Source organism: Tardiphaga sp. P9-11, from assembly GCF_008329525.1.
In the GTDB taxonomy this organism is placed as follows: Bacteria; Pseudomonadota; Alphaproteobacteria; order Rhizobiales; family Xanthobacteraceae; genus Tardiphaga.
This window is the reverse complement of the sequence record NZ_NPKQ01000002.1, coordinates 958,297-1,188,982: the sequence shown is the minus strand read 5'-3', so window position 1 is coordinate 1,188,982 and position 230,686 is coordinate 958,297. Positions and strand designations below refer to the sequence as shown.

Genomic DNA, 230,686 nt, shown 5'->3' with positions numbered 1-230,686 from the left:
TGCCGACGCCGAGGGTCGTCAGGCGCTTCACCCAGGCCACGGTGTCGACGACGGGATAAAAGCGGTCAGGATACGGCATGCCAGAACGGGGTCCCGATGACTGGAGTGGAAGGAGAAGCGAAATCGCGCGCGCCCATCAGCCCGGCCTCATGACCGATACGGCCGGCATCGATGGCGAGGCGAAACGCGTTGGCCATGGCCACAGGATCGGCGGCCTTGGCAACTGCGGTATTGAGCAGCACGGCGTCGTAGCCAAGCTCTAGTGCTTCGGCCGCATGCGATGGAGCCCCTAAGCCGGCATCGACCACCAGCGTGATATCGGGCAGGCGGTCGCGTAGCAGCTTCAGCGCATCGGCATTGATGATGCCGCGCGCGCTGCCGATAGGCGCGGCCCAGGGCATCACCACCTTGCAGCCGGCATCGACGAGACGCATCGCGACGCTGAGGTCCTCGGTGCAATAGGGGAACACCTCGAAACCGTCCTTGATCAGGATATCGGCGGCTTCGACGAGCCCGACCACATCGGGCTGCAGCGTGTCGTTGTCGGCGATCACTTCGAGTTTGATCCAGGACGTGCCGAACAGTTCGCGTGCGAGCTTCGCCGTTGTCACGGCTTCACGGACGCTGCGGCAACCGGCTGTGTTTGGCAGCACGGTGACGTCGAGTTCGCGGATCAATGACCAGAACGCATCGCCCGTCTTGCCGCCAGCGGATTCGCGCCGCAGCGAGACAGTCACGATGCCGGCACCGGAAGCGCGGATCGCGTCCTGCATGATCGCGGGCGAGGGATAGAGCGCCGATCCGATCAGCAACCGCGATTTGAATTCCTTGCCGTAGAAACTCACCATCAGGAATCAGCCTCCCTGCCGTGGCGTGATGATCTCGATTTCATCGCCAGCCTTAAGCGGCGTTTGCGCCCATGCGCTGCGCGGCACCACGTCGAAATTCAGCGCAATGGCGCAATGCGTGCCTTCGTAGTCCAGTTCCTGAAGCAGCGCGCCGACATGCGACGCCTGGATCTCGCGGTGCTCGCCATTGACGGTCACTTGCATTGCATCACCTCATTGTCGATCTCGCCACGCTGCACATAGGCCAGCGTCAGCTCCGCCAGCGCGGGCGCGAGCAGGAAGCCGTGGCGATAGAGGCCGTTCACCGCAATCGTGTTCTTGTCGATCGCGATGCGCGGCAGGTTGTCGGGAAAGGCCGGACGCAGGCCCGAGCCGAATTCGAGAATGCGCGCTTCGGCAAAGGCCGGATGCACGGCATAGGCAGCGCCGAGCAGTTCGAGTGCGGAGCGCACGCTGACGCCGGTGTCCTCGCCTTCGATGGAGGTCGCGCCGAGCATGAAGCGGTTGTCGGCGCGCGGGATCACGTAAAGCGGCCATCGCGGATGCATCAGGCGGACGGGACGCGAGAGCTGCACCTCGTCGGTCTCGACGATGATGATCTCGCCTTTGACGCCGCGCAGCTTCGGCATGCTGGCATCAACACGCGCCGCAAGCCCGCGGCAATCGATCACGAGACCGTCGAGATCTTTCGGCTGCTGCTCACTGTTATATTTGATGATGCCGCCGGCGGTGGTAATCCGGGCGTGCAATTGCGGGAGCACGCGGCGCGGCTCCACATGGCCTTCGCCGGGATAGAACAGCCCATCGCGAAACCGGCCTTCGAGCGAGGGCTCGATCTCGGCGACGCCAGCCGCATCGAGCCGCGTATGGCCGGAGGTCATTTTCGCGAAACGCTCGAAATCGGCCCGGTCGCGCGCATGCGCCACGACCAGCGATCCGTTGAACGGTGTATCGGGAAGCTCGGTGCGCCACAGGTCGAGTGCGCGCAAGCCGAGGCGGGAGACAACGGGCTCGGAGACCTCGGCTTCGCACCAAGGCGCCAGCATGCCGCCGGCCCAATGGCTGGTGGCGTCGCGCATACCCTCGTCGCTGCGCTCATGCAGAGTCACAGCGTGGCCGGCTTTGGCCAGCATCAACGCCTGCCAGGCGCCGGCAATGCCAGCGCCAATGACTGATATCGATTGACCCGCCACGAGAGAGTCCCCGCGCGGAGATTGCATCGTCTGAAACATCCCTGTCCCTTCGCCGGCATGACCCGGATCAGGTTCAAAGGGTCACCGCGGTCTCGCGCATCTCTTCCGGAACAGGAAAAGTGCAAGCTTGCGGTATCTCAGCTCCTCGTCGGAGCCCCCCTCGGAACGAATCTAATGTAAACCTATGGATGGGCGTGTCAACGCGCCCAGGAATCCCTTGGGATTCCACCCGATCACGTACAATTACGGCTTCGGAGCCTGGGCGTTGGCATTGGCCGTGTTCTGCAGCTGCAGGCGCTCGGCGTCCTTGGCGAAGAGTGGCTGATGCGGCGGCGCGGAAACTTCACGGCGCTGGCGCTTGGCGGCATAGTAGTAGCCGCCGGCATAGTAGGACACCGCGCGGTTGTGATTGCCGTTCGCGGCGCGGTAGGCGCCGGCGAGATATTTCACCGCGTAAGTGAGATTGGTGTTGGGATCGCGGAGGCCTTCGGCGGTGCCGGTATAGCCAACGCCGCGCGCGGTCGCGAGCTTGATCTGCATCAGGCCGATGGTGCCGCCGCGGCCGATCAGATTGGGGTGATACTTGCTTTCGCGCACGATCACACGGTGCACCAGCGCCTCGGGCACGCCATTGGCCTGGGCATGGGTGGCAACCATGGCGTCGTAGTCGGCACGCTGCTGCGCGGATGCCAGTTGCGGAAGAGCGGCAACAGCCAGAATCGTCGCCAAGGACAGAGAAATACGTTTCATGAATGGTCTCGAAAACTTCGCTCTCCGCCAGTAGCGGAGGCAGCCTTTCAGACGGCCTAAACCATCTGATTCAATTATCCGGGATTAGGGCTCGAATTGCGTCTTTCTGTAGGCCAGATTCGCGAGTTCCGCCCGGTATTTACCCCAAATTATGCCCTGTCGTGGTTTGCTGCGGTATTCCAGCGCTTTTCTTGCGACTTTCCAGGGGCATGCCGCGCATGACGATGTCCGCCACCCATTCCTCTGAGACCCGCAAGACGATGCACGGGCTACTCCCGCTCTGGGCGGGGATTGCGGTCTATACGCTGTGGCTCGCGGCAGGCAACGCCCTCCTGAGAGATCCGGACGCGTATTGGCAAATCGCAGTCGGGCAGTGGATCCTCGATCATCACGCGGTGCCGACGACGGATATCTATTCGTTCACGATGTATGGCCAGCCATGGATTTCCACACAGTGGCTGGCTCAAGTTCTCTACGCGGTCGCCTATGCTGGCGCTGGCTGGACCGGCGTGGTGGTTCTTGCTGTCGCTGCCCTGGCCGTGACAATGGCGCTGCTGGCGCGCTTTCTCGATGAGCGTCTACCCGCCGCGGCGACGATCATTTTCGTCGCGACCGCCCTGGCGCTGATGGCAGGGCATGTTGTTGCGCGGCCGCATCTGCTGGCGATGCCGGTCATGGTGGCATGGGTCGCCGGCCTCGTGAATGCGATGGATCGCAAGAGCGTGCCATCGTTCTGGCTGCTGCCGCTGATGGCGCTATGGGCCAATCTGCACGGCGGCTTCATTCTCGGATTGGCGCTGATCGGCCCGATCGGGATCGATGCGATCTGGCATGCACCGAAGACGATGCAGCGCGCGCTGCTGCTGCGCTGGGCGCTGTTCGGCATGGCCGCGCTCGTGGCGAGTTGCGTGACGCCTTATGGCTGGGACGCGCTGCTGGCGTCACGTCGCATTCTCAATCTCGGTGAAGCGCTGGCACTGATCGGCGAATGGCGGCCTGCGAATTTCAATCATGCCGGGCCGCTGGAACTGACTGTGTTGGTCGCGTTCGCACTGGCGCTATGGCGCGGCATCACACTGCCGCCGATGCGCATTGTGCTCGTGACTGGCTTCGTGTTCATGGCTCTCAGCCATGTGCGCAACGCCGAAGTGCTGGCGCTGCTGGCGCCGCTGGTGCTGGCAGCGCCGCTCGGCCGGCAGATTGGCGGACCTTGGATGCCGGAAGCCGATCATGCTTCGCCGTCTCGGAACCTGTTGTTGGCCGGCATCGTGATCTGCCTGATCGCCGGGACATTCGCACTGGCCTCTGTGCAGCGCTACGTGCCGCGTGAGGAGGCTGCGCCCGCAAAGGCGGTGACTGAACTCCAGAAGCTTAACCTCAGCCGCGTGTTCAACGACTACGACTTCGGCGGCTACCTGATCGCGCGTGGTGTGCAGACCTTCATTGATGGCCGTACCGAATTGTTTGGGACCAAGCTGATGGTCGAGCACAACAATGCCAGCGGCCTGATGGAGCCTGACAATCTGTTCCGGCTGCTGAAGGATTACGACATCGAAGCGACTTTGCTGCGAACCCAGAGCGCGGCGACCAAGCTGCTCGATCGTGTCGATGGCTGGGAGAAGGTCTATAGCGATGACATCGCCACGGTTCATCTGCGCAAGCCGGGGGCGGTCCACAGCGTCGCGCCTGCGGTGAAGGCGAACTGAGCGCTACGCTGCGGCTCTGTCCGTATCGCGTGCGGGCAGCGTGATACGGACGATCAGGCCACGCGGCTGACGATCCAGCAGCGTCAATTCGCCGCCATGGGCCAGCGTTACGGCGCGGGCAATCGACAGGCCGAGGCCGAAGCCGGCAGCTTCATGATCCATGTTGCGAGCGTCGTCGCCGCGCACGAAAGGCTGCAGCATCGCGCTCTTCTGTGCATCGGAAATGCCGGGACCGTCATCGGCGACGTCGATGATGGCGCCGCTCTCGGACATTGTCAGAGAGATATTCGCTTCGGAGCCGAACTTCACGGCGTTCTCGACCAGGTTGGTCACCGCGCGATGCAGATCGTCGGGCCTTGCCATCGCCATGGCATGGGACGGACCCTGATAGGTCACCATATGGCCGATGTCGGCGAATTGGTCGGCGATCAGCTGCAGGGTTGTGGCGATATCCGTCAGCGTCATCTCTTCCAACCGGCGGTCGTTGCGCAGGAACGACAGCACAGCTTCGAGCATCGATCGCATCTGGTCGAGGTCGCGCAGCATGTGACGGCGATGGCCGTCGTCCTCGATGAATTCCGAGCGCAGCCGCAGCCGGGTGATCGGCGTGCGCAGGTCGTGGCTGATCGCGGCCAGCATCTTGGTGCGGTCGTCGATGAGTGTGCCGATACGCTCCCGCATTCGGTTCAGAGCGCGTGCCACCGATCGAATTTCTTCGGGGCCGCGTTCGGGGAGAGGTTCGGCCGAGCCGCTGAGGCTGAATTCTTCGGCCGCTTTCGCAAAGGCCGAAAGCGGTGCCGCCAGCATGCGCGCTGCCCACAGGCCCAGCAATGTCAGGCTGATCACGACAAACAGAAACGTCAGAACCCAGGGACCGCCCAGAAAGAAGCCTGGTCGCCGCTCCGGCAGGCTATTGAAGGAGAACCTTTCGCCGTCCGGGAGGGTGATCCCGATCCGGTCCGGCGCGCCATCGATCGTCAGCAGTCGCGCGTCGGAGCCAAGCAGCCGGCGTAAGCTGTGGCGCGGATAGTCGGGGCCGTTGTCGGCGATGGCCGCTGCACCCGGAGGGACCGGCCGGATGTCGAACTTGGGAAAGGCGTTTTTCAGATTGACCAGCAGTTCCGGGCGATCGGCGATCGGTGTGGCCTTCAGCAAGCGAACGATCGCGAGCAACTCACCGTGGCCACGATCCCGCTGCTGATCATTCGGGTCTGGCCGCATCAGTGTGAACAGCAGCGAGAGGACGATGTGGATAGCCACGATCGACATCACCACCAGGGCGGTGATCTGGCCGCTGATCCGACGCAGATTGAGGACGCTGAACATCTCGATGAAACTAGTTGGTCGTTGCAGTCGCGACCGCTTCCACCGTCGGCGTAAACATGTAGCCGCCCGAACGCACGGTCTTGATCATTTGCGCGTCCTGCGGGTCGACCTCGATCTTGCGACGGATCCGGCTCACGAGCACGTCGATGCTGCGTTCGAATGATCCGGCGCTGCGGCCTTGTGTGAGATCGAGCAGGCTGTCACGGGACAGCACACGGCCCGAGCGCTCGACAAAGGCACGCAGCAGATCGAATTCGGCCGACGTCATGGCGACGCGCGCGCCTTCGGGATTGCGCAATTCGCGAAGGCGCAGGTCAATCTGCCAGCCAGCGAATGACAGCGCCGTGGCATTCGGCGTGGCGCTGGCATTGAGCGCCGTGGCCTGTCGGCGCAGCACCGCATTGATGCGTGCGAGCAGTTCGCGCGGATTGAAGGGCTTTGGCAGGTAATCATCGGCGCCCATTTCGAGGCCGAGGATGCGGTCCACATCTTCGCCGCGCGCGGTCAGCATGATGATCGGTAGTTGCGACTCAGCGCGGACCTTGCGGCACAGGCTGAGGCCGTCTTCGCCGGGCAGCATCACGTCGAGGATCAGCAGGTCGACACGGGTGTCGGCCATCACCTTTTCCATCTCGCGCCCGTCGGCAGCGGTGGTGACGTTGCAGGAATTGGTACGCAGATACTTCGCGATCAGCGTACGGGTTTCGCGGTCGTCTTCTACGACCAGGATGTTCGGTACGTTTGCCATGCGAACTCTTTTGGCCGGGATCGGCGCGGGCTGCAGAAGTTTTTTGTTTCGGACTATTGCTGGTGTCCGGGGCGCAACAACCCGCAACATGTCAGCAAGGCAATAACAAGACCTCGTTAAGAAGGTTAACCGCAAGTTGCGAGCACTAAGCAAGCACCTTGGAGCAGATCATGACCTCTATCTCGGCTGCGTCCAGCAGTTCCTACCAATCCCCCCTTCAGAAACTGCAGCAGGAGCTGCAGGCCGAGCTTTCCTCCGGAAAGATCAGCAGCGGCGATCAGGATGCGCTGTCCTCTGCTTTAACCGATATCGACTCGTCGCTGCAGGCCGACCGTTCGGGCCAGAGCAGCGGCACCCGGCCGTCACCCGACGACCTCAAATCGAAGATCGACGACCTGGTCAGTGCCCAGGTTTCTAGCGGCAAGCTAACCTCGGACCAGGCCACCGAATTGCAGGGTGTGTTCAAGTCGGCCTTTGCCGATGGCGGACCGGGCGGCGCTCGCGGCGCCGGCGGTCCACATCGGGGCGGCGGTTCCGGCGGCCCTCCGCCGTCGGACAGCGCCGGTAGCAGCAACGGCACCGATAGTACAGACAGTACAGACACTACAGACAGTACGAGTAGTGTCTCCGATATCATGAAGCAGTTCCTGGACTCGCTGAAGCAGTCGCTGGAGGCCTCGTCCTCGACCTCCTACAGCGCGAGCGGGACCAACGCGACGGCATCCAGCAGCAAGACGTCCTTCACTGCGCTGCTGATCGACTACCAGACCTGATAGTACGACCGCGAGGCGGACAACCAAGGCGACGCCACCATCTTTCTTGAAAGGGAAAGGTGGTGGTTCTTTTTTTGCGCATTTCCTTCCAAGTTTTTCTTCCGAGTTTCTACTTTTCCAGACCTTTGCCGGAACAAGGATCACGTCTGTTCATTGTTATCCCTTCAATTGATTTGTGGAGGCGACAATGACACCCGATGTCATGATGAAGCCGCATAGCCTGATTGCGAGTGATCGGATCGAAGGAACGGCGGTGCGGCGTCCAAACGGTGAGCGCATCGGCCATATCGAGCGGCTGATGATCGACAAGATCAGCGGCAAAGTATTCTACGCGATCCTCAGCTTCGGCGGCTTTCTCGGCCTCGGTGCAAATCTGCTGCCACTGCCCTGGGCGCGATTGGCCTTTGATCGCAAGCTCGATGCCTATCAACTTGATATCAGCGAAGAGGAATTGCGCAGCGCACCGTCATTTACCGAGCAGCGCGAATTCGACTGGGGCGACAGGTCGCAGGAAGAAGCACTGCACCGCCACTACGGTGTTGCACCCTATTGGGGCGAATTCTAACGACCAATTCTGGCTGGAACCGGAACTGTCATTGTACCTCCGCGTTGGTTTCGGACATCCACAACGACAGGAGGAACATATGTTCAGGAAATATATGACGGCTGGTATCGTTGGTTCGGCGCTGCTGGCAACCGCGGCGTTCGCGCAGAGCCCAAGCACTACGACAACGACGACAGCCACCGCCGCTGCGCCGGTCACCGCATCCGATGTGACGTTCAATGGTAACTGGCGTACATCGAAGGTGGTCGGTTTGAGCGTGTATAACGAAGCCAATGAGAGCCTCGGTTCGATCAACGATCTCCTGACCGACAAGCAGGGGAACATCAAGGCGGTGGTGATCGGCGTCGGTGGTTTCCTCGGTGTCGGCGAACGCCTGATCGCCGTGCCTTATGACAAGATCAAATTCGTGAACGAACCGGTCGCGACAACTATCTCATCGACTGGCGGTTCGTCGGGCATGAAGTCGACATCGCCGCCAAGCGGCATGACCACGGGCGCAGCCACCTCGGGGGCAGCTCCCACAGCCGCTGCGCCGGCCAAGGCGAACCCCTGGTATCCCGACCATGCGGTGTTGAGCGGCGCCAGCAAGGATCAGCTGAAGGCGATGCCCGAGTTCAAGTATTCGACCTAAGGCGGTCCAGCGTAGTTTAAGTAAATGAGAAGGGCGCGTCCGATTTCCAGGCGCGCCCTTTTCGTAGCGATTAGCGGTTACTGCCGTTCTATGACTTGTCCTTCACCAGCGGGCAGCCGCCTTTGTCAAGCGGACGGAACGCTTCGTCGCCGGGGACTTCTGCAAGCAGCTTATAGAGATCCCATTCACCCTTGGACTCTTCAGGCTTCTTCACTTCGAACAGATACATCTCGTGAACCATGCGGCCATCCTCGCGGATTTTTCCGTTCTTGGCGAAGAAGTCGTGGATCGGCGTAGCCTTCATTTGTGCCATCACTTTTGGCGCCTCGTCGGTACCGATCGCGTCGATGGCCTTCAGGTAGTGCATGGTCGCCGAATAGAGACCAGCCTGGATCATCGTCGGCATATGCCCGACCTTCTCATTGAACCGCTTGGAGAAGGCGCGGGTCTCGTCATTCATGTCCCAATAGAATGCGTCGGTAGCGATCAGGCCTTGCGCTTCTTTGATCCCGAGAGCGTGCGTGTCGGTGATCTCCTGCAGCAGCGCGATCATCTTCTGGCCACCCTTGATAATCCCGAATTCCGCAGCCTGTTTCAGCGCATTCGTGGTGTCACCGCCGGCATTGGCCAGCGCAACCACCTTGGCCTTGGAGGCCTGAGCCTGCAGCAGGAACGAGGAGAAGTCCGACGAGTTGAGTGGATGCTTGACCGCGCCGATCACCTTGCCTCCGGTCTCCTTCACGACATTGGCAGCATCGCGCTCCAGCGCCGCGCCGAATGCGTAATCGGCCGTGATGAAGAACCAGCTGTCTTCGCCTCGCTTCACCATCGCCTTTCCGGCAACATTCGAGAGTGCATAGGTGTCATAGGTCCAGTGCACGGTGTTCGGCGAACATTGCGCGCCGGTGATGTCCGAACTGCCGCCGCCGGAATTGATGTGAATCTTGTTCTTCTCGCGGGTCAATGCCGAGATCGGCAGTGCGACAGACGATGTCGGCACATCGAAGATCGCGTCGACCTTGTCGTTGTCGTACCAGTTACGCGCGATGTTGACGCCGACGTCGGGCTTGTTCTGATGGTCCGCAGAAATCACCTGCACCGGCTTGCCTTTGACCTTGCCGCCATGGTCGGCGACGGCCATTTCGGTCGCAACAACCGACCCCTTGCCGGTGGCGTCCGCGTACAGGCTCGACATGTCCGTCAGCACGCCGATCTTGACGACGTCGTCTGAAATTTGAGCGTGGGCAGTCGAAGATATGAATGCAATAGCAAGGCCGGCCACAACTGTGGCGGTAAGTGACTTCATGGGCGTGCTCCCTGGGCTTCTCGCTGCTTGTGCAGCTTGGCTAGCGCCAGCACCCTGCGCCCGTTCATTTTGAGGGGCAAGAACGAGGCAGAGCAGTTTTCCGTGATCGGTCGATTCGTGGGGCCTTACAGATTGGGCAACGCCGTCACATTCACATTGATGGCGCCGTCGGCTTCCGCGATCACCCGTAGCGTCTTGGAATCGAAAGCGATGCCACCAAGGCGGAGGCTGCTGATTTCGGCGCCGACGCGGATGCCGTTTTCGTTCTTCTGGAAATCCGCGATGACGGCGGCGATCTTCTTTTGCGCATTCGAGGCAAAGGGCTTCAGATCGATGGTCGCACGTTCGGCCAGCGTCTTCTGCAGCAATGGCATGGCTGCACGCGCCGCTGCACCGAGCAGGCCGAAGGCCGCTTCAGATTCAACGGCGAGTTCCAGATCGGTGAAGCGCAGCGTCTGTGCCGCCTGATCGAGCGCGGGCTTGCCCCAGACATGGACGGTTGCTTCGCCGCCGAGGCCGAACCAGCTCTGCTTCTCCTTGGCATTCACCAGCAACGAGATGAGCAGGCGGTCGCCGGAGGCCGAGACAGTTGCCTTCTTCACCGTCACCGCGACCGCACCGGAATTGTCTTCCGGGAATGTCTTGCCGGCGAGCTGCGCCTCGATGATCTTGTTCAGTTCGGTGAACGGCATGTCCACGGGCACACCGATGCTGAGTTTGCCGGGGCCGGGCGGCACGATGGCGAGTGTGGCAGGGAACGGACAATTCGGCTGCGTCTGTGTTGAGGTCACGCGTGTTTCGGCTTCGACGCCGAGCGTCAGCGTCATATTGCTGGCGTCGATGCGCGGCTGGGCAGCAACGGCACGCGTTGGCTTTAGTTCGAGGAACAGACTTTGCAACGCGCTCGCTCCCTGCAGCGGAATCGACCTGCAGAGCTTGGCCCATTCGCGCCGGGCATTTTGCTCGAAAGCCGGATCGTTGCGCAGCCGCTGCTGCACGGCGGCGATCTGCTCGTTGACCGCATTGTCGATCATCGGCTTGACCTGTGCCGGCACATTGATGCGCGCACCTGCGACCGATGCACTGGTGTCGCCGAGCGTCACTTGAGCGGCCAGGTTCGGCTCGATGCGCCAGTTCGGGGTTAGCCGCGGCTGCGCCGAGACCACCACATTGCCGCGGATTTCCGCATTGGCGTTGACGTTCTTGATGTTGATGTTGCCGAGCTGCTTGGCAACATTGCCACCGAGCAGGTTGCCGAGTGCGCCGCCCAGGGCGTCGCGCACATTTGTCGAAATGGCGCCACTGACGTTGAGCGTACCAGTCAACGGCGTCGACATGGTCAGCGTGTCCTGCGCGCCTGTGGCCGCGATCGGACCGCGTGCGGCGGTCCATTTGATGTCGGCATCCTGAAGCAACTGCTGCGCGGGATTATCCGCAGTGCCATTGAAGCTGCGCGGCGCGCCGCGATCGGCGGCATCACGGATCGCAGTGAGTGCGATGGCGACGGGGGCGACGATACTTGAGCTGCGCGTAGGCGAAGCCGGCAGCGGCGGCAATGCGACCAGCACCGGCGCCGAACCGGCGCTGCGCGGGGCCACATAGTCCATCACCTTGAGGGCCGCCACGAAAAAGATGGCGACCAGCACGGCGCCGATCAAAATTGGTTTTAGACGCATGATGTCCCCGCTCGAAAACGCGGGGACACTACAATGCCAGGACGGCGCGCGCCAGTTGGGAGCCGCGCCTCATATTAGCCGCGTTTGCCACTTGCGCTGTCTGCACGGCGGTCCATCGGCAGCACGACAACCTTGGTGCCGACAGTGACGCGAGAATACAGATCCGAGACGTCCTGATTGGTGAGGCGGATGCAGCCCGACGAGACCTGCGTGCCGATGGTCTCTGGCATGTTGGTGCCATGGATGCGATAGATCGTGCCGCCGAGATACATGGCGCGGGCGCCGAGCGGGTTGCCGGGACCGCCGGCCATGTGGCGCGGCAGATAGGGCTGGCGCGCGATCATTTCAGCAGGTGGTGTCCATGCCGGCCATTCGGCCTTGCGGGTTACGGTTTGTACGCCGGACCAGGTGAAACCATCGCGGCCGACGCCGATGCCATAGCGGAGCGCCTGACCGTTGCCGAGCACGTAATAGAGATAGGTGTTTGGCGTATCGACGACGATCGTGCCGGGGGCTTCGCGGGTCGGATAGTTCACGACCTGACGCTTGAAGCGCGCGGGCTGTTCGATGGCCGGGCGTTCGTCATCCATCTGCGGAGACTGCATATAGGGCGAGGGTTCGACCTGCGCCGGCGGCGTCATGAAGAACGGAAACAGCGGTAGCGGCGTTGCGGCTGCCGGATGGGTAAAGGAGAAAGCGCCGGCAATGAGCGCGCCAATGGCAATGGCGGCACGTCGGATTTTGCGTTCGAAGGAAGCGAGGGTGATCATGGGAATCTCCGTTTGAGCGCCTGTGAGTGAGCGCCCGTTCGGCGCCTCGTTGGCAGGAGATGTACCCAGCGGCCGTTTCAGGAGATTTGCGTCAATTCGGCAAAACGGTTTCGTCGCGGCGGGGAAATGTGTCATCGCGAGGGAAGCGGACAACATTGTTGCATCGGAAATGACCGCCGGCGCGCCGATTTGAATCAAGCGCGCCGGGCTTCGGTCGTCACTCGTTAACGGTGGTATCCGGGCGCCAGGTCAGCAACCGGTTCTCGATCATGGTCAAGATCCATTCGGCCAGCAGCGCTACGATCGCAATGACGATCATGGCGGCGAACACGCCGTTGGAATCGAACGAACCTTGAGCTGTGGCAATCAGAAGCCCCATGCCCTCGCGGGCGCCGAGGAATTCGCCGACGATGGCGCCGACCAGCGCGAATCCGAACGACACATGAAGGCTTGCGAGGATCCATGACAGCGCCGAGGGCAGCACCACGGCGCGGGTCATCTGCCAGTTGCTGGCGCCTAGGATGCGCGCATTGGCGATCAGGTTCTTGTCGGCCTCGCGCACGCCCTGGAAGGCATTGGCGAACACCACGAAGAAAACCATCACGACGGCCAGCGCGATCTTCGATGCCGCGCCAAGGCCGAGCGCCACGATGAAGATCGAGCCGAGCACAACGCGCGGAATCGAATTCGCGACCTTGATGTAGATCGAGAACACGTCGGAGAGGAGCTGGTTGCGCCCCAGCGCTATGCCGCACAGGATGCCCATGGCCGAGCCGATCAGGAAGCCGGCGCCGGCCTCGTAGATCGTCACCCAGATCTGCTTCCACAGCGGGCCGATGGAGGTGCCGTTTTCGGTCCAGTCGATCAGCTTGGTGACGATGCCGGATGGCTGGCCGAAGAAGAACGGATCGATCACGCCGAGGCGGACGCCGAATTCCCAGCCGCCGATAAGGAAAACGAGAACGGCCAGCCGCAGCGCGAGCACGAGGCGCTGGTGGCGGCGCATACGCTGCACAGCGGTTTCGATACGGCCATCGGCGGCGAGGGGGGCGGTCACTGTTGTCTCGGTCATGTCAGTGTCCCGCCCGTGCGCGCAAGACTTCCTCGCGCAAGTCGTCGGAAATCTTTCGCGCAATGGCGATGAAGCGTTCGTCGTAGCGCAATGTCGCGACATCGCGCGGGCGCGGCAGGTCGATTGTGTGCACCGACTTCACGCGCGCCGGTCGTGTGGTCAGCACGGCGACGCGATCGGCGAGCAGGATCGCCTCGTCGAGATCGTGGGTGACGAACAGCACCGCGGATTTCGCCTGCGCCCACAGCTGCAGCAATTCTTCCTGCATCAATTCGCGGGTTTGTACGTCGAGCGCGGAGAACGGCTCGTCCATTAAAAGAACCTGCGGATTGTTGATGAAGGTCTGCGCCAGCGCCACGCGCTTGCGCATGCCGCCGGAGAGCTGATGCGGATGATGATGTTCGAAGCCCTTCAGTCCGACGCGAATGATCCAGTCGCGTGCGGTAGCTTCCGCCTTGTCTTTCGGTACGCCGCGAAACAGCGGTCCGGCCATGACATTTCCGAGCACGTCGCGCCACGGAAATACGGCGTCCTGCTGGAACACGAAGCCGACCCGGCGATCGACTCCGGTCACGGGTGAATCGAATAACGTGACTTCGCCGCCTTGCGGGCGGGCGAGGCCGGCGATCAGCCCCAGCGTCGTCGACTTGCCGCAGCCCGTCGGGCCTACCACGGCCATGAATTCACCGGGCGCGATGCTGAGGTCGAAATTCTCCAGCGCGGAGAGAACGTCACCGGAAGGCGTGACAAAGCGGCGCGCGACGTTCTTCAGCGCCACGGCGGAGGGCGATGCAATTGCTGACATGCTCAGTTCGTCGCGTTGGCTTTGACCACGAAATCCGTGGTGTAGGTCTTGGCCAGATCAATGGTCTTGCCCTTGAGGTTGGGCGAGAAGCTGTTCAGCACGCTTAGCACCGACTCCGGTGCGCCGGCTGGCATCATGCCGTCGACCGAATATTGCGGCTTGCCTTCGCGCAGACCCTGCACATAGAGGTCGAGTTCGCCGGCATAATAATCCTTCGGCATCTGGGCCGCGATTTCCTCTGGCGAGTGGCTGTTCATCCACTTGAGCGTTTTCACGAAGGCATTGACGACCTTCTGTGCTGTCTCCTTGTTTGCCTCCATCCAGGCGCGGTCCATGTAGAGGCAGGCTGCGGGGTAGTCGCCGCCGAGCGCGGCGCGCGTGCTTTCCGGCGTGCGCAGATCGATGCCCACTTTGGCGCTACCGTTCTTGACAGCTCGAGCCACGGTTGGCTCCGTCGTCATGCCGGAGACGATCTTGCCCTGCTGCATCGAGGCCAGGAACGTATCGCCGGCACCGACCGGCACCAGCGTGTAATCCTGGACTTTCAAGCCCGCTTTGGCGGCCAGTGCGCGAGTCAGGAAGTCGGTGGCGGAGCCGAGACCGGTAACGCCCAGCGCCTGGCCTTTCCAGTTGGCGGGATCCTTAAGTCTGTCTGCATCGGCGGCTTTCACCAGCACGACTTCACCCGGCGCCACGGCGAACTGCACCACCGAGGTGATGAACTTGCCCTTGGACTGCAGGTCGATGGTGTGATCGTAGAAGCCGACCACGCCCTGAACTTCACGCGCGAGCAGGGCGGTCGCGGCCTGCGAACCGGAGGTCGAGTTGAACAGTTCGACGTCGAGACCCTGTTCCTTGAAGAAGCCGAGCTGAGCTGCAAGCTTGGCCGGCAGATAAATCTGCTTGTCGATGCCGCCGACCATGATCTTGATCGGAGTTTGCGCAGCCGCGGGGGCTAAGAATCCAGCGGCGGACACAACAACGACAATAGCGGCGGCAAAAATTCTGCGCATGAACGTTTCCTGACTTCTTCAATTTGGCGCTGTTCTGTTGCGCGACCGGTCGCCCCGGTCGGCGCGCAGCGCTCGTAATGGAGGGCATCAGGCCTCTGCCTGCGTCAAGCTGTCAATCGGCTATTCGCAGGGCACAGACGACAAAGGGCGCCCGCTCTTGGGAGCAGGCGCCCGAGATGAGAAAATTTCTTGGGATTGGGGCTCTACAATACGCCCAACACGATGGCGCCGACAAAGACGATCGCTGCATAGGCGGTCACGAGGCTCAATTGACCGATGACAGTCATGGGAACCCTCCCTTTTTCTACGTTGCCGCGCGAGTTAACGCGGAAGTAGGCGGTGCGTTCCCGCAGAAAACGAGAGCGGTGCTGACCAGTTCTCAGTGGAACCATGTGAGCGGCCGCAACATGGTGAATCAAACGTGAATTCAATGCGTTGAAGAGTCTTTAAAACATTTGGACCACCTTGCGCGAATGACGCGCAGAGTTCGTTTGTATCTCGTCGGCTCCGTCGTCCTTGTATCGCTTGCGGGTTGCGGACGCGGTCTGTTTCAGACCCAGGAACGTGAGCCATGGCGTGCCGAGGCAGAAGTCGCATGTCTCAAATCCGGCACGGTGAAAGAGGGGGCTGATCTCGTTCGGATCAACCCGATTTCCGGGCCCGGTGTCTGTGGCGCAGAATTTCCCTTGAAGGTGGCGGCGCTCGGCGAGTCGAGCAGCAGCTACGGTTTTGCCGATGAAAGCCTGCGGCCGCCCGGCGGCATCGACGGCGCGAGCCAGCCGCGCTGGCCGGTTCAGCCGCAACCACAACCGCAGATCATGACGCGTCCGGCGAACAGCTATCCGAATTCCTATCCGCAAGCGGCGCCCCAACAGCCATCCTCTGGAGGCTCGTCCTATGGCGGCGCTGCCAATAGTGGCCCGATCTCGCTGAACGCGCCGGGCGTTCCGCCCGACAGCGAGGACGAAATCGAATTGCCGCCGGAAGGTTCGCCGCAGACGATGCGCGCGCCGCAGCAAGAGCAGCCGCGCGCGCCATACGGCCGCTATAGTTCTGGTGTCCAGAGCCCGCCGCAGGATTATGCCCCACAGCGTCTCGGTCCGGGGCAGGGTAATGTCACGGGCTCGGTCGGCCCCGTTGTCGTGAAGCCGACGGCGACGCTGGCCTGTCCGATCGTCTCGGCACTCGACAAGTGGCTCGCGGAGTCTGTGCAACCGGCGGCGATGCGCTGGTTCGGCACCCGCGTCGCCGAGATCAAGCAGATCTCCGCCTATTCCTGCCGCGGCATGAACGGCAATTCGCGCGCGCATATTTCCGAACATGCCTTCGGCAATGCGCTCGACATCTCCGCCTTCATTCTTGCCGATGGGCGTACGATCTCGGTGAAGGCAGGCTGGAAGGGCATGCCGGAAGAGCAGGGCTTCCTGCGCGATATCCAGGGCGGCGCGTGCCAAGTCTTCAACACCGTGCTGGCGCCGGGCTCCAATGTCTATCACTACGATCACATTCACGTGGATCTGATGCGTCGGGCCAAGCGCCCGGTGATCTGCCAGCCGGCTGCCGTGTCGGGCGAGGAGATTGCCGCGCGCGCGCAAAGCCGCAATCCCTATGCCAGCCGCAACAACAACGACTACGGCGGCGTGACGGGCTCGATCGGGCGCACGGCCAAGAAATCGACGCGCAAATCGCCTGACGACGAGGACTTCTACGAGAACGAATAAGCGAGCGCGTCAGATGCGGTAGGCGGCGAGGAACATCCGCACGGCGCTGTCGACGACCTTGTCGATCTCCGCGCGCGTGGGTGTCGGCTTGGCCTGGAAGATGAAGGGCTGAAACAGCGTCGCCTGGCAGGACATCATGAATTGCGCGGCGGCAAGTTCGGTATCCGTGATCGCCAATTCCTTCGCAGCCACACGGGCATCGAGATAGGCCGCGACCTGCCGGATCGCGTGTGCCAGCACCGCTTCATAAAAGCGTTTGCCGACATCGGGCATGCGTTCCGCGATGGCCATCACGGTGCGGATCGCCGAGCCGCCGCCGGGCCGGCACAGCAACTGAATATAGGCACGGCCGAATTCGGCGAGCGTGGTCACCGCATCCCGTTCGGGATCGAGATTGAAGACGGCCTTGCCCTGTTCGAGCTTCTCCTGCTCGACGATCGCCTCGAATAGCGCGCTCTTGTCGGTGAAATAGACATAGAGCGTGCCCTTGGAGACGCCGGCGGCACGCGCGATCTCGCCCATGCTGGCGCCGTCGAAGCCCAGATCCAGGAAGACTTTTCGCGCACCGTCGAGAATCTGCCGGCGCTTGGCGCTGTCTTCCTCGCCGACGGGCGAGAGCGAGGCATGGTGGGAAGCAACCATTCATTCAGCCTGTTCGATGAATCAGCGAAATACCGTTCCGAAGTGAACTGGAATAACGCGAAATCGTGATGAACTGGCCAAACTCTATCTTGACCGAACCGTTCGGTCAATTTACATATTGCCGCAGCAAGCGAGAACCCGGTCAGTCCGGAGGTCTCCGCATTTTACATGCTTAGGAGGCCGAAATGGCCGGACCACGCGACCAGGCTGCCCGTATCATTCGCCCAGAAGGCGAGGCTGACAGCGCGCCGGTGCGCGTCGTGTCGCCGGCTGCGGAGGAGCCCGCTGCCCGCGGTCCTGCGGATGCACCCGCACCTGAACAACCCGCCACAGCAGCACCAGCCGCGACCGCGCAGACCGCTGCGCCAAAATCCGGCAAGAAGAAAAAGGTGCTGCTCGGCGTCGGCGCGCTGCTCGCCATCGCCGGCGTCTATTACGGCGTGAACTATTATCTGGTCGGTCGCTTCATCGTCTCGACTGACGACGCTTATGTCCGCGCCAGCAACACCACGCTTGGTGCGCGCGTGTCGGGCCATATCGCGCAGATTCTGCCGGGCGACAACGTCGCGGTGAAGGCCGGTGAGGTGATCTTCAGGATCGATGACGGCGACTATCGCATCGCTGTCGACGCCGCCAAGCGCAAGATCGACACCCAGAAGGCCACCATCGAACGGATCGGCCGTCAGGTCGGCGCGCAGGAAAGCGCCGTCGAGCAGGCGCAGGCGCAGCTCGCATCGGCCGATGCCGCCGCCAATCGCGCCGTGCTCGAATTCGACCGTCAGGAAACGCTGAGCAAGCAGGGCTTCGCCTCGCGCTCGGTCTACGAGACCTCGCAGTCGAACCGCGACCAGACCTCGGCTGCCGTCAAGGCCGCGAAGGCATCCGTCGACGCGGCCAGGAGTAGCGTCGAAGTGACGAAGGCGCAGCAGAACGAAGCGCGTGCGCAACTCGCCGAATTGCAGAGCGCGCTGGACAAGGCCGTGCGTGATCTCGACTTCACGACCGTGAAGTCGCCGGTGGATGGCATCTTCTCCAACCGTCTCATCTCGACCGGTGATTTCGTTTCGATGGGGCAACGCCTCGGCAATGTCGTACCGCTCAACGACGTTTATATCGATGCCAACTTCAAGGAGACGCAGCTGCGCCGCCTGAAGCCGGGCCAGCCGGTCTCGATCGAGCTCGACGCCGATAGCAGCCGCGCCATCGAAGGCACGGTGGAGAGCCTCGCGCCGGCCGCCGGCTCGGTGTTCACGCTGCTGCCGCCTGATAACGCCACCGGCAACTTCACCAAGATCGTGCAGCGCGTGCCTGTGCGTCTCAGGGTGCCGGCTGATGTCGCCAAGGAAAACCTGCTACGCGCCGGCATGTCGGTCTATGTCCGCGTCAACACCAAGCCGGGTGCAGAACCCGCGCGCTAAGTCAGGACAAGCAGATGTCCACGACCACCACCATGTCAGGCGCACCGCCGGCCACTCCGGCTGCGGATTATGTCGCGCCGAAACGCCTGATCGCGTTTCTGATCATGGTGTTCGGCATGTTCATGTCGATCCTGGACATCCAGATCGTCTCGGCATCGCTGTCTGAAATCCAGGCCGGATTGTCCGCATCGTCCAGCGAAGTCTCCTGGGTGCAGACGGCCTATCTGATCGCGGAAGTGATCGCGATTCCGCTGTCCGGCTTTTTGTCGCGCGCACTCGGCACGCGGTTGCTGTTTGCGATCTCGGCCGCCGGATTCACTTTCGCCAGCCTGATGTGCGGCTTCACCTCGTCGATCGAGCAGATGATCCTGTGGCGCGCGATCCAGGGCTTCCTTGGCGCCGGCATGATCCCGACGGTGTTCGCCTCGGCTTATACGGTGTTTCCGCGCTCCAAATTCCATATCGTCGGCCCGATCATCGGTCTCGTCGCAACGCTGGCGCCGACCATCGGACCCACGGTGGGCGGCTACATCACCGATGCGCTGTCATGGCACTGGCTGTTCTTCATCAATGTGGTCCCCGGTATCGGCATCACCATCGGCGTGCTCGCGCTGGTGGATTTCGACGAGCCGCATTTCGAACTGCTCGATCATTTCGACTGGTGGGGCCTCGGCTTCATGGCGGGTTTCCTCGGTTCGCTGGAATATGTGCTGGAAGAGGGGCCGCGTAACGACTGGTTCGGCGACACCTCGATCGCCATCTTTGCCGTTGTTTGCGTCGTGTGCTGCGTGGCGTTTTTCTGGCGCGTGCTGACGGCGAAAGAACCGATCGTTGACATCCGCGCCTTTACGGATCGCAATTTCGCGCTGGGCTGCACTTTCTCGTTCTGCGTCGGCATCGGCCTCTATGGCCTGACCTATCTCTATCCGCGTTATCTCGCCGAAATCCGCGGTTACAGCGCGCTGATGATCGGCGAGACGATGTTCGTCTCGGGTGTTGCGATGTTCCTGACGGCGCCGCTGGTGGCGCGTCTGATGCAGAAGATCGACATGCGCTATCTCATCATGGCGGGATTGTTGCTGTTCGCTGCCGGCACCTGGCAGATGACATGGGTGACGCGCGATTTCGATTTCTACGAATTGCTCGTGCCGCAGATCCTGCGCGGCATCGGCATGATGATGGCGATGGTCCCCGTCAACAACATTGCACTCGGCACCTTGGCGCCGCAGCTGCTGAAGAACGCCTCCGGCCTGTTCAACCTGACACGCAATCTCGGCGGCGCGCTTGGTCTTGCGCTGATCAACACCGTGCTCGATCACCGCACTGATTTTCACATCACGCGGCTGCACGACAAGGTCACCTGGGGCAACGCGCAGGCGGTCGAGATGCTCAATATGTTCACCCAGAAGTTCCAGGGCATGGGCGACGCCTCGCGTATGGCGATGAAGCAGCTGTCGCAGATCGTTCACCGGCAGGCTGTCGTGATGAGCTTTGGCGACGCGTTCTTCGCGCTGTCGGTGTTCTATGTCGGGCTGAGCCTGATGGTGATGCTGCTGAACAAGCCCAGCAATCCCGCCAATGCGGGCGGCGGCCACTAGAGCGTTTTCGAGCGAAGTGGATTCCGGTTCGCGTCAAGAAAACGTGTTAAAACAAAAAACGAGAGCGGCTGGAGCGGTTCTATCACCAGCCGGCGTTTTCCTGTTGGCCATCATGTTGCCAAAAGTCAGCGGCACATCTATAAAACTACCTTCCATTGCTCGAACCCGAGGGAGAGTCTGCATGAAGTCGATTGATCTGCTCTCCGGAATTCTCGGTTCGATGCACGCATGCGGATTTATGCGGGCTCATTGAGCCCCGGTTCCGCCTCTGCCGGTCGGGCCTGATGTCCTGATCATCCTGATTTTTCCCGTTTCTTTACATTTAGAACGCTCGCGCTCGGTCTGGCCGTTGCGCGTCAAACCATGGAGCCGGTCTGCGCAGGGGCGCTGCCGGATGAAGTCATGACTCTGAAATCGAAGGACCGCGCCGCCGCCATCCGCGTGGTGATCCCTTTCGTGATCCGGCACTGGTTCCGGCAGCCCGGACGGGCGGCGACGGTTGCTGTCGGTCTGCTCGGCGCAACGGTGGCCGATTTGTTCATGCCGCTGTTCTCCGGGCAACTGGTCGATGCCGTCACCAAAGGCGGAACTGACCCGGCGGCCCGGCAGGCGGCATTCACAGCCTTTGGCGCCATCGTGGCGCTTGGCGCGATGTCGATGTTGCTGCGGCTGCTCGGCATCCACGCCATCGTTCCGTTCACGCTGCGCATCATGTCGGATCTGTCGCGCGAAGCTTTCGCGCGCGTGCAGCGTTTCTCGACGGACTGGCACGCCAACAGCTTCGCGGGCTCCACCGTGCGCAAGGTCACGCGCGGCATGTGGGCGGTCGATCTGCTCAATGACACGCTGTTGATGGCGCTGTTGCCCTCGCTGGTGGTGTTGCTAGGCTCGATGCTGCTGCTCGGCTGGCATTGGCCGGCGCTGGGCGGCGTGATCGCCGTCGGTACGGTGGCCTATATCGCCATGACCGTGTGGTTCTCCACGCGTTACATCGCGCCGGCCGCGCGCGTGTCCAATGCATGGGACACCAAGGTCGGCGGCACGCTGGCGGATGCCCTGACCTGTAATGCCGTGGTGAAATCCTTCGGCGCGGAAAGCCGCGAAGACGAGCGGCTGGGTCAGGTCGTCGGCCGCTGGCGCGTGCGTGTGGCGCGCACATGGTTTCGCTACAACACCACCAGCACGGTGCAGCTCGCGGTGTTGTTGTGCGTGCGCACGGCCGTGATCGGCGGCGCGCTATGGCTGTGGCTGAACGGGCAGGCCACGGCCGGTGATGTTACCTATGTGTTGACGAGCTATGTCGTCATTCACGGCTATCTGCGCGATGTCGGCATGCACATTAACAACCTGCAGCGTTCGGTGAACGACATGGAGGAGCTTGTCGCGATTCACGATGTTGCGCTCGGCATCGCCGATGCACCGGATGCGCAGCCGATTGCGATCACCGGTGGGCGCATCCTGTTCGACGACGTGACGTTCCACTATGGCGGTCATGCCACGCCGCTTTATGACGGGCTGTCGGTGGATATCCGTGCCGGCGAACGCGTCGGTCTGGTCGGACGTTCGGGTTCGGGCAAGACGACCTTCGTGAAGCTGATCCAGCGGCTCTACGATGTGTCGGGCGGCCAGATCATGATCGACGGCCAGAACATCGCCGAGGTCACGCAGGAGTCGCTGCGTAGCCGGATTGCGATCGTGCAGCAGGATCCGATCCTGTTTCACCGTTCGCTGGCCGACAACATCGCCTATGGCCGGCCCGGCGCCAGCATGGCGGCGATTGAGCAGGCGGCGCGGCTGGCGAATGCGCATGACTTCATCACCCGGCTGCCGAAAGGTTACGGCACGCTGGTCGGCGAGCGCGGTGTCAAACTGTCAGGCGGCGAGCGGCAGCGTGTCGCGCTGGCGCGCGCATTCCTGGCGGATGCGCCGGTGCTGATTTTGGACGAGGCGACATCGAGCCTCGATTCAGAGTCGGAGGCGCTGATCCAGGAGGCGATGGAGCGGCTGATGAAAGGCCGCACCTCGATCGTCATCGCGCATCGCCTGTCGACGGTGCGTAGCCTCGATCGCATTCTGGTGTTCGATCACGGGCACATCGCGGAAGAGGGCACCCATGCCACGCTCACAGCGCGACCGGGTGGCATCTATCGCGGCCTGTTCGAACGGCAGGTGCTGGATCTCGATCGGACCAGTGCGGCGGGCTGATATCAGGAAGGAACGGGGGCCGCCGTTGGCCCTCGTTCGCATTTCGGCGCATGTCGTGAATGCGTTCGTCCCCCGTGGGCGAGCCGATCGTGGCGACACCCGCACGCTTCGTCCGGCAATGGTCACCGGAACTGGCCGTTCGCAGGCCGCTGCCGGCGTCTCTCCTCGTCGATCAATTGGGAGCCCTGCTGGCTCTGACACTGGAAGGCGACGTGACGCTGTCGCCGACGGAGACGTCCGGCACGCCCGCGCTGATTGATCGGATTCGGCGCGCTCTGCACGAACGCTACGCGGAGCCCGGGCTCACTGCAGCGTCGATTGCCGCGCAACTGCAAATCTCGGAGCGCACGCTGCATCGCGGTCTCGCTGGCGCATCCGTGACCTTTAGCAGGCTGCTCGCCGACTGCCGCATGTCGATGGCCCGCAAGATGCTGGCCGAACCGCGCTTCGATCGTGTGAGTATCGGTGGCATCGGCCAGAAGGTCGGTCTGACAGATCCATCACATTTTATCCGCCAGTGCCGCAAATATCTGGGTGTGACACCCGGCGAGTTCAGGCGCCGACGATAGGCTGTGACGCAAATCGTCGATTGGGCTGGCGCAATCCGGCCATCTGCCGGGCATGTCAGTGATTATGAATATCCGGGAAACATCGGGAGGATTGCATGGCAGATCTATACGTCCTGGTTCACGGTGCCTGGCACACGGGAAAGGAGATGGACGCGGTCGCCGGTCATCTGCGTGCGAGCGGGCATATCGTTCATTGCCCGACGGTCGCTGGCAACAACGCGAATGACGACCGCAGCAGTGTTGGATTGACGCAAGCCATCGCTTCGATCGCGGATTATATCGAGAAGGAAGATCTGTGGGACATACGCCTTGTCGGACACAGCTATGGCGGCATGGTGATTTCGGGCGTCGCGGACCGCATGGCAGAACGCATCAAACGGCTGGTCTATGTCAACGCCTTCGTTCCGCTGGACGGACAATCGCTCAACGATATGGTGCCGCCGCATTACCTTGGCCTGTTCGATTCCATCGCCGCCGCCAATAACAACGCGGTAATGCTGCCGTTCGAAATCTGGCGCGAGGCCTTCATCAACGATGCCGATTTCGGGCTGGCGAAGTCAGCCTATGAGCAACTCAATCCGCATCCGTACAAGACATTCACCGACACGATTGCGCTGAGCAGGCCGCTTGCCGAACTTGCGGTCGGGAAATCCTACGTGAATTGTCAGCAGGACATTGCGCTGCCACACAGCCTGCCATGGCATCCGCGACTCTCCGAACGTCTTGGTCTGTTTCGGCTGGTCGAATGTCCGGGCAGCCATGAAATGTTCTTCAGCAATCCTGCACGCCTCGCAGAGGCGATCATTCAGGCAGGACGGGACTAAAGCAGATTTCGGTGCGGTCATCGGCGCCAGAACTGGCGAGGGGCCCGGCGTGTTGCGCCGGGCCCCTCGTTGTTCAGAAAGTTATCAGCCGGCCTGTAAGCCGGGTTCTGTAGGGCATCGCCGATTTGCACCGGCGATACGTGACGGCCATTCCTCTGGGACCATAGTTGCCTATGGCCTCAAGCAACCTACCCGGACAGCGAGCAAGACATTGCCCTGCAGTGTTATCGCTCAAGGTGAGCGAACTGACTGCTTTGCCGTCCCTATTCGGTTTTGCTCCCGGTGTGGTTTGCCATGCCGTTTCCGTTGCCGGATACGCGGTGCGCTCTTACCGCACCTTTTCACCCTTACCGCACCATCTCCTTGCGGAGGGAGGCGAGGCGGTTCGTTCTCTGTGGCACTTTCCCTGGGGTCGCCCCCGCCGGACGTTATCCGGCACCGTATGTCGATGGAGCCCGGACTTTCCTCTCCCGCAGCCTTTCGACCATAGCGGGAGCGGCCGTCCAGCCGACTGACGGCACAGGCATGGAGGCTCAGGGCCGTGGCGTCAAGCCAGGAACGCGCGCAGTCTTTGCCAAAATAAATTATCCTGAAGATGTCGTTCTGCTGCCGGCCCGTTCGACTGACGGCATGATCCCGGAAAGTGGAAACCAGTTTTCGGACCCGATCATGCCCATGTCACGGCGAACGGCGCCGCTCAAGAGGAGACTACGCAATGCAGTATCTGCTGATGATCTACCAGAACGAAGCCGAGTACGCGAAAATGGACGCCGCCACAGGCAAGAAGATGCTTGAGGAATATGGCGCGTTCACCCAGTCCATCGTCCAGAGCGGCAATTTCAAGGCCGGTGACCGGCTGCAACCGACGACCACAGCGACCACGGTGCAGGTGCGCGATGGCAAGAGGCTCACCACCGATGGTCCGTTCGCCGAGACGCGCGAACAGCTCGCTGGTTACTATCTGGTCGACGCGAAGGATCTCGATGCCGCACTGGCGATTGCGGCGCGGATTCCCAGCGCGCGGATCGGTTCAATCGAGGTGCGGCCGATCTGGGTCTATAACTAACACTATGACGCTGGCCGAGATCGACAGGATCTTTCGCAACGAGGCGGGTCGCGCGCTGGCGACGCTGATCCGCCTCGTCGGCGATTTCGATTTGGCTGAAGATGCGCTGCAGGATGCCTTCGCGGTTGCGCTTGAAAAATGGCCAACCGCCGAGCCGCCGGCAAATCCGCGTGCGTGGCTTGTCAATGTCGGTCGCAACAAGGCGATCGACCGTGTCAGGCGTCGGGTCTCGTTTCGCAGCAAGCAGGAACAGGTGACGCACGAGCTGTTGCTGAATGCGTGCGCGAATGACGATCGCTGTGATGCCGCCGTTCTCGACGACGACATGCTGAGGCTGATTTTCATTTGTTGCCATCCGGCCTTCGCCGAGGAGGTGCAGGTGGCGTTGACGCTGCGAACCGTCTGTGGATTGAGCACCGCTCAGGTGGCACGGGCGTTTCTGATCAGCGAAGACGCCATGGCGCAACGGTTGGTCCGAGCCAAACAGAAGATCCGCATCGCCGGAATTCCTTATGAAGTGCCTGTGCTGGATGCACTCGAACAGCGCCTGCGCGGCGTGTTGGCCGTGATCTATCTGGTTTTTACCGAAGGCTACGCTGCCACGTCAGGCGACGATCTGATGCGGCCGGACCGGGCGCGGGAAGCAATCCGGCTAGCTCGTTTGCTCGATGTATTGCTGCCGCAGCGACGCGAGATCAAAGGCCTGCTGGCGCTGATGCTGCTGCACGACGCGCGCCGCTCCGGTCGTGCGACGACGGATGGCGATATCGTGCTGCTGGAAGCGCAGGATCGGTCGCTGTGGGATCACCAACAGATTGCCGAGGGATTGCGGCTGGTCGAGGACGCGTTGCACGCTCCCGGCCGCCCCGATGACTATGTGGTGCAGGCCGCGATCGCGGCGCTGCATGCGCAGGCGCCAAGCTATCAAGCCACCGACTGGCCGCAGATCGCCGGGCTCTACGAAGTTCTGCTGCGGATCCGGCCGTCGCCGGTGATCGAACTCAACCATGCCGCGGCGGTGGCGATGGTCGATGGTCCGCTGCGTGCCTTGAACCTGATCGACGCACTGCAGGCGCGGGGCGGACTCGACGGCTACGATCTGCTGCCGGCGGTGCGTGCCGATTTGCTGCGTCGCCTCGGTCGGCGCGATGCCGCCCGCGATGCATATCATCAGGCCAGCGCGGCCACGCAGCTGGCGCCGCTGCGCCGGCTTTACGCCCGCCGAATGGCGGAACTCGATCGCAAGGAGCCGCCGGAAGATTAGCGCGCGGCGGTTATCGCTGCTTCGCCGGGCAAGCTAGAGAGTAGGGCCTGCAGCGTTGTCAGCGTCGAATGATCGACGAGGCCGTCGACGCGTTCCGGGCGGAAATGGCGCTGGAAGGCGGTGACCACTTCCATGGTTGCGGCATTGTACTCGCCATTGGTCTCGATGCCGTAGCCATAGCGCGCCAATGCATGTTGCAGCGCCAATACGTCGTCGCCTGCAGCGCCGAGTTTCATGGTTTCGCCGCGCACGATCGGCGCGGGCAATACCCAGTGGCCGACGCCGGAATTGGCCAGCGAATGCCACGGGAATTTCTCGCCGGGATCCTTTTTGCGCGAGGGCGAAACGTCGGAATGGCCCAGCACGCGATGCGACTGCAAATCATGACGCAGCATGATGCCGCGGCACAAAGCGGTCACCGCGGCAATCTGCCGGCTTGGGAAATCCGGATAGCCCCAGTCATGGCCGCGATTGATGATCTCGATGCCGATGGAGCAGGAATTGATGTCCTCTTCGCCGGCCCAGAAACCGGCGCCCGCATGCCATGCACGCTTGGCTTCCGGCACGGTCTGCACGATACGGCCGTCTTCCAGCACGATGTAATGCGCGGAGACGTCAGTGCCCGCGCTGCAGAGGCGCGTGATCGCGCCTTCGGCGTCGGGCATGCCAGTGTAGTGCAACACGATCATATCGGGCGTGAGGCCCTTGTTGCGCTCGCCAAAATTCGGCGACGGGATCACATCGGAGACAACAGAGGAATCCGGGGTGAAGGTCGGCATGTCCGCGGCGCCCTTGGGGATCGGGAGGGCGCGTTGACGCTTGGAGTCGGATCCAGCGGGTGCGGACGAAGGTGATGCCATCAGAAAACTCAGATCAGTCACGAGAACAGCAGCACAGAGGGGGTGCGCCGCGGAGGCCTACTATCCTCGACCGGCGCCTTGCTATGCAACGACCGCATGACAGTTTTGCCCCATTTTTATCCGCCGTGGGTCCAGAGGATCACCACTACGATGAAACCGGCACTTGCAATTGATCGACTGCTCTCCAACCCATCAACGCTTTCTTAACGCTAAGTGCCGTTACTGAGTGGTCAAGAGCCAACCTGAAAAGGGCGGCCAAAGTTCCATTTTGACGCTCAAATCCCGGCGTTCAGTTCCCATGGCAATCCCGACAAATCCATGCGGACGTCCGGCCTTTCCCGCGCCAAACGCGGGTGGCGCGTCGAATGGAACCCGCAATCGCGCGGCGACCGGGCTTTTCAGGAGGAAAAGCCAGGCGGCGCGCCGACAGTTGAGGCGACATGGGCCTGTTCGTGTCCAGTTTGATTTTGCGCCTCGATGCGAAGGAACGGAACGCGCTGTCTGCGTGCTTCCGGCAGGCGCGCGCATGAGCACGCCCGATACAAGACATATCTCCGTTCTCGGTGTTGAAGCCGTCGATATGCTGAGCCCGCGCACCGGTGGTATTTATGTCGATGCCACATTCGGCGCCGGCGGCTATTCCCGCGCCATTCTTGCCACCGAGGGAACCCGTGTCATCGCCATCGATCGCGACCGGACCGCCATCGCCGGCGGATTTGATCTGGTCGACAAATCTGACGGCCGTCTCACGCTGGTCGAGGATCGCTTCTCCAATCTCGCCGATGTCTGCGTCGCGCTGGGCGAGTCACTGGTCGATGGCGTCGTGATGGATGTCGGCGTGTCATCAATGCAGATCGATCAGGCCGAACGCGGTTTCTCATTCCGTTTCGACGGCCCGCTCGACATGCGCATGAGCCAGCACGGGCCGACCGCGGCCGATGTGGTGGCGAAAGCCTCCGAGGCCGATCTCGCCAATATCATCTATATCTTCGGCGAGGAGCGGCATTCCCGCTCCGTCGCGCGCGCGATCATTGCAGCGCGCAAGGAAGGGCCGATCGAGACGACGAAACAGCTCGTCGACATCGTACAGAAAGTTGTGTGGGCCAAGCCGGGCGAAATCCACCCGGCGACGCGTACGTTTCAGGCGCTGCGCATCTTCGTCAACGAAGAACTCGATGAACTCCATACCGCGCTCGCCGCTGCCGAGCGTGTGCTGAAGCCGGGCGGCCGGCTGTCGGTGGTCTCGTTCCACTCGCTGGAAGACCGCATCGTCAAGAATTTCATGGTCGAGCGCAGCAAGACCGGCGGCGGTTCGCGGCATCTGCCGGAGGTCGCGCAGTCGAAGCCGCGCTTTTCGCTCGTCAACAAGCGCCCGATCATTGCGGGCGATGAAGAACTCAAGGCCAATCCGCGCGCGCGCTCTGCGAAGCTGCGCGGCGCCGAGCGCACCGATGCGCCGGCACAGGATGCTGGCCCGTTGCCGGGCTGGCCGACGCTCGCCTCCGTGATGAGAGGAGGCTGATCATGCGGATCATCCATCTCCTTGTGATCGCCGTGCTCGTCTTCGCCGCGGCCTATGTCTACCGTATCAAGATGGAATCCACCGTGCGCACCGAGAAGGTGCTGCGCCTGCACGCCGATATTCGCGAACAGCGCGATGCCATCGCCGGTCTCCGTGCCGAATGGGCCAAGCTGGATGCGCCGATGCGGCTGCAGGGACTGGCCGAACGTCATCTGAAGCTGCAGCCGATGACGGCGCAGCAATTCGACACGTTGAAGAACCTGCCGGATCGGCCGCCGAATTTCGCCAAGCCGGGCGAGCCCGATCCGATTGGCGCGATGCTCAACATCATCGATCCGGATGTTGTGACCGGTTCGGTGCCCGCATCAGAGAATCGGCCGGAGGATCCGCAGTGACAGATCAGCCGCTCGACCCGAATAAACCCATCGAACGGCCGCCGGAGCCCTGGCGCCAGCGTCTGATCCGCAGCCTGCTTTACGGGCGTAACGTCGATCGCGCAGCGAAGGCACGTGCGCGCGTCGGTCTCGCCATGATCGCCTTCGGCGGTGTCTACGGCATCATCGCCGTGCGTCTCATCATGTTTGCCGTTAACGGTGACACCCATGCCGAGCGCCGCGCCACGCGTGACGCCATCGCGACCGCGCGCCCGGATATCGTCGATCGCAACGGCGCGATTCTTGCGACCGACGTAAAGTCTCCGTCATTGTTCTCGGAGCCCCGCCGCATCATCGACAAGGACGAAGCGGTCGAACTGCTCACCGGCGCATTGCCCGATCTCGACAGCGCCGAAGTGCGCGAGCGGATCATGAGCAGGAAGGGTTTTGCGTGGCTGAAGCGCGAGATCACGCCGCAGCAGCAGCGCGACATTCATCGGCTGGGCATTCCCGGCATCGGCTTCCTGCGCGAGAACAAGCGCGTATATCCGAGCGGGGCGGCGGTGTCGCATCTGATCGGCCTGACCAATATCGACAATCAGGGCATTGCCGGCATCGAGAAGTGGCTCGACACCAATGGCCTTGCGGATCTGCATCGCGCAGGCTTCGCGTCTGATCGCCTGCAGAAGCCGGTCGAGCTCGCGGTCGACCTGCGTGTCGAACACGCGCTACGTGACGAACTGCTCAAGGCCAAGGCGAAATACAGCGCGAAGGCGGCATCGGGTCTGGTGTCAAACGTGAAGACCGGTGAGATCGTCGCCATGGTTTCGCTGCCCGACTTCGATCCGAATAATCCGAAGGAAGCGCACGATCCCGACCGCATCAACCGCCTGACCACGGGCGTGTATGAAATGGGTTCGACCTTCAAGACCCTGACACTGGCGATGGCGCTGGACTCGGGCAAGGTCAATCTCAACACGATGTTTGATGCGCGCTATCCGCTGAGCTACGGCAAGTTCAAGATCCACGACACCCATCCGGTGCCGCGTCCGATCTCACTGGCCGAAGTGTTTACATTCTCGTCCAATGTCGGCGCCGCGAAGATTGCGCTGGGGCAGGGCGTCGAGGCCCACAAGGCCTTCCTGAAGAAGGTCGGCCAGCTCGATCGCCTGCGCACCGAATTGCCGGAAAGCGCGATGCCGATCGTGCCGAAGCGCTGGGGCGAACTCAACACCATCACCATCGCCTTCGGTCATGGTATCGCCGTTGCGCCGCTGCAGGCCGTGATGGGCATCAATGCGATGGTCAACGGCGGGCTGCTCATTCCCCCGACGTTCCTGAAACGCACGCCGGAAGAAGTAGCCGAACTCGCCAAGCGCGTCGTCAAGAAAGAGACCAGCGACAAGGTGCGCTACATGATGCGGCTGAATGCCGAAGTCGGCTCGGCCCGGCAGGCGGAAGCCAAGGCCAAGGGTTACTATCTCGGCGGCAAGACCGGCACAGCCGAGAAGGTCGTGAATGGCCGCTATTCCAAGAAGCAGGTGCTGAATTCCTTCACCGCCGTGCTGCCGATGGACAACCCGCAATTCCAGATTCTGGTGATGCTGGACGAGCCGAAGGCGCTGCCGGAAACCCACGGTTTCATCACCTCGGGCTGGAATGCTGTGCCGACGGGCGGCAACGTGATCGCCCGTATCGCACCGCTTTTGGGGCTTGAACCGCGCTTCGATCTGGCGCCGTCCGACCGCCTTATTCTTGCGACATCCAAGGTGACTCAGTAACGCCGCATCTGCGCTTTACAGCCGGTGCAAAATGCGGTTTGCGTGGCGTTGCGGAACCCGATGTATCACTCGATCTGGCCTGCCCGGAGCAGCATGAAACTACGCGATTTGTTCAGTCCTGATACCGTGATGGAGGAGCCCGCAAGGGACGTTGCCGTCACAGGACTTGCTGTGGACAGCCGCGCAGTGAAACCGGGTGATCTGTTCTTTGCACTCGCCGGTGCGAAGACCGACGGTGCGCGCTTTATCACGCAGGCGCTTGCTTCGGGCGCCGTCGCTATCGCAGGCGACCAGAATCCCGGTGGGCTGTCCGTCCCCTTCGTGCGCACGCCCAATCCGCGCCTTGCGCTAGCTCTTGCGGCGTCGAAATTCTATCCGCGCCAGCCCTCGGTCATTGCCGCCGTCACGGGGACATCAGGCAAGACGTCGGTTGCATCCTTTACGCGCGAAATCTGGGGCCGTCTCGGATATGCCTCCGCTAGCATTGGCACCATCGGTCTCGTCTCGCCGAAACGCACCGTCTATGGTTCGCTCACGACGCCCGATCCAATCTCGCTGCACCAGCAGATCGACGAGATTACGGGCGAAGGCGTGACACATCTCGCACTCGAAGCATCGTCCCACGGGCTTGATCAGTTCAGGCTGGATGGCGTGAGGGTCAGCGCAGCCGGTTTCACCAATCTGTCACGCGATCACATGGACTACCATCCGGACGTCGCGCACTATCTCGGCGCCAAGCTGCGGTTGTTCCTCAATCTGGTCGTTGACGGTGGTGTCGCCGTGATCGCGGCCGATCATGAGCATTCGCCGCAAGTGATCCATGCCGCGCAGTCGCGCCACTTGCGCCTGATGAAAGTCGGTCGCAAGGGCGACAGCGCAGGCGAGGGCATTCGCCTTGTCGATGCCACAGTCGAAGGCTTCGCGCAGAAACTCACACTTGAGCATCGCAGCAAGACCTATGCAATCAAGCTGCCGCTGGTCGGCGAATTCCAGATCGAGAACGCGCTGGTCGCGGCAGGTCTCGTGATCGGTACGGGCGGCGATGTCGATCAGACCTTCGTCGCGCTCGAACATCTCGAAGGTGCCAAGGGTCGTCTCGAGCGGGTCGGTGCACACAACGGCGCGCCGGTCTTCGTCGATTACGCCCATAAGCCCGATGCGCTCGCGAAAGCACTGCAGGCGCTACGCCCTTATGCGAAGCGCAAGCTCGTCGTGGTATTCGGCGCCGGCGGCGACCGCGATGCCGGCAAGCGGCCGCTGATGGGCGAGATCGCCAGCGAGAATGCCGACAGTGTGATTGTTACCGACGACAATCCGCGCAGCGAGAATCCTGCCACCATCCGCGCGGCGATTATGGCTGCAGCGAAAGGCGCTGTCGAAATCGGCGACCGCGCCGAAGCCATTCGCGTGGCCGTCGAAGCCCTGCAGCCAGGCGATGCGCTGCTGATCGCGGGCAAGGGCCATGAGACCGGACAGATCATCGGTACCCGCACGCTGCCGTTCAGCGATCACGAGGCCGCAGCAGCGGCGCTTGCCAAGAGGACTGCATGAGCGAGTTTCTTTGGACATCGGCCGCGATGGTCGAAGCGATGCACGCCACGACCCAGGGCGCGCTGCCGGCGGGTATCACGGGCATCTCCATCGATACCCGCACCATCAAATCCGGCGAGGCCTATTTCGCGATCAAGGGCGACGTGCATGACGGCCACGCCTTCGTCGAAGCTGCGCTGAAAGCTGGCGCGGGATTGGCCGTCGTCGAAGCCACGCAACGCGACAAGTTTCCCGCCGATGCGCGCCTGCTGGTGGTTGACGATGTGCTCGCAGCGCTCGTCGAACTCGGCATCGCCTCGCGGGTACGTCTGAAGGCGCCGATTATCGCCATCACCGGTTCGGTCGGCAAGACCTCGACTAAGGAAGCGCTACGCCGCGTGCTGGAAGCGCAGGGCAAGACCCATGCTTCGGTGGCGTCGTTCAACAATCACTGGGGTGTGCCGCTGACGCTGGCGCGCTGCCCGGCCGATGTACGCTTTGCGATCTTCGAGATCGGCATGAATCATGCCGGTGAAATCGAGACGCTGGTGAGGATGGTGCGGCCGCATTTCGCCGTCATCACCACCGTCGAGCCGGTGCATCTGGAATTCTTCGCCGGCGTGGAAGCCATTGCCGATGCCAAGGCCGAAATCTTTTCCGGGCTCGAACCCGATGGCGTGGCGATTCTCAACCGCGACAATTCGCAATTCGCGCGTTTGCAGAAGAGTGCGAAGAAGGCCGGTGTCTCGCGCATCGTCTCGTTCGGTGCCGACAAGAAGGCCGAGGCACGGCTGCTCGATGTCTCATTGCATCCGACCTGTTCGGCCGTGCATGCCAACATTCTCGGCCATGATGTGACCTACAAGCTGGGCATGCCCGGCCGCCATATGGCGATGAATTCCCTCGCAGTGCTGGCCGCCGCCGAACTGATGGGCGCCGATCTTGTCCATGCCGCGCTGACGTTGTCGCAGGTCGTGCCCGCCGCGGGCCGCGGCGTCCGCCATGTGCTCGAAGTGTCAGGCGGCGAGGCGACGCTGATCGACGAGAGCTACAATGCCAATCCGGCCTCGATGGCGGCAGCCATTAACGTGCTGGGCGCTGCGGCAGTCGGGCCAAAGGGGCGCCGCATCGCGGTGCTGGGCGACATGCTCGAACTCGGCCCCGATGGCGCGAAACTTCATGCCGGGCTACTGGATGCGGTGCAGTCCAACGGCATCGATCTGGTATTTTGCTGTGGTCCCCTGATGCGCAACCTTTGGGATGCTCTTTCCACGGGCAAGCGGGGCGGCTATGCCGGAGATGCGGCGGCGCTCGAATCGCAGGTGCTGGCCGCGATCCGCGCCGGCGACGCCATCATGGTCAAGGGCTCGCTCGGCTCGAAGATGAAACCGATTGTCTCCGCGCTCGAAAAGCGCTTTCCCGGCAACGCCGCGCTCGACGACGCCGCGGTATAGGGCGGACTGAATGTTCTACTGGCTGATCGACTTCGCGGGCACCGTGCCGGTGTTCAACGTGTTCCGCTACATCACCTTCCGCACCGGCGGCGCGGTGGTGACCGGCGCACTGTTTGTGTTCCTGTTCGGACCGTGGATCATCGACAATCTGCGCCTGCGCCAGGGCAAGGGCCAGCCGATCCGCACCGACGGCCCGCAGTCGCATCTGGTCAAGGTGGGCACGCCGACCATGGGCGGGCTGATGATCCTGTCCGGCCTCGTGGTCTCCACGCTGCTTTGGGCCAATCCGCGCAATCCCTATGTCTGGATCGTGCTGGCCGTCACCCTTGGCTTCGGCTTCGTCGGCTTTTATGACGACTATCTGAAAGTGACCAAGCAGAGCCACAAGGGCTTTGCCGGCCGCACACGCCTGTTGATCGAGTTCATCATTGCGGGCGCTGCCTGTTTCGCCTTTGTGAAGCTCGGCCGCGATCCGCTGTCCTCTTCGCTGGTGATCCCGTTCCTCAAGGACGTGATCGTGAACTTCGGCTGGTTCTTCGTGCTGTTCGGCGCCTTCATCGTCGTCGGTGCTGGCAATGCCGTGAACCTCACCGATGGTCTCGACGGGCTCGCCATCGTGCCTGTCATGATCGCATCGGCCTCGTTCGGCATGATCGCCTATCTCGCCGGCAACGCGGTGTTCTCTGATTACCTGCAGATCAACTATGTCGCGGGCACCGGCGAACTCGCTGTGCTCTGCGGCGCGGTGCTCGGGGCAGGGCTTGGCTTCCTCTGGTTCAACGCGCCGCCGGCCTCGATCTTCATGGGCGACACCGGCTCGCTGGCGCTGGGCGGCATGCTCGGCTCGATCGCGGTGGCCGTGAAGCACGAGATCGTGCTCGCCGTCATCGGTGGTCTGTTCGTGCTGGAGGCGGTCTCGGTCATCGTGCAGGTCACCTCGTTCAAACTTACCGGCAAGCGCGTGTTCCGGATGGCGCCGATCCATCATCACTTCGAGCAGAAGGGCTGGACCGAGCCTCAGATCGTCATTCGCTTCTGGATCATCTCGGTGATGCTGGCGCTGGTCGGCCTCTCCACGCTGAAGCTGCGGTGAGCGCGTGATCCCCGTTACCTCATTCGCGGGAAAGACCGTCGCCGTGTTCGGCCTCGGCGGCTCCGGCCTCGTATCCTGCTACGCGCTGCAGGCGGGCGGCGCCGAAGTCATCGCCTGCGACGACAGCATCGACAGGATGGTTCAGGCCACGCAGGCCGGTTTCATCACCGCCGATCTGCGCACGGTGGCATGGGGCGCCTTTGCCGCACTGATCCTGACGCCCGGCGTGCCGCTGACCCATCCGGCGCCGCACTGGACGGTGGTCGCCGCGCAGGCAGCCGGTGTCGAGGTGATTGGTGACATCGAACTGTTCTGCCGCGAGCGCAAGTTGCATGCGCCCGATGCGCCCTTCGTCGCCATCACCGGCACCAACGGCAAATCGACGACGACGGCGCTGGTCGCGCATCTGATGCGCGAGGCCGGTTTCGACACGCAGATGGGCGGCAATATCGGCACCGCGATCTTGTCGCTCGAACCGCCGCGCGCAGGCCGCGTGCATGTGATCGAGATGTCATCCTACCAGATCGACCTCACGCCCTCGCTCGATCCTTCAGTCGGCATCCTGCTCAACGTCACGCCCGATCACATCGATCGTCACGGCACGCTGGCGCATTACGCCGCGGTGAAGGAACGCCTCGTCGCTGGCGTGCAGACGGGCGGCACGGCGATCATCGGCGTCGATGACGACTGGTGCAGCAAGGCGGCCGATCGCATCGAGCAATCCGGCAAGCGCGTGGTCCGCGTCTCGGTCGAACATCCGCTGGCCGATGGCCTCACCATCCGTGGCAGCACCATAGTGCGCAATGCCGGCGGCGCGCAGAACGATGTCGTCGATATCGCCGGTATCGGCTCGCTGCGCGGCCTGCACAATGCGCAGAACGCCGCCTGCGCGTCCGCCGCAGCACTGGCGCTCGGCGTTAGTCCGCCCGTGCTGCAAAAAGGTCTGCGCAGCTTTCCCGGTCTTGCGCATCGCATGGAGCAGGTCGGCCGTCAGGGTAGCACGCTGTTCGTCAATGACTCCAAGGGCACCAATGCGGACGCTGCGGCGAAGGCGCTGTCGTCCTTCAACGACATCTTTTGGATCGCGGGCGGCAAGGCGAAAGAGGGCGGCATCACGTCGCTGGCCGAATTCTTCCCGCGCATCCGCGGCGCCTATCTGATCGGCGAAGCCGCCAATGATTTTGCGCAGACACTGGACGGCAAGGTGCCGTACGAGATCAGCGTCAGTCTCGATGTCGCCGTGGCCAATGCCGCGCGCGATGCCGCCGAAGCCGGGCTGACAGAGCCTGTGGTGCTGCTGTCACCGGCCTGCGCCTCGTTCGACCAGTTCCGCAATTTCGAAATCCGCGGGGATCGGTTCCGGGAGCTTGTGTTGGCGCTGGATGGTGTGAAGGCGGTTTAAGGCGTGATCTTCACGATCCAGTATCAGCCGACGTGTTCTGGCTCAGTCGAGGGAATATCACGCGGCTGTTAGGGGCCAACAGTCGAGGTCATTTGATCGCACCGGGCAGGGGGTGTTGATGATTGAGCCGTCGGATGATCGCAAGGACACGTCGCCGCTGATCGCAGAGATCGCCGAATTTATTCGGCATCATGCGACGGGCTCGATCCTCCGCGTCGGCATCGATGGCGTGGACGGTGTAGGAAAGACGGTGTTCGCGGACACGCTCGCGCGTGTAATCGGCACGCTCGGACGGTCCGTTATCCGCGCCTCCGTGGACAGCTTTCACAACACGCGCGAGATCAGATACCGGCAGGGGAAAACCTCTCCGCGTGGCTTTTACGCTGAATCCTACAATTATGTTGAGTTGCGGAAAGTGCTGCTCGATCCTCTGGGACCCGGCGGCTCGCGCGTCTATTGCCCTGCCATCTTCGACCACAGCGTGAATGCCCCGGTCGTCGCTTGCTGGTCGATTGCCGATCCCGATGCTGTCCTCGTCTTCGACGGCATTTTTCTGCACCGCCCGGAACTCAGGGACGTCTGGGACCTGTCGATTTTTCTGGATGCGCCATTCGCCATCACCATCCCGCGCGGCGCCGGTCGCGGCCCCGGATACGGATCGGCTGATCTGGATGCCGCGTCCAACCGGCGCTATATCGAAGGCCAGCGCCTGTATCTGCAAGAGAACGACCCGCAAAGCCGTGCAAATCTCGTCATCGACTATTCTGATTTCACGCGCCCTGTCGTCACAGCTCGCCGCTGGCCACCTTGAATAGCGCCATATTTTCACAATCCATTAACCGTCTGGCAACCACGATGGCCCATCGATAGGAGTTCATCGACCCGCAGGACGCGCTTATGATCTCTCGCGAACAACGCACACCGCTCAGTGAATGGTGGTGGACCGTGGACCGCCTGCTGCTGGCAGCGATCATCGCGCTGATGCTGGCGGGGGTGATCCTGTCGCTCGCGGCCTCGCCGCCGGTGGCGACCCGCATCGGGCTCGATCCGTTCCACTTCTTCAACCGCCACATCCTGTTCCTGGTGCCGTCCGTCATCGTGCTGATCGGCGTGTCCTTCATGACGCCGCGGCAGATCCGCCGCTCGGCGCTGGTGGTGTTCGCGATCTCCATCGTTCTGATCCTGGCCACCTTGCTGATCGGGCCGGAAGTGAAGGGCGCCAAGCGCTGGATTACCATCCTCGGCATCAACATCCAGGCATCGGAGTCCGCCAAGCCGGCTTTCGTGGTGATCGCCGCTTGGTTGTTCTCGGAATCCGCGCGCAAGCCGGAGATGCCGGCGACCTCGATGGCGATCGTGCTGCTGATGATGCTGGTGTCGCTGCTGGTGATGCAGCCTGACTTCGGTCAGACCATGCTGATCCTGATGGCCTGGGGTTCGCTGTTCTTCATCGCCGGCATGCGCATGGTCTGGGTGTTCGGCCTCGGCGCCACCGCGGCAGGCGGGCTATTGATGGCTTACTTCTTGGTGCCGCACGTCGCAGGCCGTATCAAACGCTTCATGGATCCCGCTTCGGGCGACACTTTCCAGGTCGATACGGCAATGGAAGCATTCTCGAATGGCGGATGGTTCGGCCTCGGGCCGGGTGAGGGCATCGCCAAGCGCAGCCTGCCGGACAGCCACACCGACTTCGTCTTCGCCGTCGGCGCCGAGGAGTTCGGCATCCTGTTGTGTCTCGCGGTGCTCAGCCTGTTTGCCTTCATCGTGATCCGCGCGATGTCGCGCGCCTACGCCACCGAAGATCTGTTCTCGCGCTTTGCTGCCTCGGGCCTCGCCATTCTGTTCGGCGTGCAGGCGGCGATCAACATGGCGGTGAATCTGCATCTGATCCCGGCGAAAGGCATGACGCTGCCGTTCATCTCCTATGGCGGTTCGTCGATGATCTCGCTGGCCTACAGCGTCGGCATGCTGCTCGCTTTGACCCGCATGCGTCCACGCACCGAAGTCGAGGCGATCGACGCCCACGTCGCACGCACTTACGCGTGATGAGTACGGCTCCCCTCATACTGCTTGCGGCGGGCGGCACCGGCGGACATCTGTTTCCGGCGGAAGCGCTCGGCGTTGCTTTGATGAAGCGCGGCTTGCGCGTGCGCCTCGTCACCGACGCACGGGCACTGAAATATAGCGGGCTGTTTTCGCGCGAGATGATCGATGTGGTGCCAAGCGAGACGGTGCGCTCCCGCAATCCCATCTCGCTGGCGCGTACCGGCATCATGCTCGCTGCCGGCACGGTGATGGCACTGAATCTAATGCGCACGTTGAAGCCCGCCGCCGTGATCGGCTTCGGCGGTTACCCGACAGTGCCGCCGCTGTTCGCCGCGCGCCTGTTCGGCATCCCCAGCCTGATCCACGATTCCAACGCGGTGATGGGCCGCGCCAATCGCATTCTGTCTGGCAAGGTCAATGCGATTGCAACATCGCTGCCCGGCGTGCTCGACCGCGATCCCGAATTGTCGAAGAAGACCACCACCACAGGCACGCCGATGCGCCCGGCGATCCTCGCCGCTGCCGCCGTACCCTATACCCCGCCAGATCTCACCGGGCCGCTGCGTCTGCTCGTGGTTGGTGGTAGCCAGGGCGCGCGCATCATGGCCGATATCGTGCCTCCCGCGATAGAACGGCTCGAACCCGCGTTGTGGAATCGTCTGGTACTCACGCAGCAGGTCCGCGACGAGGACATGAGTCGCGTTCGCGCCGTCTACGACAGGCTCAAGATCAAGGCTGAACTCGCGCCGTTCTTCAGCGATCTCCCCGCGCGTCTCGCGTCAGCCCAACTCGTTATCTCGCGCTCCGGTGCCGGCACCGTCGCCGAACTCGGGGCCATCGGGCGGCCGTCCATTCTGGTGCCGCTGCCCGGTGCGCTCGATCAGGATCAGTTCGCCAATGCGGGCGTGCTCGCGGACGCGGGCGGTGCACTCCGTATTGCGCAGGCTGATTTCACGCCGGATCGCCTCGCGGCGGAAATCTCTGCGCTGGCCGGCGAGCCCCAGCGGTTGACCGCGATGGCCGCGGGCGCGCGCAAGGTCGGCAAGCTCGATGCAGCAGAGCGGCTGGCGGATCTGGTTGCCAAGGTCGCAAAGATTTAGGTCATCGGTTCTGCTACACGTCGTCCCCACGCGGTTCGTCGGGGGGACAATGAGCGGAGAGCATCTTTCCAATATTCCGATGACGCACCGCGAGATCGCGCAGGCTGCGCTCAGGGCGACCGTCGGTTCTGCAACCATCGATTCCATCCGGCCGATACCGGGTGGCGTTTCGGGCGCTTTTGTCTATCGCGTGGATGCTGGCGGCCGACGCTACGTGTTGCGGATGGAAGGCCGTGCCAGTCCGATGCGTAATCCTCACCAATATACGTCGATGCGTATCGCTGCAGAAGCAGGGATCGCGCCGCGGCTGCACCATGTGGATGAGACCGCACGTGTCGCGGTGATGGACTTCATCGTCGAGCAACCATTGAACACCTATCCCGGCGGCCCTCACGCTTTGGCGCAGGCGTTGGGAGAAATGCTGCGGCGCCTGCAGGGGACACCGAGGTTCGGGCGCTTCGTCGAATATCCGGATATCACCGCTCGGCTGTGGGCCCATGTCTGCCGCACAAATCTGTTTGCGCCCGGCGTGCTCGATGCCCACACGCAGCGTCTGGCAGACCTCCGTGGCGCCTATACGTGGAATAGCGACGAGGCGGTTTCCAGCCACAACGATATTCTGCCGCGCAACCTTCTGTTCGATGGCGGGCGTCTGTGGCTGGTCGATTGGGAGTCGGCCTATTGCAACGATCCCGTCGTCGACATGGCGACCATGCTCGATAACTTTGCGCCGTCACCTGAACTCGAAGAGGTGCTTTTGCAGGCATGGCTTGGTCACCCGCCCGATCGCAGCCTGCGCGATCGACTCGAACTGATGCGCGCGCTCACCCGTCTGTTTTATGCGGGCGTCCAGTTCAGCGCCGTAGCGACCGCGTCGCGCTTGGTGCCGGATACGGACCTCTCGGCTCCTACACTTGCGGAATTCCGGCAAGCCTTGCGCGACGGGCGGCTGGCGCCCGACGCGTTGGAGACTAGGCATCTGCTTGGAAAGATGTATCTCGCTGCATTTTTCACGGGCGAGAAAGCGCCGGGGCTGCCTCCGCCGATCAGCGCGTTTCAGTTGGACCGCCCGTCCGCAGCGCCTATCGCAGAGTAGAGACTACACCTCGTCATTCCGGGGCGCGGGCGCATCTTCGCGCACGCGAACCCGGAATCCCAACATGTTCATCACCTCTGAATGCCGGGCGGCCGAGAGGCGACCACCACTTCGGGATTCCCTGCCACTCCGATTGGAGTGGCTGAGGTTCGCTCGCGAAGTGCGAGCGCCCCGGAATGACAGCGTTAACTCAGGGCTACAGCCTCACATTCTCCACCAGATAATCCAGAAACGCGCGCACTCGCGCGGGCAATTGTCCGCCGTGGCCGACAAACACCGCGTGGATCGGCTCGATGTCGCCGGGATTGAATGCTTCGAGCACCGGCATGAGCCGGCCAGCTTTAATATCGGCCTCGACGTGAAAGCGCGCCAGCCGCGCGAGGCCCATGCCTGCCACGGCGAGATGCTGCATCGCTTCGCCGTCGCTGACCAGGGCATTGCCTGACGGCATCACGGCGATTGTCTCGCCGCCGGTCTTGAACGGCCAGCCCTTCTCCCACTTGGCGAAGCCGAAGCGCAGCAGATTGTGATGCGCGAGATCGTCCGGCGTCTTGGGCGTGCCGCGCTCGGCGAGATAGCCGGGTGAAGCGACCACGACCATCCGGCTCTCGCCGAGCTTGCGCGCGAGCAGCCGCGACTCGCGCATCAAGCCGACGCGAATGGCGACATCGGCGCGTTCTTCGAGGAGATCCACCACGAGATCCGTCAGAACGACCTCGACCTTGATGTCTGGATAGCGCTTCGCGAAATCCGGCAACAGCGGCAGCAACAGACGCAGGCCGAAGGGCACGCTGGTGTTGACGCGCAACAGGCCTGATGGTGTTGCGCCGATGGCAGCCTCGCGTTCGGCTGCGCTGATCTCGTCGAGAATGCGTAGTGCGCGCTCATAGAACGCGCTGCCTTCCGGCGTGAGCTGCAGCTTGCGCGTCGAGCGGTTGATGAGGCGCACGCCGAGCCGTGCTTCCAGCCGCGCCACCAGTTTGCTGACGGCAGAGGGGGTCATCCAGAAGGCTCGCGCCGCGGTCGAAAAACCGCCGAGCTCGACCACCCGGGTGAACACTTCCATTTCGCCGGAGCGGTTGACGTCCAGTCGTGACATCTGGCTTCAATCTATTGAGTGAATTCAATTCACAAATATTGTGCCTATGCCACGTCTATCTCATCAATGTCAGGAGGTCCACATCTCCGGTTGTCGGGCATCTGGCCCGTTTCACGCACGGGATAGGATCATGCCTCTCGCACTTTACGCGCTTACCGCCGGCGCCTTCGGAATCGGCGTCACAGAATTCGTCATCATGGGTCTCCTGATCGAGGTCGGCGGCGACCTCGGCGTGTCGATCCCGGCTGCGGGGCTGCTGATCTCGGGCTATGCGCTGGGTGTCGTGGTCGGCGCCCCGATCATGACCATCGCGACCAGTCGTTGGCCGCGCAAAACGGTGCTGCTGGTGCTGATGGGCATCTTCACGCTGGGCAATCTCGCTTGCGCACTGGCGCCGGATTACTGGAGCCTGATGGCGGCACGCGTGCTCACGGCTTTCGCGCACGGCACTTTCTTCGGCGTCGGCTCGGTGGTGGCAACCAGCCTCGTGCCCGAGAACAAGAAGGCCTCGGCGATCTCCATCATGTTCGCCGGCCTGACGGTAGCGACCATTCTCGGTGTGCCGTTCGGGACGTGGCTCGGGCAGGGCTATGGCTGGCGCGCGACCTTCTACGCCGTGACGCTGGTCGGGCTTGTCGCGATGGCCGCAGTGGCGCTGCTGGTGCCACCGGTCAAGGCGCCGGAAGAACACAGCAAGCTGTCCGACGATCTCGCGGTGCTGGCGCGGCCGCAGGTGCTTCTCGGCCTGCTCACAACAATTTTGGGCTGGATCGGCATCTTCGCGCTGTTCACCTATGTCGCGCCGATCCTGACGAAGATTTCCGGCTTCTCGGATGCCGCCGTGTCGCCGATCCTGCTGGTGTTTGGCGCTGGCGCCATCGTCGGCAATCTCGCCGGTGGACGTCTTGCCGATCGCTGGCCGGCGGGCAGCGTGTTCGGCAGCCTGCTGGCTTTGGCCGTGACGCTCGTACTGATCACCTTCGCCGCGCATAATCAGGTCGCCGTCATCATCGCTATCGCGCTGCTTGGTGCCACGGCCTTCGCCACCGCGTCGCCCTTGCAGATGGCGGTGCTGCGCAAGGCCGAGGGCGCCGGCCAGAGTCTGGCGTCGAGCTTCAACATTGCCGCGTTCAATCTCGGCAATGCCATCGGCGCGTGGCTTGGCGGCGCGGTGATCGCGCATGGCGGTCTGAGCGCGGTGCCATGGGTCGCGGCGCTCGCTCCGCTGGCCGGGCTCGCCGTGGCGCTCATAGCCAATCGTGCGGATCGCGCACCGGCAGTGGTTCCAGCACCGGCGGAGTAGGGTGCTCAAGGCGGATTCGCCTGATCCGCAAGCCAAATTTCCGTCTTTTTCGTCATGGCCGGGCTTGTCCCGGCCATCCGCGTCTGTTTGAAGGAGTCATCTGTTCAAACAAGCCTTGGATGCCGGGACATCCAGCGAAGCTCGCTTCGCGCTGCCCGGGCATGATGGAACATAGAGACGCCCCATGAGACTGCCGCGCGAAATCGGACCCATTCACTTTGTCGGTATCGGCGGCATCGGCATGAGCGGCATTGCCGAGGTGCTGTGCAATCTCGGCTACACCGTGCAGGGCTCGGACGCCTCCGAAAGCGCCAACGTCAATCGTCTGCGCGAAAAAGGCATCACCATTCATGTCGGGCACAAGGCCGATAACGTGTCGGGCGCCGACGTGCTGGTGGTCTCGACCGCGATCAAGCGCGACAATCCGGAATTGATGGCCGCGCGCGCGCAGCGCATTCCCGTGGTGCGCCGCGCCGAGATGCTCGCCGAATTGATGCGCCTGAAGAGCTGCGTTGCCATTGCCGGCACCCATGGCAAGACAACGACGACGTCGATGGTCGCGGCGCTGCTCGATGCCGGCGAACTTGACCCCACCGTCATCAATGGCGGCATCATCAATGCCTATGGCACCAATGCGCGCCTCGGTGCCGGCGAGTGGATGGTCGTCGAAGCCGACGAGAGCGACGGCACCTTTCTGAAGCTGCCTGCCGATGTCGCCATCGTCACCAATGTCGATCCCGAACATCTCGATCACTTTAAGACCTTCGAGGCCGTGCAGGATGCGTTCCGCAACTTCGTCGAGAACGTGCCGTTTTATGGCTTCGCGGTGATGTGCATCGATCATCCCGTGGTGCAGACCATCGTCGGCAAGATCGAGGATCGCCGCATCATCACTTACGGGCAGAACCCGCAAGCCGATGCGCGGCTGGTCGATCTGAAGCCCGCCAATGGCGGCTCGTCCTTCAAGGTGGCGTTCCGCGATCGCAAGGCCGGCACCTCGCATGAGATCGACAATCTGCTGCTGCCGATGCCGGGCCGCCACAACGCGCTCAACGCCACGGCGGCGATTGCCGTCGCGCATGAGCTCGGCATGTCCGATGAGGCAATCCGCAAGGCCATCGCCGGCTTCGGCGGCGTCAAGCGCCGCTTCACCAAGACCGGCGAGTGGAACGGCGTCACTATCATCGACGATTACGGTCATCACCCCGTGGAGATTTCCGCCGTGCTGCGCGCCGCGCGCGAGAGCACCGCGGGCAAGGTGATCGCCGTGGTGCAGCCGCATCGCTACACGCGGCTGCAGTCGCTGTTCGAGGAATTCTGCACCTGCTTCAACGACGCCGACACCGTGATCGTTGCCGATGTCTATCCCGCCGGCGAAGCGCCGATCCCGGGCATTGATCGTGACAACTTCGTGCTTGGCCTGCGCGCCCACGGCCATCGTGAGGTGATCCCGCTGCAGGAGTCAGCTGCGCTCGCGGGCCTCGTGGCCGGCGTTGCAAAACCAGGCGATACGGTGGTGTGCCTGGGTGCAGGCAATATCACGCAATGGGCTTACGCATTGCCGGGTGAATTGAAGGCGCTGGGCTAAGCGTGGCTGGCTTTCCCGACATCACTCCTGACCTCAAAGCCGCAATGCCGGATCTGCGCGGGCGTCTGCTCGCGAACGAGTCCCTCGCGCCGCTGACATGGTTTCGTGTCGGCGGTCCCGCGCAGGTGCTGTTCACACCGGCCGATGAGGACGATCTCGCTTACTTCCTGTTTAGACTGTCAAAAGAGATTCTCGTCACCATCGTCGGCGTCGGCTCCAATCTCATCGTGCGCGATGGCGGGCTCAACGGCGTCGTCATTCGCCTGAGCCCGCGCGGCTTCGGCGCAACATCAGCCGAAGGCGATATCATTAGTGCCGGCACGGCCGCGCTCGACAAGCGCGTGGCAGAGACGGCAGCCGCGGCCAATATCAGCGGGCTCGAATTCTATTTCGGCATTCCCGGCTCCATCGGCGGCGCGCTGCGGATGAATGCCGGCGCCAATGGCGACGAGACCAAGGATGTGCTGATCGAGGCGACCGGCATCGGCCGCGATGGCACGAAACACGTCTTCGACAATGCCGGCATGGCGTTCGTCTATCGCAATTCCGGCGTCGATCCCTCGATCATTTTCACGTCGGCGAGATTCCGCGGAACGATTACAGAGCCCGCCGCCATTCGCGCGCGGATGGACGAGGTCCAGGCGCATCGCGAGACCGCGCAGCCGATCCGCGAAAAGACCGGTGGCTCGACATTCAAAAACCCGCCAGGGCACAGCGCCTGGAAGCTGGTCGATGCTGCAGGCTGCCGCGGCCTGCGCGTCGGCGGTGCACAGGTGTCGGAGATGCACTGCAATTTCCTGATCAACACCGGCGATGCGACGGCGAGCGATATCGAAACGCTCGGTGAGACCGTGCGTGCGCGCGTGCTGGCGCAGTCGGGTATCGACCTGCACTGGGAAATCAAGCGGATCGGCGTCGCGCCGTAAGGCGCGGTCTATTTTGGTGTTGGCGGTAGTGCCGACGCCGGCCCGGCCTCGCTGATACTCAGCAGATTTTCCAGCGGCGCAGGAGCGACGCGGAAGGCACCGTCGAACGGATGTTCCTGCAGCGCGATAATGCCGAGAGCGACGATGGCGCCGCTGGCGAACACCGTGAGCGCCGCGAGCATGGCCCGCGGACGTTCCAGATGCACCAGCGCCAGCGCCAGTTGCGTGATCAACCCGAGCAGCAGGACCGACGTCCATTTCAGGTCGTTGGTGTGGTCGGTCGACAGGCTGAGCCGGTCGTTGCGCGCGGTCCCGGCGCGGATCGAGGCGCCCATCAGCGCCCCATGCACCGTGTTGCTGGCGTCGCGCGTAATGGCGGGATCACTGATTTCGCGCAGCAGGCTGTCATAAGCCACATCGGTGCGCGGCGACTTCAGGCCGAGAAGCATTGCTGGCCATTCCTCCGTCACTTCCGATGTCACATAGGCCTTCAGCGCGGCGCGTATGTTGGACATGTCGGAGACCGATGCCACGCTCAGCGTGTGGATGTTGCGCAACTCGCCGGCCTCGATCTGCACGGCGCGGACGGCCTGGCGGTTGCGGTCGCCGACGTCGCTGGCAAGGAAGCCCGTGAGCAAGCCGAACAGGATGGCCACCGAGGAAAAGAAAGGCGCGACGATGCCGTGAATGGACCTCAGCCGCATCGACAGCAGCCGGCTGGAGGTCAGCCCCACGAGGATCAGTGCGACTCCGTAATAGATGGTGCCCAGCGTAGCGAAGATGCCGAAGGTAGAGAGTTCGAGCCAGGCTCTGATCATCAGGTCGCTTCCATGTCACCGCGGGGCGGGCTCGCAAAACCGCCTCCGACAAGGCATTATATGACTCGGCTAGCGTGATGCTATTGCCTTGTCGGCAGCGGCGCGATTCGCGGATGAGTTCGGAGACGACACGATGACGGAGCAGGCGAGACCTCAGCGGATCACCATCATGTTTGGTGGCCTGAACAAGGAGCGTCTGGTGTCAGTGGCCTCCGCGCAGGCACTGCACAGCGCGCTGCCCGATGCGGATCTCTGGTTCTGGGATGCCGACGACCGCGTCCACGAGACATCGGGCACGGCGCTGCTCGCGCATGAGCGGCCGTTCGAGGATCTGTTCAAGCCCGGTGGCAGCAGCATCGGCGTGCTGACGCAGGCGCTCGACAGGGCGAAGACCGAGAACCGCCTGCTGGTGCTCGGCATGCATGGCGGCGCTGCGGAGAATGGCGAGCTGCAGGTGATGTGCGAAATGCGCGGCATTCCGTTCACGGGCTCCGGCTCTGCGTCATCCAATCTATCCTTCGACAAGGTCGCGGCGAAGCGTTTTGCGGCACTCGCTGGTGTGCCGATCGCGGCGGGCGTTGCCCTAAATGAAATGGAAAGCGCGCTCGCCGAATACGGCAAGCTGATCGCCAAGCCCGCACGTGACGGATCGAGCTACGGCCTGATGTTCGTCAATGCCAAGCAGGATCTCGTTGCCGTGCGCAACGCGGCCAAGACTGAAGACTACGTCATTGAGCCGTTTGTTGCCGGCGTCGAGGCGACCTGCGCCGTGCTGGAGCAGGCCGATGGCTCACTGATCGCATTGCCGCCGATCGAGATCATTCCGGCCGATGGCGGTTTCGACTACGAGGCGAAGTATCTCGCCAAATCGACGCAGGAGATCTGCCCCGGCCGTTTTGAGCCTGAGATCAGCGCACAGATCATGGATTTTGCGGTCAAGGCACACCGGGCGATGTCCTGCCGCGGCTATTCGCGGTCGGACTTCATCGTGTCGGCCAAAGGCCCAGTCTATCTGGAGACCAACACGCTTCCGGGCCTGACCAAGGCCTCGCTCTATCCCAAGGCGCTCAACGCGCAGGGGATCAGCTTCGTGGATTTCCTGAATGGGCAGATCGATCTGGCGGTGAAACGGGCAGGCGGCTGCTCGTCTGCAACACCTGATGCGGCCCGTTAATTCCGGCACCACGGCGACGCCGGCCACGAAGCCGCCGCAGTTCCCTTGGGCACGTGAGCCACACCTCGGCTAAAGTCTTCCACAGCCGTATCAAATCGCGCTATGCGCCCATCCCCTTTACACTTTGTTTACCAGGAAGCCCGAAGGTTAACGCTGGCGGCGCGTGTAGCGCTTGGCTGCCGAGGCGTGAACTTTGCGGGGATTCCGTGACGACGCGTATCGATGGAAAACCGGCCTTTTTCAAAGGCTTGAATCCATTTTGGCATGACCGGGACGTCACTCGCGCCAGAGTTCCGCGCCAATGCGGGCATAACCTGTGACGAGCTCTTGGTATGGATGGTGGAGGACGCCTCTCTCGGTCGGTGCGATCGCTGGGGCCCCAAGCTGATCTTAAAATGGCTGCCCTTGGGGCAGGCATTCTGCTGCGCGAGCAGCTGAGCCCGCTCGCCCGCTTCTGGGCCCGTTTTCGTGCCGCCAAGCCTGCCGTTCGCGAACAGAGCTCCAACCGCTTCATCGCGACGCTTGAGCGCCATGTGCCGCGCCGCGTCGGCATTGCCGCGACCGTGCTGATGCTGACGGGCAGCGTCGCGCTCGGCGTGGTCAAAGGCAATCACGTCGACGAAATGGTCGAAGCTTTCAGCGATGCGCGCAACGCTGCGGCCAATGCCGCCGGCTTCCGCATCGCCTCCGTCATTCTCAACGGCCGCAAGCAGCTGACCCAGGACGAAATCTTGGCCATCGGCGGCGTCAATGGTCGCTCGTCGCTGTTCTTCCTCGATGCTGCGGCTGTCCGCGACAAGCTGAAGGCCAATCCGTGGATCGCCGACGCCAATGTGCTGAAGCTGTATCCGGATCGTCTGCAGATCGACGTCACCGAGCGCACGGCCTTCGCGCTGTGGCAGGAAGACGGTCGTCTCTCGGTGATCTCCGATGACGGCGCCGTCCTGGAAAATTACGTGTCGCGCCGTTTCGTGTCGCTGCCACTGGTGGTGGGCAAGGGCGCCGATAGCGGCGCCAGGGATTTTCTGGCGCTGCTCGATCGTTACCCGCAGGTCCGGTCGGTCACCAAGGCCGCGATCTTCGTTGGCGAGCGCCGCTGGAATCTGCGCCTGAAGGACGGCCTCGATATCCGCCTGCCGGAAAACGACGTCGGCAACGCACTGGCCATGCTGAGCAAGCTCAACACGGAAGACCGTCTGTTCTCGCGCGACATCGTCGCCATCGACATGCGCCTGCCGGATCGCCTGACCGTACGGCTGTCGGAAGACGCCGCGAAAGCACGCGACGACCTGTTCAAGGCGCAAGACAAATCCAAGAAGAAAGCTGGCGCGGCATGAGCGGTCTCGATCGCAACCAGGCGCCGAAAACGCGTCAGATGGCGGCCAACCGCACCGCGCTGGTGGCGTCGCTGGATGTCGGCACCAGCAAGATCGCCTGCATGATCGCACGTCTGCGGCCATCCGCACCGAGCGAAGCCCTGCGTGGCCGCAGCCATGCGGTTGAACTGATCGGCTACAGCCAGATCCAGTCGCGCGGCGTGAAGTCGGGCGCGATCGTCGATATGGGCGAGGCCGAGCAGGCTGTCCGTCAGGCGGTGGCGCTGGCCGAACGGATGGCCAAGGTTCGCGTCGAATCCGTTCTGCTCTCGGTGTCGGCCGGTCGCCTGCAGGGCCAACTGATTGAAGCGTCCGCCGATATCAAGGGCGGCGCCGTCACGGCCTCCGATATCGCACGTGTCACCTCGACCGGCATGCGCCACGCGACGCCGCCGGGCCGCACGGTGCTGCATGCATTGCCGGTCGGCTATTCACTTGATGGCGTGAAGGGCATTCGCGATCCCAAGGGCATGGTCGCCTCGCAGTTCGGCGTCGATATGAATGTCGTCACCGCCGATGCGACGGTCGCTCGCAACCTGATGCTGGTCGTCGAGCGCTGCCACCTCAACGTCGAAGCCATGGCTGCGGCGCCTTATGTCGCAGGTCTCTCTGTTCTCACCGATGACGAGACCGATCTCGGTGCTGCCGTCGTCGAGATGGGTGCAGGTACGACAACGATCGCGACCTATTCCGGCGGACGCTTCGTGCATGCGTCGGGATTTGCGGTCGGCGGGCAACACATCACTATGGATCTGGCGCGCGGACTCGGCGCTTGCATCGCGGATGCCGAGCGAATCAAGACGTTATATGGCACGGTGCTGACTGGTGGCTCCGATGCGCGCGAACTGATGAACGTGCCGACGGCTGGTGATAACGACCGCGATTTTCCGCAGGTCGTGTCCCGCGCCACGATTGCGAACATCGTGCGTCAGCGTGCCGAGGAGATTTTTGAGATGGTCAGGGACCGGTTGGCGGATTCGCCTCTCGCTGCAGAACCGCGCGCTCGCGTGGTGCTGTCAGGTGGCGCGTCGCAGCTCACCGGCCTCGCCGAACTCGGATCCCAGATTCTCGGACGCTCCGTTCGCATTGCGCGCCCGCTCGGTTTCGGCCGGCTGCCCAATGAAGCCAAGAGCGCTTCGTTCGCGGTGCCATCGGGCCTGCTGGTCTACCCGCAATACGCTCATCTTGAACATGTCGAACCGCGGCATACGCGGCAGCTCAGGACAGGGACCAGTGACGGTTATTTCGGAAAGGTCGGACGATGGCTTCGAGAGGGCTTCTGATGAAATTTTTCCGGCCAATGTTTTTTCCATCTCCGACGCCAACGGCTTTCAGCCGCCGGCATGACCAGACAACGCGCGCGTAATCGAGAGGCAACCTCATGACCATCAATCTCAACGTTCCTGATATCAGCGAGCTGAAGCCCCGGATCACCGTGTTCGGTGTCGGTGGCGCCGGCGGCAACGCCGTCAACAACATGATCACCGCCGGTCTGCAGGGCGTCGACTTCGTCGTCGCCAACACGGACGCGCAGGCGCTGACCATGTCGAAGGCCCAGCGCATCGTGCAAATGGGTACGCAGGTCACCCAGGGCCTCGGCGCCGGTTCGCAGCCGGACGTCGGCGCTGCCGCAGCCCAGGAAGTCATCGACGAGCTTCGTGACCATCTCACCGGCGCAAACATGGTGTTCGTCACCGCCGGTATGGGCGGCGGTACCGGCACCGGTGCGGCTCCCGTCATTGCCAAGGCTGCCCGCGATATGGGCATCCTCACCGTCGGTGTGATCACCAAGCCGTTTCACTTTGAAGGCCAGCGCCGCATGCGCACCGCCGAAGCCGGCATTGCCGAGCTGCATAAGGTGGTCGACACCCTTCTGATCATCCCGAACCAGAACCTGTTCCGGGTCGCCAACGAAAAGACCACCTTCGCCGACGCCTTCGCGATGGCCGACCAGGTTCTCTACTCGGGCGTTGCCTGCATCACCGACCTGATGGTCAAGGAAGGCCTCATCAACCTCGACTTCGCCGACGTGCGCGCAGTCATGAAGGAGATGGGCAAGGCGATGATGGGCACCGGCGAAGCCACCGGTGAGAAGCGTGCTCTGACCGCAGCGGAAGCTGCCATCGCCAATCCGCTGATCGATGATAGCTCGATGAAGGGCGCCCGTGGCCTCTTGATCTCGATCACCGGCGGCAAGGACCTGACCCTGTTCGAAGTCGACGAAGCCGCGACCCGCATCCGTGAAGAAGTCGATGCCGATGCCAACATCATCGTCGGCGCCACCTTCGACGAGAGCCTCGATGGTGTGATTCGCGTATCGGTCGTCGCGACCGGCATCGAGCAGGCCCAGCTGGCGCGCAACTCCTCAGCCCCGGTCACCACGGTGACCTCGGCCATTGCTGCTCCGGCTGGCAGCGGCGCTCCGGATGCCCGTCTGGCCGATCTGACCGCGCGCCTCCGCGCTGACAACCAGCGTCTCGCCGCTGCCGCGGCTTCGAAGAATGCCGGTGCTCCCGCGCCCCGCGCGCCGGCGACCAGCCACGAGCGTGCCGCGCTCGCCGCCATCGCCGCTGCCGTTTCACCGGAAGCCAATGCACCGGTCGTACCGCAGGGTGGCTCCTACGGCGACGTGACCGTGCGCCCGATCGCGCAGAAGCCGTCGCTGTTCCCGGAAGCTCCCCGTCAGGAAGCTCCGATGGAAGCGCCGATCCCCGAGCAGTTCATTCCGCCGTCGGCTGAACGCGCCCCGATGCGCGCTCCGCGGATGCCGAAATTCGAAGAACTGCCGATGCCGGCCCAGAACGAGATCCGTCACGCGCGTGGCGAATCGGATGAGGAACCGCAGAAGGCTCGCCTGTCGCTGCTGCAGCGTCTGGCCAATGTCGGTCTCGGCCGCCGCGACGAGGAATCGGAAGCGCCGGTCTCCGGCCGTCCGTCGGCTCCTCCAATGGCTCCGATGCCGCCGCTGCCCGAACGTAAGCCACAGCGCAGCGTTGCCCAGCAGATGGGCAACGAGCCGCCGGTGTCTGAATACGCCCGTCGTCCGGCCCCGCAGGGCCTCGATTCCCACGGTCGCCCGGCACCTGTTGCGCCGGCGCCACAGGGCGACGATCATCTGGATATCCCGGCCTTCCTGCGCCGCCAGACCAGCTGACCTTTGTTACAATCGTGTCGAAGACCAAGGCCCCGGCTGGATCAGCCGGGGCCTTGGCTTATGTCGGCCAGGAAAACCGGTACGATTTCTTAACCTATTGATAGTAAGTCATTAATCTTTATGCGCGCGCTCCGCCGAGGCCGGAAATGGCCTTGGAACCGACGGAAAAGTTGGTTAACCCCTGGCTTGATTGCGGCAAAGGTGGGGTAACAATCGGTAAAAAAGCGTGAGTTGGCGCACTTTGTGGCAACCGTTAAGGTTGCTGCGACTCGGGGACTTGAGAGGCCACGTTTCGGTCGATCGAGAGAGTCACAATGGGTGGGTTACCAATGAGCTTTAGCCGTCAGACAACACTATGGTCGCAGGCCACCGTTACCGGTGTCGGCGTTCATTCCGGAAAACCCGTGAGTCTGACGCTTGGACCTGCACCTGTCGATGCAGGTTATATTTTTGTCCGCACCGGTCTTGAAGGTGCCGATCGCGAAATCCAGGCCAACGCCAAATCCGTTATCGCCACCGAGTTTGCCACTGTGCTCGGTGATCGTGAAGGCCCTCTCGTTTCTACCGCCGAACATGTTCTCGCTGCGCTGCGGGGCATGGGTGTCGATAACGCCACCGTTGAAATCGATGGCCCGGAAGTGCCGATCATGGACGGTTCGGCAGCGGCCTTCGTCGCCGCCATCGATCAGGCCGGCATTGTGGAGCAGGGCGCCCGCCGCCGCTTCATTCAGGTTCTCAAACCGGTGCAGGTTGCCATCGGTGACTCATTCGGCGAACTCCGCCCCCACGCCGCCGGCTTCCGCGCTGAAATCGAAATCAACTTCGCCAATCCGGTGATTGGCCGCCAGAGCTATGTGCTCGACCTCAATCCTGAAACCTTCCGCCGCGATATCGCCCGTGCACGCACCTTTGGCTGCATGAACGACGTGGCCCGCCTCTGGAGCGCCGGTTTCGCGCTCGGCGCGTCCTTCGAGAATTCCGTCGTGTTCGACGATGACAAACTGCTCAACACCGAAGGCCTGCGCTACGCCGACGAATGCGCCCGCCACAAGGTACTGGACGCCGTCGGCGATCTCGCGCTGGCCGGTCTGCCGATCCTCGGCGCCTACCGCTCGGTGCGCGGCGGCCACAAGCTCAACAATGCCGTGCTCTGCGCCCTGATGGCTGATCGTTCCGCCTGGAAGATCGTCGAAGCCGACGCAGCTCACGTTCAAAATGTTCCGGCCCGCCGCGGCCGTGCCAGCGCCGATGTCACCTCAGGCATGCTTGGCGGCATGATCGCCCCGGCCTTCGGCCCGGACGTTTCCTGATTTCCTGAGCTTCTTTCTTCGCTGCCGGTATTTTGCGTTGCGCTTTTGCGCGGGCACGGATTTTTGCGTGCATCCGGACATGCCCGGTAACCATAACCGTCTGTATCTCCACATCCTTCGCCTTAATCCGGGCGAAATGGCTCCGTATCCGGTTGGTTAACGGACTTCATTCGGGTAGATAGAGCACGCGGTCGCCAAGCGAAGCTGCGGGCGCGTATCCGGTTGGTCCGTGATTGCGCGCGGTGTGACGCGCAGACACCGCATGAAGGCGTCAGGTCTCAGATATATGTCGGCACAGCGCATTACGCTCGAATCCCGAGATTCACTGCTCACCCGTTTCGGCCGCCATGTGCGGTTGGCGTCGGGCCTCATCGTGCTGGCCGTGCCGCTGAGTGGCTGTGGCACCGGCGCGTTGTGGGACAAGTTCGGCACCAAGGACGACACCTTCGTCGAGGAGCCCGCCGACAAGCTTTACAATGAGGGCTTGTACCTCATGAACCAGAACAAGGATCCCAAGGCCGCCGCGAAGAAATTTGAGGAAGTCGATCGTCAGCATCCGTATTCGGAATGGGCGCGCAAGTCGCTGCTGATGTCGGCCTATGCGGCCTACGAATCCGCCGACTACGACACCTGCATCGGCTCGGCGACGCGTTACGTCACGCTGCATCCCGGCAGCCCGGATGCGGCCTATGCGCAGTATCTGATCGCGGCCTCGCATTACGACCAGATCCCGGACATCTCACGCGATCAGGGCCGCACCGAAAAGGCGATGGCCGCGCTCGAGGAAGTGGTGCGCAAATATCCGACCTCGGAATATGCGACCTCGGCCAAGAAGAAGCTGGAAGGCGCACGCGACCAGATCGCCGGCAAGGAAATGGAAATCGGCCGCTACAATCTCGAAAAGCGCAACTACACCGGCGCCATCAATCGCTTCAAGACGGTGGTGACGCAGTATCAGACCACGCGTCACGTCGAGGAGGCGCTGATGCGCCTGACCGAGGCCTATATGGCGATCGGTATTGTCGGAGAGGCGCAAACGGCGGCCGCCGTGCTTGGCCACAACTTTCCTGACAGCAAGTGGTACAAAGACGCCTACAATCTTGTAAAGTCCGGCGGTCTCGAGCCGAGCGAGAACAAGGGGTCTTACCTGAGCAGGGCCTTCAAGCGATTTGGCCTCGGTTAGGAACTGACCTCCCATGCTGGCCCGTCTGTCGATCCGTGACATCGTCCTGATCGAGCGGCTCGATATCGAGTTTTCCCGCGGTCTTGCAGTGCTGACCGGTGAAACCGGCGCCGGCAAATCGATTCTCCTTGATGCCTTCGCACTGGCCCTCGGTGGCCGCGGCGACGCCGGTCTTGTGCGCCACGGCGTCGAGCAGGGGCAGGTCACGGCCGTATTCGATCTGGCCAAGGGCCATCCGGCGCTGGCGATTCTTCGGGATAACGGGTTCGACGACGATTCCGGCGAGATGATCCTGCGCCGTGTGCAACTCGCCGACGGCCGCACCCGTGCCTTCATCAACGACCAGGCGATTTCGGTGCAGACCATGAAGGCGGTCGGCGCCGCTCTGGTCGAGATCCACGGCCAGCATGACGAGCGCGCCCTGGTGGACGCCGCCACCCATCGCCGGCTGCTCGACGCTTTTGCCGGGCTGGAGAAGGACGTTACCGCGCTGGAGACGCTCTGGGAGGCCCGCAAGACCGCCTATGCGGCGCTGGAGACCCATCGTGCCAATATGGAGCGCGCCGCCCGCGATGCCGATTATCTGCGCCACGCCGCCGATGAGCTGAAGAAGCTCAATCCGAAGGATGGCGAGGAGACGCAGCTCGCCGAACGCCGCACCGGCATGATGCAGGGCGAGAAGATCGCGGCCGATCTGCGCGAGGCGCAGGAGGCTGTGTCGGGCCATCATTCGCCGATCTCGTCTCTGGCCGCCGCCGTGCGCCGGCTGGAGCGGCGCGCGGGTTCGTCGCCATCGCTGGTCGAGCCCGCGGTGAAAGCGATCGATGTCGCCATCAACGCGCTGGAAGAGGCCGACCAGCATCTGACCGCCGCGCTCATCGCCGCCGATTTCGATCCTGCGGAACTCGAGCGCATCGAGGAACGGCTGTTCGCGCTGCGCGGTGCCGCCCGCAAATACTCCACACCGGTGGATGGCCTCGCAGCTTTGGCCGCGACATACTTCGCCGATGTCGCCACCATTGATGCAGGCGCCGGCCAGCTCAAGGGGCTGGAGAGCGCAGCCTCCGAGGCCGACAGGAAATACAGCGCTGCCGCCACGAAGCTGTCGGCGGCGCGCATCAAGTCCGCCGAGAAGCTCAACAAGGCCGTGATTGCCGAACTCGCGCCGCTCAAGCTGGAACGCGCCAAGTTCATCACCCAGGTCGATAGCGATGCGGCGACGCCGGGCCCGCAGGGTATCGATCGCGTCGAGTTCTGGGTTCAGACCAATCCCGGCACCCGCCCGGGCCCGATGATGAAGGTCGCCTCCGGCGGCGAACTCTCGCGCTTCCTGCTCGCGCTGAAAGTCGTGCTCTCCGACAAGGGCTCGGCGCCGACCTTGGTGTTCGACGAAATCGACACCGGTGTCGGCGGCGCCGTCGCCGACGCCATCGGCGCCCGCTTGGCGCGGCTCGCCGGCAAGGTCCAGGTGATGGCCGTCACCCACGCCCCGCAGGTCGCGGCGCGCGCCGACCAGCATCTGCTGATTTCCAAGGACGCCCTCGACAAGGGCAAGCGCGTGGCGACGCGCGTCAACACGCTGGCCAAGGATCACCGCCGCGAGGAAATCGCGCGGATGCTGGCGGGTGCAGAGATCACCGCCGAAGCGCGGGCGGCGGCCGAGCGGCTGCTTAAGGGCGCGGCGTAAGCCAAGCACTCGTCGTTCCGGGGCGCGCCAGAGGCGCGAACCCGGAACCTCAGCATGATAGCACTTTGCCTAGCCGCACGCTGAACGCGTCGAGATTCCCCGTCACTCCAATTGGAGTGGCGGAGGTTCGCGCGCGCAAGTGCTCACGCGTCCCGGAATGACAGTATTGGGCAGCCCGTTGTTGGCGCCTGCGCAACACGTTATTCTGGGCCATGGCGAAGACATCAAGAACCACTCCCCCCGATATCTCCACGCTCACCAGGCCCAAAGCCAAGGTCGAGCTGATGCGGCTGTCGCTGGAGATGGAGGGACACAACAAACGCTATTATCAGGACGACGCGCCGACGGTGTCGGACGCCGAGTACGACGCGCTGCGTCGCCGCGTCGAGGCGATCGAGGCGAAATTTCCCGATCTCGTCACCGGCGCCTCGCCGACGCAGACGGTGGGCGCCGCGCCGGCGCGTGGCTTCGCGAAAATCCAGCACGTGGTGCCGATGCTTTCGCTCGGCAATGCGTTCAGCGACGAAGAGGTCACTGAATTCGTGACCCGCATCCAGCGCTTCCTCAAGCTCGATGAAATCCCGGCGATCGTTGCCGAGCCGAAGATCGACGGCCTCTCGCTGTCGTTGCGCTACGAGAATGGCGAACTGATCCGCGCCGCCACCCGCGGCGACGGTTTCACCGGTGAGGATGTCACCGCCAATGTGCGCACTATCAAGGACATCCCTTCGACACTGAAGGGCAAGCACATCCCCGCCGCCTGCGAATTGCGCGGCGAGGTCTATATGCTGAAGAGCGATTTCCTTGCCCTGAATAAAAAGCAGGAAGAGGCCGGCGACACCGTGTTCGCAAATCCGCGCAACTCGGCAGCGGGCTCATTGCGCCAGAAAGACGTGGCGATCACCGCGTCACGTCCGCTGAAATTCTTCGCCTATGCCTGGGGCGAGATGTCGGATTATCCGATGCCGGAGCCGACCCAGCACGCGATGATCGGCTGGCTCGACAAGGCCGGCTTCACCGTCAATCCCGAGATCACGCTCTGCAAGAGCGTGGACGACGCGCTCGCCTTCTATCGGCGCATCGGCGAGATCCGCGCGAAGCTCGGCTATGACATCGACGGTGTCGTCTACAAGGTCGACCGCATCGACTGGCAGGCGCGATTGGGTTTTGCCGGCCGCGCGCCGCGCTGGGCGATCGCACATAAATTCGCGGCCGAGCAGGCGACGACGGTACTGGAAAAGATCGACATCCAGGTCGGCCGCACCGGCGCGCTGACGCCGGTGGCGCGGCTGACGCCGATCACGGTGGGCGGTGTCGTGGTGTCGAATGCAACGCTGCACAATGCCGATTACATCAAAGGCATCGGCAATGACGGCCAGCCGCTGCGCGACGGCGTCGATATCCGTGAAGGCGACACCGTGATCGTGCAGCGCGCCGGCGATGTCATCCCGCAGGTCGTCAATGTCGTCCTCGACAAGCGCCCGAAGAGTGCGAAGCCGTATGAATTTCCCGCCAAGTGTCCGGTCTGCGGCAGCCATGCGATCCGCGAGAATGACGAAGTCGTCACGCGTTGCACCGGCGCGCTGGTGTGTCCGGCGCAGGCGGTCGAGAAGCTCAAGCATTTCGTCTCGCGACTGGCCTTCGATATCGACGGGCTCGGCGACAAGCAGATCCAGGAATTCTACGACGAGGGCATCATCATGCATCCCGTCGATATCTTCACGCTGGCCAAGCGCGACGAGCGCGCCAACAAGAAGCTGCGCGACCGCGAGGGCTATGGCGAGACCTCGGTGCGTAACCTGTTTGCCGCCATCGACGATCGCCGCAAGATCGAGCTCAATCGCCTGATCTTTGCACTCGGCATCCGCCATATCGGCGAGGGCAATGCGAAACTGCTGGCGCGGCATTACGGATCGTTCGCGGCATTCCGCGAGGCGATGCTGGCGGCGGCAGCGGGGCAGGGCGAGGAAGGCAACATTTCCGAAGCCTATGCCGATCTCAATGCCATCGATGGCGTCGGCGAGATCGTCGCGGACGCGGTGGTCGAATTCTTCGCCGAGAAACGTAATGTGAAAGCGCTTGACGAGTTGCTGAGCGAGATCGAGGTGCTCGATGTTGCGCAGGCCAAGACCGATACGCCGGTGGCCGGCAAGACCGTGGTGTTCACGGGGTCGCTCACCAAATTCACCCGCGACGAGGCCAAGGCTGGGGCGGAACGGCTCGGTGCCAAGGTCGCAGGCTCGGTGTCGAAGAAGACGGATTACGTGGTGGCTGGCGAGGATGCCGGCTCCAAGCTCACCAAGGCGCGCGATCTTGGCGTGGCCGTGCTCACCGAAGACGAGTGGCTGGCGCTGATCGGGGGGTAGGGCGCCAAGACAGCGCCCAAACATTTTTTCCTATCCTCTGTTGACAGTATCTTCATCAGGTTTATATTCCCATTCGTCCTGCCCCACCGAGAGGGGCGATCGCGATCGTCACGTTCGCGGGGTGGGATGCGGTGGGCGCCGGAGATGCGGCGTCACGCGGTTCATGGGGGACGTCTGTCTTCGGGCAGGACGGATTTGCGCCAGCACTGCCACTGGCAAGGAGACGGCCGGCCTTGAGATGGAAAGACCCTCTGGACAGTGTGACGGACGACTTCATCCGAGGCGTTCGGTTCTTGGCTGCGCTAATCCGACCTCATCGCAATGGGGTCTAATAATGGTGGGTCTGAGGGTTCATCTGGAAAGCCGGGCACCCCGTCAAACACCGCGTGCGGAACGCTGGGCACTTGCCCTGCGCGTCCGAAAGTCCTGATGCATTCACTATTGCGGAAGACCGCATTCGCATCAGGCCCAAGGGTGCAACGGGCACCCGGCGTTCCGCACGCCCTCTCAACAGAGGGTGGGAATGCGAGAGACGACGGCGCCCCCGCGCCGCAAATAACAGGGTTGATGACGCATGTCTGAAGCGTATGTGTTGTCGAGAACAGTGGCTGTTTGAAAATCGAAGAAGCTGAGACGCGCAGGCGGTCGCGATATCCTCCCTCAAGCAGCGTAGCTGCGCAGTGGGTCTGGCGGATGAACCGTCCGCCAGACCCCACGCAAGTACGGGGAGGGACAAGAACCCTCACATCGCCAGAAAGCTGCGATTCCAGGTCGGGCTGATCAGCACCTCGTTGATGCAGACATGCGGCGGCATGCCGGCGATGAAGGCGATGGTCTTGCCGAGATCGTCGGGCTGCAGCATCCGCGCCATCACCTCGTCGCTCGGCGGCACTGGACGATTCTTCATGATCGGCGTGGCAACCTCGCCCGGTGACAGGCAGCAGGCGCGCAGCCCGTTGACGCATTCGTCCATGTTGAAGGAATGGGTCAGCGCCAGTACCGCATGCTTGGTGGCGGTGTAGGCCGGTCCCGTCATCTTTGAGACGATGCGCCCGGCCCATGAGGCGACATTGATGATGCAGCCGTCCTTCTGCGCGCGCATCGCGGGCAGCACGGCACGCATGCAATACATCACGCCGTTGAGGTTGATGTCGACGATCTGGTCCCAGCCGTCCTGCGTCACGTCTTCCCAGCTGCGCTTCGGCACATTGATGCCGGCGCTGTTCACCAGCAGGTCGATGCGGCCATGTTTGGCGAGGATGGCCTGCGCGACCTTGTTGACGTCGTCGGCATTGCTGACATCCAGCGCCATGGCTTCAACAGAATTGGCCTCCACGGGTTTGCCGCCGGCGCCGAGTTCGTCGGCCACGCCCTTCAGGACGTCTGCGCGGCGGCCGGAAATGACCACCGTCCAACCGTCCGCCAGCAGCGCCTCTGCACCTGCTCTGCCGATTCCGGTGCCGCCGCCGGTCACCCATGCAATCCTGGTCTTGCTGGTCACGATTTTCTCCCTGATCGTTTCTTGCTTCGCGATGTCCATCGTTTCTTGCGTCACGATGCCCAAAGTGTTCAACAATTACGGCACCAAAGCCAGTGCCGCCAATTCATGAGCCTCATGCCGATGATGCCGACCGACGCCAAGCCGCCTATCGATCAGAACCGCCTCTGGGATGACCACATGGCGCTCGCCGCCATCACCGATCCCGACAAGCCATGGACGCGGCGGTCGTTCTCGCAGCGCTTTCTCGAGGGGCGCGCGTGGCTGCATGAGCAATATATCGCGGCCGGCATGACGGTTCGGATGGATGCCGCCGCCAACGTGATTGCCCGGCTGGAAGGCAGTGTCGCGGGCCTGCCCCCGATCATACTGGGCTCGCATTCCGATACGGTGCCATCCGGCGGACGCTTCGACGGCATCTCCGGCATTCTCACGGCGCTGGAAGCGGTGCGCGCGTTGCAGGCTTCCGGCTACAAGCCGCGACACCCGATCGAGATCGTGGACTTTCTCGCCGAGGAGCCCAGCGAATACGGTCTGTCCTGCGTCGGCAGCCGCGCCATGGTTGGCGAGCTTGATGCCAGAATGCTGACTTACACCAACGCGGTCGGCGAGACGCTGGCCGATGCCATCAAGCGCATCGGCGGCGACCCCGCGGCCATCGCGGCGATGTCGAAGCCAAAATTCGTCGGCTATCTCGAATTGCACATCGAGCAGGGCGTCGTGCTGGAAAGCAAGAAGCTCGATCTCGGTCTCGTCACCGGGATCGCCGGTATCACCCGCGTCGAGATCGTGTTGAAGGGCGCCGCCGATCACGCTGGCTCGACGCTGATGGAATATCGCAGGGATGCGAGCCTTCCTGCCGCCGAACTCGTACTGCTCGTCGCACAGCAGGCCAACGCATTTGCGGCGCGCAAGCACGGCCACTTCGTCGCCACCACGGGGATCCTCGAGATCAGCCCGAATGCCGCCAACGTCGTTCCCGGCAGTGCGCGCCTGATCCTCGATATCCGTGCGGAGAAGGCCGCGCTGGTCGATGAATTCGTGGCACTGCTGGATCGCGAGAGTCTGGCCATCGCCAAGCGTGCGAAAGTCGATCGCGAACGCTTTGCACTGATCTCGCAGAATCCTCCAGCGCCGTGCGACGATCATCTGCTCGATATTCTCGGCCGCAGCGCAGCCAAGCTTGGCTATTCCACGACACGGCTGGCGTCAGGGGCTGGTCACGATGCCGCTTTCATGTCGCATATCGGTCGCAGCGCGATGCTGTTCATTCCGTCCAAAGACGGCAAGAGCCATTGCCCGGAAGAATGGTCGGAGCCGGAGCAACTGGCCATCGGTGCGGCGACGCTGTTCGAGGCGGTGCGGCTGCTCGACGGGCAGAACGACTAGCTGGCAGTGCGTTCGGCCAGCATGCTGAATTGAGCGGAGTGGAGATAATCCCCGACCTGCTCGATGTTCATCGGCTTGGCGAAGAAGTAGCCCTGCATGAAACGGCAGTCCTCCCTACGCAGGAAGTCGACCTGTTCGCCGGTCTCGACGCCTTCGACGATGCAGTCATGTCCGAGGCCGTTGCACAGTCCGATCATCGTGCGCAGGATCAGCCGTGAGGCATAATCTGTCTCGATCTTGCTGATGAAGCTGCGATCGATCTTGACCTTGTCCAGCGGCAATTCGCGAATGCAGCTCAGGCTCGAATAGCCGGTGCCGAAATCGTCGAGCGAAATACGTGCGCCAAGAGCTTTTAGGGCATTCAACGCTTCGGTTGCTTGCGCGAGGTTACCCATCACTGCGGTCTCGGTGATCTCGAAGTCGATGCGGCTCGCTTTGACGCCGCTCTGTTGAACGATACCGATGATCTTGAGGATCGACAGGGGTGAGGCGACATCAACCGCGGAAAGGTTGAACGAAATCCGGACGTGCTCCGGCCATGTCGCTGCACCTTCGAGGGCCTTGCGCAGCAGCAACGGGGTCAACTGACCGATCATGCCTGAGCGCTCGGCGGCGACAATGAAGCTCATCGGTGGAACGTTGCCGAGCTCCGGGCTGTTCCAGCGCGCCAGGGCTTCGAAGCTCGCGGGCTGCTGCGTTGTTGCGTCAATGATCGGCTGATAGGCGATCCACAATTCCCGATCGAGGTCGGCATTGGCCAAGGCCCTGCTCACGGAGCTGGCCTCGCGGATGTCGGCTTCATGTTCTGCAGAAAACCGGACGGCGTTGCCACGCTTGTGCTGCTTGGCAAAAAAGAGCGCGTAATCGGCGCGCTCGAACAAATCCTGCGCGGTCTTGGCCGTGTCCGGAAATTCGGCATATCCGATCGAGCAGCGGATGCGTACCGCAATGTTCTCAATCTCGAACGGGATATCGAACAGATTCTCGATGCTCTCTTCCGCTTCAACAATTGCATCCGGGTCGAGCAACTGGTCGCTGAACATGACGAATTCGTCGCCGCCCAGTCTGCCCAGAAACACGTGAGGGGCAAGATGTGCGCGCAGTCTGTCTGCGACCTCGACCAGCAAGCGATCACCCATGCAGTGCCCATGGATATCATTGATCGGCTTGAAGCCATCAAGATCCAGGATACCGAGCAGCAGGCCGCCGCCACGATGCTCAGTATTGACAATGCCACGTTCAAGCTCGGCAAAGAAGTTCCGGCGATTGGGGAGACCGGTGAGGCTGTCGATATTCGAATTCCGAAAATTCGTGTCGCTCAGCAACTGTAGTTCGGCCTGCTTGATACGCAGCGCTTTCTCAGAATTCACCCGCTTCTCGAAATCGGAATAGTTGCCGAGCAGCATGAAGAGAATGGCGCCGATGACCACGACGAAGTTGAAGGCGATGGAGACAAAGACAGTATTGCCACTCGATCCGAAGAAGAATGCGAAGGGCAGGACAACAAGCGTCGTCACGATGAGCGCTGCCGCGCGCAGATGCATGAGGCAAAAGCCGCAGCCGATCGATGTCACGGCCATAAAGAACGCAATGTGGCTTTTGCTATAGGCGTCGCCATAGGGAAACAGGCTGAGGCTCCAGGCAGAGAACGCGACGCCGAGAATGCCGGCAAAGATGATCGAGCCGGTGAGCTTTTCCACGGCCTGGTTGAGTGACAGCGTGGTGTTCCGCGTTCTCAACCAGCTCAGCATCCGCATCACACAGATTGCGGCGAATGCGACAGGGAGATACACGGTAAGCAGATATGGCGCAGTGCCATAAAAGGTAATCGCAAGTGCCGTCGTGTTGACGACCACCAGCGCATACATCATCGGCACCTGACGGGTGAAGGCAGCGAGTTTCGCCTCCACCAGCTCGGGGTTTTCGCGCGGCACGCGGAAGATCGTTCGGATTTGCGATGCCGCCATTTCGAAGTAGTTCAGCATCGTACCGTCCTGGACTCTGCGCTGGTGCGTTAGATACCTATCGCAACTTCTTTAAGATTGGCCTGCCTCGATTACCGAAAGTTCGAGAAGGTAACCGATTGTTCCGATTGGTGTATTTCCTTCTGTTTACGATGGTGCAGGTGCGAAAAGGCCGGAAGTGGTATTAAGAAACCGACCTTGCATCAGCGACATCGCAGCGGCATGAGGTTGAAGAAGGTCCATCCGCCGTGGGTGAGAGGAAGGACATGACAGCAACGAGCAGGTGTTCGAATGATCTATGTGAGCTCGCTCGGAGGCCTTGCTGCTGTGGCAGACACGCTGCCGTCCTTCGATCTGCTGACACTGCTGTCGCCGACGGCGACTGCGCGCAACTGGAGCGGATTGGCGCGTGAGCGCCATGTGGAGCTGACCTTTCACGATATCGTCGAAGCGACGCCGGACCTGATCGCGCCCGATGCCGTCGTCGTGGATACCATTCTCGAATTCGGCCGCGGCAGCGTCGTCGAGCGCCCGATGCTCATTCACTGCTGGGCCGGTATCAGCCGTTCCAGCGCGGCGGCCTATGCAATCGCCTGCGATCGCAATCCGGGCTACGAGGCCGCAATTGCAGATGAGCTACGCAAGCGTTCGCCTTATGTGACGCCGAACAGATTGATGGTGCAGCTCGCCGATAAACAATTGAACCGCGAAGGCCGTATGGTCGAAGCGATCGCCCGCATCGGCCGCGGCGCCGACGCCTTTGAAGGCGAGCCGTATCAGCTTCCGCTGACGTGGCCTATCGGATGATGGCTGCGACGCCGAGCAGAAATCCGATCTCGAATAATTGCTCGACGGCACCGAGCACATCGCCGGTGTAACCGCCGATCAGACGGCGCGACCAGAGCGCGAGCAGCATGGCGAGGGCTGCGCCGAGCAGAAGTCCCGCAACGAGCGATGCCAACGAGACGAGCGCCAGCGGGATCGCTGCGCATGCGACGACGATGAGCGCAAAGATCAACTCTTCGGATTGTACAGGTGCGTCGGCGTAGGAAACCTTCATCGTATTGGTGTCGCCGCTATAGGGCAGGCGGTTCATGACGAAAGCCGGCATGGCGCGTGCTACGGCATGGACAGCAAGGAGAGCTGCCGCGCCGGCCCAGACAGGCAATGTGGTCAGCGCCGCGATACGCAGCGCCGTGCCGAGGCCAAGCGCCAGCGCACCATAGGTGCCGATGCGGCTATCCTTCATGATGGCGAGACGCTTCTCGATGGTCCACCCCCCGCCGAAACCGTCAGCGGTGTCAGCCAGGCCGTCCTCATGCAGTGCGCCGGTCAGGACGATACTCGTGGCGACGGCCAGCAGGGCAGCAATCAGTGGCGACCAGAATTCGCTGGCGACGAGAAATACGATCGCCGATGCGGCGCCGATGCCGGCACCGACGAGAGGAAAATACTTCATCGCACGCGCAAGCCAGTCAGGTGCTGGTGCGTCGGCAGACGCCGACACAGGCAGCACCGTCAAAAAACGGATCGCATTCAGCAGATGCGGATCCGGTCTCATTTAGATTTTTCCGGCCAGCACGTCGTCGAGGCTGGCGACGTCGGTCAGCATGCGCGCGGCGGCACGGACCAGCGGCACCGCAAGCAGTGCACCGGTGCCTTCACCGAGGCGCAGCCCGAGATCGAGCAGCGGCCTGGCTTCCAGTGCGCTGAGGACGATGTCGTGGCCGCGTTCGGCCGAACGATGTGCGAAGACGCAGTAGTCGCGTGCAGCCGGGGACAGGCGAACAGCGAGCAGTGCCGCAGCGCTGGAGATGAAGCCGTCGATGATCACCGGCCGCCGTTGCGAAGCCGCGCCGAGGATCGCTCCGGTCATGCCGGCAATTTCCAGTCCGCCGAATTCGGCCAGCACATCCAGCGGTGCGGTCACATTGCTGCGCGCCGCCGCCTTGGCGATCGCCGCGCGCTTGCGCGCCATGCCGGCGTCATCCTGCCCGGCGCCGACGCCGATGCAATCATCCAACGGTGCCGGCGCGAGCCGATGCACCACCAGCGCCGAGGACGCCGTATTGCCAATTCCCATTTCGCCGAGCGCGATGATGTCGGCGCCGGCCTTGATTTCGCCGACGGCAATTCTGAAGCCGCGCGCCAACGCATCGGCCGCGTGTTCTGCGGTCATCGCGGGCTCACGCGCAGCATTGGCCGTGCCCATGCGCACCTTGGCGTCGATCAGCTTCGGGTGCACCGGCAATTCGGCGGCGACACCGATGTCGATCACGCGCACACCGATGTCATTGGCCGCGGCGAAAGCATTCGCTGTGGCGCGGCCGGCCAGATAGGTCATCACCATTGCAACGGTGACAGCCGACGAATATTGCGACACGCCCTCGGCGACGAGCCCGTGATCCCCTGCGAATACCAGCAGCACGGCATTGTCGCCGCGCGGTTCGCCCGGATGCCGGATCATGCCGAGCTGAAGCGCCAGGTCCTCGATTCGTCCCAACGATCCCGGCGGTTTGGCCTTGCCGTCGATGACGGCGCGGATGCCTGCCGCGATCTGCGGGTCGACGGGCGCAATGGCGGGTGGCTGCCACAAGGACTGAGAATGGGCGGACATAGGGTTCCTTTTCGCGGCCTAACTGACGCAAGACGGCCTGCAAGGTCAACAGCTCCGGGCGGTAGCTTGCCGGCGTGGTTGACCCCGGCGCACCCGGCAGATAGCGTCTTTTGCGATGGTCCTTCCGTGTGGAAGGTGAATAGGGAAGCCGGTTTGAGGCCGGCGCTGCCCCCGCAACTGTAAGCGACGAGCCCGCGCCGGTGCCACTGGGAATTCTTCAGAATTCTTGGGAAGGCGGCTGCAGGCTTTGACTCGCGAGCCAGGAGACCTGCCATCACGAACTGTGCTTTGGAGGCGTCGTCGGGGCGGGGTGCACCGGACGGGAGCGAACCGACGGCCGTGCTGTCGGCGCGATCCAACAAAGCTCGTAGGCCCGCGAGGGCATGAACTGAGCATGTAATGGATCACGACAACGCCGACATCTCTGGCGAACAGATTCCGGTCGAACCGCCGCGCCCCGTGCCGACCGGGCCTGTCGTCGTGAGCGTCTGCATCAGCTGCAAGGCTTCCGACACTGGCGCCATCGTTGGCCCGGATATGTTCGATGCCGTGAAGGCCGCACTCGGCGATGGCGCTGCCGCCGTCATGGTGCGCCCGGTGCAGTGTCTCAGCGTCTGCAAGCGGCCGGCAACGGTCGCGGTGACGAGCCCTGATGGCTACACGTTCCTGTTCGGCGACCTGCAGACCGACAGCGGAAGTGCCGCGCTGGTGTCTTTCGTCGAGTCCTATCAAAAATCCGACTACGGCCTCGTACCTTGGCGCGAGCGCGCCGAGGTGTTGCGCAAGGGCATGGTTGCGCGCGTGCCGCCATTACGTTGGTCGCCCGAAGACGGGCGTGCGCCGAAATGACCGCCGCTACAACAACACTGGTGCTGGGCGGTGCGCGCTCCGGCAAGTCGTCCTTCGCCGAAAGGCTGGTCGATGGCATTGGCCTGACGAAGATCTATCTGGCCACGGCAACGGCGGGTGATGACGAAATGCACGCCCGCATCGCGCAGCATCGAAACCAGCGCGGCGAAGGCTGGATCACGATCGAAGAGCCGCTAGCGCTGGTCGATGCGCTGACGCGCGAGGCCACGGTCGGGCGCGTCGTGCTGGTGGATTGCCTGACATTGTGGCTGTCGAATTTGGTGTTTGCTGAGCGTGATCCGGAGATCGAGGCAAAGCGCCTCGTGCGGTTCCTCGACGTCTCGCGCTACCCAATCGTCTTCGTGTCCAACGAAGTCGGTCTCGGCCTCGTGCCGGACACCCCGCTCGGCCGCGCTTTTCGCGATGCGCAGGGCCGGCTCAACCAGATTATCGCGGCCGCAGTGCCGAATGTTGCTTTTGTTGCAGCCGGGCTTCCGCTCTGGCTCAAGCATTCCCAGGAGAATTGAATGTCCCGCGTTCCCGTCACCGTCCTCACCGGATTTCTCGGCGCCGGCAAGACCACGCTGCTGCGCTCGCTGCTGACACAGGCCGACGGCCGTCGCATCGCCGTGATCGTCAATGAATTCGGCGATGCCGGCTTTGATGGCGGTCTTGTCGAAGAATGCGCGGCGAAAGCCTGCGCACCCGGCGATATTGTCGAGCTCACCAATGGCTGCATCTGCTGCACCGTGGCCGATGATTTCGTGCCGACCATGGACAAGCTGTTGTCGCGTGAACGCCCGCTCGACGCCATCGTCATCGAGACGTCGGGTCTCGCGCTGCCGCAGCCGTTGCTGAAGGCTTTCGCATGGCCCGCGGTGAAGACCCGCGCCACTGTCGATGGCGTCGTCACTGTCGTCGACGCGCTGGCGCTTTCTGAAGGCCGTGTCACGCTGGATGAAGACGCCGTTGCCGAGCAGCGCGCCAAGGACGAGGGCATCGAGCACGACGATCCCATCGAGGAAGTGTTCGAGGACCAGCTCGCTTGCGCCGACCTCGTGGTGCTGTCGAAAAGCGATCTCGTCGCTCCAGAGAAGCTCGCCGAGATCGAAGCCAAGTTGAAGGCCATGTTGCGCCCCGGTGTCAGCATCGTGCGCTCAAAGGGCGATCTCGCGCCATCGGTGCTGATCGGCCTTAACGCCGCCGCTGAGGACGACATGGCCGCCCGCGTCGGTCATCACGGCGAGGAAGAAGAACACGACCATGACGATTTCGACAGCATCGTCGTCAGGCCCACCGCTGCGGCCAGCATCGACGCGATGCGCGCACGGATCAGCGACGCACTTGGCCTCGACGGCGTCCTCCGTGTGAAGGGCCATGCCCGCATCGCCGATAAATCCGCGCCGATCGTGGTGCAGGCCGTTGGCGCCCGCGTCGATCTCGCCTTCGCTCGGCCGGATGTGGCGCAGGCCGAGCACCTCGTGGTGATCGGCCTCAAGGGATTCGACGGCGACGCCGTGCGAAGGGCACTCGCCGGGTAACGCAGGTTCACCCGCATGCATCTGAAGCTTGATACCTCCGGCAGCATTGACTACGGCGACGTCGCCCGCGATCTCGGGCAGGACACTGCCGATATCGTCGTGCTGTCGGCGGCGGACAGCGATCTGGCGGCGTTCAACGCGGCGCATGCGATGCTGCCGGGCGATTTCCCCAGCGTGCGCTTCACCAACATGCTGGCGCTCGGTCATCCTGCGTCGGTCGATCTCTATGTCGAGCGCACGCTGGCCAGGGCGAAGATCGTCGTGCTGCGTATGCTCGGCGGTATCAGCTATTGGCCCCATGGCGTCGAGAGCCTGCGCAGCGACGCACTGAGTCGCGGCGCCAGGTTCGCCTGTCTCCCGGGCGAGATGGACTGGAATGCCGAACTGGCCGCGCGTGGCACTATCAGCAGCGACGACACCCACGCACTCTGGCGTTATTGCAGCGAAGGTGGTTTCGACAACGCGCAGCTCGCATTGCGTTACGCCGCGCATCTGATCGGCTACGGAGAGAAACCTCCCGCTGCGCGCCCGATGCCCTCGGCCGGCTTCTGGCCCAGCGAGCCTGCGACGGCTGAGCGACCGAATGCGATTGTGATCTTTTACCGCGCGCTGGTGGCAGGCGGTGACACGGCTGCAATCGAGGCGCTGCGCTTGTCGCTGGACGCGCGCGGTCTCAACGCCGTGTGCCTCTATGTCACGAGCCTGAAGGACGAGCGCTCTGCTGCTTTCCTGCGTGCAGCGCTGGCGGCCTATCCACCGGATATCATCATCAATGCCACGGCCTTCGCTACCGCGACGGCGCATGACGATGCCGGCGTGTTGTCGGCATCAGGCTGTCCGATCCTTCAGGTTGCGCATGCCGGCATCTCGCGCGCCAGCTGGGAAGCATCGACCCGAGGCCTTGCACCACGCGATCTGGCGATGCATGTAGTCCTGCCGGAAGTCGATGGGCGCATCTTCGCCAATGCCATCGCCTTCAAGGAACGTGGCACCAGCGACGGCGGCTTTGCACCGACCACACTGCAGCCTGTGCAGGATCGCATCGATGCGACCGCCGATCTGGCGCGCGCCTGGGTGCGCTTGCGCCGAACCTCCGCGAGCGAGCGTCGCGTCGCGCTGATCCTGGCCAATTATCCCAATCGCGATGGACGCCTTGCCAATGGCGTGGGCCTCGATACGCCGCAGAGCCTGGTCGATGTGATCGCCGCCATGGGCGAGGCCGGATATGTCGTAGGCGGCGCGCCCGACACGACGGCCGCGATGATGCAGCTATTGCAGCAAGGGCCAACCAATGCGCTCGCCGGTCGCGCGGAACGAAGCGGTGGCGTGACCTGGTCGCTGGGCAACTATCGCACGGCCTTTGCGACGCTGCCGACCAATGTGCGGGCTGCTATCGAATCACGCTGGGGCAACGCCGAGAACGATCCGCATGTGGTCGATGGCGCCTTCCGTCTCGGTCTGCATCGCTTCGGCAACGTGACCGTCGGCGTGCAGCCGGCGCGTGGTTACAATATCGATCCGAAGAGCACCTATCACGATCCCGATCTGGTGCCGCCGCATCACTATCTCGCATTTTATCTCTGGCTGCGCCGCGACTTCGATACCCATGCGATTGTGCATCTCGGCAAGCACGGCAATCTCGAATGGCTGCCGGGCAAGAGCGCCGGGCTGTCGGCCGATTGCCTGCCCGATGCCGTGCTCGGTTCGCTGCCGCATCTCTATCCGTTCATCGTCAATGACCCCGGCGAGGGTATCCAGGCCAAACGCCGTGCCTCCGCAGTGATCATCGATCACTTGACGCCGCCCATGACTCGCGCCGAACTGCACGACGATCTGGCGCGGCTGGAGAATCTGGTCGACGAATACGCCATGGCGACCGATCTCGACCCCAAGCGCGCTGCCGTGATCGCCGAAGACATCCTGTCGCTCGCCCGCGCGCAGCAGATCGATGCCGACGTCAATGTGACCCGCGACACGCCGACCGGCGAGGCGCTGCGCGCGCTCGACGCGCATCTGTGCGATCTCAAGGAGATGCAGATCCGCGACGGGTTGCACATCTTTGGCCGCGTGCCCGAGGACGCGCAGCGCAATGATCTCTTGGTGTCCATCGCGCGCCTGCCGCGTTCGGAGATCAAGCCGCAGGATGCGTCACTGCATCGCGCACTAGCTGCCGATCTCGGGCTTGGTGCGTTCGATCCTCTGACCCGCGATATGGCCGATGACTATCTCGGCCCGCGCCCCGGTGTTCTTGCCGATGTCAGCAATGCAGTGTGGCGCACGACAGGTGACACAATCGAACGAATCGAAGGGCTGGCGCTGCAACTGGTCTCCGGCAAGCTGCCCTGCGATACCGCCTGGACGCGCACTACCGATGTACTTCACTGGATCAATGCGAAACTGCGACCCGCCATCGATGCCTGCGGTGGCGCGGAGACGGCTGCATTCCTCAAAGGCCTCGACGGTCAGTTCATTCGCCCCGGCCCATCCGGTGCGCCGACGCGTGGACGCCCTGACGTTTTGCCGACCGGACGTAACTTCTTCGCGGTCGATGTCCGCGCGGTGCCAACGCCATCCGCATGGCGCATCGGACAACTTGCGGCGGAGCGGCTCGTCGAATCCTATTGGCAGGAGGCCGGCGAATGGCCGCGCGCGATTGCGCTGTCGGCCTGGGGCACGGCCAATATGCGCACCGGCGGCGACGACGTCGCGCAGGCATTGGCGCTGATTGGCGCGCGCCCGCTATGGGAGGAAACCTCGGGCCGCGTCACCGGCTTTGCGATCACACCACTGTCGGAACTGAAGCGCCCGCGCGTCGATGTGACCTTCCGTGTCTCAGGCCTGTTCCGCGACGCGTTCCCGACCCAGATGGACATCATCGGCTCAGCCGTGAGTGCCGTGGCCGAACTCGACGAACCCGATGACGCCAATCCCATCGCGGCCAATGTCCGCGCACGTGCCCGCACGCTCGAAGCCAGCGGCATGACCTGCGAGATTGCGCGCCGGCAGGCGACGCGCCGTGTGTTCGGCTCCAAGCCCGGCGCTTACGGTGCGGGCCTGCAGGCACTGATGGACGAGGGTGGCTGGAATAACCGCGCCGACATTTCCGAGGTCTATCTCGATTGGGGTGGCTATGCCTATGGCAGCGGAACTGACGGCGAGGATGCGCGCGGTGAATTTGCCGAGCGGCTGAAGGGCATCGATCTCGTCGCACAGGCGCAGGACAACCGCGAGCACGACATTCTGGATTCCGACGACTATTACCAGTTTATCGGGGGGCTCGCAGCGACTGTGCAGACGCTGCGCGGCTCGGCGCCGCGCGTCGCCCACATCGACACGTCGCGGCCCGAAGCGCCAATCGCGCGGCCACTGGCACATGAGATTTCGCGCGTCGTGCGTGGCCGCGGCGCGAATCCGAAATGGATCGCTGGCGTGATGCGTCACGGCTACAAAGGCGCGTTCGAGATTGCGGCGACGGTGGATTATCTGTTCGGCTTCGCGGCATCGACCGACGCCGTCGCCAATCACCATTTCGATCAGTTGTTCGCGTCCTACCTGGAGAATGACGAAGTCCGCGCCTTCATGGCCTCTGCCAATCCCGCGGCGTTGCGCGAGACCGCGGCGCGCTTTGCCGAAGCCATTCGCCGGGATCTGTGGACGCCGCGTTCCAATCGCGCCGCCGATCTGATCGCCGAAATTCTGCCGCAGGCACATAAAGAGATCGCAAAGGAAATCGCATGACCGAAGCTGTCCACGACGACGAGGAAAACGCCCGCCACAAGATCAAGGCGGCCAAGCACAAGGCGGCCAAGGACAAGATCATGGCGACCAAGGTCGGCGAGAAGGGCCTGTTGATCGTCCATACCGGTACCGGCAAGGGCAAGACCTCGGCCGCGCTCGGCATGGTGTTCCGCCATATCGGTCACGGCTATCCTGTCGGCATCGTTCAGTTCACCAAGTCGCCGGAATGGGACACTGGCGAAGCGCGGCTGCTGAAGACCTTCCCCGAATTGGTCACGCTGCACATCATGGGCGAGGGCTTCACCTGGATCACCCAGGACCGTGAGCGTGATATCGCTGCTGCGACTGCGGGCTGGGAGCGCGCCAAGGAGATGATCCGTGACGACCGACATCGTCTGGTGCTGCTCGATGAGCTCAATATCGTGTTGCGTTACGACTATCTCGATCTCAACGAGGTGCTGACATTCCTGCGCGACGAGAAGCCGGCCGACAAACACGTGGTCATTACCGGCCGCAATGCCAAGCCCGAGCTCATCGAGATGGCCGATCTGGTCACCGAGATGACCCTGATCAAGCATCCGTTCCGCGCCGGTATCAAGGGCCAGAAGGGCATCGAATTCTAAAGCATGATCCCGAAAAGTGGGCACCGGTTTTCGGAAAAGATCATGCTCATGAAAGAAACCATATGAACCTCACGACGCCCGCGCTGATGATCCAGGCGACCGGCTCCAATGCCGGCAAGTCGACGATCGTCGCTGGCCTTGCGCGGGCGCTGGTGCGGCGTGGCCTCAAGGTCGCACCTTTCAAGCCGCAGAACATGTCGAACAACGCTGCCGTTGCCGTCGATGGCGGCGAGATCGGCCGCGCGCAGGCGGTGCAAGCGCGCGCCGCCAGGCTGCAGCCGAGCGTTCATATGAACCCCGTGCTGTTGAAGCCGGAGACCGACACCGGCGCGCAGGTGATCGTGCAGGGCCAGCGCTGGGGCACGCTGCGGGCGAAGAACTATCTGGAGAAGAAGGCGGCGCTGTTGCCCGCTGTTCTCGAGAGCTTCTCGCTACTCGCAGATCAGGCGGACATCGTTCTCGTCGAAGGCGCCGGCAGCCCTGCGGAGATCAATCTGCGCGCCGGCGACATCGCCAATATGGGCTTCGCGGCAGCGGCCAACATTCCTGTCGTGATCTCCGGCGACATCGATCGCGGCGGCGTCATTGCGAGCCTGGCCGGTACGCATCTGGTGCTTGAACCCGAGGAGCGCGCGCGTATCCATGGCTTCATCGTCAACAAGTTTCGCGGTGATCCCAGTCTGTTCGATAATGGCCTCACGGCGATCACGAGGCTGACGGGCTGGCCATCCATCGGTGTGTTGCCATGGTTGCCGCAGGCGGCGTTTCTGCCGGCCGAAGATGCGGTCGATCTCGATCGCACCCATGCCTCGTCATCGACCCGCATCATCGCGGTGCCGGTGCTGGCACGGATCGCCAATTTCGACGATCTTGATCCGCTCGGCATGGAGCCCGGCGTGAAGCTGGTCTTCGTGTGGCCGGGAGAAGCCATTCCGGGCAATGCCGACGTGATCGTCATTCCCGGCAGCAAGTCCACCATCGGCGATCTCGCCTTCCTGCGTACGCAGGGCTGGGACATCGACATCAAGGCGCATGTCCGTCGTGGCGGTCATGTGCTCGGTCTTTGCGGTGGCTATCAGATGCTCGGCAAGACCATCGCCGATCCCGATGGTGTCGATGGTTCGCCGGGCACAGTCGAAGGGCTCGGGTTGCTCAATATCGAAACGCTCATGAGCGCCGACAAATCCACCACGCTGGTATCTGGTTCGCATTGCGCGACTGGCGCGGCAATCGAAGGGTATGAAATCCATCTCGGCCGCAGCGAAGGGCGCGACTGCGCGCGGCCGCTGCTCATGATCGATGGACGTCCTGATGGTGCTGCGTCGATCGATGGGCGCGTACAGGGCACTTACGTCCATGGTCTGTTCACAGGCGATGCATTTCGCAAGGCGTGGCTAGCAAATCTCGGCATTGCCTCGTCTCTGGCCTATGACGCGCAGATCGAAGCTGCGCTCGATGCGCTGGCTGATCATTGCGAAATGCATCTCGATATCGATCGGCTGATCGAGATTGCCCGCAGCCGTCACAGCAGCAGCGTCAGCGCGGCATAGATCGCCGCTTGTAGAACACAAGCGGCGACGAACACGCGAAGCGCTCGACCTATGTCATCGGGCACAGCGACACGCCCTTCTGCATTGAGATAGGGATCGTTGACAGCACCCTCGGCATAGACGCGTGGCCCAGCTATTGCGATCCCGAGCGCGCCAGCCATGGCACTTTCCGGCCAGCCGGCATTGGGCGAGCGATGCTTGGAGGCGTCACGCATCATGATCTTCAATGACGCGATGATTGATCCGCGTGCGACCGGCGCAGTGAGCGCGACCAATATTCCCGACAGTCGTGCCGGGATCAGATTGACGAGATCGTCGAGCCGCGCCGCGGCCCAGCCGAAATCCTGATACCGCACGCTGCGATGGCCGATCATGGAATCGGCCGTGTTGATGGCCTTGTAGGCGATCAGGCCGGGCAAGCCCAACAGCGCCAGCCAGAACACCGGCGCGACGATGCCGTCGGAGAAATTCTCTGCGGTGGATTCGATGGCGGCGCGCGACACGCCGGAATCGTCCAGCCTTTCAGGATCGCGGCCGACGATCATCGCAACGGCCCGTCGTGCCGCCCGCAAGCCGCCGTCGGCGAACGCGCGATGCACGCGCGCCACATGCTGATACAGGCTGCGCTGGGCGATCAGCAATGAGGCGATCAGGGCTTCGCTCGCAAAGCCGATCCACTTGTCGTTGAGGAGATCGGTGAGCAGGCCGCCGACAAGCGTTGCGAAACTCACCAGCGCAATGACCGTTACGACGCCTGCCAGTTTGCGCTGCTGCCTCGACCAGCTCTCACGATTGAGTCGACGTTCCAGCCAGCCGATGCCATTGCCGATCCAGACGACCGGATGCGGTGCGCGTCGCCACAGCCAGTCGGGATCGCCGATCACGGCGTCGAGCAGCAGCGCGGCGACCACCAGCAGGAGCGCGTCGCCATGGACCAGCATCAAGGCGCCACGCGGCTGATTTCGGTGGTCAATCGATCGAGCGCTTCAACGATGGTCGGACCGCCGCAGGCGGTGAGGCGCTCGGGCAGCACCAGTCGCTTCGATGCCGGATAGAATTTCTCCAGTGCTGGATGCAACAGGAAGGCGCGGCCTTCGTCTTCGGCGAAGTCAGTATTGTCGGTGACCAGCAGCAGATCGGGCTTCAGGGTGACAATCGCTTCCAGTGAAGCGAAGCCGCCGGCCTTGAGACCGAGCTCGCCGCCGGCATTGCGCAACCCGACCGCTGATAGCAACGACGTGGTCAGATTTTCGCCGCCGGACACCCAGCCGCGCCGCGACACTGCCAATACGCGCAGCGGTTTGCGCTGTACGGCGGCATGGGCCTGCGCGATAGCAGTATCGAGTTTCGCTATTTCGGCTTCAGCACGGTCCGGATGTTTGACCAGCGCGCCCATCTGGCGGAGCTGCTTCCTGACGTCGTCGAGCGAGCGGGCCGGATCGAATTCGGCGACCTTGAGCCCCTTCTCTTTCAGGAGTTCGCGGGTCGCGCGCTTGGTGAAGCGGCCGGCGACAACGACATCCGGCTTCAGCGCCAGCACGTCCTCGGCCTCGCCGGACAGCAGCCGGAATGCCTTCGCCTTGTCCTTGTCCCAGGAGCGGAACGGATCGCGCGCATAGGGGCTGAGGCCGAGGACCTGCTCGGGATCGGCGAGGGTGACGAGCAGTTGATCGGTGCAGAGATTGATCGAGGCGATGCGCGGCAGATCGGCGGCACGGGCCTGGAGCGAAGTGCCTGCGAGCAGAGCGATTGTCGCGGCCACGACCGGCCAAAGTCTCTCGCACTTGGCCCGATATGATGGCATGACACTGCCATGAAACATGGTGGCGATCTCACGCAGGCGATGGCGGAATTCGGCGGCGCGCCGGACCAATGGCTCGATCTCTCGACCGGGATCAATCCATGGCCGTGGCCGATTCCTGCCAACCTGCCGAGCCATCTTTGGGAACGCCTGCCGACGCGCGCCGACGAACGAGCTTTGCTGTCCGCCGCGCGCGGCGCTTACCATGTGCCCGATGGCGTCGACATCGTTGCCGCTGCTGGCACGCAGGCGCTGATCCAGTGGCTGCCGCATCTCGCCGAGCCGGGCGCCGTGGCCATCGTCGGGCCGACCTATAACGAGCATGTCGCGGCCTGGCGTGCCGGCGGACATGAGGTTGGCGTGATCGGCAGCCTCAGCGCGCTGCCGGATCACGCAAAGCATGTCGTGATCGTCAATCCTAACAATCCCGACGGGCGCATCGCCACACGCGACGAACTCGCTGATGTTGCAGCAATCCTGCAGCGACGTGGCGGCTGGCTTGTGATCGACGAGGCTTTTGCCGATGTCGATCCCGCCATCAGCGCTGTCGGGCTGTGCGCAACGCTGCCGGTGGTGATCCTGCGGTCGTTCGGAAAATTCTACGGCCTTGCCGGCCTGCGCCTCGGCTTCGCGCTCGCTGCGCCGCTGATCGCGCAGCGTATCGCAACGGCCGTTGGCCCATGGGCTTGTTCCGGACCAGCACAGGTCGTCGGCGCGGCCGCTTTGCGCGACGAGCGCTGGGCCACGCAGACTCGCGTCGCGCTGGTCGCCCAGGGTATCAAGCTCGACACCGTGTTGGCCGATGCCGGTTTCGAGATTGTCGGCGGCACGTCGCTGTACAGGCTGACGCGCCATGTCGATGCCTTGAAGTGGCATGCGGCTTTGGCGCGGCAACAAATCTGGTGCCGCCGCTTCGACTGGAGCCATGAGCTGCTGCGGTTCGGTCTGCCGCCCGATGCGGCTGCGCTTAATCGGCTTGCTGCTGCGCTGGCGAAATAGCCGCCACATTCTTCAAACTCCCGCCCAGGGCAGGATGATCGTTTCATTCCGGTGCTCGGCGCGATAGGCGCTGATGCGAAAGACATTGGCGACGATGTCATCAGACAGCGCCTGTTGCGGCGAGCCCTGCGCGGCGAGGCGTCCATTGGACATCACAAGCACCGTATCGGCGAAGCGCGCGGCGAGGCCGAGATCGTGTGTGACCACAATCACCAATACGCCGCTGTCGGCGACATCGCGGAGGTTTTTCATGACGTCGATCTGGTAACGTGGATCGAGCGACGCGGTCGGCTCATCGGCCAGCACGATCGGTGCCTCGACGGCGAGAACGCGAGCCAATGCGACGCGGCTGCGTTCGCCGCCCGAAAGCTCGGTGACGCGGCGATCGGCAAAGGCGACGATGTCGGTGGCCTGCATCGCGCGCGCGACAGCGGCCTTGTCCGATGATGTCAGCCGCGCCGGATCGGTCGCGCCATGCGGATAGCGGCCGAGGGCGACGACGTCCTTCACATCGAGCGGCCAGTGCACGACATGGCCTTGCGGCAGATAACCGAAACGCTTTGCGCGCTCGCGTAGCGGCAGGGACGCCAGCGCATCGCCGGCGACGTGGATTGTGCCTGACGAGGGTTGTAAGCCCGCCAGCGCGCGCAGCAGCGTCGTCTTGCCGGCGCCGTTCGGGCCGACCAGCGCGACGAGATGCTGGCGGTTGAGCGAGAGCGAAACGTCGTGCAGCACAGGGCGGCCAGAGAGCGTGACGCTCAGATTGCTCGCCGTCAGCAGCGCCTGATCACTCATGCGACGCCTCCGCCCAAGGCGCGACGCTCGCGCATGATCAGATAGAGGAAGAACGGCACGCCGATGATCGAGGTCAGCACGCCGACCTTGATGTCGGTGGTCGATGGAATCAGGCGCACCGCGATATCTGCAGCCAGCAACAGCGCCGAGCCGGTCAGCGCGCTCGGGATCAGCAGGCGCGCGGGATCGTGGCCGATGATCGGGCGCATCAGATGCGGTGCGATGAGGCCGATGAAGCCGATCGTGCCGGTGACAGCGACAGCGCCGCCAACGCCGAGCGCGACGCCGAGGATCACCAGCAGGCGCAGACGGCTCACATTGACGCCGAGGCTCTGCGCGGTCTCTTCGCCAAGGCTGAGCGCACGGAAAGCTGAGCGCTGGCTCATCAGGAGGATTGCGCCGGCGACAATGAACGGCAGCGCCAGCGTGACGTGACGGAAGCTGCGGTCTTCCAGTGAGCCAAGCAGCCAGAAAGCTATTTCCAGTGCAGCGAAAGGATTTGGCGACAGGTTCATCACCAGTGCGGTCGCGGCGCCTGCGAGACTCGAGATCGCAAGACCGGCGAGGATCAGCAACAGCAGGCCGGCATTGCGACCGGCGATACCGAGCAGCACGAACACCGACAGGAATGCCATGGTGATGCCGGCTACCGGCAAAGCCCATGAGCGGACATCGGCCCAGCCGAGCGAGATCATCAGCACAGCACCGAAGGCTGCAGATTGCGGCGCGCCGAACAGCGATGGCGAGGCAAGGGGATTGCGCAGCAGGCCCTGCAGCGCGGCGCCGGACAGGCCGAGTATCGCACCGATCGCCAGCGCGAGAATAGCGCGCGGCAGGCGGATTTCGCGCACGATGATCTGCTGCACGTCGCTGCCGCCGCTGAACAGTGCATCGAGCACCGTCAGCGGCGAGAGTTTGACGGGTCCCGTACCCAGCGAGCCCAGTGCCAGCAGCGTGACGAGACCGACGAGTGCGATGGTCGCGATCGTCCGGCGGCGTGCTGCTGGCGCTGCGGTCACCATGTGGCGTTGAAGCCTGCGTAGGCCGCAGGTCCCGTGGTGCCGAAGTTCAGCACTTCCTGATAATGCTCATTCAGGATGTTCTCGCCGCGGGCGAAGACCTTCCAGTTCGCATCGATCTTGTACTCGGTATAGAGATCGACGCGGGTATAGGCATCGACCTGACCGACCTGATTGGCACTGCTGAAGCGCTTCGACACCGTCGTGATGCGCGGCTCGATCATCCACTTGTCGGTCGGCGTGATCGTGAGTGCGAAGCGGGCGAAGTTCTTGGGACGACGTGCCAGGATCGCGCCGTTCGAAAGGTCGATGGCGTGTAGGTAGGTGTAGGCTGCGTTGAATTTCAGCAGTCCTGGCAGGATGTCGATGGTCGATCCGACCTCGAGGCCGCTGGTTTCCGCGCGGGCAACGTTGACGTAGCAACCGCTCTGTGTGCCGGTACAAGGGGTGGCTGCCGAGGGGGAGACGAAATTAATGAGATTACTGAAGGTATTGGAGAATCCTGTTACGGACATTACCACGCGACCATTCAGGAAGCTCTGATCAATGCCAGCATCGTAGCCAAAACTCTCTTCCGGCACGAGCGTGCGAGTACCATTGTCGGGTGAGTAGAGTTGATACAGCGTCGGCGCCTTGGCGCCGGTGCCGGCACTGGCATGAAACTTTGTACCCGTCTCCGCGATGTTGTAAGCGGCTGTCGCCCGCCACGTTTCGAACCGCGCCACGTCCACGACGTCGTCAACGCGGCCGCCCAAGGTGACGCTCAATCGTTCGCCGATCGGCAACTGCCAGAGCGCGAACAGGGCATTCGTATCCTGTGCTTTACCCAGCTGCGGCGTTAGAGGACTAGCCGGCTTAATGCCGGCCTGCGAGATGTCCGCGGTCTCGTGCTGTGTCTTGGTGCCATAGACCAGTGTACCCAGTGGCCCCAGCTTCAGCGTACCTTGATATTCGGCGCCGACGCTATTGGCGAGATACTGCGAGTAAACGACCTTTGTATTCGCGGGCAGAGTGTTGGTGGTGTAGGTCGTCTCGTTGAAGGTGCGTTCGATATGAGTTTCGAAAACATTGATCTGGTGGTTCAGCACGCCGCCGAGCGTGTCGAACGTCGCTTTCCCCCACACCTGGTCAAGCTGACGTGTGGCATTGTTGGGCGTGTCGGGAAACTGTGGGCTCTTCGACGTCGCGCTGTAAGTGCCATCGTAAGCGGACCGCGTGAAAGACGACAGGATACCGGCTTCTAGCCTCACGTCACCGACATCATATCCGATCCGGGCCGAGCCGCCGATGCGATCGAATCCGTCCCGCTCGAGATTGGGATACTTCGCCTCCAACGCCGGAATACGATAGCCGAAGCGCGAGAAGCCGTTGCTGTGCTGACCGCTGCCGGTAAAGGCGTAGGACCATGGTCCCTGCGAGCCGGTCAGCGATCCGCTGGTCGAGGCGGTGCCATAACTGCCGCCCTCGGTGCGGATGTTGAATTGCGCCGGGCCGGAGCCCTTCTTGGTGATAATGTTGATGACGCCGGTCATGGCGTCGGAGCCGTACAGCGCGCTCTGTGGCCCCTTCAGCACTTCGATACGATCGATCGAACTTGGGGCAAACATTGTGAAATCATAATCGCCGCTCGCCGCGGTTGGATCGTTAATACGGATACCGTCGATCATCACCAGCGTCTGGCCGGTATTGCCGCCGCGCATGCGGATGTTGGTTGTGGAGCCGGGGCCACCGGTCTCGCTGATGTCGAGGCCAGGCACGGTGCGCAGCGCATCGACCAGCGAACCGGGATTGCTGGTCGTGATGGTCTCGCCTGAGACGACGCTGATCGAACTGCCGGTGCGATTGAGTTGTTCGGGTGCTCTGTCCGCCGTCACCACGATTTCGGAGAGTTGCTCGGCATGGGACTGCGCATGCGCAGCGTTGTGAGAGCAAGACAGAACAACAACGGCTGCAGTACCTGCAGCCAGATTCCGGATAGTCATTTAACCCCTTCCGTCGACCCACCGTCGAACGAGTGTGAAACTCGTTACCGGCCGGTCTCCTGGCTCGCGGTGGTCTCCCGGTCCGCCTTCCCGAGCTTGCAGAGCAAGGTCAGTGGCTTTGTGGACCCGGAATGGCCGCTTACAGTTGCGGGGGCAGCCGCGGCATAGGGGATATCTCCCCGCACCGCATTCCCGTTTCACCTCCTCGCGGAGGCACCGATAACGACAGACAGGAAGCACAGCACGCAGCGCGGTGCAACAGCCATCGCCGCGTTCCAGACTCTATTGCTCCACCTGTAGCGCGGCGAGCACGTCGTCGGGGCGTTCGACCATCATCATGTGGCCTGTACCGGGCAGAATCACCGTGCGCGCGTTTTTCAATGCTGCTCCCAAGACCTTGCCGGCTTTGGCGGGAGTCATCATGTCCCGCTCGCCGAGGATGAGCGTGACAGGGATATCAAGCTGGCCCGCAGCAGTCAGCGCATTCTGGTATGTATTGCAGGCGTTGAGATCGGCGAACAGCACACCGGGCTTCGTCGCCTCGAGCACGCGCTGTGCGCCGCTATGCATCCACAACCCCGGCGCGAGGCTGCCGCCAAGTTCGGCGCGAAAGCCGAGCCCCCAGATCGACACCATGTCGATGGCGGCGTGCTGATTGGCTTCGGCGTCCTTGAGCAGATCCGGGCCGACGGTCATCGTTCCTGCCGTACCCATCAGATCGAGGCGGGTGACTTTACCGGGATGGCGTGCCGCGGTTTCCAGCGCGATCAGCGAGCCCATGGAATGGCCGATCAATCGCGCAGTCTTTGCGCCCGCGGCATCGATCAGCGCGGCTGTCCAGTCGGCGAGGTCGGCAATGGTGGTGAGCGCTTCGCCTTGTGAGCGACCATGGCCAGGCAGATCCGGTGCCAGCACGGCAAAACCGTGATGCGCAAACCAGCGCGTATGCAGCGCCCAGGTCGAATGATCGAAGCCGGCACCGTGGATCATCACGACCACTGGCAGGGAGGGATCGAACGTGCGGCCGCCATTCGCGATATAGGTCTCGTGGCCATTGACGGTGAGTTGCATCGCTCAGCCCTTCTGCGAGATGCGCAGCGCCTGCGCGAGGTCATCGATGATGTCATCGGCGGCTTCGATACCGACGGAGAGGCGGATCAACTCCTCACCGATGCCCGCGGCCTTGAGTTGCTCGGCGTCCATCTGCTGATGCGTGGTGCTTCCGGGATGAATGACCAGCGTCTTGGCGTCGCCGACATTGGCGAGATGACTGGTGAGCTTCAGCGCCTCGATGAACTTGCGACCGGCATTGCGGCCGCCCTTGATACCGAAGGAGACGATGGAGCCGGCGCCGCGCGGCAGCAGGCGCTTCGCCAGTTCGTAGTCCGGGTGATTCTCCAGCGACGGATGCAGCACCCAGTCGACCGCCTTGTTTGCGGTGAGCGCTGCGAGCACCGCATGTGTATTGGCCACATGGCGTTCCATGCGAATGCCCAGCGTCTCGACGCCTTGCAGCAGCTGGAACGCATTGGTCGGCGAGAGGCAGGCGCCGAAATCGCGCAGGCCTTCGGTGCGGGCGCGCATGATGAAGGCGGCCTTGCCGAACTGTTCGTCGAAGACGATGCCGTGATAGCCGGCATAGGGTTCGGTCAACACCGGAAATTTTCCAGAGGCGTGCCAGTCGAAGCGGCCGCCATCGACGATGACGCCGCCGATGGCGATGCCGTGGCCGCCGATCCATTTGGTGGCCGAGTTCATCACGATGTCAGCGCCGAGCTCGATCGGCCGCGACAGGTACGGTGTCGCGAAGGTGTTGTCGATCAGCAGCGGAATCTTTGCGGCATGGGCGATGTCGGCGACGGCGGGAATGTCGAGCACTTCGAGGCCGGGGTTGCCGATGGTCTCGCCGATCATCAGTCTGGTGTTCGGCTTGATCGCCGCCTTGAAGGCCGCGAGATCGCGCGGCTTGACGAATGTCGTGGTGATGCCGAAGCGTGGCAGCGTGTGCGCCAGAAGATTGATAGTGCCGCCATAGAGCGAGGACGATGCCACGATGTGATCGCCGGCACCGAGCAGCGTCGCGATCGCAAGATGCAGTGCCGCCATTCCTGATGCAGTGCACACCGCGCCGACGCCGTTCTCGAGCGCAGCGAGACGTTCCTCGAGCACCGCCGTCGTCGGATTGGAAATGCGCGTATAGATGTGGCCGGCGCGTTCGAGGTTGAACAGGGCGGCGGCATGGTCCGAGTCCTGGAACACATAGGACGTGGTCTGGTAGATCGGCACGGCGCGCGCGCCGGTCACAGCATCCGGATGCTGGCCCGCATGCAGACTCAGCGTTTCGAAAGCGGGCGGTTTTGGTGCTGGCATGGTCGGTTCATCCCTGGGCGCGATTTGCGACATCTATGGCACGAATCGCATGCGACTGTGAGTCGGCGATATTTCAACTCACGGAACGAAATGCGTAGAGGCGACTTGTAAGACGTCAATCACGCGGAGATTCGTCATGAAGAAATTGCTGCTTTGCACTGCGGTTGCGACTCTCGCGTTTTCATCGGTTGCGGCCGAGGCGAAAGGCTGTATCAAAGGCGCCATCATTGGCGGAATCGCGGGCCACTATGCAGGACATGGCAAGGTCGGCGTCGTTGCAGGTTGCGTGATCGGACACCACGAGGCAAACAAGGCGGATGCCGAGCGTGCGCAGAAGGCGCAACAGCAACATTCGCCGAACCAGAACGGTCGCATCTGATAATGACGCGATCCAATTCGGTGTTGTCGCCAGCGCTGGACGGCATAGATAAAATTTGATGGACTAGACCGGTTCTGAGAACCTCACCCTCATCGGGTTGGGGTTCTTTTCGTCTCTGTACGATACCGGACGAGAATGGGCGTGGACGTGGTGCTGCATCGGGATGTGTTTTGGCTCGGTAAACAATGGGCCGTTACCGGTTACGGAATTCAGGCTGTCAGCCAGAAGCACAACATGAAGTTCGATATCGAGGTGTCGCAGATCTGGAACGAGGATCTGGATGCCTTGATGCGCGATGAGCCATGGTTCGATGCGCAGGATTTTGCACAGGCCCTCGATCGCGCGAGGCAGCGTGCGACAGAAGCGCCGACGACGTTCAAGCCACCGCTGAGTGATGAGCGGTAGCGGCAGCGCATTATTGCAGGATTCAAATTTCAAACAGCGGCTGCTTTGACGACATGCGCTCGCATTCTCGCGGCGCTTGCGCGTCCGAGCTATGAGCATTCCTTCGACCCTCTCCGAAAAGAGGGCGTGCGGAACGCCGGGTGCCCGTTGCACCCTTGGGCCTGATGCGATGCGGTCTTCCGCAAGGATAATGCATCAGGACTTTCGGACGCGCAGGGCAAGTGCCCAGCGTTCCGCACGCGGTGTTTGACGGGGTGCCCGGCTTTCCAGATGAACCCTCAGACCCATCATTATTAGACCCCATTGCGATGAGGTCGGATTAGCGCAGCCAAGAACCGGACGCCTCGGATGAAGTCGTCCGTCACACTGTCCAGAGGTTTGTCGATCCGAAGGCCGGCCGTCTCCTTGCCAGTGGCAGTGCTGGCGCAGATCCGTCCTGCCCGAAGACAGACGTCACCCATGAACCGCGTGACGCCGCATCTCCGGCGCCACCGCATCCCACCCCGCGAACGTGACGATCGCGATCGCCCCTCTCGGTGGGGCAGGACGGAGGGGAATATAATCAAAGAAGGGATACTGTCAATGAGAGATAGGAAAAAATGTTTTAATGCCGTGTTTCCGCCCCACACTCGTCATTCCGGGGCGTGGCCGGCACTTGCCGGACGCGAATCCGGAATCTCGGCATCGGAATCTCCGACCGTGCCAAACATATCGGGATTCCCGGGTTCGCATTTCAGCGGCTGCGCCGCTTTTACGCGTCCCGGAATGACGGTGTTGGACCGCCAAAAACTGCGGCTTGCTTCTTTCGCCCCCTGCTGCAATCTGGATGGATCACTGTCAGTCCCCCAATTTATGAGATCCCACGGATGAGCCAGCTTAAAGTCCATGTCGGCGACTTCACCTTCGACGCGAAATTCGAGGACAAGGACGCTCCGAAGACCGTCGCCGCCTTCAAGAAGGCGATGCCATTTGTCAGCCAGGCGATCCATGTGCGCTGGAGCGGCGAGGGCGTCTGGATGCCGCTCGGCGATCTCGATTTCGGCGTGCCCTATGAGAACCACACCAGCTTTCCCGCGCCGGGCCACATCATCCTCTATCCGGGCGGCATCAGCGAGACCGAGATCCTGCTGGCCTATAGCGGCGTGCATTTCGCCAGCAAGATGGGCCAGCTTGCGGGCAACCACTTCATCACGCTGACCTCGAACCTCGAAAACCTCAAAGAGATGGGCAAGACCGTGCTCTGGAAGGGTGCGCAACCCGTCCGTTTCGAGATGGTGTGATGACCTCAGGCCAGTATCCCCGGGATCTCCGCGGCTACGGCCGCAATCCGCCCGATCCGAAATGGCCGGCCGGCGCCCGCGTCGCCGTGCAGTTCGTGGTCAATTTCGAGGAAGGCGGCGAGAACAACATCCTGCATGGCGACCGTGCCTCGGAAGCGTTCCTTTCGGATGTACTGGGCGCGCAGCCCTGGCCGGGCCAGCGCCACGCCAATATCGAATCCATGTTCGAATATGGCTCGCGCGCCGGCTTCTGGCGGTTGTGGCGGATGTTCACCGAACGCAACATGCCGACCACGGTGTTCGGCGTGGCGACAGCCCTGCAGCGCAATCCTGAAATCGTCGCGGCGATGCAGGAGGCGAAGTGGGATATCGCCAGCCACAGTCTGAAGTGGATCGAGCACAAGGACATGTCGGAGCCCGAGGAGCGCTTCGAGATTGCCGAGGCGATCCGCGTGCATACCGAGGCCACGGGTGCGCGCCCGACCGGTTGGTACACCGGCCGCAGTTCGATCAACACCATTCGCCTGCTGATGGAAGCAGGCGGCTTCAAGTATCTGTGCGACTCCTACGCCGACGATCTGCCTTACTGGATCAGGGGACCCAGCGAACCGCAGCTCATCATTCCCTATACGCTCGATGCCAATGACATGCGCTTCGTCAATCCGCAGGGTTTTGGTGGTGGCGACGAGTTCTTCACTTACCTGAAGGATTCGTTCGATGTGTTGTATGCGGAAGGCGCGACGTCGCCGAAGATGATGACCGTGGGCCTGCATTGCCGCGTCGTCGGTCGTCCTGGCCGTGCGGCGTCGCTGATGCGGTTCCTCGATTACATCGCGAGCCACGAGCGCGTCTGGGTGCCGACGCGCCTTGATATCGCCGAGCACTGGCACGCCAATCTGAAACATCTTGCCGCCGACGCCCGCGCCATCGGATAGACCTGGATTGGGATAAGCCCTGTCATGACAGAGAAGACGCTCGACGAACTCAACGCCTGCAGCAAAGCGGATTTCGTCGCAGCGCTGGCGAATATCTTCGAGTATTCGCCGTGGATCGCGGAGAAGGCCGCGGACGGTCGGCCATTCGCGGGCGTGAAGCAGTTGTTCGCCGCGATGCGCAAAGTGGTGGAGGAGGCGGCGTCGAGCCAGCGACTGGCGCTGATCAAGGCGCACCCGGATCTCGCCGACAAGACGCAACGCGGCGATCTCCTGACGGCTGAATCCAATGCCGAACAGAACAGCGTCGGCCTGGATCGGCTGTCGGAGGCCGAGTACGCCGCCTTCGATCGCGTCAACACTGCCTACCGCGCAAAATTCGGCTTCCCCTACATCGTCTGTGTCCGCCGCCACACCAAGGATTCAATCCTCGCGGATTTCGAGAAGCGGCTGCCGAACGATCCGGCGGCCGAGGTCGCGGCTTCGGTCGCCGAGATCTGCAAGATCGCGGCGCTGCGCACCGACCTTTTGATCGACGGGCCGGAACGCCTGCAGGTGCATGGCCGGCTCTCGACCCATGTGCTGGATACCCATAGCGGAAAGCCCGCAGCCGGGATTTCGATCGAACTGGTCGAGCTGTCCGATCTCGGCGCCAGCCGCGTGATTGCGCGCACGCTGACCAATCACGACGGCCGCACCGATGTGCCGCTGATCGGCGGGCGCCCGGTGCCGACCGGACGCTATGAACTGACCTTCAAGGTCGGCAGCTATTTCAAGGAGCGAGGCGTGGCGATGTCCGATCCGCCGTTCCTCGACGAGATTCCGCTGCGCTTCTCGGTCTATGAGCCCGAAGGCCATCTCCACGTGCCGCTGCTGGTGACGCCGTGGAGTTATGGGACGTATCGCGGGAGCTGAGAAAGTCGGCCGATCCTACATTCGACCCAAACAGGTCGCCTCATCACAAAACAAAAAATCAGGGAGAACGTCATGCGTGGCATCAATCGCCTGCTGCTGGTCGCGGCACTCACGTCCATCACCACGGTCGGTGCCATCGCCTCGGAGGTCCATGTCATGATCTCCGGCGGTTTCACGGCGGCCTACAAGGAACTGGTGCCGCAATTCGAGAAGGCGACGGGTAACACGGTCGTCACGGCCTATGGGCCGTCGATGGGCGAGACGCCACAGGCAATCCCGATGCGACTCGCGCGCGGCGAACCGGCCGATGTGCTGATCATGGTCGGCTATGCGCTTGGTGATCTCGTCAGCAAGGGCAAGGTGGTCGCCGACAGCCGTGTCGATCTCGCGGATTCGCCGATTGGCGTGGCCGTGAAGGAGGGCGCGCCGAAGCCGGACCTGTCCTCGGCGGATACGCTGAAGGTTGCACTGCTGAAGACGAAGACCGTGGCCTATTCGGACAGCGCTAGCGGCGTCTATGTCAGCAAGGAGATGTTCGAGAAGCTCGGCATTGCCGACGCCATGAAGGACAAGGCGCGCAAGATCCCGGCGACGCCGGTGGGTGAGATTGTCGCCCGGGGCGAGGCCGAGATCGGCTTTCAACAGATCAGCGAATTGAAGCCGGTCAAGGGCATCGAGATCGTCGGCCCGCTGCCGGCGGAGCTGCAGAAGATCACCGTGTTCTCTGCGGGGCTCGCGAGCAATGCACCGCAGCCCGATGCGGGCAAGGCGCTGATTGCGTTTCTCTCGTCGAAGCAGGCCGCGCCGGTGATCGTGGCCAGCGGGCTCGAACCGAAGGTGAAGTAACGCAGGCTCGCTATCCTCTCCCCGCAGGCGAGGAGAGGGACAGAGCTAACTTAGTGCGTCGCAGCCGCAGCCACGCCCGCCGCTTCGGCTTTTGCGGTCTCGGCACTGCTGACGCCATTGAAGAACGCGTTCAGGATCACCGCCACCAGCGCGCAAAGCAGGATGCCTGACTCCAGCAGCGGATGCAGGTCGTGCGGCAGCGCCTTGAAGAAGTTCGGCGACACCAGCGGGATCATGCCGAAGCCGACCGAGATGGCGACCACGAACAGGTTGCGCTGGTTGGTCTTGAAATCGACCGCGGTGAGGATGCGGGCGCCGGTCGCAGCGACCATGCCGAACATCACGAGGCCGGCGCCGCCGAGCACCACCTGCGGCACGGATTCCACCAGCGCGGCCATCTTCGGCAGCAGGCCGAGGACGAGCATGATGCCGCCGCCGGCGATGGTCACCCAGCGCGAGCGCACGCCGGTGACCCCGACAAGGCCGACATTCTGCGAGAACGACGTATAGGGGAAGGTGTTGAAGATGCCGCCGAGGAACGTGCCGACGCCGTCGGCGCGCAGGCCCTTGGTCAGTGCGTCCCTGTCGACTTTCCTGTCGGTCATTTCGCCGAGCGCCAGGAACATCCCGAGGGACTCGATCATCACCACGATCATCACGATGCACATGGTGACGATCGGGACGAGATGGAATTGCGGCATGCCGAAATGGAACGGCAGCACGATGTCGACCCAGCCCGCAGTGCCGACCTTGTCGAAATGCATCACGCCGAGCAGGCTGGCGAGGATAGCGCCGGCAATGATCCCGAGCAGCACCGAGACGTTGGCCAGGAAGCCGGTGCCCCATTTGATCAGCGCGAGGATCACGACCAGCACGAACAGCGCGATGCCGAGGCCCTGCAACTGGCCGTAGCCGGGATTGGGGAAGCTGTGCGGAACGCCATCGATCATCTTGGTGAAGGTGGGTATTCCGCCACCCGCCCAGTTGATGCCGACGCGCATCAGGGAGATGCCGATCACCATGATGATGGTGCCGGTGACCACCGGGGGAAACAGCGGCAGCAACCGGCTGATGAAAGGCGCGACAATGATGCCGAAGATTCCGGCAGCAATGACCGAGCCATAGATGCCGAGCAGGCCGATATCGGGGGCGGCGGCCATCGACAGCATCGGGCCGACCGAGGCGAAGGTGACGCCCATCATGACCGGCAGGCGGATGCCGACGCCGGGAAAGCCGATACACTGGACCAAAGTCGCAAGGCCGCAGGCGAACAGGTCGGCGGAGATCAGGAAGGCGACGTCCTGCGGCGGCAGCTTCAGGGCGCGGCCGATAATGAGCGGTACCGCGACCGCGCCGGCATACATGACCAGAACGTGCTGCAGGCCGAGCGCGAGCAGGCGCGGCGTCGGTAGCATCTCGTCGACGGGATGGACGCTCACTGTCATTGATCTAGCCCCTTGCTTAGGTGATGAAATATCGTGGCAATATGATCGTCAGATACAAACCCCGTGCCAGACGCCGCTGAAAGCCATTTCGCCCCCGTGGTGTGGTGACCGGTGGCACGAAGGTTGCTCAACGTTGAGCATTGCTGAAATATATTGCCCGGCGACCGGAGTTTCCTGGACGCCAACACAGACTGGAGGTCGCGCGTGCCGCTCATCAAGAACAGATATGGAAAAGGCCGTGTCCGCATCATGCGGATCCATCGCGACGGCGACAAGCAGGAAGTTAGCCAGCTCAGCATCAAGGCGATGCTGGAAGGCGATTTCGGCCGGGCCTATACCGACGCCGACAACTCCACCTCGACCTCCACGGACACGATCAAGAACATCGTCAATGTGGTGGCGCGCGAGAATACGGCGCTGTCGACGGAGGAGTTCTGCCAGGTGCTGGCGAAACGCTATCTCGACCTGTATCCGCAGGCGAGTTCCGTGAGCATCACTGCGCATGAGACCAAGTGGGCGCGGCTGGCCGTCGACGGTGAACTGCACCCGCACGCATTCCTGCTCGACAGCAACGGCAAGCCGACCGTCGAGATTCATGCCACGCGTGGCGGCATGACCATGAGCTCCGGCCTCGACAACTTCACCTTCATGAAGTCGACGCAGTCCGGTTGGGAGAACTACTACACCGACAAGTATTCCACGATCCAACCGACCGATGACCGCATCTGCGCGACATCGATGGTGGCGTCATGGACATGGTCCGGCAAGCCCGCCAGCTATCCCGCGACCAATGCGAATATCCTCGATATCCTGCTGAAGGAATTCGCGACGACCTATAGTCCGAGCGTGCAGAACAGCCTGTACCGCATGGGTGAGAAGGCGCTGGCTGCTGTGCCGGAGATTTCCGAGATCAGCATGGCCTGCCCGAACATCCACTACATCCCTATGAATCTCTCGGCTTTCGGTCTCGATAACAACAACGACGTGTTCCTGCCGACCGACGAGCCGCACGGGCAGATCGAATGCACGGTGGGGCGGGGGTAGCTCTTCTCCCTCCCTCAAGCGGCGAAGCCGCGCAGCGGGGTCTGGCGGACGAATTCGTCCGCCATGGGTGATTGGCCGAAAACCAGAAGGGTGGGGTGCTTCCACAAACGTGACGTCACGTGTAGCACCGCCACCCCGGCCTATCGGCCGACCCTCCCCGCCTAGCGAAGCTCCGCTTCGCGTGGGGGGAGGGATTTCATTGGCGGTATCGTCCTAACTACTTCCCAAACTTCTTCTGCAGTTCCGGAAAAATTCTGTCCGGCTTGAACGGCACCTGCGTAAAACGAATCCCGGTGGCATCGAACAGCGCGTTGCCCAAGGCGGCCGCAACCGGATTGTAGGGGCTTTCGCTCATCGACTTCGCACCCAATGGTCCGATCGCATCATAGGTGTCGGCGAAATACACGTCGGTGCGCGGCACGTCCGCGAATGACGGCAGATGATAGTCGCGGAATTTCGGATTGACGACGCGTCCCTTGTCATCGATCACCATCTCCTCATACAGCGTGGCCCCCAGCGATTGCGCGACGCCGCCTTCGATCTGGCCGCGGAGCTGCATCGGATTGGCGACTGCGCCGGCATCCGCTGCCTGCACGCTCTTGAGAACCTTGATCGCGCCGGTGCCCTTGTTCACCGCCACGCGAAATCCCTGGACGTTGAAGGCGACCGAACGCGGGGTGCCGCCCGACGTTCCGGTGGCGCTGCGCGCGTTGCTGTCCGCCTTCATCGCTGCTACCAGCCGTTGCGCGGCATCATGGGTGGCTTTGCCGGCGACGAATGTACCGGCGCTGCCATAGGCACCGGTGTCGTGACCGCCGTTCCGCGTATCGGACTGGCGCAGATGAATCTGCTCGACAGTGCAGCCAAGTGTCGTAGCCGCGATCTGCCGATGCACCGTCGCGGTGCCATTGCCGAATTCGGCGGTGCCGACCGTGAGATCGTAGTCGCCGTCGTCGCGTCTGGCGATGACGACTTCGGCGATATGGCCCTGCGGCGGCACGGTGTCGATCATGGTGAGCGCGATGCCGTCGCCGATCAGCCAGTCGTCATCGAGATCGTGTTTGGTTTCGACCTGCATCGCTTGCTCGACCAGATCGAGGCACTGGTCGAGACCGTAACTTCCGATCAGCACATCGTCATAATGCGTGCCGGCGGGCGACAGCATGGGATCGCGGGGCTTGATCACGTTGTTCCGGCGGAAATCATACGGGCTGATGCCGAGCTGCGCGGCGAGATTGTCGATGGCCGCTTCCACCGCGAACAGCGTTTGCGGCAAGCCGTAGCCCCGAAACGCACCGGCCGGCACCGTGTTGGTATAGGCAACCACGGCATCGACCTTCTTGTTGGCGCAGTTATAGACGCCGAGCGACTCACCGCAGGCATGAAACAGCACCGGGCCGGCGTGATTGCCATAGGCGCCGGTGTTGGAGAGCACGTCGAGCTGCAATGCGGTGAGCTTGCCGTGCTTGTCGGCTCCGGCCTTGACCGTGACGCGCATCGGATGCCGCGTCGATGTGGCGATGAATTGCTCCTCGCGGGTCAGTTCCCATTTCACCGGGCGGCCGGTCTTGAGCGCGGCCAGCGCGAGAATGTCCTCGACGAACATCTCCTGCTTGCCACCGAACCCTCCGCCGACGCGTTCGCAGAACACGCGGACCTTGTCGGAGGGAAGGTCATAAAGCTGAGCCAGCGCGCGGCGTGTCAGGAATGGCGTCTGCGTGCTCGAGCGAATATTGAGGATGCCGTCTGCATCGAGCCAGGCCATGCCGCCATGGGTCTCGAGATGGCCGTGCTGCACGCGTTGCGTCGTGAAGGTGCCCTCATAGGTGACGGCCGACGCCGCCAACGCCGCTGCGACATCGCCGAATTCGCCGTGCGTTTCGGCGATAATGTTTCTGATAGCATTGCTGACGCGATGCACCGGCGTCTTGTCGGGGTGAATGACCGGAGCGCCCGGCGCAATGGCGGCGGCGGGATCGAATACCGCCGGCAGGATGTCATAGACGACGCCGATGCGGCGGCAGGCTTCTTCCGCGATGGCTTCGCTGTCCGCGACCACGGCGGCGATTTTCTGGCCGATAAAGCGTACGACGTCGTCGAGGATCCGTGTATCCTCCGGGTCCATCGCATCGACCTCGTGGCGCGCGGTCGAGAACAGCGTGGCCGGCGTATCCGCGTGGGTCAGTACCGCATGGACACCCGGCATCGCCCGTGCTGCCGACGTGTCGATCGATACGATGCGGGCATGCGGATGCGGTGAACGCAGCATCTTGATATGCAGCAAGCCGTCCATGGCGACGTCGAATGTATAGCGCGCCTTGCCTGTCACGATCTGTGGAGCGGCGGGCGCTGATATGCTGCGGCCGAATGCAGTGCCGGGCTCGGCATCCTCGATGTTGATTTTGCCATCGAGTGCGTCCTCGATCGCGCGATAGCCTGTGCAGCGACACAGATTTCCCTTCAACGACGCTCCAAGATCGGCGCGCTGTGCCTGATTGAGCGATGCGCAGGTCACGATCATGCCGGATGTGCAGAAGCCGCACTGGAAGCCCTGTGCGTCCAGGAACGCCTGCTGCATCGGATGGATGCCGCCTTCGGAGGCGAGACCTTCGATGGTGGTGACGGCATGCCCGTCGGCGCGGAAGGCCGGGATGATGCAGGAATGCACGGGCTCGCCATCGAGCAACACGGTGCAGGCACCGCAGTCGCCGGCGTCGCAGCCTTTCTTGACGCCGAAATGGCCGAGCTCGCGCAGGAAGGTGCGTAGGCATTGGCCGGCTTGCGGCTGCTGCGAAAAGCTGTGGCCGTTGATCTCGAAACTCATGGCCTAAAGCCCTGCAGCTCGGCACGGATTTCTTCCGCGAGCCGCAGCGTCATCTGCTTGCGCCATGCCGGCTTGCCGTGAACGTCGTCGTGATAGAGATTGTCGGGGATCTGATCGAGGATCGCTTCTTCGAGCGTGTCGACATCGGGTAGTGTTGGGAGCGCGATGCGGACAGGACGCTTCGTCGATGCCGTGATCGTCAGCCGCCAGCCATCCTCATCAAGGCTTCCTATCAGCAGCGCAGCCGATCGCCCGACCGGTGTCAGCGAGATCTGCCGAAATGCAGTGCGTCGTTTGAAGGCTGCAAGCGGAATGGCAATGCTGCGCAGGAGATCGCCTGAGTGCAGCACATTGCTTTGATTGCCGGTGACGAAGTCCACGACATCGATCGTGTCTACGCTGCCATCCGCCTTCCAGATCGTGCAGCGGCCATCGAGCGCGGCGGTGAGCGCGATCATCGGACCGGCGGGCAGTGACATGCAGAGATTGCCGCCGACAGTCGCGGTCTTCCAGATCTTGAAAGACGCGAGGAAAGCGCGGCAACATTGATTGATCAGAGGCGATGCGATCCAGTCGGGCGGGCAGGGCAGCGCATCGAGTTGTGCCACTGTGCAGGTCGCGGCGATCTGTAATTCACTCTCGGTGACGGTGAGGGCCGGCCATTTGAGATCGGTGAGGTCGATCAGCCGCGTCAGGTGTGTCTGCGGTTCGGAGAAAAGCCAAGTGCCTCCGGCGAGCCATGCATCTCCGGCACTCCATGTCGGTAGCTGTTCCCGCGTCTGCGGGCGGGCGACGGACGTGATCGTATTCAGGTCCATAGGGCGGTTATACTTTCACTCGGCAATGACCCCTTGAAGTATGATTGTGAACCTTGCAAGACCGACGCCAAGTTGAGAACAAGTCGAAGTATTCGCGGCTGGTCCCTGAATTGCAAGGTCGGGCCCATGACCGAAGGAGATGAGCTATGTCGGAAACGCAGGCCACATGGATCAAGGATCCGCTCGGCATTTTCGCCGAGGGTGCCGAGCGCGGCATTGTCGTCAAGAATGGTCGCATTGTCGAACTGGTGCCGGCCGGCGGCCAGCCGGCCACGGTGGACATCGCGACCTACGATGCCAGCACCCATGTGGTGCTGCCGGGGCTGATCAATACGCATCATCATTTCTATCAGACGCTGACCCGCGCCTTGCCAGCGGCGCTGGATCGCGAGTTGTTTCCGTGGCTGCAAGCGCTCTATCCGGTCTGGGCGCGGCTGACGCCCGAGAATCTCGATCTCGGCGTCAGTGTGGCAATGTCCGAACTGCTGCTGTCGGGCTGCACCACGACCACCGATCACCACTATGTGTTTCCCGCAGGTCTCGAAGCATCCGTCGATATCGAAGTGGCGGTGGCGCAGCGGCTCGGCATGCGTGTGCTGCTGACGCGGGGATCGATGAACCGCTCGGTGAAAGACGGCGGTCTGCCCCCGGACAGTGTGGTGCAGGACGAGGATACGATCCTGGCCGATAGCGAGCGCGTGGTGGCGAAATTCCACCAGCGCGGCGAAGAGGCCATGGTGCAGATCGCACTGGCGCCGTGTTCGCCGTTTTCGGTGACGACGTCGCTGATGGCCTCGACTGCGGCGCTGGCCGACAAGCTCGACGTGCGGCTGCATACGCATCTTGGCGAGACCGAGGACGAGAACCGTTATTGCGAGGAGATCTATGGCTGCCGTCCGCTCGACTATCTCGAACAGACCGGCTGGCTGAACAGGCGCACCTGGCTGGCCCATGGCATCCATTTCAATGCGGGCGAAATGGTGCGGCTTGGCAAGGCCGGGACCACCATCAGTCATTGCTCCTGCAGCAACCAGCTTCTGGCCTCCGGCTGCTGTCCTGTCTGCGAGATGGAAGACGCGGGCGTCGGTATCGGCCTCGGTGTCGACGGCTCCGCGTCGAATGACGGATCTAATCTGATGCAGGAAGTGCGCGCGGCATTTCTGCTGCAGCGGGCGCGTTACGGCGTCGGGCGTGTCAGTCACAAGGATGCGCTGCGCTGGGCGACGAAGGGTTCAGCGGCCTGCGTGGGGCGGCCGGAGCTCGGCGAGATCGCCGTCGGCAGGATGGCGGATCTGGCGCTGTTCAAACTCGACGAGCTGCGCTTCTCCGGCCATGGCGATCCCCTGGCCGCGCTCGTGCTGTGCGGCGCGCATCGTGCAGATCGGGTGATGGTGGGCGGTGCGTGGCGTGTGATCGACGGTGCGATCCCGGGGGTGGACGTTGGCGATCTCATTCGCCGGCACAGCGCCGCTGCGAAGAAGATGCAGGCTGGGTAGGCGATGGCTCGATGCGTGTCGTTCCGGGGCGTGGCCGGCGCTTGCCGGACACAAACCCGGAACCTCGAAGTGTTCATCCCATTTCGGGATTCCGGGTTCGCGCAAGAGCGCGCCCCGGAATGACGATGGCTTACTTCCCCGGAATCTTGTCGTCGATGCCCTTCACGTAGAAGTTCATGCCGAGCACCTGGCCGGGGTCCAGCGCGTCGCCGCCCTTGCATTCCACTTCCTTGCCATCCTGGCCCATGATCGGGCATTTGAACGGCTTCAGCGTGCCGGCGATGATGGCGGCTTCGGTGTCCATCGCCATCTTCTTCACGTCGTCCGGCATGTTGGTGTAGGGCGCCATCACCACCATCTTGTCCTTCAGGCCCGCCCAGGTGTCTTCCGACTTCCAGGTGCCGTCGAGCGCGGCCTTGACGCGTTCGACGTAGTACGGACCCCAGTTGTTGGTGACCGCGGTGAGCTGCGTCTTCGGGCCGAACTTGATCATGTCGGAGTCCTGACCGAAGGCGAGGGCACCGCGTTCGGAAGCGACCTGCATGGCCGCCGGCGAGTCCGTGTGCTGCATGATCACGTCGGCGCCCTGATCGAGCAGCGCCTTGGCGGCGTCGGCTTCCTTGCCGGGATCGAACCAGGTGTTGACCCAGATGATCTTGATCTTGATGTCAGGATTGATCTTCTGCGCCGCCAGCATGGTGGCATTGATGCCGGAGATCACTTCCGGGATCGGGAACGAGCCGATATAGCCCAACACGCCCTTCTTCGACATCTTGGCGGCGATCAGGCCCTGGATGTAGCGGCCTTCAAAGAAGCGGCCGGAATAACTCGACATGTTCTTGTCGCGTTTGAAGCCGGTGGCATGTTCGAACATCACCTTGGGATGGCGCTTGGCGACCTTCAGCGTTGGATCCATATAGCCGAACGATGTGGTGAAGATGAGCTGGTTGCCGGCACGGGCGAGCTGTTCGATGGAACGCTCCGAGTCGGGGCCTTCGCTGACGTTTTCGAGATAGGTGGTCTCGATCTTGTCGCCGAATTCCTTGACGAGCATCTGGCGGCCGACTTCGTGCTGATAGGTCCAGCCGAAATCGCCGACCGGGCCGATATAGACGAAGCCGACTTTCAGCTTGTCGGCAGCGACGGCCGCACCCAATCCGAGATCAAGGCCAAGGCCGGTGGCCAGCAGTAGGGCGGCGGCTGCAAGTGCTTTCCTGTTCATACGCGTCTCCTGTTTGCGAGATGGTCTTGCGAGAATTTCTTTAGCGATCCGGTACGAAAACCGTGCCCAATGCCGCTGGTGCGGTGGAGCCACCGCTGCGGGTACGCGAGATCAGTACCAGCACGATAACGGTTGCGAGATAGGGCAGTGCGGACATCAGTTGCGAGGGCACGCCGACGCCCCAACCTTGCGCATGCAGTTGCAAGATCGAGACCGCGCCGAACAGATAGGCGCCGATCACGAGCCGGCCCGGCAGCCACGAGGCGAACACCACCAGCGCCAGCGCGATCCAGCCGCGGCCGGCAGTCATACCGGGCACGAAGAACGGCGTGTAGGCGAGGGGGAGATAGGCGCCGGCCAGACCTGCGCATCCGCCGCCGAACATCACGGCGAACATGCGGATCTTGAGCACGGGATAACCGAGCGCATGCGCCGAGACGTGATTGTCGCCGATGGCGCGCAGGATCAGCCCGGCGCGGGTGCGATAGAGGAAGTACCAAATCGCGATGACCAGCGCGAGCGAGACATAGACGAAGGCATCTTCGCCGAACAGGATCTTGCCGACGAAGGGGAGTGTGGTCAGGCCGGGAATGTACAGACGCGGCGCGGTGCTGATGCGTTCACCGACGAAGCCGGCGCCGATCAGGCCGGAGACTCCAACGCCCAGGATCGTGAGCGCCAGGCCGGTGGCGACCTGATTGACGGCGAGGCCAAGCGTCATCAGTGCAAATACCAATGAGAGCGCGACACCTGCAAAGATCCCGCACAGCGCCCCGATGAAGGTCGAGCCGGTGGCCCAGGCGCCGGCAAAGCCGCAGGCGGCGCCGACGATCATCATGCCTTCGACGCCGAGATTGAGTACACCGGCGCGCTCCACCAGCAGCTCGCCGGAGGCGGCGAGCAGCAGCGGTGTCGAGGCCGCGAGCACGGCAAGGATGATGGCCTCAAGTAGCTCCATCGGCGACCTTCCGCTGCGGCATGATAAGTTTGATCCGGTACAGGATCAGGCTGTCGCAGGCGAGCACATAGAACAGCAGGATGCCCTGAAACACCTTGGTGATATCGAGTGGGATCTTCATGGCGATCTGCGCTTGCTCCCCGCCGATGAATGTCAACGCCAGGAAAAGCCCTGCAATTAGTATTCCAACCGGGTTGAGCCGTCCGAGAAATGCAACGATGATCGCGGTGAAGCCATAGCCGGGCGAGATGCCGGGCTGCAGATGACCGACGGGGCCGGCGACCTCGATGATGCCCGCGAGGCCGGCCAGCGCGCCGGAGATCGCGAAAGTCAGCAGCACCAGCTGGTTCGACGAGAAGCCGCCGAAGCGCGCCGCGCGCGGTGCAGCGCCGACCACGCGGATTTCAAAGCCCTTGATGGTGCGGCCGAGCAGGACGGCCGCGCCAATCACGATCACCAGCGCGATGGCTGCGCCGAGATGCAGCCGTCCGCCCTCGAACAGCAACGGCACGGTGGCGACTGGATCGAATTCGGCGGTGGTGGGGAAGTTGAAGCCGGCGGGATCGCGCCATGGGCCGCGGACGAGATAGTCGAGCAGCAGGTCGGCCACATAGACCAGCATCAGGCTGACCAGAATTTCGCTGGCGCCGAACCGCACCTTGCAGAAGGCCGGGATCAGGGCGTAGAGCGCTCCCGCCATGGCACCGAGCAGCATCATCGCTGGCAGCACCCAGGCGCCGGCATCGGTGCCGTGGGTCTTCACCGCGAGCCAGCTGCCGGCAACGGCGCCGACGAGGAATTGTCCCTCGGCGCCGATATTCCAGACATTGGCGAGATAACAGAGCGAGAGGCCGATGGCGATCATCACCAGCGGTGCTGCTTTCACCGCAAGCTCCTGCAGCGAATAGGCGTCGGTGAGCGGCGTGATGAAATAGACGTTGAGCGCCGCGATCGGATTCTTGCCGATGATCACGAACAGGATGCTCATGGTCACGATGGTCAGCCCGATGGCGATAACAGGCGATACCAGCGCGATGACGGTCGATCGCTCCGCGCGCTTCTCAAGCACCAACTGCATCGGGCACGTCCTTTGGCGTGAGTGCGCTGCCGCCCATCAGCAAGCCCAGCGTTTCCCTGTCGGCATCGGCTGTCATCAGTGGCTCGGACAAATGACCGTGGAACATCACAGCGATGCGGTCGGCGATCTCAGCGAGTTCGTCAAGGTCCTGACTGGTGACGAGGATGGCAGCGCCCGCAGCGGCGAGATCAAGCAGCGCTTGACGGATCACAGCGGCAGCGCCGGCATCGACGCCCCATGTCGGCTGGCTGACCACGAGCACGATGGGATTGCGCAGGATCTCGCGGCCGACGATGAATTTCTGCAGATTGCCGCCGGAGAGACTAGCGGCTTCCGGATCGCGCTTGGCCTTGCGGACGTCGAAACTCTCTGTGGCGCGATCGACGGTCGCGAGCGTTGCCGCCGTATTGATGAAACCGTTGTGCACCATGCCTGACGCGGCGTGGCCGGTGAGCAGCGCGTTTTCCGACAATCTCATGCGTGGCGCAGTGCCGTGGCCGAGCCGTTCCTCGGGCACGAAGGCCGCACCAAGCTTGCGGCGTGCGGTAATCGACAGATGCCCGGCGGCGTGACCATCGATCACAATGGTGCCGGGATCCTTGGCGAGACGCTCGCCAGAGAGTGCCGCGAAGAATTCATCCTGTCCGTTGCCGGCGACTCCTGCGATCCCGAGGATTTCGCCGCCCTTGAGTTCGAGCGAGATGTTCTTGAGATGCACGCCATGTGGTTCGTCGGGCGCGAGGCTGAGATCGTTGACCACGAGCCGCGGCACCGTGGTTTGCCGGTGGGCGGCAGCTTTCACCTGCTTGATCTCGGTGCCGACCATCATCCGGGCCAGCGACGCTGCGGTTTCTTCGCGCGGCAGACAGGTCGAGATCTTCTTGCCGCCGCGCAGGATGGTGGCGGTGTCGCAGAGCCGCTTCACCTCGTCGAGCTTGTGGCTGATGTAAAGGATCGCACGGCCTTCCGACTTCAGGCGTTCCAGCACGACGAAGAGCTGATCGGCTTCCTGCGGCGTCAGCACGGCCGTTGGCTCGTCGAGGATCAGGAATTTCGGATTCTGCATGAGCACGCGCACGATCTCGATGCGCTGGCGCTCGCCGACGGAGAGCTGCCAGACCTCGCGCTTGGGATCGAGCGGCAGCCCATATTGCTGCGACACCTGCTCGAGCCGCGCCGACATCGCCTTGAAGGATTCCTTGCCGTCGAGACCAAGGGCAACGTTCTCGGCGACGGTCAGATTGTCGAACAGCGAAAAATGCTGGAACACCATGCCGATGCCGCGCGCGCGCGCATCATGAGGGCCGGCGAGCACCATCTTCTCGCCCTGCCAAAGCATGTCGCCTTCGCTCGGCTGGATTAGGCCGTAGATCGTTTTGACGAGCGTGGATTTGCCGGCGCCGTTTTCGCCAAGCAGCGCGTGGATTTCCTGCGGGCGGATGGCAATGTCTATGGCGTCATTGGCAAGGAAGCTGCCATAGCGCTTGGTCAGACCGATGGTCTGCAGAAGGGCTGCCCCCGAACGCGCGTGTCCCGATCCCGAATCCAACATTCGCTACTCACGCGTGAAAAGGAGGTTTGCGGCAAGTGTGTGCCGGATTGGAATGCAGCGTAAATCTCGAATAAGCGCCAGCGTCTGCCTTATTTTTGGACTGGATCGCTTTCTTGGGCGATTCTTGCCGACGCAATCGCGTTGGGTTCGGTTTTTTATTGATTGAATGAAGTTTATTCGACTTTCGCATTGTATACTTGTCCTGAAGTGTTGCAGTTCTGGTACACGTGCGACGAATTCGAGACCTGGATTTTCTCGTGTGTTGAGAAGTTGGGCAGTGATTTTCTTGCGGTGCAAACACAGAAACACGGTGTGATTTCACCGTCGGAGCTTCGGTCGAAAACCTGCGACAGAACGTCGCGAAATGCCAATCTTTACAGCCGCTAAGCGCGTGTCTCGCATGAGCCGCCATGGCGTCGTTTCACCGCTCCGAAAACACGATGCTTCAAGTATAAAATACTGATTTCATTGGGCATCCATGATGAAATCCGCGGCAACTATTGGAAAAAGTTGAGGCTTCTCACCCGGACTGATTGCAACAACTCTCGCGCGAGAGGCACGCAATCATTGTCAACAGGTGGGGGTAATTCCAATGGCCAATCGTTTCCGAGCAATCGCAGCCGCGACGTTGCTGTCGCTAACAGCCATGGCGCCGACAGGTTCGGCAGGCGCCGCCGACATGGCATCTATGCCGGTCAAGGCAAAGCCGATCCCGGATCTGCCGTTCTTCCTGCTGATCGATAACCGCTTCACCTATGCCTATCAGTGGGGGGCGGTCGATCCCGGCGTCACTGCCAAGACCACCAAGCAGGTCTTCGCCTTCACCCATTTCGACGTGTGGACCTACGGCACCAACTTCTTCAACATCGGCCTTGAAAAGGCGGGCAAGGACAGCCCGGCTAATCCGTGCGCCGATCCGCTGCGTCCGATAACCGGTTGCGAAGGTGCGACCGAAATCTACGGCCTCATCCGTAGCACGATCGGCTTCAACGAGGTCTTCAACACCAAGGCCTTCTCGATGGGCCCGTTGCGCAACGTGTCGTTCGTCATCGGCGCGGATGGCAGCACTGAAAACCGGTTCTTCTCCGCATCCAAGCGCGACGTCGTTACCGGTCTGCAGTTTGCCTTCGACCTGCCCTACAAGGGCTTCATCAACGTCAATCCGCTGCTCTACTACGAATTCGCCAATCGCAGCACGTTCACGCAGTGCGGTTATGCCGGCGCTCCTGGCCAGATTCCCGGCGTGTCCTGCAACATCGACGGCAATCGCCAGTTCAATCCGACCTGGGCCGTCGAAATCAACTACTACATGGACCTCGGCTTCCTGCCGCCAAGCATGGACTATTTCGCGATCAGCGGCCGCGCGGGCTTCTACGGGGCGAAGGGTTCGGAGAACGGCCAGATCATCGGCACCCAGACAAAGATGGAAATCAATGCCGAGCCGATCCGTCTGACCTTCGACGCCAGCAAGGCGATCTGGGGACCGAAATACACCCACAATGTCGATGTGTGGGTGGCTTATCGGCTCTGGCGGAACAAGTTCGGCCTCGACGAGAATGCCAGCCTGCCTTGCACCACCTTCGCGCCGGGCTCCTGCCGCGAAGACTCGCTGTATTCAGGCATCACCGTCAAGTTCTGATGTGAGCTGACTTCCGGACAAGTCGTCCAAAGCAAGTCTTCATGCAGATGGCGTCGCGATGCCTTCGCGGCGCCATCAGCTTTTCGCAGGACCTTCCGAGCGTGCTACTCGCGCGGCTGCGCCCAGAAATTTTCGTGTTGCGCGGCTGCCTCGTCTTCCAGCAGTGGTCCGACGACCTCGATGCTCTTCTGTCCTGCTGCAAACACGGTGCGGCACGGCAAATCCAGCGTGGGATTTTCCGGATGGTCGCCGGTGATCGCCTTGAGCCTTCCTTCGCCGAGCCCATAAACGAGCCGTCCAAGGCCGACCCAATAGATCGCTCCGGCGCACATGGCGCAGGGTTCTGCCGATGAATACAGCGTGAAGGTCTTCAACTCGGTCTCGTCATAGGCAATCGAGGCTTCGCTGCAGAGCAGCCGTTCTGCATGGGCGGTGCCGTCATGGGAGGGCATGAAGGCGTTACCGGCTTCCATCAGGACCTTGCCGTGCGCATCGACCAGGATCGCGCCGAACGGATGGTTGCCGCGCTCCATGGCTTTGCGCGCAGCGTCGAAAGAAAGCCTGAGAAAAGCCTCATCCCTGCTCGGCGAGTCTTGCTTTGGCATCAGGGGCTCCTGTCGTCGGTGCGTCGAAATCTGCTAGTTTCCCGCGAGGTCAAACGCGGATTCGCTTTGGCCTGCCGGCCGCATTAGTATTTACGAGCTGGATCATTCAAGTCCCAGCCCGGCCTGTGGTCTGAACAAAGAAGCATGATTGCGATGGAAGAGAAAGTCGCCGGAGCTTCCGGCCAATCGCTCGGCGGCGAGATTGTCGAACGCATCAATGCGCTGGCTGCTATTTCAGAAGCACCGGACAACATCACGCGAATATTCCTTACACCGGAACATCGTGCTGCCGCCGAACTGATCATTGGCTGGATGCAGGCGGCCGGTATGCGGGCGCGTGTCGATGCCATCGGCAATGTCTGCGGACGCTATGAAGGCGACCGGCCCGGCCTGCCGTGCCTGATGCTCGGCTCCCATTACGACACCGTGCGCGATGCGGGCCGATGGGACGGGCCGCTCGGGGTCATCACGGCAATTTCCTGCGTCGGCGATCTCAATCGCCGTGGCCTTCGTTTGCCCTTCGCCATCGAGATCGCCGCCTTTGCCGACGAGGAGGGCGTGCGCTTCGCCTCGACGCTGCTCGGCAGCCGCGCGGTGGCCGGGACTTTTGTCGAGAGTGTGCTTGGCGGCCGCGACAAAGCGGGCATCTCGATGCGCGAGGCGATGATCACCTTCGGCCTCGATCCCGATCACATCGGCGCCGCAGCGCGCGCACCTGGCGAAGTGCTGGCCTATCTCGAATTGCATATCGAGCAGGGACCGGTACTCGAAGCGCAGAAGTTACCGGTTGGTGTCGTGACGGCCATTTCGGGTGCTACGCGGCTTGCCGTTGAGTTGCATGGCATGGCCGGTCATGCGGGCACCGTACCCATGGCGATGCGGCGCGATGCGCTGGTGGGCGCTGCCGAATGCATCGTTGCGATCGAGGAGTTCTGCCAGTCGGATCGCGGCGGTCTTGTCGGCACCGTCGGTTATATCAATGCGATGCCGGGTGCGACCAATGTCATTCCGGGGCTGGTATCATTCACCATGGACATCCGATCGCCGAAGGATTCCTATCGCAAGCTCGCGATCACGGACATGGTGCGCGAGATCGAGTCCATCGCCAAACAACGCAAGCTCGATCTGCAGATCAACATCACCCATGAGAACCGTACGGTGCCCTGCGCACCCTGGCTGCAGAAGCAGATCGCCGATGCAATTACTGCCGAGGGCTATCGCGCGTTCGAGCTGCCGAGCGGGGCCGGCCATGACGGCATGGCGATGACCGACATTGCCGATGTGGCGATGCTGTTCGTGCGGTGTCGCGGCGGCATCAGCCACAATCCTGCTGAGCATGTCGATGATGCCGATGTCGAAGTCGGTGCGCGCGTGCTGCTGCGCGTGATCGAGAATTTCAAGCTGAAGGCCTAAAGCGATGGCAGATTTCCACGGCGTCTTTCCCTATCTGGTTTCGCCGGCTGACGCCGAGGGGCGTATCCGCACCGATGTGCTGGGCCGCCTGTGCGGCGATCTCATCACTTCAGGTGTGCATGGCCTGACGCCGCTCGGCTCGACCGGCGAATTCGCCTATCTCAACCGCGAGCAGCGCAGGACGGTGGTGCAGGCCACGATCGATGCTGCAAGCGGACGCGTGCCGGTGGTGGCGGGCGTTGCCTCGACGTCGACGGCGGATGCGGTGGCGCAGGCGAAGTCGTATCAAAAGCTCGGTGCCAACGGCATTCTGGCGATCCTCGAAGCGTATTTCCCGCTCAAGGATGCGCAGATCGAATCTTACTTCCGCGCCATCGCCGATGCCGTCGATATTCCCGTGGTGATCTACACCAATCCGCAATTCCAACGTTCGGATCTGACGCTCGACGTTGTGGCGCGGCTCGCCGAACATCCGCGCATCCAGTATATCAAGGATGCCTCCACCAATACCGGCCGGCTGTTGTCGATCATCAACCGCTGCGGCGACAAACTGAAAGTGTTTGCCGCCTCGGCGCATATTCCGTCAGCCGTCATGCTGATCGGTGGCGTCGGTTGGATGGCGGGCCCGGCCTGCGTCGTGCCGAAGCAGAGCGTCGAACTCTACAATCTATGCAAGGCGCGTCGCTGGGACGAAGCCATGGTCTTGCAGCGGCGGCTGTGGCGGCTCAACGAGGCCTTTGCGCGCTATAATCTGGCGGCTTGCATCAAAACCGGCCTCGCGATCCAGGGCTATGAGGTCGGCGATCCTGTGGCCCCGCAGCCGGCTCTGACCGAGGACGAGCGCAAGGTGATCGAGGCCGTCTTGCGGGATGTCGGCTGATCGATCTGTCGGCAACAGGACGTGCAAAAAGGCAGTCCCGGTATGCCCATTCCGTCGCTCAACCTTGTGCGGCTGGCCTGTTGGCTCACGCGGTATTTCTGGGCTAGAACGGCTCCAGCCAGTTTGCACCTGAAGGACGTCTGATGAACATTCTGCCCGGCAATATGCGCTTCGGCGCGGGTCTTTCTCCCAAGCGTCTCGAAGATCAAAGACTTCTCACCGGGCAGGGCAAATTCATCGACGACAAGCCGGAAGACGGCGCGCTCTGGCTGCATCTGCTGCGCTCGCCGCATGCCCATGCGAAGATCTCCGCCATCGACGTCACCGCCGCCAAGGCGATGCCCGGTGTCGAGGCGATCTACACAGGCGCGGACCTCGTGACCGACGATGTCGGCACGCTGCCGACGCTGCCGATCTTCAAGCGTCCTGATGGCTCCGCGGCGACCTTTCCGCCGCGCCGGCTGCTCGCGCATGAGGTCGTGCGGTTCGCCGGCGAAGCGGTGGCAGCGATCGTCGCCACGTCGCGCGCTGCTGCCCAGCTCGCGGCCGAGGCGATCGACATCAGCTATGACGTCCTGCCTGCGGTGGTTGATCCCGTCGAGGCGACGAAGCCCGGTGCGGCGGTGGTTTGGCCGGATGCACCCGACAATATCGTCGCAGCCACCAGCTATGGCGATCCTGCCAAAGTGGAAGCTGCTTTTGCCGCTGCCAAGCATACGGTGTCGCTGGACATCGTGAGCCAGCGCCTCGTGCCATCGGCCATGGAGCCGCGCTCGACCATCGCTGAAGTCGACAAGAAGTCCGGTAAGCTGACTCTGTACGTGCAGTCGCAGACCCCGGCATCGACCCGCGATATCCTGGCTGACTCGATTCTGAAGCGTCCGAAGGACAGTATCCGCGTGGTCGTCGGCGACATCGGCGGCGGGTTCGGCCAGAAGACGAGCCTGTATCCGGAAGACGGCATTGTTGCTTACGCGGCCGTGAAGTTCGGCCGTACCATCCGCTGGCGCGGCGACCGCACCGACGACTTTGTCGGCGGCACCCATGGCCGCGACCTGACATCGACGGCGGAAATTGCGCTCGATGCCAAGGGGCGCATTCAGGCCTATCGGGTGCGATCGATCGGCGGCACCGGCGCCTACATGTCTGGCACTGCGATCATCATTCCGCTGGTGCTCGGTCCATTCGTACAGACAGGCGTCTATGATCTGCAACTTGTGCATTACGACATCAAGGCGGTGATCACGAACACAGCGCCGGTGGGCGCCTATCGCGGCGCCGGGCGACCGGAAGCTGTCTTTATCATCGAGCGTCTGATGGATGCTGCGGCCCGCCAGATCGGCATGGATCCACGCGCCATCCGCAAGGTGAACTACATCAAGCCGACGCAGTTTCCTTACAAGAACGCCGTTGGTCAGACCTATGACAGCGGCGCTTTCGCGCACATGCTCGATCGCGCCACCGAATTGTCGGACTGGGACGGCTTCGCCGCGCGCAAGAAAGCGGCGAAGAAGAAGGGCCTTCTCTACGGCCGCGGGTTGACCAGCTACATTGAATGGACGGGTGGTCCGGGCACTACCGAGAAGGTCAGTCTGCGCGCGACGGCCAACGGCCGCGTCATCCTGCATTCCGGAACACAGGCGATGGGGCAGGGCCTGCAGACCGCCTATTCGCAGCTCGTCTCTGAAGCCCTTGGCATTGGCATCGACAAGATCGATGTGATCCAGGGCGATACCGATGTGATCGTCGGCATGGGCAGTGTCGGTTCGCGGTCGCTATTCGTTGGCGGCACTGCTGCGGTGGTGTCAGCCGCCGACATGATCGCCAAGGCGCGCGAGAAAGCGGCCAACATGCTCGAAGCCTCGGTCGAGGATATCGAGTACTCCGCGGGCTTCCTCACGGTGGTCGGCACCGACAAGCGCGTTGGCCTGTTCGAGATCGCCAAAGCCGAAGACGGCGAGCAGTTCAGCGTCGAGTCGACCGGCGTGGCGGATGGCCCGACCTGGCCGAATGGCACGCATATCTGCGAGGTCGAGATCGATCCCGAGACCGGCATCACCAATGTGGTTCGCTACACCACGGTCGACGATGTCGGCGTGGCGGTGAATCCGATGCTGGTGACCGGCCAGATCCACGGTGGCGTGGCGCAAGGTATCGGTCAGGCGCTGTTCGAGAACGTTCATTACGACGAGGACGGCCAGCTCATCACCGCCAGCTATCAGGATTATTGCATTCCGCGCGCGGGTGACTTGCCGCTGCTGTCAGTGACACTGGACGGTTCCGCACCTTGCGTCACCAATCCATTGGGATCGAAAGGCTGCGGTGAGTCCGGTGCGATCGGTGGTCCGCCCTGCATCGTCAATGGCGTTCTCGATGCGCTCGAACCACTCGGGATCAAGCAGCTCAACACGCCGCTATCACCCATCAAGGTGTGGGAAGCGATCAGGAGCGCAAGCGCAACGCATGGCTGAGACCCTGCAGGATGGGTAGAGCCTCGTCGCGAAACTCATCATGATCGGGTTGTATGCGATGGGTTTCGCTTTTACCCATCCTGCGGATAACAAGAAACTTCAACCGGGAGAGAAACACAATGAAGAGCTTCAAGGTCCTCGAGTTCAACGAGCCGCTCGGCGAGGTCGACGAGCAGACCCCGCAGCCGACCGGCACGCAGGTGCTGATCCGCGTGAAGGCCGCCGGCGTCTGCCATAGCGACCTGCACATATGGGAAGGTGGCTATGAACTCGGCCACGGCCGCAAGAAGCTGTCATTGAAGGACCGTGGCATCACGCTGCCGCGCACCATGGGCCATGAGACCGTCGGCGAAGTCATTGCCTTTGGTCCGGATGCGCAGCAGGAAGCCGGTGGCGTCAAGATCGGCGATATCGCACTGGCCTATCCATGGATCGGCTGCGGCAAATGCGCGGTCTGTCTTGCTGGCGACGAGAATCTCTGCCTCGCGCCGCGCTGTCTCGGCGTGCATTGCGATGGTGGTTATTCGGACCACCTGCTTGTGCCGCATCCGCGCTATCTGATCGACCTCAAAGGCATGGATCCGGTCATCGCCGCGCCTTACGCCTGCTCGGGCGTCACCACCTATAGCGCGCTGAAGAAGATCGAGAGCGATCTCGGCAATCCGATCGTGATCTTCGGCGCTGGCGGCCTCGGCCTGATGGCGCTTGAATTGTTGAAGGCGATGGGCGGCAAGGGCGCCATCGTTGTCGATATCGATGCCAAGAAGCGCGAAGCGGCGATGACGGCCGGCGCGCTCGCAGCCGTGGATGGCAATGCGCCCGACGCGCTGGCGCAGCTCTCGCAGGCGGCAGGTCAGCCGATCCTGTCGGTGATCGACCTTGTCGGCAATGCGCAGACCACGCAGCTCGGCTTCGACGTGCTCTCCAAGGGCGGCAAGCTGATCATGGTTGGCCTGTTCGGTGGCGGCGCCACCTGGGCGCTGCCGTTGATCGCCATGAAGGCGCTGACCATCCAGGGCAGCTATGTCGGCAATCTCCGCGAGACCAAGGAATTGCTGGAGCTGGTGCGCACCAAGAAAGTGCAGCCGATCCCGACGACCCCTATGCCGCTCGCAAAGGCCAATGCCGCGCTGAACGACCTGAAAGACGGCAAGCTGGTCGGCCGCGCGATCCTCACGCCGGCATAAGCTTGAAGCATTCGTTCTGACATCGAGAAGCGGCCTTCGGGCCGCTTCTTTTTTGTCCCGAAGGCAATTAGCCGGCCGTTACATCCACGAGCTCTTCACCATCCAACACACGCTTCGCCTTGGCGCGGTCGAGATCGCCTTCCCATGCGCCGACCACCACGGTGGCAACGCAGTTGCCGATCAGGTTGCCCAGCGCGCGGGCCATGCCGATGAACCAGTCCACCGACAGCACCAGCACGAGGCCGATAGCGGGAATGCTCGGCACGGCATTCAGCGTTGCGGCAAGGATCACGATCGCTGAGCCCGGTACGCCGTGGGCGCCCTTCGACGTCACCAGCGAGACGCCCAGCACCAGCATGAGATCGCCGAAGGACAGTGGTGTATTTGTCGCCTGCGCGATGAACACGACGGCCAGCGTCAGATAGATCGAGAACGCGTCGAGATTGAACGAATATCCGGTCGGGATGACGAGGCCGACCACGTTGTCCTTGACGCCGAGCCGTTCGAGCTTGCGCATGATCTGCGGCAGCACTGCATCCGATGACGCGGTGGCGAGCACGATGGTGAGCTCCTCGCGCAGGTAGTTCAGGAACTTGATGATGTTAAGTCCGGCCAGCGCCATCACACCGCCGAGTATGCCGAATACGAAGATCGCGACCGAGACATAGAACAGCACCACCAGCGAGACGAGCTGCTTCAGCGATCCGACACCGTAGCGGCCGACGGTATAGGCCACGGCGCCAAGTACGCCGATCGGGGCGAGGCGAACGATCAATCCCATGGCGCGGAACAGAACGGTCGACACGGCTTCGATGAAACTCGAGATGCGCTCGCCTTTCTCGCCGCCGACCAGCGCCAGGCTGATGCCGAAGAGGATGGCGAAGAACAGCACCTGGAGGACGTCATTGCGCGCCAGAGCGTCGAACGAGGTGGTCGGAATGATGTTGAGCAGGAAGCTGCCGATGCCGCCGCCCTGCAGCTTGTGAGCGTTGTCGGCGACCGTCGCGAGTGCCTTGCCGTCGAGCGAGGCGGGATTGATGTTCATGCCGTGGCCGGGGCCGAACAGATAGGCCAGCGCCAGGCCGACAACGAGCGCCAGCGTGGTCATGACCTCGAAGTAGATCAGCGCCTTGACGCCAACCCTGCCGACCTTCTTGAGGTCGCCGGCACCCGCAATCCCATGCACCACCACACAGAACACGATGGGGGCCACAATCATGGAGATGAGTTTGAGGAAGGCGTCGCTGAAGACCTTCAGGCCGACGGCGAAGTCCGGCACGGCGATGCCAAGTACGATGCCGAGCAATAGTGCGACGAGCACCTGCACGAAGAGCGACTGATAGAGAGGCTTGCGGATTGGTTCGATGGCGGTGACCGTAGCTGTAGACATGGTTCGTTCCCCCGGAGGTTCACGAATATTCCAGCAACAACCGTGCCACCGCTAGATGCAGATGCGTAAAATCTCGCCGCGGTTACGGCGAGCTCTTTTCGCGTCGAGGGGGATTGAAATCGAGCCGATCGGCGGCCGGGTCGCTCCGGCGGCCATGCGACGATTACTTCTCTTCGTCGGCAATCGCTTCCATCAGGACGACCATCTGGCGCTGGACCGTCTGGCTCTTGATGCGGCTGTAGGCACGAAGCAAGCGGAGGCTGAAAGCGCTATCGAGGAACAGCAAGCTTTCCACTTCGCGGCTCTTGCCGTCGCCATCGTAGAAGAAGGTGACCGGCACATCGAGCGCCGTCGCAATCTGCTGAAGACGCGCAGCGCCAACGCGATTGACACCCTTTTCGTACTTCTGAACCTGCTGGAAACTGACGCCCAGCTTTTCGCCTAAATCCGCCTGTGAAATTTTCTGCTCAACACGACGCAGACGGATCCTCTTGCCCATCTCAATGTCGGGTTTGCCGGCGCTACGTTGCTTCATTCGTCACCATTCAGTTCGTTTGAATAAGGGAGTTTGGTTTTATTTTCTTGTTTAGAGCTTTTTTAGCCCGAGAGCCCTTAAAGCTAACTTTCAAAGGCATCTCTGTTATACACACCGTCATGACGATTGGGATGGCTGAAATCGTCGCGATACGCGAATTGATCGGTACGCAATCGCGAGGGTCATCCAATCGTCCAAAAAACCTTGCGGTATTCCGTTGCTACTTCTCGCAAAACTTCCAACGAATTCCGTAACTCAATTTCTATCGACACGGGCCTTGCAGCGGAAGCGAAAGTAGAAGTTGGTCGTCATGCTATACACACGTGACTTGCCTGACGCACGCAAGATAACTGAGAGTTGTTCGCATTCGTAGGCTGCAAATCTCTGGTATGCAGCATTCCATGCGATTTCCAGCTGCAATTTCACATTTTACGATCTCCCGTGTAGTTCCAGCATAGTATCACAATCCCGTGGGTAGTTGTTACTACGTAAGATGCACACCGGAAGTTTCATCGCAAATTCTCACTGAGAGAGAATTTCATTTGATTCGTGCTGAATATGTTGAGCACGGCCGGCCTGATGCGCGCACCAACTGAGCAATATTGGTCGGATCGTTGGTTACTAAACATTGCTGTCGGTAATCGCGGAGTAGATCATCGTACGCAGCTCGCGCCGGATCGGGTAGGCGCTCGATGGCAACAGCTGCGTCATGAAGATCGCGATCATCTGTTCGGCCGGATCTATCCAGAATGCCGTGCTCGCCGCGCCGCCCCATGCATATTCACCAGCGCTGCCGGGGATCATGGTCTTGGCCGGATTCATCGTCACCGAAAATCCGAGTCCGAAGCCGATGCCGGCATAGCTCGCTTCGCTGAACATCGACTTTGACATCTCGGTGAGATCGCGGCCGCCGGGGAGATGATTGCTGGTCATCAGCGTGATCGTCTTCGGAGCGAGCAAGCGCACGTCACCCAGTGCGCCGCCATTGAGCAGCGCGCGACAGAAGGTGAGATAGTCCGCAGTTGTGGAACACAGGCCGCCGCCGCCAGAGATCATCGAGGGCGGCGACAAGAATGAACTCGTCGCGGGATCGTCCTGGAGAGTGAGGCCACCCTTGCCATCGGCGGCGTAGCAGGCAGCGAAGCGATGCGCCTTGTCGGAAGGTACAAAGAAGCTGGTATCAGTCATGCCTAGCGGATCGAAGATGCGCTCCTGCAGGAATTGTTCGAATGGTTTCCCGCCGATCTTCTCCACGAGATACCCGACAACATCGGTCGAGACCGAATAATTCCACGCGTCGCCTGGCGAGAACTCCAAGGGGATTTTGGCGAGATCTGAAATCATCGACGTCAGCGTACCGGATTTTTCGACTTCGCCGATCTTGAGCGCACGATAGGCGGCATCGACATTGGTGCGCTGCTGGAATCCGTAAGTGAGTCCGGATGTGTGACGCAGCAGGTCGATGATCTGCATCGGCCGGGCCGGTGGCTTGGTCAGGAATGGTGCCGTCACGCCCGCCTGAAATACGCCGAGATTTGCCCATTCCGGAATATATTTGTGGACGGGTTCGTCGAGCGCCACCCGACCTTCCTCTACCAGCATCATGAAGGCGACGGTCGTGATCGGCTTGGTCATCGAATAGATGCGGAAGATCGTATCGTCCCTGACGGGGGCTTTGCGCTCCACGTCGGCAAAGCCCTGCGCGGTGCTGTGCACGATTTCGCCGCGGCGATAGACCAGTAGTCGCGTGCCTGGAAAGCGGCCGGCATCGACATAACGCTGCTTGAGATGCGCTTCGACGCGGGCGAGCGCCGTGGTCGACATGCCGACCTGTTCGGGTGACGCAGACGAAGGGCTCAGGCTCTGGGACGGCATTGCAGCATCACTCCGATGTGTGAACGCGGTCCATCTCTATTGATGAAAATCAACCGCTGGCCATATGGATTTATAGCGTCGTGAGCTTACGCGAAGCTCTGTTTGGTGTATCGTTAAAGATGCAATCGCGGCGCGTCGCGCAGGATGGAATTATGACCCAATTTAATGACACTGAACTTACTGCAGCTGTCATCCAGAGCTTCGACAAGACGCCCGATCCTCGCACCAAATTCCTGCTACAAGAACTAGTAAAGTCGTTGCACGATTATGTGCGCAAGACCGATCTCACCTTCGGCGAATGGGAAGTGGCGATCGACTTCCTGACCCGCACGGGCCAGAAATGCACGCCGATCCGGCAAGAGTTCATCTTGCTCTCGGACGTGCTGGGCGTCTCGATGCTGGTCGACGCGGTCAACCACAGGGAGCGTGAGGGGGCCACGCAGACGACGGTGCTCGGACCGTTCTATGTCGGCGAGCATCCTGTGATGCCGCATGGCGCCGATATCTCTCCGGGTCTCGCGGGTGAACGCATGTTCGTGCAGAGCCGCGTCACTGATCTCGATGGCAAGCCGCTAGCTGGCGTGCCGGTAGATATCTGGCATGCCGATGATGATGGTTTCTACGACTCGCAGAAGGCGAGCTATGCCACGCAAGGCCCGTCGTCGCGGGCGCGCTTCATCACCGACGACGACGGCCGGCTGTTCTTCCGCACCATTCTGCCATGCAGCTATCCTATCCCCACGGATGGTCCGGCTGGCGATCTGGTGCTGAAGACGGGGCGCCATCCGATGCGTCCGGCGCATGTGCATTTCCTGGTCGCGGCGCCCGGATATGAGCCGCTGATTACCCACGTCTTCATCGAGGGCGACGAATATCTCGATTCCGATGTCGTATTCGGCGTGAAGGACGATCTGATCGCGACCGTCGAGAACCGCAGCGATGCCGTCATGCCTGACGGTCAGCCTGCCGACGGGCGGTGGCATCTGATGACCTATAATTTTCGCATGAAGCCGGGCGAGGGCACGGTTCCGCAACCGATGATGCCGGAAAAGGCCGAGGCGTAAGCGATCCCAGCCGTCTTGCGATCTGCGGTCAGGTCGCGCTCCAGTCGCGTTGCGAGAGTTCCTGCAACGACTCCAGGAAGAACTGATCAAACAGGAACGGCGCTTCATTGTGCGCGGCGGATGGCGCGATGAGGTCAACTACGTCTAGCAGCGCGCGGCCAAGTTCGCCGATGCGTTCGGCAAAGGTCTCGAGACCGGTGCGGTCAGCGCTTTCGGCGACCGCGAAAAGTGCGTCTTTGGCCTGGATGATGTGCTGATCCACGCTGTCGATGCTGCGATCGAGGGCGTCGATATCAACATCCACGGCCATGGTACCTTCCTCGGCTGGAACCAGCGCATCCTGAAGGACGCCCTTGCGGAACGCATGGAGCTGGCGGGAAACATTATCCAAATGGCCGGTTGCCGCCGCGGCGTTCGCTTCAAGGTCGCTTTTGCCTTGGGACAGCACTGCCGCCGCGGACACCACGGCCGCAGCCTTCAGCGTGCTCAAAGCCTGTCGGAGCGATGCGAGGGCAGGTTCGGTGATCACCGGAATGGTCGGCATGAGGCGGTCCGTTCGCAAGAAACTGAAGCCGGTTGATAGCACCGATCCGGTCGCCAAAGCGGCGATGAATTCGGTGCAATAGCACCTCGTTGCACTCTGCTTATTTCGCGTGCGTCGCACAATAAATAAGCGGTCCGCAAATTTTCGATGCGGCAGGTTCGCCGCGCCGGCCCCCTGCCTTTGGGTAAGTTACTGCAATTGATTGAAATTCTCATCGGGTAGCGACTGGCACGAACTTTGAATAGTTCTTAGCGACGCCATTGTAGCCGTCACCATCAATCACCAGCCAGCATTGCCATCATGGGGCTTTCCCCAGACGCGCCGCTATGTCCGTACGCCTTCGATCGAGGTGCGCTGTGACGAGGGGCAATGACGGTGCAGGCCATCCGAGACGCGAAAGGACGACAGCAGCACATGACGAAGTCAGAGACCAACAAGCCGGGCCGCAAGATCAGCCGCCGTCAGCTTCTGAAAGCCGGCGCGGGTACCGCTGCCTTGCTAGCGGCCGCCAAGCTCAACTTCCCCGCCGGTGCTTTCGCGCAGGGTGCTGGTCCCGAAGTGAAGGGCGCCAAGCTCGGCTTCATTGCGCTGACCGATGCGGCTCCGCTGTTCATCGCCAAGGAAAAGGGCATCTTCGCGAAATATGGTCTGCCTGACACCGAAGTACTGAAGCAGGCGTCGTGGGGTACCACGCGCGATAACCTCGTGCTTGGCTCCGAAGGCAACGGCATCGATGGCGCGCATATCCTGACGCCGATGCCCTACCTGATTTCGTCCGGCAAGGTGACGCAGAACAACGTGCCGACGCCGATGTATATTCTGGCGCGCCTCAATCTGAATGGCCAGTGCATCTCGGTCGGCAAGGAATATGAGGATCTCAAGATCGGCCTCGACACCGCGCCGTTCAAGGTCGCGCTGGAGAAGAAGAAGGCAAGCGGCAAGTCGGTGAAGGCCGCAATGACATTCCCGGGCGGCACGCATGACCTCTGGATCCGCTACTGGCTCGCTGCCGGCGGCATCGATCCCGACAAGGACATCGAAACCATCGTTGTGCCTCCGGCGCAGATGGTCGCGAACATGAAGGTCGGTACCATGGACGCGTTCTGCGTCTGCGAGCCGTGGAACCTGCAGCTCATCCACCAGAAGATTGGCTACACCGCTCTGACCACGGGCGAACTCTGGGACAAGCATCCGGAGAAGTCGTTTGGCATGCGCGCGGCTTTTGTCGATAAGTATCCGAAAGCTGCGAAGGCGCTGCTGATGGCCGTGATGGAAGCCCAGCAGTGGTGCGAGAAGATGGAGAATCGCGAAGAAGCCGCGGCGATCTGTGCCAAGCGCCAGTGGATCAACGTGCCGGTCGAAGATGTCACCGATCGCATGAAGGGCAAGTTCGACTACGGCACCGGCCGCGTAGTCGAGAACTCGCCGCAGCAGATGCGGTTCTGGAAGGACAATGCGTCCTATCCGTATCAGAGCCACGATCTGTGGTTCATCACCGAGGATATCCGCTGGGGCAAGTATGAGGCCGGCTACGACGCCAAGGCGCTAATTGCCAAGGTCAATCGCGAAGATCTCTGGAAGGACGCCGCCAAGGAGCTCGGCGTCGCCGCGTCGGACATCCCGACTTCGACGTCGCGCGGCAAGGAGACGTTCTTTGACGGCAAGGTGTTTGATCCGGAGAACCCCGCCGCCTATTTGAAATCGCTCGCCATCAAGCGCGTCGACGTCTGAGCGCGACGTTGAGATTGAGCTGGGCCTGACTGACATGACGGAGATCAGTGCGATGAACATGCAAGTTATCAAGACCGAACCGGCAACGGCACTAGCGAAGCCGCCGGTGGCCAGCGTCGCACTGGCTCCGAAGCAGGTCCCGAACACCGACAAGTATGTCAAGGCAGCCAAGGACGTGGCAGCGCGCGTGATCCCGCCGCTGATCGTCTTTGCACTGTTGATGGTGTTCTGGGAGCTGGTGTGTCGGCGCGCAGGGTCGACCTTGCCGCCGCCATCCAAGGTCTATCAGGATACCAAGGAGCTGATCTTCGATCCGTTCTTCGATCGCGGCGGCATCGACAAGGGTCTGTTCTGGCATCTGTCGGCGAGTCTTCAGCGTGTCGCCTTTGGCTACTCGCTTGCGGCCGTTGTCGGCATCGCGCTTGGTACGCTGGTCGGTCAGTCGGTCTGGGCGATGCGTGGCCTCGATCCGATCTTCCAGGTGCTGCGCACGATCCCGCCGCTGGCTTGGTTGCCGCTGGCGCTCGCTGCGTTTCGCGACGGTCAGCCCTCGGCGATCTTCGTGATCTTCATCACCTCGATCTGGCCGATCATCATCAACACCGCGGTCGGCATTCGCAACATTCCGCAGGATTATCGCAACGTGGCTGCTGTGGTGCAGCTCAATCCGGTTGAGTTCTTCTGGAAGGTCATGTTGCCCTCGGCCGCGCCCTACATCTTCACGGGTTTGCGCATCGGCATCGGCCTGTCATGGCTCGCCATCATTGCTGCTGAAATGCTCATCGGTGGCGTCGGCATCGGCTTCTTCATCTGGGACGCCTGGAATTCATCGCATATCAGCGAGATCATCCTGTCGCTGTTCTATGTGGGCATCATCGGCTTCGTGCTCGACCGCTTGATCGCGGGGCTCGGCAAGCTTGTCACCCACGGCACCTCAGTCAGCTAACACTTGGGTCAGCTAAGGAGAGATATCATGACGCCATATCTGAAGCTCGATCACGTCGACAAGGTGTTCACCCGCGGCAAGGTCTCGTCCGAAGTGTTGAAGGATATCAACCTCAACCTCGGCAAGGGTGATTACGTTTCCATCATCGGCCATTCCGGTTGCGGCAAGTCGACGATGCTCAACATCATCGCCGGCCTGACCCGTGCAACGATCGGTGGCGTGATCCTTGAAGGTCGCGAGGTGAATTCACCTGGCCCGGATCGTGCCGTCGTATTCCAAAACCACAGTCTGCTGCCCTGGCTGACGGTCTACCAGAATGTCCGTCTTGGCGTGGACAAGGTGTTTGCCAAGACCAAGAGCCGCGTCGAGCGTGACGAGTGGACCATGCACAATCTCAATCTCGTGCAGATGACCCATGCCAAGGACAAGCGCCCCTCGGAAATCTCCGGCGGCATGAAGCAGCGCGTCGGCATTGCCCGTGCGCTGGCCATGGAGCCGAAGGTGCTGCTGCTCGACGAACCGTTCGGCGCATTGGATGCGCTGACCCGCGCGCATCTGCAGGACTCAGTGATGGCGCTACATCAGAAACTTGGCAACACCATCGTCATGATCACCCACGACGTCGACGAAGCCGTACTGCTGTCTGATCGTATCGTGATGATGACCAATGGGCCATCAGCGACTATCGGCGAAGTACTCGATGTGCCGCTGGAGCGTCCGCGCAAGCGACTCGAACTGGCGAGCAACGCCGTCTACCTCGATTGCCGCAAGCGCGTGCTCGAATTCCTGTACGAGCGCCACAAATTTGTCGAAGCCGCGTAAGCATCTCATTACCTCTTGACTTCCGAGGGTAAACCGAATGAATGCGGCTCAGACTTTCCGGATAGCTGCAGATCATGAGTCGTTCGATAGGCCTGACGCGCGAAGAAATCATGCGCGTGCAATCCTCATTCGATCAGATGTGGCCGAACTCCTCGGTCATGGTGGATCTGTTTTATGCTCGACTGTTCGAAACATTGCCGGAAACGCGCCCGCTGTTTCGCGGCGACATGGCGCAGCTCAAGCACAAGTTTATCGCAACGCTTACGGTGATCGTCGGCAGTCTCGACAATATCACGGGTCTATTGTCGGTAATCGGCAAGATCGCGAAAGACCATGTGCATTATGGCGTGGAGGCCTCGCATTATCTTCCAGTCGGCGAGGCGCTGTTCTGGAGTCTGGAGCAGGGGCTTGGCGAGCGCTGGACGCCCGAGGTCGAGGCCTCGTGGCACAAGGTTTACAATTTTCTGGCAGCACGCATGATTTCTGCGGCCTATCACTAGAATCCCATCGCATTTTATCGCGCGCTGAACATTCGCTCACGCGGCGCGACACACAAGCTCGCCTTCCACAACAAGGAGAGTTTACATGAATGCGTCTGACGTCGCTCTGGTCCAGGATAGTTTCAAGAAAGTCGCGCCGATTTCCGAAGTGGCTGCGGAATTGTTCTACGGCCGTCTCTTCGAGGTTGCCCCACAAGTGAAGCCGATGTTTCGCGGCGACATGAAGGAGCAGGGCCGCAAATTGATGGCGACGCTTGGCGTCGTCGTCACCGGCCTGACGCGACTCGAAACTGTATTGCCTGCAGCGAGCGCGCTCGCCAAGCAGCACGTGGCCTATGGCGTGAAGGCCGAACACTATCCGATCGTCGGCGGTGCGCTGCTGTGGACCCTGGAGAATGGCCTCGGCGACGCCTGGACGCCCGAACTCGCGAGCGCCTGGACCGCGGCCTACGGCACGCTGTCCGGCTACATGATTTCTGAAGCCTACGGCACAGCGCAGGCGGCCGAGTAAGGATATGACGTGAGCGAGCCGCTGGTCATCATTGGTAACGGCATGGCAGCGGCTCGGCTCGTGGACGAGCTGGCGAAATGCGCGCTCGGTCGATACGCCATCGCCGTCATCGGAGACGAACCACGGCTCGCCTACAATCGCGTTTTGCTGTCGTCGGTGCTGGCCGGTGAGGCAACATCCCAGGAGATCGAGCTGAAGCCTGCCGCCTGGTGGCGCGACCGCGGCGTCACGCTGAAATACGGCGCAACGGCGACCGCCATCGATATGGCCGCGCGTGAGGTCACGACATCGACCGGCAAGCATGTGCCGTTCTCAAAACTGGTCATCGCCACCGGTTCATCTGCACTGCGGCTGCCGGTGCCCGGTGGTGATCTCAAGGGCGTGCATGTGTTCCGCGACAGCCGCGATGTGGACCTGCTGCTCGAACTTGCCGCGCAGAAGAAGCGCGTCGTCGTGGTCGGTGGCGGCCTGCTTGGTCTCGAAGCTGCCTATGGCCTCGCCAAGGCGGGCGCTGACGTCACACTGATCCATCTGATGGACCGGCTGATGGAGCGCCAGCTGGATGCACCTGCAGCGAACCTCCTGAAAACGCTGGTCGAACGCAAGAGCGTCAGGATTTTGCTCAATGCCAATACGGCACGTATTCATGGCAGCGATCGTGTCGTGAGCGTCGAACTGGCCGATGGCCGTATGCTCGACGCCGACGCCGTGATCTTTGCGGCCGGCATCCGGCCCAACACGTCGCTCGCCAGGGAAGCGGAAATCCCGGTCAATCGTGGCATTGTCGTCAACGACCAGATGGCAACCGGTACCGACGACGTCTTCGCACTCGGCGAATGCGCCGAGCATCGCGGCACCTGCTATGGCCTCGTGGAGCCCGCCTACGAACAAGCCAGGGTGTTGGCACGCCATCTCGCGGGCAAGGCCGCTGCCTATACCGGCAGCGTGCTCTCCACCAATCTCAAGGTCTCCGGCGTCAGCGTTTTCTCGGTTGGAGATTTCATGGCGGGCGAAGGCAGCGAGACGCTTCTGCTCAACGATGCCCGCCGCGGCACCTACAAGAAGCTGGTGATCGCAGATGGCGCGCTCGCTGGCGCCGTGCTGGTCGGCGATACGCAGGATGCGCTGTGGTATCTCGAGCTGATCCGCAGCGGCATTGATATTTCCGATATCCGCGCCGAGATGATGTTCGGTCGCGCACTCGCCGTCCGCGCGGAGGCGGCGTGATGAACGCGGTCGATCCGCATCTGCACGCCACGCGCACGACGTGCCCTTACTGCGGTGTCGGTTGTGGCGTGCTGGCGACGCCGGACGGCAATGGCGGCGCAGTGATTGCGGGCGATCCCGCGCATCCCGCCAATCTCGGCCGGCTCTGCTCGAAGGGATCGGCGCTCGGCGAAACGCTGAGCCTCGACGAGCGCTTGCTGCATCCGATGATGCGCGGCGACAATGGCGAGATGGCGCAGGTCGCATGGAGCGATGCGCTGGATCATGTCGCTGAAGGATTTCAGAAGGTCGTCGCCAAACATGGCCCCAGCGCCGTGGCGTTCTATCTCTCCGGCCAGTTGCTGACCGAGGATTACTACGTCGCCAACAAGCTGATGAAGGGCTTTCTCGGCAGCGCCAATGTCGATACCAATTCGCGACTCTGCATGTCCTCATCCGTGGCCGGCCACAAGCGCGCGTTCGGTGCCGATACGGTGCCGGGATGCTACGAGGATCTCGACCAAGCGGATCTGCTGGTGCTGGTCGGCTCCAATGCCGCCTGGTGCCATCCGGTGCTGTATCAGCGCATGCTGGCCAACAAGCAGACCCGGGGCGCGCGGATCGTTGTGATCGACCCGCGTCGCACCGATACCGTTGGTAATGACGATTTGTTTCTCGGCCTGAAGCCGGGCACGGACACCGCGCTGTTCAGTGGGCTCCTTGCCTATCTCGCCGATAACGGTGCGCTGGATCAGAGTTATATCGGGGAGCACACAGCGGGCTTTGACGAGGCGCTCGCGCGGGCCAGGACCATTGCCGGCAGCGTGGCCGCGACAGCCAAGGCAACCGGGCTCGACGAGATCGATGTCGCGACCTTCTTCCAGATGTTCAAGGCGACGCCGCGTGTGGTCACGCTGTATTCGCAGGGCGTCAACCAGTCGGCGCAGGGCACCGACAAGGTCAATGCGATCCTCAACTGCCATCTGGCCACCGGCCGCATCGGCAAGCTTGGCGCGTCGCCGTTCTCGCTGACCGGCCAGCCGAATGCCATGGGCGGCCGCGAGGTCGGTGGCCTCGCCAACCAGCTCGCAGCCCATATGGGCTTCACGCCTGTCGATATCGATCGCGTGCGCCGGTTCTGGAAGGCGCCGCATATCGCCACCCATGAAGGCCTCAAGGCCGTCCAGATGTTCGAGGCCATTGGCCGCGGCGAGATTCGGGCGTTGTGGGTGATGGGCACCAATCCCGCGGTATCGCTCCCCGATGCCGATGTCGTGCGCGCCGCGCTGAGCAAGCTCGATCTGTTTGTGGTGTCGGAGAATGTGCGTTCCAACGACACTGTGAATGCCGGTGCGCATGTATTGTTGCCAGCGCTGGCCTGGGGCGAGAAGTCCGGCACGGTAACGAATTCCGAACGCCGCGTGTCGCGGCAGCGTTCGTTCCTGCGGGCGCCTGGCGAGGCGCGACCGGATTGGTGGGCGCTGAGCGAAGTCGCCAAGCGCTTGGGCTATGGCGCATCCTTCGCCTACACATCGGCCGCCGAGATCTTTCGCGAGCACGCCAGCCTTTCGGCTTTCGAAAACAACGGCCATCGCGATTTCGATATCGGTGGGTTGATGAAGGTCTCGGACGAGGCCTTCGACACCATGGCCCCGGTGCAATGGCCAGTGCGTGAGGGGACCACGAAGCCGCAGGCGCGCTTCTTCGCCGATGGTCAATTCTACGCCAATGACCGGCGCGCGCGTTTCATCGCGCCGGAGGCGCCGGAGTTGCGCACGCAGGTGTCGATCGAGCGCCCGCTACGGCTCAACACAGGCCGCGTCCGCGATCAGTGGCACACGATGACGCGCACGGGCCTTAGCCCGCGGCTCGGTCAGCATATTCCGGAGCCCTTCGTCGAGATCCATCCTGACGATGCCGTAGCGTTCGCGATTGTCGACGGTGGCCATGCGCGGCTGACCACCGACCATGGCGAATGTGTGCTGAAAGTCATTGTCAGCGAGCGCCAGCAGCGCGGCATGTTGTTCGCGCCAATCCACTGGAACGACGAGACCGCGGGTTTCGCGCGTGTCGGCGGGCTTGTCGCGCCATTTGTCGATCCATTCTCTGGTCAACCCGAGAACAAGGCGACGCCGGTGGCGATCGCACCTGTCGTGTTTGCGCAGCGCGGCTTCGTGCTGTCGCGCATACCGCTGGAGATGACGTTCGGCGTGCAATGGGCGCGCGTCGCAGTCACGGGCGGCGTCGGTTATCTGCTCTCCGACAATACCGATGTCGAGACCTGGCAGAACTGGCTGAAGCCGTTGCTGGGCGATGATGCCGCTGAATACGAGGACGTGGGCCAAGGTGTGTATCGCGCGGTGTCGTTCAAGGATGACCGCATCGAGACCTGTCTGTTCATCGGCCCGACCGAGGGGGCGCTTTCCTGGGATGCCGTGAAGGAATTGTTCACCGCCGAGACCGTGAGCGACGACCAGCGCCGTACGCTGCTCTCCGGAAAGTCCGCCGATGGCGCGGCCAGTGCCGGTCCGATCGTCTGCGCTTGCTTCGGCGTCGGCCGCAATACCATCTGCGACGCTATCGCAGCGGGGGCGGGGACGGCAGCGGAGATCGGCGCAAAGCTCAAGGCCGGCACCAATTGCGGCTCGTGTATCCCGGAGCTCAAGCGCCTGATTGCGGCGAGCGAAACGGCGCCGGATGAGCAGCGCAAGGTTGCTGCGAGTTAACGCGTCACTTCACTGCGCCCGCGGTCAGTCCCGCCACAATCTGCCTTTGTGCAAACATTGTCAGCAACAGCACCGGCAGCGTCACGATCAACGCCGCGGCCGCCAGCGGTCCCCAGCTCAACTGATCGAACGAGATCATGTTGTAGACCGCGACCGGCAGTGTCCGCGTTTCCCGTCCCGCCAGCACGATACCGAACACGAAATTATTCCAGGAGAAAATTACCGAGAGGATGAAGGCAACGGCGATGCCGGAACGTGCAATAGGCAGCGCGACGTGGCGGAATACCTGCCACCGGGTGGCGCCGTCGATAATGGCGGATTCTTCGAGCTCCATTGGCGTCGTCTCGAAATAGCCGATCATGATCCAGATCACGATCGGCACGGTGACCACGAGATGGATGATGATCTGCGGCCACAGGGTGCCCAGGAGGCCGAGCCACTGGAACAGCAGGAATAGCGGGATCAGATAGGACAGGCCGGGCGTGATGCGCGCGATCAGGATCACGATGGCCGATTTGCGCGCGCGCATGCGTGCGATCCCGTAACCGGCAGGCACGCCGATGATGAGAGCGAACAAGGTCGCCGAGCCGGTGACGATCAGCGTGTTGAAGAAATAGGTCATGAATCGCTTGGATTCGATGACGGCGGCGTAATTGCCCCAATTGATGCGGTCGGGGATGAAGACCGGCGGATAGGAGGCGTTGTCGATCTCGAATTTCAGCGACAGCGACAGCATCCAGAGGAAGAACAGCACCGCCGGCGAGACGATGACGATGAAGGCGAAAGTCAGGCCGAGTTTGTTGAGAAAGTCCCGCATGGTCAGGCACTGCCTCCGGCGTCGTTCCAGTGGGTGCGCTGGCGCAGATGCAAGAGCGCACCGGCGAGCGCGACGATGAGCGCGAAGAACACGACCACGATCGCGGAGGCGTAGCCGACGTCGTAATAGACGAAGGCGACGCTGTAGAGATACAGGTTGATGGTTTCCGAGGCGCTGCCGGGACCGCCTTGCGTAATGGCGAAGATGATGTCGAAACTCTTCACGGCGTCGATCATGCGGATCATCGCCGCGATGAACAGGAAGGGCATGATCATCGGCAACGAGATGTAGCGGAAGGTCTGCCACGGTGTCGCGCCGTCGATCTGGGCGCTTTCATAGGGCTCGGTCGGAATCGCACTGAGGCCGCCGAGCACGATCAGCATGACCAGCGGCGTCCATTGCCACGTCTCCACCAGCACCAGTGACGGGATTGCGGTGGCAGGATGAAACACCCAGAGCGATGGTGGCAGGCCGAACAGCGACAGCAGATAGTTCAGCACGCCGAGCTGCGGGTGGAACATCATCGTCCACACCAGCGCGATGGCGACCGGCGTCGCCATCATCGGCAGGATGAAGAGCCCGCGGAAGAGGCCGCGCAGCGGAAACTTGTTGTTGAAGATCACCGCCGCCAATGTGCCGAGGATCAGCGGCAGCGCGACCGACAGCGCCGTATAGACCAGGGTGTGCCCCACGGATTCCACAAAACGCGCATCGCTCGGCAACCTGAGATAATTGGCGAAGCCGACGAAGGTCGGCGCTTGGCCGACCTTCCATTCGTGCAGGCTCATCCAGATCGTATAGACCCACGGGAAGATGATGACCGCCATGACGACGATCATCGCTGGAATCACGAACGGCCAATAGGAAATTGGCCGCCACTCGTTTTTTCCGGCGGTTGCCGTTTCGGCCGCGACCGCTGCGGTCGTTTTGGCGACGGCCTTTCCCGCTGTCAGTTCGCTCACGATTTTTCGCTGCGCTCCAGGATCGGCCGGAACTGTTCGTGGGCTTTCTTCAGCTCGGTAGCCGGATCTGCGCCTGCCAGCGTGGCGGTGACGGCGGCACCGACAAGATCACGGAATTCGGCGACGGGCACGATGACCGGCAGGCCGAGCTTGCTGATCTTGGCCGAGGCGATCACCGAATCCAGCCATTCCTGGTTCTTCACGCCCTTGCGCACCGTCTCCTCATTGAGGATCGAGTTGCGGAACGGCACGCCGCCGCCGCTCTGCAACAGCCGGGCACCCATGGTCTTCGACACCGCCCATTGGCAATAGAGATAGGCGGCTTCCTTCTTGGTCGAGGTCTTCGCGATGCCGATGCCGTCGCCATAGGCGGCGGAGAATTGCCCCTTCGGTCCGGCGGGCACGACGGTGTAGCCGATCTTGCCGACCACGCGCGACGCATTGGGATCCTCGATGGGCGGTGCCCAGCCGACGCCGTCGATCCACATGGCTGCGCGGCCCTGCGTCAGCGAGGCCATCGACTCCATCCAGTTGAAACCGGCGACGCCGGGAGGCGCCGTCTTGGTGAGAAGGCGCTGATACATCTTGGTCGCTTCGATGGCCTCGGGCCCATCGGTCAGGATGTTGCCCTTGGCATCGAGGAATTCGCCGCCATAGTTGAGGAAAAAGTTGGTCCATAGCGTCATGTTGGCGTTGCGGAGGCCACGCCCGGTGAAACCGTAGATGCCGTTGGCGGGATCGTTGAGCTTCTCGGCAGCGGCCGCCATCTCATCCATGGTCTTTGGAACTGCGACGCCCTTCTTGGCGAACATTTCCTTGTTGTAGTACAGGATGAAATAATCGACCGACCACGGCAGCGAGTGCATCTCGCCCTTGTCGTTCTGCGCGAACTGCAGACCGCCGGCGGAGAAGTCGTCGACGCGTAAATCCGACGCGGTGAGGTTCGGATCTTTCATGAAGCCGGTGAGATCGGCGAGCCAGCCGGCCTTTTCGAACTGGCGCTTCTGGACGTGGTAGCTGACGTGCACGACGTCGAAGGAGGGCTTGCCGGAGGTGAGCTCGATGACGGCCTTCTGGCGCTGCTGCTGCTCCGGGATCACTTCGGACTCGACCTTGATGCCGGTCAGTTCCGTGAATTCGGAGGCGTACTTCTGCAGCAGTTCGCCGCGCGGGCCCTTGATCAGATTGGCTTCAATCGTGGTGCCTGCGTACTTCTTCCAGGCGGGATCGGCGAAAGCTGGAATGCCGGTGAGGCCAATCGCGCTGGTGGCGAGCGCCCCATGCACAAAGGCACGACGTGTCGGGCCGTAAAGAGCCATGTGTCATCCTCCCTCGAGCCGCCTTGACCGGCGGTGATTTTATGGTCGCTCCCCGTGGACCGGAGATGCGCCTGAGGGATCGTAACACGATGGACTGGGGCGACAAGGCCACGCGTCGGGTTGTCAGACAACTTTGCACACTGCACGCATCTTGCGCAGATTGCTGCGCTGCTCAGTCCTTGACGTCGCGGCCGAGTCGACGCGAGATCGCATTGGTGCAATCGAGCAGGGCGCTGGCGATCGGGCTGTTCCAGTTGACGTCGAAGGTGCCCACCGCGCCCATGGCGGTCACGGCCAGGACTACCGCGCCGCTATGATCGAACACCGGCGCCGAGAATGCGTTGACGCCGCGCAAGGGCTCGCCGACGGCGCGGGCCAGCCCGCGCGTGCGGATGTCGGCGAGGATCTTGTCGATGGCCGGGCCTTTTATCTTGCGGTTCGGGTCATAGCCGATCGAGAGCCGGTCGAGATCTTCGGTGAGCGCGGAATTGATCGTTGCTGATGGCATGAATGCCGCGAAGATCCGTCCCGTTGCTGTTTCGAGCAGAGATACGGTTGAGCCCACGCGCATGGCGATGTGCACAGGGTGGCTGGGCTCCTCCATGCGCACCACGGTCGGTCCATGGGTCCCCCAGATCGCCAGCGAGACGGCGTGGTCGATGGTGCCGGCAAGTGCCATAATGGCCGGTGTTGCCACGCGGACGGCCGACAGGCGACGCAGCGTCACGATGCCGAGTTCGAGGGCGAGCGCACCGAATTCATAGCGGCCGGTGGATGGATCCTGCTCGATCAGGCCGATGCGGGAGAAACTGGCGAGATAGGGATGCGCCTTGGCTGGCGACATGCCGGCCTCGCGCGCCAGATCCCGCAGCATCATCGGTTCACCATTGCGCACCAGCGCTTGCAGCAATTCACCCCCGACCTCGATCGACTGAATGCCGCGACTCTCTTTAGCCATGCTTGCCCCAAACCAGTGCCGCGGACACTACACGGCCAGGAAGCCTCCATCCACTGGCAAGGTCGCACCTGTGACATAGGTCGCCATGGGAGAAGCGAGGAAGACCACAGGGCCGATCAGCTCATCGGGCTGCCCGACTCGGCCCAGCGGCGTGCGGCCGAGGAAGCCGGCCAGCCGCGCGGGATCGTTGCGCGTCGCTTCGGTCATGGCCGTCTCGATCACACCCGGCGCAATGGCGTTGACGCGCACGCCGTCTTTGGCAACTTCGCGCGCCAGCGCCTGTGTCAGCAGTTTCACGCCGCCCTTGGAGGGCGAATAGCCGAGGGTATCGGCGACTCCGACGAAAGAGGCAATGGAGCCGAGATTGATCACGCTGCCCCGCCGGGCGCGCAAGGCCGGCAGGAAGGCATGGGTGACGTTAAACACGCCGTTGAGGTTGACGTCGAGTACGCGCCGCCAGTTCTCAACCGCGCGCTCGGATTCGATGCCTTCGCGAATGATGATGCCGGCATTGTTGATCAGGATCGAAATGTCGCCGGCACTTGCTTTGACAGTCTGTGCGAGCTGTCGGCAGGCATCGACATCCGTAACGTCGAGATGATGATGCCATGACTGCCGCCCGGTGGCTGCAATATCGCCGGCCGTGCGTGCGGCGCCATCGTGGTCGATATCGGTCACGATAATATCGGCGCCATGCGCCGCCAGACCCATTGCAATGGCGCGGCCGTTGCCAGCGGCAGCACCCGTGACAAGCGCCAATTGACCCTTCAGCAGATTGGGTGCGAAGCTGGCCATCATGCTGCCTTTACCGGCGTGCCGGCGAGATGGCGGCCGGCAATATAACCGAAGGTCAGCGCGGGACCGAGTGTGATGCCGGCGCCGGGATAATTGCCGCCCATGATGCTCGCCATGTCGTTACCCGCTGCATAAAGGCCGTTGATCACCTGACCGCCGGCGTCGAGCGCGCGCGCCTGTGCATCGGTCCTGATGCCGGCATAGGTGCCGAGATCGCCGATCACCATCTTGATGGCATAGAACGGCCCCTGTTCGATCGGTGCGACGCAGGGATTGGGTCCGTGGTTGGCGTCGCCCTGGTAGCGGTTATAGGCGCGCGATCCTTTGCCATAGGCCGGATCGCGGCCTTCGGCTGCGGTGTTGTTGAATTGCGCGATGGTTGTGACGAAGCCGCCGGCGTCGATACCAGCCTGGCTGGCGAGCTCTTCGAGCGTGTTGCCCTTGATGAGATAGCCCGAGCTCAGATACTGGCCGATCGGCATCGGGAAGGGCGGCACGGCGCCGAGCCCGTATTGCCTGAGTGCCCGGTGGTCGCAAACAAGCCAAGCCGCTATTTCCTCGCCCGGTTTTGCCGCTTTCATCATCTGCTGGACGAAAGCATGGTAGGAATTGCCTTCGTTGGCAAAGCGGGCGCCGTCGCGCATCACGGCGATCACACCGGGTTTGGCGCGATCGATGAAGTGCGGCATCACGCCTTTGCTGCCGTCCTTGCGATGGGTGACCGAGACCGGCACCCAGGCAGCGGCATTCGGCAATGAATCTTCGACACGGCAGCCCACGGACTCCGCGAGGCGAAGACCATCGCCGGTATTGCCGGTCGGGCCCGGCGAAGTGTGCTCTCGCCCCGTGGGCGCATGCGGAAACATCGCCTTGCGCCGTTCGATGTCATGCGGGAAGCCGCCGCATGCGAGCACCACGCCGCGTCTTGCGTAGATGCGGACGCGCTTGCCGTTGCGCTCAACGATGGCGCCGCGAACCGTGCCGTTTTCCATAATCAGTTCGCGCACCGGTGACGACAGCCACAGTGGAATCTTGAGATCGAAGGCGGATTTGGCGAGCCGGCCGGCGAGGGCGTTGCCGTTGGTCAGCGTCATGCCGCGGCCGTAGCGCAGCACGTTCATGAAATGCTTCGACAGCCGCTTGGCGACGTAGATCGCCGAGGTGAGCGACTTCGTTGCGCGCATGAAATGGATGATGTCCTTGCCGGAGCCGAGCATGATGCCGAACACCGTCAACTCGGGTAGCGGCGCACCAATATTCTTGATGTGGTCGCCGAGTTCGCGTCCGTCGAACGGCCGTGCCACCATCGAACGGCCGCCCTGCTTGCCGCCGGGCGCTTCCGCATCGTAGTCGGGAAAGGTCAGCGGCATGTCGAAGCGCACCGCTGTCTTGGAGGTGAAGAAGTCGATTGCTTCGGGCCCTGCGGCGAGAAACGCATCGACGCGTGCGGCATCGTAACTGTTGCCGGCTTCATGGCGCAGATAGGTGCGTGCCTCGTCCGGGCTCTCATTGATGCCCCAGGCGCGTGCCAGCGACGTGCCGGGGATCCACAGCCAGCCGCCGGAGCGCGCGGTCGTGCCACCAAACCGCGGCTCCTTTTCGACGATCAGAACATCGAGCCCGCTATGTCTAGCGGTGATCGCCGCCGACATGCCGGAGCAGCCGGAGCCGGCGACCAGCACGTCGCATTCATAGAGCTCGATATTCGCCTTGGGATCAACAGCCATGAGACCTTACTTCTTCAGCAATGCGCATTTCGATTCAGAGACGGGTCGGAAGGCGTCGTCGCCCTTCACGGTCTTGATGATGTCGAGATAATCCCAAGGCTCCTTGGATTCCGACGGCTTCTTGACGCGAGCCAGATACATGTCGCGGATGACGCGGCCGTCCTCACGCAGTTTGCCTCCATGCACGAAGGTGTCCTCGATGGGCAGTTCGCGCATCTTGGCCATCACCTTGGCCGGATCGTCGGTGCCGGCGGCCTTGATGGCCTTGAGATAATGCAGGACCGAGCCATAGACGCCGGTCTGGATCATGGTCGGCATCACCTTGGTGCGGTCGAAGAATTTCTTCGACCAGGCGCGCGTCTTGTCGTCCATGTTCCAGTAGGACGCAGTGGTGAGGTAAGTGCCTTGGGCTGCGTCGAGTCCGATGGCATGCACGTCGGTGTCGAACATCAGCAGGCCGACCAGCTTCTGGCCGCCCTTGACGAGACCGAATTCGCCGGACTGCTTGATCGAATTGTCGGTGTCCTGGCCGGCATTGGCGAAAGCGACGACTTCAGCCTTCGAGTTCTGCGCCTGCAACGCGAAAGAAGAGAAGTCGGCAGTGTTGGTTGGGTGACGAACGCTGCCCAGCACGGTGCCACCGCTCGCCTTGATGAAGCGCGTTGCGTCCTGTTCAAGCTGGTTGCCGAAGGCATAGTCGGCGGTGATGAAGAACCATGACTTGCCGCCGCCGGCGACCACAGCAGAGGCTGTGACCTTTGCAAGCGCGTAGGTGTCGTAGGTGAAGTGGACCGTGTTGGGGCTGCATAGCTCATCCGTCAGCGTGCTTGCGCCTGGGCCGGACAGCAGCGCGATCTTGTTGCGATCCTTCGCCAGATTATGAACCGCGATGGCGATGGCTGAGTTCGGGATATCGACGACGGCATCGACCTTGCCAGCGTCGAACCAGTTGCGCGCGATCTGGATGCCCACATCCGACTTCATCTGGTGATCGGCACTGATGATCTCGATCGGCTTGCCGAGCACCGTCGGGCCGAATTCCTCGAGCGCCATCTTCGCGGCTTCGACGGAGCCGGGGCCGCTATTGTCGCGCCCCCAGCTTGAAAGATCGGTGAGAACGCCGATGCGAACGACGTCGTCGGAGACCTGAGCGGAGGCGGTGGATGTCCAAAGCGTGAGCGCGGCAGCGCACACCAGGAACCGGCGTGTCATGTGTTTCTCTCCCCAATGCGGCCTCGTGTCGGGCCATTCATCTCTTGTTTTTGCTAAATTAGATATTGACGAAAAAGTTTGTCAATAGCGAATTCGACAACAGCTGCGGGTTTGCATGCGCGGCCCGCCCGCGCGTGCGGTGCACTATCAAAGGAACAAGAGAGGGAGCTGAACTATCCGAATGCGATGCCGCGGCTATTGCCGCCTGTGGCTCGCATTCACCGCGATGGCCGCCGCCGCTGTGCGGTTCTCAACACCGAGCTTGGCGTAGATCTGCTCCAGATGCTTGTCGACCGTGCGTGGTGAGAGGCCGAGGATCTGCGCGATGTCGCGGTTGCTCTTGCCTTTACTCAGCCAGGACAGCACTTCGCCCTCGCGGCCGGTGAGGCCGAGCTCCTTGCTGAATTCGGCAGGGGCGGTCGGCGCGTTCTCCTTGGCGAGCCGCAGCAAGAATTCGCCGGAGCCGACTTTACCCATATATTGCAGACGCAGCAGCTCGTTGTTGGGAAAGCCTGATGACGGTGCGGGCTTTGCGCCGGGCCGCTGCATCTGCTCCAGCCATTGCAGCATCACGGGTGGCAGCAGCAATTCGTCGTCGGGGGCGGAAATGAGGTGATCGTTCAGGAGCTTCTGCGCCTGCGGCGTTGCCCACAGGATATTGCCCTTGCTGCTCACCGCGAGGAGGAAGCGCCCGGAGACATCGAGCGCGGTGCGCGCACTCTGCGTCAGCCGTGCATTGGCGAGATGCACGCGGATACGCGCCAGCATTTCCTCGATGATGATGGGCTTGGTGACGTAATCGACGCCGCCGGCCTCCAGGCCACGCACAATATGTTCGGTCTCGGAGAGGCCGGTCATGAAGATCACGGGCACGTCGCCCAGACCCGCATCGCGCTTCAGCCGGCGGCAAGTCTCGAAGCCGTCGATCCCCGGCATGACAGCATCCAGCAGGATAATATCCGGTGTGATTTGCTCGACAATGCGCATGGCGGCGGCACCGTCCATCGCCACCATCACGGTCATGCCGGCGCCGTCCAACGCATCGGTCAAGAGCCGCAATGTTTCCGGCGAGTCATCGACCACCAGCGCGACGTCGCGTTTTTTGTTATCAGTGGTCATAGGTGTACAGCGTCTTCAAGGTGGCCATGTATTGATCGAGGTCGAAGCGATCGATCAGCGAACGCATCTGCGCGACAAAGTCGGCATGTTCGGGGTGATCGTTGCCGATCTCGTCGAGCTTGAGCTGAATGGCGCGGATGTGCCCCATCTGCCCGAGGCTGATGAGCTCCTCCACATGATGCACCGGCGGGCGGGTGCCGCTATGGGGCGTCCATTGCGGCAGCGGCGCCACTTCGTCGCGTTCGTATTGCCATTCGATCTTCAGGAGTTGTCCGATCTGTTCGAGCAGCCGCGGCAGTTCGATCGGCTTCATCAGATAGCCATCATGGAATGGCTGGGCGAGCGGCGTGCCGTGGGCTTCGAGCGCGCTGGCCGAGACCATCAGGATGCGTGCGTGATGGTGGCCCGAGGAGCGCAGCTTTTCCGCGACGGTCCAGCCATCCATGCCCGCCATGGAAATATCCAGCAGGAACAGATCGGGGTGGCAATGCTGGGCGAGGCTGAGGCAAGCCTGGCCATCCGGCGCGCTGAGCAGGATGAAGCCGAGTGGCGTGAGCACCTGGCGCAGGAGATCGCGCTGCGTCGGATCGTCGTCGGTGATCAGAATGGTCTTGCGCGCGCCGTGATAGCCGTAGATCGGCGCATCCACGGGGGCGATGCGCGTGGGGTTGGTGACCTCCGATAGCAGCATCTTGACGCGGAAGGTGCTGCCGTTGCCGACCTCGCTGCTAACGCGGATGTCGCCGCCCATCACGCCCGCAAGCAGTTTGGAAATCGTGAGGCCCAGACCGGTGCCCGTGTGGGGCTGCGCGGCGCCAAGCGCGCCGCGTTCGAAGGGCGCGAAGATGCGTTCCAGATCATCGGGACGAATGCCGGGTCCGGTATCGATAATCTCGAATTCGGCGACTGGGCTGCGATAATGGATCACGAACTGCACGCTGCCTTGTTGGGTGAACTTGATGGCATTGGAGAGCAGGTTGATCAGGATCTGCCGCAGCCGCTTCTCGTCGGCATAGACCACGGTCGGCAGAATGTTCGGCCGCCGGAACACGAAGTCGATGCCCTTGGCTGCGGCCTGTAGCCGGAACATGCCGACGAGCTGATCGAGGAAGTCGGTGAGGCGCACTTCGTCGCGCGAGAGATAAAGGCGCCCCGCCTCGATCTTGGAAATATCCAGAATGCCGTCGATCAGGCCGGAGAGATGATCGGCGCTGCGTTTCACCACGCGGACCTGATCGCGCGGGCGCGTTTGCAGGCTCTCGTCCTGCTCCAGGAGCTGCGCATAGCCTGATATGGCGTTGAGCGGCGAGCGCAGTTCATGGCTCAGACCGACAACGTAGCGGCTCTTGGCGAGATTGGCGGATTCTGCGACCTCCTTGGCGCGCTGCAGCTCGGCATCGGTGCGCTTGTGCGCGTCGATTTCCTGCATCAGCAGCGTGGTCTGCCGCTTGGTCTCGGCTTCAGCGGCGCGACGGCTTTGCTTGGCCAGCACGAATAGCCATGCCACCACGCCGATGATGATCGCCAGCGCGAAGAACACTTTCCACAGCACTTCCGAGACCTGCGCGCTGTCTCCCGGCGAGGCGGCGGAGGTCTGCAGATAGATCAGTCCCAGCGTCAGGCCGACGAGGCCGGCAGCGATCATGAACACGCCAAGATAATGGCCGAGCTGCGAGTTGAGCCGGGCCAGGATCGGCTCCGGCAGCAATTTTCCGAACGTCGCCGACATCTGCGCGTCGATCCGCGCATGCGGCTTGCAGAGATCGTGGCAGCGGGCGTCGAGCGAGCAGCACAGCGAGCAGATCGGGCCGGCATAGGCCGGGCAGTGGGCCATGTCCTCGGGCTCGAACGAGTGCTCGCAGATACAGCATTGGATCGCCGCCATATTTTGCCAGGCGCGCTTCGGCTTGCGGGCAATGTAGTATTTCCCGCCTGTCGCAAAGGCGATGATCGGGGCAATCACGAGGGCAGTAACCAGAGCGACGAAGGGCGACAGTGCCTTGGCCGTGGGGCCGAACAATCCATAAAACGCGCTGACCGACATCACGGTGGCGGCCAGCATGGCGCCGACGCCGACCGGGTTGATGTCGTAGAGATGCGCGCGCTTGAACTCCATCTGCTGCGGGCGCAGTCCGAGCGGCTTGTTGATGACCAGATCGGCGACCAGCGCGCCGACCCATGCAATCGCAACGTTGGAGTAGAGCGCCAGTGTCTGCTCCAGCGCCTTGTAGACGCCGATCTCCATCAGCAGCAGCGCGACCAGAACGTTAAACACCAGCCAGACGACGCGGCCGGGATGGCTGTGGGTGAGGCGCGAGAAGAAGTTCGACCAGGCGATCGAGCCGGCATAGGCATTGGTCACGTTGATCTTGAGCTGCGACAGGATCACGAAGGTGCCGGTCAGTGCGAGCGCCAAATCTGGCTGCGACAGCACATAGCGAAACGCTTCGAGATACATATGCGCAGGCTCGGCGGCGTGTTCGGCGGAGATGCCGTGGGTCAGTGCAAAATAGGCGAGGAATGAGCCGGCCAGCAGCTTGATGGCGCCGACGATGATCCAGCCCGGGCCTGCGCAGAGTAGCGCCACCCACCAGCTCACCTTGGAGCTGCGGCGGTCGCGAGGCAGAAAGCGCAGGAAGTCGACCTGTTCGCCGATCTGCGCGACCAGCGAGAACACGACGGACGCGGCCGTGCCAAACAGCAGGAGATCGAGATGGCCAGCGGCGCTGCCGTGGTCGCCCGGAAATTTGGTCCATGCCACGAAGGAGTCGCGGCTGGAATAGGCGATGGCCGCGAAGGGCAGCAGATTTAGTACCAGCCAGATCGGCTGGGTCCAGAGCTGGAAACGGCTGATCAGCGTGATGCCGTGAGTCACCAGGGGGATGATGACCACCGCCGATATCAGGTAGCCGATAGGACGCGGAATATCGAAACACATCTCCAGCGCCGAAGCGAGAATGACGGCCTCGATGGCGAAAAAGATGAAGGTGAAAGACGCGTAGATTAGCGATGTAACAGTTGAGCCAATATAGCCGAAGCCGGCGCCGCGGGTGAGGAGGTCAATATCGATGCCGCATTTTGCGGCATGATACGCGATCGGCAATCCGCAGCAAAAAATGATGACACTGACCACCAGGATCGCCGCTGTGGCGTTGGTCATGCCGTAATTGATGGTGATGGTGCCGCCGATGGCCTCGAGGGCCAGAAACGAGATGGCGCCGAGCGCCGTATTGGCGACCCGCGCGGCGGACCAGCGCCGGGCGCTCTTCGCGGTGAAGCGGAGGGCGTAGTCCTCAAGGGTCTGGTTGGCGACCCATTGGTTGTACTGGCGTCTCACGCGGTCGATACGCTGCCGCCCTGCCACTACTTCGCTCCTGACCCTGTTCAACTACGCATATTTGCATTGCCGAAAACCTACGTCGGCATTTTGCGGTGCAGTATACGCGATCTCGCGTATCCGTGCACCGCACAAGTTCAGCAATGCTTGCCTCACCAATAGGCGTACTCGAAACCAGTGGGGTTGAAATGTCAGACGAGAAGAAACCGGGCTTGCACTCGCCATTGCGGCGTAAACTGCTGATGGGCATGGCGGCTTTGCCGGCAATGTCGTTGCTTCCGCGCACATCTTTTGCGCAGGCGCCTGCCACTTCGGCCATCAACACCACCGGCCTCGCGGTCACCGATACGGAAGTCACTGTCGGCATCCTGCATTCGGTTACCGGTACCATGGCCATCTCGGAAACCGGCTCGGTGCAGGCTGAAAAGCTAGCCATCGACCAGATCAACGCCATGGGCGGCGTGCTCGGCCGCAAGATCAAATTCATCCAGGAAGACGGTGCCTCGGACTGGCCGACTTTCGCCGAAAAGGCCAAAAAGCTGCTGGTCAACGACAAGGTCGCCGCCATCATGGGCTGCTGGACCTCGGCCTCCCGCAAGGCGGTGCTGCCGGTCATGGAGCAGTACAACGGCATGCTGTACTACCCGACCTTCTATGAAGGCCTCGAGCAGTCCAAGAACGTGATCTACACCGGTCAGGAAGCCACCCAACAGATCCTCGCCGGCCTCGACTGGGTCTCCAAGACGAAGAACGGCAAGAGCTACTATCTGATCGGCTCGGACTATATCTGGCCACGCACGTCAATGAAGATTGCCCGCAAGCACATCGAGGGCAAGCTCGGTGGCAAGGTCGCAGGCGAAGAATACTTCCCGCTCGGCCACACCCAGTTCAACTCGGTCATCAACAAGATCAAGTTGACCAAGCCGGATGTGATCTATGCCGCAGTCGTCGGCGGCTCCAACGTCGCCTTCTACAAGCAGCTCAAGGCAGCGGGCATCGATCTGTCGAAGCAGACCATGCTGACCATCTCGGTCACTGAGGATGAAATCGACGGTATCGGCGGCGAGAACATCGCGGGCGCCTATGCCTGTATGAAGTACTTCCAATCGCTCGATAATCCGAACAACAAGGAATTCGTCGCCGCCTTCAAGAAGATGTGGGGTGAGAAGACCGTGATCGGCGACGTGACGCAGGCTGCCTATCTCGGCCCGTGGCTATGGAAAATGACCGTCGAAAAAGCCGGATCCTTCGATATCGACAAGATCGCTGCGGCTTCCGCCGGCATCGAATTCACCAAGGCCCCGGAAGGCTACGTCAAGATCCATCCGAACCACCATCTGTGGTCGAAGGCCCGCGTCGGTCAGGCCCAGCTCGATGGCCAGTTCAAGGTGGTCTACGAGACGCCCGAACTGATCGAGCCGGATCCGTTCCCCAAGGGCTATCAGTAAGCCTTCCTCCCCGAGTGCGGCGTGATCGCCGCGCTCCACCTCTCCCTGGCGCGGACGACCTATCCGCGCACGACAACCCCGCGTCGCGTCTCATCGCGCGGCGCGGGACCCTTTCCCTGACGGAGGACGGATCGATGTTCGGCGACTATTCGATTGGCGACCTTGGCGCCATCTTCGCAATGCAGGGCTTTGCCGGCCTGATCCTGTTTTCGGTCTATGTGCTGATGGCGCTCGGCCTGGCGATCATCTTCGGCCAGATGGGCGTCATCAACATGGCCCATGGCGAATTCATGATCCTCGGCGCCTACGTCACCTGGATGACGTCGAGTTTCTTCCAGTCGCATCTGCCGTCGCTGTTCTCGGGCTACTTCTTTGTCGCCATGATCCTCGCCTTCATCGCCTCCGGTGCGCTGGGGATGCTCGTCGAATGGGCGCTCATACGACATCTCTACAAACGCCCGCTCGACACGCTGCTTGCCACATGGGGCCTCAGCCTGATCCTTCAGCAGGCCTATCGCTCGGTGTTCGGTGCCCGTGAAGTCGGCGTCGAACTGCCGCAATGGATGATGGGCTCCAAGCAGGTGACCGATACGATCGAAGTACCGATCAACGGCATCTTCGTGATGTGCCTAACGCTAGCGATCACCGTGGTCGTCGCCTGGATCATGTATAAATCTCGTTGGGGCAAGCAGGTTCGTGCTGTGGTGCAGAACCGCGTGATGGCCGGCGCCGTCGGTATCAATACCGAGAAGGTCGACCGCTACACTTTCGGCCTCGGCTGCGGCATTGCCGGGATCGCCGGCTCCGCCTTCACCATGATCGGCTCGACCGGGCCGACCTCAGGCCAGCTCTATATCGTCGATACGTTCCTCGTCGTGGTGTTCGGCGGCGCCGCCAGCCTGTTCGGGACCATTGCCTCGGCCTTCACCATCTCCCAGGCGCAGTCGACTATGGAGTTCTTCATGTCCGGCTCGATGGCCAAGGTGCTGACGCTGCTCACCATCGTCGCGATCCTGATGATCCGGCCGCAGGGCCTGTTCGCCCTCAAGGTCCGCAAGTAAGCGCGCGCAGTACAGAAAGAGCAGGGCATACGCATCATGATCAATTCTCGCTTCTTCAACCGCTCGGAGCTGATCGGTTTCCTGTCGCTGCTGTTGCTGCTCGCGGTGATCCTGCCGTTTTTTCTCGACACGTTTCGTCTCAACCTGGTCGCCAAATATCTGACCTATGCCTTCGTCGCGCTCGGCCTCGTGATGTGCTGGGGCTATGGCGGCATTCTCAGCCTCGGCCAGGGTGTGTTTTTCGGCCTTGGCGGCTACTGCATGGCGATGTTTCTCAAGCTGGAAGCCTCCAGCGTCGCCAACACCAAGATCCAGTCGACTCCCGGCATTCCGGATTTCATGGACTGGAACCAGATCACGGCGCTGCCGATGTTCTGGAAGCCGTTCCACTCGCTGCCGTTGACCATCATCGCCATTCTGTTGGTTCCGACACTGCTCGCTTTCATCATCGGTGCCGCGATGTTCAAACGCCGTGTCGGCGGCGTCTATTTCGCCATCATCACGCAAGCGATCGCCGCAATCGCGACCATCCTGATCATTGGCCAGCAGGGCTATACCGGCGGCATCAACGGCATGACCGATCTCCGCACGCTGAACGGCTGGGACATCCGCACCGATCACGCCAAGGTCATCCTCTACTTCTTCGAAGTGTTCGTGCTGTTCGCCTGCATCATCACGGCGCAGTTCATCCGGCTGACCAAGCTGGGCCGCATCCTGGTGGCGATGCGTGAGCAGGAGGATCGCGTGCGCTTCTCCGGCTACAGCGTGGCCAATTTCAAGATATTCGCCTTCTGCGCGGCGGCGATGTTCGCGTCGATCGGTGGCGCGATGTTCACGCTGCAGATCGGGTTCATGTCGCCGTCCTTCGTCGGCATCGTACCGTCCATCGAAATGGTGATCTACACCGCGGTCGGTGGCCGGATGTCAATCTTCGGCGCGGTCTACGGCACGTTGCTCGTGAACTACGCCAAGACCATGCTGTCGGAATCCTTCCCCGAATTGTGGCTGTTCGGCCTCGGCGGTCTGTTCATCGCCGTGGTGTTGTTCTTCCCCAGCGGCCTGTCTGGCATCTGGCGCGACCACGTGGCGCGACACATCGACCGTCTGATCGCCATGCGCTCTGAAAAATCAAAGAGGGCCTGGGCCATCAAATCCGCCGCCGACGGCGCGCCAGCAGAGTAAGGGGACACGTCATGCTCGTCGGTCATCAGCCCAAGGAATTCCTGCTCGCGGTCGAGGGGCTCACCGTCTCCTTCGATGGCTTCAAGGCAGTCAACGATCTCTCTTTCTATGTCGAGGAGAACGAGATTCGCGTCATCATCGGCCCCAACGGCGCCGGCAAGACCACGGTGCTCGACCTGATCTGCGGCAAGACCAAAGCCACGTCAGGCTCGGTGCAGTTCCGCGGCAAGGAGCTCACCAAACTGAAGGAAAACCAGATCGTGCAGGCCGGCGTCGGCCGCAAGTTCCAGACACCGTCTGTCTATGACGATCTCACGGTGTTCGAGAATCTGGAGATCTCCTATCCGCGCGGTCGCTCTGTGTTCGGCTCGCTGATGTTCAAGCGGGACGCCGCGGTGCGCGAGCGCGTCGAGGAGGTCGCCGAGATGATCTTCCTCAAGGATCGTCTCAACATGTACGCCGATGTGCTCTCGCACGGTCAGAAGCAGTGGCTCGAGATCGGCATGCTGCTAATCCAGGACCCGGATCTCCTGATGCTCGATGAGCCCGTCGCTGGCATGAGTGTCAGTGAGCGGGGCAAGACTGCAGAGCTGCTCAATACCATCATCAAAAACCGTTCGGTGCTGGTAATCGAACACGACATGAAATTCGTCGAGGACATCGCCCACAAGGTGACCGTGCTGCATCAGGGACAGATCCTGTCCGAAGGCACCATGGAGAAGGTCCAGAACGATCCCAAGGTCATTGAAGTCTATCTGGGTCATTGAGGAGATCACCATGCTCGCGATCAACGATCTCCACGTCGCTTACGGCCAGAGCGAGGTCCTGCATGGCCTGAATGTGCAAGTGCAGCCCAACGAAATCGTGGCCATCATGGGCCGCAACGGTATGGGTAAGACCACGTTGATGAAATCGCTGATGGGCATCGTGCCGACCAAGTCGGGCTCGGTGACCATGGAGGGCAAGGAGCTCGGCGCGCTGAAGAGCTATGAACGCGTCGCGCACGGCCTCGCATATGTGCCGCAAGGCCGCATGATCTTCTCCCATATGACGGTGAAGGAGAATATCGAGACCGGCCTCGTCGCTTCCGGCGAGAAGGAAGTGCCTGGCGATCTCTACGAGCTGTTTCCGGTGCTGCTCGAAATGAAAGGTCGTCGCGGCGGCAACCTGTCAGGTGGTCAGCAGCAGCAACTCGCCATCGCGCGTGCGCTTGCGACCAAGCCGAAGGTGTTGTTGCTCGATGAACCCACCGAAGGCATTCAGCCGTCGATCATCAAGGACATGGCCCGCACGCTGAAGCACATCCGCGACACCAAGGGTCTGTCGATCATCGTTTCCGAACAGGTTCTGAGCTTCGCGCTCGATGTCGCTGATCGCGTCCTCGTTATCGAGAACGGCGAAATCGTTCGCGACGAAGCGCGCGAAGGGATCGATGCCGCGCAGATCGCGAAGTACCTGTCCGTCTAACCAGCCTTACGTTCAACCACCAAGACCAGTAACCGAAGGGGAGCATTGAATGCCAGATACACTGATCAAGGTCGACCTCACGCAATCGGCCTACGACAACGACATGATTCACAATCGCTGGCATTCTGACATTCCCATGGTGGCATGGGTCAATCCGGGCGATGACTTCATCGTCGAGACCTATGACTGGACCGGCGGCTTCATCAAGAACAACGACAGCGCCGATGACGTGCGCGATATCGATCTGTCGATCGTGCATTTCCTGTCGGGCCCGATCGGGGTCAAGGGCGCCGAGCCCGGAGATCTCCTCGTCGTCGACCTGCTCGATGTCGGCCCGATGAAGGACGCGCTGTGGGGGTTCAACGGCTTCTTCTCGAAACAGAATGGCGGCGGCTTCCTGACCGATCACTTCCCGGAAGCGCAGAAGTCGATCTGGGACTTCAAGGGCATGTACACCTCGTCGCGCCATATCCCCGGCGTGAACTTCGCAGGCCTGATCCATCCCGGCCTGATCGGCTGTCTGCCCGATCCGAAATTGCTCGCTACCTGGAACGAGCGCGAGACCGCGCTGATTGCCACCAATCCGGAGCGCGTGCCCGGTCTCGCCAATCCCCCGTTCGGCCCGACCGCGCATATGGGCCGGCTGAAGGGTGAGGCGAAGGAGAAGGCTGCAGCCGAAGGTGCACGCACGGTGCCGCCGCGCGAACACGGCGGCAATTGCGACATCAAGGATCTGTCGCGTGGCTCGAAGGTCTATTTCCCGGTCTATGTCCCCGGCGGAGGTCTCTCCATGGGCGACCTGCACTTCTCGCAGGGCGACGGCGAAATCACTTTCTGCGGCGCCATTGAAATGGCGGGCTGGCTGCACATCAAGGTTGATATCATCAAGGACGGCGTGTCGAAATACGGCATCAAGAATCCGGTGTTCAAGCCGTCACCGATGACGCCGAACTACAACGACTTCCTGATCTTTGAAGGCATCTCGGTCGATGAGCAGGGCAAGCAGCATTACCTCGACGTCCATATCGCCTATCGTCAGGCCTGCTTGAATGCCATCGAGTATCTGAAGAAGTTCGGCTACTCCGGTGCGCAAGCCTATTCGATCCTCGGCACCGCGCCGGTGCAGGGCCACATCTCGGGCGTCGTCGACGTGCCCAATGCCTGCGCCACGCTGTGGCTGCCGACACAGATCTTCGACTTCGACATCAACCCGTCATCGGCCGGACCGATCAAGCACATCAAGGGCGACATCCAGATGCCGCTCTCGCCGGACAAGTAACGCGGTTAACTCGGCTGCGGGGCAGAAGTCACGGCCCCGCAGCCATCCTTTTCTGATGTCGAACGAGAGTGATGCGCTATGCCGGTCTATGAATATCTCTGCAACGATTGCGGCCCGTTCACTGACATGCGGCCGATGGCGGAATGTGATGATCCGCAGGATTGTCCGCATTGCGCGACGCAGGCGCCGCGGGTGATCCTCACCGCGCCGGCGTTCTTCTGCATGCCCTCCGACAAGCGCAAGGCCCACGCCACCAACGAGCGCAGCCGCAATGCGCCGAAGACATCGGCGGAGTACAAGGCATCGCACGGGGCCGGTTGCGGCTGCTGTTCCGGCAAGAAGCCGTCACGGTTGGTGAAGCAGACCCGCTCCGGCGCCAAGAGCTTCCCGACCGCGCGGCCGTGGATGATCAGTCACTGACTCCTCTGAATTGATGCGCTAGAGTCCACTCCCGTGCGCCAGGTTCCACGGGAGGCGGAGGCGCGACCATGCGACACAATCCATTCGGCCACACCACGCGCGACGTGTCCGTGATCGGCCAGGGCACGTGGTATATTGACCAGGGTGACCGCTCTTCTGCCGTCTCCGCCCTCCGCGCCGGCCTCGATGCCGGCATGAGCCATATCGATACCGCCGAAATGTATGGCGACGCTGAGTTCGTGATTGCAGAGGCCATCGCCGGCCGTCGCGACGAGGTGTTTCTGGTCTCCAAGGTGCTGCCGAGCAACGCGTCGCGGAAGGGCACTATCGCCGCTTGCGAGCGCTCGCTGAAGCGGCTGGGGACCGACCGGCTCGATTGCTATCTGCTGCACTGGCGCGGTCAGGTCTCGCTTGCCGAGACTGTCGCCGCCTTCGAGGAACTGAAAGCCGCCGGCAAGATTGCCTCCTGGGGCGTCAGCAATTTCGATGTCGACGATCTCAACGAGCTGTCGAAATTGGCGGGCAAGGGCGCTATTGCCTGCAATCAGGTGCTCTATCATCTGCAGGAGCGCGCCATCGAACACCGCGTAATCCCGTGGTGCGAGAGCCATGGCGTCGCCGTCGTGGCCTATTCGCCGTTCGGTCATAATGATTTCCCGTCAATGCGTTCGCCGGGCGGCAAAGTCTTGCAGCAGATCGCGGAAGCCCATCACGCCACGCCGCGGCAGGTGGCGCTGGCATTCCTGATCCGTCAGCCAACGGTCTTCGCAATTCCGAAGGCGTCTTCGGCGGCCCATGCCGCGGACAACGCGGTGGCGAGTGCATTGACGCTCGGCGCAGCCGAACTGGCCGATATCGAAAACGCATTCCCGCGTGGCCGGGAGCCTTCCAGCCTACCCATGTTGTAGGGTGTGCGGCAAAAGCGATGCTGCGCCGCACTCTGGCCAGCCGAGGTGTCAGCCGGCATAGACTTTTTGCCTGCGTGCATATCCGTGTCCTGATATAGGCAGTTGTCCCGGCATCGTGATCGTCGTTGTCTGAGCTCTATTCGATTCGGCTCGCATGCCTTGATGAGCCTGCATATTGGTCCCCGCTTGTGACAAGCCATGTTCCCCCGCCGACGACTGCTACCCCCGCTCTGGCGCATCGCCATACCGACCGCCCATTTCGCGGCATCGCGCTGATCATTTTTTCGACGATATTCCTCGCCTCGTCGGATGCGATGGCCAAGTATCTGACCAAGAGCTTGCCGGCTGCAGAGATCGCCTGGATCCGCTTTCTCGTGTTTTTGCTGATCATGGGACCCATGGTGTTGGCAGCGGGCAAGCCGAACGCGATGCGATCCACGCGCCCGCTGGTCCAGGTGTTTCGCGGGTTGGCGCTGCTGTCGTCGTCGATCTTCTTCATCGTTGGGCTCGGCCATCTACCAATTGCAGAAGCTGCAGCGACCGCTTTCATCGCGCCGGTATTCGTCACTGGTCTGTCGATGGTCTTTCTCGGCGAGAAGGTCGGCATGCGGCGATGGGCGGCAACCATGATGGGCCTTTTCGGCGTGCTCGTCGTCGTTCGGCCTGGCACTGCGGCGTTCGATCCCGCGGCGATCTTTCCGATCTTGTCGGCGCTCGGCTGGGCCGTGGCATTGGTGTTGACGCGCAAAATCAGCGGTGCCGATCGTGAAATCACTACGATGGCTTTCACCGCACTTGTCGGCTTTCTGGTGATGAGCGTGGTCGTGCCGTTCTATTGGATCATGCCGAACACGACGCAGATCATGCTGGGCGTCGGCATCGGCGTCGCAGCAACAGTCGGCCACTGGATCGTTGTCCTCGCCTTCCGCTACGCAGACGCATCGGTGCTGGCGCCGTTCTCCTATATTCAGCTGGTGTGGGTGACGCTGATCGGCTTCTTCATCTTCGGTGAAGTTCCCGATGCCGTGACCTTTACGGGCGCTGCGATCATCATTGCGTCAGGCGTCTACACCGCGCATCGCGAGCGTGTGCGCCGCGCGCAGATCAGCGTACCTGCGGAACCTTATCCGAGCGTGTGACCGCGATTACTTGCGAACGAAACAGGTCGTCCCCATCGCGATTTTCCATGAGTGCTTGCGGCAGGGACATCCGAGTATGTTGTATATTTTTCCGCAACGTGGACGATGATACCAAGCATATTTCCGGCTTTATCGCGGCTTAAGAAGGAAGCATTTCATCGCACGTTTTGCGTGAGTTTTAAACAATCCGAAACTAGCGCGCGTCATGCTCCCTGAATCTCGTCATATGCCGGTGCCCTTATGCTACGAGTCTGGAATTGCATCGAATTGCAGCATGACTGGCGGCAGGTTTTGCTGGCGGCTGCGGTATGCTTTCTCACCAGCTTCGCTGCAGTCCATCTTTTCACACGTGCGCGCACGGCATCATCCGACACGCGGCTGGCTTGGCTGATGACCGCCGGCTTCGTCACCGGCTGCGGCATATGGGCGACACACTTTATTGCGATGCTGGCTTATACGCCGGGCTTTGCGATCAGCTACGATCTGATCATCACGGCGTGTTCGCTGGTGGCGGCGACGGTGATGACCACTGCAGGCTTTGCGGTAGCGCTATTCAAGGATACGCGGCAGGGAGCACTGACCGGTGGATCGCTGATCGGAATCGGTATCGCCTGCATGCACTATATGGGCATGGCGTCGCTGCGGATTCCCGCCACCATTGTCTGGCTGCCGGATCTGGTGCTGGCATCGATCCTGTTCGGCGTGCTGCTTGGTGCGGCTGCCGTGCTCGTCGCGCAGCGCAGCGATGGTCCGGTCAAGGTTCTCCTTGCAGCGCTGCTCCTGACCCTGGCCATCAGCGTCCATCACTTTGTGGCGATGGGCGCTGTCGATCTTGTCTACCGAGCTGAGGCGGCGGCCAGCGGCAGTTTGCTGTCGCCGATCGAATTGTCGCTGGCGATCGCGGCCTTCACGGCCGCGATCGTCATTGCAGGCCTCATCGTTGCTGTCTCGGACCACCGCACCCGCCGCAGCATGAGCGAGCGCAATTTGCAGCTCGATGCGGCGCTCAACAATATGGGGCAGGGCCTGTGCATGTATGATGCGCAGGGCCGGCTGGAGCTTTGGAACGACAGTTATGTGCGCATGTATCGCATCCCGCCCGAGGCGATGTCGCTCGGTGCCACTATGGACGAAGTGGTCACGCTGCGCGGCAAGGCCGGCATGCTGTTCGTCGATCAGGACCGCTATGACGAGCAACTGAAGGTGGCTATCGCCGAGCGCAAGCCGGCGAGCCAAACCGCCGAACTCCCTGACGGCCGCAGCATTAATGTGCGCTATCGTCCGATGGACAATGGCGGCTGGGTGGTCACCCACGCCGATATCACCGAGCGCAAGCTAACCGAGGCGCGCATGGTGCATCTGGCGCGCCACGATCCGATCACTGATCTGCCGAACCGTGTCGCTTTTAACGAGCATCTCACCCGTGTTTTCAGCGAGGCCTCGGCTGGACATGGCTCGTTTGCCATCGCGCGGATCGATATCGACCGCTTCAGGGAGATAAATGACTTATACGGCCAGGCCACGGGCGACGCCGTACTGGCCCAGCTGGCAAAGCGGTTGGCGCAAGCCTGCAACGGTGCATTTCTGGCACGGCCGAGTGGCGATGTCTTCTCGATCGTGTCTCATCTCGGTGCGGAGCCGCAGACAGCGGAAGATCTCTGCGCGCGGTTGTCGAGCATTCTCGATAATACGTTTCAGATCGACAGCCAGCACATCAATGTTCGCTGTAGTATCGGCATCTCGGTCTATCCGCAGGACGGGCAGGATATCGAAGCTCTTATTGCGCATGCGGATCTGGCGCTCGATCGCGCCAAGGCCGAGGAACGCGGGACCATCCGCTTCTTCGAGGCTGCTATGGATCAGCACATCCGCGAGAAGCGGCTGTTGCAACGTGATCTCGTGGTCGCAATCGAGAACAAACAATTCCAACTTTATTTTCAGCCGCAGGCGACTACCGACGGCCCTGTCGTTGCCTTCGAGGTTCTGCTGCGCTGGCGACATCCCGAACGGGGTATGATCTCGCCGACAGTGTTCATCCCGCTGGCGGAGGAGACCGGCCTGATAGGCGCTATCGACGAATGGGTTGTGCGCGAGGCCTGTCGCGAGGCGGCGACCTGGGTCAATCCACTGTCGATCGCCATCAACCTGTCGCCGGTTAACTTTCGGCGCGGCGATGTACCGTGGATGCTCGCCGCCATTCTGGCGGAAACCGGTCTCAGTCCAAAGCGTGTCGAGATCGAAATCACCGAAGGCGTGCTGATCGACGATTTCGCTGGCGCCATCGCGATCCTGCACGCCGTCAAGGAACTGGGCGTTCGCGTCGCCATGGATGATTTCGGCACGGGTTATTCGAGCCTGAGCTATCTGCAGGCCTTCCCCTTCGACAAGATCAAGATCGACCAGACCTTCGTGGCCAAGCTCGAGGACAATCCGCAGTCCGCGGCTATTGTCCACGCCATCATCGGGCTCGGTCGCTCGTTGAAGCTTCCGGTGATCGCCGAGGGCGTCGAGACCGTCGCCCAACTGTCGTTTCTTGCGAGTGAAGGCTGTGCGGAGATCCAGGGCTTCCTGATCGGCCGGCCGCAGCCGATTGCGCACTACCAGAGTATCGTCAGCGCCCTTGGTGGTACTGCCGCCGCCGTGAAGCTAGCCAGCTAGCTCTGGGCCCTCACACCGGCAGGGCAATCGAATACTTCACCTGGCTGAGCGCGAAGCTCGACTCGATCGAGGCGATGCCGTCGAGCCGGGTCAGCTTGTTCTTCAGGAATGCCTCGTAGGATGACAGGTCTGCCGCGACGACGCGCAGGAGATAGTCGCGATTGCCGGTCATCAGGTAGCACTCCAGCACTTCCTCCCATTTCGAGATCGCCTTGGCGAAACGATTGAGGTCTTCCTCTTTCTGCCTGACAAGCTTGATGGAGATGAAGACGCTGACCGGAAGCCCGATCTCCTTCTGGTCCACCAGCGCCATGTAGCGCGTGATGACGCCACGTTCTTCCAGCAGTTTCACCCTGCGATGACAGGGCGAGATCGAGAGCCCGACTTTCTCGGCGAGCTCCTGCATGGTGATACGGCTGTCAATCTGCAGCGCGGCGAGGATTCTGCGGTCAATCGCGTCGAGTGCTGACATTGGTAAAATTCCATGAATTATGGACTTGCACCATCTGTTTATCCCAATATCGCCCTGGTTGTCGCGAGGAATTGAGAAAATCACTTTGGGCCGCCTGATAGAATGGCGGCCTAATTACGAACCAGCACAGCTGGCCGACGCGGGAGCTCACCATGCCGATCGATCACAACCGCCTTCAGACCCTGACCGCATTGGCGCGCAAGGTGCTCTGGCTCTCGTCATGGACCATCCACAACGCCAACCACATCCGTCCCAACACCGACGGGCTCAAGGTCGGCGGCCATCAGGCCTCGTCGGCGTCGCTGGCAACGATCATGTCGGCACTGTATTTTTCCGTGCTGAAGCCGGAAGATCGCGTCGCGGTGAAGCCGCATGCGAGCCCGGTGTTTCACGCCATCCAGTATCTGTTCGGCAACCAGACGCGCGAGAAGCTCGAGAACTTTCGAGGCTTCAAAGGCGCGCAGAGCTATCCATCGCGCACCAAGGATATCGACGATGTCGATTTCTCCACCGGCTCGGTCGGCCTTGGTGTCGCGCAGACATTGTTCTCGTCACTGGTGCAGGATTACGTCTCGGCTCATGGCTGGATGAAGGACCGCCGTGAGGGCCGCATGATCGCGCTGGTGGGAGACGCCGAGATGGACGAGGGCAACATCTTCGAAGCCTTGCTCGAAGGCTGGAAGCATGGGTTGCGCAACACCTGGTGGATCGTCGACTATAACAGACAAAGCCTCGATGCCGTTGTGCGCGAAGGCCTCTGGGAAAAGTTCGAATCCATGTTCCGTAATTTCGGCTGGGACGTGGTCATCGTGAAGTATGGCCGGTTGATGGACGCGGCCTTTGACGAACCGGGTGGCGAAGCGCTGAAGACCTGGATCGACAACTGTCCGAACCAGATCTATTCGGCGCTGTGTTTCCAGGGCGGCGCAGCCTTCCGCAAGCGACTCAATGATGAGATCGGCGATCAAGGCCCGGTGTCGCGGCTGATCGAGGCACGCAACGACGAGGAATTGCTGGCGTTGATGTCCAATCTGGGCGGACATGACATGGCCAGCATGATCGAAGCCTTCGAGGCGATCGATCACGATCGTCCAGTGTGTTTCATCGCCTACACCATCAAGGGCGTTGGCCTGCCGTTCCAGGGCCACAAGGACAACCATGCCGGCCTCATGACGCCGACGCAGATGGAGACCTGGCGCGCGGCGCAGAACATCCGGCCCGGCCATGAGTGGGACAAGTATGAAGGCCTGACGCAGGACGCTGCGCAGCTCGATGCGTTCCTGAAGGACGTGCCCTTCGTGCAGCAGGGCACGCGACGCCTGAGCGCTGATCTGATCGACGTTCCCGTGCATCTGTCGTTCAAGTCATCGCCGGCGATGTCCACGCAACAGGGCTTCGGCCTCGTTCTGCACGAACTGGCACGCGGCGACACCGAGCTGGCGTCGCGCATCGTGACCGCGTCGCCCGATGTTACCGTCTCGACGAATCTCGGCGCCTGGGTCAATCGCCGCGGGCTGTTCGCTCGCGCGGAGAAGGCGGATCACTTCCGCAGCGAGAAGATCCCGTCCACCTTCAACTGGGATTTCTCACCGAAGGGCCAGCACATCGAACTCGGCATTGCCGAGAGCAATCTTTTCATCCTGATGTCGGCCTTGGGCTTGTCGAGCAGCGTCAACGGCACGCGGCTGCTGCCGATCGCGACACTGTACGATCCTTTCATCAGCCGCGCGCTCGATCAGCTCAACTATGCCTGCTATCAGGACGCCCGTTTCATGGTGGCAGCGACGCCGTCGGGCATCACGCTGGCGCCGGAAGGCGGCGCGCATCAGTCGATAGCGACGCCGCTGATCGGTATGGCGCAGGACGGACTCGCATCGTTCGAACCGGCTTTCGTCGACGAACTTGCGGTCATCATGGGCTGGGGCTTCCAGCACATGCAGCGCGAGGCGGGCACTGATGACGTCGGCCAGCACGCCGGCGGCTCGGTCTATCTGCGACTGTCCACGCGGACTATCGAGCAGCCGCAGCGGATGATGACGCCGGAATTGCAGCAAGGCATTACCGACGGCGCGTACTGGCTGCGCAAGCCGGGCGCCAATTGCGATCTGGTGATTGCCTATGCCGGCACGCTGGCGCCGGAAGCGATCGAGGCCACGGGATTGCTCGGCGACAGCCACCGCGACATCGGCCTGCTGGCGATCACCTCGGCGGATCGTCTCCATGCCGGTTGGACATCAGCGCGAAAAATCCGCCGCGACAGGCGCAACCCGCAGCATCTGAGCCACATCGAGAAGCTCTTGCAGCCGCTGCCGCGTGATTGCGGCATCGTCACCGTGCTCGACGGGCATCCGGCGACCCTAGGCTGGATCGGCAGCGTCTGCGGTCATCGCATGGAAGCGCTGGGCGTCGAGCAGTTCGGCCAGACCGGCACCATCGACGATCTCTATCGCCATCACGGCATCGACGCGAATGCGATCGTCGACGCGGCGGAAGGGCTGAGCGGCGTTCCGGTCTTACACCGGAAGATGGCAGTGTAGTTCTCTTAACCCCTCTCCCACCCTTTGCGGGGAGAGGAAGCCCATCGACGGCGCTCCGCCTCAAAACGCCTTGAACGTAATGATCGTATGCGTGTCCTGGATGCCCGGGATGGTCTGTACTTTCTCGCTCACGAAATGGCCGATGTCGATGGCGTTATCGACATAGAATTTCACCAGCAGGTCGTAGTGGCCGGCGGTGGAATAGATCTCCGAGGCGATTTCGGCTTCGGCCAGCGCGTTGGCGACGGCGTAGGATTGGCCAAGCTTGCACTTGAACTGGACAAAGAAGGGGACCATCGGGATTCTCCGGAAACGGGCTATTTTATTGATCATCAAGCCCAAAACAGGGGGCGGCGCAAGCCGCCAGCATGTCGCCACCTTGTCGGTCCGGCAATAGAGGGCTAGGACTGAGGCGCCCGCTTATCCCTTGATCTCGTGCGAGTTTTTCTGATGCCCACGCCCGTTGCGCTGACCATTGCCGGTTCGGATTCCTCGGGCGGGGCTGGGATCCAGGCCGACCTCAAAACCTTCGCCGCGCTGGGCGTCTATGGCGCGTCGGTGATCGCCGCGCTGACTGCCCAGAACACCAAGGGCGTCACCGGTATCCACCAGGTGCCGGCGGAGTTTGTTGCCGAACAGATCAACGCTGTGTTCGTCGATCTCGCGGTCGGCGCCGTTAAAATTGGGATGGTTGCGCAGCGCGACGTGATCGAGGCCATCGCCGCGGGCCTCGCGACATGGCAGCCGAAACATGTGGTGCTCGATCCCGTAATGGTCGCGACATCAGGCGATCGCCTGCTGGCGCCGGAGGCCATCGCAGCGCTGCGCAGCACACTGATTCCGCTGGCGCAGATTATCACGCCGAATCTGCCGGAGGCAGCCGCGCTGCTCGATGAGCCGATGGCGGAAGGCGATACTGCCATCGAGGCGCAAGGCAAGCGTTTGCTCACGCTCGGTTGCAAGGCCGTCCTGATCAAGGGCGGCCACGGGACCGGCCCGGAGAGCACCGACTATTTTATCACCGCAGACCGCGCCATAGCATTGCCGGCACCGCGCGTTGCGACGAAGAACACGCATGGTACGGGCTGCACGCTGTCCTCCGCCATCGCGGCAGGGCTTGCCAAGGGCGAGGCACTGGAAGCGGCGGTGCGTTCGGCGAAGGCTTATGTCACGGCGGCCATCTCTGCGGCGGATCGCTTTGCCGTCGGTCACGGCCACGGTCCCGTGCATCATTTTCATGCGTTTTATTAGGACGTGGACTCATAGGCCATAGCCGAAGCCGCAACGAGCCGAGCTGAACGATAGCCGGGAAGTTTTTCGGTGCAGCACGTGCTGCTGGATAAGGTCGCGGATACGGTCTGCGTCAAAAGCCTTGCCTGCCAGCACGATGGTCCGTGGCCTGCGATGATCGAGCAACTTGTCTGTGACGTTGCGGGCAGAACGCCGTGATGCTAGGGGAGCCGCGTCGGAAAAGGCAGACTTGGTTTGGTAAGCCCAAGTCCTTTCGGTAACGGAAGCTCTGGTCTTTGGCCTCGCGCTCAAGATCCCCACGACGAACACCGGTCGCTCTTCAAGCGACCCTATGTTCGTCCGTGAGGTTCTCAGCTCGGGAAACGCTCCGGTCGAACTTCGACCCATGGAGCGATTAATGCCTAATTCCGACACGATTCCCTACGATGTCATCATCGCCGGCGCCGGCCCGGTCGGCCTGTTCCTGGCTTGTGAGCTGCGGCTGGCGGGCTGCTCGGTACTGGTGCTGGAGAAGGCGCAAGACCCGCATTCGCCGCTGAAGTGTCTGCCATTCGGGCTACGCGGCCTCTCGGTGCCGACCATTGAGAGCTTCGACCGTCGTGGCCTGCTGGATGAGCTAACAGCCCGCGCCGCCGGCCCAGACACGGCGGGGACCGCGCACTGGATGAAGCAGCCGCGCCGCGCGGGCGGTCATTTTGCCGGTATCCAGTTTTTCCACGGTCAGATCGACAGCACGCAGTGGCCATACCGCCTGTCCGGCCCAATCGGCAGCATCGCGGCAGACATGGCGAGTATCGAGGCGGTCTTGGCGATCCGCGCCGCGACGCTGGACGCCGAGATACGGCGTGGCTGCGACGTAAAGGATCTCCGATCATCAGCCGATGCCGTCACCATTGAGGCGGGCGGCGAAACGATCCGAGGCCGTTGGCTCGTCGGCTGCGATGGCGGGCGCAGTAGCGTGCGAAAGGCGGCCGGTATTGGTTTCACTGGCACGGATCCGGAGTTCACCGGCTATTCGGTGCAGGTCGAGCTGGCCGATCCGACCGCGCTCAAACCCGGTCGCCATTACACGGCGTCCGGCATGTACACCTACGTGGCGCCCGGTACGATCGCGATGGTCGATTTCGACGGCGGCGCCTTCCACCGCATCGAGCCGAAGCGGGACCATATCGAGGCAGTGTTGCGTAGGGTCTCAGGCATCGACGTGACGGTGACGGCCCTTCATCTTGCTACCACCTGGACCGACCGAGCCTTTCAGGCGACCAACTATCGCGAGGGTCGTGTGTTGCTGGCGGGGGATGCCGCACACATCCACTCGCCGTTGGGCGGCCAGGGCCTGAATCTCGGCCTCGGCGACGCGATGAACCTTGGCTGGAAGCTCGCCGCCACGATCTGGGGTGGCGCGCCGGACGACTTGCTCGACAGCTATGCGAACGAACGGCGTCCGGTGGGAGCGCAGGTCCTCGATTGGTCCCGCGCACAGGTCGCGTTGATGCGGCCAAGCGCTAGCTCGCGCGCGCTGGAAGGCATCATCCGCGATCTCATCGGGACGCGGGACGGCGCGACCTATTTCGCCGAGCGCGTATGGGGCGTTGGGCTCCGCTATGATCTGGGCGAGAGCCATCCGCTGGTTGGTCGCAGCGTGCCGGATTTCGCATTGCTCGGCGGCAGCAGAGTGAACCAGAAACTGCGGAACGGGCGTGGCCTGCTGATGGATTTCGACGCGGACGCGTCACTACAGGCACTTGCGGGCCAGTGGGGCAATAGGATCAGCTATATCTCGGAGAGCGCGATCGAGCGGTTTGGGGTGAAGGCCGCGCTGGTTCGGCCTGACGGCGTGATTGCCTGGGCTTGCGAGGCGAAGGCCGATATCGGAGAGGTAGCGCAGATCGCAACGCGGTGGTTTGGCAAACCGAATGATTTTGCACGATCAGTCTCCGGGTCTAACTTTGACGCTTGAAGCGGAATGGCTGTGTTATGCTTGCGTCGCTCGAAAGGGGAATGACCGAGAACTATCAATCTCGGTCATTCCCGATTTATGCGTTCACAGTCTGGTTAAGTTCCACGACGCATCTGCGACAGTGTCTCTTGTGGACGGATGCTGGAACCCGTCGTGTTGAGCCTACGAACCGTCGCGGCAGACGCTCACGAGATAGATGGTGAGCTCGTTCGTTCCAACGAGGTGGTAGGGATCGTCTATCCCTTGCTCGCGCAGCCACTTCATTTGAAGCTCGTAGGCCTGACGTTCGTACGCTGCCACGCAGGGGGCTTCGACATTGTTGGCCCGCTGCACATGGTGCACCAATTCATGCAGCAACGCGCTCTTCCGCTTTAAATCGTCTGGCTGCCATCCATGAGGCAGATAGATCGATCCTTCTTCGCGATTGTAGAGTGCCTGAAATTCAAGCGCGTTATTCTCCGGAACGCCGCCAAGAGCTGCCATGTCCACTCGTGCTATGAAGTGGATAGGTGGCTGATCGGGGGCCAGCAGACCGGTTTGAGCGACGATCCACGCGATATAGATTGCAATCAAAGTATTCACATGGCGCTCCTCTCTCGAAGTAACGGTTCAACGAGCAGCCCATCTGCGTCACCGGATATCCGGACGGTAGTCACAAAAGGCCCGGACTCAGATCAAGTCGGTAAGTTGACGCTGACAATGACACAAAAGGCGATTGCCGCGCCGAGAAACGACACGTGTCTGACGACTTCTTGCCGGAAGGACGGAAGGCGCGTCTGGAAACAGTGTTGTGAAGCCTCTTGCCACACGGAGTATCGCCGCTTGATGCAGCTGGGTACTACCTGGAAAGGTGGGCCGGTGTCCGTCATTCCCTCGATCATATGCACAAGGACGAATGGTCGTCGCGTGCTAACAGTGGATCACGGTGATGACAGTCGAACCCTCGTGCTCGGGCCATCGTGCAGAAGTAAGGTGCGCCAACCACATGAGCCACCGCCACGCCAGACAGGAACAGGGTGATCAGGTATATCTGAGCCTCATTTTCCCGTCAGTGCCGCAGGACGTTTAGCCGCGGATGTCGTCGATCTGTCATCCCCGCTTGATATCAGCCGAACGGCAAACGGGTTGTCCGATTCTTCCGGACACGCTGGACGGAACATCTGATGACGACGCTGGATCTCGAAAAATCCATTGTTGAAACAGCTTATGCGCGCTGGGCTCCGATCTATGATGCGGTGTGCGGCCCCGTGATGCTGAAGGGGCGCCGTGCGGCTGCCGCGGCAGCACGTGCCGTGGGCGGCAAGGTGCTGGAAGTCGGCGTCGGTACCGGTCTGTCATTCGATGACTACGATGTGACCACAGAGATCACCGGTATCGATCTGAGCGCGCCCATGCTCGCCAAGGCGCGCGCCAAGATGGCGACCGGGCGCTATCCATGGGTCAAGGGGGTCCAGGAGATGGACGCTCATGCGATGAACTTTGCGGACGCCACCTTCGACTGCGTCGTTGCACAGTTCGTCATTACTCTGGTCGAGAATCCCGAGCAGGTGCTGTCCGAATGCCACCGCGTGGTGAAGCCGGGCGGCCGCATCATTCTCGTCAATCATCTGTATTCGGAAACCGGCCTCGCAGCCGCCGTCGAGCGCTGGGCAGCCGTCAAGACCCGCTCGCTTGGCCTGCGCCCGGAATTCCCTTTCGCGCGGCTGCAGGCATGGTCGCAGTCGACATCTGAATCCATTCTCGTCGAACGCCGCAAGGTGGCGCCGTTCGGTATCTACACGCTGGTAACTTTCGAACGAACCGCGGCGGCACTGGCGGCCTAAATCGTCATCGCCGTGTCATGCAAATCAGTTAGCTGCTCGACATGGAAAGAGACGTGATGAGTGAAGGCAACGAAAAGCGCTTTCGCACCTTGTTTATCTCCGACGTCCACCTCGGCGCCCGCGGATCGCAGGCAGACCGGCTGCTGGATTTTCTCCGCGTCCATGATGCCGATACGATTTACCTCGTTGGCGATATCGTCGATGGCTGGGCGTTGAAGTCCGGCTGGCACTGGCCGCAATCCCATAACGATTTCGTCCAGAAGATGCTCCGCAAGGCCCGTAAGGGCGCGAAGATCGTCTATGTCCCCGGCAATCACGACGAGTTCCTGCGCAATTATTACGGTACGCATTTTGGCGGCATCGACGTCGTCGAGACCGCGATCCATGAAGGTGCCGACGGCAAGAAATATCTCGTCATTCACGGCGATATTTTCGACCTCGTCGTGCAGAACGCGCGTTGGCTCGCTCATCTCGGCGACAAGGCCTATGATTTCGCGATCCAGATGAATCGCATGGTCAATGCGCTGCGCAAGTTGTTCGGCTTCCCCTATTGGTCGCTGTCGCAATGGGCCAAGCTGAAAGTGAAGAACGCGGTCAACTATATCGGCGCCTTCGAAGAGACGTTGGCCGGCGAGGCGCGGCGCCACGGGGCCGATGGCGTCATCTGCGGTCACATTCACTATGCGACCATCCGTGACGAACACGGCATCCGTTACATGAATTGCGGCGACTGGGTCGAGAGCTGCACGGCGCTGGTCGAGCACGAAGACGGCCGCTTCGAAATCATCACCTGGACCGATCCTGTCCGTCGCGGTGCTTCCGTGCCGACGCTCGCAGCAGCCAAGGCTGCTTAGGAAAGATGGCGACCTGATGCGCATTCTCGTCGCTACCGATGCCTGGCACCCCCAAGTCAACGGTGTCGTGCGGACGCTGACGATGATGGCGGAGGCGGCGAAGGGCTTTGGCGTCGATGTGAGTTTTCTCACGCCGGAATCGTTTCGTACGGTCGGTTTGCCGAGCTACGCTGATTTGCGCGTCGCGATCCCGAGCCGCCGCAAGATCGCGCGACTGATTGACGAGGCCAGGCCGGACAACCTCCATATCGCGACAGAAGGCCCGATCGGATTTTTCGTGCGCGCGTATTGCCGTCGTCGCAACATTCCCTTCACCACCAGTTTTCACACGCGCTTCCCGGAATATATCTCGGCGCGTTTCCCGATCCCGGAGTCCTGGGTTTGGGCCGGCCTGCGTCGCTTCCATGGCGCGAGTTCCGCAGTGATGGCCGCCACGCCGGCGCTCGCGACTGAGCTACGTGACCGCGGCTTCCGCAATGTCGTGCTGTGGCCGCGCGGCGTCGATGCCAATCTGTTTCATCCGCGCCAGGTCGATCTCGGCAAGCCGAAGCCAATTTTTCTTTCGGTTGGCCGCGTCGCCGTTGAGAAAAATCTCGAGGCGTTTCTCGATCTCGATCTGCCAGGTACCAAGGTCGTGGTCGGCGATGGCCCGGCGCGTGCCGCGCTCGAAGCGAAATATCCCGAGGCGTTGTTTACGGGCGCGTTGCAGGGCGAGGCACTGGCCGTTGCCTATGCCTCGGCCGATGTCTTCGTGTTTCCAAGCAAGACCGACACCTATGGTCTCGTCCTGCTCGAGGCGCTGGCGAGCGGCGTGCCGGTGGCAGCGTTCCCGGTAACGGGTCCGAAGGACGTGATCGGCGTGTCGCCGGTCGGTGTGTTGTCGGATGACTTGCGGCAGGCCTGTCTCAAGGCGCTCGAGATTTCGCCGCAGGATTGTCTCAGCTTTGCCGCAGGCCATACATGGGAGGCCTCGGCACGTGCTTTCGTCAACAATATCAGCCACGTGCGGGCCGAGATCGCAGCCCATGCGCCGTCCGCAGCGAAGCATCCGCGTTTTGCTGCCTGATCTGCGATTGGTATAGCTTGCCCGCCGGTTATGCCGCGCGATAAAATGCGCGCATGACAAACACCCCACTGCCGATCACATCCGCCGATATCGATGCCGCTGCGCGCGTCATCGCACCTTATGCGGTGCGCACGCCGTTGCTCCAGTCGCCTGCGCTCGATGCGCTGACCGGCGCGAAGGTCTTCCTGAAGCCGGAAGTGCTGCAGCGGACAGGTTCGTTCAAGTTTCGCGGCGCCTTCAACAAGATCTCCTCGATTCCCGAGAACAAGCGCGGCAACGGTGTCGTCGCATTCTCCTCCGGCAATCACGCGCAGGGCGTCGCTGCCGCGGCGCAGATCCTCGGCATGAAGGCGACCATCGTAATGCCGTCCGATGCGCCGGTTTCGAAGGTCGAGCGCACCCGGGGCTACGGCGCCGAGGTCGTGCTCTATGATCGCGACAAGGAAGACCGCGAAGCTATCGCGCGCGACATCGCCGGCAAGAGCGGCGCCACCGTCGTGCCGCCCTATGACGATGTCTTCGTCATGGCCGGGCAGGGCACCGTCGGCCGCGAGATCGCGGAGGACTTGGCCGCGCTGGGCATCGTGCCGGATATCGTGTCTGCACAGGCCTCCGGCGGCGGCCTGATCGGCGGTATCGCGACGGCCGTCAGGGCGCGCTTTCCCGAGACGGCGATCATCGTCGCGGAGCCTGCGGGCTTTGACGACCATGGGCTCTCTCTGCGCGCGGGCAAGCGCGTCGCCCACGGCAATTCCGGCCGCACGATCTGCGACGCGCTGATGGCCCTGACGCCCGGCGAGATCACTTTCGCCGTCAATCAGTATCTGCTGTCGGGGGCCGTCACTGCCACCGACGAGGAAGTCGGCAAGGCGATGGCTTTTGCGTTCCGCGACTTGAAGCTGGTGGTCGAGCCCGGCGGCGCCGTGGCGCTGGCGGCGCTGATGCAGGGGCGCATGGACGCGCGCGGCAAGACGGTGGCGATCGTGTTGTCGGGCGGCAATGTCGATGCGGATCTCTACGCCAGGATCATCAACGCCTGATCGGGGCTAAAGCGCCTACGAGAAGAACGCGATCTTCTCGGCCTGCGTCATCTTGCGGATTGGCGCCAGCGGGTCTGATGCCGGGGCATTCGGATCCGCGATCACGCCGCCAGCGATCAGGGCTGCACCAAGCGATGGCGCAGCAGCTTCCATCTGAGGAACCAGATCCGGCGGCGGTGGCTCGGGTGCCAGCGCGGCCTCGGCGATCTGCGCCAGTGTCATCAGATCGGAATTGAGGATCTCAGGTTCGGCGAGTCCGACGACAGCCTCGGCCTGCATCCCCCCAGATGCGACAACTTGAGACTCGGCAGCCTGAGGTTCGACGACATCCGGTTCGCTCAGATCGAGTGCCCCCATTTCGGCGGCGACCATGTCGAGCACGGCCAGATCATGCTCTTCGGCATCGATAGCCGCGTCAGGCGCGCTGACAACGTCGTCCATTGCAATGGACGCCGAAGTCTCGATCGTCGATTCCTCAGCCATGGTCGCAGCGAGTTCGGCGACAGCTTCAGTGACTGCAGCAACTGCTTCTTCGTCAACCGCTACCGGAGCCGGCTGCGTTATTGCAGTCGGTGGAACATGATGAGAGATCGTGACTGTTTCGGCCAATACTTCGCTGGCTTGCGACTTGAACAGTGGCGTCACGGACGCTTCGCGGGTCTCGGCAACAACGGGCTCGGGTTTTTCAGCAACGTGAGCCGGCTCGTCCCGCGCAACGGTCGTCGCGCTGCCATCAACCATCTGCTCGATGCGCTGCATCAGCATGTCATAGCTCGCCAGCACGTCCTCACGGCCGTTGCCGTTGAGCGCCTGCTGGCCAGCCTCGATGGCTTTGACCTGGGTATCGAGCAGGTCGCAGATGCGCGTGTCAGCGCCGCATTCGCGCAGTGTCCAGGCGATTTCGCGAATGATCCGGATGCCGTTGCGAGCGCCGGTCAGTGTCTCATCGGTCTCGACGCGCGGCATTGCCTCGATGGCGGTTGCCTTGGCCTGGCGGACGGCTGAGCGGATGGCGCCGAGGGCCGCAACCAGGCTGAGCGCAGGCGCCTGTTTCTGGGCGGCGAGGTTGGCTTCAAGGCGCGTAACGGCCTCAAGCACCAGGCTGGTATCGGCTGTGCGGTTCCGCTTGGCATATTCGGCGAGAAACCAGCGACCGCGCGCGGTTTCCATGAAGGCTTCGCGGATCGCATCATAGTCTGCCTCGCCCGGTATAGTGGGGCGGGCGTTGATCGGCGACAGGGCAAATGCTTCTTCGGCCATCAGGATAACTCGTGGCGCGCGAGGGGATGCGCGGTATGTAACCATCACCACGATCCCGTAGCGAATCGCAGTTCACCTCATGATAGCCGAATCCGCTCCCCATAGCGCCCCGCAAATCCGCCGCAAATTCGCGCTGCGGCTGGCGATGTTCTACGGCACGGTGTTCGGCTCTAGTGGCTTCTATCTGCCGTTCTTCCCAGTCTGGTTGAAGGCGATCGGGATCGACCCGACATGGATCGGCGCCATCCTGGCGGTGCCATCGATGACGCGTTTCACGACGCTGCCTTTCATTACCGCCTTTGCCGAGCGGCGTCATGCCTTGCGCCAGACGATGATTGTCTGTGCCTTCCTCACCATGATCGGCTTTGCGACAGTGGGCACGCTACGCGAGCCGCTTGCCGTGCTCTTGGTGTTCGCGCTGACAGCGGTGGTTTGGACCCCGCTGACTGCGCTGACCGACGGCTATGCGCTGAAGGGCGTCATCCGGTTCGGTTTCGATTACGGACCGCTGCGGCTATGGGGCTCGGTGGCTTTTGTCGTCGGGGCGCTCGCCTGCGGCATGGTCGTGAATTGGCTCGACGGCCAGCATCTGATCTGGGTGATCGTCGCGGCGATGGTGCTGTCCGCTATCGTCAGTCTCGGCCTGCAGCCGTTGGGTGCGCCGGTTGGCGATACCATGAGACTGTCCAAGGCAAGTGCACTGCTGCGCGATCCCGGCTTCCTGGCGATCGCAATCTCCGCGGCGCTGATCCAGGGAAGTCACGCGGGATACTACACCTTCGCCTCGATCACCTGGCAGGCGGCAGGTCTTGACGGCCTGACCATCGCGGGGCTTTGGACGCTTGGCGTGCTCGCCGAGATCGTTCTTTTTGCATTGTCGCCGCGCTTCACGCTCGCGCCGATGCTGCTGGTGATGCTGGGCGGCATCAGCGCGCTGATCCGCTGGACGCTGACCGCGCAAACGCTTCCGCTCCCGATTCTCGTGGTTGTGCAATTGCTGCACGGCGCGACCTACGGTCTGACGCAACTCGGCACCATGGGCCTGTTGCTGCATCACGTGCCGCCGCACGTCATGGCGCGCGCGCAGGGTTATGTCACCGCCTGCACCGGCCTTGTGATGAGCAGCATGGCGGTTCTGTCAGGTGCGATCTATGCTCGTTACGGCGAGGGCGTTTACTACGTGATGGCCGTGCTTGGCCTTGCCGGCGCGACCGTCATATGGCTGGGCCGGCATCGCGCCGCGCAGCCGCCGCGCGTTGCGGACGATCAGCCCCAGAATGCCGCGTCGGGCGGATAGACCGTGCTCTCGTCGTAGCGCAGGCCGTCGTCGCGATCGCCGGCTAGTAACAGCGGACCATCGAGATCGACGAAGCGCGCATATTGCGCAATCAGCATCGCCGGCGCCATCGCCAGCGACGTCGCCACCATGCAGCCCACCATGATGTCGAGGTTCATGGCACGCGCCGCATCCGCCATCGCCAGCGCTTCAGTCAGGCCGCCGGCCTTGTCGAGCTTGATATTGATCGCATCATAGCGCCCGCGCAGTGCGTCGAGCGAGGCGAGGCCGTGCACGCTTTCGTCGGCGCAGACCATGATCGTCCGGTGCACATGCATCAGCGCATCGTCTTTGCCGGCGGGCAGGGGCTGTTCGATCAGCGTCACGCCGGCATTATGACAAGCGTCGAGATTTGCCTTCAGGTTTTCCGGGGTCCACGCCTCATTGGCATCGACGATCAATTCGGATTCCGGGGCGGCCTTCCGAACCGCTTTGATGCGGCTGATGTCGTCGTCACTGCCGAGCTTGATTTTCAGCAACGGCCGGTAGGCGGCCTTTGCTGTGGCCGAGGCCATAGCCTCTGGCGTGCCGAGCGAGATCGTATAGGCGGTGGTGCAGGCGCGGGGCGCAGGGCGCTTGAGCATGTCCCACACGCGCAGCCCCTCGCTTTTGGCATCGAGATCGAGCAGGGCGCAATCCACCGCGTTGCGGGCAGCACTGGCGGGCATGGCCGATTGGAGGGCGTTACGGTCGAGACCGGCGCCAAATCGCTCCTGCATCGCCAGGACCGCGGCCAGCGTGGCTTCCGGGGTCTCGCCATAGCGCGCATAGGGCACGCATTCCCCGCGGCCGGTCAGTCCGCCGCGGCTGATCTCCGCGACCACGACAACAGCCTCGGTCTTGGCGCCGCGGCTGATGGTGAAGGCGCCAGCGATCGGCCAATGTTCGATCCGGGCGGTCAGTTGGGCGGGGGCAGCGTCGGAAAAGGGCAATGCGGCGTCTTTCGGGCTGTGCCGGCAACGGCGGGTTATGGCGTGTCTATAAGTTTACGTGATCGCCGTGAACTTGTTTGCGACGCAATGCCGGTGTCTGACAAAGCGGATTAAGGCTATATTAACCATAGCAACGTGTTGGCTTCACTTGGCTTCTCAGAAACGTATTTGGGCGTGTTAATACTTTGTTCATGCACAGACTGAACGCCCGCGGGAGCCTGTTTTGAGCGGCCCGACTCTGGAACAGATCGCGAAGGGCGACGGCTTGGCGCTGTGCGCCGCCGGCTCATGGACCGCGCGCTTTGCGCCGGCCCTGGAAAAGCTCGTGGGCGAGGCCGAGAAGCTGACCGGCAGCCGTCCCAACATCTTCATCGACGTGTCGCAGGTCTCCAAGCTGGACACGTTCGGCGCCTGGCTGATCGAGCGGCTGCGCCGGGCGCTGACCAATGGCGGCCATGAGGCGCAGATCGCGGGTCTTTCGGCAAATTACGCGACCCTTGTCGACGAGGTTCGCCGCGTAAAGCCGGCCGTGGCGCCGCCGGCGGCCGGCAGCCACCTGACCGCTGTGCTCGATGGGATCGGCCGCAATATCTATGGCATCGGGGAAACCCTCGTCGCGCTGGTCGACATGATCGGCGCGGTGATCGCTGCCTGGTTCCGGGTCTGGCGGCATCCTTCGAAGTTCCGGCTGACCTCGGTGGTACATCACTTGCAACAGGTGTGTTGGAACGCCGTGCCGATCGTGGTGCTGATCACCTTCCTGATCGGCTGTATTGTTGCCCAGCAGGGTCTGTTCCATTTCCGCCGCTTCGGCGCGGACGTTTTCGTGGTCGACATGCTCGGCGTGCTGGTGCTGCGCGAGCTTGGCGTGCTGCTGGTGGCGATCATGGTCGCCGGCCGCTCGGGGAGCGCCTATACCGCCGAGCTCGGTTCCATGAAGATGCGCGAGGAGATCGACGCGCTCCGCACCATGGGCTTCGATGCTATCGAAGTTCTGATCCTGCCACGTATGGTGGCGCTGGTGCTGGCGCTGCCCATTCTCGCATTCCTCGGCGCGATGGCTGCGCTCTATGGCGGTGGTCTGGTCGCCTGGCTCTATGGCGGCGTCGACCCGTCGTCGTTCCTGTCGCGCCTGCGCGAGGCGATTTCGATCAACCACTTCATCGTCGGCATGGTGAAGGCCCCCGTGATGGCGATGGTGATCGGCATTGTCGCCTGCGTCGAAGGCCTGGCCGTCCAGGGCAGTGCCGAGTCGCTCGGTCAGCACACCACGTCGTCGGTGGTGAAGGGAATCTTCTTCGTGATCGTGATGGACGGCGTGTTCGCGATCTTCTTCGCAACGATCGGGATCTGACGACCATGACCTCGACGACTGCGACCCCCGCTAGCGCGACTGCGACGGCTGCCGCTTCCACATCCGCTGACGCGATCATCAGCGTGCGCGACCTCACGGTGGCGTTCGGCAGCCGTCGGGTGCTCGATGGCCTCAATCTTAACGTCGCGCGCGGAGAAATCCTGGGCTTCGTCGGTGCGTCCGGCGCCGGCAAGTCGGTGCTGATGCGCACGATCATTGGCCTCGTGCCGAAGGTCTCCGGTACGATCGAAGTGTTCGGCACCGATCTCGATGGCGGCGACAAGGCGCGTCGTGACGTTGAGCGGCGCTGGGGTATCCTGTTCCAGCACGGCGCACTGTTCTCGTCGCTCAGCGTGCGGCAGAACATCCAGTTTCCGGTGCGCGAATATCTCAAGGTCTCGGAGCGTCTGCTCGATGAGATCACTATGGCCAAGCTCACCATGGTCGGTCTCAAGCCGGAGGTCGCGGACCGCTATCCGTCAGAACTATCGGGCGGCATGATCAAGCGCGTGGCGCTGGCGCGGGCGCTCGCACTCGATCCGGAGATCGTATTCCTGGACGAGCCGACCTCGGGTCTAGATCCGATCGGTGCCGGCGACTTCGACGAACTGGTGCGCACGCTGCAGCGAACTTTGGGGCTGACTGTTTTCATGGTAACCCATGATCTCGACAGCCTGCATACAGCCTGCGACCGGATCGCCGTTCTCGGCAATGGCAAGATCATCGCGCAGGGAACGATGGCCGACATGCTGGCCTCGCAACATCCCTGGCTACGGGAATATTTCCACGGCAAGCGCGCACGCGCTGTTATCGGCTAGTTGATACTGGAGTTGGTTTGATGGAAACGCGGGCGAACTTCGTCCTGATCGGAACTTTCACGCTGGCGGTGATCGCCGCAGCGTTCGGCTTCGTGCTGTGGTTCCAGAATTTGCATTCGACCACGCAGCGCACGCCGCTGCGCATTATCTTCGAAGGGGCAGCCTCCGGTTTGCGCAACGGCGGCAATGTCAATTTCAATGGTATTCGGGTCGGTGAAGTTGTTTCCGTGAAGCTCGATAATCCAAAGCGTGTCGTGGCACTGGCGATGGTCGAGAACATTGCGCCGATCCGCAAGGATACGATGGTCGGTCTCGAATTTCAGGGGTTGACGGGTGTGGCTGCCATCGCTCTGAAGGGCGGCGATGAGGGCGCCCCCGCGGTGCCGCTCGACACCGATGGCGTGCCCGTGCTGACGGCCGATCCGGAATTGCTGCGCGACATCTCTGAATCGATCCGCGCTACGCTCAACAACGTCAATCGTCTGGTCGCCGATAATCAGGAAACCCTGAAGGGCGCGATGAAGAATGTTGAAACCTTCACGGCGACGCTGGCGAAGAATTCCGAGGTGATCGATAGCATCATGCTGAAGATCGACAGCGTGATGGGCAAGGCCGACGGTGTCATGGGCAAGGCCGATAGCGTGGTCGCGCGGACCGACAGCATCCTGCTCGGCCTGGATGCGCTCGCGGGTGGTAAGGACGGCGGTGAGCTGACCGCGGCCGTGAAGTCGTTCCATGAGCTGACAGAGAATCTCGACAAGCGTTCCGGCGCATTGATGCTCGATGGCCGCCGTACCCTGGCGGATATCAGTCGTGCCGTGAACAATCTCGACCGCAACCCGACGCGCCTGTTGTTCGGCGCCAGTAGCAGCACACCCGCGGCTGCACCGGCAGCGGCTCCGGCACCCGTCGCTCCGCCGCGTCGTCGCCAGACTCAATAAACAGGAAGAATGCTGATGAAGAACGAGGATTGCTTCACCATCAGCAACGGTCGCGTCACGGCGACCATCAAGGCCAATGGCGCCGAGCTCTGCTCGCTGAAAAATGCCAACGGGCACGAAGTACTGTGGCAGGCCGGCGAGGAGTGGCCGCGCCACGCGCCGCTGTTGTTCCCGATCGTCGGCAAGCTAAAGGATGATGTGCTGCGGCATCGTGGTCAGGTCTATGCGATGACCCAGCATGGCTTTGCGCGCGATCTGCGCTTCAGCTGGACCGGGCAGGGGGCGTCATCCTGCGCGCTGTCGCTGACCGACAGCGACGTCAGCCGGGCAAAGTATCCGTTCGCCTTCAGGCTGGACGTGACCTACGCCATCGAAGGCGATGAACTGGTGATCGGTTATGCCGTCACCAATACTGGCGACGAGATGCTGCCGGCCTCGATCGGCGCACATCCGGCATTTCACTGGCCGCTGACGGACGGCGCCGACAAGCGTGCGCATACGATCATCTTCTCGGACGCCGAGCCGGAGCCGATCCGTCGTCTTGAGGGCGGATTGTTGTTGAAGGAGCCGGAGCCGTCGCCCGTGCAGGGCGGCGCATTGGCACTGTCGGAATCGCTGTTCATCAAGGATGCGATGATCTTCGATCATCTCGCCAGCACATCGTTGAGCTATAGCGCGCCTGGCGGGCCGACCATCACCTTCGCCTGGGAAGGCTTTCGCGAGCTCGGCATCTGGTCGAAGCCGTCCGGTGCCGCGTTTCTCTGCATCGAGCCGTGGTACGGTTACGCCAGCCCCGTGGATTTCGATGGCGAGTTCTCCGACAAGCCGGGCGTCATGCATATCGCGGTGGGCGAGACACGCCGCTTCGTGCAGCGAATCGGATTCGGCTAGGCGCATGCCATCGCCGCTGTCGTCCCTGCATGCGCCTTCGCGTCGTTCTCAGTGGCGAGACTGCATCAGATGGGAGAGTGCGATGGACGATCAAACCGTGCTTGCAACATTGCAGCGCCAGTGGACGGCTTCGGACCAGAACGACTTTGCGGCCGAGCACGACATCTACCACGAGGATGCGGTGCTTCATTATCCGCAGTCAGGCGAGCGCATCCGCAGCCGACGCAACATCCAGGAGAGTCGCTTCGTCCAGCCCAACAAGAAGCGCTTTACGGTCCAGCGAATTGTCGGCAGTGGCGACTTGTGGGTTACCGAGTTCGTGCTGGCCTATGACGGCATCCCGTCTTATGCGGTGAGCATCATGCAGTTCCGCGACGGACTGGTGGCAAGTGAAACGCAATATTTCGCCGATCAGTTCGATCCTGCGCCTTCGAGGGCACATCTGGTCGAGCTCAAGCCGTAAGGCTATGACCATCGTTTCCTGCAACATAAAAGCGGAGGCATCGCTGCCTCCGCTTTTCGCGTTTGTATGTGGTCTTGCTTAGCCCAGCCGACCCGCTGCATGCGCGAGCAGGGTGTAAACCAGACCCGTTTCCGAGGTCAGGTGGCTGCGCAGCGCTGCCGGGCCGCGTTCATCGCGGGCGACTTCGTCGAGCAGGCGTTCGAACTCGGTGATGTAGCGATCCACCGTGCCCTTGAAGTTGCGGTCGGAGCGATACTTGCGGGCGACCTCGTCGAAAGCTTTCTGGCCGGCAGGCGTGTAGAGCCGCTTGCTGAAAGCCTTGCTCTCGCCGCGCTGATAGCGATCCCACATCTCGGCAGCCAGCGTACGGTCCATCAGGCGGGCGATGTCGAGTGACAGCGACTCCAGCGGATTGGCCGCGGCAGCGGGCGGCTGTGCAGCGGGGGCGCGGCGTGGCGGCGTGCGATCTTCTTCCACGTGATCGGCGCGGCCAAGGAGATCCGACAGCCAGCCGTCGCGGCCCTGATCGGAGCTTGCCGGTGCGACCGACGGCGCTTCGGTGCGGCGCGGGCCGGGGCCACCGATATCGGGCATCGGCAGGCTCGACGCGCTGCGAGCCGGCGGGTCCTCGCGGCGCGGTGCGGGACGCGGGGCCTCATGGCGTGCCTCAACGCGGCTGCTGGTGATCGCCATTGCCGGCTCTTCGTCACGCTGCACGCTGGTGGTGCGGCTGGTCGAGACCACGTCGAGACCGCGGCCGTGGCGTGCGACGATGCGGTTCAGCTCGGCGAGCGCCTCGATCTGGTCGACGATCACCTTGCGCATCTGCGCAGTGCTCTCGGCTGCTTCCTGCGGCATGTCGAGAACGCCACGGCGCAGTTCGGTGCGGGTGCTCTCGAGCTCGCTGTGCATTTCGGCAGCCATCTGCTTCATGCTGGCGACCATCGAAGAGAACTTGTCAGCCGACTGCTTGAACATGGCATCGGCTTCCTGCGTGCCCTGTTGGTAGATTTCGCTCATGGCTTGCGTTGTCGCGCGGCGTTCTTCTTCCGCCGCAGTGCGGACGGCTTCGAACTGCCGGCTGATCGCAGCCGAACCCTGACCCGCGGTTTCCGCGACGACGCGGGCGATGTCGCGGGCACGCTCTTCAGCGGCTGCCAGCGATTCATCGAGCAGGCCGGTGAAGCGGGTGAGGCGTTGATCGAGATCGGTGGTGCGCAGGTCGATGGTCGTGACCAGTGATTCCAGCGCGGCCTTGCGCTCGCCAACGGAGGACAGCGTCGTGCGATTGCTCTGTTCGACCAGCGTGGCAGCGTCTTCCAACGCGCGGCCATGGGTTTCGAACTGGGCCGATAGCGAGCCGAGATCGCCCAGCGCCTTCGAGGTCTTGGAGGTGAAGACGGTGAGCTGTTCCTCCAGCGTCTGGGTCGCCAGGCCGTTGCGCGAGGTCACGTCGTTCATGGTGGACACGAAGTCCGCCACGCGGGTGACCAAAGCGCGCTCCAGCGAGTTCAGGTTGTCATGAGCGCCGGTGAGAACTTCCTGCAGCAGGATGTTGCCTTCACGCAGCCGCTCGAACAGCGCAACGGTATCGGTGCGCAGGATCTTGCTGGTTTCCTGCATCTCGGTGACTGCAGTGATCGAGACCTGGCGCGACTGCTCGATGGCGGTACGCGAGCTCTGCTCGAGATCCTTCAACGACTTGTTGACCGCACCGGTGGCGAGTTCACCAGCCGTGGTGATAGCGCGTGCCACGTCGGTGCTGTTGGTGACCATGGTCTGCGAGAAGGTATGGCCGCGGCTCTCGATCGCCTTGAGCGCGTCGGCGGTGACGCGATCGATATCGACCGTGAGCTGATTGGCCTTGTTGCCCAGCGCATCGACCAGCGAGCCGCGCTTGGCGTCGACCATCTGCGACAGGCGATCGGTCTGCTGCTGCACATAGGTGACGATTTCGTCGGTCTTGCCGGTCATCGTGGTGCTGAAGCTGCCCGAAGCGGCGAACACTGAACGCTCGATCTCCGACGATGTCGTCTTGATCTTGGTGGTCATCTCGTTCGAAGCTGCGACCAGCGAATTCTGTGCATTCTGTGCGCTGGCTATGATGTTGTCGGTGGTGTTGGTGGTCACGTTCGAGAGGGAATGCTCGATGTCGGCCGAGATCGCCTTGATCTGGCTTGCGGCATCCGCCGACGAGGTCGCCAGCGAGGTCTGCGCTTCACGGGCGCTCGCCAGGATCGCAGCTGCCGTATCGGCACCAACCGAAGTGAGCGTGCGCTGCACGTCGATGGAGAGCGACTTCACATGGCTCGCCGCATCGGACGATGCGTTGACCAGTGTGCTCTGGGCTTCGCGGGCGCCGGCGACGATCGACTCCGCGGTGGTGGTGCCGGCCGTGGTGAGGCTGCGCTCCATGTCGGCCGCGAGGTTGCGGACGTGGTTCGATGCCTCGGTCGAAGCCTCGATCAGTGAGGACTGAACGTTGCGCGTGCTGGCGAGGATCGATTCCGCGCTGGCAGTGCCGGCGGCGATCAGCGTGCGCTCCACATCGGCCGCAAGGGTGCGGACCTGCTGCGAGGCATCGGTCGATGCGGCGACCAGCGTGCTCTGCGCAGCGCGGGCGCCGGACAGGACCGAGTCGGCCGTGGCGGTGCCGGCCGCGGTGAGGCTGCGCTCGATATCGGCTGACAGCGACTGGATCTGGCTTGCGATTTCCGAAGAGGTGGCGACCAGAGTGGATTGAACCTCGCGGGCACCCGACAGCATCGAGGCTGCGGTGGCGGAGCCGGCTGCGGTGATCGTGCGTTCAACATCGGCCGACAGCGACTTGACCTGCAGCGAAGCCTCCGTCGATGTGCTGACCAGCGTGACCTGTGCATCGCGGGCGCTGTTGACGATGGCCGTGGCGGCAGTGGTCCCGACGGCGGTCAGCGAGCTCTCGATATCGGATGCAGTCAGCTTGAGCTGCGCGCCGACATCGGTCGAGACGGACATGAGGGATTCTTGCGCGGCGCGGGCGCCGGCTTGAATGGTCTCGCTGGTATTGACCATGAGGCTCGTAAGCGAGCGCTCGGCGTCCTCGACATTGGTCTTGATGCCGACCGAGAGTTCCTCGGCGCGGGCCATGAGTGCGTCGCTGGCGGTGCGGCCGGACGTTTCGATACGGCCGGCGACGGCTTCGATGCGAGAGCCGAGTAGTTCCTCGAACTGTTCGACGCGGGTTTCGATACCGCCGGCAACGATGCCGATACGACCTTCCATGCCTTCGTGGATGGTCTGGAAGCGTGCCGTGATCGTATCCGCGAACTGCGTGCTGCGGCTGTCGATGGCATCGGTGACGTTGTTGATGCGGCTGTCGATGGCCGTGATCGCCTGTGTCGTGCCTTCGGTGAGCGAGGTCGTGAAGTAGGTGAGGCGGTCGTCGATCGAATGGATCGCCTGCACGGCGCCTTCCGTGAGTGCGGTGGTCAGGTGGGTCAGGCGGCCATCGACCGAGCTGACTGCCAGGTTCGCGCCTTCGGTCAGGGCAGTGGTCAGATGCGTGAGGCGTGCGTCGACCGACTGGACGGCTTGATTGGCACCGTCCGAGAGCGTCGATGCGAGATTTTCAAGGCGCGTATCGATGGTCGCGGTGACCGACTGCGCCCGAGCGTCGAACGTTTCTTCAAGGCTCTTGAGACGTCCATCGACGGTCTCGTCGAACGATTTGATCCTGGTGTCGAGCGACGCATCGAGATTGACGACGCGGCCCTCGAATTTGGTCTCGAATTCTGCGAGGCGGGTGTCGAGCGACGACGTGATGCCGCCGACATTAGACGCAACGCGGGTGTCGAAATTGTCGACATAGGTCTTCAGCGTTTCCGAGATGTCCTGGGTGCGCTGACCCAGACGATCGACGACTTCGCCGCCGAAGGTCTTCACGGTGCGGTCGAATTCCGAGATGTGCTTGGTGATCAGCGCGCCGAGCGTGCCGCTGTCGCGCGAGAAGCGCTCGGCCAGCTCAGACCCCTGTTCCTTCACCAGTTCATCGAAGGCGTTCATCTGCAGGCTGATGGTGTCGTGCGCGGTTTCGGTCTGGCTCGCGACCTTGGCCACGAGCGCGTTGACGGTGGCGTCGAGGGACTCGCTCGCCTTGTCGCCGCTGCTGAGGATCTGTGTGGCCAGGCGGTTGCCGGCATCGTCGATCTTGCTGACGAGATCACCGCTGCGCAGTTCGAGTTCGAGCAGCAGGCTGTCGCTGGAATTCTTCAGCGAATCGTGGACCTGCTCAGTACGATCCGACACGCGATCGACGATGGTCGAGGAGCGCTGTTCGAACTCGTTGGTGATGCGATCGATGCGCTCGTTGAGCATTTCGTGGACGCGATCAGCGAGGTCGACGAATTCGTCATGCACGTGGCCGGTCTTGAAGTTGAGGCTGGTGGTCAGCCGCTCGCTGGCGTCGAGCACAGCGCGGGTAGTTTCGGCGCTGGCTTCCTCGAGGCGGTCGAGCAGGTCGCCGCCGCGTTCACCGAGGGCGAGGATCATGTTGTCGCCGGCATTGCCGAGCGCGCGGGTGATGTGTTCGCCGCGCTCTTCGAGAGCGCCGGTGATGCTCTTGGCGACCTCATCGACGCGCGACGCGATGGCGTCCGAGATCAAAGCGATGTCGTGGCGCAGATCGATCTGCACGCCTGAAATGGCAGAGCGAACCTGCTCGGCCTGACCGACCAGGTTGTCGCGCTGATGCGCGATGTCCTGCAGCAGCGCGCGGATACGGACTTCGTTATCCGAGTAGGCGCGCTCCAGCGCGGAAACTTCGTTGGCGACGAGGGTTTCGAGTTCGCCGGCGCGCGCAATCGCGCGCTCGACGCCGTCGCCCATTGCGGCGACTTCGCGGCGGATCGCCTGTCCGACTGTGACCATCGAATCGCTGGCAGTGTTTTCTGGTTCGGAGAAGCGGATCGCGACCTGTGCCATCGATTGGGCGATCAGGCGCATTTCCTGGCCGCGCCATGCGAGGCTGGCGAGGAAGTAAAACAGCAAAATGGGCGCGAACAGCAGCGCAGCAAGGCCAGCCAGCGCCAGCGTGCCGCCGGAGCCCTGACCGATCAGGGCCTGCAGCGACGGCAGGAACGCAACGGTCAACAGGCCTGCGCCGACGATCCACAGGCCGGCGAACAGGGTAGCGAGCGTATAGACGTTGCGGGCGGGCCGGTTCTTCTGCAGCGCCTGCAGGATCTGACCGATGGTTTCGCGGTCATCGTTCGCGGGACGGCGCGCAAAGCGCTGCTCGTCCTGTGGTTCGAAGCCGGGGCGATCATTGGAGATGCGCGCGTCGAAGGCATTGTCGTCGAGGTCAATGGGGGACGATGGATGGGTGGGAGTGTTGTCGGCACGGATCGCGGATTGATCGCGATCGACAGGCGCGGGGTCACTGATGTTGAGTGCTTCCTGGATGGCAGAGAGCGCGACTTCGGTCGGATCCTTGGCCTTTTTGGTGTTGTTTGCCATGCTCGTTCCACGCCCCCTGATTACGCAACTACTCGGAAGTCCCCATGATTCGCTCCCGCTTGCAGCATGGCGACTGGCCATGTGCACCCCGCGGGACGAATTTCGGACTGCCGGTCGCTCGGCTTGTCCGCTACTTCCGCAAACATCCTATTGGCTTGGTCGCGCGAATGAAATGCTTCTGGTTAAGACATTCTTAATGATAGTTAACGGCTTCCGCCGGTAACGTCTTGTGGCGCCTCAAATAAACGGAACCGCCGCTCAATCGTGGCGAGTTTGCGTCAAAACTGGGTCAACGCGGCGGATTGTACCCAGAACGTTCCGTTAACCAATTCCATGGTTGGCTGCGAAAAATCGCAGCTGGATTGGCCGGTTGGCGGAATTTGGGCCATCATCAATGCCGCTTCACCTCGAACGGGTTCAATGGATGCCGTCACCGCCGCTGGTTCCCGATGACGGACCGATCGATTTTACCCACCTTCAGCGTATGACTATGGGCGATGTCAGCCTGGAGCGCGAAGTTCTGGCGATGTTCGCGGCCCAATCGAGCGAGTTGATCGAGAAGATCGTCAAAATGCCGGCAGATATGGCCGAGCTCACGCACAAGCTGAAGGGCTCGGCGCAGGCAGTCGGTGCGTTCCGCATCACGGAAGCCGCCGAGTGGGTGGAAGGTGGGCTGCGCGACAACAGCGATATCGCTGAGGCCCTGATAACGCTCACCGACGCCGTTCTCGATGCGCGGGCGGAGATCGACGTCCTTCTGAAGCGGTCTTGATCCCCGGGCATCAGCTTTGATCCCCAGGGATCAGCTTTGATCCCCAGGATCGCTTTTGATCCCCAGGGATCATGCTGATCCCCCTTTTCCAGATGACGGTTTTGCTGCGGAGCGCTGGCGCGATCCGGATCGACCCGTTATAGGACAGCCGGTATCTTCCTTTCGGCAGCGCGAGCATCATGGCCAAGATAAACTTTGTCGATCACTCCGGTGAGACCCGCAGCATTGACGCCGAGATCGGCTCCACGGTGATGGAGGCGGCCATCCGCAACGCCATTCCGGGTATCGAAGCCGAATGCGGCGGCGCCTGCGCTTGTGCCACCTGCCATGTCTATGTCGACGAAGCCTGGCAGGAGCGCGTCGGTGCGCCGACGCCGATGGAAGAGGACATGCTGGACTTTGGCTACGACATCAAGCCGAACTCCCGGCTGTCGTGCCAGATCAAGATCACCGAGGCGCTTGATGGCCTTGTTGTGCTCACGCCGGAACGCCAGGCCTGAGCTTCACAACACTTATGCTGAGCTTACCCAGACTTGTTATTTACTGCGCATTCACGCCGCGCAGCATCCATGGTTGAAACCGTTCGATGACCTCGGGCGGGATTGGCGTTGGCTGGCGGCTTTGCAGGCCGACCATCACGGTCGTTGCGACCGCCGATGCCATGCACTTGCCTTCCGAAAACACCACCTGCGAATAGGTCACCGAGGTTCGGCCGATCTTGGTGACGCCGAGACCGAGCTCGATTTTGCCTGGCCAGTGCAATTCGGCGCGAAAGTGGATGTCGAGCCGTGCCAGCACCCAGCTTTGCCCGGGCGCTATCAGCCCGCAGGCCGGGTCCCGCATCAGCAGCACGCGGCTGGTCTCGAAATAGCTGGAATAGACCGCGTTGTTGACGTGGTTGTTCGGATCGAGATCCGCAAAGCGCACATTGTCCGACAGGCGATAGGGATAGTCGTCGAGGACGGGCGCCGGGGCGCGGGCAGGGGCGTTCACGAAATTGATCTCCAGCAATGCTCGGCAGGTTTGCGCCAGTTACAGCGCAGTTGCACAGTCCAGGCAAGGGCGGGGCATGTGCTGATTTCAGGCTGTACCGCTGTGGCTTTCGCTGTGGGGCACCGCTAGGCTGCACGCAACAGCCGGATGGCGCCGGGCTCTGCGAATTCGTGGATCCGGTTCAACCGAGACAAAACACCATGGGCGAAACGATCAAGACGGACGTGCTGATTATCGGCGCCGGCCCCTGCGGGCTGTTCGCCGTGTTTGAACTTGGCCTGCTCGATATGAAGGTCCACCTCGTCGATATCTTGGACAAGATCGGTGGCCAATGCGCCGAGCTCTACCCTGAAAAACCGATCTACGACATTCCTGCAATCCCGCTGGTCACCGGTCAGGGACTGACCGATGCACTGCTGGAGCAGATCAAGCCGTTCAATCCGACCTTTCACCTGAATGAAATGATCGAGACCATCGAGAAGATTGGCGATCCCTTGTTTCGCGTTACCACCGATGCCGGCCAGGTGTTCGAAGCCAAGGTGGTGGTGATCTCCGCCGGCGGTGGTTCGTTTCAGCCGAAGCGTCCGCCGGTGCCGGGCATCGAGGCCTATGAAGGCACGTCGGTGTTCTATGCGGTGCGGAAGATGGAGCAATTCCGCGACAAGGATCTGCTGATTGTCGGTGGCGGCGATAGTGCGCTGGACTGGACGCTCAACCTGCATCCGATCGCGCGGCGCGTCACGTTGCTGCATCGGCGCGATGATTTTCGTGCTGCGCCTCATAGTGTCGAGCAGATGCGTAAGCTGGTGGCAGCCGGTCAGATGGATCTGCAGATCGGTCAGGTCACAGCGCTCGAAGGCGAGGGAGGCCGTCTCACCGGGGCTGTCATCAAGGGCAATGACAACGAAAGTGTCCGGATCGACTGCAATACGATCCTGCCGTTCTTCGGCCTGACCATGAAGCTCGGTCCGGTCGCCAACTGGGGCGTCACGCTGGAGAACAACCTTATCCCGGTGGAGACGGCATCGTTCGAGACCAATGTCCCCGGCATCTTCGCCATCGGAGATATCAATACGTATCCCGGCAAGCTGAAACTCATTCTGTCCGGCTTCCACGAAGGCGCGCTGATGGCACAGAAGGCCTATCGCTACGTCTATCCGGACAAGCGACTGGTGTTTCAGTACACGACGTCCTCCTCGAGCCTGCAGAAGAAGCTTGGCGTTAACTAACTTCGCCTAGTTGTTAATGTCAGCTTCCATGACGGGAACGCGACGACTGGTCGGATCGCTGGTAGTCGCGTCGGGGTCGGCGGGGACAGCTTGTGGCAAAGCTGTGGCCGCTGACACAATCGGACATCCGGCGCGCGATTGGCAATCTTGCAAAAGCCATCAACCGCAGTCACTCTCTCGTCGCGGAAGATTGATAGTCTATGCAATCGCATCAAGTGCGGGGAAGACGATGGCACAATTCCGATCCCGACGTCTGGCGCTCACAGTCGCTTCAGGTGTGGCCGCATGCGCGATGTTCGCGGGCCCTCTACACGCGGCAGAACCGACCGCCGCCGGACTCTGGCAGAAGGTCGAGAACGGCAAGCCAGTGGTCTGGGTGCTGGTGGTCGACCACGGCGGCATGTTCGAAGGCGCAATTGCCAAGACGTTCCCGAGCGCCGACGACAAGCCGGGCGATGACTTCTGCGGCAAATGCGTCGATGACCGGAAGGGCCAGCCAGTGCTGGGCATCTCCTTTATCCGCAACATGCAGCAGCAGGGACTGAAATACGAGAACGGCAACATTCTCGATCCCCGCGACGGCAAGGTCTACAAGGCCAAGATGAGCGTCAGCGCCGACGGTCGGGCACTCACCGTGCGGGGCTATTGGGGCATCGCACTGCTCGGTAAGGACGAAACCTGGTATCGTTTGCCCGACACCGAAATGGCCTCGCTCGATCCGACCGTGATCGCGAAATATATGCCGACCCTCGCCGCAGCAGCCGTGAAGCCGCCGACCGTCGGTAACGCGAAAGCTCCCGTTGCGCCGATGAAGAAGGCCAGCAACGTGACACCGGGCGCCAACGTCCCGCGCTGATCACGGCCAGCTCGCTTGTGATTTTCCCATAAGCAAGAACTGTCCAACACCGCCGCATTCTGGAAGCCGACGCCATGGCGCGTCGGACTTTCCATTGCCAATTCAATCGTGGCGCGCCAGTTTCCAACGTTGCTTGTTGCCCCCCGGACGTCATTCATTTGAATACCGGATCATAGAAATATGGTTCCACGTCTGTTCTTCGCGGCCTGTCGATCGATATCGTGCATTGATCAAATGACAATGGCTGCTGAAGGAGTTCACCACGATGATCGTTGCGCATTACGAGCATCGCTTGCCCGCTGACTATGATCTCGGCTTGATCCGCTCACGCGCACAGGAGCGTGGGCCGCTCTGGGATGCAAAGCCGGAGCTTTATTTCAAGGGATTTCTCTTGCGAGAGAGCGGGCGCTTCGGTGCAACGACGTCTAGCTATTCCTCGCTTTATCTGTGGCGGCACGACGAGGCGTTTCGCGATTTTCTCGTGAACGGCGGTTACAAGATCGTCGTCGATATGTTCGGTCGGGCGCGGATCGAAACACGCGTTGCCCTCGATGCCCGGAAGGGGGCTGGACGGGAGGCGCGCTTTGCTTATCGGCAGGACGTCGCCATTCCGCCCGATGCCGATCTCGCAGCGGCAATGACAGGCGAGATCGAGCGCAACGCGGATCTCTCGGCGCGCGCCGGAATCGTTGCGGCCGTCATCGGATTGGATGCCGAGAAGTGGGTCTTCATCCGCGTTCTGCTGTCAGAAAATGAACAGACCGATGCTGGCGCTTGCTACCAGATCCTGCATCTGGCGCAGCCGCTGCTGGATCGCCTTCCACACGCTACCTAGCTCGTATGCGCGCGGTGTTCGCGGAACGCAGCCGCGAGGGTTCGCAGCGCTTGGCGAGACTGCATATCCGACAGTGTCGAGAGAAGTACGATTTCCGATGACGCCAGCGGTGGCAGGCCAAATTTCTGGCTGACTTCGATGGTGCCGGCCGGCGCAAGCCGGCAGGAGAAGACCGCGGTGGCAAGGCCCGCCGAGACAGCGTCCGACACGACTGAAGAGCCGCCACCGAGAAACACCTCCGTCCATGCGATGCCGGCCGCGTCCAGCGCATGAATGGCAACGTCGTGCACGCCACATACTGGCGTTAGCGCCGCCAGTCGCAATGCCTCGCCCGGCCGGTGCACAAAGCCTGGTGCTGCGAACCAGCCGAAATGCTCGGGCGCGAGCACTTCGCCGTCGCGTCGGTCATCCTCGCGGCGGACGATGGCCGCATCGATTTCGCCGCGGTCGAATGCGTCCAGCAAATTGCGTGAATTATCGAGGCGAACCTCGATGGTGAGCGTGGGGTCATGCGCATTCAGGCGAGCCAACAGCGTCGGAACCTCCGGCCCGGCCACATGGGCGGCAATGCCGAGTGCGAAACGGCGACGGGTCGCGGACAAAGCTGCGACAGCGCGATCATGCGCGGCCAGGAAGTCGCGCGCTGCATCGACGAATAATGCGCCTTGCGCCGAAAGGCGCACCAGTCGTGGCGTGCGCTCGATCAGCCTGTGGCCGAGGTGATCTTCCAGCCGCTTCAGCTTCACGCTGATGGCGCCCTGCGTCGTGCCGAGCGCTTCTGCTGCACGCGTGAAGCTTTGAAGATTGGCGATGGTCACGAATGCCTGCACCGCATCCACGTCCAGAGAGGTCATACCAATTATCCGGATTTGTTGTCTCTGAAATAGACAACCATCGAATTCCGAAATGGTCAACCGCCGCCTATGTTGGGGTCATCGCAACGCAAACCGGGTGGACCTCGTCCTCTGTCGTCGGGCTTCACTGTGGCGCGTTATTATCCCGAAAGGCTCTTTATGCTCTCCGAATCGACACGACAAAGCACACTGGCTTTGGCGGCTGCCTGTCTTACCTCCCTGATGTTCGGTCTGGAGATTTCCAGCATTCCCGCGATCCTGCCGACACTGGAGCAGGTGCTTCATGCCGATTTCAAACAGCTCCAATGGGTGATGAACGCCTACACGATCGCGGTGACGACGGTGCTGATGGCAACCGGGACGCTTGCGGATCGCTATGGGCGCAAGTGTGTGTATCTGATTTCGATCGTCGCATTTGCCGCCGCGTCGCTGGTTTGCGGTCTGACCGCAAACGTGTCCGTTCTGATCGTCGCCAGGTCTCTTCAGGGCATGAGCGGCGGCGCGATGCTGATCTGTCAGGTCGCGGTGCTGTCCCATCAATTTCCGGAAGGACGGCAGCGCGCCATTGCCTTCGGGTGGTGGGGGATCATCTTTGGCATCGGCCTGGGTTTCGGCCCGATCATCGGCGGCGCGATCGTGGCTTTGTCGAGCTGGGAATGGGTCTTCCTCGTCCATGTCCCGCTCGCCGTGATCGCCCTGATCCTCGCCGGGAGCGGAGTTCGCGAGTCGCGCGATCCGGAGGCCAGCAGTCTTGATCTTGCAGGGATCATCATGCTCTCGCTCGCGGTCTTCTGCCTCGCATTCTTCATTACGCAAGGCCCGGATATCGGCTTCGGCAGCTGGACGGCGTTTGCGATCGTCGGCGTGTTCGTTGCAAGCCTGATCGGCTTTGTCTTCGTCGAGCGTCTCAGCCCGAGGCCGATGTTCGACTTTAGCGTCTTCCGAATCCGTAATTTTGCCGGCGCGCTGATTAGCTCGATGGCCATGAACTTCAGCTTCTGGTCGCTCATGATCTATCTGCCCATCTATTTCCAGGCAGGGCTGGGCTATGGCAGCGTCGGCAGCGGACTGTCGCTTTTGGCCTATACGTTGCCGACGCTGGTCGTACCGCCGGTGGCCGAACGCCTCATGCTACGTTTCCATCCGGGTCTGGTCATCCCGTTCGGCCTGTTCACGATCGGAACGGGCTTCTTCGCCATGAAGATCGGCAGCTCGGTCGAGCATGCAAGCTGGCTGACGATGCTGCCGGGATGCGTCCTTGCCGGTATCGGATTGGGACTGACCAACACGCCCGTGACCAATACGACGACCGGATCGGTGCCGCAGGAACGCGCGGGCATGGCGTCAGGCATCGACATGAGCGCCCGCATGATTGCGCTCGCTGTCAATATCGCGCTCATGGGCCTCATTCTTGTCGAGGGGGTGCGCGCGTCTTTGAAGGCCGCGCTGCCGAGCGGTACCAGTGTCGAGCTATTACGCTCGCTGGCGGAAGGCGTCGCCGCCGGCACGGCGCTGGCGCCCGAATACAATCTCGGCGGAGCTGTCGTTCAAGAGGCCCTGACCCAAGGGTTCGGTTGGGTCCTGCTTTATGGCGGAATTAGCGTGTGGATTCTCGCGGGCATTAGCCTTCTAGTCTTCGGCCATGGATTGCCGAGACGCGCCCCCCATGGCCAAAGCTGTGTCGAAGGTGACAGTCGGGCGTAGCCCGGACCGACGAGGTCCTTGCTCTTGCTCGGACCTCGCTGGATGGCTGAGCTGATCGTCCTACCGCGCCGCTGGCTGCAGCAACATCGGTGCCAGCGGCTCTTGCGTGACATCAGCTTCCGCGCCCAGCCGCAATACGCTCGCCGCGGCCGGCACGACGGCATCGGCCATTGCGGCGTGACCTTCGCCGGTCGGGTGGATTGCACCACCATAGACGGCCGAGAGGATGCCCCAGGTCGCATCGTGGATATCGGCCGGCTGGATCGCTGCCGAATAGCCCTGCGGATAGGTCATCGCCGCGAAGTAGCTGTCATTGGCGTCGCGGATCCAGCGGCCACGGGGTAGATAGGGGCGGAATTCACTGGCGCCGCGACCGCAGACCATCGGCTGCGCAGCCGCCTCGACGAGACTGCTCTCGAAGCTGTCGCCCTTGGGCGAGAAGCAGGCGCGATCGAATTCGGGATCGGATGCAGAGCGTGCGCAGAAGCCGTGATTGGCGAAATTCGCCTGATGCTGATCGACGAAGGTCATGCGGTCGGCTTCGGGATTGCGGCACAGTACGCCGCCCTGGCAAAGCGCGATGGATTTCAGTTGCGGCAGGAATTCGGATTCGACGAAATTTGCGACGTTGGCCAGCCGCCGTGGATCGGCTGAGAATGACGGATGCACGTCGAAGCCGGCCGGGCCACCGGGGCAGGGCGCGCCATTGGCGAAAGTCGGGTTGGCGTAAGCCGCAAACACCACGCGCGACATGTCTCCGCCGAGCAGTGGCTTCAGGGCTTCCCGCACCTTGCCGAAGCTGGAGGGCAGTTCGCGCACCAGCGCGCCGCGGGAGTCCTCGACCGCGCCAAGAATGCCGCCGCGCTTGAACAGCGCACGTTCGGTGGCGTTCTCGACGATGACGTCGGCAACGAGCCCGGAGAAGTTGATGTCGTTGGCACCGATCGACAACAGCACGAGGTCGAGGCGGCGTGCCGGCTGACGGCGCTTGGCGGCAGTGAGGGCTTCGCGCAGTTCGGCGATCTGCGCGTTGACGCTTCCCGCACAGGTGCTCGCATTCTTCGTGGTGAGGCATTCGCGCGCACGTTGTCCGCCCAGCAGTCCTTCGGCGATGGTCGCGCCCGAACAGGCCAACGGCAGATAGGTGACGGCGATGTGCGGATACTGCACGGCGAGGGCGAGCGCGGCGCGGGTCTGGTAGCTGTAGAGCGAGCGGTGGCATGCAGCGTTGAACCACTGGGCGCCTGCGCGCTGCCAGGCCTGTAGCGACTCATAGGAGTCGCAGGAGCGGCCGCCTTTGAAGCCGGCGCGGCTCGGCCGGTAGAACTGCCCGCTGGGGCCGCCGAGATATGAGCGGAAGCAGAAGCCGTCATCAGACAATGCGACAGGTCGATCCGGATTGCCTTCGCCCGACGCGATGGAATCGCCGAGGCCGGCGATCAGGATGTCGCGCACGGCGATGTCTGCAGAGATGCGGACAGGTGTCTCTGCGCCGCTGGTGACCTCCACGGTCGCCACCGTGCGGCGACCATAGATGGCTCGGAAATTAATCGGCTCGGCGCAATCGAGCGTGGATTGACGCGGGCCTTCGCCGTCCTCGAAGGTCCAGGCGCAGATCGCACCGACCGGCACTTCGCCGGTAAGGCGGACTGTGACCGGATGTTCGGTCGGCGTCAGGTAGCTTTCCTTGACGGTGTCACGGGTGCAGGGCTCGCTGACCTTTCCGGCCAGATCGATGCACAGCCGGTTGACGGTGTTGCGCGCCCAGCCGCGGCCATCGCTCTGCACGCCCAAGGCCTGTTCGGCGGCCAGTACGCTACGGTTGCGCATGGCGTCGACATGGAGCTGGAAGTCACGTTCCTCGCGGAACAGCCGGAAGCGGTTACGCACTTCCCAGGAGATCTGGATCGAACTGTTAGCCACGCCCTGCGCGGCGGCCGGCCCAACCGGCAGCCCGCCCAGCATGCCGAGCAGCACGGCGAGGTTGATCAATGAACGTCTGAAATAAATGGAGGCCATGGCGGTGTTGAACGTCACGTATGGGGCGGAAGTAAGAAATCGATTGGCCGGACGCGCGGCGTGGCGCGTCCGCGACTGATTCAACCCTGTGACTGACGTTTCAATGGCTGCTCATGCACCACGACCGGGGCGGGCTCGATCTCGCGACGTTCATTGCGGTCATCCATGCGGCGATTGTGCCATGGCTGGATGACACTGAGCCAGAGTTCGCGGGTGCCCATGATGCAGATCGAGATGGCGAACGGGATCATGAAATACAGGATCCGGAACATGACCACGGTGGCAACCAGCTCCTCCTGACGAAACTGCGGCAGCGCCACCAGCAAAGCGGCGTCAAACACGCCGAGGCTGCCCGGCGCATGGCTGGCGAAGCCCAGCAAGGTGGCGAGGATGAACACCACGGCCAGCGAGACGAAATCGATAGTGGGCTGATCTGGCATCAGCAGATACATCGCCAGCGCGCAGAAGCCGAGATCGACAACGCCTATGGCGATCTGCAGGAGCGTCAATTGGGCTGACGGGAGCACGACCTTCCAGCCGTTCTGACCGAGCTCGCGGCGCTGTTTGCCGACTGACAGCCAGACCAGGTAACCGACGATGCCGGCCAGGCAGCCGAAGCCGATCAGCCGATTGATGGCGTTGGGCAGGAGATCGATGGCCGAGGCTGCCTGTGGGTGCCAGATCATGCCGATGCCCAGCACAAAGAGATTGCCGAGCCAGAAAGTCAGTCCGGAGATGAAGCAGATCTTGGCAACGTCGATGGCGTTAAGGCCGTAGTCCGAATAGATGCGGAAGCGGATGGCGCCGCCAGTGAACACGGTGGCCCCGATATTGTGGCCGATGGTGTAGCTGGTGAAGCCGGAGAGCGCTGCGATCCGATACGGCACATGCTTCTTGCCGATCGTTCTGAGCGCGAAGTAATCGTAGAAGGTGAGGGTGCAGAAGGCGCCGATCACGCACAGCGTCGCCATGGCGATTTGCATCGTCGACTTTGCGGCCATCGCTGCCAGGATCTTGGCGGTATCGAGGCCCTTCAGCGTATGCACCAGATGGGAGATGGCGAGGGCGATAACGATCAGGCTCGCGACAACACCCAGCCGTTTCCAGCCGACGTGTTGCTTGAAGCCGCGCCCGAGCGCGGTCAGCAATCGTTGCATTCGTCCTCCCGGCGGAGCGCGAACAGGTGGAAAGCCGATCGGGGTAACAGACGGCAAGCGGCGACCAATTCACTCATACGCGAAGTTCACTCATCAAGGCCAAACCCTTACGGCAAAAACGTTCCGTTGTGCAGTCCTTGACAGCGCCAGCGTTAATGCCACGCCGCAAGGTCGCCACATACCCGCGCTGGCTGCAAAGCCCTGACCCTACAAGATAATCTCGAAGCATTCGTCCTGCATTTCATATAGGCAGGCAAGTCGAATGTTCCATGCGGCGAATCAAGACGTTCACAGGAACACGTCCCAATATCGATGGTTACCGGCCTATCGCAACCGAGCGGGACAATGCGCCGCAGCGGCCACCCCGTTCCAGAACACCGGGATCGAAACGATGGGACTGTTCACCAAGGACATCAAGACAATGGATGACCTGTTCGTGCATCAGCTGCAGGACATCTATTATGCGGAGAAACAGCTTCTGAAGGCCCTGCCGAAAATGGCTGACAAGGCTGCAGAACCACTGTTGAAGCAGGCTTTCAAGACGCATTTGCAGGAAACTGAAGTGCATGTGCAGCGGCTTGAGCAGGTTTTCGCGATGCACGGCGCCGAGGTGAAGGCGGTTACCTGTCCGGCAATCGACGGTATCATCAAGGAAGCCGACGAGACTGCCGGGGAAGTCGAGGACAAGAAGGTGCTCGATGCCGCTTTAATCAATGCGGCGCAGGCCGCCGAGCACTACGAAATTGTGCGTTACGGCAGCCTGATCGCCTGGGCGCGCCAGCTTGGCCGCAACGACTGCGCGGCCGTGCTGCAAAAGACGCTCGACGAGGAAAAAACTACCGACAAGAAGCTGACGTCATTGGCCGAAGGTCAGGTCAATATGCGCGCCGCAAGCTGATCGCGGTACGCGCGATCACAACGCATAGAAACGTCGCGCAGGCAAAATCTGCGCGACTTTCTATGCGTTGCCTACGCCTTTCGCAGCGCGAAATGGGCGCCGCAGAACGCCATGACACCGCCGAGGCCCAGGGCGGCAAGGCTTGCCAGAACACCTGATGCGGTTGGTATCGCGTTGGGCGCCGAGGCCGCCTGACCGGCGCCAGCCAGAAACAGCACGCCGATGGCGATCAGAAACTGGCGCATGCGCTGCGGAATGCGGCCAGACGCTGCGCTGTGCAGCAGGTTCGCGGTGACGTAGCCGCCGACAAAGGCCATTGCCGCAATCAACCACCAGGCGAAGGCCGATCCGATCGGCATGAAATTGTCGGAATCGTTGCGCCAGAGGCCGCCAAGGTCGAGGCCGAAACGCTGGCCGAGCATGTGTACGGCCAACGCCAGCAGCAATCCTGAAATCATCGCGCCGGCCAGGATCAGGCGGCGCGGAAAAGTGGTCGTCTCGGCCATGCGGAGCTTGTAAAGGACGTCGGGGCCGCTGCGCAAGCAATGCGCGGGGACGTGGCGGTCAGCAGCGGGGTAGACGTGTTCAAGAGATCTGGCTCCTCGGCGAATGTCGCAGCATCCGATGGCACGACCTATGCCTACAAGGCGTCGCTGGTCGGTTCGGCGCATCGGTTCGAGCTCACCGAGTACGGGCTATCGTTTCATGTCGGCCGCAAGTCCGGCATCTGGCCCTATGCCGATATCTCCAGCGTCAGGTTGTCCTACCGGCCGGTCTCGATGCGGTCGCGGCGTTTTCGCGCCGATATCGGCAATGCGTCAGGCGAACGGATCGCGATCCTCTCCACCACATGGCAGACCGTCGCGCTGATGGAGCCGCAGGATCGTGACTACCGCGCCTTCATCGTCGAACTGCACAAGCGCGTCGCAAGCGTCGAGGGTCGCATCGTGCTGACCGGCGGGTTGCGGCCGTGGATATACAATGCGGGCCTTGCCGTCATCGGACTCGTCGCCATCGCCATGGCCGGATTGCTGGCGCGCGCAGTTGCTGTCGGTGAGTTCGGCGGCGTCCTGTTCATTGCTGGTTTTGCAGCTCTGTTTGGCTGGCAAATCGGCGGCTTCATCCTCCGCAACAAGCCCCGCAACTACAGTTTCGACGACCTGCCAAAAGAGCTGCTACCGTAGTCACGGCCGTACCACCAACACTGAGCACTTGGCATAACGCACCACGTGGCCGGCATTGGAGCCGAGGAAGTAAGTGCGCATCGCCGGGCGGTGCGAGGTCATCACGATGAGATCGGCCTTGATCGCCGAGGCCTCTTCGAGAATTTCGTGATAGATGCCGCCCTGTCGCACCACGCTGGAGACGTGGGCGCCGTCGATGCCACAATCGCTGGCGACCGCCGCGAGCGCCGCCTGTGATGATTCCAGTTGCTGAGTATCGAAATCTGCGGGGACATATTCCGCCAGCATCACTGGCGTCATAGGCATCACATTGAGCAGCCGGACGGTTGCGCCGAAGGTCTGCGACAGTGTGGCGGCCTGGGCGATCGCGGGTTTCGCCACATCGGTTTCGGCCAGATCGATCGGGACCAGAATGGATTTGTACATGCGCACCTCCATTGTCGTCCGGAGGAGGATAGCACAAACCGTGTTCGATGGGCGCGGCTTATTGGCCCGCGGCGCCCTTCAGCAGTTTCGGACTGACGAATTGCACGAGTTGTCCATCGCGGAAGGCAACGTCGTTCCAGTCCTCGATGGTAAAGTCGATCACCACGATGCTGCCGGTCGGCAGGTTGTCGGCGACGGCTTTCCTGCTTGCGGCGTCGCCGCCGCCGATCAGGCTGAGCGCCATTTCATGCAGGCCGGGATTGTGACCGACCAGCATCAGCTGCTTTGGGTCTTCCACGGCTGCGCCGCGGATCACCGCCAGCAATTCGGAGAGGCCGGCGCCATAGAGTTCATCGAGGCTGGCCACTGTCGGTTTCGCCGCCGGCATCGCCGCGGCCACGAGGCTCCAGGTCTGCTGCGCGCGTACCGCCGTGGAGACGCAGACCAGGTCGGGCAGCGGCGGATTTCTGTTGAGCCAGGCGCCCATGAGAGCCGCATCCAGCCGGCCGCGGTCATCGAGCCGGCGATCGAAATCCTTGCCGCTCGGCGCGTCCGGTTCAGTCTTGGCGTGACGCAGCAGCAGTAAACGGCGCATGGCGCGATCTCGATTCGGCAAGAGGTAGCAGCGAGGCAGGCGGCGCGGTCGCGCCAGACGTCAGGTCAGCGGATTAATGGACATGTACCGTGAGGACAAGGTGACAAGCGCCCCACCTGTCCGTAAGAAAACGTCATGACCGCCCCTTCCGCAAGCGTGACATTTGGACCTGAGGTCGCCGACGCCGACCGCGCGCGGCTGACCTTCAGCCTCGATGTGGATGTTTGCGTGGTCGGGGCCGGGCTCGCCGGGCTCAGCATTGCGCTGGAAGCGGCGCGTCTGGGTGCCAGCGTCGCGGTGCTCGAAGGGCGTCATGTCGGCTGGAACGCATCCGGCAATCAGTTGGGAACCGTGATGCCGGGTTTTGGCCTGCCGCTCGCCGATCTGATTGCGCGTGTTGGTCTGGAAGACGCTCGTGAGTTGTGGGCGCTGTCGAAGCAGGGCGCAGAGTATGTCCGGACCCAGGCATCGGACGACCTGATCCCCGGTCTCGGCCTGTCCGAGGGGGCGCTGGAAGTCTCCAATGTCGATGTCGGCGATCGTCTGATCGCACGCCTGCAGATGCTCGGCGAAGATTTCGATACTGAAGTAGAAGGCTGGCAGATCGACCGCGTCCGCGACGTGCTGAAAACCAGACGCTACTTTCACGGCGTGCACTATCCGAAAGCGTTCCAGATCGATGGCCGCAAATATCTGTTGGGTCTCGCAGCGCTGGCGAAACAGGCTGGTGTGCGGATCTTCGAGGACACGCCCGTAGTCAGCATCGATGCCGGCGGTATCCGCAAACGCATCGTGACTCCGTCGGCGCGGATGCGTGCCACACACATCGTGCTGGCCGGCAATATCCATCTCGGTGCGCCTGCCCAAAAGCTGTCGGACACGCTGTTGCCGGTGTGGCGCTATGCAGGCATCACCGAACCGCTTGGCGAGCGTCTTGCCGAGGCTGTGACGTTTCAGGGCTCGGTGAGTGACAGTGACGGCGTCGATCACTTCCGTATTGTCGAGGGTGACCGGCTGATGTGGTCGAGCCCGGAAACGACCTGGGCCGGGCAGCCGGAGCGTTATGCCGGCGCCATCGCGCGCCGCATCCGCACCGTGTTTCCGGCGCTGGGCAAGGTCGCCATGGCGGAGACCTTCGGCGGCGCGCTCGGGCAGACCGTGCATGGCATGCCGCAGATCGGGCAACTCCGTCAGGGATTGTGGGTCGCCAGTGGCTTCAGCCATCGGGGCCTGAACACGACGGCCATGGCCGGGCAACTGATCGCCCGTGGCATGTATGCCCATGACGATCGCTTCAAGCTGTTCGCGCCGTTCGAACTGGTCTGGGCTGGTGGCACGACCGGGCGGGCCGTCGGCTACGCGGTCGGGCTATGGGAGCGGCAGGGTTCGGCGTTGGCCGGCACACTGGCACGGTATCGCGAACGGGCCGGGGCACGGGAGCGGATCCGCGAAGCGCGGCTGGCCGAGGCCAATCTGCGCGCGGGAACACGTGGCCCGCGGCCGGGCTAGGCCGATCCGCCCGCTTCCGGTGCGCAACAAAACGTGAGTAATATTTCTGAACCGGTGTGTAACTTCCGGCCCGTCCGCCCCGTATTTCAGGCGAACGAGATGATTGTCTCGATTGTCAGGGAGACCAACCATGATCGACCGCCGCTTTCTTTTGACGACCGCTGCTGGCCTGGGAGGATTGCTGTCGCTGAAATGGCTGACGGCTTCGCCGGCGCGGGCTGCCTCGAACGAGAAGTTCGAGGTCATGAAGACCGATGAGGAATGGCGCAAGCAGCTGACGCCGCAGCAATACGAGATCCTGCGCAAGGAAGGCACCGAGCGGCCGTATTCGAGCCCGCTGAACAAGGAAAAGCGCAAGGGCACCTTCGCCTGCGCCAGCTGCGACAATGCGCTGTTCTCGTCGGAGACCAAGTTCGAGAGCGGCACTGGCTGGCCGAGCTTCTGGCAGCCACTGCAGAATGCCGTGGGCGAGCGCAAGGATTCGACGCTCGGGATGGTTCGCACCGAGATCCACTGCCGTCGCTGTGGCGGCCATCTTGGTCACGTTTTCGATGACGGCCCGAAGCCGACCGGTCTGCGCTACTGCATGGACGGCTTCGCGATGATCTTCAAACCGGCAGCGCCTTCGGCGACCTGAGCCGGAGGCCTGGCGCCGGCTACGTCGAACCCGGCGAAATCGGGCGCCGATCCGGCAATTATTACCCCTCTAGGCAATTGTGCCCCGGTCCCAGGACCGGGGCTTTTTCTTTAGTGCATTGAATTTACTGGATTTATGCCCTTGGCACGGGGTTTGCGACATCTCCTCCGACAGCGGCTGCGAATTTGGCACCATCCGGCGGGCCGCCCGGATCGAAGTTGGAGACGATGTAATGGGTATCTTCGGCGCTCTCACCACGTCCGTTGCGGGCCTGCGGGCGAACTCCTATGCGCTGGAAAACATTTCCGGCAACATCGCGAACTCGCAGACCACCGCCTTCAAGCGGATCGATACCAGCTTCCTCGACCTCATTCCCGATGCCGGCACATCCGCCCAGGTGGCTGGCAGCGTCACGGCCCAATCGCGCAGCACCAACACCATCGCGGGTTCGGTGCAGTCGTCTTCGGTCGCGACTTACATGGCGATCAACGGCGACGGCTTCTTTGCGGTGCAGAAGCCGGGCAATGTCTCCGACTCCACGCCGATCTTCGATGGCGTCAACAAATACACCCGTCGCGGCGATTTTTCGCTCGACAAGAACGGTTATCTCGTCAACGGCGCCGGCTACTATCTGCAGGGCGTCAAGATTGATCCCTCGACCGGCAATCCGGCCGGCAGCACGCCGGAAGTGCTCCGCTTCCAGAATGACTTCCTGCCGTCGCAGGCCACCACCAAGATCGACTATCGCGCCAACCTCGCCAGCTATCCGCTGACCACCAAGCATCAGACGTCGGTGCCCGGTTCCGAACTGCTGCGATCGGCCGACTTCGTGTCGAACCCGCGCGTGCTGGGCACTGCGGCAACGCCTTTCGGCAATACAGGTGTTCCCGGAAACGCGCGCAACAATTTCGCGACGACGCCGGCGCCAATCTCGGCGGCTACCAAACTCGCGCCCGTGTCCGGCAGCGATACGTTGCCGGTCGGCTTCGCGAACGGCGATACGCTCGTATTGAAGACCACAAGTGCCGGCGTCACCACGACCAAGACGCTTTCGTTCTACACGGGCGCCGTTGCTCCCGCAGCCGTGCCGGGCACGACTTTCATCCCTATCGATACGGCCACTGTCGGCGACGTGCTCACCGCCATCGACACCGCGACCGGCAACGCGTCGCCGCTATCGAGCGTGTCCGCCACCGGCGTGATCACGTTGAACTCCGGTACGGCGAACGACTTTACGCTGGCGGCAGGTTCGACGACCACGGCGGTCGCCGCATTCCAGGCCCTGGGTTTCACCGGCACTGTCACCGGCCTTCGTTCGGGCGGCGGCACGGCGGGCACCGGCATCGTGATCGGCAGTGACTCCCAGACCTTCCTCGATGAATCGATCAGCGGTGGCGCCAAGACCGTCTATGACGGCAACGGTGCACCGGTCAGCCTGCAATTCAGGTGGGCGAAGGTCGAGTCCGCCACGCAGGGCGGAACGGATACCTGGAACCTGTTCTACCAGACCGATCCAGCGGCCACGGGTGCAAGCCCTGCCTGGCAGAATGTCGGCACCGACTTCAAGTTCGGCCCGAACGGCCAGATGCAGCCGGTCGTCGGCCAGATCACGCTGACCGGCCTGACCGTCAGCGGCAAGAGCCTTGGTAATGTGACCATGGCGTTCGGCACGGGTGGTCTCACGCAATTCGCCGACACCAACGGCAACGTCCAGGTCAACCAGCTCGAGCAGGACGGCTATGCTGCAGGGCAGCTCCAGAGCGTATCGGTCAGCAATGAAGGACGCGTGGTCGGCAGCTACTCCAACGGCCGCAATATCGATCTGGCTGAAGTCAGCATTGCCACCTTCAATGGCGCCAACTTCCTCAAGCGTATCGATGGCGGCGCGTTCGAGACCACCAACGAATCCGGTGAGGCTCTTTACGGCAAGGGTGGCAGCATTTCCGGCTCGTCGCTGGAGTCGTCCAACACCGACATCGCCGATGAATTCACCAAGCTCATCGTCACCCAGCAGGCCTATTCGGCCAATACCAAGGTGATCACGACCACCAACACCATGGTTCAGGATCTGCTGAACGTGATGCGCTAATCGCAAGGCCGCATCGGCGGCCTTCTTCCCGCGTGAACCTTGAGAGCGACAGTTAGTTATGAGTCTGAACGACGCACTCTCCATCGCCATGTCCGGCCTGCGTGCCAATCAGGCCGCGATGTCGCTGGTCTCCTCGAATGTGGCCAATGCGGAAACGCCTGGCTACATTCGCAAGTCGACGGATCAGGTCGCAGTCAATTCCGGCAACGGCAGCAGCGTCCGCACCGTCGGCGTCAATCGCGAACTCGATCAGTATATCCAGGCGCAGCTCCGCACCGAAACGTCGGGAGCGGGCTATGCCTCGCTCCGTTCGAGCTTCCTGCAGCAGATGCAGAGCCTCTATGGCGATCCTGGTTCGGTCGGCTCGCTCGAATATTCCTTCAATGCCCTGACGACAGCAGTGCAGGCGCTGTCAACGAGCGCGGATAGTCAGTCGGCGCGGATCGGCGTGCTCAACGCCGCGCAAACACTCGCGCAACAATTGAATTCGATGACGCAGGGCATTCAGAACCTGCGCAGCGCGGCGGAAAGCGGCATCAAGGATTCGGTGACGACCGCCAACACGCTGATGAAGCAGATTGCCAAGATCAACAATCAGTTGACGGCCAATCCGCAAGGCGGAACATCGACGGATTCCAACACCGCCGCGCTGCTCGATCAGCGCGATCAATATGTCACGCAGCTATCGCAGCTGATGGATATCCGCGTCACCACCAATGGTGCCAATCAGGTCACCATCTTCACCGGCTCCGGCGTACAGCTGGTGGGCAACGAAGCGGCGACACTGGCATTCAATGCCCAGGGTACGGTATCGGCCGGCACGACGTGGAGCGCGGATCCCAGCAAGAGCAATCTCGGCTCGGTGGTGATTGAATTTCCGAACGGCGGATCGATCGACCTGACTGCTGCCGGCGCTATCAAGTCGGGCACGATCGCCGCATACACCGAACTTCGCGACAAGACGCTAGTCGAGGCACAGAACCAGCTCGATCAGTTCGCAGCGTCGATCTCGAGCGCGCTGTCGGACAAGACGACGGCGGGAAGCGTGTTCCCCGCACCGACGGTGCCGCCGACGACGCTGCCGCCAGGAACGCCGACCGGCTTCACGCTCGATGTATCGCAAATGAAGCCGGGCAATGTCATTCACTTCACGTATACGGATACGGCGACCAACACGCAGCGCGAAATTTCGTTCATGCGGGTTGATGATCCCAGCGTGCTGCCGCTGCCGAATACGGCAACGACCAATCCGAATGATACTGTCATCGGCCTCGATTTTTCTTCGGGCTTCGGCTCGGTTCTGAATCAGTTGAACGCGGCGCTTGGCGGCCAGGCTACGTTCTCCGGCACGGCCGGCGCACTCACCGTCGTCAACAATCCCGCATTCGCCAACGTCAATGCGGCGTCGGTGACGGTCACGCAAGGTCCTAACGATCTGAGCAACGGCAGCCCGGAGCTGGCGCTGTTCACCGACAGCGGCATCGCTTATAGCGGTGGCATCAACAAGAACGGTTCGCAGATGGCCGGTCTCGCCGGCCGGCTGACGATCAACAATGCGATCGTCGCCGATCCCTCCAAGCTTGTGGTTTATAGCGGATCGACGGCAGCAGGCGACACGACGCGGTCGGCCCTCCTGCTCAACCAGTTGAACAATGCCAGTTTCACTTATTCGCCGGCGACGGGAACGGGCAGTGATACGGCGCCGTTCAAGGGGACGCTGTCGAGCTATATGCGCCAGTTCGTCGGGCAGCAGGGCGCTGCGGCGGATTCCGCCAAGCAACTTGCGGATGGTCAGAACGTCGTTCTCAACACACTCGACAAGAAGATGGCAGACGCGTCCGGCGTGAACATTGATGACGAGATGGCGCATCTGCTGTCGTTGCAGAATGCCTATTCGGCCAATGCGCGCGTGATGTCGACGGTCAACGAATTATACAAAACCCTGATGCAGGCATTCTGAGGTAATCATGACGATCAGCGGTGTCGGCTCACGCACATCCTATATCGGATCCGGAATTACCAATCTGCGCGATCAGCTCGACGCGCTGACGCAGCAGCTGTCGAGCGGCAAGATTTCCAACACCTATGCAGGGCAGGGCAGCGGTCGCAGTCTCGCGATCGCGCTGCGCGCGCAGATCAGTGGCGTTGCGGCCTATGCCGATACTGCCGTCAATCTGAACACGCGCATTGGCGTCGCAAATCTGTCGCTGCAGCGGCTAGTGGCGATCGGATCGGATGTCAAAGGCGCCGCCGTCAGTGCTGGCAGCAATTTCGACAATACCGGTCAGACGCCGGGGCAGAAGACGGCTTCGCTCGGCTTCTTCGATTCCGTCGATATGCTGAATGCACGGTCGGGTGACCGCTACCTGTTCTCCGGCCGCGCCACCGATACGGCGCCTGTCGCTCCCGCTGACCAGATCATGAATGGCAATGGTGCGCTCGTCGCGGGCCTCAAGCAGGTGATCGCCGAGCGCAAGACGGCCGATCTCGGCGTCAACGCAAACGGGCGCGTTGGAAGCGCAGTCGGAACCCCGGTGACCTCGGTGGTGATCTCCGAAGAGGACGCCACACCGGCACCGCCGGCTACGGCGCAGCCGTTCGGCATGAAGGTCACAGGTGTGTCCACCACGATCGCCGGTGCCACTGTCACCCAGCCGGTTGACTTGCCTGCGACCATCCCGCCTGCGCTGCCCGCGACGCCCGTGCAGAAATCAATGTCGGTCGATCTCGGGGCAACCAATCCGAATGTCGGCGATCAGGTGAAGTTCACTTTCACGATGCCTGACGGGACCACGGAAGACATCGTCCTGACAGCGTCGGATCAGACGCCGCTGCCGGCAGGCAGTTTTGCGATTGGCGCCGACAGCACAGCGACGGCGGCGAACCTCAATACCACGCTCGGCTCCGCGATGAAGGATCTCGCCAACGGGCCGATGGTTGCGGCATCCGCGATCGAGGCTGGCGACAATTTCTTCGATCAGCCGCCGCTGCGCGTCGGCTCGACGCCGCTCGGTTCTGCGACCACGCTCGTCGCCGGCACGGCCGACAATACCGTGATCTGGTATCAGGGCGAGCAGAACACTGCCGCTAACGGCTCGGCCCGCGGATCGGCAGTCTCCCAGATCGATACATCGATCACGGTGCAATATGGCGCGCGTGCCGATGAGCAGGCCCTGCGCGCGCAGCTGCAGACCGTCGCAGTGTTCGCAGCCGTGGCCGTCGATCCGGCACAACTCAGCAATGCGACTTATGCAAAGAGCGCCAATGCGCAGATCGCGGCGCTGAACCAGCGCGTGGCGCAGAACCTGGCGAATATTCCCGGCCAGCAGACAATCCAGGACATCCAGGCCGACTTTGCCGGCGCGCAGGCTTCAATCAAGTCGTCCACGGATCGCCAGGTGCAGACCAAGGCGATGGCCCAAACGATGCTCGACTCCATCGAGGGCATCAATGACGACGAGGTCGCGACCAAAATTCTGGCGCTGCAGACCGCTTTGCAGGCCTCGTATCAGACCACGTCAAATCTTTATCAGATGAGCTTGGTTAAGTTTCTTTAACGGGATGCTTCGTGTTTACAACTTCGCCGGGCTCTCGCTACCTCGCGAAAGTCCGGGAAGCCAACCTTCCAGCTTCACAAAAAGCACTGATAACAAACAACAAAGCCCGACTTTTACGAGTCGGGCTTTGTTGTTTTCGGGGCGGGTGCAGGTAATTAAGCGCACGCACAGAGAGCGTCAAATCCGCACAGTTCCCTTTACGCAATTTTAGAACCTCGGCGTCATCTTCCCTCCGTCGACCAAGAAGGTCGCTCGTTGTGTCTACCAGGAAGGTAACCAAACATGTCCGGCATTACACTCTCGGCTTCCGTTCGTCAGAACCTGCTCTCGCTGCAGTCCACTGCGGACCTCCTCTCCACCACCCAGAACCGCCTCGCGACCGGCAACAAGGTCAACTCGGCGCTCGACAATCCCACCAACTTCTTCACCGCGCAGGGCCTGAACAACCGCGCTGGCGATATCAACAACCTGCTCGATGGTATCGGCAACGGCGTGCAGATTCTGCAGGCTGCCAACACCGGCATCACTTCGCTGCAGAAGCTCGTTGACTCCGCCAAGTCGATCGCTAACCAGGCGCTGCAGGCGACCACGGGCTATTCGACGAAGTCGCAGGCCACTGCGACGATCACCGGCGCCACAGCCGACAATCTGCTCGGCACGCCGGATACTGCTGCGACGCTTACCGGTACTGCCACCGGTACGATCGCTGCTGCGGCTGCCTTGACCGGCGCGACGGGCGGTAGCTTCGCGGCTGGTGACACACTCATCGTCAACGGTACGACGATCAAGGTCACGGCTGCCGGTACGGGCACAGCTGCGTCCACGACCGACGCAGACGGCACCATCAACCTGAACACGACCGCGACCGCTGCAGCGACCACCGACGACCTGACCACCGCGATCAAGACGGCTCTTGGTGGCGGCACCGCTGCCGCAGCGATTGCCGGCAACAAACTCACCCTGACGAACAGCAACGCGACCGGAGACATCGTCCTGGGCGGCACCGCGCTGGCAAAGGTCGGCCTCACAGCCGGAACGACCCATGCAACGAGCTCGCACGCAGGTGAAACACTGACGATCGGTGCCATCGATGGTAGCGCTGCTCAGACGATCAAGTTCGGCACTGGTGCCGGCCAGGTCAACACCCTCGACGACCTCAACAAGGCGTTGGCCAACAGCAACTTGCTGGCTTCGATCGACAAAACGTCCGGCAAGCTGACCATTACTACGAGCAACGACGAAGCGTCCTTCGATTTCACCAAGGGCACGAGCGTTTTCGGTGGTACTGCGGCTGCTTCTGGCAAGCTGTTCGGCGCGGCTCTCTCGCTCAGTGGTCCGGTGGCTGACGTCAATGCGCAGAACGCCCGCGCTGGCCTGGTTGCCCAGTACAACACGGTGATTGATCAGATCAAGACCACCGCGAGCGACTCGTCGTTCAACGGTGTCAACCTGCTCAACGGCGACACGCTGGCTCTCACCTTCAACGAGACCGGCAAGTCGAAGCTGAGCATCACGGGCGTCACCTTCGATCCGGCTGGCCTCGGTCTCGCTTCGCTGACCAAGGGCACCGATTTCCTCGACAACGCCGGTACCAACAAGCTGCTGGCTGGTTTGAACACGGCCAGCTCCACGCTGCGTTCGCAGGCTTCGGCTTTCGGCTCGAACCTGTCGGTCGTGCAGTTGCGCCAGGACTTCTCGAAGAACCTGATCAACGTGCTGCAGACCGGTGCGTCGAGCCTCACGCTCGCCGACACCAACGAGGAAGCGGCCAACAGCCAGGCGCTGTCGACCCGTCAGTCGATCGCCGTCTCCGCGCTGTCGCTGGCCAACCAGTCGCAGCAGGGCGTTCTCCAGCTGCTCCGCTAAACGTCAGCGGACTAGTCGAAACAGAAGACGGCGGGGCAGAAAGCCCCGCCGTCTTTCGTTGTCCGATCGTCGCATAAGGCCCGGAAAGCTCAAGCTTTCCGGGCCTTTGCCGTTTTGGGACAGTTTTACGAAAGCCTTAATCCGCTGTTAACCATATCTTAAATGGTCGTCGGTCATATTCGGCCTGAGTAGGAAGAAGGTAGGCCGAGAATCGGCCGCGTTAATCCGGGCATTGCCGCAAGGCGGACCGAGATTCCTCTTCCAGAAGGGCGTCAAATTTAACCGGCAGCATCGCGGCGAGACGGGTCTCGTCAGATGCACCATGCGCTTGCGCGACCTGAAGGTCGACCGCGCTGGGAACAGGAAGGTTTCCATATGTCAGGCATCGTTCTATCGGCTTCGGTTCGCCAGAACCTGCTGTCGTTGCAGTCGACCGCGGACCTCTTGTCCACGACGCAGAACCGTCTTGCGACTGGCAAGAAGGTCAACACCGCCCTCGACAACCCCACCAATTTCTTCACGGCAGCAGGCCTCGACAGCCGCGCCGGAGACATCAACAGCCTGCTCGATGGCATCGGCAACGGCGTGCAGGTACTGCAGGCGGCCAACACCGGCATCACTTCCTTGCAAAAGCTGGTCGATACCGCGAAATCGATCGCCAACCAGGCGCTGCAAATTCCGGTCGGCTATAACGCCAAGTCGTCGATCACGACGCCGATCAATCCGGGCGCGACCGCGGATAACCTCTTGGGTACATCCGCAAAGACTGACAACACCTTCGTCGGTACCATCGCGAACAACAAGAATGCGGCTGCCATCACGGGCGCCACACTGCTGTCGGGTGGCGCCGCGACCGATTCGATCGCCACCAGCTTCGCAACGAACGACACCATCACCGTCAATGGTCAGAGCCTGACTTTCAGGGCGTCGGGTGCGTCGGGCGCCAACGAAATCAACATCACTGACAGCGTCGCTACGCTGCTGAGCAAGATCGATGCGCTTTCGGGTGGTGCGGGCTCCGCAGTCAATACAGCGGCGCCCATCGGGGCGATCACGCTGCACACGGGTGCGGCTTCCGATCTGTCGATCACGAGCTCGAACACCGCCGCGCTCGCCGGGCTCGGCCTGGGTACGTCGGTGACTCAGGTGCGGACCTCAGGTCCGACCGCCCTGGGTGGCCCGCCGGCGCTGACGCTGACGATCGCCGCAACCAACCCGTCGAGCACCGCGACGAACATCACCTTCGGTACCGCGAGCGGCCAGGTCTCTACCCTGGCGCAGCTCAACGCCGCGCTGGCGCCGAACAACCTGCAGGCCGTCATCGATCCCGCCGGCTTCATGACCATCCAGACGTCCAACGATGCGGCCTCGTCGACCATTGGCGCCATTGGCGGTACGGCCGCGGCAGTCGGCAAGTTGTTCAATGGCCTGGTGCCGAGCACACCGGTTCAGGACTTCGCGTCGCAGACCTCGCGCGCAAATCTCGTCGCGCAGTACAACAACATCATCGACCAGATCACGACCACGTCGCAGGATGCCTCGTTCAACGGCATCAACCTGCTCGGTGGCGATCAGCTCAAGCTGGTGTTCAACGAGACCGGCAAGTCGACGCTCAACATCGCCGGCACAACGCTGACGCCCGCAGGTCTGGGGCTCAGCAAGCTCGCCAAGGGCGCGGACTTCCTCGACAATACTTCGGCCAACAACACGCTGGCTGCGCTCAACATCTCCAGCTCGGTTCTCCGCGCGCAGGCCTCGGCGCTCGGCTCCAACCTGTCGATCGTGCAGATCCGTCAGGAATTCGCCAAGAACCTGATCAACGTGCTGCAGACCGGTTCATCCAATCTGACACTGGCCGACACCAATGAGGAAGCGGCCAACAGCCAGGCGCTGTCGACCCGGCAGTCGATCGCAGTCTCCGCGCTGGCGCTGGCCAACCAGTCGCAGCAGAGCGTGCTCAAGCTGCTCCAGTAAGTTTGACAGCCGTACCAAGATTACCGAACGGCGGGGGAAACTCCGCCGTTCTTCGTTCTCAGGGCATCAATCAGTGGCATTTTGTCGGGGCCGGAGCTTTCCCGGGCCTGAAGGTGTACGCCGCTGAACGCTGGTATTATTCAGATCGCAAGCGTAATTTCAGGGTTCCTGGATAGTGCATGCCCGCCCGAAACGTGGCACCAGATACCGTCGGCTTTTGCATGCCGTCTCACGGGAGCCGGTGAGGGAAAAGGAGAGCTGAATGCCTTTGCGAGTCGAACTGAAGCCGGGTGAGCGAATCATCATCGGTCAAAGCGTGATCACCAATTCTGATACACGCACGGCGTTCCTGATCGATGGCGATGCGCCGATCATGCGTGAAAAGGACATCCTCACGGCGGAGACTGCGACGACGCCGGTCAAGCGCGTCTATCTCTGCGTACAGATGATGTATCTGGAGAATGACATCCCGGCGTATCAGGACCTTTATCTCGGTTTCATCAAGGAACTAATGGAAGCGGTTCCGAGCTTTCGCGAGACAATCGAGGATGTCAGTAAGCTTATTTTAAGCGGCGCGCTTTACAAAGCACTCAAGGAATTGCGTCCGCTAATCAAGCGGGAAGAAGAGTTTTTGAGGTAGCGAATGTCGATCGGTGCTCAAGCCTACGCCCGTACCGCCCAGACGACAGCATCGCCCCGAGATATCGAATCACAAGCTCTTCTCAAGGCGGCACGCAAGCTGCAGGACGTGGTGACCAATTGGGCTCACACGGATGCGGGCCTTGATGAGGCTCTTCTCTTCAACCGCAAGCTCTGGTCCATCTTCGTCGGCGATGCCATCAATGACCAGAATCCGGAATCGATCGAAATCCGGCAGAACATCGCCAATATCGGCATTTTCGTTTTGACGCAGTGCACCGCGATTCAGCAGATCCGCCAGGTCGAACATCTGCAAGCGCTCATCGATATCAACCGCAATATTGCGGCGGGACTGTCCGGCCGCCCGTGAGCCTGAGTGACTCCGTAACGATAGCTTAACGGTCTGAGCGGCCTAATCGCCGGCAGATATGCGCGGTGATTCGGACTGCGCGGTATGAGGCAGCAATGGCAGACGCTCTCAGCATCCTAGCGACAGCCTACAAGACGACGACGCCGGTGACCCCAGGCAAGTATGTGGCCGTGAATGCCGATGCCTATAAGGGCAGCTGGGAAGGCAAGTACGCCAACGGCAAGAAGTTCGAGATCGCGATTTCGCAGGTCGACGGCTTCCGCGCGCAGGTGAAGTATCAGAGCGAGGGGACCGTGAAGTATCAGCAGGTCCTGATCAAGGATAACTCGTTCCGGGTGGGCGACACCAAGTTCCAGATGACGGCCAACAACAAGGCGACGATCAAGAACGTCGTGACCGACGCCGCCACCGGCGGCACCTATCTCGATACGGCCTATGCTACGCGCAACGTCTGATCAGCGCGTTAGATCCTGCGGTCCGTCTCCATACGTCGATCCTGCAGCTTGGCGTCCTGCTTGAGCGTATCCATGGCGCGCAGATAGGCGCGGGAGCGCAGTCGCGATTCCTCGGGGTACTGATCGATCACCTGGTTGGACTTCTTGTCCACAGACACGAACACGATTGCGCCCGCACCCTTGTCGATGATGACTTCCTTCGAGATGCGATCGCTGTCGACCTGCTGATAATTCGCCGCAGAAATGTTCGGCTGCAGCACACGGGGTGCTGCTGACACGGCCTTGTCCGGGGGAAGCTGCGTAGGCACGGCTTCGCGCACCGCTTCCGGCGCGGGTCGTATCACCGGCGTGGCAACCGGTGCCCCCACCGGTTTGATATTGAAGTCGGCACCCATGGCAGCCCTCCTGGCTCCATTCGATAAATCCCGACCCGTTCCCAAACGACATTATGCACCGGACGGCTGAATCCGGTGCTTACATGCGTGCAACGATTTAATTCAAAAGACAGCGATATCGCAGCGCATCAAGCGCCCACGCTGCGACCAACTATACGATCAAAGTGACCGGCTGACGACGATGGGCGTCATGTTGGCCCGGCCGGGCTGGGCCTGGCGACCGCCCGCTGTATAGGTCTGCGGGATATTACGCTTCTGCACCTCGGCATTGACACCGCGGACAATGCCTTCCGAAACCGCATGCGCGGTGGCGAGCACAGTCAGATTGACCTGAAGCATCGCACGGAACACGTCATGGTGCTTGCGCAAGGCCGAGAGCAGGTCGGGCGTCGTCTGCGCGAGATAGGTCTGGCTGATCTTGAGCAGCGAGATCATCGCGATGTAACGACGCGAAATCTCCGCCTTCGGACCTTCGAGCTTGATCGCATCACGGATATTGCCGGCGCGGACCAGCACCGTCTCCTGGTCGATGATGGCGAGCAATTCGTTCATCACCTTCATCAACTCGTCGGCGAGCTGGCGGGCTTCCATCGGTGTTGCGACCGAACGTGGTGCGACGATCGGGGCGGCTTGCTGGCGTTGCGCGTTGTTCATGGCGGTGTCCTCTGCGATCAGCTGGCGCGATTGGCCTGCTGGATGATGAGCGAACGAAAGACTTCGTTGGAGATGCCGACGCCGCCGGCCTTGGCGAACGACCTCGAATATTCGTCTGTCAGCATCGAACGCCATGCGCCGGTGCCAGTCGTGTCGCCAAACGGGCCTTCGCCCTTGATGCCTGATGTCATCTGCGAAAACATCGTGTTGATGAACATCGCCTCGAAGTCTTCAGACTGCTTGCGCGTCTTGGCCTGAGCTTGCGGCGATACTTTCTGCAGTGCATCGATCAGGTTCTGATCGGGGCGGCCATTGATCGTCGGGTGCTTGGCCTGATAGGCCGCGACGGCGGTGTTGACGTTCATCACATCACCTCGATGTCGGCCTGGATGGCACCCGCGGCCTTGATGGCCTGCAGGATGCCGATCAGATCGCGCGGGCCGATGCCGAGGCCGTTGAGGCCGTCGACGAGCTGTTGCAGCGATACGCCGTCCTTCACCAGAGCGAACTTCTTGCCGTCCTCGGTCACGCCGACGCGCGTGCTCGGCGTGACGACGGTGCGCCCGTTGGAGAACGCATTGGGTTGGCTGACGTTGGCGCTCTCCGAAATCGTCACCGTGAGATTGCCTTGCGCCACGGCGACGGTCGCGACGCGGACATCGCGGCCCATCACGATGATGCCGGAGCGCTCGTCGATGATGATCTTGGCGGCCAGATCCGGCTCGACCTGCAGCTGTTCGATCTCGGTGAGCAGCGCGACGACGTTGCCCTTGAACTCCGGCGGGATCGACAGCTGCACGGTGGAAGGATCGATCGGCTCGGCGGTCTTGGAGCCCAGGAAGTCGTTGACGGCGGCAGCAATGCGCTTGGCGGTGGTGAAGTCGGGGTTGCGCAAAGCGAGGCGCACATTGGGCAGGCGGTTCAGCGCAAACTCGATCTCGCGCTCGATGATGGCGCCATTGGCGATGCGGCCAACGGTCGGTACGCCGCGGGTGATGCTGGCGGCAGCGCCTTCGGCGGCAAAACCGTTGATGGCGAGGGAGCCCTGGGCGACGGCGTAGACGTTGCCGTCGGCGCCGAGCAGGGGGGTGACCAGCAGGGTGCCGCCGGTCAGGTTCTTGGCATCGCCGAGCGCCGAGACGGTGACGTCCAGCCGGGTACCCTGGGTGCCGAAAGCGGGCAGGTTGCCGGTGACCATGACCGCGGCGACGTTGCCGGTACGGATGGTCTGGCCGCGGATATTGACGCCCATGCGTTCGAGCATGGCCTGCAGCGACTGCTTGGTGAAAGGAATGTTGTTGAGGGTGTCGCCGGTACCGTTGAGGCCGACAACGAGGCCGTAACCGATGAGCTGGTTCTGCCGCACGCCTTCGATATTGGCGAGATCCTTGATCCGCGACGTCGCATGTGCCGACACCGCCTGCACGAGCAGCACGAGCAGCACCGCAAATGCCGTCTGACAGAATCGGATCGAAGGTAGGCTCGGCATCCTCTGCTCCCCGCTGAGGTCTTCACTGGACCGCTCGCCACTCCCAATGACGACGACCCAGCTCTCATTATGCGAGTGCCGTGCCAGCGGATTTCTATGGATTAAGCTACTGATTTATAATGTGAATAATAAATTCAGGCACGCCGCGTGAGCGGCCTGGCCCCGGCGAATGTGCCGCCTGCGGCAGATTTTGCCGGGCCGTTTACGATTGATTAACCATAAAAGACGACCTTTCCGGACGGAGGTCCGTTTACGCTCGCGATGGTACTGAGCGAACGGCAAGCCGCCGTGGGCCGGGATCGGCCATTACCCTCGCTGGACACGCCGATGCGCATTTACGGACCGAACGGCACCACATTTGGAGCCCCGTCTTCGGGAGCAAAGAAAACCAGTTCGACCGGGTTTTCATTGCCTGACGCAACACCGACCTCCGAGACCAGACCGACCGCAGCGCCACGGGCCGCCAACAGCATCGATGCGCTTCTGGCCATGCAGAGCGTCGAAGATCCCATGGAGCGTCGCAAGCGCTCGGTGAAGCGCGGCCGCGGCGCGCTCGATGTCCTCGATGAACTCAAGATCGGCCTGCTCACGGGCTCGATCAATCCGGCCATGGTGGCGCGGCTGCGCAGCGCGGCCGCCAACCTCAAGGAATCATCAGGCGAACCCGGTCTGGACGCCGTGCTCTCTGAGATCGAGCTGCGGGTCGAAGTTGAGCTGGCCAAGGCTGGCCAGGTCTGATCCGCTCGGAGCGGCTCTGGGGCGGGCCCAGCCCGCGCAAAACGCCGTTTATAGCCCTTCAAATAGCCTTTTGACTAAAGACCGGGGTGGGGCTGTCGTGTGGCTGTAGTAGCCCGGTTCCGGGGTGAAATAGCGCGGTGGACGGCGGTTCCGGAGGTATCCGGACGTTATTGTCTGTCACAAGGCCTAGCTATATAAGCTGCGGCGCGGCCGGTCATTTCCGGCGCCTTGCACGCATAGATGGATTGGCCTTGGACAAGTTGAAAAGCTATCGCCCCTCCGACAAAGAGCCTTTCATGAACGACCGGCAGCGCGACTATTTCCGCGCGAAATTGCTGGCCTGGAAGGAAGAAATCCTCCGCGAATCGAAACTCACCCTGCAGACCCTGCAGGAGGAGAACGTCAATCACCCTGACCTCGCTGACCGGGCGTCGTCGGAAACCGACCGCGCGATCGAACTGCGAGCGCGCGACCGGCAACGCAAGTTGATCTCCAAGATCGATGCTGCGCTGCTGCGCATCGAGGACAATACCTACGGCTATTGCGAGGAGACCGGCGAACCGATCTCGCTGAAGCGGCTTGAAGCCCGCCCGATCGCAACACTCTCCGTGGAAGCCCAGGAGCGCCACGAGAAGCGCGAAAAGGTTTATCGCGACGAATAGTCTTTCAGATACCAAACGGCCGCCCATCGGGCGGCCGTTTTTCATTTCGGAATTCCGAATACGCTACCGCGCACGCAGCGCGATGCGGCATGTCGGGGTCGTTGCACTGCAGCACGACGACATTCTTAAACACGCGAATATGAACGTCATCATTCCTCAATAGGACGTAGGCTTGCCCCAGAAAAACGGGAGGATGAACTATGGCTGCGCCTGCCTCTTATGATCCCGATACAATTGCGCTGATGCGGAATGTTCTGCAGAAGGTCGTCGCAAAGGTGCCTGAGCAGCATCGCACCTCCTGCAATCAGGCAGCCATCGCATCGCGCATTCTCGCGACTGCGGCGCAGGGCCGACGCTCCGAAGACGTCCTGACCACGGAGGCTCTTGCCGAGGTGAGGGAGATCTTCACCGGGCCCGCCGGGATGCGGCGGCTTCATGAAGACTTGACCAGGGTCTTCGGCTGAACTTCAGGACGATTTGTAGTGGTGCGAGCGTCGCTTCGCGGCAGCGACGCTGTGCATGGTTGCCAAGCAGGATGGCGGTCGTTACGCGTTGGTCATATGTCGGCGCGAGCCGTGTGACGAGCGAAGGGACCGCCGATGGAAAAGTACCTCGCGATTGCCAAAATCCTGGCCTACGTCCGCCGCAACCGCGCGCCGCTCACCATATTGCCGGCAGACGCGGTCCCGCATGACGAAGCCGACGGCTATCGCGTGCAGGACGCGCTTCACAATTTGCTTTCCCCCGATTTCGGATTGCAGGTCGGTTACAAGATCGGCTGTACCAGTGCGGTGATGCAGCAGTATCTCGGCATTTCGCATCCTTGCGCCGGCGGACTCTATATGGGCGGTGTTCATGCCACCGGAACGTCGCTGCGCTACAACGACTATGTACATGTGGGCGTGGAGTGTGAAATTGCGGTCCAGCTCGCGAGCGATCTGATGCCATCGGGCGAGCCGTTCACCGCTGATGATGTCGCAACAGCGATCGAAGCTTATCATCCGGCCATCGAGATCGTCGATGATCGTTATGCGGATTGGCGCAGCATGGATGCGCCGACACTGATCGCGGATGATTTCTTTGCGGCAGGATGTGTTCTGGGTGCGCCTGTTGCTCGTGGCAACGCGCCTGATCTTCTGTCAGTGATTGGACGTGCCATCGTCAACGGCACGGAAGTGGGGCGAGGCAACGGCGCCGATGTTCTTGGTCATCCACATCATGCACTGGCCTGGCTTGCCAACCATCTCGCGGCCCGGGACAAGATACTGCGCGCCGGGGACTTCGTACTGACGGGCAGTCTCGTGCAGACAGCATGGCTCAATGTCGGAGATCACGTCCGGATGGAGTTGCTTGGACTGGGCAGTGTCGAGGTGGATTTCAAAAGCTGACGAATGACGCGCGCCGCGTTCGCTTCGGCTCAGAACGACGACGGCCTTCCGCCAGGGGAGCTGGCGGAAGGCCGCGTTGAAACACCTCACCGCGTGGGAGCACGATGAGATGTGGGAGCTCTCCAAGGGTTAGAACGGCAGCAGTACGTCCATTACCTGCTGGCCGTAGCGCGGCTGCTGGACATCCGAGATCTGGCCGCGACCGCCATAGGCGATGCGGGCCTGTGCGATCTTGGCGCTGTCGATGGTGTTGTCGCTCTGAATGTCTTCCGGACGCACGATGCCGGCGACGATCAGTTCGCGGATTTCGTAGTTGACGCGGATTTCCTGCTTGCCTTCGACCACGAGATTACCGTTCGGCAGCAATTGCGTGACCACGGCAGCGACGCTGGTCTGCAACGCTTCCTGCCGCGCCACCGATCCCTTGCCATCGCTCGACGACGATCCGTCAGCCGTCAGCAGACGGCCGGGCAGGACCGAAGCGGCCGAGCCGGTCAGCAGTTTGCTGCCCGCAAAGTCGGTGATCCCCGAATTTTCCGTATTGGTGCGGCTGCGCTGGGTCTCGTTGGCGATGTTGGCCTTGTCGGTGAAGTTCACGGTAACCGTCAGAATGTCACCGATCTGGCGCGCGCGCTGATCCTTGAAGAACGCACGCGATCCGCTGCGCCATAGCGAGTTGGCGTTGTAGGACGCGACTTCCGGTTTAGGCATCGGCATCTGCACCGGCTTGTAGCCGGGCTGTGTCGTCGGATTCTCGATCGCCGTGAGCGCAGGCTTCTCGCCGATGGAGGCGAGGCGGTCGATCGACGAGCAGCCACTGGCAGCAAGGCCGACCGCCAGAAGTGCAGCACCAGTGACGAAGGGACGATTGAACTGGAACATCAACTTTACTCAGCTTTTCGAGAAACAGGCACATGGTCGTTGGCAGCGAGAGCGACGGGAGAGGTGGCAGCGGGAGAGTCGACCAGGGGAGGTCTGGCCTGGGAGATTTTTTCGGAGGAGGGAGACTCACGGGTTGGGACAGGAGTTGGTGCGGGAGCTCCGACTTGCGCGGGGAGGCGCGGCGTCGGAGCGGAAACGGCGACCTGGCCGCGGCCGACGATGACACCTGAGACGGTGCGCTTGGACTGCAGGTTGATCACGTTGACGACGTCGCCTTCGGTGCCGCCTTCGATGGCCTTGCCCCGCAGCGTGAGATAAAGCCCCGAGGTTTCGTAGATCAGCGTCACCGCCTGATCGCGGGTGACTAGGTCAGGCTTGGCGAGGTCGGCATTGCGGATTGCCTGACCGGCACGCAGTTGGCGGCGGCTCTGCATGCCCACGGCGCGGTCCCGCGTGGCGCCATCGTTACCGACTTCGGCTTTCGGGCGGCGCTCGATGACAACATCGGAAGATTTCAGCACTTCATTGCGTTCGACGCCGCGGACCAGCACCGTCGCTTCCACGGTCTCGACGGCACTGCCGGTGAAGCGCAGCTTGGTGGCAGACACGTTGGAGTCGTTGCCGATCGCAAAGGTGACGTCGAAACGGCCGCTGCGCGCATCGAACCGGGCCGCGATGGGCTGCAACGCACCGGTGTTGCTGGCGTCGAGCTGCAGGCCCTGGACTTCACGATCGAAAGTGAGGCTGAGATTGACGGCAGCGCCAAGGCCGTGACGGTTCTCCAGCGCCTGCGCTACCTGGCTCTCGATATCCTTGCTGTCGATGCTGCGTGACAGCCGCGTCACGGTGATGGATTTGAGCTCGCGCGTATCGACGCCGATCACCTGATGCTGGCGCAGCGCGGCGATCACCTGCGCGGTCGATAGCGTGCCGACGGTGCCAAGGTCGGGCGCGCGATAGATCGCGATCTGCGCGGCGGGGCCGGCATTGTCGATGACATCGCCAATCCTCACCACGTCGCTGGACACTGTGATATTGGCGCGCAGCATCGGCGATGCGATGACCTCGTCGCGCTGCGCCTGGCCGAGCGCAGCGGTGGCCGCTGCCGCGAGCAGGGCGGTGGCGAGAAGAAGCGAGCGCATGGCTGATGTCATGATCATTCTCCTCAGCGGAACATGCCGGCGGTGGACTGCAGCATCTGGTCGGCGGCACTGATGACCTTGGCGTTCATCTCATAGGCGCGCTGTGCGGCGATCAGGTCCGAGATTTCGGTGACGACTTCGACATTGGCCATTTCGAGGTTGCGCTGCTGCATGTCGCCGAAGCCGTCGGCATTGGCGACGCCGTCCTGTGGTGGGCCGGAGGCCGGTGTTTCGGTGAACAGGTTATCGCCGATCGAATTGAGGCCGGCCTTGTTGATGAAGCGGGTGAGGTTGATCTGTCCGAGGACGGTCGGGGTCGTCGAGCCCGGTACAATGACCGAGACCTGGCCCTGCGCGTTGATCGAGAGTTGCGACGATGCCTGGGGAATCGAGATCGTTGGCTGCAGCAGGTTGCCTTGCGCGTTGACGATGCGGCCCTGCTGGTCAGTGGAAAACGTACCATCGCGGGTATAGGCGAAGGTGCCATCGGTGAGCTGGATCTTGAAGAAGCCTTCGCCGCGGACGGCGATATCGAGATCGCCGCCGGTCGCCGACAGCGTGCCTTGGGTCATCATGCGCGGAGTACCGACGGTCTTCACGCCGCCGCCGATGTCGACGCCGACTGGAATGACTGTGCCCTGATCCGATGCCTGCGCGCCGACGCGGCGCACGTGATCGTAGATGAGGTCCTGGAACGCCGCCCGCTGCTTCTTGAAGCCGGTCGTGCGCATATTGGCGATATTGTTCGAGATGACCTGGACGTTGAGTTCCTGGGCTGCCATCCCGGTCGCTGCAGTGTAAAGAGCGCGCATGGGTCAGATTCCTTAAGCCGGAACGTCGGCAAGTTTTTCGATGGCGGAGCGTCGCGCGTCACCTTGCGACTGCAGCATGTTGGACAGTTCGGTATAGGCGCGGGTGACGTCGATCATCCGGGTCATTTCGACGACTGAGCTGACGTTCGACTTTTCGATGAAGCCCTGATTGAGCTTCGACGTGGTGGATGGCTGCGGATTGGCGCCAGGGGCGGCTGAGAACAGGTTGGAGCCTTCCTTCACCAGTCGCTGGGGCTGCGCGAAGTTGACCATGCGAATCTTGCCACGCACCGAGTCGATACGGTTGATGCCTTCAAGTACCGTGACGGTGCCGTCCTGCGAGATGTTGATGTCGTGGTCGGTCTGCTGGAACACGATCGGGCCGTTGGCGCCGAGGACGGGCAAGCCCGACGCTGTCACGAGCTGGCCTTGCGGATTGATCTGCATGCCGCCGTCGCGGGTGTAGCGCTCGCCGGCCGGGGTCTGCACCGCGAAGAATGCGTTGCCGTCGATGGCGACATCCAGCGGATTCTTGGTCTGCTCGGTCGCGCCGCCGGTGAAATCATGCATCGTGGCGCGGTCCTGCACGAAGGACACGCGGCGGTCGCGACCGACGAAGTTGTCTTCGCGCGCGCCCGGGCTCAGATATTCCTCGAAAATCGTCCGCTCGGCCTTGAAGCCCGAGGTGTTGATGTTCGCAATGTTGTTCGCCACGACGTCCATTTGCCGCCGGAGCGTCATCTGCCGCGACAGTCCGACGAGAAGCATATTCTCCATCGGTGGTTCTCCCCTAAGTTCCCGCGGTTCGCTCTCCCAAGCTCGCCGTGGATCCCGTAAACCGCACAGCTCTCCCAAGCCGCGGTTCGCAAACTTAGTAGCGAAAGTCGTGCCAAGCCAAAAAGGTGATATTTTTCAATTTATTGGTAGTTTTTGAGGCGCGAAAGCGGGCGGCAGAAAGGTCTTGTTGACCATATTTGCCGGCAGAATTTTCCTAGTTGAGCGTCAAAAGAAAGATTCCGTTAACCATTGCGACCTAGCGTCACAATCACACAGGGCCTTGGGCGCTGGCAGCATTTGTATCGCGTCTTTAAAGCCTGCTTTGCAGCATCGAGCTCATCCCAACCCCGGACGGGCAGGCGATGGCGGATACGGAAACTTCAGAAAACACCCCGGCCGGGGACGAGGCGACAGCTCCCAAGAGCAAATTCAAGCTGATTGCAATCGTTGTGGGCGTGCTGGTGCTTGCAGCGGGTGGTGGCGGCTGGTTCTTCCTGAAGGGACACCCCAAGGAAGAGAAGAAAGAGGCGGCACCGGCTGCGAAGCCGCTCGCCTTCATCGATGTGCCGGAGATCCTGGTGAATCTTGCCGGTCAGCCCGGCGAGCGCGTGCAATATCTCAAGGCCAAGATCGTGCTCGAGGTGAAGGAAGCGCCGTTGGTGGCGCAGATTACGCCGTCGATGCCGCGCATCACCGACATGTTCCAGGTTTATCTCCGCGAACTGCGCTCGACCGATCTGAACGGCTCCGTTGGCATGTTCCGGCTGAAGGAAGAGTTGACGCGGCGCGTCAATGCCGCGATCTCGCCTCATCACGTAAACGCTGTGCTGTTCAAGGAAATCCTCATTCAGTGAGGAATTGGATTTAGGCTGATGTCTACCGAGCAGGTCGATCAGGACGCAATTGCCGCCGAATGGGAAGCTTCTCTGGATTCAGAGGATCCCGTTGAGGCAGCGAAAGCGGCTGCCGAAAACGAACTCACCGGCACTATGGCGGAGCAATGGGCCGCCATGGTCGAGGACGGCGGTCGCGATATCGGCGGCGGCAAGAACGGTGGCGAGCGCGTTCTCTCGCAGGAAGAAATCGACAACCTCCTCGGCTTCAGCGTCAACGAGGTCCATCTCGACGAGAACTCCGGCATTCGCGCCATCATCGATTCCTCGATGGTGTCGTATGAGCGTCTGCCGATGCTCGAAATCGTGTTCGACCGTCTGGTGCGGTTGATGACCACGAGCCTGCGCAATTTCACCTCCGACAACGTCGAAGTCTCGCTCGATCGCATCACTTCGGTGCGCTTCGGCGATTATATGAATTCGATTCCGCTGCCTGCCGTGCTATGCGTGTTCAAGGCAGAAGAGTGGGAGAATTTTGGTCTCGCCACCGTCGATTCCAGCCTGATCTATTCGATGATCGACGTGCTGCTCGGCGGCCGCCGTGGTCAGGCCTCGTTGCGCATCGAGGGCCGTCCCTACACCACCATCGAAACCAATCTGGTGAAGCGTCTGATCGAAGTTGTGCTGGCCGATGCCGAGCAGGCATTCCGACCACTGTCTCCCGTGGCCTTCACCATCGACCGGCTTGAGACCAATCCGCGCTTCGCCGCCATCAGCCGTCCGGCCAACGCCGCCATCCTGGTGCGTCTGCACATCGACATGGAAGACCGTGGCGGCAATATCGAATTGCTGCTGCCCTATGCGACGATCGAACCGATCCGCGCCGTGCTCATGCAGATGTTCATGGGCGAAAAATTCGGCCGTGATCCGATCTGGGAAAGCCATCTCGCCACTGAAATTGCTCAGGCCGAGATTGCCGTCGACGCCGTGCTGTATGAGGCGGAGATTCCGTTGAAGCAGCTGATGCTTCTCAAAGTGGGCGATACGCTGCCGCTGGAAATGCGGGCGGATGCCCTTGTTGCCGTGCGTTGCGGAGCCGTCACCTTGACTGAAGGTCGCATGGGCCGTGTCGGCGATCGCGTTGCCATTCGAGTCACGAAACAATTACGCAAGCCTAACACAACCTTCGCCATGTTTGAGAAGGCTGATGAGCAAACCAAATTGATGGAGGCACAATGAGTCATTCATTAGGAATTGTGATCGAGAGCCTGGTTGCGGTGCTTCTGATCCTGACCATAGCCTATTGCATGTTGCTCAATAAGCGCCTGAAGCGCCTCAAGGCGGACGAGCAATCGTTGAAGGCCACGATCGGCGAGCTCATCACCGTGACCGAGATCGCCGAGCGTGCGATCGGCGGACTGAAGCACACCGTGCGCGACGTCAACGAGAATCTCGGTAGCCAGATTTCGGCGGCAACGGCGCTGGCCGATCAACTGAAGGCGCAGCTCGCCGAGAGCGACGCCGTCGTGCGCCGGCTGTCGAAGATTGCGGTGGCGGCACGGCCGCTCACCGAAACCGACGCTGATGCACCGCGGGTGTCCGCAGCGCGGGCCAATGCCGCGGCAGCGCAGGCGTTCGCCGAACGGAGGAGGCCTGACGGCATCGCTGCATGAAAGCTTTTCGGGACGTTCGTATTCTTCCTGTCGTCTTGGTGGCGGTTTTCGGGCTGGCGATTCTCAAGATCGCCGGCCTGGTGATCGATGGCGGCTACGTGTTCAACTACGATCCGCAACCGCAGGTGCAGGCGAAAGGATCGTGGGCGCAGGAGATGTTCAACTTCCCGGGCGGCAAGCCCGCAGATGGCGACATTACCGGGTCCGTATCTGCCAAGAAGGAAGAGCCGAAGCCTACGGTGGCAGCGCCTGCAGCGATCGAGCCGACCAGCAATCCGCCTGTCGAATTGTCGCCTCAAATCTCGCCCGCTGAACGCGCGATCCTCGAACGGCTGCAAGCGCGTCGGCAGGAGCTGGAAACGCGTGCCCGCGAGATCGACATTCGCGAAAGCCTGCTGAAGGCGGCCGAGAAGCGCATCGAAACCCGCGTCGATGAATTGAAGGGTGTCGAAGCCGGTATCAAGACGGCGAGCGACCAGAAGAGCGAAGTCGATGCCGCCCGCTTCAAGGGCATCGTCACCATGTATGAAAGCATGAAGCCGAAGGACGCGGCGAAGATCTTCGACCGGTTAGAAATGCCGGTGTTGTTCGAGATCGCCTCGCAGATCGCGCCACGGAAAATGTCCGACATTCTCGGTTTGATGCAGCCGGAGGCCGCTGAACGCCTTACCGTCGAACTGGCGCGCCGCGCCTCGGGCGGCGAGCGCTCTGCCGCGGCGGTGGAGCTGCCCAAGATCGAAGGCAGGCCGATCCAGCAGGGCCGGAATTAAAGAAATTAATTAACAAATCCTTAGAGCGCGGAATCTAGATTCGACATAGGGCGGACGACTGGTCGTCCTTCGAGCATCGGGCTGAGAGACATTTCTGAATGGCACGGACGGCTGCCGTTGCATGTTGGACGCAAGCTCGCGCATGGACGCGGGCCGTTCGACGTTGCGCGGGCCTGGCCGCCATTGTCTGTCTTGCGTTGTCGTTTCCGGACTCTGCTTCTGCGCAAGCGGTGAGGGGCACCGCCAGCATGGGCACGTCGGGCGGCTATGGCCGCATCGTGCTGAAGCTTGCCGAGGACGTCGAGTCGGAGGTGACGCAAGCCGGCACCATTCTCGTCATTCGCTTCAAGCGGCCGGTCGATATTCCTGTCGAGATTCTCGGCGACGCCGCCCCCGACTATATCGGCTCCGCACGCCGCGATCCCGATGGCACGGCGATCCGTCTCGCTTTGTCACGCAGGGTGACCGTCAATTCGATGACGGCGGGCGAACGCATCTTCATCGATCTGTTGCCCGATACCTGGAAAGGCATGCCGCCCGGTCTGCCGCAGGACGTGGTCAAGGAATTGTCGGAGCGTGCGCGTGCGGCAGAGCGCGCCTTGCGCCAGCAACGCGCTGCCGCGGAAAGCCAGAAGAAGCCGCCGATCCGCGTGCGCGCATCCGTGCAGCCGACCTTCGTGCGCTTCGTGTTCGAGACCGGCGGCGTCGGTGTGTCGTCGGTGCTGAACGAAAAGACGCTGACACTGACCTTCAACGCCGGTCTGGTGTTCGATCTCGCCGATGCCAAACTGTCCGCGCCCGCCAATGTCGCGTCGATTGGTCAGGCGATGGACGGCAACCGGACCGCCGTCGAGATCGGCTTGATCGGCGACGTCGATGTGAAGTCGTTCCGCGAGGACAAGAGCTATGTCGTCGATATCGGCTTCCAGCAGAACGAGAAGCCGTCGCCGCTGGCCAAGCTGCCGGTCGCCGTTCCCGCGGACGAGAAGCCGCCGGTCGCGGCGAAGCCTCCTGAGGTCGAGAAGCCTGCCAGCGTCCCGGCACAGCGCTCCGGCGAGATCGTTCCGCCGAGCTCCGAGACGATCGCGAAAGAGATCGTTTCGGAGAAGAAAGTCGAGGTTGCGACGGCTGCACCGGCAGCGCCCGTCGCGGCAGCGAAGCCGGAAGAGCCAAGGCCCGAGGCGGCCAAGATCGCTGAATCACCCAAGCCTGCGCCGGCAGCCGAGCCTGTTGTCGTAGCTCCTGCGAAAGAAACACCGCCGCCAGCGCCTGTCGTTGCGGCGGCCCCTGCTGCAGCACCCGTTGCTGCTGTGCTGACCGAACCGGCGGGCATGCCGGTTGAGGTCAAGCGCAGCAGCGACGGTGTGCGCATAGCCTTTGCCTTTCCATCGCCAACGCCGGTCGCCCTGTTTCGCCGCGGCGATATCCTGTGGCTGGTGGCAGATTCGACGCGGCCCATCGACACCGCGCCGATCCGCCGCGATAGCGGATCGATCATTGCCGATGTGAGCACGATCCCGCTGGAGAAGGGGCAGGCGATCCGCATCCGCCTCAATCGCCCGCAATTGGCCTCTCTCACGACCGACGATCCCGCTGGCGCAGGACAGGCCTGGTCGCTGATGCTCGCTGACACTCGGCAGACACCGTCGCAGCCATTGTCCGCGGTGCGTAATATTGCCGATCCATCGCGCGCCAGCGTGCAGGTGCCATTGGCCAAACCGGGCCTCAAGCATCGCCTGGTCGATCCGGATGCCGGCGATACGCTCAACATCATCACTGCGTTGCCGCCATCGCGCGGGTTCATCCGCCGCCAGGACTTTGTCGAATTCTCGTTGCTGGAATCCATCCACGGCGTGGTGGTTCAGATGAACTCCGACGACGTGTCCGTTGAAGCCAGTATAGACAAGGTGATGCTCACCAAGCCCGGTGGTCTGACGTTGTCCGCTGCCGATGCAGCGCCGCAGCGGGCCTCGACGGTGGCGCGGCCAATCTTCGATGTCGGCCAGTGGCGCAAGGATCAGGAAGGTCCATTCAACGCGCGCTTCGACGAGTTGATTAACGCGATGTCATCGGCCGAAGCCAGTTCGCTGCCGCAGGCGCGGATGGATTTGGCTAAATTCTACATGGCGCGCGGTATGTATCACGAGGCCAAGGGCGTCGCCGATCTCGCGATCTCGGACACCAAGGTCGGTGAGGAAAGTCCTGTCGCGCTGATCGTGCATGCGGTGGCCAGCGCGATGATGGGGCGTCCCGAACAGACCCTGAAGGATATCGCCAATCCGGTGCTCGGGCCGGGTTACGATGGCGAATTGTGGAAGGCGCTCGCCTACGCCAAACAGGAAAAATGGGTCGAGGCGCGCGAGCGTTTCAAGAATGCCGAATTCACGCTCGCCGCACTGCCGGCAGATCTGCAGCGCGCGGCCTTGATGCTGGCACTGCGGGCTTCGCTCGAAGTGAAGGACTATGCCGGCGCGTCGTCGCGCGGCAGCGAACTCGAAACGGTCGGCATCTCGCCGGAGATCAAGCCCGCGGCCATGCTGCTCAGCGGCTGGCTCGACGAGGCGCTCGGCCGCGAGAAGGATGCGCTATCGAAATATCAGGATGTCACCGGTTCAGTGGATCGTCAGTCGGCCGCGGAGGCCAAACTGCGCGAAATCAATTTGCGCCAAAAGCGCAACGAGATCAGCAACGACGATGCGTTGCATGATCTCGAAGTTCTCGCAGTGACATGGCGCGGCGACGGTACGGAAGTGCAGGTGCTGCAGATCCTGTCACGTATGTATGCCGAACTCGGCCGCTACAATGACTCGCTGCTGGCCGCCCGTACGGCCACCGAACGTCAGGCCAACAGCGAAGCTGCACGCCAGGTGCAGGACGAGGCGCAAGCGCTGTTCTCGCAGATCTATCTGTCGCCAAAGGGTGACAGCCTGCCGCCGGTCGATGCACTGGCGATGTTCTACGAGTTTCGCGAGCTGACGCCGATCGGCCGCCGCGGTGACGAGATGATCCGCCGTCTTGCAGATCGTCTCGTAGCTGTCGATTTGCTCGATCAGGCCGCCGAGCTTCTGCAGTATCAGGTCGATCATCGTCTCGAGGGCGCTGCACGCTCGCAGGTCGCTGCACGTCTGGCGATGGTTTATCTGATGGCCCGTAAGCCCGATCGCGCCATTGCCGCATTGCGCACCACGCGGATCGCGGATCTCAATGGCGAATTGCGCCAGCAGCGGCTGCTGCTCGAGGCGCGGGCGCAGAGTGACATCGGCCGCCGTGAACTGGCGCTCGACATCATCTCTCATGTCAGCGGGCGCGAAGCGATCCGGCTCCGCTCGGATATCTATTGGTCGTCGCGACGCTGGCGCGAAGCCTCCGAACAGATCGAACTCTATTACGGCGACCGCTGGCGGGATTTCTCGCCGCTGACGCCGAGCGAAAAGAGCGACGTCATCCGTGCTGTCGTGGGCTATGCGCTGGCGGAAGACGCCCTCGGTCTCGCGCGCTTCCGCGAAAAGTATGCGCCGCTGATGAATGTCGGCGCCGACAAGGTCGCCTTCGACACCGCGAGCAAGCCGACCTCGACCAATTCATCGGAATTCGCCGCCATTGCAAAGATGGCGGCGTCCGTCGATACGCTTGACGGCTTCCTGCGCGAGATGAAGACGCGCTTCCCCGAAAGCAGCGCAAAGGCGATCCTGCCCGGTGCCAGTGCCGATCCGATGCCGACCGGCTCGCTGAAGCCGCAGCCGGTGGTCAACGTGCGCAAGATCGAGATGACGCGTTAGAGGACAAGCCTCGCTACTGTCCGTAACTTTGCACCAGACTGCCAGCGACCAGCGACCAGCCATCCACCAACACGAAGAAGATCAGCTTGAATGGTAGTGATACCACCGCCGGTGGCAGCATCATCATGCCCATCGCCATCAAGACCGAGGCGACAACGAGGTCGATGATCAGGAATGGCAGGAACAGCAGGAAGCCGATTTCGAAGGCGCGCTTCAGCTCCGAGATCATGAAGGCCGGCACGAGGATCCGCAGCGACATGTCCTCGGGTGTTGCCGGCACCGGTTCACCTGACAGATCCATGAACAGCTTGAGATCCTTCTCGCGCACGTTCTTCTGCATGAAGCCGCGCAGCGGAATCGATGCGCGCACCAAGGCCTGTTCGACGGTGATGTCGTTGGAGATCAGCGGCTTGATACCGTCGTCATAGGACCGTTGCAGCACTGGCCCCATCACGAACGCGGTGAGGAACATCGCCAGTGCGATGATCACCGAGTTCGGCGGAGCCGTCGCTGTACCCAATGCGGTTCGCAGCAGCGACAGCACGACCACGATGCGTGTGAACGACGTCATCATGATCAGGATTGACGGTGCGATCGACAGCACCGTCAACAACGCGATCATCTGCACCGCGCGCTCGGTGACGCCGCCACCACCGCCGCCGAGATTGATGCTGATGTCCTGCGCCATCGCGGGACCTGCGAAGGTCCCGGCGGCGATCAGCACAGAAAGGAAAAATACTCTACGCGGGAGGTTCGCCGAACTCACGAACTGGACTTCGGCCGTCCCAGCAGGGAGGCCATCTCGTCTTCGAGATTCTCGAAACCCGATTTGACCGGCGGGGCGACCGGCGGCGCCTCGGCACGTGTAGGGCTGGCGATCGAGACTTCCGGCGTCCGCGAAGCGGGACGGATCGAGGGTGCCTCGGGTGCCACCGACGGAGCGCCGACCCGGGGCTCAGGCGCATCCTGGCGGGTTTCACCGGCAGGGCGGCGCAAGGCTGCTTCGAGGCGTTGCGCCATGTCGGCGAGGTTCTGATCGGCAGACGACACGGCGGCTGCTGCCGGAGCGGGCGCTGGGACCGGTGCAGGTGGCGTGATGACCGGGGCGGCGACAACCGGAGCAGGCGGTGTCGGAGTGGCAGCAGCACGGTCGGGCGTGCGGGGCTGCGGCATGGTGCGGATCGGAGGATCGGCGCGCATCGGACGCGGCATCATCGGCTCGCTGCGCGGCGTCTCAGCGCGTGGCATTTCACTTCGCGGAATCGGCCGCTGCGGAAAAAGCTCGTTGCGTGGTGCCGGTTCAGGGCGCGGCGCGGGTTCCGGGGCGAGGCTAGCCACCGGATCGGGACGACGCTCTGGTAAAGGTGCGACCGGACGGCGTGGCTCTTCGATAAAGGAGGGGCGTGCGGGACGCGGCGCCGGCTCCGGCACATGCGGTTCGGAATCGAAGCCGGAGTCGTTGCTTTCTGCCCAGCTCGGGGTTTCAGGCAGGGACGGGCCACGGCTTGCCGCATCGGCGGCGAGGCCGCCGCGCTGCGGGGCTTGCTCGCGGCCGGGCATGGCGCGGACGATATTGGGCTCGACGACAATGTCCGACGGGCCACCGATCATGAGCAGGTGTTCGACATTGTCGCGGCGGACCAGCACCAGGCGGCGGCGGCCGTCCACGGCGGCGGCGTCGATCACCGCGAGCCGCGGCAAGCGCCCGCGGCTGGTGTTGCCGCCCAGCCGGTTGCCGGCGAAACGGCGCACCAGCCAAGCGGTAAGCCCGATCAGCGCCAGCACAACGACGAAGGCCAGAATGAATTGCACCGATGATTGCATTATAAAGTCCCCAGCCAGACAGGGTGGCTGCAACGTCCACATCCAAAGCTGCAGGTGTCATAACCCAGCACGCACCGGATGCAGCGTGAATCACGCCCCATCTGTTAACGCCCCACGGCAGAACCTGCCATTGGTTAATAATAAACTATGAATCGCTGCAGCCAAAACGACTTCTGTCGCCCCGTCGTGTGGCCGATGGGCATGGTTAATCGGCCAATTCGGGCGAAAAAGCGATGACGCTCGCAAAAAGCGTCAATTTTGCAGCATTCATTTACGGTTCGGTAACAACTGCCACCGGAAATTAACTTCGTATTAACCATAGGGGCGGCAAATTCTGCCTAGCTCAGGACGCTCCGTCCGGGCAGGGCGGAGAAGGGCCGATGGCGATCAGCGACATGCCGATGTTGTCGGCGCTGCGCACCAAGATGCAGTGGCATCAGGAACGCCAGCGCGTGCTGGCCGAAAACATCTCTAATTCGGACACTCCGAACTTCCGTCCCCGCGATCTCGTGGAACCGAAATTCGACAAGGCCGGGAACGCGTCCGTCACCGCTGGCGGCATGGGCTCGCTGCCGATGATGCGGGCGTCCGGTACCAATATCCTGCCGACCGGGGGCTCTGCCTCCTTCAACCAGAACAGCCGGGTTGGCTACGAGACCCGCCCCGCCGGCAACGCCGTCAATCTGGAAGACGAGATGCTCAAGGTCTCGGCCAACCAGATGGACTACGCCGCCGCGACCTCGCTCTACACCCGCAGCCTCGGCCTGTTGAAGACTGCTATCGGCAAGCGCTGACGCCGCCGCTGCGCGCATAAAGGGAGCTCATCATGGCAGACGATATCAGCGACTTCTCGCGTTCTATGGGCATCGCGACCTCCGGTCTGCGCGCCCAGGCCGGTCGCATGCGGGTGATTTCGGAAAACATCGCGAATGCGCAATCTACAGCGCAGAACGCTGGCGGAGACCCCTATCGCCGCAAGGTGCCAACCTTCAAGTCCGAGTTGGACCGCTCGCTGGATGCCCGCATCGTTGGCCTCGGCCGCATCAGGCCCGACCAGTCTGCGTTTCCCACGCGCTACGAGCCCGGCAATCCTGCGGCGGATGCCGCCGGCAACGTCAAATACCCCAACGTGAACTCGCTGGTGGAAATGACGGACATGAAGGAGGCGCAGCGCTCCTACGAAGCCAATCTCAACATCATCAGCGCCACGCGCCGGATGATTCAACGCACGCTCGACATCCTCAAGGCCTGAACAGGACAGCTGAACCATGGCAACTCCCTCTGTCGCCGCCAATGCTTACTCGGCTCTCTCGCGCATCATGGACGCCGGTGGTGGCGTCGGCGGCGGTCTGAACAAGGCGGCGGACGCCGGTGGCGGTCAGTCGTTCGGCGCGGTGCTCAAGGACGCGCTTGGCAGCGTGCTCGATTCCGGCCGCAAGTCGGATGCGCAGACCATCGCAATGGCCAACGGCAAGGCCAATGTGATGGACGTGGTCACTGCAGTTGCGGAAACCGACGTCGCCGTGTCGACGCTGGTCTCGGTGCGCGATCGGGTCATCCAGTCCTACGAAGACATCATGAAGATGCCGATCTGACCTCATCACCACGAACACCGCGTAACACAAGGATTATTGCAATGACCGGCCCCGAAACTCTCGACGTTGCTCGCGATGCGATCTGGACGATTGTGATCGTGTCCGGCCCGCTGATGGTCGTGGGCCTCCTGGTCGGCGTCGTGGTGTCGCTGGTGCAGGCACTGACCCAGATCCAGGAACAGTCGCTGGTCTTCGTACCTAAGATTCTTGCGGTCTTTGCCACCATGATGCTCGCGTTACCATTCATGGGGGACGCATTGTCGAGTTATATGTTGCGGATATCGTCGCGAATCATCGGGGGGTGATGCACAATCCCGTATGCGCATCGATGTCTCGCTTCTGCCCGTTCTCGCCGCTGCCTTCATGCTGGCCTTTGCCCGCATCGGCACGATGGTGATGTTGATGCCCGGGTTCGGCGAGAGCAATATTCCAGCGCGGGCCAAGCTGTCGATCGCATTGGGATTGACCCTCATCATACTGCCGGCGCATCGTGGCGCCTATAACGTCGATATGGGATCGATCGTGCCGATGCTGGTGCTGCTGGTGCACGAGATCATCATCGGCGTTGTGCTCGGCGCCACCGCGCGCGTTACATTGTCGGCGTTACAGGTCGCCGGGTCGATCATCGCCCAGCAGCTCGGTCTCGGTTTCGTTACCTCGGTGGATCCGACCCAGGGTCAACAGGGCGTCCTGATCGGTAACTTTCTCACGATGCTCGGCATTACGCTGCTGTTTACCACCGATACGCATCACCTTGTGATTGCCGCCATCAATGAGAGCTACAAGATCTTCGCACCGGGCGAACTCATGTCGTCGGGCGATGTGGCCAAGCTCGCGACCAATGCCTTCACAGCGGCATTCAAGATTGGCGTGCAGCTCGCCGCGCCATTCCTGGTGTTCGGCCTCGTGTTCAACATGGGGCTCGGCGTGCTGGCGCGGTTGATGCCGCAGATGCAGGTCTACTTCGTCGGTGTGCCGCTCTCGATCATGATCGGCTTCCTGATCTTCGCCGTCGTGCTCGTCACCATGATGGGCACCTATCTCGAATACTTCACCGGCGTCATGCAGCAAATGATGCCGCGGACATAGGGGCGCACGGATGTCCGACGACGATTCCGAGAAGACACATGACCCCACGCAAAAAAAGCTCGACGACGCTCATGAACGCGGCGATGTAGCCAAAAGCCAGGAGGTCAATACCTGGTTCCTGCTGGCAGGCGCGACGCTGGTCCTGTCGACCTTCAACGGCTCCGTCGGTGGCGGGCTGCAGACGCCACTCAAAAACCTTCTGCAAAATTCCTGGATGATGCGGACTGATGGCCCAGGGCTTTTGCTGCTGGCCAAGAGCCTTTGTATGTCCATCCTGTCCACCATGGGCATGCCGATCCTGTTTCTCGTCCTCGCAGCGCTTGCCGGCAACCTGATCCAGCACCGGTTGGTGTTCTCCACCGAAGGGCTGGTGCCGAAATTCAGCAAGCTGTCGCCGATGGAAGGCGCCAAGCGCGTCTTCGGCAAGCAGGCGCTGGCCAATTTCGTGAAGGGTCTGTTCAAGCTCGTCCTGCTCGGCGCCGTGATGTGCGCGGTGTTGTGGCCGGAGCGTTTTCGTCTCGATGCGCTGATCCATATCGATCCGTCCGCGATCCTCGGCGTCACAACATCGCTGACACTGCAGCTGATGGCCTCGGTGGTGGCAATGCTGGCTTTCGTCGCCATTGCCGACTTCTTCTTCCAGTACCGCACCTGGTATGAGAAGCTGAAAATGTCGCTGCAGGAGGTGAAGGAAGAATACAAGCAGTCTGAGGGCGATCCCCACATCAAGGGCAAGATCAAGCAGCTGCGTCAGCAGAACATGAAGAAGCGCATGATGGCAGCAGTGCCGAAGGCTTCGGTGATCATCACCAACCCGACGCACTACGCCGTGGCGCTGTCCTACGAGCGCGGCATGACCGCGCCGATCTGCGTCGCCAAGGGCGTCGACAACATCGCGCTGAAGATCAGGGAAGTCGCCGGCAAGCACGACATTCCGATTGTAGAGAACGTGCCGCTGGCGCGCGCGCTTTATGCCACCGTCGAGATCGACGAGGAAATTCCGGGCGAACACTACCATGCGGTGGCTGAAGTCATTGGCTACGTCATGGGCCTGAAGCGCGGCCTGTCCGGACGCCCGTCATGATTCGGCGGAGCGCCCGGCCGAGCGCCGTGCAAAGGGTCGGGAACGTGTTGCGAATCGGCGGATTGGAAGCGATTAGGCCGATGCGGCGCTTGCGTAAGGCCAGCCGATTGATGCACTCAGGAGGCGCGCAAACCCGCGCTGCCGCAACTGCCAACAGGCGACGAACCGTCCGATGACCGCCGAGACCGACCACGATCGCCAATCGATGACGGCGCAGAATCCGGTGCTGCACGAGCCGGCCCGGCGCAGCGGCAGCATCGTGCTGGTGCTGCTGATCGCCGCTGCGATCATCGCCTGTGCCGTGGCATTCATGACACTCGGCCGCGCCCAGGCGCAGCCTTATATTTTGGGTCTGCTGGCGTTGCTCGCGATGGTCGGCCTGTTCGTGCTGTTCGCCTTTGCCGCCGGTATCATTCGCTTTGCCGATCGCACCTCCGACGATCCGCTCGTGCGTGCTGTGGCCGATCACGCCTTTGACGGTATCGCCGTCACCGATGCGCGGGGCCATGTGGTCTATGCCAACGCGGCCTATCTCACTTTGACTGGCGCCGCTTCGGCGCAAGATGCGCGGCCGGTCGAGCGCGTCTTCATCGGTAATCCCGATGTCTCCGAAGCCGTGTTTCGGCTGCTTAAGGCTGCCCGAGAGGGCAAGCGCCAGCAGGAGGAAGTCCGCGTCGCTGCGCCGGACGGCACGCATGGGCGTTGGCTGCGCATGCGCGTGCGTCCACTGGGTGAAGGCAAGCGCGAAGCCAAATCCACGGTGTGGTCAGTCGCCGATATTTCGCGGGACCGGCAGCGTCAGGAAGACGTGTTTCAGGAATTACAGCACGCCATCGAATATCTCGATCACGCGCCGTGCGGTTTCTTCTCGGTCAATCCAAAAGGCGAACTCGTCTACGTCAACGCCACGTTGGCGAACTGGCTCGATCATGACCTCGCCGAGATCGGCTCCGGCGGCCTGAAGCTGATTGACATCGTCTCCGGGGACGGCGCGTCGTTGCTGACGTCCATCGTGCCGGTGCCCGGCGAAGTCAAAACCGAAGTCTTCGACATCGATCTGCGCATGCGCAACGGCAAGACCATGCCTGTGCGGCTCTATCACAAGCTCGCTTTCGGCGCCGATGGCGTGCCGGGTGCATCGCGCACCCTCGTCATCAGCCGCGCCCGCGATGAGCGCTCCGATCCGCAGCGCGCCGCCGAAGTGCGCTTCATGCGCTTCTTCGACCACACGCCGATGGCGATCGCGACGGTGGACCGCGACGGCACGGTGGTGCGCGGCAATGCCCGCTTCGCCAAGCTGGCGCAGAGCCTGAATACGTCCGGCGCCGTCAACAAGTCGATCCTCGCTGCCGTCAGCGACCGCGACCGCAATCAACTGGTCTCGGCCATTGGCCATGCCGCTCAAGGGCAGGGCGATATCCCGCCGGTGGAAGCGCTGCTGGAAGGCGCCAAGGAGCGCTGGGGACAGTTCTTCGTCACCGCTGTCGAAGAGAACGAGCGCGAGACCGAAGCCGCCATCGTCTACATGCTGGAGACCACCGAGCGCCGCACACTCGAGAACCAGGTCAACCAAGCACAGAAGATGGACACCATCGGCCAGCTGGCCGGCGGCATCGCCCATGACTTTAACAACGTGCTTTCCGCCATCATGATGGCCAACGACTTCCTGCTGAACGCGCACAAGCCGACCGATCCGTCGTTCCAGGACATCATGCAGATCAAGCAGAACGCGACGCGCGCGGCGACGCTGGTGCGCCAGTTGCTCGCATTCTCGCGCCGCCAGACGCTGCGCCCGACGGTGCTCAATCTTGGCGATGCGCTGTCCGATATCGATCTGCTGCTGAAGCGCCTGATCGGCGAGAAGGTCAAACTCGAAGTCGTGCACGGCCGCGATCTGTGGCCGGTGAAGGTCGACATCTCGCAATTCGAACAGGTGATCGTGAATCTCGCGGTCAATGCGCGCGATGCGATGCCGGATGGCGGCGCGCTGACCGTGCGCACCGTCAATGTCTCGGCCGAGGAAGCCGGGCGACTGTCCTACAAGGGCATGCCGCCATCGGACTATGTGCGCATCGATGTCAGCGATACCGGCACCGGCATTCCCGCCGATATCGTCGAGAAGATCTTCGAACCGTTCTTCTCCACCAAGGATGTCGGCAAGGGCACCGGCCTCGGCCTCTCCACGGTCTATGGCATCGTCAAGCAGACCGGCGGTTTCGTTTATGTCGACTCCGAGCCGGGCAAAGGCACCACGTTCCGCATCTTCCTGCCGCGCCATCATCAGGAAAAGGAAGTCGCTCCTGACCCGGCGATTGCGGCCGCCGTCGCCGCCAAGGAAGCCGCTGCCGACGCCAAGCCGCGCGCGGACCTGACCGGGCAGGGCACCATCCTGCTGGTCGAGGACGAAGAGGGCCTGCGCGCGCTGAACGCCCGCGGTCTGCGCTCGCGCGGTTACACGGTGGTCGAAGCCGGCAACGGCGTCGAAGCGATGGAGCTGTTCGACGAGCAGAACGGCGCCATCGATCTCGTGGTCTCCGACGTGGTGATGCCGGAGATGGATGGACCGACGCTGCTGAAGGAGATGCGCGCCCGCAATGCGGATATTCGCATCATCTTCGTATCAGGCTATGCCGAGGAAGCCTTCGAAAAGAGCCTGCCGGAAAACCAGCAATTCGCCTTCCTGGCCAAGCCGTTCGCCTTGAGCGCGCTGATCGCCAAGGTCAAGGAAACCATGGCGCCGAACTGAGGGCGCCACCTTCCCAAAACGGCCGTGCTCTCAAACGCGCATTCACCCCGCAATGCAGCATAAGTGTTTGAAAGCAAGATGACTCTTGCGCCAAAGGTTCAATGGCGAGCCGCGACCGAGGGCCGCAGCGTTTACCATGCAACGGTGCTTCCATTTTAGGCTGGGGTAGCCATGTTAGGGGTGTTTTCCCCCTGCCGGGGATTGAGGGAATGACCATGACTTTCACGTTCAGCATGCGCGGCGTCGTCAAGACGATGGCCGTTGTCCTATCGCTGGCGATGCCGCTCACAATTGCGATCTCCTCTGCCGATGCCCGTGTTGGCGGTGGCAGCAGCTCGGGCTCGCGCGGCAACCGCACGTTCTCGGCCCCGCCGAGCACGTCGACGGCGCCTAACGCAGCTCAGCCGTTCAACCGCACCATGCAGCAGCCGGGTTCGCCCGGCATGAACAGCGCAACCACGGGCGCAGCCAGCAAGGGTGGCTTCTTCAACCGTCCGGGCATGGGCATGCTCGGCGGCCTCGCAGCCGGCTTCCTCGGCGCAGGCCTGCTCGGCATGTTGTTCGGCGGTGGCCTGTTCAGCGGCCTCGGCGGCATCTCGTCGATCATCGGTCTGCTGCTGCAGGTCGGTCTGATCATCATCGTCGTCCGCCTCGCAATGTCCTGGTGGCAGCGTCGCCACCAGACGGCGTCGGCCTACGCCGGTCCGGCCAGCTCGGCCTATACGGGTCCGGCCAATGGTCCCGATCAGAATCAGGCGCACATGAACCAGGCGCAGCAGGGTTATGGCGCACAGCCGACCCAGCGCAGTGGTCTCGGAGGCTTTGGTTTCGGCGGCAGCTCGAACAACGATAAGCCGATCGAGATCGCGCCGCAGGACTATGAAGCTTTCGAGAAGCTGCTCAGCGACGTGCAGGCCGCCTGGTCGAACGAAGATGTGGAGAAGCTAGGCAAGCTGTCGACGCCGGAAATGGTGTCGTACTTCGCCAAGGATCTCGCTGAGAACAAGGCGCGCAACGACATCAACAAGGTGTCGGATGTGAAGCTGCTGCAGGGCGACCTCGCGGAAGCCTGGCGCGAAGGCGACACTGACTATGCGAGCGTCGCGATGCGCTTCTCGCTGGTCGACAAGACGCTGGAGCGCGGCACCAATCGTCTGGTGGCTGGTAGCGAAACGCCGATCGAAGCGACCGAGATCTGGACATTCGTGCGTCCGCGCGGCGCCGATTGGGAGCTGTCGGCGATCCAGCAGGCGTAAGCCTTGCGTCATCTAAATCCGAAGGCGCCGCGGGTCATTCCGCGGCGCTTTTTTGTTGGCCTCATGCGCGTGCATCGCACAGCGATGATCTCAAATGAGTGCGGGAATAATCCGCCGGATGATGTGTTGGTCAGTTGCGTTCCATCGCGACTGGCGTTGCGTGGCTAAAAAACGAAACTGGAGGAAACGATGCCCACTATTCTCTCAACCATGACTCGTCTCGGCCTATGCGCAGGTGCTGTCGCTATCTCGCTTGCAGCAGCGTCGCCATCGTTTGCGCAAGGCGCGGATACCAGCTTCTTCGTCACGAGCAATGGCATCGGCAATGGCGGCAATCTCGGTGGCCTTGCCGGCGCTGACAATCATTGCCAGACGCTGGCGCAGGCTGCAGGCGCGGGCGCGAAGACATGGCGCGCTTATCTCTCGACTCAGGCCGCCGATGGCAAACCCGCGATCAACGCGAAGGATCGCATCGGCAACGGATCGTGGAAGAATGCGAAAGGCGTCGTCGTCGCCAAGGATGTCGCCGACCTGCATGGCGCCAGCAACAACCTCTCCAAGCAGACGTCACTGAGCGAGAAGGGCGAGGTTATCAACGGCCGTGGCGATACACCTAATCGCCATGACGTGCTGACTGGCTCGCAGGCCGATGGCACAGCCTTTGCCACCGGCGAGGACCGCACCTGCAAGAACTGGACGAGCAGTACCCAGGGGGCCGCCATGGTCGGTCATATCGATCGTACGGGGCTGAACGAAGAACCGCCGTCCAAGTCATGGAACACCTCGCATCCGTCGCGCGGCCCCGATGGCGGCTGCTCGCAGAACGACCTGAAGAGCACCGGCGGCGACGGGCTGCTGTACTGCTTCGCGTCGAATTGAGTTCTGTTGCGGTAGACGAGCAGCGATAGACTCCGCTATGGCCGGGCCTTTCCCGGCCATAGCGCGTTTTGCGGCGATGGCTGGACGGCGGTGCGGTGTTCTTGCCGGACCAGCACGGCGAACGAATTCTGCGGTGAGCAGTTACCCTGGCACCCCTGACGCGACATTTGGCGAGGTTCCGCATGCGATATGAGCTGTATTACTGGCCGACGATCCAGGGCCGTGGCGAGTTCGTGCGTCTCGCGTTGGAAGATGCCGGCGCGGATTACCGTGACATGGCACGCGGAAAGGGCGGCATGGCCGCAATGACCAGGATGCTGGACAGCAAGAAAGGAATTCCGCCATTTGCGCCGCCATTTCTCAAGGCGGGCACCATGGTGATCGGCCAGACTGCCAACATCCTGTTCTATCTCGGTCCACGTCATGGCTTGGCGCCGAAGTCGGACGCGGCGCGGCTGCAATTGCACGAGCTGCAGCTCACGATCACCGATTTCGTTGCGGAGGTGCACGACACCCATCACCCGATCGGCGTATCGCTTTATTACGAGGATCAGAAAGGCCCGGCCAGAAAGCGCAGCGCTGAATTCCTGAAAGAGCGCGTGCCGAAATATCTCGGCTATTTCGAGCGGATATTAAAAGCCAGCGATGGCGCCTATGTCACCGGCCGCAAGGCGACCTATGTCGATCTGTCACTGTTCCAGATCGTTGAAGGACTGCGCTACGCATTTCCGAAACGCATGAAAAAATTCGAGCGGGAGATTCCGGGCCTAATCGATTTGCATAACCGCGTGGCGGTTCGCCCGAACATCAAGGCCTATCTCGACAGCGACCGCCGCATTGCCTTCAATAAGGACGGCATCTTCCGGCACTACAAGGCACTGGATAAATAGCGCAGCTCGCGTGGCGGGGTTACCAGAGCCCCGGACACAGACGATAGCGGACGCGCGTCGTATAGTCGGTGTAACCGGGGAGACCGTCCCGTAAGGTACGCTCTTCGGCCGTCGTGCGCCATGCGAACAGCACGGCCATGATCAGCGTCAGTGCGGCACTCCACCACGAGCCAAGCCAGAGGGATGTGCCGAGGAAAAACAGGATGGCGCCGCTATACATGGGATGACGCACGAGATGATACGGACCGGTATCGATGACGTGCTGGCCGCGGTCGCGTTGAAGCTTGATGACCGGTGCGGCGAAACTGTTTTCGTGCAGTACCCAGAACGAGATGGCCATTCCCGTGAGTGCGAGTGCCGTGCCCGCAACCTGGACGCCAATTGTCATTTGCGAAAGGCCGAAGCGCTGATCCAGTCCTGCGACGATCAGCCAGACAAGTGCCACAGTAAAGAACGCCACTATGAAGACGCGGTCCGCTGCGGGCTGCCCCTGCTGTACCATGGGGCGCATGCGTTCTTCGAACAGCGCAGGATCGCTCAGGATCAGCCACAGGCCGCCGCCAAGGCCGAGCAGGATCATGAAGAGCAGAAACGACCACACCGCCGGCCATTGCCAGGTCCCGGCGACAGCGAACAAAACCACGCCGATCATGCCGAACCAGACCAGCGTCCGTATCACGAGACGAACGATCATGCAGGACCTCTAGGCCGAGCATCCGATATCAGATTCGCGGCAGCGGTGTGGCACGTAGAGCGTCAGTCCGTTCGGCGGCTGATCTGTCCCACGATGTCGGCTCAGGCGAGCTGATCGATCCGGGTGCCCTGGCCTGGCGGCAGCGCTGCGCGTGGCGGGGGCGGCGCGGTGCGGCTATCGTTGTCGTCGTTCTTCTTTGGCTCCGGCGGCTTCGCCTCGACTGGTGTCAACCGTGTGACCGGCGGCGCGCTGCTGACGCTTGAAACGCTCATTTCAAATTCCCTGTTTCCAATACTTGCAGTCGAACCATGGCGCATGCGCCAACAAGGACTTGGTAAACCAGGCGCTGCAATTTGCGGCAATTGGGGTGGATCGGATGCGGTGGTAAACGCCCCGTCTAGGATTTCACTACAATTGAAACGAAATACTCATTCGTCCTTGCCGCGGGAGATCGTGATGTTCGCCGAGGTCTTGTTGCGGGTGCAGCGCAGGTCGAGCCGGCGATAGCGGAGCTTTACGTCATCGCCGCGGAAAATCCCCATGCGGCCGAGGCATCGCGTGCTGCCCTTCACCGTGTCCGGCTTGGGGATCGTGAAGATAACGGCTGCCGCACTCGCGACGAGATTAACGAAGGCCGGCGCCGGCTTGCGGGTCGCGGACGCCGCATAGAGCTCGTTGCTGAAATTGCGGCTGGCGCAGCCAAGCCGCAATTGTTTGGCCGCCGGATGGGATAGGTAAATCACGTTGGCTGCCGTGCGCCCGACGCTGAGCCCGTCGATCTGGCTTTTGAGCTGACGCGCGAGATCATCGCAGCGATCGGCGCGCGCAGGAGAAGCGGCGACGGCGATCGTGGCGAGCAGCGCAAGCGGCAGAATTTTGGATGATGATGTCATGACGTCCCCTCGGCTCATCAAAGCGCGTGCCGCGATGTTGTGCAAGAGGTTCGCGTTCGACCACATCGCGTATGCGGGCGCACTTTAGAATCGTATCGCGCTTGATGCCGTGTCCTGCGCGACGCGCGCCGGATGGATGCTCTCCCGCTACTCTATCTTCGCGCCGGATAGCTTTACTGCAGCCGCTGCTTTTGCGTCTTCCTCCGCCAGAAACACCTGCATCTGCGCTGGTGTCGAGCCGACCAGCTCCAGTCCCAAACCGCCGAGCCGCTGCTGCACCACCGGCATCTTCAAGGCACTGGTGAAGGCATCGCTCCATTTCTTGACGATGTCCGGTGGTGTGTCCTTGCGTGCCGATGCGCCGAACCATGACTTTGAGGTGAAGCCGGTGATGCCGAGTTCGTTCAGCGTCGGGACATCCGGCATCGACGGCAGCCGTGTTTCATTGGCCACCGCAATGGCCCGCAGCGTGCCGCCCTTGAGCTGTTCGGAGACGTTTTGCAGATCGCCGAGCGTGGCGTTGACATGACCCGCGACGAGGTCGTTCATCGCCGGTGCGCTGCCTTTGTAGGGCACATGAGTGATCTCGATGCCGAGCTTGCGCTTGAGCACTTCGAAGCCGAGATGGTTCGACGATCCGCTGCCGAATGACGCGAAGCTGGCCTTGCCGTTCTGGGTCCTGGTCCAGGCGATGAATTCCGGCAGCGTGCGCGCTGGCACCGATGGATTGACCACAAGGATATGCGGGCTGACGGCGAACAGCGAGACACCGGTGAAGTCGCGGTCCCATTGATACGGCGCGGTCGGCATGATCATCGGCGAGACCAGGAAACTGTTGGATGCGGCCAGCATCGTGTAGCCGTCCGGTGCGGCGCCCAGCGCCGCCATACTGGCAATGGTTGTGCCGCCGCCCGGCCGATTCTCGATCACCACGGCGGCTTTCCAGTCGGTGGCGATGATGTCCGCCAGCGCGCGGGAGATCAGGTCAGTCCCTCCGCCGGGCGCGAAGGGGACCAGAATCTTCACCGGCCGCGCGGGATAGCCCTCAGCGGCCGCTGGGCGACCGCCGGGAGCGGCGAGCAACACGAAAGCGCAAACGAGCACAAAGAGGCGGAACGGTCTCATGGCGTTTCCTGGAGGTCTTTCTGGTGCTGGCGACCTGCTTGCCCGGATCATGCCGGAAGCCGGTCGAGATTGCCAAGCTGCCGCAAGGGCGTGAAGGTCCCCGTTGTGCAATCCGGGCGCATCCGTCCCCCCTGTTTTGAACCCTTCAAAACAGTCCGGAAACCGCCTACAAGGGCCTCAAATTCCCTCCCTTTTTGAGGCCCGCCCATGAATGCTCCCGTCGCCGTCCCTTCGCCCAAGCCGGTCCCGCCTTATAAGCACACTCCGCTGTTCCCACTGGGCGCGGATACCACGCCTTACAAGAAGGTGACCACCGAGGGCGTGCGGGTCGAGAAGGTGCTGGGCAGGGACATGCTGGTGGTCTCCCGTGACGCGCTGAAGGCGCTCAGCGAGGCCGCGTTCGGCGACATCAACCACTATCTGCGCCCGGGCCATCTGCAGCAGCTGCGCAATATCCTGGATGACAGCGAGGCCTCGCCGAACGACAAGTTCGTCGCCTTCGACTTCCTCAAGAATGCCAACATCGCTGCGGGCGGCGTGCTGCCGATGTGCCAGGACACCGGCACCGCGATCATCATGGGCAAGAAGGGCTGCAACGTCATCACCGACGGCGACGACGAGGCGGCACTCAGCGAAGGCGCGCGCGACGCCTATCTGCGCCGCAACCTGCGCTATTCGCAGGTCGCGCCGCTGACGATGTATGAAGAGAAGAACACTGCCAACAACATGCCGGCGCAGTGCGAGATCTATGCCGAGGGCGACGACGCCTACAAGTTCATGTTCATGGCGAAGGGCGGCGGCTCCGCCAACAAGAGCTTCCTGTTCCAGGCGACGCCGTCGGTGCTGACCAAGGATCGTCTGCTCGCCTTCCTCAAAGAGAAGATCATGACGCTGGGCACTGCTGCGTGCCCTCCGTATCACCTCGCCATCGTCATCGGCGGCACCTCGGCCGAACTGTGCATGAAGACTGTGAAGCTCGCTTCGGCGCGCTACCTGGACGCGCTGCCCACGCAGGGGTCGCCGGACGGCAACGCCTTCCGCGATCTGGAGATGGAGCAGGAAATCCTCAAGATGACGCAGTCGTCCGGCGTTGGTGCGCAGTTCGGCGGCAAGTATTTCTGCCACGACGTTCGCGTCATCCGGCTGCCGCGCCATGGCGCGTCGCTGCCGATCGGTCTCGGTGTGTCGTGCTCGGCGGATCGTCAGGTGCTCGGCAAGATCACCAGGGACGGCGTCTATCTCGAAGAGCTCGAGCATAATCCGGCGCAATATCTGCCGCAGGTGGAGCAGGCGCTCGGCGGCGAGGTCGTCAAGATCGATCTCAACCAGCCGATGAAGGACATTCTGGCGACGCTGTCGAACTATCCGACCAAGACGCGCCTGTCGCTGACGGGCACCATGATCGTCGCGCGCGACTCGGCCCATGCCAAGTTGCGCGATCGCCTGGAGAAGGGCGAGCCGCTACCGGATTACTTCAAGAACCACCCGGTCTATTACGCTGGTCCTGCCAAGACTCCGGAAGGTTATGCCTCCGGTGCGTTCGGTCCGACCACGGCGGGCCGCATGGATTCCTTCGTCGATCAGTTCCAGGCGGCCGGCGGCTCCATGGTGATGGTCGCCAAGGGCAACCGCGCGGTCGCGGTGCGCGAAGCCTGCAAGAAGCATGGCGGCTTCTATCTCGGCTCGATCGGCGGTTCGGCGGCAAATCTCGCCGAACACTGCATCAAGAAGGTCGAGGTCGTGGAATATCCCGAACTCGGCATGGAAGCGATCTGGCGCATCGACGTCGTCGACTTTCCGGCCTTCATCATCATCGATGACAAGGGCAACGACTTCTTCAAGGAACTGAATCTCGGCTAGGATCAAGCGCGCCCGATGATCGCCATCGGGCTCGATGGTTTCAGCAAAGGCTGGGTCGCCGTCACACTCGACGGCGACCGGCGCTCCATTGATTTCATCAGCGATATCTCCTGGCTTGCGACGCAGCGCTTTACCCGCGCGGCGATCGATATTCCTATCGGCCTTGGTGATGACGGTGCGCGCAGCTGCGACCAGCTGGCACGCAAAAAGCTCAGTCCGCATGGATCGCGTGTCTTCTCCGGCGGCCGGCGCTGGCTGTGGCAGGAGTTCAGCGATCCCGATCTTGCCAATGCGGAAGCGGACAATCGCGGACAGAAGAAAGTCTCGCGCCAGCTCTGGCATCTCGGACGGAAGATCATGGAGGTCGATGGCTTCGTGCGGGAACAGCGCGATCTCGATATCCGCGAAGCCCATCCCGAACTCGTCTTTCTCCGCCTGAACGGCAACGCGCCGCTGCAGTCTAAACATACGGAGGAGGGGCTAGCGTTGCGCCGTCATGTGTTGCTGGCGAATGGCTTCAGCGATCTCGACGACTGGCTCACTGTCAGGCGCGCACGGACCGGCGCAAAGCGGGATGATGTACTCGATGCCTGCGCCGTGGCGCTGGCCGCGCGCGATTGCGCGGGCTGTTTGCCGGAAGGCAATGCACCGCGCGATGCGCTGGGCGTGCCACAGCAAATCTGGTTTTAGCTCAGCTGCAATTCGTCACCTGGCTCGAGCACAGCCGTCGCCACCAGCCGCGCACGCCGTCGTGGCTATCCACCAGTGCCCAGAAGCCGCTGCAGGCGAGAACGCGCTTGGGGCCACCGTCGGCGCTGATCTCGCTGCCACCTTCGCCTTTGGCCGGCGTCCACTGCGCGTCCACATGCGGCGCCTGGAACAGTCCGCCCATCCGCGTGTCGCCATTGGCATACTGCGCGCCGACCTTGCTGGCTGAGACCCAGCCGCGGCCGCCATAGGGTTTTGGATGATTGCGCGGATAGACGCTCGCTTCTTCGTATTCCTTCCCGGGCGGCGTTGCGCCTTCGATCAGGAACCAGCCATCCTTGAAGCCGATGATGGAAAATTCCGTCAGCCAGCCTCCATCGGGAGCATTCTCGCTCTTGCTCCTGAACTTGTAGGGCGGAGGCAGAGT

Annotated in this window: 203 protein-coding genes, 1 other RNA gene, 1 pseudogene and 3 riboswitches (2 of these 208 running past the window's edge); of the genes and pseudogenes, 126 read left to right on the top strand and 79 right to left on the bottom strand. The window is 62.1% G+C overall.

Features of this window, described 5'->3' with window-relative positions:
* The 5 genes from CIW50_RS11920 to CIW50_RS11900 form a co-directional block, all read right to left on the bottom strand.
* A protein-coding gene (locus tag CIW50_RS11920; protein WP_149531409.1) for a thiamine phosphate synthase crosses the window boundary here: on the bottom strand, positions 1–79 show its start. It extends 530 nt beyond the left edge of the window; 79 of the gene's 609 nt are visible here — the first part of the coding sequence; its start codon is at positions 77–79; the stop codon falls past the left edge of the window.
* On the bottom strand, positions 66–848 hold the full coding sequence (locus tag CIW50_RS11915) for a thiazole synthase (protein ID WP_149531408.1): 783 nt from the start codon (positions 846–848) through the stop codon (positions 66–68). The genes CIW50_RS11920 and CIW50_RS11915 overlap by 14 nt, the downstream gene beginning before the upstream one ends.
* 6 nt (positions 849–854) lie before the next feature.
* Positions 855–1,052, bottom strand: coding sequence for a sulfur carrier protein ThiS (gene thiS / locus CIW50_RS11910; RefSeq protein WP_116660823.1), 198 nt, complete (start codon positions 1,050–1,052; stop codon positions 855–857).
* Positions 1,043–2,080 (bottom strand): FAD-dependent oxidoreductase, encoded by a 1,038-nt coding sequence (locus tag CIW50_RS11905; RefSeq protein WP_149531407.1) that lies wholly within the window; start codon positions 2,078–2,080, stop codon positions 1,043–1,045. The genes thiS and CIW50_RS11905 overlap by 10 nt, the downstream gene beginning before the upstream one ends.
* A riboswitch (TPP riboswitch) is annotated at positions 2,069–2,212 on the bottom strand. Its footprint overlaps the gene before it by 12 nt.
* A 72-nt stretch (positions 2,213–2,284) precedes the next feature.
* Positions 2,285–2,791 (bottom strand): lytic transglycosylase domain-containing protein, encoded by a 507-nt coding sequence (locus CIW50_RS11900; protein ID WP_149531406.1) that lies wholly within the window; start codon positions 2,789–2,791, stop codon positions 2,285–2,287.
* Positions 2,792–3,009: 218 nt separating this feature from the next.
* Between CIW50_RS11900 and CIW50_RS11895 the strand changes: the two genes are divergently transcribed.
* On the top strand, positions 3,010–4,497 hold the full coding sequence (locus CIW50_RS11895) for a hypothetical protein (protein ID WP_149531405.1): 1,488 nt from the start codon (positions 3,010–3,012) through the stop codon (positions 4,495–4,497).
* Positions 4,498–4,500: 3 nt separating this feature from the next.
* Here CIW50_RS11895 and CIW50_RS11890 read toward each other — a convergent pair whose 3' ends face one another.
* Both CIW50_RS11890 and CIW50_RS11885 read right to left on the bottom strand, forming a co-directional pair.
* Entirely contained in the window at positions 4,501–5,823 is a 1,323-nt protein-coding gene (locus CIW50_RS11890; RefSeq protein ID WP_149531404.1) for an ATP-binding protein, read from the bottom strand.
* Positions 5,824–5,833: 10 nt separating this feature from the next.
* Entirely contained in the window at positions 5,834–6,571 is a 738-nt protein-coding gene (locus CIW50_RS11885) for a response regulator (protein ID WP_093760564.1), read from the bottom strand.
* A gap of 170 nt (positions 6,572–6,741) precedes the next feature.
* Between CIW50_RS11885 and CIW50_RS11880 the strand changes: the two genes are divergently transcribed.
* The 3 genes from CIW50_RS11880 (at position 6,742) to CIW50_RS11870 (ending at position 8,540) form a co-directional block, all read left to right on the top strand.
* Complete coding sequence (locus CIW50_RS11880; protein ID WP_149531403.1) at positions 6,742–7,344, top strand: hypothetical protein; 603 nt, start codon at positions 6,742–6,744, stop codon at positions 7,342–7,344.
* Between the two features lie 187 nt (positions 7,345–7,531).
* Positions 7,532–7,909, top strand: a complete 378-nt coding sequence (locus tag CIW50_RS11875; protein WP_149531402.1) for a PRC-barrel domain-containing protein — start codon at positions 7,532–7,534, stop codon at positions 7,907–7,909.
* Between the two features lie 79 nt (positions 7,910–7,988).
* Positions 7,989–8,540 carry a PRC-barrel domain-containing protein gene (locus tag CIW50_RS11870; protein ID WP_149531401.1) on the top strand — a complete coding sequence of 184 codons (552 nt, stop codon included), beginning with the start codon at positions 7,989–7,991 and terminating at the stop codon, positions 8,538–8,540.
* Positions 8,541–8,628: 88 nt separating this feature from the next.
* Here the strand turns inward: CIW50_RS11870 and CIW50_RS11865 are convergent, their stop codons facing one another.
* The 6 genes from CIW50_RS11865 to CIW50_RS11840 all read right to left on the bottom strand — a co-directional run bounded on the left by CIW50_RS11865 (position 8,629) and on the right by CIW50_RS11840 (position 15,182).
* Positions 8,629–9,846, bottom strand: a complete 1,218-nt coding sequence (locus tag CIW50_RS11865; protein WP_149531400.1) for an ABC transporter substrate-binding protein — start codon at positions 9,844–9,846, stop codon at positions 8,629–8,631.
* Positions 9,847–9,971: 125 nt separating this feature from the next.
* The gene (locus CIW50_RS11860; RefSeq protein WP_149531399.1) at positions 9,972–11,522 is read right to left on the bottom strand and encodes a DUF4403 family protein; all 1,551 of its coding nucleotides are present in this window, start codon (positions 11,520–11,522) and stop codon (positions 9,972–9,974) included.
* A gap of 74 nt (positions 11,523–11,596) precedes the next feature.
* Positions 11,597–12,292, bottom strand: coding sequence for a L,D-transpeptidase (locus CIW50_RS11855; protein ID WP_149531398.1), 696 nt, complete (start codon positions 12,290–12,292; stop codon positions 11,597–11,599).
* Positions 12,293–12,509: 217 nt separating this feature from the next.
* A complete protein-coding gene (locus CIW50_RS11850) occupies positions 12,510–13,364 on the bottom strand; it encodes an ABC transporter permease (protein ID WP_149531397.1) in 855 nt (284 codons plus the stop codon).
* A gap of 1 nt (position 13,365) precedes the next feature.
* Positions 13,366–14,169, bottom strand: coding sequence for an ABC transporter ATP-binding protein (locus CIW50_RS11845; RefSeq protein ID WP_172980295.1), 804 nt, complete (start codon positions 14,167–14,169; stop codon positions 13,366–13,368).
* Positions 14,170–14,171: 2 nt separating this feature from the next.
* Positions 14,172–15,182, bottom strand: a complete 1,011-nt coding sequence (locus tag CIW50_RS11840; RefSeq protein WP_149531396.1) for an ABC transporter substrate-binding protein — start codon at positions 15,180–15,182, stop codon at positions 14,172–14,174.
* Positions 15,183–15,655: 473 nt separating this feature from the next.
* Here CIW50_RS11840 and CIW50_RS11830 point away from each other — a divergent pair, with 473 nt between their 5' ends.
* Complete coding sequence (locus tag CIW50_RS11830; protein ID WP_149531394.1) at positions 15,656–16,903, top strand: extensin-like domain-containing protein; 1,248 nt, start codon at positions 15,656–15,658, stop codon at positions 16,901–16,903.
* A gap of 9 nt (positions 16,904–16,912) precedes the next feature.
* Here CIW50_RS11830 and CIW50_RS11825 read toward each other — a convergent pair whose 3' ends face one another.
* Positions 16,913–17,545 (bottom strand): TetR/AcrR family transcriptional regulator, encoded by a 633-nt coding sequence (locus CIW50_RS11825; protein ID WP_149531393.1) that lies wholly within the window; start codon positions 17,543–17,545, stop codon positions 16,913–16,915.
* Positions 17,546–17,730: 185 nt separating this feature from the next.
* Here CIW50_RS11825 and CIW50_RS11820 point away from each other — a divergent pair, with 185 nt between their 5' ends.
* The 5 genes from CIW50_RS11820 (at position 17,731) to CIW50_RS11800 (ending at position 24,159) form a co-directional block, all read left to right on the top strand.
* Positions 17,731–18,963 carry an HlyD family secretion protein gene (locus CIW50_RS11820; protein WP_149531392.1) on the top strand — a complete coding sequence of 411 codons (1,233 nt, stop codon included), beginning with the start codon at positions 17,731–17,733 and terminating at the stop codon, positions 18,961–18,963.
* Positions 18,964–18,977: 14 nt separating this feature from the next.
* Entirely contained in the window at positions 18,978–20,561 is a 1,584-nt protein-coding gene (locus CIW50_RS11815) for a DHA2 family efflux MFS transporter permease subunit (protein WP_149531391.1), read from the top strand.
* Between the two features lie 402 nt (positions 20,562–20,963).
* On the top strand, positions 20,964–22,766 hold the full coding sequence (locus CIW50_RS11810; protein ID WP_149531390.1) for an ABC transporter ATP-binding protein: 1,803 nt from the start codon (positions 20,964–20,966) through the stop codon (positions 22,764–22,766).
* A 59-nt stretch (positions 22,767–22,825) separates the two neighbouring features.
* Positions 22,826–23,335, top strand: coding sequence for a helix-turn-helix transcriptional regulator (locus CIW50_RS11805; RefSeq protein WP_149531389.1), 510 nt, complete (start codon positions 22,826–22,828; stop codon positions 23,333–23,335).
* Positions 23,336–23,430: 95 nt separating this feature from the next.
* Entirely contained in the window at positions 23,431–24,159 is a 729-nt protein-coding gene (locus CIW50_RS11800; protein WP_149531388.1) for an alpha/beta fold hydrolase, read from the top strand.
* A gap of 80 nt (positions 24,160–24,239) precedes the next feature.
* Here CIW50_RS11800 and rnpB read toward each other — a convergent pair.
* Positions 24,240–24,674, bottom strand: an RNA gene (gene rnpB, locus CIW50_RS11795) — RNase P RNA component class A.
* A gap of 200 nt (positions 24,675–24,874) precedes the next feature.
* On the opposite strand from rnpB, the gene CIW50_RS11790 reads away from it, so the two are divergent.
* Positions 24,875–25,225 carry a YciI family protein gene (locus CIW50_RS11790; RefSeq protein ID WP_149531387.1) on the top strand — a complete coding sequence of 117 codons (351 nt, stop codon included), beginning with the start codon at positions 24,875–24,877 and terminating at the stop codon, positions 25,223–25,225.
* 4 nt (positions 25,226–25,229) lie between these two features.
* Positions 25,230–26,489, top strand: coding sequence for an RNA polymerase sigma factor (locus CIW50_RS11785; RefSeq protein ID WP_149531386.1), 1,260 nt, complete (start codon positions 25,230–25,232; stop codon positions 26,487–26,489).
* On the opposite strand, the gene CIW50_RS11780 is transcribed toward CIW50_RS11785, so the two are convergent.
* The gene (locus CIW50_RS11780) at positions 26,486–27,349 is read right to left on the bottom strand and encodes a peptidoglycan recognition protein family protein (RefSeq protein ID WP_149531385.1); all 864 of its coding nucleotides are present in this window, start codon (positions 27,347–27,349) and stop codon (positions 26,486–26,488) included. The two genes, CIW50_RS11785 and CIW50_RS11780, sit on opposite strands and share 4 nt — an antisense overlap.
* Before the next feature lie 526 nt (positions 27,350–27,875).
* On the opposite strand from CIW50_RS11780, the gene rsmH reads away from it, so the two are divergent.
* The 11 genes from rsmH (at position 27,876) to CIW50_RS11725 (ending at position 40,747) form a co-directional block, all read left to right on the top strand.
* Entirely contained in the window at positions 27,876–28,871 is a 996-nt protein-coding gene (rsmH, locus tag CIW50_RS11775; RefSeq protein ID WP_149531384.1) for a 16S rRNA (cytosine(1402)-N(4))-methyltransferase RsmH, read from the top strand.
* Positions 28,872–28,873: 2 nt separating this feature from the next.
* The gene (ftsL, locus tag CIW50_RS11770) at positions 28,874–29,266 is read left to right on the top strand and encodes a cell division protein FtsL (protein ID WP_149531383.1); all 393 of its coding nucleotides are present in this window, start codon (positions 28,874–28,876) and stop codon (positions 29,264–29,266) included.
* Entirely contained in the window at positions 29,263–31,026 is a 1,764-nt protein-coding gene (locus CIW50_RS11765; RefSeq protein ID WP_246664227.1) for a peptidoglycan D,D-transpeptidase FtsI family protein, read from the top strand. Before ftsL ends, CIW50_RS11765 begins: the two co-directional genes overlap by 4 nt.
* A gap of 93 nt (positions 31,027–31,119) precedes the next feature.
* Entirely contained in the window at positions 31,120–32,577 is a 1,458-nt protein-coding gene (locus CIW50_RS11760; protein ID WP_149531382.1) for a UDP-N-acetylmuramoyl-L-alanyl-D-glutamate--2,6-diaminopimelate ligase, read from the top strand.
* On the top strand, positions 32,574–34,010 hold the full coding sequence (locus CIW50_RS11755) for a UDP-N-acetylmuramoylalanyl-D-glutamyl-2,6-diaminopimelate--D-alanyl-D-alanine ligase (RefSeq protein ID WP_149531381.1): 1,437 nt from the start codon (positions 32,574–32,576) through the stop codon (positions 34,008–34,010). Before CIW50_RS11760 ends, CIW50_RS11755 begins: the two co-directional genes overlap by 4 nt.
* 10 nt (positions 34,011–34,020) lie before the next feature.
* A complete protein-coding gene (mraY, locus tag CIW50_RS11750; protein ID WP_068732324.1) occupies positions 34,021–35,103 on the top strand; it encodes a phospho-N-acetylmuramoyl-pentapeptide-transferase in 1,083 nt (360 codons plus the stop codon).
* A 4-nt stretch (positions 35,104–35,107) separates the two neighbouring features.
* On the top strand, positions 35,108–36,505 hold the full coding sequence (murD, locus tag CIW50_RS11745) for a UDP-N-acetylmuramoyl-L-alanine--D-glutamate ligase (RefSeq protein WP_149531380.1): 1,398 nt from the start codon (positions 35,108–35,110) through the stop codon (positions 36,503–36,505).
* A gap of 118 nt (positions 36,506–36,623) precedes the next feature.
* Positions 36,624–37,316 carry a nucleoside/nucleotide kinase family protein gene (locus tag CIW50_RS11740; RefSeq protein WP_197738361.1) on the top strand — a complete coding sequence of 231 codons (693 nt, stop codon included), beginning with the start codon at positions 36,624–36,626 and terminating at the stop codon, positions 37,314–37,316.
* A gap of 86 nt (positions 37,317–37,402) precedes the next feature.
* Positions 37,403–38,551 (top strand): putative lipid II flippase FtsW, encoded by a 1,149-nt coding sequence (gene ftsW, locus CIW50_RS11735; protein ID WP_116660795.1) that lies wholly within the window; start codon positions 37,403–37,405, stop codon positions 38,549–38,551.
* A complete protein-coding gene (gene murG / locus CIW50_RS11730; RefSeq protein ID WP_149531379.1) occupies positions 38,548–39,651 on the top strand; it encodes an undecaprenyldiphospho-muramoylpentapeptide beta-N-acetylglucosaminyltransferase in 1,104 nt (367 codons plus the stop codon). Before ftsW ends, murG begins: the two co-directional genes overlap by 4 nt.
* Positions 39,652–39,700: 49 nt before the next feature.
* Positions 39,701–40,747: a phosphotransferase gene (locus CIW50_RS11725; RefSeq protein WP_172980294.1), complete on the top strand. Its 1,047-nt coding sequence runs from the start codon at positions 39,701–39,703 to the stop codon at positions 40,745–40,747.
* 196 nt (positions 40,748–40,943) lie between these two features.
* Here the strand turns inward: CIW50_RS11725 and CIW50_RS11720 are convergent, their stop codons facing one another.
* Positions 40,944–41,846 (bottom strand): LysR family transcriptional regulator, encoded by a 903-nt coding sequence (locus CIW50_RS11720; RefSeq protein ID WP_149531377.1) that lies wholly within the window; start codon positions 41,844–41,846, stop codon positions 40,944–40,946.
* A gap of 130 nt (positions 41,847–41,976) precedes the next feature.
* Here CIW50_RS11720 and CIW50_RS11715 point away from each other — a divergent pair, with 130 nt between their 5' ends.
* The 3 genes from CIW50_RS11715 (at position 41,977) to murB (ending at position 45,663) form a co-directional block, all read left to right on the top strand.
* Positions 41,977–43,149, top strand: a complete 1,173-nt coding sequence (locus CIW50_RS11715; protein ID WP_149531376.1) for an MFS transporter — start codon at positions 41,977–41,979, stop codon at positions 43,147–43,149.
* 184 nt (positions 43,150–43,333) lie between these two features.
* Positions 43,334–44,737, top strand: a complete 1,404-nt coding sequence (gene murC / locus CIW50_RS11710; protein WP_149531375.1) for a UDP-N-acetylmuramate--L-alanine ligase — start codon at positions 43,334–43,336, stop codon at positions 44,735–44,737.
* A gap of 44 nt (positions 44,738–44,781) precedes the next feature.
* Positions 44,782–45,663 (top strand): UDP-N-acetylmuramate dehydrogenase, encoded by an 882-nt coding sequence (murB, locus tag CIW50_RS11705; protein WP_149531609.1) that lies wholly within the window; start codon positions 44,782–44,784, stop codon positions 45,661–45,663.
* A gap of 8 nt (positions 45,664–45,671) precedes the next feature.
* On the opposite strand, the gene CIW50_RS11700 is transcribed toward murB, so the two are convergent.
* The gene (locus CIW50_RS11700) at positions 45,672–46,481 is read right to left on the bottom strand and encodes a bestrophin-like domain (protein WP_149531374.1); all 810 of its coding nucleotides are present in this window, start codon (positions 46,479–46,481) and stop codon (positions 45,672–45,674) included.
* A 133-nt stretch (positions 46,482–46,614) separates the two neighbouring features.
* Between CIW50_RS11700 and CIW50_RS11695 the strand changes: the two genes are divergently transcribed.
* From CIW50_RS11695 to ligA, 8 genes are all read left to right on the top strand, one after another.
* The gene (locus tag CIW50_RS11695) at positions 46,615–47,655 is read left to right on the top strand and encodes a D-alanine--D-alanine ligase family protein (protein ID WP_149531373.1); all 1,041 of its coding nucleotides are present in this window, start codon (positions 46,615–46,617) and stop codon (positions 47,653–47,655) included.
* 332 nt (positions 47,656–47,987) lie between these two features.
* Positions 47,988–48,992 carry a cell division protein FtsQ/DivIB gene (locus CIW50_RS11690; protein WP_149531372.1) on the top strand — a complete coding sequence of 335 codons (1,005 nt, stop codon included), beginning with the start codon at positions 47,988–47,990 and terminating at the stop codon, positions 48,990–48,992.
* Entirely contained in the window at positions 48,989–50,314 is a 1,326-nt protein-coding gene (gene ftsA / locus CIW50_RS11685; RefSeq protein WP_149531371.1) for a cell division protein FtsA, read from the top strand. Before CIW50_RS11690 ends, ftsA begins: the two co-directional genes overlap by 4 nt.
* A 98-nt stretch (positions 50,315–50,412) precedes the next feature.
* On the top strand, positions 50,413–52,185 hold the full coding sequence (gene ftsZ, locus CIW50_RS11680) for a cell division protein FtsZ (RefSeq protein ID WP_149531370.1): 1,773 nt from the start codon (positions 50,413–50,415) through the stop codon (positions 52,183–52,185).
* 329 nt (positions 52,186–52,514) lie between these two features.
* Positions 52,515–53,495, top strand: coding sequence for a UDP-3-O-acyl-N-acetylglucosamine deacetylase (gene lpxC / locus CIW50_RS11675; protein WP_149531369.1), 981 nt, complete (start codon positions 52,515–52,517; stop codon positions 53,493–53,495).
* Between the two features lie 286 nt (positions 53,496–53,781).
* Positions 53,782–54,678: an outer membrane protein assembly factor BamD gene (locus tag CIW50_RS11670; RefSeq protein ID WP_149531608.1), complete on the top strand. Its 897-nt coding sequence runs from the start codon at positions 53,782–53,784 to the stop codon at positions 54,676–54,678.
* A gap of 13 nt (positions 54,679–54,691) precedes the next feature.
* A complete protein-coding gene (gene recN / locus CIW50_RS11665) occupies positions 54,692–56,365 on the top strand; it encodes a DNA repair protein RecN (protein WP_149531368.1) in 1,674 nt (557 codons plus the stop codon).
* 212 nt (positions 56,366–56,577) lie between these two features.
* A complete protein-coding gene (gene ligA, locus CIW50_RS11660) occupies positions 56,578–58,731 on the top strand; it encodes an NAD-dependent DNA ligase LigA (RefSeq protein WP_149531367.1) in 2,154 nt (717 codons plus the stop codon).
* Between the two features lie 742 nt (positions 58,732–59,473).
* On the opposite strand, the gene CIW50_RS11655 is transcribed toward ligA, so the two are convergent.
* A complete protein-coding gene (locus CIW50_RS11655; RefSeq protein ID WP_502707454.1) occupies positions 59,474–60,232 on the bottom strand; it encodes an SDR family oxidoreductase in 759 nt (252 codons plus the stop codon).
* A 120-nt stretch (positions 60,233–60,352) separates the two neighbouring features.
* Between CIW50_RS11655 and ertE the strand changes: the two genes are divergently transcribed.
* Positions 60,353–61,618 carry an N-carbamyl-l-glutamate amidohydrolase ErtE gene (gene ertE, locus CIW50_RS11650; protein WP_246664226.1) on the top strand — a complete coding sequence of 422 codons (1,266 nt, stop codon included), beginning with the start codon at positions 60,353–60,355 and terminating at the stop codon, positions 61,616–61,618.
* Here ertE and CIW50_RS11645 read toward each other — a convergent pair.
* Positions 61,615–63,603, bottom strand: coding sequence for a putative bifunctional diguanylate cyclase/phosphodiesterase (locus CIW50_RS11645; RefSeq protein WP_149531365.1), 1,989 nt, complete (start codon positions 63,601–63,603; stop codon positions 61,615–61,617). The two genes, ertE and CIW50_RS11645, sit on opposite strands and share 4 nt — an antisense overlap.
* 270 nt (positions 63,604–63,873) lie before the next feature.
* On the opposite strand from CIW50_RS11645, the gene CIW50_RS11640 reads away from it, so the two are divergent.
* On the top strand, positions 63,874–64,389 hold the full coding sequence (locus CIW50_RS11640; protein ID WP_149531364.1) for a tyrosine phosphatase family protein: 516 nt from the start codon (positions 63,874–63,876) through the stop codon (positions 64,387–64,389).
* Here CIW50_RS11640 and cobS read toward each other — a convergent pair.
* Together cobS and cobT are read right to left on the bottom strand one after the other, a co-directional pair.
* The gene (gene cobS / locus CIW50_RS11635; RefSeq protein ID WP_149531363.1) at positions 64,379–65,143 is read right to left on the bottom strand and encodes an adenosylcobinamide-GDP ribazoletransferase; all 765 of its coding nucleotides are present in this window, start codon (positions 65,141–65,143) and stop codon (positions 64,379–64,381) included. The genes CIW50_RS11640 and cobS overlap by 11 nt on opposite strands.
* Positions 65,144–66,199, bottom strand: coding sequence for a nicotinate-nucleotide--dimethylbenzimidazole phosphoribosyltransferase (cobT, locus tag CIW50_RS11630; protein ID WP_149531362.1), 1,056 nt, complete (start codon positions 66,197–66,199; stop codon positions 65,144–65,146).
* A 99-nt stretch (positions 66,200–66,298) separates the two neighbouring features.
* Positions 66,299–66,489: riboswitch (cobalamin riboswitch) on the top strand.
* A 109-nt stretch (positions 66,490–66,598) separates the two neighbouring features.
* Here cobT and CIW50_RS11625 point away from each other — a divergent pair.
* From CIW50_RS11625 to CIW50_RS11600, 6 genes are all read left to right on the top strand, one after another.
* Positions 66,599–67,048, top strand: coding sequence for a DUF1636 family protein (locus CIW50_RS11625; protein ID WP_149531361.1), 450 nt, complete (start codon positions 66,599–66,601; stop codon positions 67,046–67,048).
* Positions 67,045–67,575 carry a bifunctional adenosylcobinamide kinase/adenosylcobinamide-phosphate guanylyltransferase gene (gene cobU, locus CIW50_RS11620; protein WP_149531360.1) on the top strand — a complete coding sequence of 177 codons (531 nt, stop codon included), beginning with the start codon at positions 67,045–67,047 and terminating at the stop codon, positions 67,573–67,575. The genes CIW50_RS11625 and cobU overlap by 4 nt, the downstream gene beginning before the upstream one ends.
* Positions 67,576–68,589 (top strand): cobalamin biosynthesis protein CobW, encoded by a 1,014-nt coding sequence (gene cobW, locus CIW50_RS11615; protein WP_149531359.1) that lies wholly within the window; start codon positions 67,576–67,578, stop codon positions 68,587–68,589.
* A gap of 15 nt (positions 68,590–68,604) precedes the next feature.
* Positions 68,605–72,327, top strand: a complete 3,723-nt coding sequence (gene cobN, locus CIW50_RS11610) for a cobaltochelatase subunit CobN (protein WP_149531358.1) — start codon at positions 68,605–68,607, stop codon at positions 72,325–72,327.
* Positions 72,324–72,950, top strand: coding sequence for a cob(I)yrinic acid a,c-diamide adenosyltransferase (gene cobO / locus CIW50_RS11605; RefSeq protein WP_149531357.1), 627 nt, complete (start codon positions 72,324–72,326; stop codon positions 72,948–72,950). Before cobN ends, cobO begins: the two co-directional genes overlap by 4 nt.
* Before the next feature lie 62 nt (positions 72,951–73,012).
* Positions 73,013–74,500 carry a cobyric acid synthase gene (locus CIW50_RS11600; protein WP_149531356.1) on the top strand — a complete coding sequence of 496 codons (1,488 nt, stop codon included), beginning with the start codon at positions 73,013–73,015 and terminating at the stop codon, positions 74,498–74,500.
* Here the strand turns inward: CIW50_RS11600 and cbiB are convergent.
* Together cbiB and CIW50_RS11590 are read right to left on the bottom strand one after the other, a co-directional pair.
* Positions 74,473–75,441 carry an adenosylcobinamide-phosphate synthase CbiB gene (cbiB, locus tag CIW50_RS11595; RefSeq protein WP_149531355.1) on the bottom strand — a complete coding sequence of 323 codons (969 nt, stop codon included), beginning with the start codon at positions 75,439–75,441 and terminating at the stop codon, positions 74,473–74,475. The genes CIW50_RS11600 and cbiB overlap by 28 nt on opposite strands.
* A complete protein-coding gene (locus CIW50_RS11590; protein ID WP_246664225.1) occupies positions 75,441–76,262 on the bottom strand; it encodes an ABC transporter substrate-binding protein in 822 nt (273 codons plus the stop codon). Before CIW50_RS11590 ends, cbiB begins: the two co-directional genes overlap by 1 nt.
* A gap of 51 nt (positions 76,263–76,313) precedes the next feature.
* On the opposite strand from CIW50_RS11590, the gene cobD reads away from it, so the two are divergent.
* Positions 76,314–77,300: a threonine-phosphate decarboxylase CobD gene (gene cobD / locus CIW50_RS11585; RefSeq protein WP_149531353.1), complete on the top strand. Its 987-nt coding sequence runs from the start codon at positions 76,314–76,316 to the stop codon at positions 77,298–77,300.
* Positions 77,301–77,312: 12 nt separating this feature from the next.
* On the opposite strand, the gene CIW50_RS11580 is transcribed toward cobD, so the two are convergent.
* From CIW50_RS11580 to CIW50_RS11560, 5 genes are all read right to left on the bottom strand, one after another.
* A complete protein-coding gene (locus tag CIW50_RS11580; RefSeq protein ID WP_149531352.1) occupies positions 77,313–78,095 on the bottom strand; it encodes an ABC transporter ATP-binding protein in 783 nt (260 codons plus the stop codon).
* Positions 78,092–79,117 carry a FecCD family ABC transporter permease gene (locus CIW50_RS11575; RefSeq protein ID WP_149531351.1) on the bottom strand — a complete coding sequence of 342 codons (1,026 nt, stop codon included), beginning with the start codon at positions 79,115–79,117 and terminating at the stop codon, positions 78,092–78,094. The genes CIW50_RS11580 and CIW50_RS11575 overlap by 4 nt, the downstream gene beginning before the upstream one ends.
* The gene (locus tag CIW50_RS11570; protein ID WP_149531350.1) at positions 79,111–81,096 is read right to left on the bottom strand and encodes a TonB-dependent receptor; all 1,986 of its coding nucleotides are present in this window, start codon (positions 81,094–81,096) and stop codon (positions 79,111–79,113) included. The genes CIW50_RS11575 and CIW50_RS11570 overlap by 7 nt, the downstream gene beginning before the upstream one ends.
* A 32-nt stretch (positions 81,097–81,128) precedes the next feature.
* Positions 81,129–81,332, bottom strand: a riboswitch (cobalamin riboswitch).
* A 46-nt stretch (positions 81,333–81,378) separates the two neighbouring features.
* On the bottom strand, positions 81,379–82,167 hold the full coding sequence (locus CIW50_RS11565) for an alpha/beta fold hydrolase (protein ID WP_149531349.1): 789 nt from the start codon (positions 82,165–82,167) through the stop codon (positions 81,379–81,381).
* Between the two features lie 3 nt (positions 82,168–82,170).
* Positions 82,171–83,466, bottom strand: a complete 1,296-nt coding sequence (locus tag CIW50_RS11560) for an O-acetylhomoserine aminocarboxypropyltransferase (protein ID WP_149531348.1) — start codon at positions 83,464–83,466, stop codon at positions 82,171–82,173.
* Between the two features lie 136 nt (positions 83,467–83,602).
* Here CIW50_RS11560 and CIW50_RS11555 point away from each other — a divergent pair, with 136 nt between their 5' ends.
* From CIW50_RS11555 to CIW50_RS11530, 6 genes are all read left to right on the top strand, one after another.
* On the top strand, positions 83,603–83,845 hold the full coding sequence (locus CIW50_RS11555; RefSeq protein ID WP_149531347.1) for a hypothetical protein: 243 nt from the start codon (positions 83,603–83,605) through the stop codon (positions 83,843–83,845).
* 141 nt (positions 83,846–83,986) lie between these two features.
* Positions 83,987–84,250, top strand: a complete 264-nt coding sequence (locus CIW50_RS11550; RefSeq protein WP_149531346.1) for a hypothetical protein — start codon at positions 83,987–83,989, stop codon at positions 84,248–84,250.
* Positions 84,251–85,116: 866 nt separating this feature from the next.
* Positions 85,117–85,530 (top strand): DUF3830 family protein, encoded by a 414-nt coding sequence (locus tag CIW50_RS11545; protein WP_149531345.1) that lies wholly within the window; start codon positions 85,117–85,119, stop codon positions 85,528–85,530.
* Entirely contained in the window at positions 85,530–86,465 is a 936-nt protein-coding gene (gene puuE / locus CIW50_RS11540; protein ID WP_149531344.1) for an allantoinase PuuE, read from the top strand. Before CIW50_RS11545 ends, puuE begins: the two co-directional genes overlap by 1 nt.
* 24 nt (positions 86,466–86,489) lie before the next feature.
* Positions 86,490–87,377 carry a 2-oxo-4-hydroxy-4-carboxy-5-ureidoimidazoline decarboxylase gene (gene uraD / locus CIW50_RS11535; protein WP_149531343.1) on the top strand — a complete coding sequence of 296 codons (888 nt, stop codon included), beginning with the start codon at positions 86,490–86,492 and terminating at the stop codon, positions 87,375–87,377.
* Between the two features lie 72 nt (positions 87,378–87,449).
* Complete coding sequence (locus CIW50_RS11530) at positions 87,450–88,223, top strand: substrate-binding domain-containing protein (RefSeq protein WP_149531342.1); 774 nt, start codon at positions 87,450–87,452, stop codon at positions 88,221–88,223.
* Between the two features lie 50 nt (positions 88,224–88,273).
* On the opposite strand, the gene CIW50_RS11525 is transcribed toward CIW50_RS11530, so the two are convergent.
* A complete protein-coding gene (locus CIW50_RS11525; protein ID WP_149531341.1) occupies positions 88,274–89,668 on the bottom strand; it encodes a nucleobase:cation symporter-2 family protein in 1,395 nt (464 codons plus the stop codon).
* Between the two features lie 204 nt (positions 89,669–89,872).
* Between CIW50_RS11525 and pucL the strand changes: the two genes are divergently transcribed.
* Positions 89,873–90,712 (top strand): factor-independent urate hydroxylase, encoded by an 840-nt coding sequence (gene pucL, locus CIW50_RS11520; protein ID WP_149531340.1) that lies wholly within the window; start codon positions 89,873–89,875, stop codon positions 90,710–90,712.
* A 217-nt stretch (positions 90,713–90,929) separates the two neighbouring features.
* Here the strand turns inward: pucL and CIW50_RS11515 are convergent, their stop codons facing one another.
* Together CIW50_RS11515 and CIW50_RS11510 are read right to left on the bottom strand one after the other, a co-directional pair.
* Complete coding sequence (locus CIW50_RS11515) at positions 90,930–93,536, bottom strand: molybdopterin-dependent oxidoreductase (RefSeq protein ID WP_149531339.1); 2,607 nt, start codon at positions 93,534–93,536, stop codon at positions 90,930–90,932.
* Complete coding sequence (locus CIW50_RS11510) at positions 93,533–94,354, bottom strand: FAD binding domain-containing protein (RefSeq protein ID WP_149531338.1); 822 nt, start codon at positions 94,352–94,354, stop codon at positions 93,533–93,535. The genes CIW50_RS11515 and CIW50_RS11510 overlap by 4 nt, the downstream gene beginning before the upstream one ends.
* Positions 94,355–94,500: 146 nt before the next feature.
* On the opposite strand from CIW50_RS11510, the gene CIW50_RS11505 reads away from it, so the two are divergent.
* Entirely contained in the window at positions 94,501–95,850 is a 1,350-nt protein-coding gene (locus tag CIW50_RS11505) for an 8-oxoguanine deaminase (protein ID WP_149531337.1), read from the top strand.
* 130 nt (positions 95,851–95,980) lie between these two features.
* On the opposite strand, the gene CIW50_RS11500 is transcribed toward CIW50_RS11505, so the two are convergent.
* Genes CIW50_RS11500 through CIW50_RS11485 form a run of 4 tightly spaced genes read right to left on the bottom strand, consistent with a single transcriptional unit; the run spans position 95,981 to position 100,660 of the window.
* Entirely contained in the window at positions 95,981–97,072 is a 1,092-nt protein-coding gene (locus CIW50_RS11500) for a BMP family ABC transporter substrate-binding protein (RefSeq protein ID WP_149531336.1), read from the bottom strand.
* A gap of 40 nt (positions 97,073–97,112) precedes the next feature.
* Positions 97,113–98,030, bottom strand: coding sequence for an ABC transporter permease (locus CIW50_RS11495; protein WP_149531335.1), 918 nt, complete (start codon positions 98,028–98,030; stop codon positions 97,113–97,115).
* On the bottom strand, positions 98,017–99,108 hold the full coding sequence (locus tag CIW50_RS11490; protein ID WP_149531334.1) for an ABC transporter permease: 1,092 nt from the start codon (positions 99,106–99,108) through the stop codon (positions 98,017–98,019). The genes CIW50_RS11495 and CIW50_RS11490 overlap by 14 nt, the downstream gene beginning before the upstream one ends.
* Positions 99,092–100,660, bottom strand: a complete 1,569-nt coding sequence (locus CIW50_RS11485) for an ABC transporter ATP-binding protein (protein WP_149531333.1) — start codon at positions 100,658–100,660, stop codon at positions 99,092–99,094. Before CIW50_RS11485 ends, CIW50_RS11490 begins: the two co-directional genes overlap by 17 nt.
* 592 nt (positions 100,661–101,252) lie before the next feature.
* Here CIW50_RS11485 and CIW50_RS11480 point away from each other — a divergent pair.
* The gene (locus tag CIW50_RS11480; protein WP_149531332.1) at positions 101,253–102,299 is read left to right on the top strand and encodes a hypothetical protein; all 1,047 of its coding nucleotides are present in this window, start codon (positions 101,253–101,255) and stop codon (positions 102,297–102,299) included.
* Positions 102,300–102,403: 104 nt separating this feature from the next.
* Here CIW50_RS11480 and CIW50_RS11475 read toward each other — a convergent pair whose 3' ends face one another.
* Positions 102,404–102,904 (bottom strand): nucleoside deaminase, encoded by a 501-nt coding sequence (locus tag CIW50_RS11475; RefSeq protein ID WP_149531331.1) that lies wholly within the window; start codon positions 102,902–102,904, stop codon positions 102,404–102,406.
* Positions 102,905–103,048: 144 nt separating this feature from the next.
* Between CIW50_RS11475 and CIW50_RS11470 the strand changes: the two genes are divergently transcribed.
* The 4 genes from CIW50_RS11470 (at position 103,049) to CIW50_RS11455 (ending at position 108,855) form a co-directional block, all read left to right on the top strand.
* Positions 103,049–104,317: an allantoate amidohydrolase gene (locus CIW50_RS11470; RefSeq protein ID WP_149531330.1), complete on the top strand. Its 1,269-nt coding sequence runs from the start codon at positions 103,049–103,051 to the stop codon at positions 104,315–104,317.
* Positions 104,318–104,321: 4 nt separating this feature from the next.
* Positions 104,322–105,197 (top strand): dihydrodipicolinate synthase family protein, encoded by an 876-nt coding sequence (locus CIW50_RS11465; RefSeq protein ID WP_149531329.1) that lies wholly within the window; start codon positions 104,322–104,324, stop codon positions 105,195–105,197.
* A gap of 143 nt (positions 105,198–105,340) precedes the next feature.
* Positions 105,341–107,668: a xanthine dehydrogenase family protein molybdopterin-binding subunit gene (locus tag CIW50_RS11460; protein WP_149531328.1), complete on the top strand. Its 2,328-nt coding sequence runs from the start codon at positions 105,341–105,343 to the stop codon at positions 107,666–107,668.
* Between the two features lie 119 nt (positions 107,669–107,787).
* The gene (locus CIW50_RS11455) at positions 107,788–108,855 is read left to right on the top strand and encodes an alcohol dehydrogenase (RefSeq protein ID WP_149531327.1); all 1,068 of its coding nucleotides are present in this window, start codon (positions 107,788–107,790) and stop codon (positions 108,853–108,855) included.
* 67 nt (positions 108,856–108,922) lie between these two features.
* Here CIW50_RS11455 and CIW50_RS11450 read toward each other — a convergent pair whose 3' ends face one another.
* The 3 genes from CIW50_RS11450 to CIW50_RS11440 form a co-directional block, all read right to left on the bottom strand.
* A complete protein-coding gene (locus CIW50_RS11450; RefSeq protein WP_149531326.1) occupies positions 108,923–110,245 on the bottom strand; it encodes a dicarboxylate/amino acid:cation symporter in 1,323 nt (440 codons plus the stop codon).
* 163 nt (positions 110,246–110,408) lie between these two features.
* The gene (locus CIW50_RS11445; protein ID WP_089265251.1) at positions 110,409–110,780 is read right to left on the bottom strand and encodes a helix-turn-helix domain-containing protein; all 372 of its coding nucleotides are present in this window, start codon (positions 110,778–110,780) and stop codon (positions 110,409–110,411) included.
* A 621-nt stretch (positions 110,781–111,401) separates the two neighbouring features.
* On the bottom strand, positions 111,402–112,655 hold the full coding sequence (locus CIW50_RS11440; RefSeq protein ID WP_149531325.1) for a serine hydrolase domain-containing protein: 1,254 nt from the start codon (positions 112,653–112,655) through the stop codon (positions 111,402–111,404).
* A gap of 152 nt (positions 112,656–112,807) precedes the next feature.
* Here CIW50_RS11440 and CIW50_RS11435 point away from each other — a divergent pair, with 152 nt between their 5' ends.
* On the top strand, positions 112,808–113,719 hold the full coding sequence (locus CIW50_RS11435) for an intradiol ring-cleavage dioxygenase (protein WP_149531324.1): 912 nt from the start codon (positions 112,808–112,810) through the stop codon (positions 113,717–113,719).
* Positions 113,720–113,747: 28 nt separating this feature from the next.
* Here the strand turns inward: CIW50_RS11435 and CIW50_RS11430 are convergent, their stop codons facing one another.
* Entirely contained in the window at positions 113,748–114,263 is a 516-nt protein-coding gene (locus tag CIW50_RS11430) for a hypothetical protein (RefSeq protein WP_149531323.1), read from the bottom strand.
* Between the two features lie 414 nt (positions 114,264–114,677).
* Here CIW50_RS11430 and CIW50_RS11425 point away from each other — a divergent pair, with 414 nt between their 5' ends.
* From CIW50_RS11425 to CIW50_RS11395, 7 genes are all read left to right on the top strand, one after another.
* The gene (locus CIW50_RS11425; protein ID WP_149531322.1) at positions 114,678–115,994 is read left to right on the top strand and encodes a CmpA/NrtA family ABC transporter substrate-binding protein; all 1,317 of its coding nucleotides are present in this window, start codon (positions 114,678–114,680) and stop codon (positions 115,992–115,994) included.
* 52 nt (positions 115,995–116,046) lie between these two features.
* Entirely contained in the window at positions 116,047–116,940 is an 894-nt protein-coding gene (gene ntrB / locus CIW50_RS11420) for a nitrate ABC transporter permease (protein ID WP_149531321.1), read from the top strand.
* A 27-nt stretch (positions 116,941–116,967) separates the two neighbouring features.
* Complete coding sequence (locus CIW50_RS11415; protein WP_149531320.1) at positions 116,968–117,762, top strand: ABC transporter ATP-binding protein; 795 nt, start codon at positions 116,968–116,970, stop codon at positions 117,760–117,762.
* Between the two features lie 74 nt (positions 117,763–117,836).
* Positions 117,837–118,262, top strand: a complete 426-nt coding sequence (locus CIW50_RS11410; RefSeq protein ID WP_149531319.1) for a globin family protein — start codon at positions 117,837–117,839, stop codon at positions 118,260–118,262.
* 85 nt (positions 118,263–118,347) lie between these two features.
* A complete protein-coding gene (locus tag CIW50_RS11405; protein ID WP_149531318.1) occupies positions 118,348–118,773 on the top strand; it encodes a globin family protein in 426 nt (141 codons plus the stop codon).
* A gap of 9 nt (positions 118,774–118,782) precedes the next feature.
* The gene (locus tag CIW50_RS11400; protein WP_149531317.1) at positions 118,783–120,000 is read left to right on the top strand and encodes an NAD(P)/FAD-dependent oxidoreductase; all 1,218 of its coding nucleotides are present in this window, start codon (positions 118,783–118,785) and stop codon (positions 119,998–120,000) included.
* Positions 120,000–122,705 (top strand): nitrate reductase, encoded by a 2,706-nt coding sequence (locus tag CIW50_RS11395; protein WP_149531316.1) that lies wholly within the window; start codon positions 120,000–120,002, stop codon positions 122,703–122,705. Before CIW50_RS11400 ends, CIW50_RS11395 begins: the two co-directional genes overlap by 1 nt.
* 4 nt (positions 122,706–122,709) lie before the next feature.
* Here the strand turns inward: CIW50_RS11395 and CIW50_RS11390 are convergent, their stop codons facing one another.
* From CIW50_RS11390 to CIW50_RS11350, 9 genes are all read right to left on the bottom strand, one after another.
* Positions 122,710–123,522, bottom strand: coding sequence for a carbohydrate ABC transporter permease (locus CIW50_RS11390; protein WP_172980293.1), 813 nt, complete (start codon positions 123,520–123,522; stop codon positions 122,710–122,712).
* Between the two features lie 2 nt (positions 123,523–123,524).
* Positions 123,525–124,484: a carbohydrate ABC transporter permease gene (locus CIW50_RS11385; protein WP_246664224.1), complete on the bottom strand. Its 960-nt coding sequence runs from the start codon at positions 124,482–124,484 to the stop codon at positions 123,525–123,527.
* A complete protein-coding gene (locus tag CIW50_RS11380) occupies positions 124,481–125,803 on the bottom strand; it encodes an ABC transporter substrate-binding protein (protein ID WP_149531315.1) in 1,323 nt (440 codons plus the stop codon). The genes CIW50_RS11385 and CIW50_RS11380 overlap by 4 nt, the downstream gene beginning before the upstream one ends.
* 172 nt (positions 125,804–125,975) lie before the next feature.
* A complete protein-coding gene (locus CIW50_RS11375; RefSeq protein WP_149531314.1) occupies positions 125,976–126,761 on the bottom strand; it encodes an IclR family transcriptional regulator in 786 nt (261 codons plus the stop codon).
* Positions 126,762–126,788: 27 nt separating this feature from the next.
* Positions 126,789–127,559 (bottom strand): SDR family NAD(P)-dependent oxidoreductase, encoded by a 771-nt coding sequence (locus CIW50_RS11370; protein WP_246664223.1) that lies wholly within the window; start codon positions 127,557–127,559, stop codon positions 126,789–126,791.
* A complete protein-coding gene (locus CIW50_RS11365) occupies positions 127,556–129,283 on the bottom strand; it encodes an FAD-dependent oxidoreductase (RefSeq protein WP_149531313.1) in 1,728 nt (575 codons plus the stop codon). Before CIW50_RS11365 ends, CIW50_RS11370 begins: the two co-directional genes overlap by 4 nt.
* Before the next feature lie 6 nt (positions 129,284–129,289).
* On the bottom strand, positions 129,290–130,495 hold the full coding sequence (locus tag CIW50_RS11360; protein ID WP_149531312.1) for an ABC transporter substrate-binding protein: 1,206 nt from the start codon (positions 130,493–130,495) through the stop codon (positions 129,290–129,292).
* 195 nt (positions 130,496–130,690) lie between these two features.
* Positions 130,691–131,614, bottom strand: coding sequence for a response regulator transcription factor (locus CIW50_RS11355; RefSeq protein ID WP_149531311.1), 924 nt, complete (start codon positions 131,612–131,614; stop codon positions 130,691–130,693).
* Positions 131,604–134,978: a hybrid sensor histidine kinase/response regulator gene (locus tag CIW50_RS11350; RefSeq protein WP_149531310.1), complete on the bottom strand. Its 3,375-nt coding sequence runs from the start codon at positions 134,976–134,978 to the stop codon at positions 131,604–131,606. The genes CIW50_RS11355 and CIW50_RS11350 overlap by 11 nt, the downstream gene beginning before the upstream one ends.
* A gap of 161 nt (positions 134,979–135,139) precedes the next feature.
* Between CIW50_RS11350 and urtA the strand changes: the two genes are divergently transcribed.
* The 10 genes from urtA to CIW50_RS11300 all read left to right on the top strand — a co-directional run bounded on the left by urtA (position 135,140) and on the right by CIW50_RS11300 (position 146,513).
* Positions 135,140–136,399: an urea ABC transporter substrate-binding protein gene (gene urtA / locus CIW50_RS11345; protein ID WP_149531309.1), complete on the top strand. Its 1,260-nt coding sequence runs from the start codon at positions 135,140–135,142 to the stop codon at positions 136,397–136,399.
* Between the two features lie 134 nt (positions 136,400–136,533).
* A complete protein-coding gene (gene urtB, locus CIW50_RS11340; protein ID WP_149531308.1) occupies positions 136,534–137,460 on the top strand; it encodes an urea ABC transporter permease subunit UrtB in 927 nt (308 codons plus the stop codon).
* 36 nt (positions 137,461–137,496) lie between these two features.
* Positions 137,497–138,642: an urea ABC transporter permease subunit UrtC gene (gene urtC / locus CIW50_RS11335; RefSeq protein ID WP_149531307.1), complete on the top strand. Its 1,146-nt coding sequence runs from the start codon at positions 137,497–137,499 to the stop codon at positions 138,640–138,642.
* An 11-nt stretch (positions 138,643–138,653) separates the two neighbouring features.
* Entirely contained in the window at positions 138,654–139,409 is a 756-nt protein-coding gene (gene urtD / locus CIW50_RS11330; RefSeq protein ID WP_149531306.1) for an urea ABC transporter ATP-binding protein UrtD, read from the top strand.
* A 10-nt stretch (positions 139,410–139,419) separates the two neighbouring features.
* Positions 139,420–140,109, top strand: a complete 690-nt coding sequence (urtE, locus tag CIW50_RS11325) for an urea ABC transporter ATP-binding subunit UrtE (protein WP_149531305.1) — start codon at positions 139,420–139,422, stop codon at positions 140,107–140,109.
* Positions 140,110–140,158: 49 nt separating this feature from the next.
* Positions 140,159–141,388 (top strand): formamidase, encoded by a 1,230-nt coding sequence (gene fmdA / locus CIW50_RS11320; RefSeq protein WP_149531304.1) that lies wholly within the window; start codon positions 140,159–140,161, stop codon positions 141,386–141,388.
* 78 nt (positions 141,389–141,466) lie between these two features.
* Positions 141,467–141,808, top strand: a complete 342-nt coding sequence (locus CIW50_RS11315) for an FmdB family zinc ribbon protein (protein ID WP_149531303.1) — start codon at positions 141,467–141,469, stop codon at positions 141,806–141,808.
* A gap of 68 nt (positions 141,809–141,876) precedes the next feature.
* Positions 141,877–142,716, top strand: a complete 840-nt coding sequence (locus CIW50_RS11310) for an aldo/keto reductase (protein WP_149531302.1) — start codon at positions 141,877–141,879, stop codon at positions 142,714–142,716.
* A gap of 188 nt (positions 142,717–142,904) precedes the next feature.
* Positions 142,905–143,855 (top strand): DMT family transporter, encoded by a 951-nt coding sequence (locus CIW50_RS11305; RefSeq protein WP_246664222.1) that lies wholly within the window; start codon positions 142,905–142,907, stop codon positions 143,853–143,855.
* Positions 143,856–144,095: 240 nt separating this feature from the next.
* Positions 144,096–146,513 carry an EAL domain-containing protein gene (locus tag CIW50_RS11300; protein ID WP_149531301.1) on the top strand — a complete coding sequence of 806 codons (2,418 nt, stop codon included), beginning with the start codon at positions 144,096–144,098 and terminating at the stop codon, positions 146,511–146,513.
* Between the two features lie 10 nt (positions 146,514–146,523).
* Here the strand turns inward: CIW50_RS11300 and CIW50_RS11295 are convergent, their stop codons facing one another.
* A complete protein-coding gene (locus CIW50_RS11295; RefSeq protein ID WP_149531300.1) occupies positions 146,524–146,985 on the bottom strand; it encodes an Lrp/AsnC family transcriptional regulator in 462 nt (153 codons plus the stop codon).
* Between the two features lie 152 nt (positions 146,986–147,137).
* Between CIW50_RS11295 and CIW50_RS11290 the strand changes: the two genes are divergently transcribed.
* Positions 147,138–149,522: a thiamine pyrophosphate-binding protein gene (locus CIW50_RS11290; RefSeq protein WP_149531299.1), complete on the top strand. Its 2,385-nt coding sequence runs from the start codon at positions 147,138–147,140 to the stop codon at positions 149,520–149,522.
* Between the two features lie 60 nt (positions 149,523–149,582).
* Here CIW50_RS11290 and CIW50_RS11285 read toward each other — a convergent pair whose 3' ends face one another.
* Positions 149,583–149,819, bottom strand: a complete 237-nt coding sequence (locus tag CIW50_RS11285; protein ID WP_149531298.1) for an Lrp/AsnC ligand binding domain-containing protein — start codon at positions 149,817–149,819, stop codon at positions 149,583–149,585.
* Between the two features lie 153 nt (positions 149,820–149,972).
* On the opposite strand from CIW50_RS11285, the gene thiD reads away from it, so the two are divergent.
* Entirely contained in the window at positions 149,973–150,773 is an 801-nt protein-coding gene (gene thiD, locus CIW50_RS11280; RefSeq protein WP_149531297.1) for a bifunctional hydroxymethylpyrimidine kinase/phosphomethylpyrimidine kinase, read from the top strand.
* Between the two features lie 84 nt (positions 150,774–150,857).
* Here the strand turns inward: thiD and CIW50_RS29510 are convergent.
* Positions 150,858–150,950, bottom strand: a pseudogene (locus CIW50_RS29510) (IS5/IS1182 family transposase); the annotation flags it as partial.
* Positions 150,951–151,170: 220 nt separating this feature from the next.
* Between CIW50_RS29510 and CIW50_RS11275 the strand changes: the two are divergent.
* A complete protein-coding gene (locus CIW50_RS11275; RefSeq protein WP_149531296.1) occupies positions 151,171–152,733 on the top strand; it encodes an FAD-dependent monooxygenase in 1,563 nt (520 codons plus the stop codon).
* Positions 152,734–152,895: 162 nt separating this feature from the next.
* Here CIW50_RS11275 and CIW50_RS11270 read toward each other — a convergent pair whose 3' ends face one another.
* Positions 152,896–153,315: a DUF6647 family protein gene (locus CIW50_RS11270; RefSeq protein ID WP_149531295.1), complete on the bottom strand. Its 420-nt coding sequence runs from the start codon at positions 153,313–153,315 to the stop codon at positions 152,896–152,898.
* Between the two features lie 581 nt (positions 153,316–153,896).
* Here CIW50_RS11270 and CIW50_RS11265 point away from each other — a divergent pair.
* The 4 genes from CIW50_RS11265 to CIW50_RS11250 are packed head-to-tail and all read left to right on the top strand — an operon-like array spanning position 153,897 to position 157,516.
* The gene (locus CIW50_RS11265; RefSeq protein WP_149531294.1) at positions 153,897–154,556 is read left to right on the top strand and encodes a class I SAM-dependent methyltransferase; all 660 of its coding nucleotides are present in this window, start codon (positions 153,897–153,899) and stop codon (positions 154,554–154,556) included.
* A 56-nt stretch (positions 154,557–154,612) separates the two neighbouring features.
* Positions 154,613–155,410 carry a UDP-2,3-diacylglucosamine diphosphatase gene (locus CIW50_RS11260; RefSeq protein ID WP_246664221.1) on the top strand — a complete coding sequence of 266 codons (798 nt, stop codon included), beginning with the start codon at positions 154,613–154,615 and terminating at the stop codon, positions 155,408–155,410.
* Between the two features lie 16 nt (positions 155,411–155,426).
* Entirely contained in the window at positions 155,427–156,476 is a 1,050-nt protein-coding gene (locus CIW50_RS11255) for a glycosyltransferase family 4 protein (protein ID WP_149531292.1), read from the top strand.
* Positions 156,477–156,529: 53 nt separating this feature from the next.
* Entirely contained in the window at positions 156,530–157,516 is a 987-nt protein-coding gene (locus tag CIW50_RS11250) for a threonine ammonia-lyase (protein WP_149531291.1), read from the top strand.
* 15 nt (positions 157,517–157,531) lie between these two features.
* Here the strand turns inward: CIW50_RS11250 and CIW50_RS11245 are convergent, their stop codons facing one another.
* Positions 157,532–158,776: a hypothetical protein gene (locus tag CIW50_RS11245; protein ID WP_149531290.1), complete on the bottom strand. Its 1,245-nt coding sequence runs from the start codon at positions 158,774–158,776 to the stop codon at positions 157,532–157,534.
* Positions 158,777–158,855: 79 nt separating this feature from the next.
* Between CIW50_RS11245 and CIW50_RS11240 the strand changes: the two genes are divergently transcribed.
* A complete protein-coding gene (locus CIW50_RS11240; protein ID WP_149531289.1) occupies positions 158,856–160,073 on the top strand; it encodes an MFS transporter in 1,218 nt (405 codons plus the stop codon).
* Here CIW50_RS11240 and dgcA read toward each other — a convergent pair.
* Positions 160,043–161,044 carry an N-acetyl-D-Glu racemase DgcA gene (dgcA, locus tag CIW50_RS11235; protein ID WP_149531288.1) on the bottom strand — a complete coding sequence of 334 codons (1,002 nt, stop codon included), beginning with the start codon at positions 161,042–161,044 and terminating at the stop codon, positions 160,043–160,045. The two genes, CIW50_RS11240 and dgcA, sit on opposite strands and share 31 nt — an antisense overlap.
* Before the next feature lie 223 nt (positions 161,045–161,267).
* Between dgcA and CIW50_RS11230 the strand changes: the two genes are divergently transcribed.
* The 5 genes from CIW50_RS11230 (at position 161,268) to CIW50_RS11210 (ending at position 165,511) form a co-directional block, all read left to right on the top strand.
* The gene (locus tag CIW50_RS11230) at positions 161,268–162,398 is read left to right on the top strand and encodes an ABC transporter permease (RefSeq protein WP_149531287.1); all 1,131 of its coding nucleotides are present in this window, start codon (positions 161,268–161,270) and stop codon (positions 162,396–162,398) included.
* Positions 162,399–162,403: 5 nt separating this feature from the next.
* Positions 162,404–163,216 carry an ABC transporter ATP-binding protein gene (locus tag CIW50_RS11225; protein WP_149531286.1) on the top strand — a complete coding sequence of 271 codons (813 nt, stop codon included), beginning with the start codon at positions 162,404–162,406 and terminating at the stop codon, positions 163,214–163,216.
* 20 nt (positions 163,217–163,236) lie between these two features.
* Complete coding sequence (locus CIW50_RS11220; RefSeq protein ID WP_149531285.1) at positions 163,237–164,157, top strand: MlaD family protein; 921 nt, start codon at positions 163,237–163,239, stop codon at positions 164,155–164,157.
* A gap of 15 nt (positions 164,158–164,172) precedes the next feature.
* Complete coding sequence (locus CIW50_RS11215) at positions 164,173–165,048, top strand: aldose 1-epimerase family protein (RefSeq protein WP_246664220.1); 876 nt, start codon at positions 164,173–164,175, stop codon at positions 165,046–165,048.
* Positions 165,049–165,130: 82 nt separating this feature from the next.
* Positions 165,131–165,511: a nuclear transport factor 2 family protein gene (locus CIW50_RS11210; protein WP_149531283.1), complete on the top strand. Its 381-nt coding sequence runs from the start codon at positions 165,131–165,133 to the stop codon at positions 165,509–165,511.
* Positions 165,512–165,589: 78 nt separating this feature from the next.
* On the opposite strand, the gene CIW50_RS11205 is transcribed toward CIW50_RS11210, so the two are convergent.
* Positions 165,590–171,004 carry an apolipoprotein A-IV repeat region-like domain-containing protein gene (locus tag CIW50_RS11205; protein ID WP_149531282.1) on the bottom strand — a complete coding sequence of 1,805 codons (5,415 nt, stop codon included), beginning with the start codon at positions 171,002–171,004 and terminating at the stop codon, positions 165,590–165,592.
* A gap of 424 nt (positions 171,005–171,428) precedes the next feature.
* Between CIW50_RS11205 and CIW50_RS11200 the strand changes: the two genes are divergently transcribed.
* Both CIW50_RS11200 and CIW50_RS11195 read left to right on the top strand, forming a co-directional pair.
* Positions 171,429–171,776, top strand: coding sequence for an Hpt domain-containing protein (locus CIW50_RS11200; RefSeq protein WP_246664219.1), 348 nt, complete (start codon positions 171,429–171,431; stop codon positions 171,774–171,776).
* Between the two features lie 179 nt (positions 171,777–171,955).
* On the top strand, positions 171,956–172,276 hold the full coding sequence (locus tag CIW50_RS11195; protein WP_149531280.1) for a 2Fe-2S iron-sulfur cluster-binding protein: 321 nt from the start codon (positions 171,956–171,958) through the stop codon (positions 172,274–172,276).
* Positions 172,277–172,316: 40 nt separating this feature from the next.
* On the opposite strand, the gene CIW50_RS11190 is transcribed toward CIW50_RS11195, so the two are convergent.
* Complete coding sequence (locus tag CIW50_RS11190) at positions 172,317–172,769, bottom strand: acyl-CoA thioesterase (protein ID WP_149531279.1); 453 nt, start codon at positions 172,767–172,769, stop codon at positions 172,317–172,319.
* Between the two features lie 200 nt (positions 172,770–172,969).
* Between CIW50_RS11190 and CIW50_RS11185 the strand changes: the two genes are divergently transcribed.
* From CIW50_RS11185 to CIW50_RS11175, 3 genes are all read left to right on the top strand, one after another.
* Positions 172,970–173,998 carry an NAD(P)/FAD-dependent oxidoreductase gene (locus CIW50_RS11185; protein ID WP_149531278.1) on the top strand — a complete coding sequence of 343 codons (1,029 nt, stop codon included), beginning with the start codon at positions 172,970–172,972 and terminating at the stop codon, positions 173,996–173,998.
* 292 nt (positions 173,999–174,290) lie between these two features.
* Positions 174,291–174,854 carry a DUF2147 domain-containing protein gene (locus CIW50_RS11180; RefSeq protein WP_246664218.1) on the top strand — a complete coding sequence of 188 codons (564 nt, stop codon included), beginning with the start codon at positions 174,291–174,293 and terminating at the stop codon, positions 174,852–174,854.
* A gap of 265 nt (positions 174,855–175,119) precedes the next feature.
* A complete protein-coding gene (locus tag CIW50_RS11175) occupies positions 175,120–175,689 on the top strand; it encodes a DUF4865 family protein (RefSeq protein WP_149531276.1) in 570 nt (189 codons plus the stop codon).
* Here the strand turns inward: CIW50_RS11175 and CIW50_RS11170 are convergent.
* Positions 175,686–176,543: a LysR family transcriptional regulator gene (locus CIW50_RS11170; RefSeq protein WP_172980292.1), complete on the bottom strand. Its 858-nt coding sequence runs from the start codon at positions 176,541–176,543 to the stop codon at positions 175,686–175,688. The two genes, CIW50_RS11175 and CIW50_RS11170, sit on opposite strands and share 4 nt — an antisense overlap.
* Before the next feature lie 159 nt (positions 176,544–176,702).
* On the opposite strand from CIW50_RS11170, the gene CIW50_RS11165 reads away from it, so the two are divergent.
* Positions 176,703–178,247 carry an MFS transporter gene (locus CIW50_RS11165; protein ID WP_149531602.1) on the top strand — a complete coding sequence of 515 codons (1,545 nt, stop codon included), beginning with the start codon at positions 176,703–176,705 and terminating at the stop codon, positions 178,245–178,247.
* 60 nt (positions 178,248–178,307) lie between these two features.
* Here CIW50_RS11165 and CIW50_RS11160 read toward each other — a convergent pair whose 3' ends face one another.
* Both CIW50_RS11160 and CIW50_RS11155 read right to left on the bottom strand, forming a co-directional pair.
* Complete coding sequence (locus tag CIW50_RS11160; protein WP_246664249.1) at positions 178,308–180,212, bottom strand: SGNH/GDSL hydrolase family protein; 1,905 nt, start codon at positions 180,210–180,212, stop codon at positions 178,308–178,310.
* Between the two features lie 134 nt (positions 180,213–180,346).
* Complete coding sequence (locus CIW50_RS11155) at positions 180,347–181,423, bottom strand: lysylphosphatidylglycerol synthase transmembrane domain-containing protein (RefSeq protein ID WP_149531274.1); 1,077 nt, start codon at positions 181,421–181,423, stop codon at positions 180,347–180,349.
* Between the two features lie 391 nt (positions 181,424–181,814).
* Between CIW50_RS11155 and CIW50_RS11150 the strand changes: the two genes are divergently transcribed.
* Entirely contained in the window at positions 181,815–182,321 is a 507-nt protein-coding gene (locus tag CIW50_RS11150) for a YciE/YciF ferroxidase family protein (RefSeq protein ID WP_149531273.1), read from the top strand.
* Positions 182,322–182,392: 71 nt separating this feature from the next.
* Here the strand turns inward: CIW50_RS11150 and CIW50_RS11145 are convergent, their stop codons facing one another.
* Positions 182,393–182,827: a hypothetical protein gene (locus CIW50_RS11145; RefSeq protein ID WP_149531272.1), complete on the bottom strand. Its 435-nt coding sequence runs from the start codon at positions 182,825–182,827 to the stop codon at positions 182,393–182,395.
* Between the two features lie 75 nt (positions 182,828–182,902).
* Here CIW50_RS11145 and CIW50_RS11140 point away from each other — a divergent pair, with 75 nt between their 5' ends.
* Positions 182,903–183,505 (top strand): hypothetical protein, encoded by a 603-nt coding sequence (locus tag CIW50_RS11140; RefSeq protein ID WP_149531271.1) that lies wholly within the window; start codon positions 182,903–182,905, stop codon positions 183,503–183,505.
* Here CIW50_RS11140 and CIW50_RS11135 read toward each other — a convergent pair whose 3' ends face one another.
* Positions 183,506–183,931, bottom strand: a complete 426-nt coding sequence (locus tag CIW50_RS11135; RefSeq protein ID WP_149531270.1) for a universal stress protein — start codon at positions 183,929–183,931, stop codon at positions 183,506–183,508.
* 58 nt (positions 183,932–183,989) lie between these two features.
* Positions 183,990–184,526 carry a SixA phosphatase family protein gene (locus CIW50_RS11130; RefSeq protein WP_149531269.1) on the bottom strand — a complete coding sequence of 179 codons (537 nt, stop codon included), beginning with the start codon at positions 184,524–184,526 and terminating at the stop codon, positions 183,990–183,992.
* 135 nt (positions 184,527–184,661) lie between these two features.
* Here CIW50_RS11130 and CIW50_RS11125 point away from each other — a divergent pair, with 135 nt between their 5' ends.
* From CIW50_RS11125 to CIW50_RS11080, 10 genes are all read left to right on the top strand, one after another.
* On the top strand, positions 184,662–186,035 hold the full coding sequence (locus tag CIW50_RS11125; RefSeq protein ID WP_149531268.1) for an NAD(P)/FAD-dependent oxidoreductase: 1,374 nt from the start codon (positions 184,662–184,664) through the stop codon (positions 186,033–186,035).
* Between the two features lie 130 nt (positions 186,036–186,165).
* The gene (gene msrB / locus CIW50_RS11120) at positions 186,166–186,672 is read left to right on the top strand and encodes a peptide-methionine (R)-S-oxide reductase MsrB (RefSeq protein ID WP_149531267.1); all 507 of its coding nucleotides are present in this window, start codon (positions 186,166–186,168) and stop codon (positions 186,670–186,672) included.
* Between the two features lie 232 nt (positions 186,673–186,904).
* Complete coding sequence (locus CIW50_RS11115; RefSeq protein WP_149531266.1) at positions 186,905–188,761, top strand: flagellar hook-basal body complex protein; 1,857 nt, start codon at positions 186,905–186,907, stop codon at positions 188,759–188,761.
* A 58-nt stretch (positions 188,762–188,819) separates the two neighbouring features.
* Complete coding sequence (gene flgK / locus CIW50_RS11110) at positions 188,820–190,721, top strand: flagellar hook-associated protein FlgK (protein ID WP_149531265.1); 1,902 nt, start codon at positions 188,820–188,822, stop codon at positions 190,719–190,721.
* Between the two features lie 7 nt (positions 190,722–190,728).
* Positions 190,729–192,318, top strand: a complete 1,590-nt coding sequence (locus CIW50_RS11105) for a flagellar biosynthesis protein FlgL (RefSeq protein ID WP_149531264.1) — start codon at positions 190,729–190,731, stop codon at positions 192,316–192,318.
* A gap of 282 nt (positions 192,319–192,600) precedes the next feature.
* A complete protein-coding gene (locus tag CIW50_RS11100) occupies positions 192,601–194,184 on the top strand; it encodes a flagellin N-terminal helical domain-containing protein (RefSeq protein WP_149531263.1) in 1,584 nt (527 codons plus the stop codon).
* A 375-nt stretch (positions 194,185–194,559) separates the two neighbouring features.
* On the top strand, positions 194,560–196,158 hold the full coding sequence (locus CIW50_RS11095; protein WP_149531262.1) for a flagellin N-terminal helical domain-containing protein: 1,599 nt from the start codon (positions 194,560–194,562) through the stop codon (positions 196,156–196,158).
* 262 nt (positions 196,159–196,420) lie between these two features.
* Positions 196,421–196,798, top strand: a complete 378-nt coding sequence (gene flbT / locus CIW50_RS11090) for a flagellar biosynthesis repressor FlbT (protein WP_149531261.1) — start codon at positions 196,421–196,423, stop codon at positions 196,796–196,798.
* 3 nt (positions 196,799–196,801) lie between these two features.
* Complete coding sequence (flaF, locus tag CIW50_RS11085) at positions 196,802–197,167, top strand: flagellar biosynthesis regulator FlaF (RefSeq protein ID WP_149531260.1); 366 nt, start codon at positions 196,802–196,804, stop codon at positions 197,165–197,167.
* 95 nt (positions 197,168–197,262) lie between these two features.
* Complete coding sequence (locus CIW50_RS11080; protein ID WP_149531259.1) at positions 197,263–197,622, top strand: hypothetical protein; 360 nt, start codon at positions 197,263–197,265, stop codon at positions 197,620–197,622.
* An 8-nt stretch (positions 197,623–197,630) separates the two neighbouring features.
* Here CIW50_RS11080 and CIW50_RS11075 read toward each other — a convergent pair whose 3' ends face one another.
* The 4 genes from CIW50_RS11075 to CIW50_RS11060 all read right to left on the bottom strand — a co-directional run bounded on the left by CIW50_RS11075 (position 197,631) and on the right by CIW50_RS11060 (position 200,160).
* The gene (locus tag CIW50_RS11075) at positions 197,631–198,017 is read right to left on the bottom strand and encodes a hypothetical protein (protein WP_149531258.1); all 387 of its coding nucleotides are present in this window, start codon (positions 198,015–198,017) and stop codon (positions 197,631–197,633) included.
* Between the two features lie 159 nt (positions 198,018–198,176).
* Positions 198,177–198,671, bottom strand: coding sequence for a hypothetical protein (locus CIW50_RS11070; protein WP_149531257.1), 495 nt, complete (start codon positions 198,669–198,671; stop codon positions 198,177–198,179).
* A 17-nt stretch (positions 198,672–198,688) separates the two neighbouring features.
* Entirely contained in the window at positions 198,689–199,036 is a 348-nt protein-coding gene (gene flgJ / locus CIW50_RS11065) for a flagellar assembly peptidoglycan hydrolase FlgJ (RefSeq protein WP_149531256.1), read from the bottom strand.
* Entirely contained in the window at positions 199,036–200,160 is a 1,125-nt protein-coding gene (locus CIW50_RS11060; protein WP_149531255.1) for a flagellar basal body P-ring protein FlgI, read from the bottom strand. Before CIW50_RS11060 ends, flgJ begins: the two co-directional genes overlap by 1 nt.
* A gap of 327 nt (positions 200,161–200,487) precedes the next feature.
* Between CIW50_RS11060 and CIW50_RS11055 the strand changes: the two genes are divergently transcribed.
* The 4 genes from CIW50_RS11055 (at position 200,488) to CIW50_RS11040 (ending at position 202,948) form a co-directional block, all read left to right on the top strand.
* The gene (locus CIW50_RS11055) at positions 200,488–200,898 is read left to right on the top strand and encodes a flagellar assembly protein FliX (protein ID WP_149531254.1); all 411 of its coding nucleotides are present in this window, start codon (positions 200,488–200,490) and stop codon (positions 200,896–200,898) included.
* 251 nt (positions 200,899–201,149) lie between these two features.
* Positions 201,150–201,560: an RNA polymerase-binding protein DksA gene (gene dksA / locus CIW50_RS11050; protein ID WP_149531253.1), complete on the top strand. Its 411-nt coding sequence runs from the start codon at positions 201,150–201,152 to the stop codon at positions 201,558–201,560.
* 200 nt (positions 201,561–201,760) lie between these two features.
* Positions 201,761–202,024 (top strand): hypothetical protein, encoded by a 264-nt coding sequence (locus CIW50_RS11045; protein WP_149531252.1) that lies wholly within the window; start codon positions 201,761–201,763, stop codon positions 202,022–202,024.
* Positions 202,025–202,159: 135 nt separating this feature from the next.
* Positions 202,160–202,948, top strand: coding sequence for a 2-keto-4-pentenoate hydratase (locus tag CIW50_RS11040; protein ID WP_149531251.1), 789 nt, complete (start codon positions 202,160–202,162; stop codon positions 202,946–202,948).
* A 129-nt stretch (positions 202,949–203,077) separates the two neighbouring features.
* Here CIW50_RS11040 and flgH read toward each other — a convergent pair whose 3' ends face one another.
* Genes flgH through flgF form a run of 4 tightly spaced genes read right to left on the bottom strand, consistent with a single transcriptional unit; the run spans position 203,078 to position 206,561 of the window.
* On the bottom strand, positions 203,078–203,830 hold the full coding sequence (gene flgH / locus CIW50_RS11035; protein ID WP_149531250.1) for a flagellar basal body L-ring protein FlgH: 753 nt from the start codon (positions 203,828–203,830) through the stop codon (positions 203,078–203,080).
* 5 nt (positions 203,831–203,835) lie between these two features.
* Positions 203,836–204,984 carry a flagellar basal body P-ring formation chaperone FlgA gene (gene flgA, locus CIW50_RS11030; protein WP_502707442.1) on the bottom strand — a complete coding sequence of 383 codons (1,149 nt, stop codon included), beginning with the start codon at positions 204,982–204,984 and terminating at the stop codon, positions 203,836–203,838.
* 11 nt (positions 204,985–204,995) lie between these two features.
* Positions 204,996–205,784, bottom strand: coding sequence for a flagellar basal-body rod protein FlgG (flgG, locus tag CIW50_RS11025; RefSeq protein ID WP_149531248.1), 789 nt, complete (start codon positions 205,782–205,784; stop codon positions 204,996–204,998).
* Positions 205,785–205,796: 12 nt separating this feature from the next.
* Positions 205,797–206,561 (bottom strand): flagellar basal-body rod protein FlgF, encoded by a 765-nt coding sequence (gene flgF / locus CIW50_RS11020; protein WP_149531247.1) that lies wholly within the window; start codon positions 206,559–206,561, stop codon positions 205,797–205,799.
* Positions 206,562–206,923: 362 nt separating this feature from the next.
* On the opposite strand from flgF, the gene fliL reads away from it, so the two are divergent.
* From fliL to CIW50_RS10995, 5 genes are all read left to right on the top strand, one after another.
* Positions 206,924–207,415 (top strand): flagellar basal body-associated protein FliL, encoded by a 492-nt coding sequence (fliL, locus tag CIW50_RS11015; RefSeq protein WP_149531246.1) that lies wholly within the window; start codon positions 206,924–206,926, stop codon positions 207,413–207,415.
* 18 nt (positions 207,416–207,433) lie between these two features.
* The gene (gene fliM / locus CIW50_RS11010) at positions 207,434–208,633 is read left to right on the top strand and encodes a flagellar motor switch protein FliM (protein ID WP_410001823.1); all 1,200 of its coding nucleotides are present in this window, start codon (positions 207,434–207,436) and stop codon (positions 208,631–208,633) included.
* Positions 208,630–209,067, top strand: coding sequence for a DUF6468 domain-containing protein (locus tag CIW50_RS11005; RefSeq protein WP_149531245.1), 438 nt, complete (start codon positions 208,630–208,632; stop codon positions 209,065–209,067). Before fliM ends, CIW50_RS11005 begins: the two co-directional genes overlap by 4 nt.
* Positions 209,064–209,837, top strand: a complete 774-nt coding sequence (locus tag CIW50_RS11000; RefSeq protein WP_149531244.1) for a MotE family protein — start codon at positions 209,064–209,066, stop codon at positions 209,835–209,837. Before CIW50_RS11005 ends, CIW50_RS11000 begins: the two co-directional genes overlap by 4 nt.
* A gap of 98 nt (positions 209,838–209,935) precedes the next feature.
* Positions 209,936–213,616 carry a tetratricopeptide repeat protein gene (locus CIW50_RS10995; RefSeq protein ID WP_149531243.1) on the top strand — a complete coding sequence of 1,227 codons (3,681 nt, stop codon included), beginning with the start codon at positions 209,936–209,938 and terminating at the stop codon, positions 213,614–213,616.
* 13 nt (positions 213,617–213,629) lie between these two features.
* Here CIW50_RS10995 and fliP read toward each other — a convergent pair whose 3' ends face one another.
* Together fliP and CIW50_RS10985 are read right to left on the bottom strand one after the other, a co-directional pair.
* Positions 213,630–214,382 (bottom strand): flagellar type III secretion system pore protein FliP, encoded by a 753-nt coding sequence (gene fliP, locus CIW50_RS10990; RefSeq protein WP_149531242.1) that lies wholly within the window; start codon positions 214,380–214,382, stop codon positions 213,630–213,632.
* Complete coding sequence (locus tag CIW50_RS10985; protein WP_149531241.1) at positions 214,379–215,440, bottom strand: flagellar biosynthetic protein FliO; 1,062 nt, start codon at positions 215,438–215,440, stop codon at positions 214,379–214,381. Before CIW50_RS10985 ends, fliP begins: the two co-directional genes overlap by 4 nt.
* A gap of 380 nt (positions 215,441–215,820) precedes the next feature.
* Between CIW50_RS10985 and flgB the strand changes: the two genes are divergently transcribed.
* The 10 genes from flgB to CIW50_RS10935 all read left to right on the top strand — a co-directional run bounded on the left by flgB (position 215,821) and on the right by CIW50_RS10935 (position 224,979).
* Complete coding sequence (gene flgB, locus CIW50_RS10980) at positions 215,821–216,234, top strand: flagellar basal body rod protein FlgB (RefSeq protein WP_149531240.1); 414 nt, start codon at positions 215,821–215,823, stop codon at positions 216,232–216,234.
* Positions 216,235–216,266: 32 nt separating this feature from the next.
* Positions 216,267–216,692: a flagellar basal body rod protein FlgC gene (flgC, locus tag CIW50_RS10975; protein ID WP_116662914.1), complete on the top strand. Its 426-nt coding sequence runs from the start codon at positions 216,267–216,269 to the stop codon at positions 216,690–216,692.
* 16 nt (positions 216,693–216,708) lie between these two features.
* Entirely contained in the window at positions 216,709–217,035 is a 327-nt protein-coding gene (fliE, locus tag CIW50_RS10970) for a flagellar hook-basal body complex protein FliE (protein ID WP_068735666.1), read from the top strand.
* A gap of 41 nt (positions 217,036–217,076) precedes the next feature.
* Positions 217,077–217,340, top strand: coding sequence for a flagellar biosynthesis protein FliQ (gene fliQ / locus CIW50_RS10965; protein ID WP_092146438.1), 264 nt, complete (start codon positions 217,077–217,079; stop codon positions 217,338–217,340).
* A gap of 13 nt (positions 217,341–217,353) precedes the next feature.
* Positions 217,354–218,124, top strand: a complete 771-nt coding sequence (gene fliR / locus CIW50_RS10960; protein WP_149531239.1) for a flagellar biosynthetic protein FliR — start codon at positions 217,354–217,356, stop codon at positions 218,122–218,124.
* 10 nt (positions 218,125–218,134) lie between these two features.
* A complete protein-coding gene (flhB, locus tag CIW50_RS10955; protein WP_149531238.1) occupies positions 218,135–219,208 on the top strand; it encodes a flagellar biosynthesis protein FlhB in 1,074 nt (357 codons plus the stop codon).
* A gap of 172 nt (positions 219,209–219,380) precedes the next feature.
* Positions 219,381–221,954, top strand: coding sequence for a cell cycle histidine kinase CckA (cckA, locus tag CIW50_RS10950; protein ID WP_149531237.1), 2,574 nt, complete (start codon positions 219,381–219,383; stop codon positions 221,952–221,954).
* A 215-nt stretch (positions 221,955–222,169) separates the two neighbouring features.
* Positions 222,170–223,210 (top strand): Tim44 domain-containing protein, encoded by a 1,041-nt coding sequence (locus CIW50_RS10945; RefSeq protein WP_149531601.1) that lies wholly within the window; start codon positions 222,170–222,172, stop codon positions 223,208–223,210.
* A gap of 210 nt (positions 223,211–223,420) precedes the next feature.
* The gene (locus CIW50_RS10940) at positions 223,421–224,089 is read left to right on the top strand and encodes a lectin (RefSeq protein WP_149531600.1); all 669 of its coding nucleotides are present in this window, start codon (positions 223,421–223,423) and stop codon (positions 224,087–224,089) included.
* A 182-nt stretch (positions 224,090–224,271) separates the two neighbouring features.
* Entirely contained in the window at positions 224,272–224,979 is a 708-nt protein-coding gene (locus CIW50_RS10935) for a glutathione S-transferase (protein ID WP_149531236.1), read from the top strand.
* Between the two features lie 19 nt (positions 224,980–224,998).
* Here CIW50_RS10935 and CIW50_RS10930 read toward each other — a convergent pair whose 3' ends face one another.
* The 4 genes from CIW50_RS10930 to CIW50_RS10920 form a co-directional block, all read right to left on the bottom strand.
* Positions 224,999–225,673 carry a methyltransferase family protein gene (locus tag CIW50_RS10930; RefSeq protein ID WP_149531235.1) on the bottom strand — a complete coding sequence of 225 codons (675 nt, stop codon included), beginning with the start codon at positions 225,671–225,673 and terminating at the stop codon, positions 224,999–225,001.
* A 101-nt stretch (positions 225,674–225,774) separates the two neighbouring features.
* Positions 225,775–225,945 carry a hypothetical protein gene (locus CIW50_RS29025; protein ID WP_172980291.1) on the bottom strand — a complete coding sequence of 57 codons (171 nt, stop codon included), beginning with the start codon at positions 225,943–225,945 and terminating at the stop codon, positions 225,775–225,777.
* A gap of 156 nt (positions 225,946–226,101) precedes the next feature.
* A complete protein-coding gene (locus tag CIW50_RS10925) occupies positions 226,102–226,566 on the bottom strand; it encodes a hypothetical protein (RefSeq protein ID WP_149531234.1) in 465 nt (154 codons plus the stop codon).
* Between the two features lie 147 nt (positions 226,567–226,713).
* Positions 226,714–227,691 carry a Bug family tripartite tricarboxylate transporter substrate binding protein gene (locus tag CIW50_RS10920; RefSeq protein WP_172980290.1) on the bottom strand — a complete coding sequence of 326 codons (978 nt, stop codon included), beginning with the start codon at positions 227,689–227,691 and terminating at the stop codon, positions 226,714–226,716.
* A 207-nt stretch (positions 227,692–227,898) separates the two neighbouring features.
* Between CIW50_RS10920 and CIW50_RS10915 the strand changes: the two genes are divergently transcribed.
* Together CIW50_RS10915 and CIW50_RS10910 are read left to right on the top strand one after the other, a co-directional pair.
* The gene (locus CIW50_RS10915) at positions 227,899–229,551 is read left to right on the top strand and encodes a fumarate hydratase (protein ID WP_149531232.1); all 1,653 of its coding nucleotides are present in this window, start codon (positions 227,899–227,901) and stop codon (positions 229,549–229,551) included.
* Positions 229,552–229,566: 15 nt separating this feature from the next.
* The gene (locus CIW50_RS10910; RefSeq protein WP_149531231.1) at positions 229,567–230,241 is read left to right on the top strand and encodes a DUF429 domain-containing protein; all 675 of its coding nucleotides are present in this window, start codon (positions 229,567–229,569) and stop codon (positions 230,239–230,241) included.
* Between the two features lies 1 nt (position 230,242).
* Here CIW50_RS10910 and CIW50_RS10905 read toward each other — a convergent pair whose 3' ends face one another.
* Positions 230,243–230,686, bottom strand: the 3' portion of a protein-coding gene (locus CIW50_RS10905) for an SH3 domain-containing protein (protein ID WP_149531230.1). Its footprint extends 531 nt past the window's final position; 444 of the gene's 975 nt are visible here — the last part of the coding sequence; its start codon lies off the right edge, out of view; the stop codon is at positions 230,243–230,245.

Coding starts and splice junctions, on each gene's coding strand:
- CIW50_RS11915 (WP_149531408.1), bottom strand. CDS start 848: ATGGTGAGTTTCTACGGCAAGGAATTCAAATCGCGGTTGCTGATCGGA.
- thiS (WP_116660823.1), bottom strand. CDS start 1,052: ATGCAAGTGACCGTCAATGGCGAGCACCGCGAGATCCAGGCGTCGCAT.
- CIW50_RS11905 (WP_149531407.1), bottom strand. CDS start 2,080: ATGTTTCAGACGATGCAATCTCCGCGCGGGGACTCTCTCGTGGCGGGT.
- CIW50_RS11900 (WP_149531406.1), bottom strand. CDS start 2,791: ATGAAACGTATTTCTCTGTCCTTGGCGACGATTCTGGCTGTTGCCGCT.
- CIW50_RS11895 (WP_149531405.1), top strand. CDS start 3,010: ATGACGATGTCCGCCACCCATTCCTCTGAGACCCGCAAGACGATGCAC.
- CIW50_RS11890 (WP_149531404.1), bottom strand. CDS start 5,823: ATGTTCAGCGTCCTCAATCTGCGTCGGATCAGCGGCCAGATCACCGCC.
- CIW50_RS11885 (WP_093760564.1), bottom strand. CDS start 6,571: ATGGCAAACGTACCGAACATCCTGGTCGTAGAAGACGACCGCGAAACC.
- CIW50_RS11880 (WP_149531403.1), top strand. CDS start 6,742: ATGACCTCTATCTCGGCTGCGTCCAGCAGTTCCTACCAATCCCCCCTT.
- CIW50_RS11875 (WP_149531402.1), top strand. CDS start 7,532: ATGACACCCGATGTCATGATGAAGCCGCATAGCCTGATTGCGAGTGAT.
- CIW50_RS11870 (WP_149531401.1), top strand. CDS start 7,989: ATGTTCAGGAAATATATGACGGCTGGTATCGTTGGTTCGGCGCTGCTG.
- CIW50_RS11865 (WP_149531400.1), bottom strand. CDS start 9,846: ATGAAGTCACTTACCGCCACAGTTGTGGCCGGCCTTGCTATTGCATTC.
- CIW50_RS11860 (WP_149531399.1), bottom strand. CDS start 11,522: ATGCGTCTAAAACCAATTTTGATCGGCGCCGTGCTGGTCGCCATCTTT.
- CIW50_RS11855 (WP_149531398.1), bottom strand. CDS start 12,292: ATGATCACCCTCGCTTCCTTCGAACGCAAAATCCGACGTGCCGCCATT.
- CIW50_RS11850 (WP_149531397.1), bottom strand. CDS start 13,364: ATGACCGAGACAACAGTGACCGCCCCCCTCGCCGCCGATGGCCGTATC.
- CIW50_RS11845 (WP_172980295.1), bottom strand. CDS start 14,169: ATGTCAGCAATTGCATCGCCCTCCGCCGTGGCGCTGAAGAACGTCGCG.
- CIW50_RS11840 (WP_149531396.1), bottom strand. CDS start 15,182: ATGCGCAGAATTTTTGCCGCCGCTATTGTCGTTGTTGTGTCCGCCGCT.
- CIW50_RS11830 (WP_149531394.1), top strand. CDS start 15,656: ATGACGCGCAGAGTTCGTTTGTATCTCGTCGGCTCCGTCGTCCTTGTA.
- CIW50_RS11825 (WP_149531393.1), bottom strand. CDS start 17,545: ATGGTTGCTTCCCACCATGCCTCGCTCTCGCCCGTCGGCGAGGAAGAC.
- CIW50_RS11820 (WP_149531392.1), top strand. CDS start 17,731: ATGGCCGGACCACGCGACCAGGCTGCCCGTATCATTCGCCCAGAAGGC.
- CIW50_RS11815 (WP_149531391.1), top strand. CDS start 18,978: ATGTCCACGACCACCACCATGTCAGGCGCACCGCCGGCCACTCCGGCT.
- CIW50_RS11810 (WP_149531390.1), top strand. CDS start 20,964: ATGACTCTGAAATCGAAGGACCGCGCCGCCGCCATCCGCGTGGTGATC.
- CIW50_RS11805 (WP_149531389.1), top strand. CDS start 22,826: ATGCGTTCGTCCCCCGTGGGCGAGCCGATCGTGGCGACACCCGCACGC.
- CIW50_RS11800 (WP_149531388.1), top strand. CDS start 23,431: ATGGCAGATCTATACGTCCTGGTTCACGGTGCCTGGCACACGGGAAAG.
- CIW50_RS11790 (WP_149531387.1), top strand. CDS start 24,875: ATGCAGTATCTGCTGATGATCTACCAGAACGAAGCCGAGTACGCGAAA.
- CIW50_RS11785 (WP_149531386.1), top strand. CDS start 25,230: ATGACGCTGGCCGAGATCGACAGGATCTTTCGCAACGAGGCGGGTCGC.
- CIW50_RS11780 (WP_149531385.1), bottom strand. CDS start 27,349: ATGGCATCACCTTCGTCCGCACCCGCTGGATCCGACTCCAAGCGTCAA.
- rsmH (WP_149531384.1), top strand. CDS start 27,876: ATGAGCACGCCCGATACAAGACATATCTCCGTTCTCGGTGTTGAAGCC.
- ftsL (WP_149531383.1), top strand. CDS start 28,874: ATGCGGATCATCCATCTCCTTGTGATCGCCGTGCTCGTCTTCGCCGCG.
- CIW50_RS11760 (WP_149531382.1), top strand. CDS start 31,120: ATGAAACTACGCGATTTGTTCAGTCCTGATACCGTGATGGAGGAGCCC.
- CIW50_RS11755 (WP_149531381.1), top strand. CDS start 32,574: ATGAGCGAGTTTCTTTGGACATCGGCCGCGATGGTCGAAGCGATGCAC.
- mraY (WP_068732324.1), top strand. CDS start 34,021: ATGTTCTACTGGCTGATCGACTTCGCGGGCACCGTGCCGGTGTTCAAC.
- CIW50_RS11740 (WP_197738361.1), top strand. CDS start 36,624: ATGATTGAGCCGTCGGATGATCGCAAGGACACGTCGCCGCTGATCGCA.
- ftsW (WP_116660795.1), top strand. CDS start 37,403: ATGATCTCTCGCGAACAACGCACACCGCTCAGTGAATGGTGGTGGACC.
- CIW50_RS11725 (WP_172980294.1), top strand. CDS start 39,701: ATGAGCGGAGAGCATCTTTCCAATATTCCGATGACGCACCGCGAGATC.
- CIW50_RS11720 (WP_149531377.1), bottom strand. CDS start 41,846: ATGTCACGACTGGACGTCAACCGCTCCGGCGAAATGGAAGTGTTCACC.
- CIW50_RS11715 (WP_149531376.1), top strand. CDS start 41,977: ATGCCTCTCGCACTTTACGCGCTTACCGCCGGCGCCTTCGGAATCGGC.
- murC (WP_149531375.1), top strand. CDS start 43,334: ATGAGACTGCCGCGCGAAATCGGACCCATTCACTTTGTCGGTATCGGC.
- murB (WP_149531609.1), top strand. CDS start 44,782: ATGCCGGATCTGCGCGGGCGTCTGCTCGCGAACGAGTCCCTCGCGCCG.
- CIW50_RS11700 (WP_149531374.1), bottom strand. CDS start 46,481: ATGATCAGAGCCTGGCTCGAACTCTCTACCTTCGGCATCTTCGCTACG.
- CIW50_RS11695 (WP_149531373.1), top strand. CDS start 46,615: ATGACGGAGCAGGCGAGACCTCAGCGGATCACCATCATGTTTGGTGGC.
- CIW50_RS11690 (WP_149531372.1), top strand. CDS start 47,988: ATGGATGGTGGAGGACGCCTCTCTCGGTCGGTGCGATCGCTGGGGCCC.
- ftsA (WP_149531371.1), top strand. CDS start 48,989: ATGAGCGGTCTCGATCGCAACCAGGCGCCGAAAACGCGTCAGATGGCG.
- ftsZ (WP_149531370.1), top strand. CDS start 50,413: ATGACCATCAATCTCAACGTTCCTGATATCAGCGAGCTGAAGCCCCGG.
- lpxC (WP_149531369.1), top strand. CDS start 52,515: ATGAGCTTTAGCCGTCAGACAACACTATGGTCGCAGGCCACCGTTACC.
- CIW50_RS11670 (WP_149531608.1), top strand. CDS start 53,782: ATGTCGGCACAGCGCATTACGCTCGAATCCCGAGATTCACTGCTCACC.
- recN (WP_149531368.1), top strand. CDS start 54,692: ATGCTGGCCCGTCTGTCGATCCGTGACATCGTCCTGATCGAGCGGCTC.
- ligA (WP_149531367.1), top strand. CDS start 56,578: ATGGCGAAGACATCAAGAACCACTCCCCCCGATATCTCCACGCTCACC.
- ertE (WP_246664226.1), top strand. CDS start 60,353: ATGATGCCGACCGACGCCAAGCCGCCTATCGATCAGAACCGCCTCTGG.
- CIW50_RS11645 (WP_149531365.1), bottom strand. CDS start 63,603: ATGCTGAACTACTTCGAAATGGCGGCATCGCAAATCCGAACGATCTTC.
- CIW50_RS11640 (WP_149531364.1), top strand. CDS start 63,874: ATGATCTATGTGAGCTCGCTCGGAGGCCTTGCTGCTGTGGCAGACACG.
- cobS (WP_149531363.1), bottom strand. CDS start 65,143: ATGAGACCGGATCCGCATCTGCTGAATGCGATCCGTTTTTTGACGGTG.
- cobT (WP_149531362.1), bottom strand. CDS start 66,199: ATGTCCGCCCATTCTCAGTCCTTGTGGCAGCCACCCGCCATTGCGCCC.
- CIW50_RS11625 (WP_149531361.1), top strand. CDS start 66,599: ATGGATCACGACAACGCCGACATCTCTGGCGAACAGATTCCGGTCGAA.
- cobU (WP_149531360.1), top strand. CDS start 67,045: ATGACCGCCGCTACAACAACACTGGTGCTGGGCGGTGCGCGCTCCGGC.
- cobW (WP_149531359.1), top strand. CDS start 67,576: ATGTCCCGCGTTCCCGTCACCGTCCTCACCGGATTTCTCGGCGCCGGC.
- cobN (WP_149531358.1), top strand. CDS start 68,605: ATGCATCTGAAGCTTGATACCTCCGGCAGCATTGACTACGGCGACGTC.
- cobO (WP_149531357.1), top strand. CDS start 72,324: ATGACCGAAGCTGTCCACGACGACGAGGAAAACGCCCGCCACAAGATC.
- CIW50_RS11600 (WP_149531356.1), top strand. CDS start 73,013: ATGAACCTCACGACGCCCGCGCTGATGATCCAGGCGACCGGCTCCAAT.
- cbiB (WP_149531355.1), bottom strand. CDS start 75,441: ATGCTGGTCCATGGCGACGCGCTCCTGCTGGTGGTCGCCGCGCTGCTG.
- cobD (WP_149531353.1), top strand. CDS start 76,314: ATGAAACATGGTGGCGATCTCACGCAGGCGATGGCGGAATTCGGCGGC.
- CIW50_RS11580 (WP_149531352.1), bottom strand. CDS start 78,095: ATGAGTGATCAGGCGCTGCTGACGGCGAGCAATCTGAGCGTCACGCTC.
- CIW50_RS11575 (WP_149531351.1), bottom strand. CDS start 79,117: ATGGTGACCGCAGCGCCAGCAGCACGCCGCCGGACGATCGCGACCATC.
- CIW50_RS11570 (WP_149531350.1), bottom strand. CDS start 81,096: ATGACTATCCGGAATCTGGCTGCAGGTACTGCAGCCGTTGTTGTTCTG.
- CIW50_RS11565 (WP_149531349.1), bottom strand. CDS start 82,167: ATGCAACTCACCGTCAATGGCCACGAGACCTATATCGCGAATGGCGGC.
- CIW50_RS11560 (WP_149531348.1), bottom strand. CDS start 83,466: ATGCCAGCACCAAAACCGCCCGCTTTCGAAACGCTGAGTCTGCATGCG.
- CIW50_RS11555 (WP_149531347.1), top strand. CDS start 83,603: ATGAAGAAATTGCTGCTTTGCACTGCGGTTGCGACTCTCGCGTTTTCA.
- CIW50_RS11545 (WP_149531345.1), top strand. CDS start 85,117: ATGAGCCAGCTTAAAGTCCATGTCGGCGACTTCACCTTCGACGCGAAA.
- puuE (WP_149531344.1), top strand. CDS start 85,530: ATGACCTCAGGCCAGTATCCCCGGGATCTCCGCGGCTACGGCCGCAAT.
- uraD (WP_149531343.1), top strand. CDS start 86,490: ATGACAGAGAAGACGCTCGACGAACTCAACGCCTGCAGCAAAGCGGAT.
- CIW50_RS11530 (WP_149531342.1), top strand. CDS start 87,450: ATGCGTGGCATCAATCGCCTGCTGCTGGTCGCGGCACTCACGTCCATC.
- CIW50_RS11525 (WP_149531341.1), bottom strand. CDS start 89,668: ATGACAGTGAGCGTCCATCCCGTCGACGAGATGCTACCGACGCCGCGC.
- CIW50_RS11515 (WP_149531339.1), bottom strand. CDS start 93,536: ATGAGTTTCGAGATCAACGGCCACAGCTTTTCGCAGCAGCCGCAAGCC.
- CIW50_RS11510 (WP_149531338.1), bottom strand. CDS start 94,354: ATGGACCTGAATACGATCACGTCCGTCGCCCGCCCGCAGACGCGGGAA.
- CIW50_RS11505 (WP_149531337.1), top strand. CDS start 94,501: ATGTCGGAAACGCAGGCCACATGGATCAAGGATCCGCTCGGCATTTTC.
- CIW50_RS11500 (WP_149531336.1), bottom strand. CDS start 97,072: ATGAACAGGAAAGCACTTGCAGCCGCCGCCCTACTGCTGGCCACCGGC.
- CIW50_RS11495 (WP_149531335.1), bottom strand. CDS start 98,030: ATGGAGCTACTTGAGGCCATCATCCTTGCCGTGCTCGCGGCCTCGACA.
- CIW50_RS11490 (WP_149531334.1), bottom strand. CDS start 99,108: ATGCAGTTGGTGCTTGAGAAGCGCGCGGAGCGATCGACCGTCATCGCG.
- CIW50_RS11485 (WP_149531333.1), bottom strand. CDS start 100,660: ATGTTGGATTCGGGATCGGGACACGCGCGTTCGGGGGCAGCCCTTCTG.
- CIW50_RS11480 (WP_149531332.1), top strand. CDS start 101,253: ATGGCCAATCGTTTCCGAGCAATCGCAGCCGCGACGTTGCTGTCGCTA.
- CIW50_RS11475 (WP_149531331.1), bottom strand. CDS start 102,904: ATGCCAAAGCAAGACTCGCCGAGCAGGGATGAGGCTTTTCTCAGGCTT.
- CIW50_RS11470 (WP_149531330.1), top strand. CDS start 103,049: ATGATTGCGATGGAAGAGAAAGTCGCCGGAGCTTCCGGCCAATCGCTC.
- CIW50_RS11465 (WP_149531329.1), top strand. CDS start 104,322: ATGGCAGATTTCCACGGCGTCTTTCCCTATCTGGTTTCGCCGGCTGAC.
- CIW50_RS11460 (WP_149531328.1), top strand. CDS start 105,341: ATGAACATTCTGCCCGGCAATATGCGCTTCGGCGCGGGTCTTTCTCCC.
- CIW50_RS11455 (WP_149531327.1), top strand. CDS start 107,788: ATGAAGAGCTTCAAGGTCCTCGAGTTCAACGAGCCGCTCGGCGAGGTC.
- CIW50_RS11450 (WP_149531326.1), bottom strand. CDS start 110,245: ATGTCTACAGCTACGGTCACCGCCATCGAACCAATCCGCAAGCCTCTC.
- CIW50_RS11445 (WP_089265251.1), bottom strand. CDS start 110,780: ATGAAGCAACGTAGCGCCGGCAAACCCGACATTGAGATGGGCAAGAGG.
- CIW50_RS11440 (WP_149531325.1), bottom strand. CDS start 112,655: ATGCCGTCCCAGAGCCTGAGCCCTTCGTCTGCGTCACCCGAACAGGTC.
- CIW50_RS11435 (WP_149531324.1), top strand. CDS start 112,808: ATGACCCAATTTAATGACACTGAACTTACTGCAGCTGTCATCCAGAGC.
- CIW50_RS11430 (WP_149531323.1), bottom strand. CDS start 114,263: ATGCCGACCATTCCGGTGATCACCGAACCTGCCCTCGCATCGCTCCGA.
- CIW50_RS11425 (WP_149531322.1), top strand. CDS start 114,678: ATGACGAAGTCAGAGACCAACAAGCCGGGCCGCAAGATCAGCCGCCGT.
- ntrB (WP_149531321.1), top strand. CDS start 116,047: ATGAACATGCAAGTTATCAAGACCGAACCGGCAACGGCACTAGCGAAG.
- CIW50_RS11415 (WP_149531320.1), top strand. CDS start 116,968: ATGACGCCATATCTGAAGCTCGATCACGTCGACAAGGTGTTCACCCGC.
- CIW50_RS11410 (WP_149531319.1), top strand. CDS start 117,837: ATGAGTCGTTCGATAGGCCTGACGCGCGAAGAAATCATGCGCGTGCAA.
- CIW50_RS11405 (WP_149531318.1), top strand. CDS start 118,348: ATGAATGCGTCTGACGTCGCTCTGGTCCAGGATAGTTTCAAGAAAGTC.
- CIW50_RS11395 (WP_149531316.1), top strand. CDS start 120,000: ATGAACGCGGTCGATCCGCATCTGCACGCCACGCGCACGACGTGCCCT.
- CIW50_RS11390 (WP_172980293.1), bottom strand. CDS start 123,522: ATGCGGGACTTTCTCAACAAACTCGGCCTGACTTTCGCCTTCATCGTC.
- CIW50_RS11380 (WP_149531315.1), bottom strand. CDS start 125,803: ATGGCTCTTTACGGCCCGACACGTCGTGCCTTTGTGCATGGGGCGCTC.
- CIW50_RS11375 (WP_149531314.1), bottom strand. CDS start 126,761: ATGGCTAAAGAGAGTCGCGGCATTCAGTCGATCGAGGTCGGGGGTGAA.
- CIW50_RS11370 (WP_246664223.1), bottom strand. CDS start 127,559: ATGATGGCCAGCTTCGCACCCAATCTGCTGAAGGGTCAATTGGCGCTT.
- CIW50_RS11365 (WP_149531313.1), bottom strand. CDS start 129,283: ATGGCTGTTGATCCCAAGGCGAATATCGAGCTCTATGAATGCGACGTG.
- CIW50_RS11360 (WP_149531312.1), bottom strand. CDS start 130,495: ATGACACGCCGGTTCCTGGTGTGCGCTGCCGCGCTCACGCTTTGGACA.
- CIW50_RS11355 (WP_149531311.1), bottom strand. CDS start 131,614: ATGACCACTGATAACAAAAAACGCGACGTCGCGCTGGTGGTCGATGAC.
- urtA (WP_149531309.1), top strand. CDS start 135,140: ATGTCAGACGAGAAGAAACCGGGCTTGCACTCGCCATTGCGGCGTAAA.
- urtB (WP_149531308.1), top strand. CDS start 136,534: ATGTTCGGCGACTATTCGATTGGCGACCTTGGCGCCATCTTCGCAATG.
- urtC (WP_149531307.1), top strand. CDS start 137,497: ATGATCAATTCTCGCTTCTTCAACCGCTCGGAGCTGATCGGTTTCCTG.
- urtD (WP_149531306.1), top strand. CDS start 138,654: ATGCTCGTCGGTCATCAGCCCAAGGAATTCCTGCTCGCGGTCGAGGGG.
- urtE (WP_149531305.1), top strand. CDS start 139,420: ATGCTCGCGATCAACGATCTCCACGTCGCTTACGGCCAGAGCGAGGTC.
- fmdA (WP_149531304.1), top strand. CDS start 140,159: ATGCCAGATACACTGATCAAGGTCGACCTCACGCAATCGGCCTACGAC.
- CIW50_RS11315 (WP_149531303.1), top strand. CDS start 141,467: ATGCCGGTCTATGAATATCTCTGCAACGATTGCGGCCCGTTCACTGAC.
- CIW50_RS11310 (WP_149531302.1), top strand. CDS start 141,877: ATGCGACACAATCCATTCGGCCACACCACGCGCGACGTGTCCGTGATC.
- CIW50_RS11300 (WP_149531301.1), top strand. CDS start 144,096: ATGCTACGAGTCTGGAATTGCATCGAATTGCAGCATGACTGGCGGCAG.
- CIW50_RS11295 (WP_149531300.1), bottom strand. CDS start 146,985: ATGTCAGCACTCGACGCGATTGACCGCAGAATCCTCGCCGCGCTGCAG.
- CIW50_RS11290 (WP_149531299.1), top strand. CDS start 147,138: ATGCCGATCGATCACAACCGCCTTCAGACCCTGACCGCATTGGCGCGC.
- CIW50_RS11285 (WP_149531298.1), bottom strand. CDS start 149,819: ATGGTCCCCTTCTTTGTCCAGTTCAAGTGCAAGCTTGGCCAATCCTAC.
- thiD (WP_149531297.1), top strand. CDS start 149,973: ATGCCCACGCCCGTTGCGCTGACCATTGCCGGTTCGGATTCCTCGGGC.
- CIW50_RS11275 (WP_149531296.1), top strand. CDS start 151,171: ATGCCTAATTCCGACACGATTCCCTACGATGTCATCATCGCCGGCGCC.
- CIW50_RS11265 (WP_149531294.1), top strand. CDS start 153,897: ATGACGACGCTGGATCTCGAAAAATCCATTGTTGAAACAGCTTATGCG.
- CIW50_RS11260 (WP_246664221.1), top strand. CDS start 154,613: ATGAGTGAAGGCAACGAAAAGCGCTTTCGCACCTTGTTTATCTCCGAC.
- CIW50_RS11255 (WP_149531292.1), top strand. CDS start 155,427: ATGCGCATTCTCGTCGCTACCGATGCCTGGCACCCCCAAGTCAACGGT.
- CIW50_RS11250 (WP_149531291.1), top strand. CDS start 156,530: ATGACAAACACCCCACTGCCGATCACATCCGCCGATATCGATGCCGCT.
- CIW50_RS11245 (WP_149531290.1), bottom strand. CDS start 158,776: ATGGCCGAAGAAGCATTTGCCCTGTCGCCGATCAACGCCCGCCCCACT.
- CIW50_RS11240 (WP_149531289.1), top strand. CDS start 158,856: ATGATAGCCGAATCCGCTCCCCATAGCGCCCCGCAAATCCGCCGCAAA.
- CIW50_RS11225 (WP_149531286.1), top strand. CDS start 162,404: ATGACCTCGACGACTGCGACCCCCGCTAGCGCGACTGCGACGGCTGCC.
- CIW50_RS11220 (WP_149531285.1), top strand. CDS start 163,237: ATGGAAACGCGGGCGAACTTCGTCCTGATCGGAACTTTCACGCTGGCG.
- CIW50_RS11215 (WP_246664220.1), top strand. CDS start 164,173: ATGAAGAACGAGGATTGCTTCACCATCAGCAACGGTCGCGTCACGGCG.
- CIW50_RS11210 (WP_149531283.1), top strand. CDS start 165,131: ATGGACGATCAAACCGTGCTTGCAACATTGCAGCGCCAGTGGACGGCT.
- CIW50_RS11205 (WP_149531282.1), bottom strand. CDS start 171,004: ATGGCAAACAACACCAAAAAGGCCAAGGATCCGACCGAAGTCGCGCTC.
- CIW50_RS11200 (WP_246664219.1), top strand. CDS start 171,429: ATGCCGTCACCGCCGCTGGTTCCCGATGACGGACCGATCGATTTTACC.
- CIW50_RS11195 (WP_149531280.1), top strand. CDS start 171,956: ATGGCCAAGATAAACTTTGTCGATCACTCCGGTGAGACCCGCAGCATT.
- CIW50_RS11185 (WP_149531278.1), top strand. CDS start 172,970: ATGGGCGAAACGATCAAGACGGACGTGCTGATTATCGGCGCCGGCCCC.
- CIW50_RS11180 (WP_246664218.1), top strand. CDS start 174,291: ATGTTCGCGGGCCCTCTACACGCGGCAGAACCGACCGCCGCCGGACTC.
- CIW50_RS11175 (WP_149531276.1), top strand. CDS start 175,120: ATGATCGTTGCGCATTACGAGCATCGCTTGCCCGCTGACTATGATCTC.
- CIW50_RS11170 (WP_172980292.1), bottom strand. CDS start 176,543: ATGACCTCTCTGGACGTGGATGCGGTGCAGGCATTCGTGACCATCGCC.
- CIW50_RS11165 (WP_149531602.1), top strand. CDS start 176,703: ATGCTCTCCGAATCGACACGACAAAGCACACTGGCTTTGGCGGCTGCC.
- CIW50_RS11160 (WP_246664249.1), bottom strand. CDS start 180,212: ATGCTGGGCGGGCTGCCGGTTGGGCCGGCCGCCGCGCAGGGCGTGGCT.
- CIW50_RS11155 (WP_149531274.1), bottom strand. CDS start 181,423: ATGCAACGATTGCTGACCGCGCTCGGGCGCGGCTTCAAGCAACACGTC.
- CIW50_RS11150 (WP_149531273.1), top strand. CDS start 181,815: ATGGGACTGTTCACCAAGGACATCAAGACAATGGATGACCTGTTCGTG.
- CIW50_RS11145 (WP_149531272.1), bottom strand. CDS start 182,827: ATGGCCGAGACGACCACTTTTCCGCGCCGCCTGATCCTGGCCGGCGCG.
- CIW50_RS11135 (WP_149531270.1), bottom strand. CDS start 183,931: ATGTACAAATCCATTCTGGTCCCGATCGATCTGGCCGAAACCGATGTG.
- CIW50_RS11130 (WP_149531269.1), bottom strand. CDS start 184,526: ATGCGCCGTTTACTGCTGCTGCGTCACGCCAAGACTGAACCGGACGCG.
- CIW50_RS11125 (WP_149531268.1), top strand. CDS start 184,662: ATGACCGCCCCTTCCGCAAGCGTGACATTTGGACCTGAGGTCGCCGAC.
- msrB (WP_149531267.1), top strand. CDS start 186,166: ATGATCGACCGCCGCTTTCTTTTGACGACCGCTGCTGGCCTGGGAGGA.
- CIW50_RS11115 (WP_149531266.1), top strand. CDS start 186,905: ATGGGTATCTTCGGCGCTCTCACCACGTCCGTTGCGGGCCTGCGGGCG.
- flgK (WP_149531265.1), top strand. CDS start 188,820: ATGAGTCTGAACGACGCACTCTCCATCGCCATGTCCGGCCTGCGTGCC.
- CIW50_RS11105 (WP_149531264.1), top strand. CDS start 190,729: ATGACGATCAGCGGTGTCGGCTCACGCACATCCTATATCGGATCCGGA.
- CIW50_RS11100 (WP_149531263.1), top strand. CDS start 192,601: ATGTCCGGCATTACACTCTCGGCTTCCGTTCGTCAGAACCTGCTCTCG.
- CIW50_RS11095 (WP_149531262.1), top strand. CDS start 194,560: ATGTCAGGCATCGTTCTATCGGCTTCGGTTCGCCAGAACCTGCTGTCG.
- flbT (WP_149531261.1), top strand. CDS start 196,421: ATGCCTTTGCGAGTCGAACTGAAGCCGGGTGAGCGAATCATCATCGGT.
- flaF (WP_149531260.1), top strand. CDS start 196,802: ATGTCGATCGGTGCTCAAGCCTACGCCCGTACCGCCCAGACGACAGCA.
- CIW50_RS11080 (WP_149531259.1), top strand. CDS start 197,263: ATGGCAGACGCTCTCAGCATCCTAGCGACAGCCTACAAGACGACGACG.
- CIW50_RS11075 (WP_149531258.1), bottom strand. CDS start 198,017: ATGGGTGCCGACTTCAATATCAAACCGGTGGGGGCACCGGTTGCCACG.
- CIW50_RS11070 (WP_149531257.1), bottom strand. CDS start 198,671: ATGAACAACGCGCAACGCCAGCAAGCCGCCCCGATCGTCGCACCACGT.
- flgJ (WP_149531256.1), bottom strand. CDS start 199,036: ATGAACGTCAACACCGCCGTCGCGGCCTATCAGGCCAAGCACCCGACG.
- CIW50_RS11060 (WP_149531255.1), bottom strand. CDS start 200,160: ATGCCGAGCCTACCTTCGATCCGATTCTGTCAGACGGCATTTGCGGTG.
- CIW50_RS11055 (WP_149531254.1), top strand. CDS start 200,488: ATGCGCATTTACGGACCGAACGGCACCACATTTGGAGCCCCGTCTTCG.
- CIW50_RS11045 (WP_149531252.1), top strand. CDS start 201,761: ATGGCTGCGCCTGCCTCTTATGATCCCGATACAATTGCGCTGATGCGG.
- CIW50_RS11040 (WP_149531251.1), top strand. CDS start 202,160: ATGGAAAAGTACCTCGCGATTGCCAAAATCCTGGCCTACGTCCGCCGC.
- flgH (WP_149531250.1), bottom strand. CDS start 203,830: ATGTTCCAGTTCAATCGTCCCTTCGTCACTGGTGCTGCACTTCTGGCG.
- flgA (WP_502707442.1), bottom strand. CDS start 204,984: ATGACATCAGCCATGCGCTCGCTTCTTCTCGCCACCGCCCTGCTCGCG.
- flgG (WP_149531248.1), bottom strand. CDS start 205,784: ATGCGCGCTCTTTACACTGCAGCGACCGGGATGGCAGCCCAGGAACTC.
- flgF (WP_149531247.1), bottom strand. CDS start 206,561: ATGGAGAATATGCTTCTCGTCGGACTGTCGCGGCAGATGACGCTCCGG.
- fliL (WP_149531246.1), top strand. CDS start 206,924: ATGGCGGATACGGAAACTTCAGAAAACACCCCGGCCGGGGACGAGGCG.
- fliM (WP_410001823.1), top strand. CDS start 207,434: ATGTCTACCGAGCAGGTCGATCAGGACGCAATTGCCGCCGAATGGGAA.
- CIW50_RS11005 (WP_149531245.1), top strand. CDS start 208,630: ATGAGTCATTCATTAGGAATTGTGATCGAGAGCCTGGTTGCGGTGCTT.
- CIW50_RS11000 (WP_149531244.1), top strand. CDS start 209,064: ATGAAAGCTTTTCGGGACGTTCGTATTCTTCCTGTCGTCTTGGTGGCG.
- CIW50_RS10995 (WP_149531243.1), top strand. CDS start 209,936: ATGGCACGGACGGCTGCCGTTGCATGTTGGACGCAAGCTCGCGCATGG.
- CIW50_RS10985 (WP_149531241.1), bottom strand. CDS start 215,440: ATGCAATCATCGGTGCAATTCATTCTGGCCTTCGTCGTTGTGCTGGCG.
- flgB (WP_149531240.1), top strand. CDS start 215,821: ATGGCGATCAGCGACATGCCGATGTTGTCGGCGCTGCGCACCAAGATG.
- flgC (WP_116662914.1), top strand. CDS start 216,267: ATGGCAGACGATATCAGCGACTTCTCGCGTTCTATGGGCATCGCGACC.
- fliE (WP_068735666.1), top strand. CDS start 216,709: ATGGCAACTCCCTCTGTCGCCGCCAATGCTTACTCGGCTCTCTCGCGC.
- fliQ (WP_092146438.1), top strand. CDS start 217,077: ATGACCGGCCCCGAAACTCTCGACGTTGCTCGCGATGCGATCTGGACG.
- fliR (WP_149531239.1), top strand. CDS start 217,354: ATGCGCATCGATGTCTCGCTTCTGCCCGTTCTCGCCGCTGCCTTCATG.
- flhB (WP_149531238.1), top strand. CDS start 218,135: ATGTCCGACGACGATTCCGAGAAGACACATGACCCCACGCAAAAAAAG.
- cckA (WP_149531237.1), top strand. CDS start 219,381: ATGACCGCCGAGACCGACCACGATCGCCAATCGATGACGGCGCAGAAT.
- CIW50_RS10945 (WP_149531601.1), top strand. CDS start 222,170: ATGACTTTCACGTTCAGCATGCGCGGCGTCGTCAAGACGATGGCCGTT.
- CIW50_RS10940 (WP_149531600.1), top strand. CDS start 223,421: ATGACTCGTCTCGGCCTATGCGCAGGTGCTGTCGCTATCTCGCTTGCA.
- CIW50_RS10935 (WP_149531236.1), top strand. CDS start 224,272: ATGCGATATGAGCTGTATTACTGGCCGACGATCCAGGGCCGTGGCGAG.
- CIW50_RS10930 (WP_149531235.1), bottom strand. CDS start 225,673: ATGATCGTTCGTCTCGTGATACGGACGCTGGTCTGGTTCGGCATGATC.
- CIW50_RS29025 (WP_172980291.1), bottom strand. CDS start 225,945: ATGAGCGTTTCAAGCGTCAGCAGCGCGCCGCCGGTCACACGGTTGACA.
- CIW50_RS10925 (WP_149531234.1), bottom strand. CDS start 226,566: ATGACATCATCATCCAAAATTCTGCCGCTTGCGCTGCTCGCCACGATC.
- CIW50_RS10920 (WP_172980290.1), bottom strand. CDS start 227,691: ATGAGACCGTTCCGCCTCTTTGTGCTCGTTTGCGCTTTCGTGTTGCTC.
- CIW50_RS10915 (WP_149531232.1), top strand. CDS start 227,899: ATGAATGCTCCCGTCGCCGTCCCTTCGCCCAAGCCGGTCCCGCCTTAT.
- CIW50_RS10910 (WP_149531231.1), top strand. CDS start 229,567: ATGATCGCCATCGGGCTCGATGGTTTCAGCAAAGGCTGGGTCGCCGTC.